General features: G+C 69.4%; 201 protein-coding genes (1 of these 201 only partly in view). 100 read left to right on the forward strand and 101 right to left on the reverse strand.

Annotated elements, in window-relative coordinates; genetic code table 11:
• The 5 genes from NXI30_11405 to NXI30_11425 form a co-directional block, all read left to right on the forward strand.
• Nucleotide 1: a 1-nt sliver of a nitroreductase family protein gene (locus NXI30_11405; protein MCR9094814.1), read on the forward strand. Its footprint begins 638 nt before the window's first position; just 1 of its 639 coding nucleotides falls inside the window; the start codon falls outside the window, past its left edge; its stop codon straddles the left edge of the window (only 1 of its three bases is visible, at nucleotide 1).
• Between the two features lie 123 nt (nucleotides 2-124).
• On the forward strand, nucleotides 125-871 hold the full coding sequence (locus NXI30_11410; GenBank protein ID MCR9094815.1) for a TetR/AcrR family transcriptional regulator: 747 nt from the start codon (nucleotides 125-127) through the stop codon (nucleotides 869-871).
• Nucleotides 868-2040: an efflux RND transporter periplasmic adaptor subunit gene (locus tag NXI30_11415; GenBank protein MCR9094816.1), complete on the forward strand. Its 1173-nt coding sequence runs from the start codon at nucleotides 868-870 to the stop codon at nucleotides 2038-2040. The genes NXI30_11410 and NXI30_11415 overlap by 4 nt, the downstream gene beginning before the upstream one ends.
• A complete protein-coding gene (locus NXI30_11420) occupies nucleotides 2037-5126 on the forward strand; it encodes an efflux RND transporter permease subunit (protein ID MCR9094817.1) in 3090 nt (1029 codons plus the stop codon). The genes NXI30_11415 and NXI30_11420 overlap by 4 nt, the downstream gene beginning before the upstream one ends.
• 7 nt (nucleotides 5127-5133) lie before the next feature.
• Nucleotides 5134-6111, forward strand: coding sequence for a D-glycerate dehydrogenase (locus NXI30_11425; GenBank protein ID MCR9094818.1), 978 nt, complete (start codon nucleotides 5134-5136; stop codon nucleotides 6109-6111).
• 6 nt (nucleotides 6112-6117) lie between these two features.
• Here NXI30_11425 and NXI30_11430 read toward each other — a convergent pair whose 3' ends face one another.
• A complete protein-coding gene (locus NXI30_11430) occupies nucleotides 6118-7062 on the reverse strand; it encodes a sterol desaturase family protein (GenBank protein ID MCR9094819.1) in 945 nt (314 codons plus the stop codon).
• A gap of 142 nt (nucleotides 7063-7204) precedes the next feature.
• Here NXI30_11430 and NXI30_11435 point away from each other — a divergent pair, with 142 nt between their 5' ends.
• Nucleotides 7205-8314: a DUF1214 domain-containing protein gene (locus tag NXI30_11435; GenBank protein ID MCR9094820.1), complete on the forward strand. Its 1110-nt coding sequence runs from the start codon at nucleotides 7205-7207 to the stop codon at nucleotides 8312-8314.
• A gap of 16 nt (nucleotides 8315-8330) precedes the next feature.
• On the opposite strand, the gene NXI30_11440 is transcribed toward NXI30_11435, so the two are convergent.
• Nucleotides 8331-9113 (reverse strand): hypothetical protein, encoded by a 783-nt coding sequence (locus tag NXI30_11440; GenBank protein ID MCR9094821.1) that lies wholly within the window; start codon nucleotides 9111-9113, stop codon nucleotides 8331-8333.
• A gap of 66 nt (nucleotides 9114-9179) precedes the next feature.
• Nucleotides 9180-11090, reverse strand: a complete 1911-nt coding sequence (locus tag NXI30_11445) for a DUF3604 domain-containing protein (protein ID MCR9094822.1) — start codon at nucleotides 11088-11090, stop codon at nucleotides 9180-9182.
• A 205-nt stretch (nucleotides 11091-11295) separates the two neighbouring features.
• Here NXI30_11445 and NXI30_11450 point away from each other — a divergent pair, with 205 nt between their 5' ends.
• The 6 genes from NXI30_11450 (at nucleotide 11296) to NXI30_11475 (ending at nucleotide 17915) form a co-directional block, all read left to right on the forward strand.
• Nucleotides 11296-12141, forward strand: a complete 846-nt coding sequence (locus NXI30_11450) for a polymer-forming cytoskeletal protein (protein MCR9094823.1) — start codon at nucleotides 11296-11298, stop codon at nucleotides 12139-12141.
• Nucleotides 12142-12200: 59 nt separating this feature from the next.
• Nucleotides 12201-12449 carry a hypothetical protein gene (locus NXI30_11455; GenBank protein ID MCR9094824.1) on the forward strand — a complete coding sequence of 83 codons (249 nt, stop codon included), beginning with the start codon at nucleotides 12201-12203 and terminating at the stop codon, nucleotides 12447-12449.
• A gap of 27 nt (nucleotides 12450-12476) precedes the next feature.
• Nucleotides 12477-13682, forward strand: coding sequence for an MFS transporter (locus NXI30_11460; GenBank protein MCR9094825.1), 1206 nt, complete (start codon nucleotides 12477-12479; stop codon nucleotides 13680-13682).
• A gap of 93 nt (nucleotides 13683-13775) precedes the next feature.
• Nucleotides 13776-15437, forward strand: coding sequence for an amidohydrolase family protein (locus NXI30_11465; GenBank protein ID MCR9094826.1), 1662 nt, complete (start codon nucleotides 13776-13778; stop codon nucleotides 15435-15437).
• A 13-nt stretch (nucleotides 15438-15450) separates the two neighbouring features.
• Nucleotides 15451-16677 carry a cytochrome P450 gene (locus NXI30_11470; protein MCR9094827.1) on the forward strand — a complete coding sequence of 409 codons (1227 nt, stop codon included), beginning with the start codon at nucleotides 15451-15453 and terminating at the stop codon, nucleotides 16675-16677.
• Entirely contained in the window at nucleotides 16674-17915 is a 1242-nt protein-coding gene (locus NXI30_11475; GenBank protein MCR9094828.1) for a cytochrome P450, read from the forward strand. Before NXI30_11470 ends, NXI30_11475 begins: the two co-directional genes overlap by 4 nt.
• On the opposite strand, the gene NXI30_11480 is transcribed toward NXI30_11475, so the two are convergent.
• Both NXI30_11480 and NXI30_11485 read right to left on the reverse strand, forming a co-directional pair.
• Nucleotides 17912-18682 carry an SDR family oxidoreductase gene (locus tag NXI30_11480; GenBank protein ID MCR9094829.1) on the reverse strand — a complete coding sequence of 257 codons (771 nt, stop codon included), beginning with the start codon at nucleotides 18680-18682 and terminating at the stop codon, nucleotides 17912-17914. The genes NXI30_11475 and NXI30_11480 overlap by 4 nt on opposite strands.
• Nucleotides 18679-19305 (reverse strand): SDR family oxidoreductase, encoded by a 627-nt coding sequence (locus tag NXI30_11485; protein MCR9094830.1) that lies wholly within the window; start codon nucleotides 19303-19305, stop codon nucleotides 18679-18681. The genes NXI30_11480 and NXI30_11485 overlap by 4 nt, the downstream gene beginning before the upstream one ends.
• A 105-nt stretch (nucleotides 19306-19410) precedes the next feature.
• Between NXI30_11485 and NXI30_11490 the strand changes: the two genes are divergently transcribed.
• Nucleotides 19411-20253, forward strand: coding sequence for an SDR family oxidoreductase (locus NXI30_11490; protein ID MCR9094831.1), 843 nt, complete (start codon nucleotides 19411-19413; stop codon nucleotides 20251-20253).
• Complete coding sequence (locus NXI30_11495) at nucleotides 20250-20618, forward strand: nuclear transport factor 2 family protein (GenBank protein ID MCR9094832.1); 369 nt, start codon at nucleotides 20250-20252, stop codon at nucleotides 20616-20618. Before NXI30_11490 ends, NXI30_11495 begins: the two co-directional genes overlap by 4 nt.
• 108 nt (nucleotides 20619-20726) lie before the next feature.
• Here NXI30_11495 and NXI30_11500 read toward each other — a convergent pair whose 3' ends face one another.
• Nucleotides 20727-21509, reverse strand: coding sequence for an SDR family oxidoreductase (locus NXI30_11500; protein MCR9094833.1), 783 nt, complete (start codon nucleotides 21507-21509; stop codon nucleotides 20727-20729).
• 121 nt (nucleotides 21510-21630) lie between these two features.
• Between NXI30_11500 and NXI30_11505 the strand changes: the two genes are divergently transcribed.
• From NXI30_11505 to NXI30_11515, 3 genes are all read left to right on the forward strand, one after another.
• Nucleotides 21631-22605, forward strand: a complete 975-nt coding sequence (locus NXI30_11505; GenBank protein ID MCR9094834.1) for a Rieske (2Fe-2S) protein — start codon at nucleotides 21631-21633, stop codon at nucleotides 22603-22605.
• Nucleotides 22605-23084: a nuclear transport factor 2 family protein gene (locus NXI30_11510; GenBank protein MCR9094835.1), complete on the forward strand. Its 480-nt coding sequence runs from the start codon at nucleotides 22605-22607 to the stop codon at nucleotides 23082-23084. Before NXI30_11505 ends, NXI30_11510 begins: the two co-directional genes overlap by 1 nt.
• A gap of 102 nt (nucleotides 23085-23186) precedes the next feature.
• On the forward strand, nucleotides 23187-23846 hold the full coding sequence (locus NXI30_11515; protein ID MCR9094836.1) for a TetR/AcrR family transcriptional regulator: 660 nt from the start codon (nucleotides 23187-23189) through the stop codon (nucleotides 23844-23846).
• An 80-nt stretch (nucleotides 23847-23926) separates the two neighbouring features.
• Here NXI30_11515 and NXI30_11520 read toward each other — a convergent pair whose 3' ends face one another.
• The 4 genes from NXI30_11520 to NXI30_11535 all read right to left on the reverse strand — a co-directional run bounded on the left by NXI30_11520 (nucleotide 23927) and on the right by NXI30_11535 (nucleotide 27596).
• On the reverse strand, nucleotides 23927-24703 hold the full coding sequence (locus tag NXI30_11520) for an SDR family oxidoreductase (GenBank protein ID MCR9094837.1): 777 nt from the start codon (nucleotides 24701-24703) through the stop codon (nucleotides 23927-23929).
• A 51-nt stretch (nucleotides 24704-24754) separates the two neighbouring features.
• A complete protein-coding gene (locus NXI30_11525; protein ID MCR9094838.1) occupies nucleotides 24755-25981 on the reverse strand; it encodes a cytochrome P450 in 1227 nt (408 codons plus the stop codon).
• Between the two features lie 166 nt (nucleotides 25982-26147).
• Nucleotides 26148-26942: an SDR family oxidoreductase gene (locus NXI30_11530; GenBank protein MCR9094839.1), complete on the reverse strand. Its 795-nt coding sequence runs from the start codon at nucleotides 26940-26942 to the stop codon at nucleotides 26148-26150.
• Between the two features lie 81 nt (nucleotides 26943-27023).
• The gene (locus NXI30_11535) at nucleotides 27024-27596 is read right to left on the reverse strand and encodes a hypothetical protein (protein ID MCR9094840.1); all 573 of its coding nucleotides are present in this window, start codon (nucleotides 27594-27596) and stop codon (nucleotides 27024-27026) included.
• Nucleotides 27597-27799: 203 nt separating this feature from the next.
• Between NXI30_11535 and NXI30_11540 the strand changes: the two genes are divergently transcribed.
• The 6 genes from NXI30_11540 to NXI30_11565 all read left to right on the forward strand — a co-directional run bounded on the left by NXI30_11540 (nucleotide 27800) and on the right by NXI30_11565 (nucleotide 33004).
• A complete protein-coding gene (locus NXI30_11540; protein MCR9094841.1) occupies nucleotides 27800-28702 on the forward strand; it encodes an enoyl-CoA hydratase-related protein in 903 nt (300 codons plus the stop codon).
• Between the two features lie 3 nt (nucleotides 28703-28705).
• A complete protein-coding gene (locus NXI30_11545; protein MCR9094842.1) occupies nucleotides 28706-29380 on the forward strand; it encodes a class I SAM-dependent methyltransferase in 675 nt (224 codons plus the stop codon).
• A complete protein-coding gene (locus tag NXI30_11550) occupies nucleotides 29377-30210 on the forward strand; it encodes a kinase (protein ID MCR9094843.1) in 834 nt (277 codons plus the stop codon). Before NXI30_11545 ends, NXI30_11550 begins: the two co-directional genes overlap by 4 nt.
• 76 nt (nucleotides 30211-30286) lie before the next feature.
• Nucleotides 30287-31117: a TauD/TfdA family dioxygenase gene (locus tag NXI30_11555; protein MCR9094844.1), complete on the forward strand. Its 831-nt coding sequence runs from the start codon at nucleotides 30287-30289 to the stop codon at nucleotides 31115-31117.
• On the forward strand, nucleotides 31114-31950 hold the full coding sequence (locus NXI30_11560) for a hypothetical protein (GenBank protein MCR9094845.1): 837 nt from the start codon (nucleotides 31114-31116) through the stop codon (nucleotides 31948-31950). Before NXI30_11555 ends, NXI30_11560 begins: the two co-directional genes overlap by 4 nt.
• A 16-nt stretch (nucleotides 31951-31966) precedes the next feature.
• A complete protein-coding gene (locus tag NXI30_11565) occupies nucleotides 31967-33004 on the forward strand; it encodes an NAD-dependent epimerase/dehydratase family protein (GenBank protein ID MCR9094846.1) in 1038 nt (345 codons plus the stop codon).
• 57 nt (nucleotides 33005-33061) lie between these two features.
• On the opposite strand, the gene NXI30_11570 is transcribed toward NXI30_11565, so the two are convergent.
• Nucleotides 33062-34426, reverse strand: a complete 1365-nt coding sequence (locus NXI30_11570) for a beta-lactamase family protein (protein ID MCR9094847.1) — start codon at nucleotides 34424-34426, stop codon at nucleotides 33062-33064.
• Nucleotides 34427-34455: 29 nt separating this feature from the next.
• Nucleotides 34456-35172: an SDR family oxidoreductase gene (locus NXI30_11575; protein MCR9094848.1), complete on the reverse strand. Its 717-nt coding sequence runs from the start codon at nucleotides 35170-35172 to the stop codon at nucleotides 34456-34458.
• 204 nt (nucleotides 35173-35376) lie between these two features.
• On the opposite strand from NXI30_11575, the gene NXI30_11580 reads away from it, so the two are divergent.
• Together NXI30_11580 and NXI30_11585 are read left to right on the forward strand one after the other, a co-directional pair.
• Nucleotides 35377-36681, forward strand: coding sequence for an amidohydrolase family protein (locus tag NXI30_11580; GenBank protein ID MCR9094849.1), 1305 nt, complete (start codon nucleotides 35377-35379; stop codon nucleotides 36679-36681).
• Between the two features lie 36 nt (nucleotides 36682-36717).
• Nucleotides 36718-38166 (forward strand): AMP-binding protein, encoded by a 1449-nt coding sequence (locus NXI30_11585; GenBank protein MCR9094850.1) that lies wholly within the window; start codon nucleotides 36718-36720, stop codon nucleotides 38164-38166.
• Nucleotides 38167-38182: 16 nt separating this feature from the next.
• Here NXI30_11585 and NXI30_11590 read toward each other — a convergent pair whose 3' ends face one another.
• Together NXI30_11590 and NXI30_11595 are read right to left on the reverse strand one after the other, a co-directional pair.
• A complete protein-coding gene (locus NXI30_11590) occupies nucleotides 38183-38548 on the reverse strand; it encodes a nuclear transport factor 2 family protein (protein ID MCR9094851.1) in 366 nt (121 codons plus the stop codon).
• Nucleotides 38545-40443 carry a DUF3604 domain-containing protein gene (locus NXI30_11595; GenBank protein ID MCR9094852.1) on the reverse strand — a complete coding sequence of 633 codons (1899 nt, stop codon included), beginning with the start codon at nucleotides 40441-40443 and terminating at the stop codon, nucleotides 38545-38547. The genes NXI30_11590 and NXI30_11595 overlap by 4 nt, the downstream gene beginning before the upstream one ends.
• 54 nt (nucleotides 40444-40497) lie before the next feature.
• On the opposite strand from NXI30_11595, the gene NXI30_11600 reads away from it, so the two are divergent.
• Genes NXI30_11600 through NXI30_11620 form a run of 5 tightly spaced genes read left to right on the forward strand, consistent with a single transcriptional unit; the run spans nucleotide 40498 to nucleotide 45433 of the window.
• A complete protein-coding gene (locus NXI30_11600; protein ID MCR9094853.1) occupies nucleotides 40498-41730 on the forward strand; it encodes an efflux RND transporter periplasmic adaptor subunit in 1233 nt (410 codons plus the stop codon).
• A 55-nt stretch (nucleotides 41731-41785) separates the two neighbouring features.
• Nucleotides 41786-42502 (forward strand): ABC transporter ATP-binding protein, encoded by a 717-nt coding sequence (locus tag NXI30_11605; protein MCR9094854.1) that lies wholly within the window; start codon nucleotides 41786-41788, stop codon nucleotides 42500-42502.
• Nucleotides 42499-43704, forward strand: a complete 1206-nt coding sequence (locus NXI30_11610) for an ABC transporter permease (protein ID MCR9094855.1) — start codon at nucleotides 42499-42501, stop codon at nucleotides 43702-43704. Before NXI30_11605 ends, NXI30_11610 begins: the two co-directional genes overlap by 4 nt.
• A gap of 3 nt (nucleotides 43705-43707) precedes the next feature.
• Entirely contained in the window at nucleotides 43708-44925 is a 1218-nt protein-coding gene (locus NXI30_11615; protein ID MCR9094856.1) for an ABC transporter permease, read from the forward strand.
• 43 nt (nucleotides 44926-44968) lie between these two features.
• Nucleotides 44969-45433 carry a MaoC/PaaZ C-terminal domain-containing protein gene (locus NXI30_11620; GenBank protein MCR9094857.1) on the forward strand — a complete coding sequence of 155 codons (465 nt, stop codon included), beginning with the start codon at nucleotides 44969-44971 and terminating at the stop codon, nucleotides 45431-45433.
• A gap of 3 nt (nucleotides 45434-45436) precedes the next feature.
• Here NXI30_11620 and NXI30_11625 read toward each other — a convergent pair whose 3' ends face one another.
• Together NXI30_11625 and NXI30_11630 are read right to left on the reverse strand one after the other, a co-directional pair.
• Complete coding sequence (locus NXI30_11625; protein MCR9094858.1) at nucleotides 45437-46036, reverse strand: TetR family transcriptional regulator; 600 nt, start codon at nucleotides 46034-46036, stop codon at nucleotides 45437-45439.
• Entirely contained in the window at nucleotides 46033-47445 is a 1413-nt protein-coding gene (locus tag NXI30_11630) for an MBL fold metallo-hydrolase (protein MCR9094859.1), read from the reverse strand. Before NXI30_11630 ends, NXI30_11625 begins: the two co-directional genes overlap by 4 nt.
• Before the next feature lie 119 nt (nucleotides 47446-47564).
• On the opposite strand from NXI30_11630, the gene NXI30_11635 reads away from it, so the two are divergent.
• Complete coding sequence (locus NXI30_11635; GenBank protein ID MCR9094860.1) at nucleotides 47565-48020, forward strand: hypothetical protein; 456 nt, start codon at nucleotides 47565-47567, stop codon at nucleotides 48018-48020.
• Here the strand turns inward: NXI30_11635 and NXI30_11640 are convergent.
• Complete coding sequence (locus NXI30_11640; GenBank protein ID MCR9094861.1) at nucleotides 48011-49405, reverse strand: aromatic ring-hydroxylating dioxygenase subunit alpha; 1395 nt, start codon at nucleotides 49403-49405, stop codon at nucleotides 48011-48013. The two genes, NXI30_11635 and NXI30_11640, sit on opposite strands and share 10 nt — an antisense overlap.
• Before the next feature lie 240 nt (nucleotides 49406-49645).
• On the opposite strand from NXI30_11640, the gene NXI30_11645 reads away from it, so the two are divergent.
• The 5 genes from NXI30_11645 (at nucleotide 49646) to NXI30_11665 (ending at nucleotide 54752) form a co-directional block, all read left to right on the forward strand.
• Nucleotides 49646-51370 carry a D-aminoacylase gene (locus tag NXI30_11645; protein ID MCR9094862.1) on the forward strand — a complete coding sequence of 575 codons (1725 nt, stop codon included), beginning with the start codon at nucleotides 49646-49648 and terminating at the stop codon, nucleotides 51368-51370.
• 3 nt (nucleotides 51371-51373) lie between these two features.
• Entirely contained in the window at nucleotides 51374-51985 is a 612-nt protein-coding gene (locus NXI30_11650; protein ID MCR9094863.1) for a class I SAM-dependent methyltransferase, read from the forward strand.
• Nucleotides 51986-52104: 119 nt separating this feature from the next.
• Entirely contained in the window at nucleotides 52105-53091 is a 987-nt protein-coding gene (locus NXI30_11655; protein MCR9094864.1) for a MaoC family dehydratase N-terminal domain-containing protein, read from the forward strand.
• Between the two features lie 19 nt (nucleotides 53092-53110).
• Nucleotides 53111-53521: a MaoC/PaaZ C-terminal domain-containing protein gene (locus NXI30_11660; protein MCR9094865.1), complete on the forward strand. Its 411-nt coding sequence runs from the start codon at nucleotides 53111-53113 to the stop codon at nucleotides 53519-53521.
• Nucleotides 53522-53585: 64 nt separating this feature from the next.
• Complete coding sequence (locus tag NXI30_11665) at nucleotides 53586-54752, forward strand: lipid-transfer protein (GenBank protein ID MCR9094866.1); 1167 nt, start codon at nucleotides 53586-53588, stop codon at nucleotides 54750-54752.
• Between the two features lie 18 nt (nucleotides 54753-54770).
• On the opposite strand, the gene NXI30_11670 is transcribed toward NXI30_11665, so the two are convergent.
• Both NXI30_11670 and NXI30_11675 read right to left on the reverse strand, forming a co-directional pair.
• Complete coding sequence (locus NXI30_11670; GenBank protein ID MCR9094867.1) at nucleotides 54771-55622, reverse strand: SDR family NAD(P)-dependent oxidoreductase; 852 nt, start codon at nucleotides 55620-55622, stop codon at nucleotides 54771-54773.
• A gap of 23 nt (nucleotides 55623-55645) precedes the next feature.
• Nucleotides 55646-56611: a nitronate monooxygenase gene (locus NXI30_11675; protein MCR9094868.1), complete on the reverse strand. Its 966-nt coding sequence runs from the start codon at nucleotides 56609-56611 to the stop codon at nucleotides 55646-55648.
• Between the two features lie 122 nt (nucleotides 56612-56733).
• On the opposite strand from NXI30_11675, the gene NXI30_11680 reads away from it, so the two are divergent.
• Both NXI30_11680 and NXI30_11685 read left to right on the forward strand, forming a co-directional pair.
• Nucleotides 56734-57168 (forward strand): DUF1330 domain-containing protein, encoded by a 435-nt coding sequence (locus NXI30_11680; GenBank protein ID MCR9094869.1) that lies wholly within the window; start codon nucleotides 56734-56736, stop codon nucleotides 57166-57168.
• Nucleotides 57165-59048: an NAD(P)/FAD-dependent oxidoreductase gene (locus tag NXI30_11685; protein ID MCR9094870.1), complete on the forward strand. Its 1884-nt coding sequence runs from the start codon at nucleotides 57165-57167 to the stop codon at nucleotides 59046-59048. The genes NXI30_11680 and NXI30_11685 overlap by 4 nt, the downstream gene beginning before the upstream one ends.
• A gap of 9 nt (nucleotides 59049-59057) precedes the next feature.
• Here NXI30_11685 and NXI30_11690 read toward each other — a convergent pair whose 3' ends face one another.
• From NXI30_11690 to NXI30_11700, 3 genes are all read right to left on the reverse strand, one after another.
• Entirely contained in the window at nucleotides 59058-59504 is a 447-nt protein-coding gene (locus tag NXI30_11690; protein ID MCR9094871.1) for a universal stress protein, read from the reverse strand.
• Nucleotides 59505-59560: 56 nt separating this feature from the next.
• Nucleotides 59561-60709, reverse strand: a complete 1149-nt coding sequence (locus NXI30_11695; GenBank protein MCR9094872.1) for a hypothetical protein — start codon at nucleotides 60707-60709, stop codon at nucleotides 59561-59563.
• A 316-nt stretch (nucleotides 60710-61025) separates the two neighbouring features.
• Nucleotides 61026-61664, reverse strand: coding sequence for a hypothetical protein (locus NXI30_11700; GenBank protein ID MCR9094873.1), 639 nt, complete (start codon nucleotides 61662-61664; stop codon nucleotides 61026-61028).
• A 260-nt stretch (nucleotides 61665-61924) separates the two neighbouring features.
• Between NXI30_11700 and NXI30_11705 the strand changes: the two genes are divergently transcribed.
• On the forward strand, nucleotides 61925-62851 hold the full coding sequence (locus tag NXI30_11705) for a universal stress protein (protein ID MCR9094874.1): 927 nt from the start codon (nucleotides 61925-61927) through the stop codon (nucleotides 62849-62851).
• 33 nt (nucleotides 62852-62884) lie between these two features.
• Here the strand turns inward: NXI30_11705 and NXI30_11710 are convergent, their stop codons facing one another.
• The 3 genes from NXI30_11710 to NXI30_11720 all read right to left on the reverse strand — a co-directional run bounded on the left by NXI30_11710 (nucleotide 62885) and on the right by NXI30_11720 (nucleotide 65876).
• Complete coding sequence (locus NXI30_11710) at nucleotides 62885-63352, reverse strand: YaiI/YqxD family protein (protein ID MCR9094875.1); 468 nt, start codon at nucleotides 63350-63352, stop codon at nucleotides 62885-62887.
• Nucleotides 63349-64623, reverse strand: coding sequence for a caspase family protein (locus NXI30_11715; GenBank protein ID MCR9094876.1), 1275 nt, complete (start codon nucleotides 64621-64623; stop codon nucleotides 63349-63351). The genes NXI30_11710 and NXI30_11715 overlap by 4 nt, the downstream gene beginning before the upstream one ends.
• 158 nt (nucleotides 64624-64781) lie before the next feature.
• The gene (locus tag NXI30_11720; protein MCR9094877.1) at nucleotides 64782-65876 is read right to left on the reverse strand and encodes a metal-dependent hydrolase; all 1095 of its coding nucleotides are present in this window, start codon (nucleotides 65874-65876) and stop codon (nucleotides 64782-64784) included.
• Nucleotides 65877-66013: 137 nt separating this feature from the next.
• On the opposite strand from NXI30_11720, the gene NXI30_11725 reads away from it, so the two are divergent.
• Nucleotides 66014-66943 carry an NAD(P)-dependent oxidoreductase gene (locus tag NXI30_11725; protein MCR9094878.1) on the forward strand — a complete coding sequence of 310 codons (930 nt, stop codon included), beginning with the start codon at nucleotides 66014-66016 and terminating at the stop codon, nucleotides 66941-66943.
• A gap of 9 nt (nucleotides 66944-66952) precedes the next feature.
• On the opposite strand, the gene NXI30_11730 is transcribed toward NXI30_11725, so the two are convergent.
• A complete protein-coding gene (locus tag NXI30_11730) occupies nucleotides 66953-68047 on the reverse strand; it encodes an NAD-dependent epimerase/dehydratase family protein (protein MCR9094879.1) in 1095 nt (364 codons plus the stop codon).
• 161 nt (nucleotides 68048-68208) lie between these two features.
• Here NXI30_11730 and NXI30_11735 point away from each other — a divergent pair, with 161 nt between their 5' ends.
• A complete protein-coding gene (locus tag NXI30_11735) occupies nucleotides 68209-69150 on the forward strand; it encodes a cyclase family protein (protein ID MCR9094880.1) in 942 nt (313 codons plus the stop codon).
• 94 nt (nucleotides 69151-69244) lie between these two features.
• Nucleotides 69245-71209 carry a S9 family peptidase gene (locus NXI30_11740; protein ID MCR9094881.1) on the forward strand — a complete coding sequence of 655 codons (1965 nt, stop codon included), beginning with the start codon at nucleotides 69245-69247 and terminating at the stop codon, nucleotides 71207-71209.
• An 85-nt stretch (nucleotides 71210-71294) separates the two neighbouring features.
• Here the strand turns inward: NXI30_11740 and NXI30_11745 are convergent, their stop codons facing one another.
• A complete protein-coding gene (locus tag NXI30_11745) occupies nucleotides 71295-72230 on the reverse strand; it encodes a TIGR03560 family F420-dependent LLM class oxidoreductase (protein ID MCR9094882.1) in 936 nt (311 codons plus the stop codon).
• A 67-nt stretch (nucleotides 72231-72297) separates the two neighbouring features.
• On the opposite strand from NXI30_11745, the gene NXI30_11750 reads away from it, so the two are divergent.
• Nucleotides 72298-73752 carry an HAD-IB family hydrolase gene (locus tag NXI30_11750; GenBank protein ID MCR9094883.1) on the forward strand — a complete coding sequence of 485 codons (1455 nt, stop codon included), beginning with the start codon at nucleotides 72298-72300 and terminating at the stop codon, nucleotides 73750-73752.
• An 11-nt stretch (nucleotides 73753-73763) separates the two neighbouring features.
• Here the strand turns inward: NXI30_11750 and NXI30_11755 are convergent, their stop codons facing one another.
• Nucleotides 73764-74927 carry an MBL fold metallo-hydrolase gene (locus NXI30_11755; GenBank protein MCR9094884.1) on the reverse strand — a complete coding sequence of 388 codons (1164 nt, stop codon included), beginning with the start codon at nucleotides 74925-74927 and terminating at the stop codon, nucleotides 73764-73766.
• A 65-nt stretch (nucleotides 74928-74992) separates the two neighbouring features.
• Nucleotides 74993-75604: a TetR family transcriptional regulator gene (locus NXI30_11760; protein ID MCR9094885.1), complete on the reverse strand. Its 612-nt coding sequence runs from the start codon at nucleotides 75602-75604 to the stop codon at nucleotides 74993-74995.
• 129 nt (nucleotides 75605-75733) lie between these two features.
• Between NXI30_11760 and NXI30_11765 the strand changes: the two genes are divergently transcribed.
• Nucleotides 75734-77206, forward strand: a complete 1473-nt coding sequence (locus NXI30_11765; protein ID MCR9094886.1) for an acetyl-CoA acetyltransferase — start codon at nucleotides 75734-75736, stop codon at nucleotides 77204-77206.
• A gap of 9 nt (nucleotides 77207-77215) precedes the next feature.
• On the opposite strand, the gene NXI30_11770 is transcribed toward NXI30_11765, so the two are convergent.
• From NXI30_11770 to NXI30_11790, 5 genes are read right to left on the reverse strand one after another with little or no spacing between them, the layout of a single operon-like run.
• Nucleotides 77216-78244 carry a HupE/UreJ family protein gene (locus NXI30_11770; protein MCR9094887.1) on the reverse strand — a complete coding sequence of 343 codons (1029 nt, stop codon included), beginning with the start codon at nucleotides 78242-78244 and terminating at the stop codon, nucleotides 77216-77218.
• Complete coding sequence (locus NXI30_11775) at nucleotides 78241-79242, reverse strand: peptidylprolyl isomerase (protein ID MCR9094888.1); 1002 nt, start codon at nucleotides 79240-79242, stop codon at nucleotides 78241-78243. The genes NXI30_11770 and NXI30_11775 overlap by 4 nt, the downstream gene beginning before the upstream one ends.
• A gap of 26 nt (nucleotides 79243-79268) precedes the next feature.
• A complete protein-coding gene (locus NXI30_11780; protein ID MCR9094889.1) occupies nucleotides 79269-80276 on the reverse strand; it encodes a zinc-binding dehydrogenase in 1008 nt (335 codons plus the stop codon).
• Nucleotides 80273-80812, reverse strand: a complete 540-nt coding sequence (locus NXI30_11785) for a nuclear transport factor 2 family protein (GenBank protein ID MCR9094890.1) — start codon at nucleotides 80810-80812, stop codon at nucleotides 80273-80275. The genes NXI30_11780 and NXI30_11785 overlap by 4 nt, the downstream gene beginning before the upstream one ends.
• Nucleotides 80813-80841: 29 nt before the next feature.
• On the reverse strand, nucleotides 80842-81327 hold the full coding sequence (locus NXI30_11790) for a pyridoxamine 5'-phosphate oxidase family protein (GenBank protein MCR9094891.1): 486 nt from the start codon (nucleotides 81325-81327) through the stop codon (nucleotides 80842-80844).
• Between the two features lie 156 nt (nucleotides 81328-81483).
• Here NXI30_11790 and NXI30_11795 point away from each other — a divergent pair, with 156 nt between their 5' ends.
• Together NXI30_11795 and NXI30_11800 are read left to right on the forward strand one after the other, a co-directional pair.
• Nucleotides 81484-81873: a hypothetical protein gene (locus tag NXI30_11795; protein ID MCR9094892.1), complete on the forward strand. Its 390-nt coding sequence runs from the start codon at nucleotides 81484-81486 to the stop codon at nucleotides 81871-81873.
• Nucleotides 81870-82979: an NAD-dependent epimerase/dehydratase family protein gene (locus tag NXI30_11800; protein MCR9094893.1), complete on the forward strand. Its 1110-nt coding sequence runs from the start codon at nucleotides 81870-81872 to the stop codon at nucleotides 82977-82979. The genes NXI30_11795 and NXI30_11800 overlap by 4 nt, the downstream gene beginning before the upstream one ends.
• A 9-nt stretch (nucleotides 82980-82988) precedes the next feature.
• Here NXI30_11800 and NXI30_11805 read toward each other — a convergent pair whose 3' ends face one another.
• The 6 genes from NXI30_11805 to NXI30_11830 form a co-directional block, all read right to left on the reverse strand.
• Nucleotides 82989-84188, reverse strand: coding sequence for a CoA transferase (locus NXI30_11805; protein ID MCR9094894.1), 1200 nt, complete (start codon nucleotides 84186-84188; stop codon nucleotides 82989-82991).
• A gap of 13 nt (nucleotides 84189-84201) precedes the next feature.
• Nucleotides 84202-85206, reverse strand: coding sequence for an NADPH:quinone oxidoreductase family protein (locus NXI30_11810; GenBank protein MCR9094895.1), 1005 nt, complete (start codon nucleotides 85204-85206; stop codon nucleotides 84202-84204).
• 29 nt (nucleotides 85207-85235) lie between these two features.
• Nucleotides 85236-86519, reverse strand: coding sequence for a DUF1254 domain-containing protein (locus tag NXI30_11815; protein MCR9094896.1), 1284 nt, complete (start codon nucleotides 86517-86519; stop codon nucleotides 85236-85238).
• 22 nt (nucleotides 86520-86541) lie between these two features.
• Complete coding sequence (locus NXI30_11820; protein MCR9094897.1) at nucleotides 86542-87774, reverse strand: sulfotransferase; 1233 nt, start codon at nucleotides 87772-87774, stop codon at nucleotides 86542-86544.
• Between the two features lie 19 nt (nucleotides 87775-87793).
• On the reverse strand, nucleotides 87794-88624 hold the full coding sequence (locus tag NXI30_11825) for an SDR family oxidoreductase (protein ID MCR9094898.1): 831 nt from the start codon (nucleotides 88622-88624) through the stop codon (nucleotides 87794-87796).
• Between the two features lie 249 nt (nucleotides 88625-88873).
• A complete protein-coding gene (locus NXI30_11830) occupies nucleotides 88874-90064 on the reverse strand; it encodes an amidohydrolase family protein (protein ID MCR9094899.1) in 1191 nt (396 codons plus the stop codon).
• A 191-nt stretch (nucleotides 90065-90255) separates the two neighbouring features.
• Here NXI30_11830 and NXI30_11835 point away from each other — a divergent pair, with 191 nt between their 5' ends.
• A complete protein-coding gene (locus NXI30_11835; protein MCR9094900.1) occupies nucleotides 90256-90711 on the forward strand; it encodes a glutaredoxin family protein in 456 nt (151 codons plus the stop codon).
• On the opposite strand, the gene NXI30_11840 is transcribed toward NXI30_11835, so the two are convergent.
• Complete coding sequence (locus NXI30_11840; GenBank protein MCR9094901.1) at nucleotides 90708-91601, reverse strand: alpha/beta hydrolase; 894 nt, start codon at nucleotides 91599-91601, stop codon at nucleotides 90708-90710. The genes NXI30_11835 and NXI30_11840 overlap by 4 nt on opposite strands.
• Before the next feature lie 157 nt (nucleotides 91602-91758).
• Here NXI30_11840 and NXI30_11845 point away from each other — a divergent pair, with 157 nt between their 5' ends.
• On the forward strand, nucleotides 91759-92466 hold the full coding sequence (locus tag NXI30_11845) for a DsbA family protein (protein MCR9094902.1): 708 nt from the start codon (nucleotides 91759-91761) through the stop codon (nucleotides 92464-92466).
• Nucleotides 92463-93107: a DsbA family protein gene (locus tag NXI30_11850; protein MCR9094903.1), complete on the forward strand. Its 645-nt coding sequence runs from the start codon at nucleotides 92463-92465 to the stop codon at nucleotides 93105-93107. The genes NXI30_11845 and NXI30_11850 overlap by 4 nt, the downstream gene beginning before the upstream one ends.
• Before the next feature lie 155 nt (nucleotides 93108-93262).
• On the opposite strand, the gene NXI30_11855 is transcribed toward NXI30_11850, so the two are convergent.
• From NXI30_11855 to NXI30_11875, 5 genes are read right to left on the reverse strand one after another with little or no spacing between them, the layout of a single operon-like run.
• The gene (locus NXI30_11855) at nucleotides 93263-94153 is read right to left on the reverse strand and encodes a hypothetical protein (protein ID MCR9094904.1); all 891 of its coding nucleotides are present in this window, start codon (nucleotides 94151-94153) and stop codon (nucleotides 93263-93265) included.
• Complete coding sequence (locus tag NXI30_11860; protein MCR9094905.1) at nucleotides 94150-95088, reverse strand: VOC family protein; 939 nt, start codon at nucleotides 95086-95088, stop codon at nucleotides 94150-94152. The genes NXI30_11855 and NXI30_11860 overlap by 4 nt, the downstream gene beginning before the upstream one ends.
• 13 nt (nucleotides 95089-95101) lie before the next feature.
• Nucleotides 95102-95884: an enoyl-CoA hydratase gene (locus tag NXI30_11865; protein ID MCR9094906.1), complete on the reverse strand. Its 783-nt coding sequence runs from the start codon at nucleotides 95882-95884 to the stop codon at nucleotides 95102-95104.
• 7 nt (nucleotides 95885-95891) lie between these two features.
• Nucleotides 95892-96692 carry an SDR family oxidoreductase gene (locus NXI30_11870; GenBank protein MCR9094907.1) on the reverse strand — a complete coding sequence of 267 codons (801 nt, stop codon included), beginning with the start codon at nucleotides 96690-96692 and terminating at the stop codon, nucleotides 95892-95894.
• On the reverse strand, nucleotides 96662-97531 hold the full coding sequence (locus NXI30_11875) for an SDR family oxidoreductase (GenBank protein MCR9094908.1): 870 nt from the start codon (nucleotides 97529-97531) through the stop codon (nucleotides 96662-96664). Before NXI30_11875 ends, NXI30_11870 begins: the two co-directional genes overlap by 31 nt.
• Nucleotides 97532-97712: 181 nt before the next feature.
• Here NXI30_11875 and NXI30_11880 point away from each other — a divergent pair, with 181 nt between their 5' ends.
• Both NXI30_11880 and NXI30_11885 read left to right on the forward strand, forming a co-directional pair.
• Nucleotides 97713-98492, forward strand: coding sequence for an acetoacetate decarboxylase family protein (locus NXI30_11880; protein ID MCR9094909.1), 780 nt, complete (start codon nucleotides 97713-97715; stop codon nucleotides 98490-98492).
• A 19-nt stretch (nucleotides 98493-98511) separates the two neighbouring features.
• The gene (locus NXI30_11885; GenBank protein ID MCR9094910.1) at nucleotides 98512-99285 is read left to right on the forward strand and encodes an SDR family oxidoreductase; all 774 of its coding nucleotides are present in this window, start codon (nucleotides 98512-98514) and stop codon (nucleotides 99283-99285) included.
• A 30-nt stretch (nucleotides 99286-99315) separates the two neighbouring features.
• Here NXI30_11885 and NXI30_11890 read toward each other — a convergent pair whose 3' ends face one another.
• The 7 genes from NXI30_11890 to NXI30_11920 are packed head-to-tail and all read right to left on the reverse strand — an operon-like array spanning nucleotide 99316 to nucleotide 110338.
• The gene (locus NXI30_11890; GenBank protein MCR9094911.1) at nucleotides 99316-100914 is read right to left on the reverse strand and encodes a TolC family protein; all 1599 of its coding nucleotides are present in this window, start codon (nucleotides 100912-100914) and stop codon (nucleotides 99316-99318) included.
• The gene (locus tag NXI30_11895) at nucleotides 100911-102275 is read right to left on the reverse strand and encodes an HlyD family secretion protein (protein ID MCR9094912.1); all 1365 of its coding nucleotides are present in this window, start codon (nucleotides 102273-102275) and stop codon (nucleotides 100911-100913) included. Before NXI30_11895 ends, NXI30_11890 begins: the two co-directional genes overlap by 4 nt.
• Nucleotides 102275-104425, reverse strand: a complete 2151-nt coding sequence (locus NXI30_11900) for an ABC transporter ATP-binding protein/permease (protein ID MCR9094913.1) — start codon at nucleotides 104423-104425, stop codon at nucleotides 102275-102277. Before NXI30_11900 ends, NXI30_11895 begins: the two co-directional genes overlap by 1 nt.
• 23 nt (nucleotides 104426-104448) lie before the next feature.
• Nucleotides 104449-105360, reverse strand: a complete 912-nt coding sequence (locus tag NXI30_11905; GenBank protein MCR9094914.1) for a universal stress protein — start codon at nucleotides 105358-105360, stop codon at nucleotides 104449-104451.
• Nucleotides 105357-106376, reverse strand: a complete 1020-nt coding sequence (locus NXI30_11910; GenBank protein MCR9094915.1) for a LysR family transcriptional regulator — start codon at nucleotides 106374-106376, stop codon at nucleotides 105357-105359. Before NXI30_11910 ends, NXI30_11905 begins: the two co-directional genes overlap by 4 nt.
• On the reverse strand, nucleotides 106373-108784 hold the full coding sequence (locus tag NXI30_11915) for a DUF2309 domain-containing protein (protein ID MCR9094916.1): 2412 nt from the start codon (nucleotides 108782-108784) through the stop codon (nucleotides 106373-106375). Before NXI30_11915 ends, NXI30_11910 begins: the two co-directional genes overlap by 4 nt.
• 3 nt (nucleotides 108785-108787) lie before the next feature.
• A complete protein-coding gene (locus tag NXI30_11920) occupies nucleotides 108788-110338 on the reverse strand; it encodes a hypothetical protein (GenBank protein ID MCR9094917.1) in 1551 nt (516 codons plus the stop codon).
• Nucleotides 110339-110812: 474 nt separating this feature from the next.
• Between NXI30_11920 and NXI30_11925 the strand changes: the two genes are divergently transcribed.
• Complete coding sequence (locus tag NXI30_11925) at nucleotides 110813-111337, forward strand: hypothetical protein (GenBank protein MCR9094918.1); 525 nt, start codon at nucleotides 110813-110815, stop codon at nucleotides 111335-111337.
• On the opposite strand, the gene NXI30_11930 is transcribed toward NXI30_11925, so the two are convergent.
• A complete protein-coding gene (locus NXI30_11930; protein MCR9094919.1) occupies nucleotides 111334-111696 on the reverse strand; it encodes a winged helix-turn-helix domain-containing protein in 363 nt (120 codons plus the stop codon). The genes NXI30_11925 and NXI30_11930 overlap by 4 nt on opposite strands.
• A 223-nt stretch (nucleotides 111697-111919) precedes the next feature.
• On the opposite strand from NXI30_11930, the gene NXI30_11935 reads away from it, so the two are divergent.
• Nucleotides 111920-112603, forward strand: a complete 684-nt coding sequence (locus NXI30_11935; protein ID MCR9094920.1) for an EthD domain-containing protein — start codon at nucleotides 111920-111922, stop codon at nucleotides 112601-112603.
• Between the two features lie 42 nt (nucleotides 112604-112645).
• Here the strand turns inward: NXI30_11935 and NXI30_11940 are convergent, their stop codons facing one another.
• Entirely contained in the window at nucleotides 112646-114304 is a 1659-nt protein-coding gene (locus tag NXI30_11940) for a sulfatase-like hydrolase/transferase (protein MCR9094921.1), read from the reverse strand.
• Nucleotides 114305-114444: 140 nt separating this feature from the next.
• Here NXI30_11940 and NXI30_11945 point away from each other — a divergent pair, with 140 nt between their 5' ends.
• The 3 genes from NXI30_11945 to NXI30_11955 all read left to right on the forward strand — a co-directional run bounded on the left by NXI30_11945 (nucleotide 114445) and on the right by NXI30_11955 (nucleotide 119246).
• Nucleotides 114445-116415 (forward strand): DUF3604 domain-containing protein, encoded by a 1971-nt coding sequence (locus NXI30_11945; protein MCR9094922.1) that lies wholly within the window; start codon nucleotides 114445-114447, stop codon nucleotides 116413-116415.
• Complete coding sequence (locus NXI30_11950; GenBank protein ID MCR9094923.1) at nucleotides 116385-118622, forward strand: DUF3604 domain-containing protein; 2238 nt, start codon at nucleotides 116385-116387, stop codon at nucleotides 118620-118622. Before NXI30_11945 ends, NXI30_11950 begins: the two co-directional genes overlap by 31 nt.
• 222 nt (nucleotides 118623-118844) lie before the next feature.
• Nucleotides 118845-119246, forward strand: coding sequence for a biopolymer transporter ExbD (locus tag NXI30_11955; GenBank protein MCR9094924.1), 402 nt, complete (start codon nucleotides 118845-118847; stop codon nucleotides 119244-119246).
• Between the two features lie 504 nt (nucleotides 119247-119750).
• Here NXI30_11955 and NXI30_11960 read toward each other — a convergent pair.
• Both NXI30_11960 and NXI30_11965 read right to left on the reverse strand, forming a co-directional pair.
• The gene (locus NXI30_11960) at nucleotides 119751-120602 is read right to left on the reverse strand and encodes a TauD/TfdA family dioxygenase (GenBank protein ID MCR9094925.1); all 852 of its coding nucleotides are present in this window, start codon (nucleotides 120600-120602) and stop codon (nucleotides 119751-119753) included.
• Nucleotides 120603-120857: 255 nt separating this feature from the next.
• On the reverse strand, nucleotides 120858-121397 hold the full coding sequence (locus NXI30_11965; protein ID MCR9094926.1) for a PEP-CTERM sorting domain-containing protein: 540 nt from the start codon (nucleotides 121395-121397) through the stop codon (nucleotides 120858-120860).
• Between the two features lie 317 nt (nucleotides 121398-121714).
• Between NXI30_11965 and NXI30_11970 the strand changes: the two genes are divergently transcribed.
• Entirely contained in the window at nucleotides 121715-123637 is a 1923-nt protein-coding gene (locus NXI30_11970; protein ID MCR9094927.1) for an oligopeptide transporter, OPT family, read from the forward strand.
• Here the strand turns inward: NXI30_11970 and NXI30_11975 are convergent.
• Nucleotides 123634-123963 (reverse strand): hypothetical protein, encoded by a 330-nt coding sequence (locus tag NXI30_11975; protein ID MCR9094928.1) that lies wholly within the window; start codon nucleotides 123961-123963, stop codon nucleotides 123634-123636. The two genes, NXI30_11970 and NXI30_11975, sit on opposite strands and share 4 nt — an antisense overlap.
• A gap of 113 nt (nucleotides 123964-124076) precedes the next feature.
• The gene (locus tag NXI30_11980; GenBank protein ID MCR9094929.1) at nucleotides 124077-125468 is read right to left on the reverse strand and encodes a hypothetical protein; all 1392 of its coding nucleotides are present in this window, start codon (nucleotides 125466-125468) and stop codon (nucleotides 124077-124079) included.
• 173 nt (nucleotides 125469-125641) lie between these two features.
• Between NXI30_11980 and NXI30_11985 the strand changes: the two genes are divergently transcribed.
• Nucleotides 125642-126922 carry a dicarboxylate/amino acid:cation symporter gene (locus tag NXI30_11985; GenBank protein ID MCR9094930.1) on the forward strand — a complete coding sequence of 427 codons (1281 nt, stop codon included), beginning with the start codon at nucleotides 125642-125644 and terminating at the stop codon, nucleotides 126920-126922.
• Between the two features lie 202 nt (nucleotides 126923-127124).
• Nucleotides 127125-127733, forward strand: a complete 609-nt coding sequence (locus NXI30_11990; protein ID MCR9094931.1) for a glutathione S-transferase family protein — start codon at nucleotides 127125-127127, stop codon at nucleotides 127731-127733.
• A 27-nt stretch (nucleotides 127734-127760) separates the two neighbouring features.
• Here NXI30_11990 and NXI30_11995 read toward each other — a convergent pair whose 3' ends face one another.
• A complete protein-coding gene (locus NXI30_11995; protein ID MCR9094932.1) occupies nucleotides 127761-128462 on the reverse strand; it encodes a CYTH domain-containing protein in 702 nt (233 codons plus the stop codon).
• Between the two features lie 212 nt (nucleotides 128463-128674).
• Here NXI30_11995 and NXI30_12000 point away from each other — a divergent pair, with 212 nt between their 5' ends.
• Together NXI30_12000 and NXI30_12005 are read left to right on the forward strand one after the other, a co-directional pair.
• Entirely contained in the window at nucleotides 128675-128944 is a 270-nt protein-coding gene (locus tag NXI30_12000) for an RNA-binding protein (protein ID MCR9094933.1), read from the forward strand.
• 243 nt (nucleotides 128945-129187) lie between these two features.
• Nucleotides 129188-129376 (forward strand): hypothetical protein, encoded by a 189-nt coding sequence (locus NXI30_12005; GenBank protein ID MCR9094934.1) that lies wholly within the window; start codon nucleotides 129188-129190, stop codon nucleotides 129374-129376.
• A 121-nt stretch (nucleotides 129377-129497) separates the two neighbouring features.
• On the opposite strand, the gene NXI30_12010 is transcribed toward NXI30_12005, so the two are convergent.
• From NXI30_12010 to NXI30_12025, 4 genes are all read right to left on the reverse strand, one after another.
• Entirely contained in the window at nucleotides 129498-130403 is a 906-nt protein-coding gene (locus NXI30_12010) for a TauD/TfdA family dioxygenase (protein MCR9094935.1), read from the reverse strand.
• 150 nt (nucleotides 130404-130553) lie between these two features.
• Complete coding sequence (locus tag NXI30_12015) at nucleotides 130554-131477, reverse strand: EamA family transporter (protein MCR9094936.1); 924 nt, start codon at nucleotides 131475-131477, stop codon at nucleotides 130554-130556.
• Complete coding sequence (locus NXI30_12020) at nucleotides 131474-132121, reverse strand: DNA-3-methyladenine glycosylase I (GenBank protein ID MCR9094937.1); 648 nt, start codon at nucleotides 132119-132121, stop codon at nucleotides 131474-131476. The genes NXI30_12015 and NXI30_12020 overlap by 4 nt, the downstream gene beginning before the upstream one ends.
• Before the next feature lie 3 nt (nucleotides 132122-132124).
• Nucleotides 132125-132907 carry an enoyl-CoA hydratase gene (locus NXI30_12025; GenBank protein ID MCR9094938.1) on the reverse strand — a complete coding sequence of 261 codons (783 nt, stop codon included), beginning with the start codon at nucleotides 132905-132907 and terminating at the stop codon, nucleotides 132125-132127.
• A 112-nt stretch (nucleotides 132908-133019) separates the two neighbouring features.
• On the opposite strand from NXI30_12025, the gene NXI30_12030 reads away from it, so the two are divergent.
• Entirely contained in the window at nucleotides 133020-134132 is a 1113-nt protein-coding gene (locus NXI30_12030) for an LLM class flavin-dependent oxidoreductase (protein MCR9094939.1), read from the forward strand.
• Between the two features lie 17 nt (nucleotides 134133-134149).
• Here the strand turns inward: NXI30_12030 and NXI30_12035 are convergent, their stop codons facing one another.
• The 8 genes from NXI30_12035 to NXI30_12070 all read right to left on the reverse strand — a co-directional run bounded on the left by NXI30_12035 (nucleotide 134150) and on the right by NXI30_12070 (nucleotide 143792).
• Nucleotides 134150-134770 carry a lipocalin family protein gene (locus tag NXI30_12035; GenBank protein ID MCR9094940.1) on the reverse strand — a complete coding sequence of 207 codons (621 nt, stop codon included), beginning with the start codon at nucleotides 134768-134770 and terminating at the stop codon, nucleotides 134150-134152.
• Between the two features lie 40 nt (nucleotides 134771-134810).
• Nucleotides 134811-137108 carry an alkaline phosphatase family protein gene (locus NXI30_12040; GenBank protein ID MCR9094941.1) on the reverse strand — a complete coding sequence of 766 codons (2298 nt, stop codon included), beginning with the start codon at nucleotides 137106-137108 and terminating at the stop codon, nucleotides 134811-134813.
• Entirely contained in the window at nucleotides 137105-138283 is a 1179-nt protein-coding gene (locus tag NXI30_12045) for a hypothetical protein (protein MCR9094942.1), read from the reverse strand. The genes NXI30_12040 and NXI30_12045 overlap by 4 nt, the downstream gene beginning before the upstream one ends.
• Before the next feature lie 73 nt (nucleotides 138284-138356).
• The gene (locus tag NXI30_12050) at nucleotides 138357-139607 is read right to left on the reverse strand and encodes a HAMP domain-containing histidine kinase (GenBank protein MCR9094943.1); all 1251 of its coding nucleotides are present in this window, start codon (nucleotides 139605-139607) and stop codon (nucleotides 138357-138359) included.
• Nucleotide 139608: 1 nt separating this feature from the next.
• Nucleotides 139609-140322 (reverse strand): response regulator transcription factor, encoded by a 714-nt coding sequence (locus tag NXI30_12055; protein ID MCR9094944.1) that lies wholly within the window; start codon nucleotides 140320-140322, stop codon nucleotides 139609-139611.
• A gap of 88 nt (nucleotides 140323-140410) precedes the next feature.
• Nucleotides 140411-140908, reverse strand: a complete 498-nt coding sequence (locus NXI30_12060) for a Spy/CpxP family protein refolding chaperone (protein MCR9094945.1) — start codon at nucleotides 140906-140908, stop codon at nucleotides 140411-140413.
• A gap of 119 nt (nucleotides 140909-141027) precedes the next feature.
• Complete coding sequence (locus tag NXI30_12065; GenBank protein MCR9094946.1) at nucleotides 141028-142422, reverse strand: amidohydrolase family protein; 1395 nt, start codon at nucleotides 142420-142422, stop codon at nucleotides 141028-141030.
• Entirely contained in the window at nucleotides 142416-143792 is a 1377-nt protein-coding gene (locus tag NXI30_12070) for a CoA transferase (protein ID MCR9094947.1), read from the reverse strand. The genes NXI30_12065 and NXI30_12070 overlap by 7 nt, the downstream gene beginning before the upstream one ends.
• A 236-nt stretch (nucleotides 143793-144028) precedes the next feature.
• Between NXI30_12070 and NXI30_12075 the strand changes: the two genes are divergently transcribed.
• The 4 genes from NXI30_12075 (at nucleotide 144029) to NXI30_12090 (ending at nucleotide 148390) form a co-directional block, all read left to right on the forward strand.
• Nucleotides 144029-144328, forward strand: coding sequence for a hypothetical protein (locus NXI30_12075; GenBank protein ID MCR9094948.1), 300 nt, complete (start codon nucleotides 144029-144031; stop codon nucleotides 144326-144328).
• 154 nt (nucleotides 144329-144482) lie between these two features.
• On the forward strand, nucleotides 144483-146024 hold the full coding sequence (locus tag NXI30_12080) for an acyl--CoA ligase (protein MCR9094949.1): 1542 nt from the start codon (nucleotides 144483-144485) through the stop codon (nucleotides 146022-146024).
• A gap of 25 nt (nucleotides 146025-146049) precedes the next feature.
• Nucleotides 146050-147129 carry an enoyl-CoA hydratase/isomerase family protein gene (locus NXI30_12085; protein ID MCR9094950.1) on the forward strand — a complete coding sequence of 360 codons (1080 nt, stop codon included), beginning with the start codon at nucleotides 146050-146052 and terminating at the stop codon, nucleotides 147127-147129.
• A gap of 55 nt (nucleotides 147130-147184) precedes the next feature.
• Nucleotides 147185-148390 (forward strand): CoA transferase, encoded by a 1206-nt coding sequence (locus tag NXI30_12090; protein MCR9094951.1) that lies wholly within the window; start codon nucleotides 147185-147187, stop codon nucleotides 148388-148390.
• 107 nt (nucleotides 148391-148497) lie between these two features.
• Here NXI30_12090 and NXI30_12095 read toward each other — a convergent pair whose 3' ends face one another.
• Nucleotides 148498-149097, reverse strand: coding sequence for a hypothetical protein (locus tag NXI30_12095; protein ID MCR9094952.1), 600 nt, complete (start codon nucleotides 149095-149097; stop codon nucleotides 148498-148500).
• Between the two features lie 226 nt (nucleotides 149098-149323).
• On the opposite strand from NXI30_12095, the gene NXI30_12100 reads away from it, so the two are divergent.
• Nucleotides 149324-150202, forward strand: a complete 879-nt coding sequence (locus NXI30_12100) for a DUF72 domain-containing protein (GenBank protein ID MCR9094953.1) — start codon at nucleotides 149324-149326, stop codon at nucleotides 150200-150202.
• A gap of 10 nt (nucleotides 150203-150212) precedes the next feature.
• Here the strand turns inward: NXI30_12100 and NXI30_12105 are convergent, their stop codons facing one another.
• Nucleotides 150213-152606: a CoA transferase gene (locus tag NXI30_12105; GenBank protein ID MCR9094954.1), complete on the reverse strand. Its 2394-nt coding sequence runs from the start codon at nucleotides 152604-152606 to the stop codon at nucleotides 150213-150215.
• 96 nt (nucleotides 152607-152702) lie between these two features.
• Between NXI30_12105 and NXI30_12110 the strand changes: the two genes are divergently transcribed.
• Both NXI30_12110 and NXI30_12115 read left to right on the forward strand, forming a co-directional pair.
• The gene (locus tag NXI30_12110) at nucleotides 152703-153578 is read left to right on the forward strand and encodes an SDR family NAD(P)-dependent oxidoreductase (protein ID MCR9094955.1); all 876 of its coding nucleotides are present in this window, start codon (nucleotides 152703-152705) and stop codon (nucleotides 153576-153578) included.
• Nucleotides 153579-153597: 19 nt separating this feature from the next.
• Nucleotides 153598-154404, forward strand: coding sequence for an LLM class flavin-dependent oxidoreductase (locus NXI30_12115; protein ID MCR9094956.1), 807 nt, complete (start codon nucleotides 153598-153600; stop codon nucleotides 154402-154404).
• Between the two features lie 14 nt (nucleotides 154405-154418).
• On the opposite strand, the gene NXI30_12120 is transcribed toward NXI30_12115, so the two are convergent.
• Both NXI30_12120 and NXI30_12125 read right to left on the reverse strand, forming a co-directional pair.
• Nucleotides 154419-155438, reverse strand: a complete 1020-nt coding sequence (locus tag NXI30_12120; GenBank protein MCR9094957.1) for a sterol desaturase family protein — start codon at nucleotides 155436-155438, stop codon at nucleotides 154419-154421.
• 66 nt (nucleotides 155439-155504) lie between these two features.
• Entirely contained in the window at nucleotides 155505-158864 is a 3360-nt protein-coding gene (locus tag NXI30_12125) for an autotransporter outer membrane beta-barrel domain-containing protein (GenBank protein ID MCR9094958.1), read from the reverse strand.
• 222 nt (nucleotides 158865-159086) lie between these two features.
• Between NXI30_12125 and NXI30_12130 the strand changes: the two genes are divergently transcribed.
• Nucleotides 159087-159923, forward strand: coding sequence for a MaoC/PaaZ C-terminal domain-containing protein (locus NXI30_12130; GenBank protein ID MCR9094959.1), 837 nt, complete (start codon nucleotides 159087-159089; stop codon nucleotides 159921-159923).
• 479 nt (nucleotides 159924-160402) lie between these two features.
• Nucleotides 160403-160918, forward strand: coding sequence for a ribonuclease H-like YkuK family protein (locus tag NXI30_12135; protein ID MCR9094960.1), 516 nt, complete (start codon nucleotides 160403-160405; stop codon nucleotides 160916-160918).
• Between the two features lie 34 nt (nucleotides 160919-160952).
• Here NXI30_12135 and pheT read toward each other — a convergent pair whose 3' ends face one another.
• Both pheT and pheS read right to left on the reverse strand, forming a co-directional pair.
• Nucleotides 160953-163406 carry a phenylalanine--tRNA ligase subunit beta gene (pheT, locus tag NXI30_12140; protein ID MCR9094961.1) on the reverse strand — a complete coding sequence of 818 codons (2454 nt, stop codon included), beginning with the start codon at nucleotides 163404-163406 and terminating at the stop codon, nucleotides 160953-160955.
• Entirely contained in the window at nucleotides 163406-164422 is a 1017-nt protein-coding gene (gene pheS / locus NXI30_12145) for a phenylalanine--tRNA ligase subunit alpha (protein MCR9094962.1), read from the reverse strand. Before pheS ends, pheT begins: the two co-directional genes overlap by 1 nt.
• Nucleotides 164423-164782: 360 nt before the next feature.
• On the opposite strand from pheS, the gene NXI30_12150 reads away from it, so the two are divergent.
• Together NXI30_12150 and NXI30_12155 are read left to right on the forward strand one after the other, a co-directional pair.
• On the forward strand, nucleotides 164783-166744 hold the full coding sequence (locus NXI30_12150) for an adenylate/guanylate cyclase domain-containing protein (GenBank protein ID MCR9094963.1): 1962 nt from the start codon (nucleotides 164783-164785) through the stop codon (nucleotides 166742-166744).
• Nucleotides 166741-167562, forward strand: coding sequence for a DUF928 domain-containing protein (locus NXI30_12155; GenBank protein MCR9094964.1), 822 nt, complete (start codon nucleotides 166741-166743; stop codon nucleotides 167560-167562). The genes NXI30_12150 and NXI30_12155 overlap by 4 nt, the downstream gene beginning before the upstream one ends.
• 13 nt (nucleotides 167563-167575) lie before the next feature.
• Here the strand turns inward: NXI30_12155 and NXI30_12160 are convergent, their stop codons facing one another.
• Nucleotides 167576-168772 (reverse strand): MFS transporter, encoded by a 1197-nt coding sequence (locus NXI30_12160; GenBank protein ID MCR9094965.1) that lies wholly within the window; start codon nucleotides 168770-168772, stop codon nucleotides 167576-167578.
• Nucleotides 168773-169016: 244 nt separating this feature from the next.
• On the opposite strand from NXI30_12160, the gene NXI30_12165 reads away from it, so the two are divergent.
• The gene (locus tag NXI30_12165) at nucleotides 169017-170465 is read left to right on the forward strand and encodes a glyceraldehyde-3-phosphate dehydrogenase (GenBank protein MCR9094966.1); all 1449 of its coding nucleotides are present in this window, start codon (nucleotides 169017-169019) and stop codon (nucleotides 170463-170465) included.
• 4 nt (nucleotides 170466-170469) lie between these two features.
• Here NXI30_12165 and NXI30_12170 read toward each other — a convergent pair whose 3' ends face one another.
• From NXI30_12170 to NXI30_12195, 6 genes are all read right to left on the reverse strand, one after another.
• The gene (locus tag NXI30_12170) at nucleotides 170470-171456 is read right to left on the reverse strand and encodes a hypothetical protein (GenBank protein ID MCR9094967.1); all 987 of its coding nucleotides are present in this window, start codon (nucleotides 171454-171456) and stop codon (nucleotides 170470-170472) included.
• 7 nt (nucleotides 171457-171463) lie between these two features.
• Nucleotides 171464-172201: a 3-hydroxyacyl-CoA dehydrogenase family protein gene (locus tag NXI30_12175; protein ID MCR9094968.1), complete on the reverse strand. Its 738-nt coding sequence runs from the start codon at nucleotides 172199-172201 to the stop codon at nucleotides 171464-171466.
• The gene (locus NXI30_12180; protein MCR9094969.1) at nucleotides 172198-172899 is read right to left on the reverse strand and encodes a histidine phosphatase family protein; all 702 of its coding nucleotides are present in this window, start codon (nucleotides 172897-172899) and stop codon (nucleotides 172198-172200) included. Before NXI30_12180 ends, NXI30_12175 begins: the two co-directional genes overlap by 4 nt.
• A 90-nt stretch (nucleotides 172900-172989) precedes the next feature.
• Nucleotides 172990-173292 carry a hypothetical protein gene (locus tag NXI30_12185; GenBank protein MCR9094970.1) on the reverse strand — a complete coding sequence of 101 codons (303 nt, stop codon included), beginning with the start codon at nucleotides 173290-173292 and terminating at the stop codon, nucleotides 172990-172992.
• 132 nt (nucleotides 173293-173424) lie between these two features.
• The gene (locus NXI30_12190; GenBank protein MCR9094971.1) at nucleotides 173425-176409 is read right to left on the reverse strand and encodes a DEAD/DEAH box helicase; all 2985 of its coding nucleotides are present in this window, start codon (nucleotides 176407-176409) and stop codon (nucleotides 173425-173427) included.
• An 80-nt stretch (nucleotides 176410-176489) separates the two neighbouring features.
• Complete coding sequence (locus tag NXI30_12195) at nucleotides 176490-177743, reverse strand: hypothetical protein (protein ID MCR9094972.1); 1254 nt, start codon at nucleotides 177741-177743, stop codon at nucleotides 176490-176492.
• 81 nt (nucleotides 177744-177824) lie between these two features.
• On the opposite strand from NXI30_12195, the gene NXI30_12200 reads away from it, so the two are divergent.
• From NXI30_12200 to NXI30_12240, 9 genes are all read left to right on the forward strand, one after another.
• A complete protein-coding gene (locus tag NXI30_12200) occupies nucleotides 177825-178202 on the forward strand; it encodes a hypothetical protein (protein ID MCR9094973.1) in 378 nt (125 codons plus the stop codon).
• Nucleotides 178203-178360: 158 nt separating this feature from the next.
• Nucleotides 178361-178846: a response regulator gene (locus NXI30_12205; GenBank protein ID MCR9094974.1), complete on the forward strand. Its 486-nt coding sequence runs from the start codon at nucleotides 178361-178363 to the stop codon at nucleotides 178844-178846.
• Between the two features lie 61 nt (nucleotides 178847-178907).
• A complete protein-coding gene (locus NXI30_12210) occupies nucleotides 178908-180776 on the forward strand; it encodes a class I SAM-dependent methyltransferase (protein MCR9094975.1) in 1869 nt (622 codons plus the stop codon).
• A gap of 376 nt (nucleotides 180777-181152) precedes the next feature.
• Nucleotides 181153-181887, forward strand: a complete 735-nt coding sequence (locus NXI30_12215) for a PEP-CTERM sorting domain-containing protein (GenBank protein ID MCR9094976.1) — start codon at nucleotides 181153-181155, stop codon at nucleotides 181885-181887.
• Nucleotides 181888-182112: 225 nt separating this feature from the next.
• Nucleotides 182113-183756, forward strand: a complete 1644-nt coding sequence (locus NXI30_12220) for a tetratricopeptide repeat protein (protein ID MCR9094977.1) — start codon at nucleotides 182113-182115, stop codon at nucleotides 183754-183756.
• A 78-nt stretch (nucleotides 183757-183834) separates the two neighbouring features.
• Nucleotides 183835-184752, forward strand: coding sequence for a hypothetical protein (locus tag NXI30_12225; GenBank protein MCR9094978.1), 918 nt, complete (start codon nucleotides 183835-183837; stop codon nucleotides 184750-184752).
• Nucleotides 184753-184895: 143 nt separating this feature from the next.
• Nucleotides 184896-185591 (forward strand): dienelactone hydrolase family protein, encoded by a 696-nt coding sequence (locus tag NXI30_12230; protein ID MCR9094979.1) that lies wholly within the window; start codon nucleotides 184896-184898, stop codon nucleotides 185589-185591.
• Nucleotides 185592-185621: 30 nt separating this feature from the next.
• Nucleotides 185622-186350, forward strand: coding sequence for a methyltransferase domain-containing protein (locus NXI30_12235; protein MCR9094980.1), 729 nt, complete (start codon nucleotides 185622-185624; stop codon nucleotides 186348-186350).
• Nucleotides 186351-186415: 65 nt separating this feature from the next.
• Nucleotides 186416-187339, forward strand: a complete 924-nt coding sequence (locus NXI30_12240) for a diguanylate cyclase (protein MCR9094981.1) — start codon at nucleotides 186416-186418, stop codon at nucleotides 187337-187339.
• A gap of 15 nt (nucleotides 187340-187354) precedes the next feature.
• Here NXI30_12240 and NXI30_12245 read toward each other — a convergent pair whose 3' ends face one another.
• Both NXI30_12245 and NXI30_12250 read right to left on the reverse strand, forming a co-directional pair.
• The gene (locus NXI30_12245) at nucleotides 187355-188599 is read right to left on the reverse strand and encodes a hypothetical protein (protein ID MCR9094982.1); all 1245 of its coding nucleotides are present in this window, start codon (nucleotides 188597-188599) and stop codon (nucleotides 187355-187357) included.
• Nucleotide 188600: 1 nt separating this feature from the next.
• Nucleotides 188601-188933: a non-heme iron oxygenase ferredoxin subunit gene (locus NXI30_12250; protein ID MCR9094983.1), complete on the reverse strand. Its 333-nt coding sequence runs from the start codon at nucleotides 188931-188933 to the stop codon at nucleotides 188601-188603.
• 147 nt (nucleotides 188934-189080) lie between these two features.
• Here NXI30_12250 and NXI30_12255 point away from each other — a divergent pair, with 147 nt between their 5' ends.
• Nucleotides 189081-189695, forward strand: a complete 615-nt coding sequence (locus NXI30_12255; protein ID MCR9094984.1) for a DUF4136 domain-containing protein — start codon at nucleotides 189081-189083, stop codon at nucleotides 189693-189695.
• Here the strand turns inward: NXI30_12255 and NXI30_12260 are convergent.
• Nucleotides 189692-191890 carry an ATP-binding protein gene (locus NXI30_12260; protein MCR9094985.1) on the reverse strand — a complete coding sequence of 733 codons (2199 nt, stop codon included), beginning with the start codon at nucleotides 191888-191890 and terminating at the stop codon, nucleotides 189692-189694. The two genes, NXI30_12255 and NXI30_12260, sit on opposite strands and share 4 nt — an antisense overlap.
• Nucleotides 191887-192486: a hypothetical protein gene (locus tag NXI30_12265; protein MCR9094986.1), complete on the reverse strand. Its 600-nt coding sequence runs from the start codon at nucleotides 192484-192486 to the stop codon at nucleotides 191887-191889. The genes NXI30_12260 and NXI30_12265 overlap by 4 nt, the downstream gene beginning before the upstream one ends.
• A 121-nt stretch (nucleotides 192487-192607) precedes the next feature.
• Here NXI30_12265 and NXI30_12270 point away from each other — a divergent pair, with 121 nt between their 5' ends.
• Nucleotides 192608-193384 carry a hypothetical protein gene (locus tag NXI30_12270; GenBank protein ID MCR9094987.1) on the forward strand — a complete coding sequence of 259 codons (777 nt, stop codon included), beginning with the start codon at nucleotides 192608-192610 and terminating at the stop codon, nucleotides 193382-193384.
• Between the two features lie 10 nt (nucleotides 193385-193394).
• On the opposite strand, the gene NXI30_12275 is transcribed toward NXI30_12270, so the two are convergent.
• A complete protein-coding gene (locus NXI30_12275) occupies nucleotides 193395-194054 on the reverse strand; it encodes a GNAT family N-acetyltransferase (protein MCR9094988.1) in 660 nt (219 codons plus the stop codon).
• On the reverse strand, nucleotides 194051-195235 hold the full coding sequence (locus tag NXI30_12280) for a hypothetical protein (protein MCR9094989.1): 1185 nt from the start codon (nucleotides 195233-195235) through the stop codon (nucleotides 194051-194053). The genes NXI30_12275 and NXI30_12280 overlap by 4 nt, the downstream gene beginning before the upstream one ends.
• Nucleotides 195236-195323: 88 nt before the next feature.
• Between NXI30_12280 and NXI30_12285 the strand changes: the two genes are divergently transcribed.
• Complete coding sequence (locus tag NXI30_12285; GenBank protein ID MCR9094990.1) at nucleotides 195324-197288, forward strand: YgiQ family radical SAM protein; 1965 nt, start codon at nucleotides 195324-195326, stop codon at nucleotides 197286-197288.
• A gap of 91 nt (nucleotides 197289-197379) precedes the next feature.
• Entirely contained in the window at nucleotides 197380-198921 is a 1542-nt protein-coding gene (locus NXI30_12290) for a helix-turn-helix domain-containing protein (GenBank protein MCR9094991.1), read from the forward strand.
• Nucleotides 198922-198933: 12 nt separating this feature from the next.
• On the opposite strand, the gene NXI30_12295 is transcribed toward NXI30_12290, so the two are convergent.
• On the reverse strand, nucleotides 198934-199233 hold the full coding sequence (locus NXI30_12295) for a hypothetical protein (protein ID MCR9094992.1): 300 nt from the start codon (nucleotides 199231-199233) through the stop codon (nucleotides 198934-198936).
• Nucleotides 199234-199332: 99 nt separating this feature from the next.
• On the opposite strand from NXI30_12295, the gene NXI30_12300 reads away from it, so the two are divergent.
• The 4 genes from NXI30_12300 (at nucleotide 199333) to NXI30_12315 (ending at nucleotide 203470) form a co-directional block, all read left to right on the forward strand.
• On the forward strand, nucleotides 199333-200052 hold the full coding sequence (locus tag NXI30_12300; protein MCR9094993.1) for an FkbM family methyltransferase: 720 nt from the start codon (nucleotides 199333-199335) through the stop codon (nucleotides 200050-200052).
• 96 nt (nucleotides 200053-200148) lie between these two features.
• Nucleotides 200149-200775 (forward strand): TetR/AcrR family transcriptional regulator, encoded by a 627-nt coding sequence (locus NXI30_12305; GenBank protein ID MCR9094994.1) that lies wholly within the window; start codon nucleotides 200149-200151, stop codon nucleotides 200773-200775.
• Nucleotides 200775-202001, forward strand: coding sequence for an acetyl-CoA acetyltransferase (locus tag NXI30_12310; protein MCR9094995.1), 1227 nt, complete (start codon nucleotides 200775-200777; stop codon nucleotides 201999-202001). The genes NXI30_12305 and NXI30_12310 overlap by 1 nt, the downstream gene beginning before the upstream one ends.
• Before the next feature lie 5 nt (nucleotides 202002-202006).
• A complete protein-coding gene (locus tag NXI30_12315; protein ID MCR9094996.1) occupies nucleotides 202007-203470 on the forward strand; it encodes a carotenoid oxygenase family protein in 1464 nt (487 codons plus the stop codon).
• Nucleotides 203471-203497: 27 nt separating this feature from the next.
• Here the strand turns inward: NXI30_12315 and NXI30_12320 are convergent, their stop codons facing one another.
• On the reverse strand, nucleotides 203498-204412 hold the full coding sequence (locus tag NXI30_12320; protein MCR9094997.1) for a rhomboid family intramembrane serine protease: 915 nt from the start codon (nucleotides 204410-204412) through the stop codon (nucleotides 203498-203500).
• A gap of 108 nt (nucleotides 204413-204520) precedes the next feature.
• Here NXI30_12320 and NXI30_12325 point away from each other — a divergent pair, with 108 nt between their 5' ends.
• The 6 genes from NXI30_12325 to NXI30_12350 all read left to right on the forward strand — a co-directional run bounded on the left by NXI30_12325 (nucleotide 204521) and on the right by NXI30_12350 (nucleotide 211421).
• Nucleotides 204521-205486, forward strand: a complete 966-nt coding sequence (locus tag NXI30_12325; protein MCR9094998.1) for a nucleoside monophosphate kinase — start codon at nucleotides 204521-204523, stop codon at nucleotides 205484-205486.
• Nucleotides 205479-206102: a transglutaminase family protein gene (locus NXI30_12330; protein MCR9094999.1), complete on the forward strand. Its 624-nt coding sequence runs from the start codon at nucleotides 205479-205481 to the stop codon at nucleotides 206100-206102. Before NXI30_12325 ends, NXI30_12330 begins: the two co-directional genes overlap by 8 nt.
• A 41-nt stretch (nucleotides 206103-206143) precedes the next feature.
• Nucleotides 206144-208045: a DUF3604 domain-containing protein gene (locus tag NXI30_12335; GenBank protein ID MCR9095000.1), complete on the forward strand. Its 1902-nt coding sequence runs from the start codon at nucleotides 206144-206146 to the stop codon at nucleotides 208043-208045.
• Nucleotides 208046-208192: 147 nt separating this feature from the next.
• Nucleotides 208193-208972, forward strand: a complete 780-nt coding sequence (locus NXI30_12340) for a PEP-CTERM sorting domain-containing protein (protein MCR9095001.1) — start codon at nucleotides 208193-208195, stop codon at nucleotides 208970-208972.
• Between the two features lie 135 nt (nucleotides 208973-209107).
• Complete coding sequence (locus NXI30_12345) at nucleotides 209108-210076, forward strand: pentapeptide repeat-containing protein (protein MCR9095002.1); 969 nt, start codon at nucleotides 209108-209110, stop codon at nucleotides 210074-210076.
• Between the two features lie 136 nt (nucleotides 210077-210212).
• Complete coding sequence (locus tag NXI30_12350) at nucleotides 210213-211421, forward strand: FAD-dependent monooxygenase (GenBank protein MCR9095003.1); 1209 nt, start codon at nucleotides 210213-210215, stop codon at nucleotides 211419-211421.
• A 34-nt stretch (nucleotides 211422-211455) separates the two neighbouring features.
• Here the strand turns inward: NXI30_12350 and NXI30_12355 are convergent, their stop codons facing one another.
• On the reverse strand, nucleotides 211456-211824 hold the full coding sequence (locus NXI30_12355) for a DUF2358 domain-containing protein (protein MCR9095004.1): 369 nt from the start codon (nucleotides 211822-211824) through the stop codon (nucleotides 211456-211458).
• Between the two features lie 66 nt (nucleotides 211825-211890).
• On the opposite strand from NXI30_12355, the gene NXI30_12360 reads away from it, so the two are divergent.
• A complete protein-coding gene (locus tag NXI30_12360) occupies nucleotides 211891-212481 on the forward strand; it encodes a TetR/AcrR family transcriptional regulator (GenBank protein MCR9095005.1) in 591 nt (196 codons plus the stop codon).
• A gap of 29 nt (nucleotides 212482-212510) precedes the next feature.
• On the opposite strand, the gene NXI30_12365 is transcribed toward NXI30_12360, so the two are convergent.
• The 7 genes from NXI30_12365 to aroA all read right to left on the reverse strand — a co-directional run bounded on the left by NXI30_12365 (nucleotide 212511) and on the right by aroA (nucleotide 220683).
• Nucleotides 212511-213950, reverse strand: coding sequence for a sigma 54-interacting transcriptional regulator (locus NXI30_12365; GenBank protein ID MCR9095006.1), 1440 nt, complete (start codon nucleotides 213948-213950; stop codon nucleotides 212511-212513).
• 138 nt (nucleotides 213951-214088) lie between these two features.
• A complete protein-coding gene (locus NXI30_12370; GenBank protein MCR9095007.1) occupies nucleotides 214089-214361 on the reverse strand; it encodes a hypothetical protein in 273 nt (90 codons plus the stop codon).
• Nucleotides 214362-214452: 91 nt separating this feature from the next.
• Nucleotides 214453-215142, reverse strand: coding sequence for a ribose-5-phosphate isomerase RpiA (gene rpiA / locus NXI30_12375; GenBank protein MCR9095008.1), 690 nt, complete (start codon nucleotides 215140-215142; stop codon nucleotides 214453-214455).
• A gap of 4 nt (nucleotides 215143-215146) precedes the next feature.
• Entirely contained in the window at nucleotides 215147-218047 is a 2901-nt protein-coding gene (locus NXI30_12380) for a bifunctional transaldolase/phosoglucose isomerase (protein ID MCR9095009.1), read from the reverse strand.
• A gap of 184 nt (nucleotides 218048-218231) precedes the next feature.
• Nucleotides 218232-218633, reverse strand: a complete 402-nt coding sequence (locus NXI30_12385; GenBank protein MCR9095010.1) for an Hsp20/alpha crystallin family protein — start codon at nucleotides 218631-218633, stop codon at nucleotides 218232-218234.
• 51 nt (nucleotides 218634-218684) lie between these two features.
• Complete coding sequence (locus NXI30_12390; GenBank protein ID MCR9095011.1) at nucleotides 218685-219140, reverse strand: Hsp20/alpha crystallin family protein; 456 nt, start codon at nucleotides 219138-219140, stop codon at nucleotides 218685-218687.
• Between the two features lie 220 nt (nucleotides 219141-219360).
• Nucleotides 219361-220683: a 3-phosphoshikimate 1-carboxyvinyltransferase gene (gene aroA, locus NXI30_12395; GenBank protein ID MCR9095012.1), complete on the reverse strand. Its 1323-nt coding sequence runs from the start codon at nucleotides 220681-220683 to the stop codon at nucleotides 219361-219363.
• A 497-nt stretch (nucleotides 220684-221180) separates the two neighbouring features.
• Between aroA and serA the strand changes: the two genes are divergently transcribed.
• Nucleotides 221181-222761, forward strand: coding sequence for a phosphoglycerate dehydrogenase (serA, locus tag NXI30_12400; protein ID MCR9095013.1), 1581 nt, complete (start codon nucleotides 221181-221183; stop codon nucleotides 222759-222761).
• Between the two features lie 2 nt (nucleotides 222762-222763).
• Nucleotides 222764-224056 (forward strand): adenylosuccinate synthase, encoded by a 1293-nt coding sequence (locus NXI30_12405; GenBank protein MCR9095014.1) that lies wholly within the window; start codon nucleotides 222764-222766, stop codon nucleotides 224054-224056.
• The last annotated feature ends 223 nt before the right edge of the window (nucleotides 224057-224279 follow it).

Here is a 224279-nt window from a genome sequence, read left to right on the forward strand (position 1 = left end):
AATCGCGTTCATTCGCCTACGAAAGTGGGTGAAATCGCCCGAGACGTTGACACTTCCCGCTTCGGTGGCTATGTAACGGTGGTCAAACGACTGACCGCCCGTCAAGTCACAGGACCCCCGTTCAATGAGTTCATCGTCCCCCAGGGAGCTTCCCGGGGACGCCAGCGCCTCCCGCCTCGCCGAGCGGATCCCCGCGATCCGCGACGACGAGAAAGCCAAGAAGGCCGGGAAGGGCAGCCCTGCCGACGAGTCCGCGCGAAGCGCGGGGTCCCGTCAGGCGGAACGCCGCGAGCGCCAGCGTCAGGAGGCCCGTCGCACCATTCTCGATGCGACCGAGTCGCTCGTGATCGACAAGAACGGCTCGGATTTTTCGATCCGTGAGCTCGGCAAGCGCGCCGGATACTCCGCGCCCACCGTCTACCACTACTTCGGCGACAAGGACGGCCTGATCGAGGCGCTCCTCGAGGAACGCGTCTCGCGCCTCGCGAGCGAGCTCGAGCGGGTCGCACCGACCGGGGACGCCCAGGCGGACCTCCGGGCGATGCTCCTCGCCTATTTCCACTTCAGCGCCGACAACCCGAACGTCACGCGTCTCATGTCGACGCTCTCCCGCAAGGGCGAGAGTCGCGAGCCCGAAGCGATGGAGCGCGTGAAGGACCACATCGGCGATGCCGTCGATCGCTTCGGCGAGAGCGGCCGCCTCGGCGTCTTCGATCGTGACAGCGCCGGCCAGATTCTCTGGGCCTTCGCCTACGGCCTCGTCGCGATGCGCCTGTCCCAGCCCGATTTCATCCTGGACGACCGCTTCGTCGAGCGTGCGCTGGATGCCCTGTTCCTCGGCATGGCCGAGATGGAGAACCCTTCCTCATGACGCTCCTCCACGATTCTTCGAGGGGTCGCCTCCCTCGCGGCCTGGCCTCCATCCTCGTCGTCGCCGTCTCCCTCGCGAGCTTCGGATGCGCCGAAGAGGAACAGACGGTCGAGGAGCTGTTGCCCTCGGTCTCCGTCTACGTGCTCGAAGCGCGCACGCTCTCGGAGCAGATCAAGGCGAGCGGCGACCTCGAAGCGCAGTTCCACACGGAGATCGCCGCAGAGGTGGAAGGGCGCGTGACCGAGCTGACGATCGACGAAGGCGGGTCGGTCGAAGAGGGCGTCGTCGTGATCGAGATCGATCCCGAGCGTCGCCAGCTCGACCTCGAGGCCGCGAAGGCGCGACTCGCGCAGAAGCGCGCAGAGCTCGCGAATCAGCAGCGGAAGACGCGGCGGATCCGGGAGCTGCGTTCCCAGAGCGTATCCTCGATCCAGCAGCTGGAAGAGGCCGAGACGATGCTGGCGCTCGCCCGGTCGGCCGTGAGTGCCGAGGTGGCCGCCGTCGGCGTCGCGGAACGGCGCGTCCGCGACTCGTCCGTCGCCGCACCCTTCGCGGGCCTCGTCGCCCGACGCTCCGTCGAGCTCGGCGAGTTCGTCCAGCCCGGCAAGTCGCTCTTCGAGCTCGTCGCGCTGGATCCGCTCGAGGCGATCTTCAGCCTGACCGAGCTCGACACCGAGCGCGTCCGCCTCGGGCAGACGGTCGAGATCAGCGTCGGCGCCTTCCCCGATCGAAAGTTCCAGGGCGTCGTGACCTTCGTCGCGCCGACGGTCGATCCCGACACCCGGACGCTGCGGATCAAGGCCGAAGTCGACAACGCGGAGGGGCACCTTCGACCGGGGCTCTTCGCTCGGATGAACCTCGGCGTCGCCGAGCGCACCAACGTGCTGATGGTACCGGCGGAGGCGCTGATCCAGCGGGTCGGCGGCGCTTCCATCTACCGCGTCGTGCCGACCGAGGAGAACGAGGGCCGTGTCGAACGCGTCTCCGTCGAGGTCGGCGCGACCGACGGCGACTTCGTCGAGGTGCGCGGGGACGTCCGACCGGGTGACCAGGTCGTGAGGCGGGGGCACGGCGGTCTCGCGAGTGGAATGTCCGTGGTCGTGCGTGGCGCGACGGCGTCCCGGCCCCAGGTCGCGGCGGGCGAAGAGCCGCGGGGGAACGACTCGTGAGCCTCTCCGATCTCTCGATCGCACGCCCCGTCCTGACGTGGATGCTGACCCTCGCGCTCGCGACGTTCGGCGTCCTCGGCCTCGGCCGTCTCGGAATCGATCGCTACCCGGACATGACCATGCCCTTCGTCGGCGTGATCGTGACGCTGGACAGCGCGTCGCCGACGACGATGGAGGACGAGGTCGTCGATCCGCTCGAAGAGGCCTTCGCCACCATCGAAGGCATCCATCACACGTACTCGACCTCCGCCCAGGGCATGGCGCGGATCATGATGGAGTTCGAGCTCGAACACGACGTCGACATCGCCGCCCAGGACGTGCGCGACAAGATCAACATGAGCTTGAACGAGCTCCCGGACGACATCGATCCGCCGATCCTGGGCAAGGCGGACTTCTCGATGTTCCCGATCATCTACGCGCCGATCACCTCCGACCTGCCGGCAACGGAGACGACGGAATACGTCGATCGCCACATCCGCCCCCTCGTCGAGAGCATCCCCGGCGCGGCGGGAACGGAGATCTACGGAGAACAGGAGCGGAACATCCGGATCTGGATCGACCCCGACGAGCTGCGCGCCCGGAACCTCGCCGTCGGCGACGTGCTCGGGGCGCTGAGGCGCGAGCACGTCGAGCAACCCGGAGGCTACGTCGAGGGGAATACCGTCGAGTGGGCGCTCAAGACCGACGCGGAGTTCCGGTCGATCGACGAGCTGGCCGCGATGGTGATTACCTGGGAGGGCGACGCGCCGGTTCGCCTCCGGGACGTCGCACGGATCGAGGACGGGGCCGAGGACCTCCGCAAGGTCTCGCACATGAACGGCAAGCCGGGCCTCTCGATCGCGGTCAAGAAGCAGTCCGACGGGAACACGGTCGCGATCGTCGACGAGTTCATCGCGCGGATGGACAAGCTCCGGGGCAAGACGCCCGACGGCATCCATATCGTCGAGAGCGAGGGCTTCATCGACAACTCGCAGACGATCCGCGAGTCCTTCGAAGAGACGATCGAGGCGCTCTGGGTCGGGGGACTCCTCGCGGTCGTCGTGGTGTTCGTGTTCGTACGCCGCTTCCGACCGACCCTGATCGTCGCAGCGGCGATCCCGATGTCGCTGGTCACGACCTTCGGGATGATCTGGCTCTTCGACTTCACGCTGAACACGATGACCCTGCTGGGGCTCACCCTCGCGATCGGTGTCGTGATCGACGACGCGATCATCGTTCTCGAGAACATCGAGCGGCACCGGGAAGGTGGCAAGGACGCGATGCGCGCCGCGCGCGAGGGAACGCGCGAGATCACCTTCGCCGCGATGGCGGCGACGTTCTCGGTGGCCGCGGTCTTCATTCCCGTCGCCTTCGCGTCGGGGATGATGGGGAGCTTCCTGACCGAGTTCGGGGTGACCGTCTCCGTGGCCGTGATCATCTCCCTGGTCGTGGCGCTCACGCTCACGCCGATGCTCGCGTCGCGCATGCCCCCGCCCAAGGAGCGAGGGCCGGACAGTCTTCATCAGCGCCTCGAGGTCTGGTTCACCGGCCTCGAGCAGCGCTACGCGCAGATCCTCGACTGGTCCCTCGCGAACCGCGGGAAGACGACGCTGATCGCGGTGGGGGCGATCGCGTTGGCGATCCTCGCCGGCTCGCGCCTGGACGGAGAGTTCATGCCCAAGTCCGATTCGGGCTTCTTGAGCATCGAGTTCCGTACGCCTCCGGGCACATCCCTCGAAGCCTCGACCGACATCCTCAATCAGAACGAGGAGTGGCTGCTCGCGCAGCCCGAGGTCGCCTCGACCTTCGCCGCGATCGGCCCGACGAGCATGAGCATCGGCGGCCCCTCGGACGGCATGCTCAACGCGCGCCTGAAGCCCCGCGATCAGCGCGAGCGCAGCGCCGAAGAGCTCATGCGCGCGACCCGCGAGGCGCTGTCCCAGATTCCGGGGCAGGAGTTCTCCGTCATCGATCCGATGGCGAGCAGCGATCGTGATTTCGAGATCGAGATCATCGGGAACGCGAGCCTCGAGGAGCTCGACCACTACTCGGACCTGATGCTCGGCGCCCTCGGGGCCGAGGGCGGCATGGTCGACCTCGACAAGAGCCTCCGGGTCGGCCTGCCGGAAGCGCTCGTCGTCCCGGATCGCGACAAAGCGGCGGCCCTCGGGATCGACGCGGCGACCGTCGCGGAAACGGTGCTCGCCATGATCGGTGGCCTCGACGTCGCGACCTTCCGCGACGGCGAAGAGCGCCACGACGTGCGGATCCGCCTCGAAGAGGGCCAGCGGGCCAGCCTCGACGATATCGGGCAGCTCTGGGTCCGGACGCGAACCGGCGAACTCGTCGATCTCCGCAACGTCGTCAGGATCGAGCGGAGCGCGACGGCTTCCTCGATCACGCGGACGGACCGCGTTCGGAGCGTCAAGCTGATGGCGAATCTCGACGGGATTCCGCTGTCCACGGCGATCGAGCGCGCCCAGCGCGCGGCGAAGAAGCTCCTGCCGTCGTCGATGAGCCTTCGCCTGGGCGGGGACGCGGAGGAGATGCGGGAGGCGGGAGAGCAGTTCATGCAGATGGTCCTCCTGGCCGTCCTCGTGATCTACATGGTCCTCGCGGCCCAGTTCGAGAGCTTCACGCAGCCGGTGATCGTGATGGCTGCGCTGCCCTTCTCGATGGTCGGCGCGCTCGGTGGACTCTGGATCTTCGACATGTCGCTCAATCTCTTCAGCATGATCGGCCTCGTGCTGCTTGTCGGGCTGGTGACGAAGAACTCGATCCTGCTCGTCGACTACGCGAATCAGCTCCGCGATACCGGGATGTCCGCCGAGGAGGCGATGCGTCAGGCGGCGCCGGTGCGCATGCGGCCGGTGATGATGACGGCGCTTTCGATGATCTTCGGGGTGCTCCCGACGGCGCTCGGGCTCGGCGCCGGCGGCGAGACGCGCGCGCCGATGGCCGTCGCGACGGCGGCGGGCATGTTCTCGTCGATGATGCTGACGCTCCTGATCGTGCCGGTCTTCTATCTCGGACTCGAGAAGCTTCGCGACTTCTTCGCCCGGAAGCGGCGATCACGGACCGCGCACGCCAGCGAGCAGCCGGCCTGATCGTCAGATGAGTCCGGACGGAAAGCTCGCGGTCTTCGTCGCGACGCGCTTCCTCGCCGAGGTCGAGGAAGCGTTCGCGTCGGCGTTCGAGGCCTCGTTCACGACCGACGAGGACGCGCCGCTCGAGGAGCTCGCGCGCCTGGTCGGGGAGGGGGCGCACTTCGACGTCGTGCTCTTCTCCCTGAACGTCCGGATGGGGGCGGCCGAGATCGAAGCCCTGCCCGAGAGCATCCGCGCGCTCGCGACCTACTCGGTCGGCACCGACCACATCGATTTCGCCGCGGTGCGAGCGCGTGATCTGGTCGTCTTCAACACGCCCGGCGTGCTCGCCGACTCGGTCGCAGAGGACGCGATCTTCCTGATGCTCGCCGGCGCGCGGCGCGCCACCGAGAGCATCGCGCTCATCCGCGAGCGGCGCTGGACCGGCTGGACCCCGAAGCAGCTCGTGGGCGTCCAGCTCTCCGGAAGGACGCTGGGCATTCTCGGCATGGGCGACATCGGCCGCCGGATCGCGACACGCGCACAGGCGCTCGGCATGGACGTCCTCTACCACAACCGACGACCGCTCCCCGACGGCGAGGCCCGTGCCCTGGGCCATCGCGCGACGCCGGAGGCCCTGGTGGCGGACTCGGACGTGCTGATGATCGCCTGTCCCTCGACACCCGAGACCCGCGGAAGCGTGAACGCGGCGCTCCTCGAGCACGCTCGGGAAGACCTCCTCGTCGTGAACATCGCGCGTGGCGACATCGTCGACGACGACGGCCTGATCGCGGCCCTCCGCTCGGGTCGCATCCGCGGGGCGGCCCTCGACGTGTTCGCCGGCGAGCCGAACGTCGACGAGCGCTACTTCGCGTTGCCGAACGTCTTCATGGTCCCGCACATCGGGAGCTCGACGATCGAAGCCCGGCTCGGAATGGGGCGCATCCTGATCGAAGGGCTCACGGCCTGGCGCGCCGGCGGGACGCCGCCGAACCGCGCGGTCTGAGGCGCCTCAGGAGGTTCCTGCGTCCGAGCGGCGCGCAGCCGACGCGGCCAGGATCGTCTTCCAGCGGAACGGCGATGCCCACTGGGCGAAGTAGTTGCTCGGGAAGGCCTCGAGTCCCTCGACGCCGGCCTCGGTCGGGGGCTCCTTGTCGTCCGGGACGTAGCGGGTGCCGAAGATCGCGTCCCAGAAGAGATAGACGTTGCCGTAGTTCGTGTCGGCCTCGCCGCGCGCCTTCGAGTGGTGCCAGCGGTGGGCGTCCCCGATCGAGTAGATCCAGGACAGGGGGCCGAGCCGGATGGCGATGTTCGCGTGCTGGTAGATGTCGGCGCAGAGGGCCGCCACCGCGGTCAGCGCGAGGACGCGTTCGTCGATGCCGAGGGCGGCGAGGGGAATCACTCCGATGAAGCCGAATCGGAACACGACCTCCAGGGGATGGGCGCGGGTGCCGTTCAGGAAGTAGACGCGGCCGGGCTGATGATGCGTCGCGTGCAGACGCCACAGCCAGTCGGATGCGTGCATCACGCGGTGGGCCCAGTAGTCGAAGAACTCGCGGATGACCGTCGCGAGTACGACCTGGAGTGCTACGGGCCAGGCGTTCGGCCAGATCCCGCCGCCGAAGAGGCCGGCGATCGTGTCGGCGGAGGCAATCGCGATCCCGATCGCGAGGGGCGCGCACAGGGGCGGGACGATCACGTGGAGCGGGATGTAGAGGAGGTCGTTTCCGAGGTCGCCCTGGTTGCGGAACCAGTCGCGGTTCCAGGGCAGGACACGCTCCATCCCGCCGACGAAGAGCAGGCCGAGGATCGAGATCGGAAGCGCGACCGCGGCGGGTGAGACGCCTGCGTTCATCATCAGCACGGCGGCCGCCAGGCCCGCGGCGACGGTCCCCGGGACGAGGGTGTAGGCGAGCACGCGCTCCCAGAACTGCTCGTGTCGGACGCCGTCTCGCATCGTGTCTCCCTTGGCGGATCGGCTCGCAGGCCGACCGGGGAACGGCCGCGCGGGGCGGTGAAGCCTGCGTTCTTCACGCTAGCGTAGGAAGCTCGGGAGCGGCGCGACGGCGCTCCATCACCAGGAGACCGAGGACATGGGCATGAGCGAAGCCGAAGAGCGGATTCTGAGCGGACGGATCTGGACCGATTTCTGTGACCGCCTGAAGGCGGCGGGCGACCTCGTTGCCGCAGAGGGGACGCCGACCGATACGCAGAACCGTGCCCTCGGCTACCGGTACCTCACGCGCCTGCTTCGTGGCGGGCTCGAGCGGGCCGTCGACTACGCCGATCCGCAATACCCGGGCTTCTACCGACTCGCGGACGAGACGAAGGGCGTCCTCAACGACAACCCCGACAACTACTACGAGAACTGCGCGATCGACGGTCGGTTCGACTACCGGATCCACGGGACGCGAGGGACGGTCCCGTGGCTCTCGATCGGTGCGAAGGGCGGGGGCGGCACCGTCGACCAGATGGTCAGTACCGGCGAGATCGACTCGTCCCAGATCGAGCTGGACGAGGACGGGACCTTCGAGGTCTTCATGTCCAGGAATCCCCAGCCGAAGAACTGGCTGAAGATCACCGAGGACTCGACCAACATCGTCGTCCGCCAGACCTTCGGCGACCGCTCGAAGGAGACCCGGGCGATGATCGAGATCGAGTGCCTGAACCCGGAGCGCCCGAACAACAACCTCGACCCGGAGCAGCTCGAGGCGCAGCTCGGTGGCGCGCTCAACTTCATCGAGAGCACGGTCGGGCTCGGCCTGATGTGGACGCTCGACTACAAGGAGCGGACGCTGAACCAGCTCCCGTCCCACGACCAGGCGGTCCTGCAGGCGGCGGGCGGCGACCCGACGATCAACTACTACCAGAGCCACTGGGCGCTCGAGCCGGACGAAGCCCTCGCGGTCCATATCCCGAAGCTGCCCGAATGCGCGACGTGGAACCTGCAGCTCTCGAATTTCTGGATGGAGAGCCTCGAGTTCCGTTTCTTCGACATCTCGGTCAACAAGTTCACGGCGCGCTACGAGGACGACGGATCGGTCAAGCTCCTGATCGCGCACGAGGATCCCGGCCCCGCCCACAAGAACTGGCTCAACACGTTGGGCCACAGCGAGGGCGGCATGCTCGGCCGGATCGTCGGCGCCGACGGCGGATGGCCGCCGGAGTGGAAGACCGAGGTCGTGAAGTTCGCCGACGTGAAGAGCTAGCGGCCGCGGCGCGGGCTCAGAACGTCAGGCTCAGGCCGAAGGTCGGACCGCGAAAGTCGAACTCGAGATCCGAGCCGTTTCCCTTGGCCTTCTCGTCAGCGTATCTGAATCGGCGGTAGCCGCCATAGACGCCGACGTTCTTCGTCAGGTTGAGCTGTCCGCCGGCTTCGAGATCCGTCGTTCCGGAGTGGCCGGCGGTCGTGGACGCCTGGGCGTAGAAGTCGATCAGCGGGATCGGGCGGAAACCCAGACGGAGCCCGAGGAGGAGGCCTGGGCTCACGTCCTCGTCGGTCTGCAGGAAGCCCGCGTTCTGCACGCGAACCCGGGTGTGGTCGATGCCCACGCCGAGCAGGGCTTCCACGGAGAACATGTCGAGGGCGCGCACGCCGGGGCGAAACGCGACGAAGCCGCGCTGGTTGTCGACGTCGATGCCCACCGTGGTCGGACCGGCGAGCTCGACGTCGAAATCGATCTCACGCCCGGCCGGCACGGGTTCGGACCCGTGGCCGTTCGTGCTCGCGTACTCGGCGACGACGGCCAGCGTCGCGATGATGTCCTGCTCTGGCGGCTCTGCCTCGACGCCCGTGAGGGGGGCCGCACCCGCGACGAGGTCGAGCAGAGATCCTCGGCGGCGCGTGTCGTTGCCGGGGAGGATCTCGTACGTCGCCCGCCCGCCAGGCGTCGTCTGGCCTCGATCGTCGAAGTCCAGGTCGATCGGCCTCGGACCTTCACAGGTCGCGGCGATCGAGAGCAGGGCCGAAACGAGGAGCGCGGCGATCGAAGAGCGGGTCGATGACAAGGGTTCCCTCCATTGAGCGGAGAGAGGATAGGCGAGCCCCGAAGCGTTTCTTTCCTCCGGGGTCGACTAACGTCCACCTGACGGCGAGTACCAGATCGGAGAGCTGTAGGCGCGATCCTGGACGCTTCGCGGCGCGCGCTCGTCGAGTGTGATGTCGAAGCGGGCGGCGTCGTAGGTGGACCACCGCGGCGTCGGAATCTCGATCACCCGGACATAGTAGAAGGCGTGCTGCTCGGGATCGAAGTCGTCGTCCTGCCAGAACACGGAGAGTTCCGCCGCCCCGATCGTGTTCGTGTAGGTGGCGCTCGCGACGTCGACGGTCGAGCCGACCTCGCGGATCCCGAAGAGCCCCCGGCGTCCTTCGCCGCCGAGGGCGACGTCGTGGATCTCCTCATGGAGGTCGCCGTCCGAATCCCGCCAGCCCTTCACGATCTGGACCCGATCGAGGTTCGCGCCGTTCGGGTCCTTGAGTGCGCGGACGACGAAGCGCGGCCCTTTCGTGCCCGTCCCCGCCTCGGGAAGATCGGCGCCCATCGGGACTCCGTCGCGATACCCGCGGCGCACGAGGTCGGGGCGTGCCGCGTCGTCCTCCTCGAACTCCCAACCGCCGAAGAAGCGCAGGGTGATGCGTGAACCGGTCGTGGCGTAGACCTCGCGCCGGCGCATCGCCTCGAAGAGCGCGGCCCGCGTGTTCTCCTTCGCCCAGACCGCGGCGTAGCCCGAGGCGACCCAGCTCCAGGCGTAGATGCCGCTGTCCTCCTGCGAGGCGGGCGGCGGGGCGAGGCGATGGGGGCCGGGCTCGAGCACCGAGAGCTTGCCCCAGAAATCGTTCTCGGCAGCGGTGGCGAGGGAGGTGTGTGCGTCGGTGCTTCCGATCACGCCCATCTTGAAGGGGTTCGCACCGATCCGCGCTTCCTCGCCGAGTCCATTCTTGAAGGCCTGGCGGAGGTACTCGTACTGGATCTGCTCGTCCTGCTTCGGCGTGGAGGGCGTCCCGATGTTCCCCGTGTCCCAGTTCTCGAAGTCCGCGAATTCGTCGTCGGGGGAGAGGAGGGGATGCGACTCGCTGTCGCCCTTGATCTGGGTGATCTCGGCGATCGGCTCGTGCCGACTGCGACGCAGCGCATAGTCGCGATCGAAGGGACGGCCATCGCTCTGTTCGAGGGAGAACATCTGGCCGTTGCTCATGTTCGGGTTGTGGGGAATCGCGAGGATCGTCCCGCCGGTCTCCGATTCGTAGTCCTCCATGAAGTCCCAGAGATCTTCCGGGCGTTCTCCTTCGAACGAGGATCGCGGGATCATCCTGCCCGCGACGTCGCCGCCGTCGCCGTAGACCACGACCCGGTGGAGGTTGTCACCCCTGGGCATGGCGCTCCACTCGAATCCGATCAGCGCGCTGAATCGGCCCGGCTCGTTCGCCTCGTCCGCGAGCCGCGTGATCTCGTTCCAGATGCTCCGCTTGAAGGCGGCGTTGTCGATGATCGGCTCGGAGGCCATCAGGCTCGCGATCACCTCGGAGATGACCGCGTACTGGCTCTCCTCGTCCCCGCGAACACCTTCGGAGAGGCGTCGACCGACAGGGTCGGCCAGCAGGGCCGCGTCGCCCGCGCGGAGGGCCGGCAGCAGCCCCATGTATTCGGCGTGGTCGGAGACGACGAGGAAGTCGAGGGGCGCCTCGAGGCGCGCGGTCATGCCGTTGTTGGCGACGACGGCTTCCCCCTTCGCGAACCGGTACGCGTCTGCGGGAGAGAGCCGCGTGTTGCCCATCGAGTTCGCGTCCACGCTGAAGGAGCTGTGGACGTGCGTGTCCCCCCAGAAGACTTCCGTCGGGAAGTCGTCCCGGTGCGCCGGGGCGTATTGGCTCGGGGGCTCTGCCGCGGAGGCCTGCACGAGGCCTGCGGTAAGCCCGACTACGACGGCGAGTCGGAGCGTCGCCGATCCGGCGGGGGAAGGAAGAGGAGCATCGGAACGGGCCATGCGGGCCTCCCAGGGGCTGCGGGACGAGATCGAGCTTAGACCAGCACACTCGAGGGCGACTTTCGCGTCGTGGAGGTCCCCCTCCGCGTTTCGCGCGCAGGAAATGCGCATCGCGGATGCCGATTCGAGCGGGAAGCGCCCCGAACGGTCACGCTCTTCGGCGGGAGTACACTCACGAAAGGGCGTATCGAGAGGGAGGGGCCAGATGGGCCTGTTCAAGCGAGGCAAGAAGGACAAGGGGAAGTCCGGAGGGGACTCCAGGGACGCCACGCCGACCGATCCGGCGGAGGCCGAGACCGCCGAGTCGTCTCCCCAGAAGGTGGGCGTCGTCTCGGGGGTGTTGTCGACGACCGCGGAGACCGGAGAGGGCGAGCGCTCGCTCTTCGGGGACGTGGTGTCGCGGCGCTTCGGACCGAACGACGACGAAGGGGACGGCGTCACGCGTCCTCCCCGCCCCGAGGCAGAATCCATGAACGAAGACACGCCGCCGGAAGACGAGCAGCGCGAGGCCCCGGGCGAGCCCGCGAGCAGGGATCACCTGCGTGCGGTTGAGCCCCTTTTTCCCGATCATCCGGCGACGCCGGACCTGGAGGTCGACCCCATGGCGCACATCGGACGCGCGACGACGATCACTGGCAACATCGTGGCCGACGAGGATCTCGAGATCCAGGGCGTCGTCGAGGGCTCGGTCCGGCTCGCGAACCATCAGGTCACGATCGGGGCCGAGGGTCACGTGAAGGCGAGCGTCGATGCCGAGACCGTGATGGTCTACGGGCGGATCACCGGCGACGTGATCGCCTCGGATCTCGTCGAGATCGAGAAGGGCGGCATCGTGGGCGGCGACATTCGCGCGCCGAGGATCGTGATGCACGACGGGGCGATCGTGGTCGGGGCCCTCGACATGTCGGCGGCGCTGCCGAACGGAGGCGCGAACTTCGAAGCGCCGGACGCACCCGAGCCGGCGGAGTCGCTGCGACCGGTCGTCTCGTGGGTCAAGCCGGTCGAAGAGTCCGATGACGTCGACGATCCGGGGTCGTCCTCCGACGACTAGCGCGCGCCCCGATCGAGCTACGCTCTCCTGAACGCCGCCCCGATGGGCGCGGAGAGCGCGTGGCGGATTCGCGAGGGACAGGTGAGGCGGAAGACTCGGGGGAGACGGCTTCCGTCGATCCCGGCGCCGTTCTCGCGAGTCCTGTCGCTGTCCCGGGCCTCGCGGGCATCGAGCGTACGCTCTGGCCGCGTTTCGAGCCCGATGCGCCCGACCGGATCGTCCATCTCCGGCTCGGCCACGCGGCGTGTGCCGAGTCCGCGCCGGTGCTCATCCGGGCGCTCGGGGACGTCGTCGAAGGGGCGCCCTAGCGGCGCGAAGGACACGAAGGGACACGCATGTTCAAGGGCTGGTGGATCGTCGCGACGCATTTCCTCGTCCTCTTCCTGACGGTGGGGTTCTATCAGTACGGGCTCCCCCTGCTCGTGCCGGACGTGATCGAACACTTCGGCGCCGACGCGGCGACGATCAACGCGCTCTTCACCGTCCACGTCGCCGTCGGTCTGGTGGCGGGGCCGATCGCCGGTCCCCTCGTCGATCGCTGGAGTGCGCGCGGGTTGCTGCTGATCGGCGTCGTCTTCTTCGCGGCCGGAACGGCTTTCCTCGGTCTCGCCTCGAACGTCTGGGTCTTCGTCCTCGGCGGCGGCCTTCTGCTCGGGGTCTCCGGCTCGCTCTGTGGTCCGATGACCGGATCCGCGGTGATCTCGCGCTTCTTTACAGCGACGCGCGGGCGGGCCCTCGGGATCACCGCGATCGGGACCTCGGCGGGTGGCTTCGCGGTCCCGGCGCTGATCGCCGCGGGGGTGGCGGGATTCGGCTGGCAGACGACCGTCCTCGCGGTCGCGGCGTTGGTGATCGTCGTGCTCGTTCCGCTCCTCGTCTTCCGGTTCTGGAACGAGCCGGAAGCGGCAGGCGTGGCGATGGAGCCGGCGCCGGAAGGCGCGGCGGCCCAGGGCGACGCGCAGGCGGGGATGACGACGGGCGAGATCCTGCGCCAGCCTCCCTTCTGGCTCTTCAGCGCCTCGATCGCGATCTTCATCGCCGTCTTCACGTCGACGATCTTCAACCTGGGCCTGCACTTCGCGGATCAGGGGCTCGGCCCCGATCAGGCGAAGACGCTGATGCAGCTGGTCGCGGTCGGAGGGATCGCGGGCAAGCTCGGCGTCGGAGAGCTCGCCGACCGCGTTCCGCTCAAGCTCATCTTCCTCGCGGCGATCGGCGCGACGGCGGGGGCACTCGCGATCTTTCTGGCGGAGCCGGGCTATCCCGTCCTGCTCGCGGCGATGCTCCTGCTCGGGGTCGCGACGGGCGGCCTCCTCCCGGTCTGGAATGCGCTCGTGCCACGCATCTTCGGCGTCGCCAACTTCGGTCGGACGATGGGATTGCAGGGGCCGGTGATCTCGCTGACGACGATGGCCGTCTATCCCCTGGTCGGGAGCGTGCGGGACGCGACCGGGAGCTATGCCGCCGTCTTCCAGGGGGATCTCGTCGCGCTGGCGGTCGCCGTCGCGGTCGTGCTTCCGCTTCGGGATGGCCGCGACTAGAGCGCCCCGGCGCGCTGCGAAAGTCGTTCGATCGCCACGCTCCAGGCGGTTATGCTCGCCCATGGCTCGAGAAGAACCCAGGAGTCCCGATTCATGCCTCACGACCTCGTCATCCGGAACGGCCAGCTGATCGACGGAACCGGCGCCCCGAGCGTGCGCGGCGACCTCGCGATCGACGGCGACACGATCACCGCCGTCGGGCAGGTCGACGGCGAGGGCGCGCGCGAGATCGACGCCGCAGGGCACGCGGTCACGCCGGGCTTCGTCGACATCCATACCCATCTCGACGCGCAGATCGGCTGGGATCCCTACCTGACGCCGATCAGCTGGCACGGCGTCACGACGGCGCTCCTCGGCAACTGCGGCGTGACCTTCGCGCCGGTCCGACCGAACGACGCCGACACCCTGGCCAACATGATGGAGACGGTCGAGGACATTCCGGCGGACGCGATCCTCGGCGGCCTTCCCTGGAACTGGGAGGGGTACGGCGGCTATCTCGACGCGGTCGAGGGGCTCGATCCGGCGATCAACGTCGCGGGTCTGGTCGGTCACTGCGCCGTCCGCTTCTACGTCATGGGCGAGCGCGCGGTCGACGAGCAGCCGACCGCGGAGGAGCTCGCCCGGATGGGCGAAGTCGTCGCCGAGTCGATCCAGGCCGGCGCCGTCGGCTTCTCGACCTCGCGGATCATCGGCCACCGTCTTCCCGACGGCCGCGACGTGCCCGGAACCCACGCCGCCCACGAGGAGCTGGTCGCCATCGCCGAGGCCGTGAAGGGCGCGGGCGGGGGCCTCATGCAGAACGTCCTGAATCTGGCGGGCGACTTCGAAGGCGAGCTGGAGCTGATCCGCAAGCAGGCGGAGGCCACCGGCGACCGCGTCCTCTTCTCGATCACCGCGGGCAACTCCGATGCCTCCGGGCGACTCTTCACCGACCGCATCGCGAAGCTTCGCGAGTCGGGGCTCGACGTGAACGGGATCGCGATTCCTCGGGGCTCCGGCTTCGTCTCCGGGCTGATGGCGACGATGCCCTGGGGATTCGGCGCCTGGAAGGCGTTGGCGGAGAAGGACTTCGCGGGCCGACTCGCGGCGATCCGGGATCCGGACATGGTGGCTGCGCTGGTGGCGGACGCGCGCGAGGACCGGGGCTTCTTCGCGCAGACGCCCAAGTTCTGGCTGGGAGACGGCGAGACGCCCAACTACGTGTTCGACGCGGAGAGCGACCTCGAGACCCTGGCGAAGCGGGCGGGCGAGGAGCCCGCCGAAACCTGGCTCCGACTCAGCCGCGAGAGCGACGGCGAAGCGCTCTTCTGCATGCGCTTGTTCAACCCGAACCTGCGCGCGGTGGCCGACCTGATCTCGCTCGGCGACGTGCTGCCGGGGCTGGGGGACGCCGGAGCGCACGTGGGGCAGGTGATGGACGCGGGCTGGTGCTCCTTCGTCCTGTCGCACTGGGTACGTGAGGAACAGCTCTTCACCGTCGAGGAAGCCGTCCGACGGATGAGTTCTGCGCCGGCGCGGATCATCGGCGCCCGGGATCGTGGCACCCTCGCGGTCGGCAAGAAGGCGGACGTGAACGTGATCGACCTCGGTCGCGTGAGCGAGCGGATGCCGGAGTTCGTGCACGACTTCCCCGGCGGCGCTGGGCGCTTCGTCCAGAAGGGACGCGGCTTCCGAGCGACGATCTGCAACGGGGTCCCGATCCTCGAGAACGACGAGCACGTGGGCGCGCGAAGCGGCCGCGTCCTGCGGTCCTGAAGGGGGTGAGACGATGAACGGCCGCGGCAACCTGCCCGACGACTTCGATTTCGATCCCTTCGATCCGTCCTCCTTCGACGATCCCTATCCGGCCTGGGCGATGTTGCGGGAGCACGCGCCGGCCTACCGCCGTCCGACCGCGGAGGCGCGAGTCTGGCCGCATTTCTGGATGATCACCCGCGCGCACGACGTGAACGACGCCCTGGCGGACTGGCGGACCTTCTCGTCGGCGACGGGAACGCTGATCGACACCGACATCTCGCTGATTCCGCCCAACATCTTCAACATGGACCCGCCCCGCCACGACGAGCTGCGCGCGATCCTGGCGCGGGTGCTGACGCCGGCGCGGGTGGCTGGACTCGAGGAGGGAGTCCGGGCGAGCGCGACCGAGGTGCTCGAGCCGCTCCTCGAAGGCGGCGGCTTCGATCTCGCGACGCAGTACTCACAGCTGATCCCGACGCTCACGATGTGCGAGCTGATGGACCTGCCGATCTCCGATCGCGGGCGGTTCCTGCAGTGGAACATGGACACGCTCGCCGGAAACGATTTCACGAGCGACGCGGCGCTGCGGGCCTATGAAGAGATGGGCAACTACTGGACCGATCTCGTGGCCGAACGTCGCGTACAGCGGGGGAACGACCTGATCTCCCAGATCCTGCACAACCAGGGGGACGTCGACCCGCTCTCCGACGAAGAGGTCGGCGGCTTCTGCTCGCTCCTCCATGACGCGTCCCAGAACACGACCATGAACATGATCGCCGGCGGCGCGCTCGCCCTCGCGGCGTTCCCGGACGAGCGACGCAAGCTGGTCGACGAGCCCGGACGGTGGGGCCGCGCGCTCGAGGAGCTGCTCCGCTTCGTTTCGCCGGTCCAGGGGCTCGCGCGCTCGACCACCCGGGACGTCGAGATCGGCGGTGAGACGATTCCTGCAGGCGAGCAGGTGCTGCTCTGCTACGGCTCGGCGAATCACGACCCGACCGTGTTTCCGGATCCCGAAGTCCTCGATCTCGAGCGCGACGCGAAGAACCACTGGACCTTCGGCCACGGGATCCACTTCTGTCTCGGGAACGCCGTGGCGCGACTCGAGACGCGCATCGCCCTCGAAGTATTGACCGATCGGATTCCCGACTACGCGGTCGACCCGGACGAGGTCGTGCGAAACCAGCTCGTCCCGACGCGCGGGGTCAGCCGCGCGCCGCTCGCGTTCGAGCCGGGGCAGGTGAGGGCGGCGCGGACGTGAGCGAAGCAGGCGAGGGCGGGCGAATGACCGTGGACGAGGCGTATCGGTTCGACCCGACCGATCCGGAGCAGGCCAAGGACTTCGAGCGGATGGCTCGGATCCGGCGCGAGAAGCCGGTGTGTCGTCCGGCGGAAGGGGTCGTGCTCACCACGCGCTACGAGGACACGGCGAAGGGCTTTCGCGATGCGAAGCGCTACTCGAGCGTGGGCGACATGCGCGCGCCGGGCGTGGTCGTGCCCGAGGAGGAGAGCTTCCTCGGCGAGATCGACGCGCCGCTCCATCCGAAGATCCGCCGCATCCTGCTGAAGGGCTTCACGCGGAGTCAGGCCCGGGACGCGGAGTCGTGGACGCGGGCGGAGGTGAAGCGGCGGCTCGCCGGGATCGTCGAGCGGGGCGGAGGCGACCTGATGGCGGAGCTCGGAATTCCGCTGCCGGGCTCGGTGTCGGCGCACTCTCTGGGGATTCCGGATGCGCTCCACGACGAGGTCATGGGGTGGTGCAACGACCTGCTCCACAGCACCTGGCCGACGACCGGGGAGACCGAGAAGGGCAAGGGGATCGAGGCCTGCTTTCCGGAGCTCGCCGCCTGCCTCGACGAGATGATTCGCGAACGGGCGGAGGGGGGGCACGGCACGCCGGACGATCTCTTGTCGTTGATGGTCCGGTCGAAGACCGACGATGGCTGGTCGATCGGCGCGCACCATGCGCGGACGCTCGTCGTGAACATCCTCGCGGGCTCGCTCTCGGCCAGCTACATGCTCGGCAACCTCTTCTACCGGATGCTGACCGACGCGGGCTTCACGGCGGCGCTCCGGCGGGACGCCACCCTGATCCCGAAGGCCGTCGAGGAGTCCCTGCGGCTCGAGGCCCCGGTCACGTTCCTGATGCGGACGGCCCGGGAGGACGGGGAGCTCGGTGGCTGCCCCATCCAGGCAGGTGACCACATCATGCTCCACATCGGCGCTGCGAACCGGGATCCCGAGGTCTACCCCGATCCCGAATCCTTCCGGCTCGACCGCGAGGACCCACCGGAGCACCTCTCATTCGGGATCGGGCCACACATCTGCCTGGGCAACCACCTGACGCGCCTGGTCGGCCGTGTGGCCCTCGAGGAGTTGCTCGCCGTCCTGGCCGAGCGTGACGTGACCCTCGCGCCGGGCTTCACCTGGGAGTGCGTGCAGCACCTGCAGGAGTACGGGCCCGAACGCCTCGACGTGGTCGTCGTCGGCCTCGACTAGACGGCGGGACAGCTTCCGCCGTCGACCATGAGCGTGTGCCCCGTGACGTAGCGGGCGTCGTCCGAAAGCAGGAAGCGCGCCGCGCGACCGATGTCCTCGGTCGAGTCGCCGAGGCGCCGGAGCGGATTGCGGCCCAGCACGCGTTCGGCCATGGCGGGATCCATCTCGAACGCGCGCTCCATCGCCGGGGTCGAGGCCAGCGGCGCGATCGAGTTGACGCGCACCCCGTCCCGACCCCACTCGCGAGCGAGAGCCCGGGCGAATCCGCGCTGGGCCCCCTTCACGCCGGCGTAGGGCGACAGCTTCGCCTTGCCCTCGAAGCCCGCCTCGGAGGTCATCAGGAGGAGCGAGCCCTGGCTCGCCTTGAGCGCGTCGAAGCTCGCGCGAGCGAGGCTGTGGAGCGCGCGCAGAGCGACGTTCACGTGATCCTGGAAGTCTGCGAGGGAAACTTCGGCGAGCGCGACGGGAACCGGCGAGAGGCCGCTCGTCGCGTTGTGCACGACGCCGTCGAGGCGCCCGTCGGCCTCGACGATCGTCGCGATCGCGGCGTGGGCGGAGCGCGGATCGCCGACGTCGCAGGAGACGAAACGGCCTCGTCCTCCGCGCGCGTCGACCTCGGCGGCCACTTCGCTCCCTTCCTTCTCGCGCCGCGCCGCGATCCAGACCTGCCATCCGGCCTCGGCGCAGGCGAGGGCGATGCCGCGGCCGACGCCGCCGGTGGCGCCGGTGACCACGACCGTGCGTCGTTCGTCGTTCGAAGCGGTCATAGCGAGCGTCCTCCGTCGGCGGATAGCATCCGGCCAGTCAGGCCCGCCGCGTCGTCGGACAGGAAGCTGCGCACGGCGCCGGCCACGTGGGTGTCGATCGTGCCCGGAAAGCCTGCGAGGGGCGGGGCCGGGGCGATCACGTCTTCGCCGGTCAGGCCGATGGGCGTCGTGACCAGGTTGGCGCGCACGCCGCGCGCCCCTTCGGCGGCCGCGACCGACCGAACGAGCGAGAGCACGCCGTCGGCGATCGACAGCTCGGGCGTTCGACCGGGCGCGTCGAGGGCCGCCGGCGCCTGGCACACGGCGACGATCGCGCCCCCGTCGGCGCAGCGTCGGCCCGCGGCCCCGAGTGCAAAGTTCCAGAGCAGCCAGGGCGCCTCGAAGCGTCGGACCCACTCCGCTTCGTCGAGCAGAACGAGATCCTTCGGATCCGTCGGCGCGCGCCAGCCGGCGACGACGATCCGGTCGCACGGCGCCTCGTCGACGACGCCGCTGCGCCACGCCTCGAAGGTTTCCGGTCGGGCGACGTCGGGAAGGGGTGAGAAGTCGGCATCCAGCGCTTTCGCGAGATCTCGCGTCTCGGCGGCTTCGCTGGCCAGGAGGAGCGGTCGGGCGTCGGGCATCGTTCCCCTTCGATCGGCGACGGGCGATTGACGCCGCGCCGGTCCGCGAACGATACTGCGTTCTTCGCGCGGGTTCCCGCCCGCCCAAGTTTCCTGGAGGTCCTCGTGTCGGCAGCGGAATCCACCTCGTCCCTCGAAGGTCGCGTCGCGATCGTGACGGGGGGTGCGTCCGGGATCGGTCGTGCGACCTGCGAGGCCCTCTGTCTGGCGGGCGCGGCGGTCGTCGTCTCCGACCTGAACGCGACAGGGGCGGAGGGGGTCGCGGAAGGGCTTCGGAGCGGCGGGGGCGAGGCGATCGGGGTCGAGACGGACGTCGGCGACGAGGATTCGATCGCGGCGATGGTGGACGCGGCCGTCTCGCGCTTCGGGCGCCTCGACATCCTGCACAACAACGCGGCCGACTCGGATCCTGCGCTGATGGGGCGCGACCTCACGGTGACGGAGATGGACGTCGCGGTCTGGGATCGGACGATGCGCGTCAACCTGCGCGGTCCGATGCTCGGCTGCAAGCACGCGATCCCGCACATGATCGCCGGCGGCGGCGGGGCGATCGTGAACACCTCCTCGGCCTCGGGTCTGACCGGCGATGCCTCGCGATCGGCGTACGCGGCCTCCAAGGCCGGGCTCCGCTCGCTGACCGAATCCGTCGCCGCGCAATACGGCAAGCAGGGCGTTCGTTCGAACGCCATCGCGCCGGGCGTGATCTCGACTCCCGCCCTCGCGGCGAACGTGCCCGCGGACCAGATCGAGGTCTACGCCGAGAACACGCTCACGACCCGGCTCGGACGGCCGGAGGACATCGCCGCGGCGGTCGTGTTCCTGGCTTCGGACGCCGCGGCGTTCATCACGGGACAAGTGATCTCGGTCGACGGCGGGCTCCTTGCCCACCATCCCACGATGGCCGAGCTGCAGAAGCGGATCGGCTCTGCGCAGGAGGAAGTTTCATGAGCAAGGCGGCTTTCGACGCCCTCTTCGAGAAGTACACGAAGGCCGTGACGGCGACGGACGTCGACACGATCGTTTCGATCTACGCGCCCGAGGCGAAGATCCAGATCCCGGTCGGCGGGCCGGTCCACGACGGGATCGACGCGATCAACACGTTCTACCGGGAGAACGAGCTCGCGGAGTCCCTCGCGATCGCGGGGCCCGCCTGCGTGGCCGGCAACGAAGCGGCGATCCCGCTCCGGGCCGTCGTCGTCCAGGGGGGGCGAAGGCTCGAGCTCGACGTGATCGACGTCGCCGAGATCGACGACGAGGGCCGCGTCCTCAGCATGCGCGCCTTCTTCGACCTCGAAGGCGCCCGGGAGCTCTAGCAGGGCAGTCGGGTCGCCGGAACGGAGCCCCGGTTCGCGCCACCGCCAGAGCCCGCTCGGCGTCGCCCGAAGCCTCGTCGCCACGCAGCCATCGCGGCGCCCCCAACTTCACAAAGAATTGAACCCCTCGATCCATTTGCCCGCCGTCGCGCCGCCGTCGACGGGCAGGTCGATGCCCGTGACGCCCGCGCTGGCGTCCGACGCCAGGTAGAGCACGGCCTGGGCGATCTGCTCGAACGTCGCGCCGCCAGGGATGCCGCGGTTCTCCTGGTAGGCCTGGGTCTGCTCCATGAAGGAGACCATCTTCTCGATCCAGGGCCCGTACATCTCCGGGTTGCCGCCGGCGGCACAGACCGAGTTGACCCGGATCCCCGCGCGCCCCAGCTCGAGGGCGGTCGATTTCGCGAGCCCGCGCACCCCGAACTTGCTCGCCGAGTAGGCGCACACGCCGTTCATCCCGACGAGTCCGTCGATCGACGAGATGTGGACGATCGAGCCGCTTCCCTGCTGCTTCATCGCCCCGAGCACCGCGCGCGTGCCCAGATACGGGCCGACCGTGTTGACGTCGAGGACGCGCCGGAACACGTCCGGGGGCGTGTTCTCGACCGTCCCGAGGTGGAGGATGGCGGCGTTGTTCACCAGCACGTCGATCCGGCCGTGGCGCTCGAGCGTCGCCGCGACACCCCGAGCCCACTCGTCTTCCTTCGTGACGTCGAGGGGCTGAAAGGAGGCGTCGCCCCCGAGCTCGCTCGCCACCTTCTCGCCCTCGGGAACGAGGACATCGGCGAGCACCACCCTCGCGCCGGCCTCGACCAGCGTCTTCGCCACCTGGGCGCCGACGCCGCGGGCCGCGCCGGTCACGAGGGCGACACGATCATCGAGACGGGACATCGGATCCTCCTTGTCGCGCCATGGTCGCGCGTGCGATCCAGTCTAGCGGGCCGCTCGTTGTTGCCACGAGGGCGCCACGATCCGTTATTCTGTTTGCCGGAATCCTCGAGTGGAGTGGTCCATGGCCCGATTTCCCTTCGGCATCCCGAACAGCTGGTACGTCGTCGCCTACTCGCACGAAGTTGCGAAAGGCGAGGTCCAAAAGCTCACGTACTTCGACCGCGAGCTCGTGCTCTTCCGCGGCGAGAGCGGTGAGCCGGCGGTCCTCGACGCCTACTGCGCCCATCTCGGCGCCCATCTCGGCGTCGGCGGCGAGGTCGTCGGCGACACGCTCCGCTGTCCGTTCCACGGCTGGCGCTGGGACGGGGAGGGGCATTGCGCGGAGATTCCCTATGCAAAGCGGATTCCCGGAAGCGCCCGCGTCGGTCGGCTCCCGGTCGTCGAGCGCAATGGCATGATCTTCGCCTGGTACCACGCCGAGGGGGGGGAGCCGACCTTCGAAATCCCGACCGTCGCCGGCTGGGACGAGCCGGGCTGGCTCGGGCGTTGGCTCACGTGGGAGTGGACGGTCAAGACGCATCCCCAGGAGATGGGGGAGAACGGGATCGACTGGCCGCACTTCGATCACGTGCACCACATGCCGGTGCCCGACGATCGATCCTGCGAGTTCCGGGACGGGTCCTTCCTGTGGCAGGTCGGCGGCACGAAGCCCCTCGCCCACCTCGAGGGCGAGGACGAGCTGACCATGCACGGCGAGAACTGGGGCATGGGGTTCAGCTGGCTCCGTCAGGCCGGGCACTACGACACGGTGGTCGCGACCGGACTGACGCCCATCGACGGCGAGACCACGCACGTCCGCATGGGCGTGATCGCGCGGATCGGGGACGCGGAAGAGGACAGCGTCCGCGAGGAGATCCGGACCTACATGGCGGAGCACGCGGTCTTCGCCGAACAGGATTTCGCGATCTGGGAGAACAAGAAATTCCGGGCGCGACCGGGGCTCTGCGAGGACGACGGACCGATCGCCGACTACCGCCGCTGGGCGGCGCAGTTCTACTCGCCGTCGACGGCGATGCCGCCGGGGGAGGGGATCTAGTGGACGCGGGCGAAAAGGCGTTGGCCCATGCGGAGATCTCGAACGTGCTCTCCCTCTACTATCAGGCCCTCGATCGCGGGGATCTCGAGACCCTCGAGCGTGCGGTGATCGCGGAGGATGCGACGTGGATACTCGTCCAGCTCTGCGAAGCGGAGCGGGTCGTCGACGAGTCGACGGGTCGGGACGCGATCCTCGCCTGGTTCCGGAAGATGCTCGGGGCCGGGGTCTCGATGACCGAGGGCACCGTGCGCCATTCCCTGAACACGCACGTGATCGAAGTCGAGGGCGACCAGGCGCGCTCGACCAGTCATCTGACGGCGATCGAGACCGCGGGCATGACGAACGTGGCCAGCGGCTACGTGCGTGCGGAGCACGTGCGGACCGGGGAGGGCTGGCGGATCCGGCGCTACGAGGTCGAAGAGACGATCACGCGCAAGGACATGGACGCGCTCAAGGCGACCTTCCACGCGTCGGCCTGAACCCGAGCGCCTCGCCGTCGTGCTCCGCCCGTGGTCCCGACTTATTCGATCGACTAAGATCGACCCCGTTCGCCCACACAGGTGGAGGGGGACGGAGCGACGATGGCCGCGCGGTCGACGAACAAGCCCGGGGATGCAGGCGACGATGCGACGACGCGGGACCTGATCGTCCGGACGGCGCTCCACGGCTTCGCCGAGCATGGCTTCGACGGGGCCTCGACCCGCTCGATCGCGCAGGCCGCGGGCGTGAACCAGGGACTCATTCCGTACTACTTCAAGACGAAGCAGGCGCTCTGGCGGGAAGCCGTCGACCTGGCGTTCACGGATCTCCACGCGGCCCTCGGGGCCTTCGAGGCCGACGTCGGTCCGACCCCCTCTCGTGAGGATCTCGCGCGCCTGCTGCGCCGCTACGTCGAGTTCGTCGCCGCGCACCCGGACTTCGTCGTCCTGATGAACGAAGAGGGCAAGCGCTCGGGGCCGCGGATGCGCTGGATCACCGATCGCCACGTGAAGCCGCTCTTCGACACGCTGACCCGACTCTTCGACGAGATGCGCGAGGAGAGTGCCTTCGGCGGTGGGATCCCGGGAATCCACTTCAACTACATCTTCGCGGGCGCCGTGGGCCTGATCTTCTCCCAGGCCCCGGAATGCCGACGGGTCTCGAACTACGACCCGACCACCCCCGAGGCGATCGCCGCGCACGCCGACGCCCTCGTCGGCCTCTTCTTCGGCGACCGGAACCTCGGCCGGGATGTCGGATAGACGGCCTCCGGATTCGCCTCGCGGCTCGTCGAGACCATCCTGGTGCATCGACGCGTGCGAAGCGCGCGTCGATGAGCCATTCAGTCCAGATCCGGGGCCCAGGCGGAGCCGTTGATGTGGGAGCCGCCGTCGACGAAGAGGGTATTGCCGGTCAGGTAGCGACAGTCCTCGCTCGCCAGGAAGAGGGCGACCGGCGCGATGTCGTCGTAGCAGTCGCCGATCCGCCCCATCGGGTTGGCGGCGTCCGCCGCCGCGACGAGCTCGGGGTGGGCCGCCATCGTCTGGTCGAAGGAGTTCGACTTCGCCGCGGGGCAGATCACGTTGGCGGTGATCCCGTCGCTGGCCCACTCGCGAGCGGCGGTCCGCGTGGCGGCGCGGAGGGCCTCCTTGCTCGTGTTGTACTCGGCGGTCCCCATGTGCGCGTTCACGCCGTTGAGCGAGCAGATGTTGATGATCCGTCCCCAGCCCTTCGCCTTCATGATCGGGTGGACCGCGTTCATGCCCCAGAAGGGTCCCAGGAACCCGATCGCGAGACCGTGGTTCATGAGCTCTTCGGTCTTCTGCTCGATCCGGCCGATTCGGCCGCCGCCCCAGGCGTTGTTCACCAGGATGTCGACGGTCCCGAACTGGTCGACGGTCGCGCTCACCAGGTTCTCGACGCTCGTCTTGTCCCCGGCGTCGGTCTCGACGAAGAACGCCGCTTCGCCGAGCTCTTCGGCGGTCCGCTTGCCCGCGTCCGCGGAGAGCTCCGCGATCACGACCTTCGCGCCTTCCTCGACGTAGCGCTGGGCGATCCCGCGGCCGATGCCGAGTCCGGCTCCCGTGACGATGGCGACCTTGCCTTCGATGCGTCCCATGAACGTGCTCCAATCGGGCGCGGCGCGCCCGGTTCGGGAATCCGCCCGGTGCTACGGGATCTCGACCGGTAGCGCGGTGAGCTCGCGGAGCGAGAGGTTGCCCGGATCCCAGGTGATGCCTTCCTCGATCACGCGCGCGTTCGAGGGCAGGTGATCGAGGATGAAGTTCAGCAGCGTGCCGACCTGCAGGCGCGCGAGGTGGACGCCCAGGCAGTAGCCCGAGCCGAAGCCGAAGTTGAGGCTGCCACGCAGGTCGCGGTCCACGTCGAAGCGTTCGGGCTCCGGGTAGACGTTCGGGTCCCAGCCCGCGCCCATCAGCGAGAGCAGGAGGAGTCGGCCGCGGGGGATCGACCGCCCTTCGAACTCGAAATCCTCCATCGAGGCGCGCATCAGGTACTTCGTGGGGCTGTCGAAGCGCAGGCATTCCATGACCGCGTTCTTGATCTTCGAGCGGTCGTCGCGGAGCGCCTCCATCTCGTCGGGGTGGGAGAGCAGGGTCTTGACCGCCAGGGAGGTGGAGAGCCGGGTCGTGTCGGTTCCGGCGGCCACGAGGATCACGAGCACCCGGACGAGGACGTCCGGGTGGACGTCGCCGCGCTCGTCCGCGATCTCGATCACCTGCGAGACCATGTCGGTCTGGGGGTTCGCGCGGCGATCCTCGACGGCACGTTGGAGGACCTCGAACATGGTCTTCGCGGCGACCTCCGCCTTGTCGCGGTCGGTGTCGCCGGCGACGGGGTTGATCCCGCGGAAGTAGTCCGGTGCGGAGCTGAGGAAGAGGTCGGCGTCGCGAGTGGCGTCGTCGATGCCCAGCAGGCGTGAGATGACCCGGAGCGGAACCTCCTGCACGGTCTTCACGATGTCGAGCGAGCGCTCGGTGCGCAGCGGGGCGCAGATCTGCTCGACCACTTCATGGACCGTCTCGTCCATCTTGCGGATCATGCCCGGACGGAAGTCGGGGGCGAGGAGCTCGCGCAGGATGCTCGGGTTCGTCCCGGCGCCGTCGTCTCCGATCATCTGCAGCGCGGCAGACTCGAGGGTCGGCCAGCGCTCCATGCGCTGGGCGAGCGCGTCGGGATCGCCGAAGCCGGCATCCATCGGGTTGCGCGACACGCTCGGGTGGTCGCAGAGCCCGCGCACGGCTTCGTAGCCGTGTACGAGGATCGCCTGCATCTCCGGCACTTCGATGAAGTCGTCGCCGCCGTGGGCGCGTTCGAAGGTCGGGTGCGGGTTCGCCGTGTACTCGAGGGAGAAAGGATGGTGACTCGGAAGGCTCATGTTCGACTCGTCGCGCGAAGTCGGGGCGCCTTCGCTTCGCACGTTCCGGGGGGATGCGTCGGGTGGTCCTGACGCGCCCCGACAGTAGCAATCGCACGTCGCGTGCGAGCGGCGGCACGGCGCGCGCGTGTTGCACGCGACGTCGCGGACGCTAGCCGTGCGGCCTTCAGCGACCCGGCGCGAGCGCCTTGATGATCGGCCGGAAGATCTTCGACTGGGCGAAGGGGTCGAGCCATCGATAGAGGCGACCCGAGATCGCGATCGGCTTGCCGCGTTCGACGGCTTCGATCCCGTCGCGAACGACGGTCTCGGCGTCGTACCACATGAACCCGGGGAGGGCGTTCTTCATCTCCGAGAGTCCCGCGACCTCGTGGAAGTCCGTGTGCGTGAAGCCTGGACAGAGGGCGGACACGTGCACGTCCGTGCCGGCGAGCATCAGGTCGAGCTCCTCGGAGAGGGCGACGAGGTAGGCCTTCGACGGTCCGTAGTGGGCGCCCGCCGGGCGCGCGAGGCGTCCGGCGAAGGAGGCGACGTTGATCACGCGTCCAAAGCCCCGGGCCTGCATCGGCGGGATGAAGTGGTGACACAGGTGGGTCACGGAGGTCATCATCAGCTCGAGGAAGGCGGCTTGCGGCGCCCAGTCCTTCTCCTCGAGGAGGTGCGGGCCGGCGCTGCCCGCGTTGTTGACCAGGAAATCGACGTCCAGCCCCGCGTCGCGGGTCTCCTCGAAGAGCGCGCGAGGGGCATCGGGATCCGCCAGGTCCGCGGAGATCGTGTGGACGGGGACGCCGTGGCGCGCCTTCAGGTCCGCCGCGACCGACTCGAGCTTCTCCTTGCGGCGGGCGACGAGAACGAGTTGGTATCCGAGGGCAGCGAGCTGATCGGCGAACTCGACGCCGAGACCGGCGGAGGCGCCGGTGATCAGGGCCGTGCGGGGCGAGGTGGTCGTGTCGTTGGGCAAGGGCGTCTCCCGGGCGCGCGTTCCGGGAGGCTAGCGCGCAGCCCGTCATGGGTCGTTTTCTCGAGCCGGCCGCGGGCCGCTTCAGGCCGTCGGCGTGTAGCGGATCAACACCCGCGATCCGTCGGCATGCCCGCTCCGCATCGGATCACGCCAATCCGCGATCTCGGCGGGATACTTCGTCTCGTAGCGCGCCAGCAGTCGGTCCAGGAGCGCGTCGTCCTTCAGGCGCTCGCCCTTGGCGACGAAGTTGGGGGCCGCGCGGAAGGCTTGGTTGCGTCCGCCGTACCAGGTCTTCCAGAGCCCGTGGTCGCCGACCCAGATTCGTGCGCGATCGAGACCGCGGGCGAGGGCGGTGGCCTTCCAGCGATCGCTCCCCACGATCACGACGACCGCGTCGTCGAGCCAGGCGTACCAGAGCTCGGCGTGGCAGGTGCTCTCCGAGTCGTCGCGGCCGAGCGGAGAGACGTAGACGAAGGGACTCTCGTCGAGGAGCTTCGTCGGCGGCGGGCCGGCGGGGGCGGGCTCGGCGGCGCGGATCTCGTCCGGCGCGGCAGCGAGGGCAGCGCTTCCCAGCGCGCTCCAGGCGAGGGCCCGTGAGAAGCGGCGTCGCGTCAGGCGCAGGGCCGGAGTCGGACGGGGGGCTCGATCGGACATGGAATCCTCCTCGCGAGGGACGCCGCCGGACCTTACCACGAAGCCCTTCGGGCGGCGTTCGCGGCGCGTTGTGGAGGGCCCGGCCGCGGTTTAGGATCCAGGGCCCGCGCGGATCGCGGCGGCGGAGGCCGCCGGTACGCGGCCACCCGACGATCGCGCCGAACACGACCGCCCCGCGCCACGCGGAGCAAGGGAGTCCCCTGATGAGCTACGACAACGATGCCCCGGATGCGGGCGGTGAGCTTCGCCCCTCCTGGCCCGCCTCGGCCGACGAATACGAAGTCCTGCTGGTCGATCGACCGGCGCCGCACGTCAACCGTGTGACCCTCAACCGTCCGGAGAAGCGCAACGCGCTGAACAACAAGCTGCGGGCCGAGCTGCTCCACGCGCTCCAGCAGGGGGACCAGGATCCCGACGTGCACGTTCAGATCGTCCGCGGCGCCGGGCCGAGCTTCTCCGCGGGATACGACCTCGGCGGCGGCAACGAGGGCCTCGAGTACCCCTTCTTCACGGCGGAGGGCGAAGGCCAGTGGCCGCGCCACGTGACCGACGGATGGATGAGCATCTGGGACCTCGCGAAGCCCGTGATCGCTCAGATCCATGGCTTCTGCCTCGCCGGGGGGAGCGAACTCGCCACCGGCTGCGACGTCGTCTACATGGCTGACGATGCGCAGATGGGATATCCGGCGGTCCGCTTCGGCGTGCCGGACATGCAGTTCCACGCGTGGCTGGTCGGAATGCGCCGTGGCATGGAGATGATGCTGACCGGCGATTCGATCAACGGGAAGGAAGCCGTCGAACGTGGCTGGGCGACCCGCTCCTTCCCCGCCGAAGAGCTCGAAGAGAAGACCCTCGAGATGGCCCAGCGGATGGCGTCGCTCCCGCCCGACATCGTCCAGCTGAACAAGCGCGCCGTCCACCGCCAGATGGACTCGATGGGGTTCCGTCAGGGCATCCGTCAGGGCACCGAACTCTGCACGCTGGCGATCCACCAGCCGAGCTTCCAGGCCTTCATCAACCAGACGGGCAAGGGCGAAGGCAAGCTGACCAGCGCGCTCCAGAAGCGCGACGAGGGGTTCGGGGACTACCGGACCGGCAAGGACTGATCCGTGACGGAGTTCGCGGACCTCGTCCAGAAGATCGAGCCCCACCCGAAGAAGGTGAGCGACTACGTGGCGAAGCACGCGCGCCGGGGCGACCCGGCGAGCGTGCTCGCGACGATGGATCGATACGCGCGGGAGGAGCGCTTTCTCATGAACCTGGGGCCCGACAAGGGCGCTCTGGTCGAGGAGGTCTTCGATCGACTGCCCGAGAACGCACGGATCCTCGAGGTCGGAGCGTATTGCGGCTACTCGGCCGTGCTCTTTGCTTCGAAGCTCGGTCCGGAGGGTCGCCTCGTCTCCCTCGAGATCGGTGAGGAGAGTGTCGAGGCGGCGCGCGCCAACGTCGAGTTCGCCGGGCTGGCTGACAAGGTCGAAATCATCCTGGGACCGTCGGGGGAATCCATCCCCAGCCTCGAAGGAACCTTCGACCTGGTCTTCCTCGACCACTGGAAGGACCTCTACAAAGACGATCTCCAGGCCATCGAAGCGAAGGGGCTGCTCGCGCCCGGCTCCCTCGTCGTCGCCGACAACGTCGGCGAGTCCTTCAATCCGACGGCCTATCTCGAATACGTGCGGACCTGCGGCCACTACGAGTCCGAGCACCGCGAATCGACGATCGAGTACCACACGCTCCCCGACGCGGTGGAGATCTCGGTATTCCGACCGTCGAGCGGCGCTTGAGCGAGAGCGAGGCAGCCCGGGTCGAGGCCCTTCTCGATCCGGCCGCTCCGCCCGACTATCGACGCCTCGCCGCGCGCCTCGCGGTCGCCTGGTCCGACTCGCGTCCGCGCCGAGTGGGGCTCGGAGGCGGGCAGGGCGCCGGCAAGTCGACCCTCGGACGACTGATCGAGGCCGCGTGTGCCGAGGTCGCTCTGCGCGCGGTCGTGATCGGTCTCGACGACTTCTATCGCACTCGCGCCGAGCGAGAGGCGATGGCGGCCGAGATGCATCCGCTCTTCGAGACGCGCGGGCCGCCGGGCACCCACGACGTCACTGCTCTGGGGTTGGCCCTCGAGGCGCTCGGCGAACCCGGCCCGGTCGACCTGCCCCGATTCGACAAGGGGCTCGACGACCGGACGGAAGGCACGCGCGTCGAGGGTCCCTTCGATCTCGTCTTGCTCGAGGGCTGGTGCGTCGGTGCGCAGGCGGCTGGGATCGACTGCGGCGCCCCGGCGATCAACGACCTCGAACGGGACCGGGACCCCGATGGCCGTTGGCGTGCGGAGGTCGATGTCCGTCTGGCGAGGGACTACGAGCCGCTCTGGGATCGCCTCGACGAGCTGGTCTTCCTGCAGGTCCCGGACCTCGGTGCAGTCCGGCGCTGGAGGCTCGAGCAGGAGTCTTCGCTCCCGGAGGCGCGGCGCCTCGATCGCGATGCGGTCGATCGCTTCGTGGAGTTCTACGAACGGATCACCCTGTCGATGCTCGAGGAGACGCCGCGGCGCGCAGACTGGACCGTCGTCCTCGCCGACGATCACTCGGTCGCTCGAGTGGTCTCTCGGAAGGGCTGAAGGGGCGCTTGCCTTCGTCCGCCGGGGCGGGGAACATCCGAGGGCGCGCGACGATTGCTGCGCAGGGAGGAGAAGCATGGAGGTCGACCCGCTCGGTGGCGCGCTCGGTGCGGAGATTCGCGGGGTCGATGCCCGGGCTCCGAAGGACGAGGAGATCGCGGCGGTTCGTGAAGCGCTCCTCGAGCACGAGGTCGTGTTCCTCCGCGACACCGGACTCGACGACGAGGGCCACCTCGCGTTCGCGGCCCGCTTCGGGAAGCCGAGTGTCTTTCCGCTCTTCGCGGTGCTCGGCGAGACCGAGCCGACCTTCCAGACGATCACCGACGGTCCCGACAGGCCGCCCTCGACCGACTACTGGCACACCGACGTGACGTGGACGGCGGAGCCGCCGACGGCCGCTTTCCTGCGCGCGACGATCACGCCGGAGCGGGGCGGCGACACGATGTGGGGCTCGATGACCGCCGCGTACGATGCGCTTTCCGAGCGGATGCGCGACTTCTGCGACGGACTGCACGTGCGGCACGACAACGCCTCCTTCATTCGCGGTCTCGAACGGAAGCTCGGGGCCGAAGCGGTCGCGGAATGGGCGACCAAGCTCCGGGAGGCCCATCCGCCGGTGGAGCATCCACTCGTACGGACGCATCCGGAGACGGGACGGAGGGCGCTGCTCTGGGGAGGGGGCTTCATGCGCGAAGTCGTCGAGCTGACGAAGCCCGAGAGCGAGGCGCTCCTCGACTTCCTGGGCCGCCACATCGACCAACCGATCTTCCATGCGCGATGGCGCTGGCAGGTGGGGGACCTGGCGATCTGGGACGAGCGGTCGACGGTTCACCGCGGCCTCTCGGATCACTTTCCTCGCGCGCGGGAAGTCCGGCGCTGCGTGATCGATGGAGACCGACCGGTATGAGCACGAGGTCGCAGTGGTTCTCGGAGAACCCGGACAAGGCCTGGGGGGAGAAGTTCTTCCTGACCTTCATCCCCGTCTTCTTCGTCTACAACGGCGTGATGCAGGGCATGGGCTGGCTGGACACCAACGACTTCTGGCACGTCGTCCAGAATCTCGGCATGTGGCTGCCCTATTGCGTCTTCCTGCCCTGGTGGCTGCGGCGAAGCTCCGGGGTCGTGTGGCACCAGAGCTATTGGTGGAAGTTCAACCTCTACATGTTCGTCTTCGTGTTCTGGGTGACCTACTTCCACACGGAGTACTTCTTCGATCTGCTGGGCCTCCGCTATCGCCACGACGACGTGTCCCTCTATTTCGACGCGGCGCTCGTCGGTCCCGACGAGGCGACCGCCGCGGCGACCTTCCAGAAGGTCCCGGTCGGGATGTATCTCAACGCGACGGCCTTCTTCGTCGTCTATCACACGGCCGCCGTCGTCTGCATGCGGCGGGTGTGGAACATGACCGGGGGGCTCGGTGCCCAGGCGCGTCGACTGGCCTGGGGCGCGATCGTGCTCGTGTCGGCGCTCTTCTGGGCCTGGGCGGAGACGCGTCTCTACATCACGCAGGCGGCGAGCACGACGGTCTGGTACGAGGATCTCGACGCTATGCTCCTCTGGGGGTCGATCATCTACTCGATGTACTTCGTGGCGAGCTTCCCGAGCGTCTATCGGCTGGACGAGACGATGAGCGATCCGCGATGGTCGGCTGCGCGGGTCTTCCTCGAGGCGAGCGCTGCGGCGATGATCAGCCTCTTCCTCTTCGATCTCTGGGGCCACTACGTCGGTCGCATCTACTGACGGGAGACGCGGCCCGATGAAGATTCTCGTGACCGGCGCGACGGGGCTGATCGGTTGCCACGCGGCTGCGGCGCTGTTGGAAGCGGGCCACGCGGTCCGGCTCCTGGTCCGTGATCCGTCGAAGCTCGATTCCGTCTTCGCGCCCTTCGGGCGAAGCGCGCGGGACTTCGAGGTCGTCGTCGGGTCGATCGAGGATCCCGCCGCGCTCGAGGAGGCTCTTCGCGGCTGTGCGGGGCTTCTCCACTGTGCCGGGCGCTTCTCCCCGGACCGGCGGGAGGCAGACGCGCTCCGCGAGACGAACGTCGAGGGGACGCGACGGATCCTCGAGGCGGCCGAGCGCATTCAGGCCGAAGCACCCCTCGAACGGCTCGTCTACGTGTCGAGCATCCTCGCGCTCTTCCCCGCGCCAGGGCCGAAGATGCACGCAACCGACGACGTGGCTTCGCCCGAGGAGATGTACGCGGCGACCAAGGCGGAGGCCGAACGCGTTGCGCGTGCGGCGCAGGAACGGCTGCCCCTCACGATCGTGTATCCGGCTGCGGTCCAGGGGCCGGACGATCCGACCTTCTCGATCGGGCCCAAGTTGGTGGCCGATGCCCTCGACGCGGGAAGCGTGCTCGTCACGGATGGAGGACTGCCCTCGACGGACGTCCGCGATCTCGCCCGGCTCTTCGTCGCGCTCTTCGCGGGCGAGGCCCACTCCGAGCGTCTGATGGCCCCCGCCTTCTTCGTCGAGCATGCCGACTACCACCGTCTCCTCTGCACCCTGACGGGTCGCGACCTGCGCGCGCAGCGGCTGCCCGGCTGGCTCCTGCGCGGGATGGGACGGGTGGGGGATTGGATGGGCCTGCTGGGGCGTCCGGTCCAGCTGACCTCCGAAGCGGCGGCGGTCCTCACCCGGAGCGTGCCCGTCGACGATGCGGAAGCGTGCAAGCTGCTCGGGCGGCCGCCGATCCCGGCGGAGAAGTCCTTTCAGGACCTGATCGTCTGGATGGCCGCCGCGGGATACATCTCGGCGGATTCGTCCGGTCGGGCGGGGGCCACTCGCGACTGAGCTCGAGACCACACTCCGTCGACGGGAAAGGGGCTCGCCCCTCCGGTGGGGCGTCCGTCAGTCGACCAGCGCGGCGTTCACGCCGCGCATCAGGTGGGCCCGGAGGCGATAGGAGCTCGACGGGACGAGCTGGGTCATGAAGACGACGGCGACGTCTTCCTCGGGGTCGATCCAGAAGAAGGTGCTGGCGGCGCCGCCCCAGCCGAACGTGCCCTTCGAGACCGGCAGGCCCGTGAGCCCCGGATCGACGACGACGCTTCCCGTCAGGCCAAAGCCGAGCCCGAGGCCGTGATTCGCATAGTCGCCGGCGCTGGTGAAGCGGAGCGGCCGGCGCCCGAAATCCACCGGGGAGAGGTGGTTCGCCGTCATCAGCTCCACCGTTCGCGGCGAGAGGAGCCGCTCGCCGTCGAGCTCCCCGCCGCGCAAGAGCATCAGCGCGAATCGCATGTAGTCGCTCGCACTCGCGACGAGCCCGCCGCCGCCCCCCGGCATGGCCGGCGGCTCCAGGTACGCGCTGGTCCGGGGCGGATCGACGAGCTCCATGCCACCCCCGTCGGTCGCCCCGTAGAGCGCGGCGAAGCGCTCTACGTCCTCGGCGTCGACGTGGAAGCCCGCATCGAGCATCCCGAGGCGGGCGAAGATCTCCTCTTCGAGGAATTGCGGGAAGGAGCGTCCGTCGGTCACCTCGATCAGACGGCCGAGGACATCCATGTTGACGCCGTAGTGCCAGGCGCTGCCCGGCTGCTGGACCAACGGAAGCTGGCCGAGTCGCTCGACCATGTCCGCGAGGGTCGCATCCTGGTCGCGGCCCGAATCGCCGAGGGCCGTCTCTCCCGGGGTCGGCCGCAGGCCAGGCGTGATCGACAGGTCGGTGTACTGCGTGCCGAGGGGGGAAGGGGCGATGAAGTGATAGGAGAACCCGCTCGTGTGTCGGAGCAGGTCGAGGACGGTGATCTCGCGCTCGGCGGAGACGGTCGTGGTCGTTCCGTCTTCGTTCCAGACCATGACCTCGAGATCGCCGAGCTCGGGGAGGTACTTCGCGACCGGATCGTTCAGCAGGAAGAGGCCCTTCTCCCAGGCGATCATCGTCGCCACCCCGGTCACCACCTTCGACATGGAGTAGATCCGGTAGATCGTGTCGGCCTGGAGCGGGCGCGCCTCCTCGAGATCCATCGATCCGTAGACCCGTTCGTGCACGACCCGGCCGCCGCGCGCGACGAGCAGCTGGTAGCCGGGCAGTCGTCCCTCGTCGACGAATCCTTCGAGGACGCGGTCGAGCCGTTCGAGGCGCTCGCTGGACATGCCGACGGATTCCGGCGTCGCCGGAGCGTCGGTCGATCGGTCGGGCGCCGCCTCCAGTGATGCGCAGGCGCTGAGGAGGAGGGCCGTTGCGAGGCCGACCAGGCGGCGGGGGAGGGACATCTCTTTCTCCTGGATTCGCGCGGATCCGGCTAGGGAAGCAGCGCGCCGCCGTCGACGTCGACGGTCGTACCGGTCACGAAGTCGTTCTCGATCACGAAACGGATCGCCTGGGCGACTTCTTCGGGCGTGCCGGGGCGGGGGATGACGTTGGTGGCCGTCGCGCCGGCGAGGATCTTCTCGCCCTGCTCGAGGTCCGCGCCGAACATCTCGGTCACGATCGAGCCCGGGGCGACGACGTTGATGCGTCGGGGCGCGATCTCCGGTGCGATCGCGCGGGCGAAGCCTTCGACGGCGTTTCCGACGGTCGAGATCGCGGACATGCCGGGGTTGGCCTTGCGTGCGGGGTAGCCGCTGACGAGCACGATCGCGGCGTCCTCGGTCAGGTGCTCCGCGCCGAGCCGGACGGCGTTCGTGTAGCCCCAGAGCTTGTCGAAGGAGCCCTGGAAGCCATCGAGATCCATCTCGAGGAAGGGACCCATTGCGCGATCCCCGCCCGTCGCCGCGCACACGAGGATGTCGAGCGGGGCGAGCGAGGCGAAGAGCGCGGACAGCGCCGCGCGATCGCGCACGTCGACGTCGTGGAGCGTGCTGTTCTCGCGGAGTCCGTTCTTCGCCCGGTCACGGGTCGTCGCCGAGCGGCTGGCGACGGCGACCCGGGCGCCGCCTCGCTCGAGATCCTGTGCAGTCGCGAGTCCGATGCCGGCGGATCCGCCGAGTACGAGGGCTCTTCGGCCTGCGAGTTCCATGCGTTCCTCCTGCTCGCTTTCGACGATCGCAGGCGGGGAGAAGCGGGGCAAGCTGCGCGGCCCACGCGTACGGGCACCGGCGCGCCGCGAGCGCGATCGCGCGGGGTCGGTGGTGGAAACCCAACGTGATAGAATCGGCGGCCCTCGCCGACCGGATGCGCGGAATCGGTCGCGACGTCGGCGGGATGCGAGGAAGGGAATCCGATGGCTCGAACGGTATTCGTGAACGGGCGCGTCTTCGACGGGACGGAGCGGCTCGTCGCCGGCACGAACGTCGTCGTCGAGGGCAACCGCATCACGCAGGTGAGCGACGCCCCGGTCGAGACCGGCGAGGACGACATCGTCCACGATCTCGGGGGGCGTACGCTGATGCCCGGGATGGTGCAGTGCCACTTCCATACCGGCTTCGGGCCCGATGCCGGCAATCCCTCTCCGTATCTCGGTCAGGGCATGCCCGCCGCCTACCTCGGGATGGTCGCGGCGAAGAACGCGCAGATCGCGATCCAGTTCGGCGTCACGTCGATCATCGGTTCGAGCAACGGCGACGGTCTCGATGTCTGCCTGAAGGAGGCGATCCTCCTCGGGCTCACCCAGGGGCCCCGGGTGATTCCCTGTACGCACGAGTTCATGGCGAGTGGGGACTCCGCAGACGGAGACACGCGCTCCTGGTACATGGGTATCGAGCACAAGGGGCTCACCCGTCGCATCGACGGCGTCGACCAGATGCGTCAGGCCGTTCGTGAAGAGATCGGACGGGGCTGCCAGATCGTGAAGCTCGCCATCAGCGACGGGCACGGCAGCCAGATCATCCCCGACTGGAACTACATGTCGGAGGAGGAAGTCGTCTGCGCCGTCGAGACCGCGCACGGTCGCAACGCGATGGTCCGCGCCCATTGTCCGACGACGAGCGGAATCCTGATGTGCGCGAAGGCAGGCGTCGACATCATCGACCACTGTGATCTGGTCGACGACGAGGGGATCGACGCCATCGTCGCTGCCGGCGCCTCGGTCACGCCGAGCTACCTCTGGAGCGAGCGCTTCATGGCGTTCGCCGAGAGCTGGGATTACGCGAACGGTCCCTTCCCGATCGGGAACGGCTTTCCGGAGACCCACGAGGCTACGCTCGCGCGGCTGGCCGGCGTGAAGGAGCAGTTCGAGTATTCGATCTCGATGCTGCCGAAGATGCGCGCCGCCGGGATCAACCTCTGCCTGGGGGACGACTACGGCTTCGCGATGATGCCCCACGGCGACTACGCCTCGGAGATGGAGGCCTACGTGAAGCACGGCACGCCGGCGATCGAGGTCATGCAGTGGGGGACGCGGAACGGCGCCCGCGCGATGGGGCGTCATGGGGCGGAGCTCGGCGAGGTCAAGGAAGGGAAGCTCGCCGACCTGATCGTCGTGCAGGGCGATCCGACCGAAGACGTGCTCGTCTTCCGCGACCCGAGCAACGTGCAGCTCGTCCTCAAGGACGGGCAGGTCGAGAAGGATCTGCTCTCGGCCGCGTAGGGCGGCGCGAGCGCTGGGGAGAATCGGACGGTGGCGATGGTTTCCTACGGCAGCGCGCTCTCGCTCCACGCACGGGAGAATCCCGACGCGATCGCGTTGGTCCACGACGGCGTTCGGACCTCCTTCGCGGAGCTCGAAGCCGGCTCGAATCGGCGCGCTCGGGCGTTCGAGAAGCTCGGAGTCGCCGAGGGCGACTTCGTCACGATCGCCCTCGCGAACGGGGTCGAGTTCCTCGAGTCGCTCTTCGCCTGCTGGAAGCTCGGTGCGACGCCCCAGCCGGTCTCGGCGCGGCTCCCGCAGAGCGAGCGCGAAGCCATCATCGACCTCGTCGATCCGAAGCTGGTCCTGGGAGTCGACCCCGCGCTCCATCCCGGACGGACCGTCGCGCCGGCGGACCTCGATACGAGCGGCGAAGAGGCCGACGAGCTCCCCGATCGGACCTCGCAGTACCGCATGGCGATCTGCTCCGGCGGGAGCACTGGCCGCCCCAAGGTCGTGGTCGATCACATCCCCGGCCAGACGGACCCCTACGCCGAGTTCCACGGACGGGGTCCCGGGTCGAGCATCCTGGTCCCGGGTCCGCTCTATCACTCCGGGCCGTTGATCAACTGCCTGTCCGTCCTGCTGACGGGCGGGAAGGTCGTGCTCATGACGCGCTTCGATGCGAAGCGCTCCCTCGAGCTGGTCGCGGAGGAGCAGCTCGAGCTCGCGATCTTCGTTCCCACGATGATGCTGCGGATCTGGAAGCTCCCCGCGGAGGAGCGCGCGAAGGCGGACCTCTCGACGCTCCACCGCGTCGTCTCGAGCAGTGCTTCGCTCCCCGACTGGCTCCAGCGGGAGTGGATCGAGTGGATCGGCCCCGAGCGCGTCTGGGAGGCCTACGGCGGGAGTGAGCGGATCGGCGGCACGATCATCTCGGGGACCGAGTGGCTCGAGAAGCCCGGCTCCGTCGGTCGCGCGACCGAAGGCCGCAAGCTCCGCGTGCTCGATCCCGAGGGCCGGGACGTCGCGGCCGGGGAGATCGGCGACGTCTACTTCCTGCCGCCGGGGGGTCCCGGTTCGACCTACCACTATCTCGGCGCCGAGCCGCGGCGGACCGACGACGGCTGGGAGACCCTCGGCGACATGGGCTACGTCGACGCGGACGGGTACCTCTTCCTGGTCGATCGCCGGACGGATCTGATCATCAGCGGCGGTTCCAACATCTATCCGGCGGAGGTCGAGGGCGCCGTCGAGAGTCATCCGGCAGTGCGTTCCTGCGCGGTGATCGGTCTGCCCGACGACGATCTCGGTGCGACCGTGCACGCGATCGTGGACACCTTCGAGCCGGTGGAGGAAGACGACCTCCGCGCGCACCTGTCGGAGCAGCTGGTCCGCTACAAGATTCCGCGGAGCTTCGAGTTCGTCGACGAGCCGCTCAAGGACGACGCGGGCAAGGTCCGGCGCCGAGCGCTGCGGGAGGCGCGGGTCGCGGACGGGGCATAGGGCTGCCTGGCCGTTCCTAGGCTCCGACCCTCGCGGTATCGAAGTACTCCTTGAGGTAGGCCACGCGCCCGTCCCGGATCGTCAACCGATTGTGGTAGCGATTCGAGTAGGGCCGGCCGCCCGAGGTGCCCTCGCTCTCGAGCTCGACGGCGACCGTGTCGCCCTCGGCGATCATCGAGAGGATCGTGAAGCGGATGTCCATCGACTTCAGGAAGAGCGCGAGCGTCTCTCTCGCGACCGGATGCTCCCCCGCATACGGGCCTTCGCCCAGCACCCAGGTCTTCGCATCGTCGGTGTAGGTGGCGAGGATCCGGTCGACGTCCCGGCTGTTCATCGCCTCGTAGTAGGCGAGGGCAGCCCGCTTCGACGCCTCGGCGTTCACGGCGTGTACCAGATCGGCGAGGTCCAGGCGCGGTCCTGCACCGTCTTCGGAACGCTCGACACCTTGCACACGTCTCGTTCGGGTGTCTTGGCGCAGATCCGCGTGGAGAAGCGGCAGCTCGGATTCTCGAAGACGCGCGCGTAGTAGACGGCGCGTTGGTTCGGGTCGAAGTCCGGGTCGGTCCAGACGGAGCAGAGCTGGCGTTCGCCCGGGCCGCTCACTTCGCAGGTCTTCGTGTCGACACTCGCGCCGTTGTCCTTCCTGCCCGCGACGTCGACGACCTGCTGGTGGAACGTTCCGTCCGGATCCGCCCAGCCCTTCACGATCTGTACGCGCTGGAGCAGGTTACCCGGGTGCGCCTCCGTCCCCGCGTCCTGCATCGCGGAGACGACGAACGTCGGGGCCTCGTCCTTGCCCGGTCGCGCCGGCAGGTCGCCGCCCATCGGAACGCCGCCCGCGTAGCCCTGCTCGACGAGGTTCGCCGCGTCGCAGAGATTCTCCGGGTAGTCCCAGCCACCGAAGAGCCGGACGGTCATCCGCGAGCCGCTCGTCGCGTAGACCTCGCGTCGGCGGAGGGCGTCGAAGATCGCGTCTCGGCTGTTCTCCTCGGCCCAGACGGCGGCGAGACCGCCGAGGTTGTAGCCGGGACCGGGGACGGCGGAGTCGAAGGAGTCGGTCTCCCATTCGTCGGTCGCGCCAGGCGTGCCCGTGTGGATGTCGGTCGCGCCGATCATGCCGAACGCGTAGGGGTTCACGCCGATCCGGTCCGCTTCCCGGAGCCCCTCGATCAGCGCGTAGCGCGCGTAGTCGAGGCGTGAGCTGCAGCCCTGACCGGCGAGGGCTCCCTTCTCCATCCGACCCTCGCAATCCGGGGCCTGATGGAGCTGGCGATACTTCTCGAAGCCGCAGTCCTCGTCGGCGCCGAGCACCTTCCACGGGTTCGCCTTGCACTCGGACTCGCCCTTGATCTGCATCATCTCGACGACGGGCTCCATCCGCGCGCGCAGCGACGCGAGGCGCGCCTGCTCCGGCTTGGCAGTGCCTTCGGGGTACTCGATCGTGAAGAGCCGACCGTTGGAGAGATTCGGATTGTGCGGGATGGCGAGGACGTCGCAGCCCGGCTTGCCCTGGATGCACTGACGGTCGAGCTCCTTCCAGAGACCGGGTCCGGTGGGTTCGTCGGAGTATCGGATCGGCGACTCGATCACGTGCTCGTTTCGGAAGATCACGTTGCGGTGGATCTTCGTCATCTCGGGCGTCGCGGTGTGCTCGTACGCGATGAACGTCGTGAAGTTGCAGGCGGAGGTCGGATCGTCGTGCTTCGCTGCGGCGGTCTGCATGTCCTGCCATGCGTCGATCGTCCCCTGGCGACAGACCGCCCAGTCCTCGCCGCAGAGCGGCGCGGAGTTGAGGCTCGCGACCCGGCCGACGATGTCTTCCGCGGCTTCGGTGCTCGAGGCGGGCTCGAAGGGCCGGCGATAGTTCCGGCACACCTCGCTGTCGTAGACCTTGGAGCCCGGCGTCGTGCAGAGATGCACGCCGCCGAGGGCATCCGCGTGGTCGGTGATGGCCGCGAAGTCGAGCGGTCGGCCGATCTGGAAGGGGCGCGTGCCCGTGCCGTCTTCGCCGAGCGGCGGGAGGGTCCGAGGCTCTCCCTTGGCGAAGGCGTAGGCATCACCCGGCGTGAGGCGCGTGTCGAACATGTAGGCGTCCATCGAGTACGCCGTATGGATGTGGAGGTCGCCCCAGAACACGTTCTTCTGGGGGTCGTAGTGGTCGCAACGATTCGTTTCGGCAGCGACGGCGTCTGCGGCGGCCAGGGTCGCGAAGACGACGCAAGCGGTGATTACGGCGTGTAAAGAAGTGTCTCGGAGACAGCGGTTCGGGGACGTCATGTCGTCAATGGTATAGAATCGAATCCGCGCGCCCAGAGGGAAACGAGAGGCCAGATGCCCGCGGAGCCGGACCAGAAGACACGCTCCCGCAGGTTCCTCCCGTGGATCCTGCTCGCTGCGTTGCTGCTCGCGGGCGTCGCTCTCCGACGAACCGTCTTCGCTCCCGATCCGATCGAGGTGCGCGTCGCGAGTGTCGCGCGGGGGCGGGTCGAGGCGACCGTCACGAACTCGAAGGCGGGGACCGTCGAAGCGCGTCGCCGATCGAGGATCGCGTCCGAGATCGGGGGGCAGGTCGTCTCGATCGCGCACCGCGAGGGCGATCGGGTCGGAGCGGGCGAGCCCCTCGTCCGGCTCTCGCCGCGCAGCCAGGAAGCCCAGCTCGAGCTCGCCGTGCAGGGCGTCTCGATCGCGCGGGCGGGTCTCGAGGACGCCTGCCTGCGTCGCGACCGCGCGCAGCGCGAGCTCGCGCGAACGAAGCGGCTCGCCGAGAGCAGCGTCGCCTCGGAGGACCGCCTCGACGAGCTGCAGTACCGGTACGACTCGGCGCGCGTCGCGTGCGACGGAGCGAAGGCGGAGCTCGCGCGCGCCGAGGCCCAGCAGCGATCGGCGGAGACGGAGCTCGCGAAGACCGAGATTCGCGCGCCCTTCGCCGGGATCGTCGCCGAAGTGAACGTCGAAGTGGGCGAGTGGGTCACGCCGTCGCCGCCGCTCCTGACCTCGCCGCCGGTGATCGACCTGATCGATCCTGCTTCCATCTTCGTGAGCGCGCCGATGGACGAGGTGGACTCCGGCGCGATCCGGCCCGGACTTCCGGTCAAGGTGACCGTCGACTCGCGTCCGGGCGAGCGCTTCGCAGGGTCGGTGCTTCGCGTGGCGCCCTACGTGCTCGACGAGGAGGCCCAGAATCGCACGCTCGAGATCGAGGTGGCGCTCGTCGACGCTGCGGTCGCCGAGTCGCTCCTGCCGGGCACGTCGGCGGACGCGGAGGTCGTGCTCGACGCCCGGGACGACGTGATTCGCGTCCCGACTTCGGCGCTCATGCGGAACGAGCGCGTGCTCGTGCTGGAGGACGGGGAGCTCGTCGAGCGCGAGATCGAGGTCGGGCTCCGCAACTGGCAGTTCGCAGAGGTCCGGTCCGGCCTCGAAGAGGACGAGCGGCTCGTCGTCGCCCTCGATCGTCTCGAGATCGTGGCCGGGGCGCGCGCGGTCCCGGATGCGGACAGCACGTCGTCGGATGGCGCCTCGGCGGAGAGGGACCCGGACGTGGCGGCGGGGCGCGACTCCTGATGCCGCGGGAGCGGCTCCCGTGATCCACGTCGAAGACCTGTGGCGGACCTACGTCATGGGCGACACGGAGCTCCACGCGCTGCGGGGCGTGAGCGAGACGATCGAAGACGGCGAGTACGTCGCGATCATCGGCCCCTCCGGCTCGGGCAAGAGCACGCTCCTGAACGTCCTCGGCTGCCTGGACTCGCCGGACCGCGGGCGGTACCTCCTGGCGGGGGAGGACGTGGCGGGCCTCGGCGAGGACGCTCTGGCCGAGACGCGACTCCGCCGGATCGGGTTCATCTTCCAGTCCTTCCACCTCGTGCCGCGCTTGACCGCGCTCCAGAACGTCGAGCTACCGATGATCTTCGCTGGGATCCCGCCGGCGGAACGTCGCTCGCGGGCCGCGGGCGCGCTCGCGGCGGTCGGACTCTCGGATCGAGAGGGTCATCGGCCGAACGAGCTCTCCGGCGGTCAGAAGCAGCGGGTCGCCATCGCGCGTTCCACGGTCATGGACCCGGGCCTTCTTCTGTGCGACGAGCCGACGGGCAATCTCGACAGTCGATCGGGGGCGCAGGTGCTCGACCTGCTCGCCGAGCTGCACGCGGGCGGTCGGACGCTCGTCGTCGTGACCCACGATCCGAGAGTGGCACGGCGTGCCGATCGCGTCGTGGTCATGCGGGATGGCGGGATCTTGAAGCGCGTACGCGGAGACGACGTCGGCGACCTGGGGTCTCTCTTCGAGATCGAGGAGGAGGTCGTCGACCCGCCCACGGAGGCGCGGGGCGCATGAGCCCTCGGGACCTCGTCGGATTCGCCTTCGCGGCGGTGCTCCAGAACCGACGGCGGAGCGCGCTCTCGCTCCTCGGCGTGGTGATCGGCGTCGTCGCCGTGCTCTCGCTGACGGCGATCGGCGAAGGGGCGCTCCGCTACGTCACGAACCAGTTTGCGAGCCTGGGCAGCTCGATCATCAACGTCTCGCCCGGCAAGAACGAGACGACGGGAGGCATGCCGCACGGCATAGGCGGCGTGCCGAACGATCTCACGCTTCGCGACGCGATGGTCCTGGAGCGGCGGATCCCTTCGGTCCGCGCCGCGATCCCGGTCTCGATCAGCACCGAGACCGTGAGCTTCCGCGAGCGCGCGCGCCGCGCGCCGATCGTCGGCGCGACCCGGGAGTTTGAGCGCCTCCAACGACTCGACCTCGCGATGGGGAGCTTCCTTCCCGAGTCCGAGATCGATCGCGGGGCCGCCGTCGTGGTCCTCGGTCACAAGGTCGCACGCGAGCTCTTCGACGAGGCGAATCCGCTCGGCAACGCGATCCGGATCGGGAGCTGGCGGATGCGGGTGATCGGCGTACTCCAGGAGCGGGGGCAGCAGCTGGGCCTGGACGTCGACGAGGTCGCCTTCATTCCGGTCGCCTCCGGGATGCGCATGGCGAACAAGAGCTCGGTCAGTCGGATCATGCTCGAGCTCTGGCCGCGCTCCGATCAGGACCGGGTGATCGAACGCGTGAAGGAGCTCCTGATCGAGCGGCACGACGAGGAGGACTTCACCTGCGTGAGCCAGGACGCCGTCCTCGAGTCGCTCTCGTCGATCCTGGGAATCCTGACCCTCGTGGTCGCGGGGATCGCGAGCATCAGCCTCGCGGTCGCGGGCATCGGGATCATGAACGTGATGCTCGTCTCGGTCTCGGAACGCCGGGACGAGGTCGGTCTCCTCAAGGCCCTCGGCGCGAGTCGACGACAGATCCTGACGATCTTCCTGCTCGAGGCGGCGCTCCTCTCCTCGGCGGGCGGCCTCCTCGGACTCGTCGTCGGGACGGCGCTGGTCTACGTCGGGAACCTCACCTATCCGGCGGTCGACATCGTGGCGCCTCTCTGGGCCGTCGGTGCCGTGGTCGCGCTCTCGCTCGGCGTCGGGATCGTCTTCGGCGTGCTGCCCGCCTGGCGTGCGTCGAGACTCGACCCCGTCGCGGCGCTCCAGGGGAATTAGGCGATGGCGCGGCGGAGGGTGGACTTCACGGATCTGATGCGGCTCTCGTCGGGCGCGCTGGTCGGACATCCGCTCCGCTCGGCGCTCTCGATGCTGGGGATCGCGATCGGCGTCGCCGCCGTGATCATGCTGACCTCGCTGGGGGAGGGCACGCGCAAGTACATGGTCTCCCAGTTCTCCGAGTTCGGGACGAACGTCCTCTCGATCCAGCCGGGCAAGCGAAAGACCTCGGGCGTGCCCAACGCATTCCGGGGGACGCAGCAGAAGCTGACCATCGACGACGCGGAAGCGCTGGGACGGGTGCCGATGTTCGAGACCGTCACGCCGTCTGCCCTCGGGCAGGCCCGGGTCGAGGGCGGTGGGCGTGGTCGAAGCGTCTTCGTCCATGGCGTGACCGCGGACTTCCCGGACGTCATGAAGTTCACCGTGCGCCAGGGCAGCTTCATTCCCCCCGGCGACCCGCGGCGCGGCGGCTCGGTGGCGGTCCTCGGTCCCCAACTCAAACGAGAGCTCTTCGGCGACGCCAACGCCCTCGGCGAGTTCGTGCGGATCGCCGGCTCGAGGCTGCGCGTGATCGGCGTGATGGAGCCGAAGGGGCAGGTCCTCGGCATGGACATCGACGACGCCGCCTACATCCCGGTCGCGACGGCGATGCGGATCTTCAATCTCGAGGAGCTCCAGGAGATCAACGTCGTCTTCCGCCACGAGGGACAGACCGAGGAAGCGATCGAGGTGGTTCGCGAGATCCTGATCGACCGCCACCGCGGCGAGGAGGACTTCACGATCATCTCCCAGACCGAGATGCTCGCGGTCTTCGGGCGCGTGATGGACGTCGTGACCTTCGGTGTCGCGGTCATCGCCGCGATCTCGCTCCTCGTCGGCTCGATCGGGATCTTCACGATGATGTGGATCTCCGTGGGCGAGCGGGTGAGCGAGATCGGTCTGATGAGGGCGGTCGGCGCGACCGCCCGACAGATCCAGATCGTGTTCCTGACCGAGGCGATCCTGTTGACCATGATGGGCGGTCTCTCCGGTCTTCTCGTGGGGCTCGTCGCGACGGTCGCGATCCGGATCGGGATTCCAGGCTTCCCGGCGGGCGCGCCGATCGAGTACGTCGCGGCCGCGCTCGGGGTGAGCGCCGTCGCGGGGCTCCTCTCCGGCGTCGGGCCCGCGCGGCGCGCCGCCGAGCTCGAGCCCGTCGAGGCGCTGCGTACTGAGTAGGGCGCCGGCGGCACGAACGCGGGATTCGCGCTAATCGCACGACATGAGCGAATCCGAAGCGGACTACTTCGAGGAGATCGAGCTCGGCCGCGAGGTCGAGATCGGGCGACATACGCCGAGCCGGGACGAGATCGTCGACTTCGCGCGGCAGTGGGATCCACAACCCTTCCATCTCGACGAGGAGGCGGGGCGCGCTTCGCCGATGGGAGGCTTGTCGGCGTCGTCCTGTCACACGTACTCGATCTCGTCGCTCATCTACTCGCGCAGCGACGAGAAGCTCCGGACGGCGGCGATGCTCGGACTCGAGATGCGCTTTCCGAACGCCGTCCGCCCGGACGAGGAGCTCACCCTCTTCGAGACCTTCCTGGACAAACGGGTCTCGAAGTCGCGCGCGCAGTACGGGGTCGTGTCGAGTCAGACCGTGATGCGGAACGCGCGGGGCGAGGACGTGATGGTGATGAAGTCGAGCTACCTGGTCGAACGGCGGGACGAACCGGCGCCCGAATAGGCTCTACCCGGCCTGGAAGAGCCCGTGCAGCGAGCGCGTGAGGGCCGTGACGAACTCCGCGCGGTCCGCCCGTCGGGCGCGTCCGCTCGATTCCTGGCCGGCGCGGTCGGCGAGGGCGTGGAAGAGCAGGAGGAGGGCGAAGCGGCCGCGATGAGGCGCCGCGCCGTCGCTCTCGAGCGCCCCCAGATGGTCGCCGATCCGGCCGACGAGCGCGCGCGTCGCCGGTCGCATCTCCGCGTTGGTGAGACCCTGTGCCTGGATCTGGAGGTAGGCGCGGCCTGCGGGCGAGTCGAGCTTCGCGGCGAGGGGGTCGACCAGGATCGTGAGCAGCGTGGTGAAGTCGCCGTCCGTCCCGTCCGCGCAGGCCTTCTCGAGGAGCTCGGCCCGGCGCGCGTCGATCTCCTCGCGATGGGCGTCGACGATCGCCGAGAGGAGCCCCGCCTTCGAACCGAAGTGGTACTGGACGGCGGCGACGTTCCGCTGATCCGCCTCTCGTGCGATCTGACGAAGGGTGACCCGGTCGAACCCGTCCGCCGCGAAGAGCTTCTCCCCGGCATGCAGGATCTTCTCCCGGGTCGAGTCCCCCGGACTCGCCGAGCTCACGCGTCCTCGCCGAGCTCGTCGAGGGTCCGCAGGCGGTAGGAGAGCCAGTCGATTTCGTAGGTGTTGTTCGTCGTCGCGATCGCCTCGTCGCGGAGGCGGGTGAGGGCCTGCTTGTGGGCGGCGAGGCCACGGGCATGGGTCGGATCGGCTTCGTGGACGATCTCGAGGAGATGGATCGCCTCGATGTTCCGCCCGTCGGCGAGATGGGCCTCCGCGGCGTCGACCAGCGCGTCCGCCCCGGCGAGCTCGACGATCTCGGGATAGAGGGCCGTGCGGGGGACGTGGTAGAGCTCGGCGGTCGAGTCCCAGTGGAACCAGGACGCGTAGTACTCCCAGATGCTCTTCACGGCCCAGGAGACCCGGCCGTGGATCTCCGTCATCTTGAGCTCCGGCGGGAGCGAGATCTCCTCCATCAGCTGGTAGACCGTCTTGCCCGCGTTCATGCCCTCCATCGTCCGGTCGTGCACGTACTGGACGGCATCGCGCATCTTGATGAGATCGGCCTTGATCTGTTCCTTGCCCACGATCGGGTCCTGGTGGGAGGGCACGATCATCTCGGGCTCGAGCGCGATCACCTGGTTCAGCGAGGTGATGTACTCGATCGGCTTGCGGATCTTCTCGCCGCGCATCGTGAAGACGTTCGGGAACTGGGGGAAGTTCGGACCGAAGAAGTCGCCCGAGAAGAAGATCTTCTCTTCGGGCAGCCAGAGCGTCAGATTGTCCGCGCCCTCGGCGCCCGGGGTGGGGAGCACCTCCATCACGGTCCCGCCCAGTTCGAGGGTCAGCGTGTCGGGCTGGTCGACGGTCATCGTGGGCTCCAGTCCGCCGTAGGCGAGCACTTCGATCGTCGGGGCCTCTTCGGGCATGAAGGGGAAAAGCATGCGGTTCCGGCCGTAGTAGAAGGGCTCGAGCTCCTTCAGGTAGCGCTGCTCCTCCTCGAACTCGTGGTGGGCCACGAGCTCGATGCCCGGCTCGAGCCAGACCTTGGCGCCGCCGGCGTGGTCGGCATGGGAATGGCTGACGATCACGTGGGTCACGGGCAGACCGGGCGCCGCCTCGAGGAGCAGACGGCGCTGCTTCGCGGCCTGGATCGACAGGCCGGTGTCGTAGATCACGAGACCTTCGCTCGTGACCACCATCTGCGTGTTCCCGACGCCGCGCGCCTGGTAGACGTTGTCCGCGAGCTGGCGGACTTCGATCGGGATGCTGAAGAAGTCGCGGGAGTGGTTCTGGCCGTCGCGGCCGCTGTCGCCGCCGGCGCTCGCGTCGGCCATCTGTTCCGCGGCGAGGTCGCCGACCTTCTCGAGCGCGCGGCGTTCGAGGTCGCGCTGGGCCTCTTCCGAGCAGGCGAGGGCGAAGACGGAGAGCGCGACGAGCGCGACGGTGGCGGGGCGGAGGAAGTTCGACATGGGGACTCCTTCGGTGTGGGGTGCGATCAGATTAATACGACTGTTTTAACCCTGCAAGGGCCCGGAGCGCCCCGAGTCGGGTGCTACGCTGGCGAGCGTTCAACCGAAGGAGAATCCCCATGCCCGCACGCTTCAACCACATGGAGCTCACCCTGCCCAAGGGCGGCCTCGACCAGGGTCGCGAGGAGATCAAGCGCTTCTATGGCGAGCTCCTCGGCTGGGACGCGATCGACGTGCCGATCCTGGGCCAGACCGGACTGCTCCTGCGGACGGATCCCGAGACCAGCCAGTTCATCCTCGTGACCGAGCAGGAGACGCACATCGACAGTCCGGGCTACGACCACCTCGGCATCATCTACGACTCCCGGGAAGAGGTCGACGCGATTCTCGAGAAGACGAAGAAGCTCCAGGCACAGGACGACCGGGTGCGGATCAAGGAGTACGAGGATCTCGTGACCGGCGGTGTCACGACCCACGCCTTCTACGTGAAGTTCCTGCTGCCGATCTGGTTCGACATCCAGGTCCAGGAGTTCGACGAGGGATCGACGCCGGCGCGGAGCTGGACCTACGGCTGATCGCCGGTCTGGCTCGGCGGGACGTACTCGTCCAGGGTTCGTCGAAAGTGACGCAAGCGGCTCTCCTGATACACGCCGAAGGAGACGGTCGGCTTCCGTGAGGCGCGCAGCCCGCGCTGGACCCGGGGCATGATCGCCTGGTCCTCGTCGAGGACCGGCCCGAAATAGGCGAGCTCCGGCACGTCGCTCCAGGCTTCGTGCGCGTCGAGGAAGCGGCGCTTCGCGGGCGGCGGCTTCTCGGCGCCGTCGGGCAGCGGCAGCAACAGCATGACCTCGAAGAGACAGGAGCCCGGATCGTCCCCGTCCGGCCGGGCCCGGTAGAAGAGCGGGGAGCCCAGCCCGCCGAAGAGCACGACGTTCGGGAAGAGGCTGTACTGGATCACGTCCTGGACCTCGGCATCGCTCCACGCAGACGTGTCGAGCCCGAGATCCTGCTCGAGGCGCTTGCGCGAGGCTTCGACCATCACGGCCCGCGGCGTCGAGCCCTCGGGCACCGTCGTGCCCGGCTCGACCATGCCGAAGCGCGCGGCGATGTCGATGATCCGCTGGGGCGAGAGCTCGCCGCGAACGTGGGGGCTGGGGACGCCGGAGGCGTTCAGCATCCGGTCGTAGTGGCGGCGTTCGGGCCAGACGTCGTACTGGGAGTTGGCATCTCCGAAGAAGGGCAGGTTGGCCGAGTGGACGCCGATGATGTGGAAGGTCTCGATGAAGGCCTCGACGGCGACCTTCCAGTTGCACGCCACCCGGCGCTCGACCCGCGCGGCGACGACGCGGTCTTCGAGGGGCCAGCGCTCGAAGTGGCGCGGCAGGTCTTCGAGGTAGTCGGCGAGGGGCGCCGCGTCGGGATCGAGGTTCACGAAGACGAAGCCGCCCCAGGTATCGACCTGCGCTTCCGGAAGCCGGTAGTCGGCGTCTTCGACCTGGGGAAAGTCCCAGCGGCAGGGCACGTCCGCGAGCTCGCCTTCGAGGCTCCAGGTGAAGCCGTGGAAGGGGCAGCGCAGGTGCTCGAGGCAGCCCGGCTCGTCGCGCAGACGCGTGCCGCGATGGAGGCAGCTGTTGTGGTAGGCGCGGAGGCGGCCGTCCTTCGTGCGCAGCACGATCAGGGAGTCGTCGGCGATGTCGTAGACGAAGGAATCGCCGGGATGCTCGACGTCCTCCACCCGCCCGGCGATCTGCCAGACCCGTCGCCAGAGCTCGTCGACTTCGCGCAGGTGGTGGGCCCGGGAGGTGTAGACGTCGGTGGACCACTCCCGGCGCTCGTTCGGCGTGGGCGCTTCTTCCCGGAGCAGGGGCGGGGCAGGATGCGCGTCGCCGTCCAGGACGTCCTGATATCCCGGCCCGGGACATCGGGCGGATCGATCGGTTCCGTCGCCTTCGCCACCCATGGGCCTTCCTCCTGTCGGGCGGGTCCCGGAAAGGCCGGCCCCATACGCATTCTAGGCGCTTCTCGCCGGCAAATGCCGCTCAGGGCGCGCCCGCCGACTCGTGCGACCGCCGGTCACTGTGGCACACTCGACGCGATGCGCGACGCCGGGATCGCGCGCACGTTCCGTGCGGGACGTCCTCTCTCGTCGTCCGCGCCGTGAACGCTGATCTTCCCAGGATTCATGGAAGGAATCGCACCCATGCTGGACGTACTCATCAAGGGCGGCACGCTCGTCGACGGAACCGGTGGCCCCTCCCGCCAGGCGGATCTCGGGATCCGCGACGGTCGCATCGTCGCGATCGGCCAGATCGACGAAGACGCGCGCGAGACCATCGATGCCTCGGGCAAGGTCGTCTCGCCGGGCTTCGTCGACGTCCACACCCACTACGACGCGCAGGCCTTCTGGGACGGAACGCTCTCGCCCTCGCCGTACCACGGCGTGACGAGCGTCGTCGGCGGCAACTGCGGCTTCTCGATCGCACCGCTCTCGGAAGACGCCGGTCCCTATCTGATGAAGATGCTCTCCCGGGTCGAGGGCATGCCCCTCGAGAGTCTCGAAGCGGGGGTGCCGTGGAACTGGAAGACGTTCGGGGAATACCTCGACCAGCTCGAGGGCAAGCTCTCGGTGAACGCGGGCTTCATGGTCGGTCACTCGGCGATCCGCCGGACCGTGATGGGTGAGCGCGCCGTCGGGCACGAAGCGACCGAGGAGGAGCTCGCCGAGATGGTGAAGGTCCTGCGGCAGTCCCTCGAAGAGGGCGGCATGGGCTTCTCGTCCACGGTGTCGTCGACCCACAACGACTTCGACGGCAACCCCGTCCCCTCCCGGCATGCCTCGAAGGAGGAGATCCTCACACTCGCGCGGCAGGTCCGCGACTTCGAAGGCACGACGGTGGAGTTCCTTCCGGGCGTGGGTTGGGGCGAAGAAGAGGCCAACTACATGGCCGACATCTCCCTCGCCGCCCATCGGCCGGTCAACTGGAACGTGCTCGTGCCGAACGCCCAGAACATCCAGCACGCGGAGCAGCAGCTCGCTGCGACGGACATCGCGCGCGCCCGCGGCGCCGAAGTGCTGGCGCTGACCGTGCCGCAGCCGATGACGATCCGGATCAACCTCGACTCGGGCTTCGTCTTCGACGCGCTCTACAACTGGGCGCCCTTCTTCAAGCTCTCGAAGGAGGAGAAGCTCGCGTTCCTGGCGGACCCGGAGAAGCGCAAGAAGTTCGGAGAGGACGCGCAGAACCCGGAATCGCCGATGCACATGCTCGCAAACTGGCAGGGGTTCACGATCGACCAGGTCCAGAAGGAGTCGCTCCAGAAGTACCGCGGTCGTTGCGTCGGGGACATCGCCGAGGAAGAGGGCAAGAGCCCCTTCGACGTGATGATCGACATCGCCGTCGAAGACGATCTCCAGACCTACTTCATGCCGCCGATGATGGGCGACGACGAAGAGACCTGGAAGATGCGCGGCGAGCTGTGGCACGACGACCGGACGATCATCGGCGCGAGCGACGCCGGTGCCCACCTCGACATGATCGACACCTTCGCGTTCTCGAGCCAGGTGCTGGGGCAGGGCGTGCGCGATCGCGGCCTGATCACGATGGAAGAGGCGGTCCGTCAGCTGACGGACATCCCGGCGAAGCTCTACGGCCTCCGCGAGCGCGGTCGGCTCGAGGAAGGCTTCCACGCGGACGTCGTCGTCTTCGATCCCGCGAAGGTCGGCCTCGGCGAGACCTATACGAAGTACGACCTCCCGGCCGGCGCCGGGCGACTCTACGCCGATGCGCGGGGGATCGAGCATGTCTTCACCAACGGCGTCGAGATCGTGCGCGACGGGGACGACACGGGCGCGCGCCCGGGCACGATCTTCCGGAGCGGGCGCGACTCTTCGACCGTCGCGATCCCCGCCGGCGCGGAAGCGTAGGGCGTGGGGCTCCGCGCGTGGATCAAGCCCAGGTTCCAGGACCTGGCCATGCGACAGATGAATCCACTCCGGGTCGACACGATCTGCGAAGCGGAAGGCGAAGTCCTGGAGGTCGGTTTCGGGACCGGCCTCAACCTCGAGTACTACGGACCCGCAGTGAAGACCCTCGTCGGGCTCGACCCGCTCGACGTGTCCGACGTCGAAGCGGTCCGCGAGCGGATCCAGGGTGCGGCGTTTCCGATCGAGCGCCGCGCGCTCCGCGCGGACGGGGGCCTGCCCTTCGACGCGGGGCGCTTCGACACGATCGTGACGACCTGGACGCTCTGCTCGATCCCCGAGGTCGCGAAGGCGCTCCGAGAGATGCGCCGCGTCCTCAAGCCGGGTGGCCGCTACGTCTTCGTCGAGCACGGACGCGCCGACGAGGAGGGGACGGCCCGCTGGCAGGACCGGATCAATCCGATCTGGAACCGGATGTGCGATGGCTGCAACATCAACCGTAAGATCGATCGGTTGGTGGAAGAGGGGGGCTTCGAGATGGAGAGCCTCGACCGCTTCCGCGCGAAGGGGCCGGGCATCGTCGCGCAGATGTATCGCGGCGTCGCGACCCGCGCCTAGACGGGATTCCTCGCCCCATCGCACCGCCTGTCGCAGCCGCTAGAATCGCGGCCCCGCCCGGGGCTGACGCGTGCGCGCACGTCTCCGGCGCAGGATTCCGATCCCTTCCGGAGACCGCGATGAGCGACAAGAAGAAAGAGGCCCTCGAGGCCGAGATCCGCAGCTATGTCGGCAAGCCGATCGGCCCGGCCGTCACGGGCCGCGATCCGGTGAACGAGCCGATGATCCGCCAGTGGTGCGACGCGATGGGGGAGACTCATCCCGCGTACCTCGACGCCGCCGCCTCGGGCGCGACCGTGCACGGGGAGATCGTGGCGCCGCCCACCATGCTCCAGGCCTGGGTCATGGAAGGCTGGGAGATGCACGAGGGCTACGACGAGCCGAAGAACGAGCAGCATCGCCTCCACAAGCTGCTGAACGACAACGGCTATACGGGTGTCCTCGGGACCAATACCGAGGAGAACTACACCCGGTACCTGAAGCTCGGCGAGACGGTCACCGCGCTCACCGTGATCGACTCGATCTCCGAGGAGAAGGCGACCGGCGCCGGGATCGGGTACTTCATCACGACGGTCACGACGTTCACGAACCAGGACGGCGAAGACCTCGGCAACATGAGCTTCCGTGTGCTGCGTTTCAAGCCGGCGGACGGCGGCGCGTCGCAGGCCGCGAGCGACAGCGGCGGCGAGGCCGCGGTCGCGCAGAAGCCGACCCGGATCAAGCCGCCGATGGGGCACGACAACGGCTGGTGGTGGGAGAAGGTCGCGGAAGGCGATTGCCTCCCGATCCAGCGCTGCGGGAGCTGCGGCAAGCTCCGACATCCTCCGCGCCCGATGTGCGACGCGTGCGGCAGCCAGGAGTGGGACTCGATCGAGGCGAGCGGCAAGGCGACGCTCCATACCTTCACGGTCATCCACTACCCGCAGTTCCCCGGCTACGAGTACCCGATCATCTCCGCGATCGTGGACCTCGAAGAGGGTGAGCGGATGGCGTCGACGATCGTCGACTGCAAGCCGGAGGACGTCTCGATCGGCATGGCCCTCGAGATGGTGATCCAGGAAGACGAGGACGGGTTCAAGATTCCGTTCTTCAAGCCGGCGTCGTAGGGCCAGGGAGAGAACGACGATGCAGAAGACGTACAAGGCGAGTGAGCTCGAAGTGGGCCAGGCGCTCCCGGATCTCGACTTCGAGACGACGGCGACGGTGGTGGCGGGCGGTGCGCTCGCGAGCCGGGACTACACGCCGGTCCACCACGACAAGGCGGCCGCGGTCTCCCAGGGGCTGCCCGACATCTTCATGAACATCCTCACGACGCAGGGCATCTGCTCGAGCTACGTGACCGATTGGGCGGGACCCGACGCGATCGTGACCTCCGTGAAGACGAAGCTCGGCGGACCCAACATGCCCGGGGACACGCTCAAGATCCGCGGCAAGGTGGTCCGGGCCGAAGGCCACGATGCCGACATCGAGGTGAACGGGAACAACGCGTGGGGCAACCACGTGACCGCGACTTTCTCCGTCCGCCTGCCCGAATAGTCCGACCGACTGCTCTGCCACCGTCACGTAGCCACGCGACGAGCGACTCCGAGAAGAAGAAGACATGCCCACGACACTCCACAACGAAGCTGCGGTCGCCGGAATCGGTCAGACCGCGTACACGAAGAATTCCGGGGTCTCCGAGCTCAGCCTGGCGACGGAATGCGTCCGCAAGGCGATCGACGACGCGGGGATCGAGCCCTCCGAGGTCGACGGCCTCGTGACGTACACGATGGACTCGAGCGACGAGGTCGAAGTCGCGCGGACCGTCGGGATCGGCGACATGACCTTCTGGAGCCAGGTGAACTACGGCGGTGGTGCCGCGGTCGGACTGGTGGCCCACGCGGCGATGGCGGTCGCGACCGGGGCGGCGAAGAACGTCGTCGTCTATCGCGCGCTCAACGGTCGTTCGGGGCAGCGAATGGGGCAGGGCGTCTCGGGGAGCATCATCTCGAGCGACCTGATCCACTGGTCCTGGTACATGCCCTTCGGACTGCTCACGCCGGCCTCCTGGATCGCGCTCCAGGCCCAGCTCTACATGCACAAATACGGGGCGACGTCGGAACACCTCGCCCACGTCGCGATCACCCAACGCAAGCACGCGCAGAACAACCCGAACGCGGCCATGTACGGCAAGCCGATGACCATGGACGACTACATGAACTCGCGCATGATCTGCGAGCCGCTCCGCCTCTTCGACTGTTGTCAGGAGGACGACGGCGGCTGTGCGCTCCTGATCACGTCGCCGGAGCGCGCGAAGGACATGAAGCAGAAGCCGGCGGTGATCCGCGGCGTGACCCAGGCCTCCTTCGAGGGCCAGGAGCAGATGACGAGCTTCTATCGCGACGATCTCGCGGCGCTGCCGGAGATGGAGCTCGCGGCCCAGCGCGTCTACGAGATGAGCGGCCTTTCCGCGAAGGACATCGACGCCGCCTGCCTCTACGACGCCTTCACGCCGGAGATCCTGATGCAGCTCGAGGCCTTCGGCTTCTGCGGCAAGGGCGAGGCGAAGGACTTCGTGACCGAGGACTCGCTCACGATCGGCGGCGCGCTCCCGAACAACACCCACGGCGGCCTCCTCTCCGAGGCCTACATGCACGGCGTGAACAACCTCGCCGAAGGCGTGCGCCTGATCCGCGGTGAGAGCTGCAACCAGCCCGACGGCGTCGAGCACGTGCTGGTGACGAGCGGCGTCGGCGTGCCGACCGGCGCCGTGATCTTCGGCGAGTAACGGGCGGTCGCGCGGGCGCTACCGGAGCTTCGCGGCGTCGCTCTCGCGCGGGGAGCCGACGCGCGTCTTGCCGTCGCACAGGAAGACGTCGCGGCGGAGCTCTTCGAGGATCGGCGTGCAGAGCGTGATTCGCGCCGTGAGCTTCGGGTCGCGGGTCGTGCAGAGCGCGAGGCTCGCTTCCGCCATCGCTTCCCGACTCTCGGCGACCGCGAGGGCCTCGTCCGGAACGACGCCGAGCGCCTCCGTCCCTTCGGTCGGAACCGCGCCGACGGGGGCCATCGAATTCACCCAGATCCCGTCCTTGTGGACGGCCGCGGCGAGGCCTGCCGTGAATCGCTCGAGGGCCGCCTTGGTCGAGCCGTAGAGGATCGAGAGCGCGTCGAAGTCCTTGAACGTGTCCGCGGTCGGCCGGTCCGACGTCGCAGAGGAGATGTTCAGGATCCAGCCCTCGCGGCGTTCCTGCATGCCCGGGACGACGAGCTGGGACAGGCGCCAGGGGGCGAAGAAGTTGATGTCGTTCGCGACGCGGAAGCGCTTCTCGCTCGTCTTCGTGAAGGGCAGGTAGAAGGCGGCCGCGGCGTTGTTCACGAGGACGTCGATCGATCCGAGTTCCCGCTCCGTCTGCTCGACGATCGCGTCGAGGCACGACGGGTCGGCGAGGTCTCCGACGATCGGGATGGCCGTTCCGCCCAGCGCCTCGATCGCCTTCGCGGTTTCGAGGAGGCTCCCGTCCAGATGGTCGTGCTGATCGAGCGTCCGCGCGGTGATCGCGACCTTCGCCCCTTCGGCGCCGAAGCGCTTCGCGATTGCGGCACCGATTCCCCGGCTCGCTCCGGTGACGAGTGCGACGCGTCCTTCGAGCTGTCCCATGTCTTCCTCCATTCCTCCGTGGGCTAGTCGACCAGCGGCGAGAGGCCCGAGATCACGGCCTCCGCTTCGCGCATCGTCCGGTCGACGATCTCCCGGCAGGAGAGGATGTCGTCGATCGCACCTGCGCCCTGGCCGCAGGGCATCGCGTGTCGGTCACGCTCGATCCCCTCGGTCTGTCCGCCGAGGGCCGCCATCACGCCGGCCCGGGACGAAGCGTACATCTGCTCCGGGAAGCGCTGGATCCCTTCCGGGTGACGCTCCTGCTCCTCGACGTAGGCGTTCGTGATCACCCGCATCGGCTTGCCCGAGTAGCAGCGCGTGACGGTCGTGCCGTCGCTCCCGGTTTCCCCGATCGCTTTCTTGTACGCCTCGCCGGCGCGGGCCTCGTGGGAGGCGATGAAGCGGGTGCCCATCCAGACGCCCTGCGCGCCGAAGGCGAGGCAGGCGGCGAGCCCGCGTCCGTCGACGATGCTGCCGGCGCCGAGGACCGGGATGTCGACCGCGTCCACGACCTGCGGGATGAGGGCCATGCCCGCCACGCGCCCGGTATGGCCGCCCGCCTCCGTGCCCTGGGCGATCACGACGTCGCAGCCCGCTTCCTGGGCGGCGACGGCGTGGCTGACCTTGCCGCACATGCTCATCACGAGCAGCCCCGCGTCGTGGAGCTTGTCGACCGCGGGGCCGGGGACGCCGAGACCCGCGATGAAGGCCTTCGCGCCGCCTTCGATGATCACGTCGATCGACTCCATCATCTGGTCGGGGAGCGCGGCGAGCAGGTCGACGCCGAAGGGCTTGTCGGTCTGCTCGCGGACGCGGCGCATCTCCTCGCGGATTCCGTCGGGCGATTCGGCCGCCATCCCGAGGGTTCCGAAGCCGCCGGCCTCCGAGACCGCCGCGCACACGTCGGCGTAGGCGACGCCGCCCATACCCGCGAGGCAGATGGGGACTTCGATGTCGAGGAGATCGCAGAGGGGGGTCTTGATCGGCACGAATCCACGGTATCGCAGGGGGACTCCCGCGGTCAGGGGCGGCCCTTACCCCGCTTCGCGCTTCTGATACGCTCGACCGGGCCGTCGCGACGCTTCGCGGCGCATCTCGTACGGAGACCGACATGCCTGCCAGCCAGCCCCGCCCGGAACAGATCGAAGCCCTCGCGAAGAACCATCCCGAAGGCGATCTCTACATGCTGAACCTGCTGAAGTTCCGGGACGAGGCGGTCTACGCGGACGGTCGCGAGACGGATCTGACGGGACAGCAGGCGTACATGCTCTACGGCGCCGCGGTCCAGAAGATCATCGAGGGCTTCGGTGGCGGGCTGCTTTTCGGGGGCGCCGCGAACGAGCTGGTGATCGGCGACGGCGAGCTCGAGTGGGACTGGGTCGGGATCATGCGATACCCGAGCTTCGAGGCTTTCGCGAAGATGACCGCGAGCGAGGAATACCAGGCGATCCACGTCCACCGTGACGCCGGCCTCGAGCACCAGGTCCTGATCAACTGCCTGGATGCCGCGCAGTCGATCGCGCGACTGCAGGCGGCGAGCGCGTGAGCGGGGCGGCGGTCGACAGGGCCTTCCTCGAGCGCGCGGTCGAAGCGGCGGACCTGAACGCCCTGCGAACGGCGCTCTTCCAGACGACCGGCGACGATCGGCTCTCGGCCTTCGGTCCGGTCGCCGGGCTCGACGAGGCGGAGCAGGCACGCCTGCGCACGGTCTGTCTCGATCTCCTCGACGGCGATCGCAGCGGTTGGCAGAAGCGCGTGCCCGACGACGACGAGTTGCTCGCGCTGATGGACATGACCCTCGGTGTCCCGACGAAGCCGGGGCATTTCGAGATTCGCAAGCGGTGGCTCAACTTCGAGCCCTATCCCTTCTCGTTCGTGCCCGAGAGCGGGAAGCCCGAGGTTCCCGAGGGCTTCGAGGTCGCGATCATCGGCGCCGGGTTCAGCGGCGTAGCGATGGCGATCCAGCTCGACCAGCTCGGGATTCCGTACACGATCTTCGAGCGGCGCGACGAGCTCGGCGGGACCTGGAGCTTCAATCAGTATCCGGATATCCGCGTCGACACGATGACGCTGACCTATGAGCTCTGTCTCGAGAAGCCGCATCCCTGGAGCGAGTACTTCGCGCGGGGGGCGGAGGTCCGCTCGTACCTCGAGGAAGTCGCGGAACGACACGGGGTCACGCCGCGGGTGCGCCTCGGCCATGCGCTCGAGTCGGCGACCTTCGACGAAGCGACGTCGCGCTGGAAGCTCGACTTCTCCCTCGCCGACGGTTCCCGCTTCGAGCACGAGGCGAACGTCGTGGTCAGCGCCGCCGGTCTCTTCTCGACCCCGACGACGCCGGATCTGCCGGGCAAGGAGAGCTTCGAAGGCGAGATCCTCCACCCGACCCAGTGGACGAGCCAGCACAGCGCCGTCGGCAAGCGGGTCGCGGTCATCGGGAACGGCTCGACGGGTGTGCAGCTGCTCGCCCCGATCGCCGAGGACGCCGACCGGACCCTCGTTTTCCAGCGCACGCCGCAGTGGATCAGCCCGCGCCCGGGCTACGGAGAGCCCATCACGGACGAGAAACGCTGGCTCCTCGACCATCTTCCCGGCTATTGGAACTGGTACCGCTACAGCGCCATCATCGGTCTATTCACCTGGCACGAGGACTTCCTGATTCCCGATCCCGAATGGGAAGCGCAGGGTGGACACATCACGCAGAAGAGCCAGGAGCTCCAGGGGCTGCTGCTCGACTACATCAAGAGCCAGATCGGGGACCGACCCGACCTGCTCGAGAAGCTCGTGCCCGATCACGCGCCCATGGTTCGCCGCCCGGTCGTGGACAACGGCTGGTACCGGGCGCTCACCCGCGACGACGTCGAGCTCGTGACCGAGGGGATCGCCCGTTTCACGCCGACCGGGGTCGAGACCGAAGACGGCAAGCACCACGAGGTCGACCTCGTCATCGTCGCCACGGGATACGCGGTCGATCACTACCTGTGGCCGGCGGAGTACGCAGGCGAGGGCGGGCAGAACCTACGAGACTACTGGGCGCCGGAGAGCCCGAAGGCCTACCTGGGGCTCATGGTCCCGCACTTCCCGAACCTCTTCATCATGTACGGGCCCAACTCGCAGCCGGCTTCCGGCGGCGTCGGGCTGACGGCCTGGATGCAGGTCTGGTCGGCCTATGCGGCGCAGTGCTTGTGCCGCATGTTCGAAGAGGGCCACTCGCAGGTCGCCGTTCGCGAGGAGGCGTTCCTCGACTACAACGAGAAGCTCGACGCCGAAGCCTCGGGCCTGGCCTTCCTGACCGACACGGGTTCCGTGGCGAAGAACTACTACGTCGACGCTTCGGGACACCTGCTCGTGAACACGCCCTTCGAGGTCGCCGACCTCTACCCGATGTTGAAGGCGCCGGATCCCGACGAGGTCGAATTCCGGTAGCGCACTCCCTCAGTGAGCGGGGACGGTCAGGACCGGGCAGGGCGCGCTTCGCACGACCCGGTCCGCCACGCTGCCCATTGCCATGTGCTTGAGGCCCGTGAGGCCGCGGGTGCCCATGACGATGAGGTCGGCGCCGCGTCGCTCCGCCTCTTCGGTGATCGCCTGGAATGCGGGTCGGTCGATCGCGACCCCGATCGCGTCGATGCCCTCGTCGGCGATCGCCTTGGCGGCGTTCTCGGTCTGGATCGAGGCCTGCTCGGAGATCGACTTGAAGAAGCCCTCCGGCAGGACGTAGCCGCCCGCCATCGCCGGCGAGGCGATCGGGATCTCGATGTTGTAGGCGTGGACCAGGACGAGCTTGGCGTCGAAGTGCTTCGCGAGCTCCGCCGCGTGCTCGACGGCGGCTTCCGCGCCTTCCGAGAAATCCGTGGCGACGACGATCGTCTGGTATCCCATGTTCGTACCTCCTGGCGGTGGTCGCGTGCGGCATGCGCTCGCGCCACGGCACCGTTCTACGGCGCCATCTCGGGCGCCTGCATCGGCGGATCGCCGTCGATCCCCATCAGCTCGCGCAGCTCCTTCAATCGGGTCCACACGTCCGGCGGCAGATACTCACCCGAGGCGCCGCCGAAGCCGAGGACCTGCGTCTCTTCCAGCTGCGCGTAGGCGCGTTCGGCGAAGGGTCCCTTCGGATCCGCGCGGATCGCGGCCTCGAAGTGGCGTTCCGAGAGATTGATCCAGAATCCGTCGAGGCTTCGGTTCTCGACGATGCCGAGCCAATAGTAGGCGCGGGCCGTCTCCATCCGCTCCTCGGAGGTCGGGTTCCGGGGGGTGGCGGCGCGGCGTGCGCGGTCGACCTCGAGGAAGCGGACCAGCTGGCTCGCCGCAGCGAGGTCGTGGACGAGGCCGTCGCGACCGTAGGGGCCGCCGGCGAGGCGTCCGGCTTCGCGGGCCAGGGCGGCGCCGCGGTCCACGCTTCCGGGGCCACCCTCCGCGAGCTCGTTCTCATCGAGGGCGGCGAGGGCCTTGCGCCAGGTCTCGACGCGCTGTTCGAGGTAGACCGGGACGTCCGGGCGCGCGGCGAACTGGTCGAGGGTCCGTCGGGCGCGCGGGACGTCGGTCCGAACGCGGATCGCCACGTTCAGGAAGTCGACGAGGGCGCCGCTCGCGTCGAGCTGGGCCGCGGCGACGTCCGGATCGGCGAGCGCCTGCTCCCAGAGCGCGAGCGCGTCGTCGAAGCGGCGCACCATCACGCTCAGCCAGGCCTGCTCGCGGAGGTCGAGGGCCTGCACGCGCGCTTCCCTGGTCAGCTCCTCGGTGAAGGCCGTGTTCGTCGCGTCGGGCAGCCGCGTGTGGCAGGAGACGCAGCTCTGGAGACTGCCGGTGAAGAAGAAGCGCGCCTCTTCGTAGTGGCCGTGGACGTAGTGGTCGCGGGCGGCGCGAAGGTCGCGTCCGAGCGTGAGGCTGAGCTCGTCGAAGCCCGCCTCGCGCCCCCGCCCGTGCTTCTCGAGGGCGCTGGCGGCGCGGTCGAGGCGATCGAGGGCGGCGAGGATCTCCTCACGATTCTCGGGAGCCTCCCAGGACGCCTCGTCGAGTCCGAGGGGGACGAGTCGCTTCATCTCGTCGAAGACCCGACGCATCGTCGGTCGCGGCTGGATCACGGAGCGCGTCTCCGCGACGACGCTGCAGCTGGCGAGGCCGGCCCCCGCCGCCAGAAGGACGGTGAGTCCGGCGAGCGCCCGTCGTGTCCGACGCCTCCCTACCTTCCGCTGTTCCCCGGTTTCCGATTCGCCTCTCGTCATCATCGCCCCCATTCCATTGGTCGGTCAGACGGATCTGCAACGGACGTGCCGCCGCGTCGCAGCGCTGTCGCGCCGATGAGAGGGGCGGGCGGGGCATGGTGCCACATGCGCGTCGCAAGGGCTCGACGTGGGGTTCGCATGCGCGCTCGATGTGGATCGCAGGGGGAGCGGTCTCTCAGGTCAGCGAGTTCAGGAAGTCGTCGAGTCCGTTGCCCCGACGAGGGGGCTTCGCCGGCGCCGCATCGTCCCCGAAGGCCGCCTCGATCCGTTCCACGACCGCTTGCTCGGTCCGATGGGTCCCACCGCCGCGCAGGAAGGTCTTCTCCAGCGCGCCGCTGAGTCGCTTTGCTCGGCCGACCACGTCGTCCCGCAGCCGTACACGCTGCGCCTGCGGAAGGACCTTCGCGAGCTCACGCACGTAGGCTTCCCACGCGTCGATGAGCGTCGCCTCGGGCGGTGCGTCGAGCCAGGCGGCGAGGAGTCGTCCGGCGGGCGAGTCGATGCGAATGCCGAAATGGGCCTCGTCGTCGAGGAGCTGGGAGCGCTCCGCGTTGTCGAGGCTGCGGTCGGCCCAGGCGACGACCACGAGCGGCGCCATCACCAGCGCAGCCACGTTCTCGTGGCGCACGCCGAGATCGAGGAGCGGCTCGATGAGCCCGGCGTCGTGGGAGCCGAGGTCGGCGGCGAGTGTCTCGAAGTCGGCGTCGTGTTCACGACGCGATCGCATCTCGGCGATCAGCTTCTCGTTGATCCGGTGGAAGAACGCCTCTTCGAGGGCGCGCTCCCGGTCGGCCAGGGGCTTCGAGGTGGACATCGGGCTCTTTCTCCCTTTCGTGCTTCGCTCTTGCCTCGTGCAGGCTGCGTGCCGGACCAGGGAGGGGGCTCGGGCGGCCCGGGCCTGACTCGGGAGATCCGACTGGGGCAGATCGGCGCACATTGAGTCATTTCGACACAAGTTTCGGAGGTTGCGCGGCTGTCGACGCGGCTGGGGCAATCGGACGATGGCATGCGGGATGCACCTCGATTCCGTTGCAGCCACGCCTTCGGCGCGAGGCGTGAAGGAGGACGCACGGCATGGCAGGACGAGAGGGCAGCGGCATTCATACGATCTTCTGTGCGACGGATTTCTCGGACACGAGCGAGCTCGCGGTCCGACACGCGGCGGCCCTGGCCCGGCGTCACGCGGCGCAGGTCATCCTCGCGCACGTCGTGGAGCCGCTTCCGGTCGAGCCCTATCCGCTTCCGATGGCGCTCCCGGAAGGCGAGGCCGAGCTCGGCAAGCGGGCCATGGCACGGCTCGAGGCGGTCGCCGAGTGCCTGCGCGAGGACGGGTTCGCCGTCGAGACCGAGCACGCCGTGGGGCCGCCCGGGCCGCAGCTCGTCGAGATGATCAGGAAGTCCGACGCGAATCTGGTCGTGATCGGAACGAGGGGGCAGACGGGCCTGCAGCACCTGCTGCTCGGAAGCACCGCAGAGCACCTCGTCCGACGTTCCCCCGTGCCCGTCCTCACGATCCATCCCGAAGACCATGCGACGGTCGAGAAGCCGCGCCGGGTGATCGTGCCGACGGATCTCTCCGACGACGCGGAGGTCGCCCTGGATGCCTTCCTCGAGCTCTTCAGGCCGGAGGACGTGCCGCAGGTCGAGCTCGCCTTCGCGGATTCGATTCCGCCCTATCTCGCGTCGATGAGCCACGACGAGCTGGCGAAGGCCGACCGCCCCGATGCGCGGCGGGACGAGCTCGTCTCCCACCTCCAGCCGATGATCACGCGACTCGAGGAGCGTGGCTTCCGGGTCGAGCTCCGGGTCCTCGACGGCGGGCCGGTCGAGGCGGTGACCGGGCTGGCGGACATCGATGGTGCGGATCTGATCGTGATGAGCACGCATGGGCGATCGGCGATCGCGAACTTCCTGCTCGGGCGGACGGCGCAGCGCGTCGTCCAGCGCGCACCCTGTCCGGTCCTCACCGTGTGCCCGCAGCGGCGATTGGCGACGCCGTAGCCCGGTCGCTCTGGTCCGGCAGGGCGTCGCGTCTCAGCGGCCCGCGGACGTCTCGCCGCGGAGGGCGCGATGGGCGATCCGGTCGAGCTCTCCCGAGAATCGGGAGCGCTCCCGGGCGCCGAGTGGGCGGGGGCCGCCGGTGGCGGTTCCCGATTCCCGGAGCGTGGCCTTGATCTCGCGGGTCGCCAGCGCGCCGCCGATCGAGTCGGGGGTGAACTCGCGCCCGTTCGTGCCGAGTGCGAAGGCGCCCACCTCGAGGCAGCGCGCGGCGAGCGGGATATCGGCGGTGATCACGATGTCGCCGGCGCGGATCTCCTCCGCAATCCAGTCGTCGGCGGCATCGGGCCCGTCCGGGACGACGATCATCTCGACGCCCAGGTCCGTCGGAACGTGCATGCGCTGGTTGGCGACGACGACCACCGCGAGTCCCAGGCGCGCCGCGACGGCATAGACCTCGTCCTTCACCGGGCAGGCATCGCCGTCGACGAAGATGTCGCTCATCGGGCGGAGGGCTCCGCGCGCACGAAGAGGAAGTCGCCGCCCTCGTGGCCCGCCTTGCGGATGTCGGCCAGCTCCGGCGCCTGGTCGGCGGCGAGCATGACCGGACGACGGATCCTCGCGTAGAGGGTCGTGGAGTCGAGGATGCCCTGGTTCGCGTCGAGGACGTCGATGAAGTGGCGCGCGAAGGCGGAGTGGCCGCCGCCTCCGCCATCGACCACCGGCTCGAGGCCGCCCGAGGAGAGGACGATCCGGGCGCGCTGGGACGAGAGCCGGTCGAGGTAGTCGGGCGTGCGAACGGGGGCGACCTTGATGCCGCGGGTGAGCGTGCCGGAATAGCAGCTGTCCGCGACGATCATCACGTGTTTCGCCTGGATCGATCGGAGATAGCCCGTGATCGTGGCGTTCGAGATCCAGTGGATGTCGCTGTCCGCGTCGGCATCGACGGGCAGCCAGTACCCCTCGTCGGCGTCGCGGTCGAGCCAGCCGTGGCCGGCGTAGTAGATCAACAGGTTGTCGGAGGCGGACATCGTCTCGCGATAGCTGCGCAGGGCGCGCAGGATCTCGGCGCGGGTCGCATCCTCGAGGACGGTGACCTCGAAGCCGTAGCGACGCTCGAGGAGCGCGGCGACGGTCCGCGCGTCGTTCCGCGCGGTCACGAGCTTCGGCAGACGCGCGTAGTCGTCGTTGCCGATCACGAGGGCGTGGTAGCCGCCGAAGCGGGCGCGCTCCGACGAAGAGAGCGGCGTGTCCGCAGCCTCGTTCGCGTCGCCAGGGGCGGGGAGGTCGATCGCGCTCGGGGACATCGCGGAGGCGCTCTCGCCGGGGCGGCGCGTCGTGCCGTCGCGGGCGACGATCCGATCGCTCTCGAGCTGCGCCGCGTACCACTCCGGATCGTCGAGCTCGACCGGCAGCATCGTGTAGTTCACGACGCCGACCGGTCCGCGCGTGACCAGCGTCAGGCGATCGGGGTGGGCGGTGATCGTGGTGGGGCCGCCGGTGCCGATGTCGCTTCCGTGATAGGTCGTGGGGCCGGTCTGGAGGAGGTCGCGAGCGGTGACCTGGCCCGGGTCCGTGCGAACGGGACCGATCGCGAGGGGGTCGAGGATCCAGATCCGGCCGGCCTCGGCCCGGTAACGCTTTCCGTTCTCCTGCAGGATGTAGATCCCGTCGATCGGGAGCGGCGTGCCCGGCGGGACCTCGGCCACCGTCGGCAGCGGGACGCGGACGCCGGCACAGCCGACGGCGCCGGCGGCGAGCAGGGCGACGAACACCAGCGCTGCCCATCCACCGGTGGCCGGGAAGGAGCGTCGTCGGCGTGTTCGCGGAGCGGAGGAGGTCACGGGCGTCTCTCGAAGAGGGGGGTCGGCGCGGGCGCGGATCTCGGAGTGCCCTCGTCGCGCGTTTCGGTTCCGGCGCCCCGAGCCGGAGACTAGCGCTCCGCGAGGGCCTCACGGGCCTCGCATTCGAGCGGGCGCTGCCAGCCGTCCTCCCGATCGGGGAGGCGGCCGAGCAGCAGGCGGCCGAGCCGTTCGATCGCGTCGGTCGGCGGGACCTCGCGCGGGAAGCGGACCGGGTCGGCGAGGAGCTCGCCCTGTTCGGTCACCCGGGCTTCGATCCCCCACGCACCGCGGGCCTCGGGGCTCGCCCAGGCGTAGCGGACGTCTTCGAGCCGCACGCGCAGGACGCCGCCCGGCTCGTGGTGGACGAAGGTCGCCACGTCCTCGTCCGCGTGCCAGCGCATCATCTGCGTCTGCCACGCGGCATCGACCGCGGCGAGCGCGGGGGAGGGCGGCGGGCGTGGATGCATGCGCCACGCCGGACAGTCCCACTCCTGCCAGCTGTGAAGGCCGACGACGACGCCCTCGTCGGCGCGAGCGACGAAGCCGCGGGTCCAGGGTTGGAGGAAGGTGGGATAGGCGCGCACGCGTTCGAGCCGTCCGTAGATCGGTTCGAGGCGGTCGCGCAGGTCGCTCACCACCCGTTCGTTCACGACGAGACCCAGGGCGAGATAGGCGGACGAGAGGGTCACGCCCGCGAGCAGACCCAGTCGCCGGGTGGCCTCGGGAAGCGAGCGACGCAACGCGATCAGCACGCCGGCGCCGAGCATCAGGCTGTAGGCCGGGTCGACGATGGCGACGCCGTTCCAGGCGAAGCGGGTCCGATCGAAGGGCGCGAAGAACTGCGTGCCGTAGGGCGTGAACCCGTCGAGGAGCGGATGGGTCAGGAGCGCGAAGATCCCGATCCGGATCCAGCCGGGGAGCGTGTCCTCCCGTCCGAGGTCCCTCCAGCGCCAGAGCAGATAGCCGAGGAGCGGGCCGGCGACGAAGCCGAACCAGAGGGAGTGGGTCGTCCCGCGGTGGTAGAGCCAGCTTCCATAGCCGTCGTGCAGAGGGCCGAGGAGGACGTCGAGGTCCGGCGACATGCCGATCACGGCGCCCCATCCGAGGGCGCGTCCGCGCAGCGTCTTGCCGGCGACGAGCTCCGCCGTGGCGGCGCCGAGCAGCGCCTGGGTCGCGGGCTCCAAGGGCGGGTCTCCGTTCGATTGGGCGCGCGGAGCGTCGCCTACGCATGCCGGAATGGCAAGCGGAGGTGCCGTGCGCGGCGGCGGACAGGTCCCTAGGATCAGTCGGCAGCCCGAAGCGTGAAAAGAGAGGACGGACGATGGCGAAGATCGAAGGACAGCGGATTCTGGTGACGGGGCCGGCGGGACAGATCGCGTTCCCGCTCGCGGCACGTCTGGCCAAGGACAACGAAGTCTTCGGAGTCGCGCGCTTCAGTGACGGGGCGACCCGCGAGCGCTGCGAAGCGGCCGGGATCGAGACCGCCGTGGTCGACCTCGCACACCCGGACTGGTCGAAGACGCCCGAGCAGTTCGACTACGTCCTCCATCTCGCCGCGGTGATCGTGCCGGGCGAGGACTACGACACGTCGATCGAGATCAACGCCGGCGGCACGGGCCACGTCATGTCGCGTTTCCGGGACGCGAAGGCGTGCTTGATGATGTCGACCTGCGGTGTGTACGCGCCGCCGCGTGACTACGGAAAGGCGGTTCTCGAGACGGACCCCCTCGGCGGATCGCCCCAGCCCTACGCGCCGACCTACTGCGTCTCGAAGATCTCGCAGGAAGCCGTCGCCAAGTTCGCGGCCCAGGAGTTCGGGCTGCCGACGACCATCGCGCGCATGAACGCGGCCTACGGCGACAACGGCGGCTTTCCGTCGATGATCGCCGACATGGTGCTCGGCGGGATCACCGTCCAGGCGATGCCGAAGGGGCAGGGCGACGTCGCCTCCCCGATCCACGAGGACGACATCTACGCACACACGTCGGGACTCCTCGAAGCGGCGTCCGTCCCCGCCACGATCGTCAACTGGGGCGGCGACGAGGGCGTCGGGGTCGGCGAGATGGCCGAGTACGTCGCCGCGCGCCTGGGTCGCGAGGCGAAGGTCGAGTACGGCGCCGACGGGATCCACCAGTACTGGCTCGACCCGGCGAAGCGGATCGAGCTCGCGGGGGCGTGCGACGTGCCCTGGCGCGAGGGCGTGGACCGGATGCTGCGCGCGCGTCACCCGGAGATCGAGCTCCAGGGCTGAGTCGCGATCTCAGCTCGTCCCCTCCCGGACCATCCGGATCAGCTCGTCTTCGAAGGCGAAGTCGAACTCCTGGGTGTCCGGGAGACCGGCGTCCTGATACCAGCGCCAGGTCCGCTCGAGCGACGCGCGGAACGTGAGCTCCGGCTCCCAGCCGACGTGGCGGCGTAGCTTCTCGACGGAGTAGAAGACGCTCCGGTCCCAGGTATGGATGTTGGGCGCGATCTGCTGGACGAGGACCGAGAGCATGAATCGGTTCATCTGCATCGCGTTCTGCTGCATGTCGCTCGAGCGGATGTCGACTTTGCTCTCGGGCCTCGGCATCTCGATCTGGAGGTCGCCGGACCAGAGCCGGTCCATCATGGCGGCCGGAATGAAGAGCTTCTCGACGTTCTTGCCGAGGAGACTCGCGCACTCGTCGACGTAGCCTTCCTGGGTGAAGTAGTCGCCGCCCGTCAGGTTGTAGCGCTCGCCGAAGGTGATCGGCTGGCCGAGCACCATCCGCAGAGCGCGCGCCTGGTCGTCGGCGTGGCCGATCTGCTGGACCGTTCGGCCGTTGCCAGGGATGAGGATGGGGCGCCCTCGGAGCACGCGCTGGAACATCCGCTGCTCGCGGTCCGGGATGATGTTGCCCGCTCCCATCACCATCGACAGCGCGACGGTCGTCGCCGGGAAACGGTTCTCGCGCCACTCGCGGCGGAGGATGTCCTCGCAGGCCAGCTTGTTCTTCCCGTACGCGTTCTGGTCGTCGCCGCGCTCGTCGGGGTGGTTCTCGCCGATGGGGAGCAGGTCCGTCGCGGCGTAGGTCACCGTCGAGCTGATGAAGACGTAGTGGGCGATTCGGCCGCGGAAGATGTCGACCATGAGCTCGACGTCTGCGGGCAGGTAGGCGCTGACGTCGATCACCGCGTCCACGTCGACCGCCCCGAGCACGTCGCGCATCTGCGCTTCGTCGGTCCGGTCGGCGACGACGCGCTCGACCCGGTGGGGGAGGTCCGCTTCGGTCTTGCCGCGGTTCAGGACCACGACGTCGTGGCCTGTGCGATCGAGCTCGTGCACGAGCGCGAGACCGTTGAACTGCGTGCCGCCCATGACGAGGACTCTCATCGCGATCCTTCCTTGCGGTTGCATCCGCGCCGGCGCGCGGGTGACTCGGTAGGCGTGCGAGCATACACCGCTCACCGCGGCGCGGAGGGAGTGGTGGAGGGCCTCGTCGCAGGCCATCATGGACCCCCAGGGCGCCGCGGCGCCGAGGGGAGGGACGAACGATGGCGAAGACGGCGATTCCCACGCCGGAACGGATGCGGGAGATCTTCGAGTCGGTGAAGAACTGGGGGCGCTGGGGCGAGGACGACGAAGCCGGCGCGCTCAACCTGATCACCGAGGACGTGCGGCGCGCTTCGGCGGCGAGCATTCGTCACGGCCGCGTGGTCAGCTGCTCCCGCAACCTGCCCGTCGATCCCGCGCCGGACAATCCGCACCCGGCCCTCCACATGATGGTCGCGGGTGGCGACGACTGCCTGATTCCGGAGATCGGACTCGAGACCACGTCCGACTTCGTCGGGCTGGCCTTCCACGGGATGGCGACGAGTCACCTCGATGCGTTCTGCCACGTCCACAAGGACGGTCTGATGTACAACGGCTATCCGGGAACCCTCGTGAAGAGCACCGGCGCCAAGAAGAACAGCGTGATGTGCGCCAAGGACGGGATCGTCTCCCGCGGCGTCCTCGCCGACGTGCCGCGCCACCTCGGCGTCGACTGGCTCGAGCCGGGGCAGATCATCGAACCCGACGAGCTGACCGGCTGCCTCGCCGCCCAGGAAGTCGTGGTTCGCGAGGGCGACGTGCTACTCGTCGCGACCGGACGCGATGCGCGCCGGGCGGAGTTCGGTCCGTGGTCGCCGATGGACCCGGGCATGCCCGGCCTCCACCCGGAGTGCGTTCCGTGGCTCCACGAGCAGGGCGTGTCCGTCCTCGGCTCGGACTGCGTGTCCGATCCGATCCCGCTCCCGCCGATCGAAGGCTGGGGCATGCCGATCCACGAGTGCACCCTCGTCGCGATGGGTGTCCACCTGCTCGACAACCTCGAGCTGTCGGGGCTCCAGGCCGCCTGTGCCGAACTGTCCCAATGGGACTTCCAGCTGACGATCGCGCCGCTCCGGATCGAGCAGGGGACCGGCTCTCCCGTGAATCCGATCGCCGTATTGTAGGGCCCGCCATTTGACGGGATTTACATCTTCCCGCTCCGTTCTTGTGATAGCTTCGACGCGTTAGTCGAGCCGGTCACGCGGAACGGGAAGGGTGATGATGCGATCTGGTTGGGGACTCCTCGCTCGGACTTCGATCTCGATGGCGCTTGCCGTCATTCTGACGTCGGCTCGGCCTTCGTCGGCGGTGATGGATCTGGATACCGCGGCGTCCTACTTCGGGAAGCTGAGCGGCGTCTGGGGCATGCGGATGTCTCCGGATGGCCAGAAAGTCTCGTTCCTTCGGAACCATTCCGACGACTTCCCGATCGCGATGGTGATCGACCTGACGACGGGCAAGCCCAGCATGGTCGCGGCGAGTGATCCGAAGAAGGGGATGTACGTCGAGCGCTGCCGGTGGGCGACGAATTCGCGACTCCTGTGTGCCTACTATGGCGTCTGGAGTCTGAGGGGCGATCCGGTGTTTTCTTCCCGCCTCGTCGCCGTGGACGTGGATGGCGGAAATCAGAAGGTGCTTGCTCAACGGCAGCAGCGAGAGAACTGGGCCTTTCACCAGGACGAGATCGTCGCGATGCTGCCAGACGAACCCAGGTACATCTGGCTCCAGTTCAACGAGGGGCGAGGGCAGGGCGTCGTCCGAGTCGACATCGAGAAGAACAAACTCAAGACGATCGTGAAGCCACGTGAGACGGTTTGGGACTACGTCGCGGACGTCCGTCGCGAAGAGGTGCGAATCCGGTCCAACGCCAACCGCACCAACATCGACGTCGAGTATCGACTCGCAGGAGAGAAGAAGTGGCGACGCCTCCACCGTTATGAAGCCAAGGAGCTCTTCGACGACTACGCCTTCGCGGCCTTCGGTTCGGAGCCCAACGAGATCCTCGTGTGGGACGACGTCGATGGGCGACGCGCCCTGCTCCGCGAGACGCTTCAGGAAGACGCGACGGTGCCGCGCCCCCGGGAGGTGGTTTTCTCGCACCCCGAGGTCGATCTATCCGCGTTGTCTTCACTCGGCAAATACGATCGTGTAGTCGCGGTTCACTACGAGACCGATCGCGGGCACGTCCACTACTTCGACGACGCGGCGAAGGCGATTCACGAGCGTGTCTCGGAGGACTTCGGCGACGTCGACGTCCTCCTCGTCGATGAGAGCTGGGACCGGAGGTACTACCTGATTCTGGCGAACAGCGACGTCAACCCGGGGGCCTATTTCCGCTACGACACGAAGACAGACGAAGTCTCCAGGATCACGGAAGTCCGCTCCTGGCTGGACGAAGACGATCTTTCCCCGATGCGTGCGGTCCGCTTCCCTTCTCGTGATGGCAAGCAGATCCCCGGGTACCTGACGATGCCGAACGGTCGTTCCGGGAAGAATCTGCCTCTGATCGTCTACCCGCATGGCGGACCCTGGGCTCGCGACAGCTGGGGGTTCGACTGGGTTCCGCAGTTCCTCGCCGCGCAGGGGTACGCTGTCCTCCAGCCGAACTATCGGGGCTCGACGGGCTACGGAGACGGTTGGGCCGGCGAAGGCGCGCTGAAGGAATGGCGGGTCGTGATGCAGGACATCGAGGATGCGGTGGTCCACCTCGTCGAGAAGGAGATCGCGGATCCTCAGCGTATCTGCACCGTGGGGTGGAGTTACGGGGGCTATGCGGCTTTGATGAGCCCGCTGGAACACCCTGATCGATACCGATGCGCCGTGAGCATCGCCGGCATCACGCACCCGCGCCGGCTCTACGAAGATGCGCCGGCGGTGAGGAAGAAGGCGTTCCAGTCGATGGTCGCCACCGAGGGGGATGACGTGCGGCTGAGCTCACCGCTGCGGCGGGCAGAAGAGATGCCCGTGCCCGTACTTCTCTTCCATGGGGACCTCGATATGAACGTGCCTGTCGACCACGGCGAGGACCTCGCGAAGGCGCTCGAGCGGGCCGGTAAGCCCGTGGACTACATCGAATACGAGAACGCGGACCACTTCCTGGAACGCGAACGCCAGCGCATCGACATGCTCCAGCGAATCGCCGACTTCCTCGACGACCACCTGAAGAAGAAGCCGGCGAACTGAAGCCGAGCGCCCGGCGGCGACGCCTTGCATCGGGTCGGTTCGTCGGAGTCGCCGAGCGCCCGCAGGCGACGCCTTATGAGACGCCTTATGAATAGTGGCTCATCACCGTCTCGGCGAAGAGCTGCGCCGGCTCGCGGGTGTCGCGACCGAAGAACTCGATCACGAAGAAAGTGACGCCGAGGGCGCGGTGGCGCTCGATGCACTCGATGACGCGCTCCGGCGAGCCCCAGATGCCGTGCTCCTCGAGGGCGCCGCCCATGTGGCCGCCGTAGATCTTCTTGGCCTTCTCGAGCCCGGCCCGACCGGCGGCATCGTCCTCGCCGATCACCACGACGCACTGCTGGGACTTCTCGATCGAGGCCGGGTCCCGGCCCGCCTCCTCGCAGCGCTTGTCCAGGGCCTCGATCTTCTGAGCGAGCTGCGCCTGGAACACGGCCATGTTGTTCCACGTGTCCGCATGCCGCGCTGCGATCGCCATCGTGACCTTCTCGCCGCCGCCGCCCACGAGGATCTCGGGCCGCTTCTCGGGCTTGGGCTCGCAGAGCGCCTCGTGCACCGAATAGAACCGACCTTCGTAGGTGGCCTTCTCCTCGGTCCACATCCGCTTCATGACCTCGATCATGTCTTCGAGTGCGGTCAGTCGATCGCGGGCGTCCGGGAAGTCGCAGCCGGTCTGTTCGAACTCGGGCTTGAACCAGCCCGCGCCGAGGCCGGCGATCGTCCGGCCGGGGGCGATCTGTTCGATCGTCGCGATCTGCTTCGCGAGGACCGCCGGGTTCCGGAAGAAGGGCGGGGTCACGAGTGTGCCGAGCTTGGCCTGGTTCGTGACCGCGGCGGTCGCGGCGAGCTGGGTCCAGGCCTCGAGGATCGGGAGCTGGGGCGCCGGCACGCCGTAGAGGTGGTCGCAGACCCAGAGCGAGTCGTAGCCGAGGCGGTCGAACTCGACTGCGGCGTCACGGGCTTCCTGCCACGTGCGCTTGATCTGGGGGAGGGTGACACCGAAGCGAAGGGGGCGGGACATCGAGAATTCTCCTGATCGTGACCCGGCGAAGATAGCGACCGGCGCGACGAACGATATGCTCGGCGCGATGGCTCTCTACGCACGTCTCACGAAGGAGGTCCGACAGGGACCTTCGGGTCCGAAGATCGGTGCGTTCTTCGACCTCGATCACACGATCCTGGCCGGCTTCTCGGCGACTTCGTTCATGCGCGAGCGCCTCCTCTCGGGACGAATGAGCCCGAACGAGATGGTCGGGACCTTCTACGGCGCGCTCTCCTTCGGTCTCGGCCGGACGGGCTTCTCGGCGCTGATGACGGGCATGTCCGCGAGCTATCGCGGGCTCGCCGAGTCGGTCCTCGAAGAGGTCGGCGAGGAGGTCTTCGAGAAGCACCTCGCGCGGCAGATCTATCCCGAGTCCCGCGCGCTCGTCGAGGCCCATCAGGAAGCGGGCCACACCGTCGCCATCATTTCGAGCGCGACGAAGTACCAGGTCCTCCCCTTCGCCCGGGAGCTCGGGATCGAGCACGCGATGTACACCGATCTCGAGGTCGAGAACGGGGTCTTCACCGGCGCGCTCGCCGGTCCGACCTGCTACGGCGAGGGCAAGGCCGTCGCCGCGCGGAAGATCGCGGAGACCGAGGGCGTCGATCTCGACCAGAGCTACTTCTACACCGACAGCCACGAGGATCTGCCGCTCCTCGAAGCGGTCGGCCGGCCGCGACCCCTCAACCCGAATCGGCAGCTGGCGCAGATCGCCAAGGAGCGGATGTGGCCCGTGCGGCGCTTCCGCAGCCGCGGACGACCGGGCTTCGGGGACCTGATTCGCACGGGGCTCAGCTTCGCGAGCGTCGCGCCGGCGCTCGGTGCGGGGCTGGCGGCGGGGATCGTGAACGGGTCCTACCGCGAGCTGCTCAACGTCTCCGGGGCCGTGTGGAGTGACCTCGCGACTTCCCTCGCCGGGATCGACCTCCGCGTCGAAGGGGAGGAGAACGCCTGGGCCACACGGCCGGCGGTGTTCATCTTCAACCACCAGAGCGCGCTCGACCCGGTCCTGATGCTCAAGATCGTGCGCCGGGACATGACCGGCGTCGGGAAGAAGGAGATCCAGGACGATCCGATCATGGGCCCGCTCTTCACCGCCGCCGGCGTGGTCTTCGTCGACCGGGCCGGGCTCGCCGAGACCGATTCGGAGGCCGGCGCGGAGGCGTCGAAGGCCGCCCTCGAGCCGGCCGTTCGCGCGCTCGAGCACGGACGCTCGATCGCGATCGCACCGGAGGGCACGCGCTCGATCACGCCGCGCCTCGGCCCCTTCAAGAAGGGCGCGTTCCACCTGGCCATGCAGGCGGGCGTCCCGATCGTCCCGGTCGTGTTCCGGAACGTGCTCGATGCGTTCCCGAAGGACGCGTCGATCGTGCGCCCCGCGACGATCGAAGCGGTGGTGCTCCCGCCGATCGATACGTCGAGCTGGACCGTCGAAGGCCTCGACGAGGAGATCGCGCGCGTGCGCGCGATGTACCTCGACGTGCTGCACCAGGACAGCTAGCCAGCCCGTCGCTAGAGGTCGTAGACCAGTCGACCCTTGTCGTTGCGGTGGGCTTCGGCCATGCCCTCGAGTCGTAGGTGCTCGAGGTGGGCGTAGGTCTCGCTCTCGGCCATGTCGCCCCAGCTGCGCTCGCGGAAGAGCCGCTTCATGAAGCTGTTCACGTCGGCGCGGCCGAGTTCGCGGGCGATGTCGCGGATTTCGTCGAGGCGATCGTGGTGGTGCTCCTTGATCGCCTGGGCGCGGCCCGCGAGATCGTCGAAGGGGTGGCCATGCGCCGGGAGCGCGAGCTCGACGCCCTGGATCTCGCCCACGCGATCGAGCGAGTAGAAGAACGACTTGAGCGGATCCGCCAGGTACGAGACGCCGCCGATGTGCGGGGTGATCGAGGGCAGGACGTGGTCGCCGGACAGGAACGCGCCGGTATCCGGGTCGTGGAGACAGATGTGATCGGCGGTGTGGCCCGGTGTGTGCTGTACGAACCATTCGCGACCGGCCAGGCGGAGGACGTCGCCGTGCTCCACATGGTGGGTCACCGGCGGTACGAAGCGGCTCCGGCCGAAGGTCGCATACGACAGGAATCGAAGGCTCTCGCGGAAGCTCGCCGTCTCGCCGCGGCCCTTCCAGGGCGCGGGGGTCGTCATCCGCTTGAGCGCGCTCCGGATCCGCCAGAGCGGATTCTGGGAACGGCGCCGGTCGCGTTCCAGGAGCTCCATGTGCGCGACCAGGTCGTCCACGCTCGCCTCGACGTGGTGGTCGCCGTCTGCGTGTCCGTGCCCGTGTGCATGCCCGTGCCCATCGCTCGTGTGGCGCTTGTGGCCGCGCGCCGGACCGCCGAAGTGGAAGGCGCGGTGGGCGACGATCCGCGCGCCGGATTCCTTGTGGATGCGGACGGCGCCCCCGAAATGGTCCGGGTGCGAGTGCGTGATGAAGACCGTGTGGATGTGGCGCGGCTCGAGACCGGCCTGCTTGAGCCGGTCCGTGATCGCGTTCCACGTCGATTCGCCCGGCAGGCCCGGGTCGATCACCGCCGCGCCGTCGCCGTCGACCAGCGCGTACATGTTCACGTGCCCGAGGCCGGGCAGCATGATGGGGAGCTGCATGCGAAGGATGTCCTTCGCGACCTCGGTGATCTCTTCCGAGGCGTTTTCCTGTTCTTGTCGTCGCGGCTTGCTCATCGGGATCGACTCTAGTGCAGATGGGTGGGTGTCGGGCGCGGCGCGGGGAACGTGCGGTTCGCGCCCTACTCGGGCGCGTCGAGGGCGCCGGCGAGGAATTTCGTGAGGTCGTGGGCGTAGGAGTCGAAGGTCGTGCTTCCTCCGACGTTCGCCCGGGTCGCTTCGTCTCCCGCGAGCGCGGTCACGGCGGCGTCGGCCGCGAACTGGAATCGCCGCTCCTTGGCCTCCCGGGAGAGCGCCGGGAGTGCGGTCGCCAGGACGTCGCGGAGGGCGAAGAGCATCGGCGCGAAGTGCTGGGCCGTCAGCGCGTCGAGGCGGATCCGGTCCTCCGAGATCGCCCGGGCGAGGAGGCGGAGCGCGGGGGCGGGTCCCCCATCGGATTCGCGGGGCAGGGCAGCGATCGGCGTCACGCACAGCGCAGCGAGGTCCCGCCCGTCGGCGGAGCCGCCGGCGCGCAGGCGTTCGATGATCGGCCAGCGCAGGGCCTGGACCGGCTCGAGGGCCCGGAGCAGGACCGCCTCGACCAGGCCGTCCCGGCTTCCGAAGTGGTAGTGGATCAGCGCCGAGTTCACGCCGCCCGCCCGCGCGATCGCGCGCAGCGCCGGTCCCCCGGCGTCGGGGGCGGCATAGAGCCGCGTGGCGGCGGCGAGGATCCGGTCGCGGGTGTCGGCGGCCATGGGTGGAGACTATTTGATCAGATGATTGAATCAACTGGTCAAAAGCAGGGGCCGATCCGGGCCGGGGAGGGGCTAGAATGCGCCTCGGCCCCGACCGGGGCCCGCCGCAGTCCCAAGGAGCACCGACCGATGTCCCTCGACCCCCGAACGCCCGTCCTCGTCGGTGCGGCCGCCGTCGTCCAGCGCGGGGACGATCCCGGCCAGCTGGCCGAGCCCCTCGACCTGATGGAAGAGAGCGGGCGTCAGGCGGCGGACGATGCCGGCTCGTCGCTCCTGCTCGCGGAGCTCGATCGGATCTGGGCGACCCGGGGCTTCTGGGCCTACGCCGATCCGGGGCGCATCCTGGGCGAACGCTTCGGGGCGAAGGGCGTGAAGACCGTCGTCGCCGAGATCGGGATCCTGCAGTCGACGGTGCTCGGCAAGGCCTGCACCGCGATCGCGCAGGGCGAGTCCGACGTCGCGATGATCGTGGGCGGCGAGGCGCGGGATCGCGCGAATCGCTACCAGCGCGCCGGCCAGGAGGTCCCGCTCACCGAGCAGTCCGAGGGCACCCCCGACGAGGTCCTGGTGCCCCACCAGGAGATCATGGGGCAGCTCGAGATCGAGCTGGGCCTGATCACGCCGATCATCCAGTACTCGATGATCGACAACGCGCTCCGCGCCCACGAAGGACAGTCGTTGGCGGAGCATCGTGCGGAGCTCGGTCGCCTGTGGGGCGACTTCAACGCCGTGGCGGTCGAGAACGAGGACGCGTGGAACCGGACGCCGCGCACGCCGGAGGAGATCGTCACGCCGGGCGAGGGCAATCGGATGCTCGCCTACCCGTACACGAAGTCGCTGGTCTCGCAGTGGAACGTGAACCAGGCGGGGGCGGTCCTCCTGTGCAGCCTCGAGAAGGCGCGCGAGCTCGGTCTCGACGAGTCCCGCTTCGTCTATCCCCTCGCCGTCGTCGACAACGAGTACATGGTGACGCTCTCGGAGCGTCGCGATCTCTGGCGGTCTCCGGGCTTCGCGCACGCGGGCGCACGCGCCTTCGACTACGTGGAGCGGAAGCCCGAGGAGATCGATCACTTCGAGTGCTACAGCTGCTTCCCCGCGGCGGTTCGCGCGCAGCAGCGTGAGATGGGCATCCCCCTCGACCGGCGCGTGACCCGGACCGGGGGCATGACCTTCGGTGGCGGGCCGCTCAACAACTTCGTGATCCAGAGCTGGGTCAAGATGGTGGAGACGATGCGCGCGACGCCGGGCACCTGGGGCTGCGTCACGGCGGTCTCGGGGCTGATCACCAAGCAGGGGGTCGCGATCTTTGGGCCCGAGCCGGGCGCGAAGCCCTTTCTGCACGACTTCGTGACCGAGGAGACGAGGGCCGATCAGCCGATTCAGGCCGTCGAGGCCGACGCCACCGGGCGGGGCACGATCGCGGCCTACACGGTCTCTCATGATCCGAACGCGGCGCACGGCGTCGCGATGATCATCGACCTCGATGACGGACGACGCACGATGCGCGTCGTCGACGACCCCGCATGGATGACGCTCGGCGAGACCGAGGAGCTGGTCGGTCGCGCCATCGAAGTGACCGACGACGGGGCGCGCTGGGCCTGAGCCGCGGCGCTAGAAGACCGCGACCGTCCGCTCGATCGTCCAGAACGCGGCGAGCGAGCCCATGACGTAGACCGCGGCGCGCTGGGGCATCGGGATCGGGAGCGCGATCCGTCGCAGGATCGCCGCCGCGACCGCCAGGCCCAGCACGAAGACGAGCTGGCCGAGCTCGATCCCGACGTTGAACGAGAAGAGCGCCATCGGGATCTCGCCCTGGGGCAGGCCGACCTCGCGGAGCGCGCCCGCGAAGCCCATGCCGTGGAGCAGCCCGAAGAGGAGCGCCATCGGCCACGGATAGCGCCGCATCAGCGTCTCCTTCTCGGTGTCCCGCGCGAGCTCGACCGCGAGGGCGAGGACGCTCGCAGCGATCAGGACCTCGATCGGGCCGGAGGGCAGGTTCGTGTAGCCGAGGGCCGCGAGGGATAGCGTGACCGAGTGGCCGACAGTGAAGCTCGTGATCGTCTTGACCAGCGGGCCGAGCGCCGAACAGAGGAGGAAGAGGCCGAAGACGAAGAGCAGGTGGTCGGCGCCCGAGAGGATGTGCTCGAAGCCGATCGTGAGATAGTCCGAGAACACCTCGAAGCGGCCGGCCTTCTCGGGGACGATCATCTCGGGCTCGCCACGCCGGAGCACACGCTGGATGGCGCGACCGTCCGAGAGGGCGATCCGGACGAGGGTGTCGATCTTGGCCGGACCGAGACCGTCGACGCGCAGGGGCTGGCCGATGAGTCCGGCCGTCCCACAATCGATCGTCCAGCGCACGAGCACGGCGACACCCTGCTCCTCGAAGGTCGCCGGCGTCGTTGCGGGACACGCCGGGGGCAGGACCGGCTCGATGTTGCTCCCGGGGACCGAGAGGGACGAACGCTTCCAGAGGACGTCGACGAGGCCGGCCTCGCGCTCTTCGAGCTGGAGGAGGGCGGGGGCCAGCGGATGGGCCAATGCTCCGCCGGGCAGGAAGCACGCGAAGGCGATCGCCGCGAGGAGGCGGATGGCGGCCGCTTGGCCGCTTCGAGCACGCGGGGGGCGAGAGGCGATCATCCGGTCTCCTGTTCCGACCGAGGGGCGGCGGGATCCGCCGCGCTCGGGGCCCGCACCCGGTAGCGGGTGCGAAGGTCGCTGATTAGCGCTTCCAGGTTCGCCTGGCGACGTTCTTCCTCGATCTCGAGGCGCAGCCGGTCGGCGACGAGATCGAGTGGGGGGACGGCCCCGGCCTCGATCCCGTCGACGCGAACGAGGTGATAGCCGTAGGCGGACTCGATCGGCCCGGTCCACCCGTCCTGGGCTTCGGCGGCGGCGAAGACGCCCTCGCCGAAGCGGGGACCGAAGGTGCGGTCGAGATCATGGCGGGAACGCCCGGTGAGATGGTGGCCGAGCGGAAAGGGGTCGCCCTGGGCCGGACCATCCGCTGCGCTCGCCTCCGTCCGGACGAGGGTCTCGAGCACGGTCCTTGCCCGGTCGCGCGGGATCCCCGGGCGATCACGGCTCACGAAGACCTGCGAGAAGGTGATGCGGTCGGGTGCACGCAGTCGATCTCGCTCGCCCGCGTAGCGCTCTTCGATCTCGGCGGGCGTGACCGCCTGATCGTCCCCGAGTCGGCCGCCGAGGAGTCGCATCTTCTGGACGAGGATCCGCCGCACGACGACGTCCTCGCGGTGGAGATCGAGCTCGACCGCGCGTGCCAGGAGGGAGGGCGCATCGTCGAGCGTCGCCTCGCCCTCGAGGAAGAGCATCTTCTGGATGAGCCGCGTCTGGACCCCGCCGTCTCGCTCGAGGAGACCCCGGGCGACCGCCTCGCGAAAGAGGATCTCCTCCTCGACCTCGGCGGCGATCATCCGATCGCGTTCCTCGGGACTCGGTCCGCGCCCCATGGTCTCGGCGAAACGCCGGTCGAGCTCCGCGAGGACAGACGCTTCGATCTCGATCTCGCGATCGGTCCGGGGGTCGCCGGGAGGCGCTTGCGTGACCGCCTGCGCCCCGTAGACGAGGGTGCCCAACGAGACGAAGTGGAGCAGGGGGGACCGGAGCAGGGCGCGCATCGGGCGGATCGGTGGATCGGTTCGCGCTAGGCGAGCTCGATCATCACCTTCGCGCCGGCATCGGGAGAGCGCGCGACGTCGAACGCTTCGAGGAAATCGTCGAGTCCGAAGCGGTGCGTGATCATCGGCTCGAGGTCCCGGCGCGCGAGCAGCCGGATCATCTCGCCGTAGTCCGCCGGATACTCGATCGAGCCGCGAATCGTGATCTCCTTGGTCAGCACGTCCATGAACGCCACGGGGACCTCCTGGCGGTGGAGGGCGACGACGGAGATCCGGCTCTGCGGCGCGCAGCGCTTCACGACGTCGGCGAGGAGCGGACCGACCCCCGTCGCCTCGATGAATACGTTCGTGCCGACCATCTCCATCCAGTAGAGGGTCTCGGTTCCGTGGATCCGGCCGAGGCCCTCCCAGAGGTCTTCCTTCGAAGGGTTGATCGTGTGGGTCGCCCCGAGCTTGCGGGCGACGTCGAGGCGCGTGTCCGACATGTCGACGGAGACGAGATCATCGATCCCGCGGTCGGCGAGGGTCGCAATCGCGGACAGGCCGATCGGACCGGCGCCCAGGACGGCGACGCGGTCGCCCGGCTTCGCCTCGCTCTGGTCGACCGCGTGCATGCCGACGCCGAGGGGCTCGGCGAGGGCGCCGTGGGCGAAGCTCATGTCGTCGGGAATCGGGAAGAGGCTCCTGCCCTGGGCCGCGCCGCGGACGAGGAGTCGCGGCGTGAAGCCGCCCTCGGGACCGCCGTTGCCGAGGCCGAAGCCGGCGGCGCCGGGATGGAGGGCGACGCGGTCGCCGACCTTCGCCACGTCTCCGCAGTTCTCGCCGACCCGGGCGACGGTCCCCGCGAGCTCGTGTCCGATGGGCATCGGATCCTTTACCGGGCCCGTCACGCCCCCGAGCTTCGCGTAGCCGACGTCGGAGCCGCAGATGCCGCAGGCACGGACGTCCAGGATCACGTCGTCCGGACCGCAGACCGGCTCGGGGACATCGTCGAGGCGGACGTCGTCGGGGCCGTGAATGCGCGCGAGCTTCATGATCCGCTCCTTTCCCGGGCTTCCGCGCCCCAGAATGCCTTCCACGAGTCGAGCACGTGGGGATGGCTCCCGACACCCGTCTGGCTCGCCGGCCAGTTCGCGGGCTCCTGCTGGAGCGGGTGCTGGCCGAGCTCGGCACCGTAGACGAGGAAATGCTTGCGCCGGACGAAGAGCCAATGGCCGTCGCGTCGCTCGTAGGTGTCGTGGTACTGGATCGCGTGGATGATCCAACGGTCGCTGTCGAGCCCGCCGTCCTGGATCTCGCCCCGGCAGTAGACGATCCCCGTCGCATGGTCGTCGTCGACGAGGTCGATCACGTGATTGCCGACGTGCAGGAAGGTCACGCCCACGCCTCGGAACGCGCGATCCATGTCCGCCCGGAGTGCCTCGCGCCCGTAGGTGTCGCGACCGACCCGGACGTCCGGCACGTAGAGGTCGACGAGCGCGTCCATGTCACGCGCGTCCGAATAGACGGCGTAGCGCGAGGCGAGCTGACGGATCTCTTCGTAGGCGAGGAGCTTCTCGACGTCGGTCATCGGGGCGGATCCTTCGCGACGGTCGAGGCCTATCCTGCGGCCTTCTTCATGCCGTCGGGCGTCTTGCTGCTCGGCAGCTTGCCGTGGTCCCACGAGACGAAGCGGCTGGGCCGGATCTTCATCAGCACGCGCTTGCCCGCCATTTTTCTCTTGACGTCCTCGGGGATGAGGTCGACGTCCGGGAGCGGGCTGCCGGTGCGGGCGTTGGCCTCCACCATCGTCCGGACCGTTTCGTCGAGGTCCGTCACGATCTCGGCTTCGCCCTCCATCATGAGGCCGCGCAGCTCGCTGTAGGCGTGCCCCGTCTCGATCAGGAGGGTGCAGCGAGGATCCTTCTGGGCGTTCTTCACCTTCTGGCTCGAGGCGTAGGTCGCGAACTTCAGGACGATCCCGTCGTCGCTCAGGTCGAGGGCGTAGAACATCGCGACCGCGTGGGGGTAGCCCTTGGGGCCGTTGGTGACCAGCGTGAGGGTGTGGCCTTCCTGGAGGTAGGCCCGGATCTCCTCGTCCGTCATTCTGATATCGTCTTTGCGGGGCATGGGCGTCTCGCTCGGCAGGCGCTCACCGGATGTTCGGGTCCGGCGAGGGCGCTTCGGGTCCATCGATGGCGTCCGGAGACGGTATCGAAATCGACGGCAGGTTGCGGGGGGCAGGCGCCCTCGGAGGTGGTGTTGGCGGTTCTCACCCGGATCGACGAAGAACGAGGCCTGGCGGTCCAGGAGATCCACGGGGACCTGTCGACCGAGGAGATCCTGGCGGCGCAGCGCGAGCTCTACGTGGATCGGGCCTTCGATCCGGCGAAGCCCTGCCTATGGGATGCCACGGAGGGAAACGTCGCTGCGGCGATGACCGGTCAGGAGATGCAGACCGCCGCGAGCCGGGGGAGCGCCCTCTGGGATAGGATGGCGGGCGGTCGGACGGCGATCCTCGTCGCGCGGGAGTCGGATTTCGGAATGGGGCGAATGTACGAACTGATGGCCAAGGACATGCCCCGTGAGCTCAAGGTCTTTCGCGATCGCGACGAGGCCCTCGCCTGGCTCTTCGGGAGCGCAGCCGAATGAGTCGCCGCGCGCTCGTCATCGGGGGCACCGGCCCCTCCGGCCCCCACGTCGTGAACGGTCTGGTCGACCGCGGCTTCGAGACGGCGATCCTCCACAGCGGCGCCCACGAGCGCCCGGAAATTCCCGACGTCGTCGAGCACATCCACACCGACGCCTACGATCCCGACAAGGTGCGCGGCGCACTCGGCGATCGGACTTTCGACGTCTGCATCGCGACCTATGGCCGCTTGCGCGCCAACGCCGAGATCACGGCCGGGCGCGTCGGTCAGTTCATCTCCGTCGGCGGCCTCCCCGGCTATCGCGGCTACATGAACGCGCCGCTCTTCGACCCGCCGGGCTTCCCGATCCCGACCCGCGAAGACGGAGCGCAGATCCGGGACCCGTCGGACGACGAGAAGGGCTTCCGGATCGCTCGCACGGAAGAGCGCGTATTCGACGCCCAGCCCGACGCCACCCACTTCCGGTATCCCTGGGTCTACGGGCCTCGGCAACCGGCCCCGCGCGAGTGGAGCATCGTCCGCCGGATCCTCGACGGCCGCGCCCCCATCATCGTCGCCGAAGACGGCCTCTCGCTCTCGAGCTTCGGCTTCACGGAGAACATGGCGCACGCGCTGCTGCTGGCGGTCGACCAGCCGGAGAAGGCCCGCGGCCAGATCTACAACGCCGCCGATCAGGAAGTGCTCTCGATCCGGCAGGTGATCGAGGTGATTGCGAAGTCGATGGGGCACACGTTCGACATCGTGTCGATGCCCTGGGAGATCGCCTGGCCCGCGCGGCCGCTGGTCGCCCAGCCGTGGACGACCCACCGGATCGTCTCGACCTCAAAGATGGAGAACGAGCTCGGCTATCGGGACAAGGTCCCGCCGAAGGAAGCGCTCGCGCGGACGGCGAAGTGGCTCGCGGAGAACCGTCCGGAGCCCGGCGGGATGGAAGAGACGGTCATGCAGGACCCCTTCGACTACGTCGCCGAGGATCGCCTGATCGAGCAATGGCGCGAGGTCATGTCAAAGATCGCGGAGCCCACCTGGGTCGGGGAGGCGCCGGGCTTCGGGCTCGCGTACAGCGGTCCGGGCGGGCGCGAGCGGACGAACAAGGACTTCGCGTAGGCCGCTCGCCTAGCGGATCGCCTCGGCGTCCCTGAGGCGCGCGATCGCGTCGTCGCCGAGACCGAGCTCCCGGAGGACCTCGTCGCTGTGCTCCCCGAGGCGCGGCGCATGGCGATCGATGGTGGCGGGCGTGGCCGAGAAGTTCCACGGCGGCGCGAGGTACTGGACCGGGCCGAAGCGTTCGTCTTCGAGGATCCGGACCGTCTCGCGGTGGCGCACGTGGGGGTCTTCGAGGAAGCCGTCGATGTCGTTGACCGGGCCGAAGGTGGCGCCTTCTTCGCGCGCACGGGCGACGAAGTCGGTGCTCTGCCACTTGCGGACCTCCTCCTTGAGGAGCCCCACGAGCTCGATGTAGTTGCCGAGGCGCGTACCCATCTCCTTGAAGCGAGCATCGTCCGCGAGGTCCTCGCGCCCGAGCACGCGACAGAGCGCGGCGAACTGGTGGTCCTGGATGATGAGGCCGACGACGTGGCCGTCCGCGGTCTCCCAGGCGGAGAAGAAGGCGGAGGACATCGCCGTCTCGAGCACCTCGGGCGGGAAGGCCCGCGGCGTCATCGGGTCCGGGAGGGCGAAGGCGGCATAGGCGTCGATCATCGCGACCTCGACGCGCTGTCCCCGACCCTCCGCGTCCCGCTCGCGGGCGAAGAGCGCCGCGAGAATGGCGCTGACCGCGGTCACGGCGCTCGTCTTGTCGGCGATCGGGCCGTTGACCGGCTGGGGCGGGCCGTCGCCGCCCTGGGCGGGCATGACCCCGACGAGCCCCTGCATCAGCTGGTCATAGGCGGGGAGGGCGGCGTAGGGGCCGTCGCTGCCGAAGCCGTTGATCGAGCAGAAGACGAGACCCGGGTGGCGCGCCGCGAGGGTCTCGTAGTCGAGGCCCAGTCGCGCCATCACGCTCGGCCGGAAATTCTCGACCAACACGTCGAAACGATCGATCACGTCGAGGATCAGGTCGCGCCCGGCCGCGCTCTTCAGGTCGACCACCAGACTCCGCTTGTTGCGGTTCATCTGGGTGTGCATCGCCGAGAAGAGTGGCTCCTTGAAGGGCGCCCCCGAGTAGCGCGTCTGGTCGCCCCCCGGCGATTCGAGCTTGATCACGTCGGCGCCGAGATCGCCCAGCTGCTGGGTGCACATCGGGCCGGACACGACGCTCGTCAGGTCGAGGACCCGGACGCCGGCGAGGGGACCGCTTCGTTCGCTCGCGCTCATCGGAGCTCCCGGCTCAAGGCGCCGTCGCGTCGGGGTGCACGCCGAGCACGAGCTTGCCCTGGACCTGGCTGGCCCCGAGGCGTTCGAGGGCGTCGGGGAGCTGATCGAAGGGCACCATCTCCTCGACCCGCACGGAGAGCCTGCCCTCGCGCCACCACGCGAGGAGCTTCTCCTGGACCTCTTCCTTGTAGTCGCGGCCGTAGTTCGACGGGATCACGCCGACGACGCTGTAGTTCTGGTAGACCATGTGCGCGGGATCGACGGGGCCCCATTGTCCGCTCGCGAAGCCGATCAGGCAGATCCGCCCCTCGTGCGCCACGCACTTGCTGGCGGCGGTGTACGCCGGGCCGCCGACCGGGTCGTAGACGCAGTTCGCGCCCAGTCCGCCGGTCAGGTCCATCACCGCCTGCGTGATGTCGTCCTGCTTGCGATCGATCACGTGATCCGCGCCGAGCTGCTTGCAATAGTCGACCTTGTCGGCGCCGGCGACCGTCCCGATCACCGTCGCACCGAGGGCCTTGCCGATCTGGACCGCGGCCGTCCCCGTCCCGCCGGCACCGCCGAGGACGAGGAGCGTCTCGCCCGCCTGCAGCTTCGCGCGGGTCTCGAGCCCGAGATAGGCCGTGTGCATCGGGATCAGGAAGGCCGCGCCCTCGGCGTCGGTCATCCCGTCGGGCACGGGCAGGCAGAAATCGTCGAGGGCGAGGGCCTGCTCGGCGTAGCTGCCATGTCCCGTGAAGAAGCTGGTGACGGCCATGACCCGGTCGCCGACGTTGCGGTTCTCCACGGCGTCCCCCCAGCCGATCACGCGCCCGACGACCTCCTGTCCCTGGGTGAACGGGATCTGGGGCGTCATCGCGTAGCTGCCCTGGCACATGAAGACGTCGGGCAGCCCCATCCCGGCGGCGAGGACTTCGACGAGCACGGTGTCCTCGCGCGGGGTCGGTTCGGGGAGGTCGGTCTTGAATTCGAGGGCGTCCTTCGGACTGCCCGGCTTCACGGTCTGCCATCCTCGCATTTCGGTCGGTCTCCTCGTGGCGGGTGGATTCAGGTCACGGGCTCGCGGCGGGTCAGGTGGCGATGGCGGATCGCCAGCTGCTCGCGGCGCGCGGCCTCGTCGAAGGTCGGCGTGTCCGCCGGTAGATGATCTCGTACGTCGGCGAATCTGCAGATCGTGACGGACGGGGCGGGACGATTCTTCGACCAGATGTACCGGTACTGGATCATGCCTTCGTAGGTGCCCATCGTGTCGATCCAGTTCTGGACGCCGGGGTCCTCGGCCGAGAACACGAAGCGCGCGCGGCCGTCCGGGTCGACCCGGGCCTGCGTATGGTTCAGTCCGGTCTGGTGGGTGGCCCAGTCCATGGTCCGGAACCACACGTCGCAGAGCTGGATCTGCCAGTAGCGTGCGTCGGGCGCCTCGAACTCGACGATCATGGCCTCGTCGGGATCGAGGGACCACCAGTCGTTGCCGTAGACGATGTCGTCGGCGCCGCCCACGAAGGGAGCCGCCTCCATCAGGCGGCCCTTCTCGTGGTCGTCGCGGAGCTGCGTCACCCACTCCTGCCAGAAGACCGTCGTCTGCTCGATCCAGAGCGCGGCTTCGTCGAGGTAGTTCGCCATGTGGTTCGGCTGGAGCGGAGGCGCCGGGATCCCCACTCCGCCGATCCGCTCGATCTCGAAACGCGCGGGGCGCTCGACCGCCCAGTCGGCGAAGTACTGACGCACGCACCAGTACTGGGTCTCCGGTGGCATCGACATGAAGTTCCCCGTCCAGTCGGCGGGCTTCTCGGCAGCGAGCAGGATCTCGAAGTCACCGTTCGCGTCGCATGCGCAGTCGGTCAGGAGCAGCGTGTCGAAGACCTGGTCGTCGCCGAGCTGCATGTAGCCGTCCTTGGTCTCGAGCAGCGCCTCGAACACGTTCTCGCGGTTGCCGCGGACGAGGTAGCTCGAGGCGGGCGAGACGCGGCACCAGAGGTACTGGTTGTCGACGTTCTCGGCGCCCCATTTCGCTTCGGAGTCGGGGCTGCGGATCATCTTCGGGTAGTCGGGGTCGGCGAGCTGGCTGGTCTGCGCGATGCCCGTGGTGACGAGACCGAGCAGGTAGCGCATGCCCTGGGCCCGGAGCTCCCCGGGCGTCGCGCTCTCCCGGATCGGGAAGGCGAGGAGGTGATCCGAGGCGCGCTCGATCGCCGCCAGCAGGTCACGCATCGCGGAGCCGTCGACGAGTCGCTGCGCCTGCTCCGCATCGCTCCGCTTCACGCTTCGAAGCGCGTCGCGGAGTGCCTTTCCGGAGGCTCCCGTTCCGCCAATCGCTGCATCTTCCGTCATGCCCGCCTCCCTCCGATCCGAATCAGGCCTCGCTCGCGACGCCGTAGGTTTCATAATACTCCGCGAAGCGCGCCCGTTCCTCGTCGAGGTCGAGGCCGGTGTCTGCGAAGTCGTAGCTGTGCCTGCCGTGTCGGCCCTTCGGCTTGTTGTCGATGTAGTCCTGCTGGGCCTGTCGCGACGACTCCGGGTATTCGATCTCGAAATGTTCGTAGACGCCGGCGAGCGCAGCGACCGGATCCTTCATCAGGTCCGCGTAGCGGAGGTCGAAGCACTGGCTCTCGGGCAGCCGGCCGGAGCGGCGGAGGGCCGTCATGCCGTCGAGGAGCGCTGCGCAGGTCTCGCCCGTGAACCAGCCCTTCATGGCTTCCGCGTCCACCTCGTCCGACCGCACGAAGGCCGTCGAGTAGAGGGTCGAGACGACGGAAGGGAGGACGCGGAGCGGGTCGCGGTGGGTGAACACGATGCGCGCGTCGGGGTAGACCGTGAGCAGCGCGTCGAGCTGGCCCATGTGGCTCGGCGACTTGAGGACCCAACGCTCGCCCGGGCACTTCCACTGGAGGTGCTGGAGCATCTGCTTGTGGAACTCGAAGCCCGGGACGCGGTCGCAGGTCGCGTACCACGCGGAGAAGGCGGGGACGACGTGGCGTCCCATCCACTCGTCGGAGACGAAGCTCGCGCCCATCACCTGGATGTCCTCGACGGGGATGTCGCCGCCGAGCTCGTGGACCTGGTCGTACTCCGGCACGATCTCGCACCAGAGGCGGATCTGGCGATCGGCCTGGGCGATCCGCGGGTCGGTCCGGTAGCTCGCCGTCTCGGGCGCGGGGAAGGGGTAGCGGATCTCCCAGTGGCGCGGGGCGCGGTGGCGCGGGTCGGCGGCGAGGAGTTCGTGGGTGATCGACGTTCCCGTGCGAGGAAGGCCGATGATGAAGACGGGACGTTCGATCGCCTCCCGGGTGACCTCGGGATGACGCTTGCGCTCCTCGGTCAGCTCGAGACGGATCGTCAGGGCGTTCAGCAGGTCGCCGCGGATCAGCAGGGCGCCGATCGCGTGCAGCGACCGCTCGTCGTTCAGGGACTCGACGAAGATCCGGAAGGGCTCCTCGAAGCGCGGGTCGCCGAAGTCGTCGAGGCCGGTCTTCTCGCGCGCCTCGGCCAGCAGGACCTCCGGGTCGAGGCGCACCCAGTCGGGATCGCAGTTCTCGTTCAGGGCCTGCACCCACGCCGGGCGCGGACCGGGTTGCCAGATCGACATTCGGGATCCTTCCGCCGTCTCAGGGCATGTACGAGCCGCCGCTCACGCTGACGAGCTGGCCGGTCAGATGCTTCGAGCGGTCGGAGGCGAAGAAGAGAGTGGCGTCGGCGATGTCCTCGGGGCGACCGATGCGTCGGATCGGCTGGCTCGACACATTGAAGTTCGCGTCACCGGACTCGGCGGCGCCGGCCATCTGCTCCGGCGTTCCGAAGAACTCGTAGCCGTACTTGCGCCAGAAGCTCCCCTCGCCGACGTGGTCCGCCTGATGGGGAACGATCCAGCCCGGCGCGACGCAGTTGATCCGCACGCCGAACGGCCCCCACTCGTAGGCGAGGCCCTTCGAGAAGGACATCACGAAGCCCTTGGTCCCACCGTAGAGGGCGACCTGGTTCGCGGCCTCGGGGACGAGGGCGGAGTTCGACGTGATGTTGATGATCGAGCCGGTGCCGCGGGCGACCATGCTCTTGCCTGCGGCGCGGGTGCAGTGGTGGACACCCCAGATGTTCAGGTTGACCTCCCACTCGGAATCCTCGATCGACTTGTCGAGGAAGGGCGTCGGATGGAACACGCCACCCGCGTTGTTCACCAACACGTCGATCGGTCCGAAGGCCGACTCGGCCTTCTCGACCATTTGCTCGACGGCGTCGAGCTTCGTGACGTCGGTGGGGACGACGAGGACGTCGCCCGGGAGATCCTTGGCCGCGTCGGCGACCTCCTGTCCCTTGGTTCCGTCACGGGTCGCGATCACGACATTGGCGCCTTCCTCGGCGAATCCGAGGACGAGGCCGCGTCCGATTCCGCCGCTGCCGCCGGTGATGATCGTGCTCTTGCCGGTGAGTCCGAGGTCCATCGTGCTCCTCCTGCGGATGGGGGACGGATCCTAGCCATACCGGTGAGGCCACGCAGACGTCCGGGATCGGGGGGCGCTTGCGAAGTCCGCGCTCGCGTGCTCCCCGGATTCGGTACTCGGACGGGTTTTCGCGAAGGCGAGTTTCGCTGTCATCGGCACGGCGGAGGAAGGAAGAGGCGTGCTCTTGTGGCGATGGGCCTAACAAGAGGACATGTCTGGTGCCGCCGACCTGCCGGATTTCACGCGGGATCAGGCCGTCCCGCGAACCTCGTCGATCGTCGGGCCCACCCGATCCGCGATCGGGTTCAGCAGCTCCAGGTCGAAGCCGAAGACCCGCGCGGCGTTCAGCCCGAGCATGTCGCGGATCTCCCGGTCGTCCTCCACCTGCGCGAAGGTCTCGTTCATCTTCTCGCGGGTATGGGGCCAGGTTCCTTCGAGGTGCGGGTAGTCCGAGCCCCACATCAGCTTGTCGACGCCCATTTCGTATCGGAGGCCGCAGTCCTTCTTCGAGAGCATCGAGGCGCCGAAGAAGACCTGCCGCTCGTAGTACTCGGTGGGCGACATCGTGAGACCCTTGCCGAAGTACTTGAAGAGCGGCGACTCGTAGTGCATGTCGAACTGCTCGAGCTTGTCGAGGATCCAGCGCGAGCCCTGCTCGGTCATGATCAGCTTGAGGTTCGGGTAACGCTCGAAGACGCCGGCCCAGACGAACGCCGTGAAGGCCCGGTTGGCATACCAGGAGACCTCGTTCACGAACATGGCCGTGGCCGCCGGACTGTCGCCGTAGTCCGGGCTCCAGCCCGAGTGGGTGTGGACCGGCATGTCGAGCTCGTCGCAGGTCGCCCAGAGCTTCTCGTAGCGCGGGTCGTGGTAGAACTGATTGTCCCCCGTGCCGGCGGGGAGCATCACGCCGCCCCAGAGCCCCATCTGCTTCGCGTCGATCGTGTCCTGGCAGGCGACGTCGATGTCGTCGACGGTGATCATCGCGACGCCGGCGTGGCGCCCGGGATGCTCGTTGCACAGGTCGGCGAGCCAGCGATTGTAGGCGCGCTGCCCTTCGAGATTCTCGGTCGGATCGACCTTCGTTCGGTACTGGAGCAGGCCTCCGCCGAAGGGCGCCTGCTGCGGAAAGATCACCTCGCCGGCGATTCCGTCGCTCTCGAGCTGCTCGATCCGCATTTTCGCGTCCCACTCGCCCTCGATGGCGCGCAGCACGGTCTGGTCGTTGTTGCGCGCGTCCTCGGCCTCCTGGTCGTAGAAGGTCCCGGTCCGCGCCTCCATCTCCGCTTCGTACGCGGCCTGCCATTCGTCGTAGCGGGCGCGGAGCTTCTCTGGGAGGTACTGGCGGTAGGTCGCGGGCTGCGCGCCGGCGTGGCAGTCGCTGCTGATGACCATGACGTTGCCGGAGGAGGGAAGCGGTTCCTGGAGGCGTTCTGACATGGCGGGCTCCTGTTCGTGTCGTGCGTCGTCGCGGGAGGCGAATGTAGCGCGCGTGGCGCCGCCGCCGGCGGGTACTCGAACCCTCGATCGTGTGAGCGTACGGAGAGGATTGCGGGCGAGTTGCGCGCGCCCGCCCAGCGCGACCGGCCGATACGGGTGGCATCGCCGGCGTCCCGGCGCCGGAGCCTCGCATGACGGAAAGGCCCTCGCCCTCGAGCGACACGGCAGAGCGGTCGATCCTGGCACGGGTCCTGAATCCGCATGGTCTCTCGACGCGCGGGATCGTCCTGCAGCTCGCGTTCTGCGTCGCCCTCGCGATCCTCGTCGTCGACCAGGTGGCGTCGTCGCTCTACTGGCCGGCCGAGGACGCGGACGAGATCCTCGTCGTCTCGAGCGAGCGATGCCCCTGGTCGCGGGCCGCGCGCCAACGGCTCGATGCGCACGGCGTCGACTATCGCGTGATCGATGCGCGAGAGGACTGGCTGGAGACCGGGCTCGCGGGGTGGGCGTACCAGTCGCTTTCGGTCCCCATCGTCGTGGTCGGCCCCGAGGTGATCCAGGGGTACGACGAACGACGCATCGATGCGGCGCTGGCCCGCCTCGGGCACGGGCTCCCCGACGAAACTGCGGTGCAGGTCTCGCGCTAGGGGATCTGCTGCCGGACGAAGAGCGCGACGCGCTCCATGGCGTGGGTCGCCTCCGGGAATGCGTCGCCGAGTCCGATGTAGCCGTGGACCATCTCCGCAGTCGTGTCGACGATCACCGACGCGCCCTCGCGGCTCGCGCGTTCGGCCAGGCGCGTCGAATCGTCGGAAGTCGTGTCGATTCCGCCGACGGACAGGTAGATCGGCGGAAGTCCGCCGAGCTTCGAGTGGAAGGGGGAGATGCCCGGGTCTTTGAGGTCGCCGTCCGGTCCGGCGTAGTCCTTGAAACGCGCCCGGATCCACTCCGCGCTCACGAACGGGTCGCGTCCGCGCGGGTTCATGGCGGCGTCTCCGGTCTGCTCGGCGTCGAGCCAGGGGGTGAGACCGACCATGCAGGCGGGCAGCGGGCCACCGGAGTCGCGCAGGGCGCACATCGCCGACAGGGCGAGGGCCCCGCCGCAGGAGTCTCCGATGAAGGCGATCCGCGACGGATCGACCCCCTGGGCGACGAGGGCCCGGAAGGCGGTCACCGTGTCGTTCATGGCGGCGGGGTAGGGCGCATCGTCCGCCCAGGTCCACTGGAAGCAGACGACCTTGCAGCCGATCTTCTCGGACATGAACTCGCCGTAGCTCAGGTAGTGGTCGATCACCGTCGACACGTAGGCGCCGCCGTGGACGTGCATCACGACGCGATCCGAGTCCGCGTTCTCCTCGGTGTAGATCCACTTGGCCTCGACGCCGTCGAGGTCGACCGGTTCCACGATCGTACCCGGGCTCGCGGCGTTCGGATGGATGGCGTGCATCTTCTCGCGAACGACGTCGATCGGGTCGTTGTGGTCGACGTTGCCGCCGGGGATTGCGGCCATCAGCGCGTCGTGTTCCTTGCTCGCCATCGGTGTTCTCCTTCTCGTTCGGTCGAAGCCGAGTATAAGCAGGTTTCGGGGCGCGCGATTGCGCTCCCAGGAGGGCCTCCCCGCGGCTGACTCCGAGGTCGGCCCGATCTCCCGCGCCGCCGCGGCACGGATCCGGGGCCTCGAGTAGCTTCGCTCCATGAGCACCGATTTCGCCGCCCTGCGCGGAGACGCGCGTCTCGCCGTCTACATCGACCTCAAGAGCCCCTACGCCTATCTGGCGATCGAGCCGACGCGCGACATGGCGCGCGCGCTCGGTGTGGACATCGACTGGCGTCCCTTCACCCTCGACATCCCGAGCTATCTCGGCTCGGCGAAGCTTTCGAAGGGGAGCAAGACGGTCGAGAAGAGCGAGCGGACGCCGACCCAGTGGTCCGGCGTGAAATACGCCTACATGGACGCACGTCGCTACGCGAACCTGACGGGTCGGACCGTACGCGGGACGACCAAGATCTGGGACTCGAGCCAGGCCGGCGTGATGTTCCTCTGGGCGAAGCACCACGGCGCCGACGCCCTCGATCGCGTGATCGACGTCGCCTATCCACCGTTCTGGAAGCGCGAGCTGGACATCGACGACGTCGCCGTGCTCGAGGACGTCCTCGCGCAGGCGGACGTCCCCGCCGAGGGTTTTCGCGACTTCCTGGCGGGCGAGGGGCGGACCGAACACGACGCGATCAACGAGGCCGCGTTCGCCGCGGGGGTCTATGGCGTGCCGACGTATCTCGTCGAAGGCGAAGCCTGGTTCGGCCGGGAGCATCTGCCGCGGGTCGCCTGGATCCTCGGTGGGCGGGAGGGGCGCGCGCCCGGAGTCGCCAACCTCCGCTTCGCCGACGGGTTGCCGGCATGAGCTACGACGATCAGCTCGACGAAGCGACGCTCACGGTCCTGTTGGACGCGCGTCAGCCCCTCGCGTATCTGGCGCTCGGTCCGACGATCGAGCTCGGGAGGCGTCGGGGCCTCGAGATCAACTGGCTGCCGTGCAGCGTCTCCCCGCTGAAACCGCCGCCGCCGGAGAGCGAGGGCGACGACCGGAGCGTCGCGCATCGTCGCAACCGCTCGCGGATGATCGCGCGGGAGATCGAGACCTATGGGGAGGCGCAGGGCCTCACACTCCGCGACTACTACCGGAACGGCGACTGGTCCGTGCTCGCACTCGCCTGGCTCTTCGTTCGCGAACACGCGCGTGCGTCGCTCGAGGCCTTCCTCGAGGCGGCCTTCGCGGCGTACTGGGCCGTCGAGCTGGACCCGATGGACGTGGCAGCGGTCGCGAAGCACGTCGCCGAGGCGGGCGTGAGCGCCGACGACTTCACGGCGTGGGCGGGGAGCGGCGGACCCGAGGCCGCCGAGGCCATCGCCGCGACGCTGCGTTCGCGCGGCATGTCCGGCGCGCCGGCGTATCTGGTGGCGGGCGAGTATTTCCAGGGGCGGCAGCACCTGCCGATGATCGAGTGGCTCCTGGACGGCCAGGAGGGGCCCGGGCCGATCTGAACCGAACGTGACCCGGGAGGAGAGGGCGTCGGAACGCTCGACGAGGAGCCGCCCGGACCGGGCCGCGTCCACGTGAACGCCGAGCACGAGGAACCGTGGTTCGCGATCGCCGACGAAGTTCCCCTGCACGCGGGGATGCCTGGCGAAGGCGACGACTAGCGGTCCACGTACTCGGGAAAGTGGGCCATCGCGCGCGTCAGATAGGCCTCGTAGGTCTCGTTCCCGATCGGCGCGTCCCAGCGCGGTTCCAGAAAGAAGGGGATCGAGAGCCGGGCCCCTTCCGTCGGGACCACGCGGTGGACCGTCGCCGGGTAGCGATCTCCGGACAGGATCTGGAGGGCGCGGCCGGTGTTCACGACGAACGCGCCCTCGAGGTAGGGCACGTCGATCCAGCGCCGCTCTCTCGTGCGGACCTGCAGGCCGCCCTGACGATCCTGGTGGAGCAGGGTCAGGACGTCGCTGTCGTAGTGCGCGTCGCAGAAGAGGGCGGGGGTCTCGGGGTCGCCGGAGTCGATCGCGGTCTCCGTCGGATAGCGGTTGAAGCGGAGCGTCGTCTGCGCCGTCGGGCGCGCGAGCGCGTCGTCGGCCCATCCGGGCGCCGCCTCGATCGCCGCGAGGGCTTCCCGGGCGATCCGGGTGCCGAGCGGCGTCATCGCCTCGAACCAGGCGTCGACGGCCTGCGCGAAGGACGGGTCGAGGCGCTCGGGAAGCACGTTGCGTTCGTAGTAGGGACGCGCGAGGAGCGAGGCGTCGTCCAGACGCGGGTCTCCCAGGTCGAGGCCCTCCTTGCCGTGGACGTCGCTCGGGAAGTAGCCGCGGTAGCGGTTCGTCGCCGACGGGTTCCAGCGCCTCGGAGCGCTCCCCCGCTTCGCGTCGTCCGGCAGCGCGAAGAAGGCGTGGGCGGCCTCCACGATGTCGCGCAGCAGGTCTGGATCGACGCCGTGGCCCACCACGACTACGAATCCGATCTCTTCGAACGCGCGCCGGAGGGACGCGCGGACGAGGGCGTCGTCCGCCTCGAGATCGACGATCGGGATCCCGCTCACTCGGCCCTGATCTTCGGCGTCTCGATCAGCTCGAGCATCGTGCCATCCGGGTCGCGAAAGAAGACCGCGTTGAGCCCGTCGATCATCGGCAGGTCCGGTCCCATCTCGAGCCAGCACGGCCCCGAGTGCTCGACCCCGAGGCGGTCGAGCTCTTCGCAGCACTCGGTGGCGTCGGCGACCTGGAAGGCCATGCGGAAGGGGCCCAGGTGGTTCGCTTCGACGAGGGGCCGGCCGATGGGTTTCGGATCGATCCACTCGAGCAGATCGAGAATGAAGGATTCGGGGTGCCCGCCGACGGCGAGGAAGTCCGCGCGGTAGCGACAATCTCCGTCGAACCCGAATCCCTCGCCGCTCGCCGCCGGCGGTTCGGCTCGCGGCGCGATCGGCTGCACGCCGAGGACCCGCTGGTACCACGCGCTCGAGACGTCGAGGTCGCTGCAGTTGATGTTGATGTGGGACATCCGCACGGGGCCGGGGGAGCGCCGCTCGACGAACTCGACGCAGGTGCCATCCGGGTCGTCGCAGCAGAAGAATCGGACGTCCTCGCCCTCGAGGACGGGGGTCGAGACGACGCCGCTCCGCGTGCGCACGCCGGCGGAGATCATCTTCGCGTACTGCCCGTCGAGATCCTCGACGGCGAGGCAGACGCGCATGAAGCCCAGGTGATTGGCCGCGGGAGGGGGCGTGCCGACCGGGCCCGGCGTCTGCCATTCGAGCAGGTCGACCGCCGGGCCGCCCTGGGCGCGGTCGTCGTGGAGGAGATACGCGTCCCAGACGACCTGGCCCGTCAGTCCGAACCCTTCTCCGGCCTGGGGTGCCGGCCGGGTATGGGATTGCGGCTCGAGTCCGACGAGGTCCCGGTAGAACCTCAAGGACTGCTCGAGGTTCGAGCAGTTCACGTTGACGTGGGTGACCGCCTGGAGGGAGAGGGCCATGGGGACTTCGCTCCTACTGCTTCCGACCGCGTTCCATGATGCCGGCGCGGCGTTCGCCGATCTTCGCCGAATCGATCTGCTTCGACGACTCGATGCCGACCTCGAGCTCGTACGCCATCGCGTCGTCGAAGTGCATCGAGTAGCCGGTGTCGATCATCGTCTTCACCTGCTCCATCACGCCGGGCACGCAGCTGCAGATGTCGCGGGCGAGGGCCTTGGCCTCCTCGAGCAGGCTCTCCGGTTCGCAGACCCGGTTCGCGAGTCCCCACGCGTAGGCACGCTCCGCCGAGAGCGCGTTGCCGGAGAGGCTGATCTCCTTGGCGCGGTTGATGCCGATGATCCGGGGCAGGCGCTGGGAGAGGCCCCAGCCCGGGACGATCCCGACCCGCGCGTGGGTGTCGAGGAAGTTCGCGCCCTTCGCGACGAAGATCATGTCGCAGGCCAGCGCCATCTCGAAGCCCGCCGTGGCAGCGGCCCCGTTGACTGCCGCGATCACCGGCCCCGAGAAGTTCTCGAAGCCCGCGCGCATCGCATCCTGACCCGCCACGGACAGCTCGTACCCGGTCTGTCCGTCGGTCCCTCCGCCGATCTCTTTCAGATCCATGCCGGCGCAGAAGGATCGGCCCGCGCCGGTCAGGACGATCGCGCGGATCTCGGGGTCCTGCTCGAGGGCAGCGAGGGTGTCGCCGATCGCGATCCGCAGCTCGGCGTTGAGCGCATTGCGCTGCTCCGGTCGATTGAGGGTCACGATCGCGATCGGCGATTCGCGTTCGACGAGCAGGACGGGTTCGGACATGGGGACCTCATAGATCGTGGGCGTTCACTTGAATGCCGCCGTCGACGCCGAGCACCTGGCCCGTGACGAAGGAGGAGCGCTCGGAGCAGAGATAGGCGACGGCGTCGGCGATCTCGTGCGGACGGCCGAAGCGGCGCATCGCGTGCACCGCCGCCGTCTGCTCGCGGATCCCGGGATTCGCATCGAGGTAGGTCGCCATCCCCGGCGTCTCGATCCCCCCCGGCGCGACCGAGTTCGCCCGGATCCCGCGCTGGGCGTACTCCCCTGCGATCGTCTTGGTGAGTGCGATCACGCCGCCCTTGCTCGCGGCGTAGGCGGCCTGGGTGACCTGGCCCTTGATGCCCGACATCGACGAGATGTTCACGATCGAGCCGCCCCCGCTCTCGAGCATCGCGGGGATCTCGTGCTTGCAGCAGAGCCAGACGCCCGTCAGGGTGACCGAGAGGCAGCGGTCCCAGCGCTTGCGGTCGAGCTCGTGGGTCGGATGGAAGCCCGCGCCGAGGGCGGCGTTGTTCGACGCACAGTGGAGGGCTCCGAAACGCTCGACGGTCTTCGCGACCATCGCCTGGACCGCGTCCTCGTCGGAGACGTCCGTATGGATCGCGAGGGCCTCGGCGCCGGCTTCGTCGAGGAGCGCGGCGGTCTCGCGCGCACGCTCTTCGTCCCAGTCGGCGACGGCGACCTTCGCGCCCTCGCGGGCGAGGACCTCACACGTGACGCGGCCGATCCCCGAGCCGCCGCCGGTCACGAGGGCGACCCTGCCTTCGAGCAGACCCATCAACGGCGGTCCTTCTTCGGCGGGGGCCAACCGGGCACGAGCGCGTGGTCCTTCGCGAAGCGCGGCGCGTGGAAGGTCTCGCCACTCCGCTCCGCCGCTTCCGGATTCGTGAGGAGCCAGACGAGCATCTGCGCGGGGACTTCGGGCGGGGCGCCCACCGAGATGTACTGCTGGTAGATCGGGTCGTCCTTCCCGTAGCGCGCGAGCTGGGCCTCGGTCGGGACGTACCCCGGGTCGATGTTGTAGGCACGGATCCCCTGGTCGTTGAACTCGACGTGGAGGAAGCCGGCCATCCGGTGGAACGCGCTCTTCGACGCGCCGTAGGCGAAGCCCCAACCGCCTTCGCTCACCTTGTTCGGCGGATCGTGCTGGCCGGCGTTGCTCGTCATGTTGACGATCGTGCCACTCCCGCGTTCGAGCATGTGAGCCAGGACCTTGCGCGTCAGATAGAGCTGGTTGAAGAAGTTGCCCTGGAAGACGAGCTCGAGCTTGTCCTCCGGCAGCTCCATCATCGGGTCCATCACACCGGCGCCCTGATAGATGCCGTTGTTGAAGAGCACGTCGATCTGGCCCCACTCGGCCAGGGTCTTCTCGAAGGCGGCGTCGATCGAGTCCCGGTCGAGCAGGTCGAGCCGCAGCGGCAGCGCTCGCTGGCCGCGCTCCTCGACGAGCTGCGCCGTCTCCTCGACGCTCCCGGGGAGCGCCGTCTGCTCTCCGGCCTCGGCGCTCGAGGCCGCGTAGTCGTGGGTCTGTCCCGCCTGCAGCGTGCGCGCGGTCACGACCACGTCGAATCCGGCTTCGGCGAGGGCGAGGCTGCCGGCCTTGCCGATGCCTCGGCTGGCACCGGTCACGAAGGCGATGGGCGACATGGGCGGGTTCTCCAGGTTCGAAGTGCGGGGGATGCATCTCTGCGGGCGCTCCAGTCTCGCGAATTCCTTCGCGGGCCGCAGCGGACCCGGGGCGGGCGGGTTGCCCACGTAGGGGAAGCTCGCGAGACTTCCGCGCCCCATCCGGTGCGGGCCCGTGCGCCCGTGGAGAGGCGAACCGACCTTGGCACGCGTCCGCTACGCCCGAAGCCCGCGCGAGTCGGAAGACGCCAGGAATGCGCGCCGCGAGAAGGACGAAGGCTTCGTTCGATTGCTCGTCGGCCGCTACGAGACCGACCCGGAGGCCCTCGCCGCGGTCGTGCCCCGCCCGCTCGAAGCCGCGCCGGAGAACGAGGTCGAGATCGTCGTCGCGACGGTGGGCGAGGGGGCGCTCCAGCGGGGCTCGGCGCTGATCGGGGTTCGGGTCGACTACGACGGAACGGCGGGGGTGATGCCGCTCTCGATGCCGTGCGACGACGCGGCGGCGGTCGCCGAGGCCCGGGAGCGCTTCGGCGAGCCGCGCAAGCAGGGGACGGTCGACCTGGTCGTGGACGGAGACGGGGTGAGCGCCTCCGTGACCCGACGCGACGTACTCTTCCTGCGGTTGGGCGGACGGCGGCGCGAGGACCTCGATCGGGGCGCGTGGGCGAGCACCAGCTTCTCCTTCAAGGCGTTTCCGGCCGTGGATCCGACCCGGGACTTCGATCACGACCCGCAGCTCGTGCGGAGCGATTGGCGGTTCGAGCCCACGACGGCCGTTCGACTCGACGGCGGGATCGAGCTCTGGGACTCCCCCTTCGATCCGATCGCGGATCTTCCGGTCCGTCGGCTGGTCGAGCTGCGGTTCGGGGAGGGGCGCTACGCCCGATCGGCCCGGGTCGTGCGGCCGGTGCCCGGGGACTGGCTGTGGCCGTTCCTGCATCAACGAGACGACGCGCCCGGATCCGAGGGTGTCGAGGTCTGACGGGAAGACGGAGGTGACGATGAGACTGGAAGATCGTGTGGTGCTGGTGACTGGTGCGGGCTCGGGGATCGGCCGCGAGATCGCGCGGACGCTCGCGGGAGAGGGCGCGCGCATCGCGGCGGTGGACCTTCGCCCGGAGACCGCCGAGGAGACGCTCGGCCTTCTCGCCGGGGACGGCCACTTCGCGTGCGCCGTCGACGTCGCGGATCCCGACTCGGTGCGAGAGATGGTGGGCCGTGTCGACGAGGCGCTCGGTCGGATCGACGTGCTCGTGAACAACGCGGGGGTGGATCACATTCCCGGGGACGGACGCGAGAAGCTTCTCGAGACCGGGCAGCAGACGATCCACATGAGCGACGAGGGCTTCACGAAGCTCATGGCGATCAACGTGAACGGCGTCTTCTTCTGTCTGCGCGAATCGATCAAGATCATGCAGCGCGAGGAACGCGGGGGCTCGATCATCAACATGTCGAGCATCGCGGGTCTCTCGCCGAACGGAAACGTGAGCTACGCCGCGTCGAAGGCCGCGGTCCTGGGCATCACCCGCTCGACGGCGCGCGAGCTCGGTCGGTTCGGGATCCGCGTGAACGCGATCTGTCCGGGGGTGATCGAGACGCCCATGACGGCGGGGGTGGCGGAGCCGATGCTCAAACCGCTGATCCGGGCGACACCCCTGGGACGGACCGGGCAACCGAGCGACATCGCGAATACCGCGCTCTTCCTGGCGAGCGACGAGAGCAGCTTCATCACCGGTCAGTGGATCTCGCCCAACGGCGGGCTCGTGATGCAGTAGGCCGTCCCGAGCCAGAGCCGCGGCGCCGCGTCAGGAGGCGCCGTCTGTCCCGCCCGGGATCCATCTCCCGTCGCGCAGGAAGGAGGCCGGGGGGCGTCCGACGCGAGCGACATAGGTCGCGAGGGACCGGAAGAACGCCGCCTGCGCATCGACGAGCTCCTGGGAGGCCGTCGCCGCCTGGATCTCGCGAATGTTCACGTCGATCAGGTTCGACAGGCCGAGCGCGAAGCGTCGGCTCTCCGCGTCGCGAAGCTGCTGCGCGAGCCGGACGTTCTCGCGTGCCTGCTCGGTCTGGTCGAGGGCGGCACGGAGCCCGGCGAGAGCACGGTAGACCTCGGCGAGGATGCGATCGCGAGCGAGGCGCGCCTCGGCCTCGAGTCGGGACACGCGGGCCTGCGCGGCGGTCGCGCGACCGCGCGCGTCTCGCATCTGCAGCGGGAGCGAGAGGCGGAGCTTCGCCATGATCTCGGTGCTGTCGCGAGAGTCCTGGGAGAGCGAGCCGATCTCGTCGATCCCGGCGCGGTTGCGTCCCATGTCCTGGGAGCCCTTGACCTCGAAATCGAGCTCGGGGAGGAGCTCGTTCCGGGCGAGCCCGAGCTCGGCCATCAGCTTCTCGCGCGCGAGGTCGAGCTGTCGGAGGCGTGGGTGGTCGGCGCCGGCGTGTTCGAGGTCGCTCCGGATGCGCGCGTCCGGCGGAAGGAGCTCCGCGGGGAAGAGGGGCGGCAGCGCGCTCCGGCCCGGCACGCTCGGGGAACCGAAGTCGTCGCGGCGGTAGAGCGAGAGCGTGATCGAGGCCTGTTCGAAGTCCTGGACCGCGCGGCGTAGACGCGCTCTTCGTTCGACGATCAGACGTCCGTTGTCGACGAGATCGATCTCCGGCTCCGCCCCCGCGCGCACGCGCCGCTCGATCTGGGATTGGCGCTCCTCGGCGACGGAGAGCAGCCTCTCCGCGATCCCGAGCCGGCGTCCGGCGGCGACCCAGTTCCAATACGCGAGCGAAGCGTCCCGGACCACGGAGATCCAACGCAGCTGCGCTTCCGGGGAGAGCGATCGGAGGTCGATCTCGGCCTTCGCGATCCGGGTCCGCTCCTTGTCGGTCCAACCTCCGCGAAGCAGCGGGATCTCGACGCCGACGCTGAACTCGCCGTCGTCGTCGGTGAGGGCACCCGCGTCGTACGACGCCGCATCCCCGTCTCCGATCCGATAGCCGCCCGAGAACGTCGTTCCCCAGAGTCGCGTGGGCGCTTCGAGATCGACGCCGAGCGTATCCCGCTCGTAGAAACCCTCCGGTCGGAGCTCGCCTTCCACGCCCAGTCGCACGTCGAATGCACCTCGCGAGGACTGGAGCTGCGCGGCGCGCAGGTCGAGCTCGGCCTGCAGGGCCTGTAGGGACGGAAAGTGGAGCGAGGCCGACTCGAGCACGGCCTCCAACAGAAGCGAGTCCTCTGCGGGCGGTGCGGCAGAGGTGACGACCATGCCGTCCGACCCGGTCGGTGATTCGGCGGCGAACGGCAAGGGTGACGTCGCGCCTTCCTCGGCGTGTGACAACCCCGTCGCGACGACCATCAGGGCCGCCGCCGACAGGAAGCCTCGGGCCGCGAGGGGCCGAGGGCGAATGCGGATCGTCATTTCGGGGCGCTCGTCCTTTCCGCTTGGGCGGCGGATCGCCCGGTGCCCACGGCCGGCTGGAAGGCCACCGTCGGCGGGAAGCCGTTCGCCTGTCGCCAGAGCTCGTATCCGATGCTCACCTGGTCGAGGAGCACGAAGCCCTTGGCGCGAACGCCCTGTCGGAGGAACTCCGCGGCGGGCCACGGCTGGTCGTTCTCGTCCGGGACGACCAGCAGGCGGAACCTTCCTGCCCCGTCGTCGCTCGGGTCGATCAGGGCGACCTTGCCGCCGAACGTCCCGACCGCGACGGAGGGCCACCCGGCGAACTGTACGGCAGGCCATCCCTCGAACTGCAGACGGACCGGTCGCCCCTCGTCGATCAGCGGGACGTGATTGCCGTCGACCCAGAGTTCGACCGCACGGCTCTCGGTATCCGGGATCAGCAGGACGAGCGGATCTCCCGACTTCACGAGCTCGGCTCCGGAGGCTGCGAAGACGCGGAAGACCGTGCCGGCGCGAGGGGCCGTGATCAGCTGCATGCTCTGCTGCGCGATCCGGGTCTCGAGGCTCGCGACCCGCTCGCGTAGCGCGTCGCTCGCGACGAGCGCGGATTCGCGTTCGGCCCGGGTCGACTCGATCTCCGCCGTCGCGCGCGTGTCGATCCGACCGAGGTCGGCGCGTTTCGCGCGTTCGTCGTTCCGGGCCGCTTCGAGGCTCTCCCCGGCCTGGCGAAGCATGGCCTCGGCCTCCTCGGACTCCCGCCGTGCGACTTCGAAGTCGAACTTGGAGACGAGACCGTCGGTGACGAGCTCGCTCTGTCGTTCGTAGTTCAGCCTGGCCTGCTCGGCCTTCGCGCGGGCGCCCGTCAACGCGGCCTCCGCTCGGCGAACCTGGGCCGTCGCGATCGAGACCTCGCTCTCCGCGGCCTCGATCGAGAGCTCGCGGGCGCGCTGAAGCGCTTCGATCTGCTTGCCGTAGACGCTGACGCGCTCTTCGGCAGAGGCGAGCTGGCCCGCGAGGGCACTCTGCTGGGTGGCGAGCCGCTCCATGATCGAGGGGTCGTTGTCGACGATCTCCATCAAACGGTCGCCCGCTTCGACGCGGGAGCCTTCGACGACCCAGGTCTTCCGGACGCGTCCGTCGACCGGTGCCGCGACCGTCTGGATCCGGTCGTTCGGCGCGAACGCAGCGACGCGTCCCGTCCCGGGGATGTTCTGCTGCCACGGGAGGATGATCAGCGCCAGGAAGATCGCGCCGAAGAGGCCGCCGAGGAAACGCGACAGGATGCGCAGGGCCGAGGGGCCGCGCACCAGCTCGATCGCGCTGAACGAGGGCTCGGAGGAATGATCGGGTCGGAATCCCGTGGCGTCGGTCTCCGCCATCAGCCTGCCTCCGTCGCGGGCAGCGCCGCGTTCTGTTCGGCGACCCGGATCCGCAGGCGCCGGTCGCCGAGGTCGACCGTGCGGTCGACACGTTCGAGGACGTCCTCCCGGCGCGAGACGACGATGACCGTGAATGGGCGCTCTTCCGAGAAGATCGCATCGAGGACGCGTTCTCGCTCGATGCCTTCGAGGTGCACGAGCTCTCCGTCGATCGCGAGCAGGCGCGGTCGGCCTGCGAGGGCACGCGCGATCATCAGACGGGCGATCTGGCTACGCGTGAGCGGCAGACCGTCCGTCGCGACGCGCGTGTCGAGGCCGTCGGGAAGCGCGCGGATCTCGTCGAGCAGGCCGACCGCGTCGAGCGCTCGGGTGACGTCCGCCTGCGTCGCCGACGACTCGAGGATGCGCACGTTGTCGAGGATCGTGCCCGCGAAGATCTCGGGGTCTCGGATGCAGACGATCTCTTCCCGGAGGCTCTCGAGTCGGAGCTCTCGGAGGTCCTCTCCATCGATCTCGATCTGACCGGTCGACGGCTCGCGGAGACCGCAGATGAGGTCGATGAGGATGCTCTTCCCGCTGGCCGGCGGACCGGTGAGCGCAATGCGTTCGCCCGGCCCGAGGTTCAGGCTGACGCCGCCGAGCACCGGCGTCCCGTCGAAGGCGTGGTCGACGCCGAAAGTCTGGAGGCGGGCCCCGCCGGATCGCGTTGGAAGCGTGCGGCCCCGCTCGCGCTCGGTCTTCAGGTCGAAGAGCGTGCCGACCTTGTCGACCGCCGCGAGCAGGTCGTAGAAGACCTCGAGCTGCTTGCCGAGTCGCGCGAAGGCGGCGACGACGGCGGCCACGATGATCTCGGAAGCGACCAGCTGGCCGAGGGTGAGCTCGCCGGACACGACCAGGAAGCCGCCGAGGGCGAGCACCAGGGTGTTCACCAGCACCTGCAGTCCGAGCGAACCGATGAGCTGGCGGAGGACGATCCGAAAGTGACGCGAGCGTCGTTCGACCCAGCTCGCCGCGAGCGCGTCGGAGCGGGCGGAGACGAAGGCGCGTCCGGAGTGGCTCCGAAAGGCCGCCGGATGGCGAACCAGCTCCTCGAACCAATCGGCGAGGGCGTACTTCGCGTAGGACTCGCGGATCGCAGTGTCGGTCCCACCGCGCCCGAGTCCGACGAGCACGAAGTACATCGCGCCCACCAGCAGCACGCTCAGCCCGAGCATGAGCGGGTGGTAGAAGGAGAGGATCAGGAGGCCGGTCACCGTCTGGAGGAGGACCGCGGACCCATCCAGCAGGAGCGAGGCGCTCGCCTTCTGGAGCGTGATCAGATCGAAGAAACGGTTCACCTGCTCCGGGCCGTGCCGGACGCCGAACGCGTCGATCGAGACCCGCGGCAGATGGCTCGAGAGATGGACGCATGCGCGGACGAAGATCCGCCGCTTCAGGAACTCCGCGACGTACGCCTGGAACGCCGACAGGGAGGCGCCGAAGGCGAGACCGACCAGGAGGAGGAAGGCCAGGACGACGACGGGCTGGACGAGGCCGCCGAACGCCACCGTATTGACGAGCTGCTGGACGGCGATCGGGACCGCGAGGGAGACGAGGCCGATGAAGACCGCGTAGAGCACGATCGAGAGGACGTCCTCCCGCTCGGGCCCCAGGATCTCGAGCAGCCGTTCGAACGCGCTCGGGTCTTCTTCGTCTCGTGAGCTCGCGGTCGGGAAGCCCGCACCCACGCGAAGCCAACGCTCGAGGTTCGCGTCCGCATCGTTTCCGAGGCGACTCGCCAACCCCTCCGCATCGATGCGCGTCGGAGGTACCGGCGGCACCACGAGATGCACGCGCCCGCGCGTACCGCGGGTGATGATGATCCAGCCCGTCTGGGGGGTCCAACGAACCAGCGGGGCGTCCCGTCGGACGACGGAGCAGACCTCGCGGGCGTTCAGCTCGACCGGTTCCGCCACCATGCCCGCCGAGCGGCAGACCCTGGACAGCGCCTCGTCCCAGGTCGAGAAGGGGCCGTCGGCCTCGACCGCATCGGGGTCGAGCTCGTGCTTCCGGCAGCGCGTCTGTTCTCGGAGCAGCGCGATCAGCGACAGCGGGACTTCCGGCCCGTTCGCAGAATGCGACGAACCGTCCGATTCGATCGGCGACGACATGGTGCCTGAACTCCCTCTGACGCTCAGAGCGCCAACTTAGCATTCGGCGGCACGGTCAAGACCGAGCACCGGACCTGGCGGACGACGGTCTCCGCCGTCGCGCCGAGCAGGTCCCCCGCGCGATCCGGTCGACTGAGCGTGCCCATGACGATGAGGTCCGTCGCGGACTGCCTGGCGATCATCGGCAGCACTTCGGTCGGGCTCCCCTCGAGCAGGTGGAGACGGTCGGCACCGATGGGCTCGCGGCGAGTACCGAGCAGTGCGTCGAGCTCCGCCGAGGTGGCCTCGAACGCGTCATTGCGCAGCCGCTTGCGGGCCTCGGCGGCGAGGTGGGCACCGGCGCGCTCGAAGTCCGGCGTCGACCAGGCGGTCGCGACGTCGATGGACGAGCACGTCCAGTCCGCGATTTCGTCGGACCAGTGCAGGACGCGCTCGGCGAGACGGCGGCGATGGGGCTCGTCGGTCGGGTCGACCGCCGCGAGGATCCGCTCGGGGAGCTCGGCGGATTCGCCGACCACCCAGACCGGGCAGGGGCAACGGCGGAAGAGATGGAGCGCGGTCGAACCGAAGAACACGCTCCCGGACCGCGAGAGGCCGCCGGCGGGCTTCACGACGAGGTCGATGCCCCGTTCCTTGACGCGCGACGTGACCGACTCCCACGGAACGCCCCACTCGACCTCGACGTCGACCGTCCGCGACGTCGAGCGCAGCGGCCCGATCGCCGACTCGAGGCTCTCGGCTTCCGCCCGGAGAAGGACGTCCCGCAGCGAGTCTCCGTCGTGGGTCTTCGCGTCCAGGGCCGCCGTGTTCTGGCCTTCCTCGAGGACGCGCAGAACGTCGACGTCCGCGCCGAACCGCTCGGCGATCGCCGTGCCCAGGGTGAGGGCGCGGCCCGAGCGATCTTCAGGGGGAGAGAGGATGAGCATTCTCTTCATCGCGAGACCTCCGTGGTGGACGCGAGGGCGTCGTGGGAACGACCCGGCGACGGGACTTCCTCGTCCCGATCGTCGTCGGCGCGAACTACCCGTTGTCGGGTCCCGGACGCGACCTGGGAGAGAAAACCAGGACCATAACGGTCCGAAATGGCAACGGCCGTGAACTGCGTGCGGATTGCGTGGGCGGTGCCGAGCCATCGGAAATCGCCCCGGGCGCAGAGCGAGTGGGACAGGACAGCCGGTGCCGCGAAGACCCCACGGCCCTCCAGAGCGAGGCTGCGCCGCACTTCGAGCGAGTCGGCGATGGCGACGACCCGCCTTCGCACGCCCTGGGTCTTCAGCCAGGCGTCGATGGCGGCGTCGTCCGACGTCCCGAGGAAGGGAGTGCCGTCCAGACACTTCGGGAAGTCCGCCGACAGCTCGGCGGCGTGTTGGGCATGGGCGAAGAAGCCCAGGCCGCAGTCGCCGAGGGACTCCGCCGCCATGGGGCCGTCCTCTCCGATCGGGGTCGCACGCGTCGTCAGCACGACGTCCACCTCGCCGCTCGCGAGGGATCGTTCCGCGTCCGCCGGATCGATCTCCGAGAGGACCACCCGGGCAGCGGGCTCGCGCGCGACCATCGCCTCGACCCAGTGCGCGGCGAGGCTCGCGGGCACCTGCGCGTCGACGCCGACGGCGGGTCCCCTCGCCGCGTGCTGCTCGACCGCGTCGAGCAGCTCGCAGCCGGTCGCGAAGATCCGCTCGGCGTAGTCGATCGCGATCTCGCCCACCTCGGTCGGGGTGAGCCCGCCGCGCACCCGATCGAAGAGGGGCATGCCGAGGGTCTTCTCGAACTCGCGAATCTGTGCGCTCAGGGTCGGCGGCGCGAGCGCCAGCGCTTCGGCCGCTCGCGTGAGACCTCCGGCCCGGGCGACGGCGTGGACCGCGGCCAGGTGTCGATAGTTGAGGCGACGACCCGCATCCGCGGGGATCTGGCTCGGCTCCGGGCTCATCGGCGTGAGGGTCGCAGTGCTCATACGGTCCCCTCCTCGCAGGCGGACCAGCTCGGTCGGCCGGGCTCGCGTCGCAGGAAGGTGTCGTTCTCCAGGTCCCAGGCGATGAGGTGGATCCACTCGTTGTCGACCAGGTTGCGCAGACCCTCGTCGCCCTCGATGCAGGCGTCGATCTTCGCCGGGTCCGCGGCGACGATTCCGGTCAGTCGCAGCGGCTCGTGGACGAAGTCCTCGCCGTCGTGCACCGATTGCAGAGGGAGGCCGACCCGCAGATCGCCGCCGTTGCCCTCGAGTACGCCGAGGTGCGAGACCACGTTGTGGAGGGTCTTGTCGCCGGCGCCGAAGCGCTCGGGGGCGACCGTCGAGCCGTAGTACTGGAGGTTGATCCAGCTCGCGACCACCATCGGCGCGGTCAGGATCGTGTTCAGCACCCGGGCATCGCCGTCGAGGCCCGCATCGTAGTCGTGGAGGAAGGTCCGCCCCTCGAGGTCGAGCGCTCGGGTTCGCGTCCGCGGCGCCGCGATGAAGGCCGCGTTCCGTGCCAGCGCCCACTCCGGTCGGGTCTCCGACCAGTCCCGGGCCCGCCGCCGGATCTCGGCGTCAGTGGAGCGCCAGCCGCTCTCGCCGCCCATCCCCCGCAGCCGTTCCTGGCGCGTGGCCGAACCGGCCTCGTCGAGCCAGTCCCCGATCCGCGCGAGGGTCTCCTCGGAGAGGTCGGCACTCGGTTCGAGCAGCTCGATCCGGTCGCTGGTGGTCTCGTGCAGCGCTGCGACGAAGACCGTGTCGCTCGGGATCGCGATGCCCCGCGCGAGCAGCTGCTCCCGCACCTGCGGGTCGTTCAGGACCTGGACCGCGACGCGCGCGTTCAGATCCCCCGCGTGTCCGCCGCAGGCGCCGCAGTCGAGGGCCGAGGCGAAGGGATTGTTCGGCGACTGGCCGCCGTGGCCACAGAGCACGACCACCGGCGCGAATCGGTCGACGAGTCCCATGCCGCGCAGGATGCCTTCCGCGAGGTCCGTGTTCTTGGGCGCGCTGTGGGTCGCCGGGTCGATTAGCTCGAGGTTCTCGACCGTTCGCTCGGTCACCGGCAGGAGCAGTCCGTCCGGGCGGGTCTGCGACCAGCCCATCGAATCGCCGAGCAGACGCAGGCCGAAGAACCACCCGACGGTCTCGACGAAGGGGAAGGACCCGACGGTCTGCTTGCGCAGGGCGTTGAACCAACCGCGGCGAGCGCCCCGATCGACCGACGCCGCGCGTTCCTCGCCGGAGAGTCGCTCCTCGGCGCGGACCGCCGGCGCGATCAGGGCCGGGCAGCGCGAGGTCGGACCGAATCCCTCCGGTGCGGCGTACTCGACCGCGACCCCGAAGAAGCCGGCGAATCCGATCGTCTCGATCGCGCCCGACTGCCGTTCCAGGTGGCGCCGCAGCACCTCGGAGCGTACGTCGATGCAGCAGGCGATCTGGACCTCCGGCCGGGAGATGCGATCGACCGAGCCGCCCTGCGAGAGCTTGGCGAAGAGTCGTCGCTGGTAGCCGTTCTCGAGCGCGCGTTGGAGCACGAGGGGGCGGTGCAGTCGGAGCGCCGTCGGCAGCTCGTCCAGGGTCCGCACCACGGTCGAAGCATCGAGCTCGATGGCGTTTGCCTCGGCGATCGCGCCGTCGAAGGCGGCCCGGATCGCGAGGAGCGCCATCAGGGCATCGTCGTCCCCGCCGCGCAGCCGGGCCTCCCGCCGTCGGTACTGAGCGTGCCCCGCCCAGCCCAGGATCGAGCCGAGCAGTCGGGTGAGGTAGTCGGTCCGCGCGTCCGCCGGGACGCCGAGTCGATCCATCACGGTCTCGATCACCGCGAGGGGCTCGCTCGGCAGGCCGTCGACGTACGCGCGGAGTCCGGGGAGGCCCCGGAGCTCCGGCGAGCGATCCAGTCGTGCGTGCGCCTGCCAGGCCTCGAAGACCGGCACGTCGCGCATCGGCTGCTTCCAGGTCGCCTGGCCGGCATCGAACCGGCCGGCGCACCAGCGCGAGATCTCGTCCACGACGATCGACTCGAGGCTCGGTCCGCCCTTCGCCTCGACCACGTCGAGAGCGGTCGGGAAGGTGGGGGGCTCGACCGGACCGTCTCCGGAGAGTCGGGAGGCGGCCTGGAGGTCGGCGTGATCGAAGCGACCCTCGCGATACGCACGTTGGTAGTAGTCGTCGTCCATGAAGGCCGGCGCATCGAAGACGCGTTCGGCGAAACCGAGGGCCTCCTCGAAGGGTCGATCGGTCAGGCCCAGGTACGGATTCACGGCGACGAAGTGGCGGAGCGGCCAGAGCGGCGGAACCGCCTCGCAGGCCGCTTCGGCGTGCTCGACCGTCGACGGCATCCGCGCGTCTCCGGTGCCACCGACGATGGACTCGGGGTCGTTCAGGTACGGTTCGGCAAAGGATTCCATGGGTCATTCTCCTCCGTGAAGGGTGGCGAGGCGCTGGGTTCGTCGGCGCTCGAAGAGCGCCTGGGTCAGGGCGCCCAGGTAGAAGCCGTTGCGGACGTGCACGTAGAGCCGGCGCAGCAGCGGGTGGTCGGCGTAGCGGGGCAGAGCGGCCTGGAGGACGAAGCCCGCCACGAAGAAGGCGGCGACGCCCCAGGCGGTCGCGGTCGCGATCGGCGACTGCGCGAGAGACTCGGTCGGAGCGCCGATGCGCGCGTCGAGGAAGTCCACGCCGGCGAAGTAGAGTCCCGCGACCACCGCACCGAGCAGAGCGCCTTCCGCGATCCGGCGAATCCGCGACCCGCCGACGTTCTGGGCGGAGGCGAGCATCTGGCCGATGCCGATCGCGAGCACCGAGACCAGCACCGGAGCACCGGCCTTGGCCGCGAGCTCGATGCCGAGGATCCAGCCCGTCGCGAAGACCAGGGCCACGCCGCCGAACACCGAGGCGAGCACCGTGGCGAGTCCGGCGGGAGCGACCGGGCGACCTTCGGCGTCGACCGGCGAAGGCTTCGGGCCGGCGTGGGAGCCGGAGGAGAGGAAGGCGTAGGCCTTGTAGAAGGAGTGGCCGACCAGGTGGAGCGCGGCGGCGCCGAACGCCCCGAGTCCGCACTGCATGAGCATGAAGCCCATCTGGGCGAGCGTCGAGTAGGCCAGCTTCCGCTTGATGTCGGTCTGGGCCAGCATCACGACCGCCGCGACCGACGCGCTGAGCGCGCCCACGAAGGCGAGCCCGGCGAGGACCACGGGCGCCTCCATCATCAGCGGACTCATGCGGATGAGCAGCACGCCGCCGGCGTTGACCACGCCCGCGTGGAGGAGCGCCGACACCGGGGTGGGCGTCTCCATGGAGTCCGGCAGCCAGGTGTGGAAGGGGAGCTGCGCGGACATCGCCATCGCGGCGAGGGCCAGCAGGATCGCCATCGGAATCGCGAATCCCGGGTTCGTCGCCGCCGCGGCGAAGACGGTTTCGAAGCTGGCAGAGCCGGTGACGAGGAGGGCGTAGATCGCGGCCAGCGCGAGGCTCGAGTCTCCGACGATCGCCGCGCGGCGCTGGGCGCGCGCGGCCTCGCGGGCGCCCGGCCGGTCGGCGCGGAGGAGGAGCAGGCGCCGGAGCAGGGCGCCGGTCGCGGCCCAGCCGACGACCAGCAGGATCAGGTTCTCGGACACGAGCATGGTCAAGACCGCGCTCACGAGTGCGCTCGCGAGGGCACAGAACGTCGGCAGGGTCGGGTCGCCGTCGAGGTAGCGGCGTCCGAAGCGCAGGACCGCGAGGGCGATCAGGGAGACCATGATCGCGAGCAGGCTGCTCATGAAGCCGAGCTCAGCCAGCGGCGCGACGGCCGGCAGCGAGGGCATGACCTGGGCTCCGATCAGCCCGACCAGCGGCACGATCACCGCGATCTGCGCCCAGCGTGCGCAGGCGCCAGGCGTGCAGCGCGCCAGGAGCGGAATCAGCGCGCCCGCGAGCAGGGGCGGGATGGGCAATAGGGCGTAGGCAAGTAGCGCGCGGTCCATTTCTTCGGGGCTCCTCGTGTCTCGCCACGATCCGCTCTGGGCGTCGCGGCAGGCGTTGCGAGATCAACTACACGAAATCTGTGACGCAAAGAATCTCCCTCAGTATCGGTGACGACGCAAGTGCCGTGTAGTTAAAAACGCAAAAAAATATTCGCGATTTAGTTGACGTGAAATAAATGTCGTATAAATTGCGGCCGAATCGAAGAGCAAGGAGGCCGCCATGATTCGACTCGAACGGACCGGTACGCGATCGGAAGCGGGCCCTCGTGGGCCCCAGCGAGGCGATTGGCCTCTTCTGCGCCTCGTGACCCCGGCCCCGGAGGCGTCCCTGGAGGCTCCGCCGGGAGCGGAAGAGGAGGGCGGCAGGCCGACGCCGCGCGTGTCTTCCGCCGGCTACGAAGATCCCCACGCCTTCGTCAGGACGTGGGACGACCCCCGAAACATCTATCTGGCCTGAACCAGGGAGGCTCGACCATGTCCATTGCACCCGTTCTATCGATCGTTCGTCACCGGGTCTTCGATTCCATCGAGGAACAGGCCCCCCGTCTCGCGGACGCGCCTCGGCGCCGCATCGTCGTCTGCTGCGAAGAGCAGAGCGGCCAGGGCTGGGCGCGTCGGCTCGCAGGCGCGATCTTCCTCGCCGGCAAGGGCACCGAGGTCGGCGACGCCGATCTCCAGGATGCCGTTCGGTACGCGATCGAGGCCCACGCGATCGAAGAGGTGGTCCTCACCGCGCACACCGAGTGCACCCATCGGGAGCGCGAAGCGCGCCCCGGTCGCATCGCCGCGGGAAGCCCCGGCATCCTCTGGCTTCACGATCGCATGTCGGAGCACGGAGAGGATCTCGACCGCGCGAAGGACGAGATCCGCCAGGGGATCGGTCAGCTTCGCTGGCTGCTCGGGAACCAGGTCCAGCTGACGGGCGCGGTCGAGCTGGGATCCTCGGGGCAGCTTCTCGGCTACCTCGAGGAGGAGGACGACTTCAAGCGGATCGCCTAGCGCGCCTTGTTCTCGACCATGTTGATCAGGTCGCCGATCTTGCAATGCGCCTCGATCGGATGGCGGAGCGCCACGTTCGTCTTGAACCGGTAGCGGTTTCGGAGCCCGACGCGGTCCCGTGTCACGAAGCCGCCTTCCTCGAGCTCGCTCAGGATTCGCTGGACCGATCGCTCGGTGATCCCGACGCGCTGCGCCACCTCGCGGAGCGTGATCTCGGGATCCTCGTGCAGGCAGAGCAGGACGTGGGTGTGGTTCGTGAGGAACGTCCAGGTCGGTTCCTTGGCCTGCTCGCTCCCGCGGGCGCTCTTCTTGCCGGCGCCCGACCGTGCCTTGTCCTTCGTGGTGCTGCGAGCGGCCATGTCACTCGTTTCCTCGACTCGTGGGTTCGGGCCGGATTCGGCCGGATCGGGGGGAATCCGAGGCAGACAAAGTACCACGACCGTGGACTTCGCGAAGCAGGATTCCTGAAGCAAAGAGCGCGAAACGTCGTCGCGACGTGCTTTCTGCCCGTTCCTGAGGGCTGGTTGCCACACTCGCCCGGGCTCGCGAGACTTCGCCCACCCGAAACGAGGGAGGCCGCCCGTGCAGAAGCTCTTCTATCTCCTCTTCGACGACGCCGACGCGGATGGGGATGCCCTGCGCGACGCCCTGGTCGAGAAGGCCGTTCCGGCGATGCGCGAGGGAGGCGCGGCGCAGATCACCGTCTTCGCGAGCGATGCCGAGGTCGCCGCCGGGACGCCGATCCGTCAGGTGGCCCCGCCGATCCGCGCGATGGTCTCGTTCTGGCTCGAGGACGCGGCCGATCGCGGCCCCTCCGAGGCGGCGCTCGCGGCGCACGTTCAAGGGATTGCCGGCTACCTCGTGGTCGAATCCAGGCCGATGGCCCACGACCTCGTGGTCGGGGAGCGGACGAAGGGGATGAAGCAGATCTCCTGTATCACGAAGCGCGCCGACCTCTCCCAGGACGAGTACATCCGGATCTGGCACGGCGATCACCGGAAGGTCGCGATCGAGACCCAGTCGACCTTCGGCTACGTGCGCAACGAGATCTTCCGCCCGCTGACGGATGGGGCGCCGGATCAGTGGGACGCCTTCGTCGAGGAGTCGTTCCCGATGGAGGCCCTGACGTCCCCGCTCGCCTTCTACGATTCGAAGACGCAGGAAGAGTACGAGGCGAATTTCAAGACGATGATGGACAGCTGTGCCCGCTTCCTCGATCACGGTCGGATCGAAGTCACCTTCGTGTCGGAGTACTACCAGGGGTAGTCCTCGGCCCGGGGACAGCCTGGGCCGAGGGGCCGCGCGGCGCTACTTCATCATCGCTTCGCCGCCGGCGCACCACCCGCCTCCGAGCGCCTCGAAGGGCTCGCAGTCGTAGAGCAGACGGCCGGCTTCGCCGTGCTGCATGTCGAGGATGCGGCGGGCATGGTCGGGGGCCATGCCTCGGGCGGTCTCGTCCTGGAGCTTCTCGGTCGGGATCGGGTAGTCGACCCAATCGAGCGGCGCGCGCCAGCCCGGCGGCGGGACGAGGGCGTGCCGCGTGCCGGAGAGGGGATGGACCATGCGCCAGGTGTGGATCTCCTCGGCCATGCGCTGGACGACGTCGGGGTGGGCCTCGGCGAGGTTGTTCCGCTCGTAGGGGTCCTCTCCGGTCCGGAAGAGGTAGTTCTTCACCTCCGCCGAGAGCAGACCCTGGTCGATGCGCTGGATCAGCTTCCACTCGTCGTCGAAGGCGGTGATGTTGAACGTGCCGCGGATCGGCGTCTCGGAGGCGAAGAAGAGCAGCTGCTCCCGCGGCATCGCCTTGCCGTCCTTGATCGCGGGCCAGAGGCTCCGCCCGTCGAGCTCGAACTCGTTCTGGCGTTCGACGCCGGCCGCTTCGGCGATCGTCGGGAACACGTCCATCGCGGACATGATCGAGGTCATCTTCGAACCGGCCTCGATCCCGGCGGGCCAGCGCATGACGGACACGACGCGGATCCCGCCCTCGAAGGTGTCGCCCTTGCCGCCGCGGAGCGGGACGTTGTCGGCGCCCCCCGTGGCATAGGCGGCGCCGCCGTTGTCGCTGAAGAAGAGCACGATCGTGTCGTCGGCGATGCCTTCCTCGTCGAGGGCGTCGAGGACCATGCCGATCGACTGGTCCATCGCGTCGACGACCGCCGCGTAGACGGGTCGCGCGGAGGGTTGGAGCGTGAGTCGCGCGATCCGGCGGGAGTCGTCGGTCTGCTGGCTGCGGGCCGGCTTCCGGTCGTCGTCCATGTCGGCGTACTTCTCGAGAAGATCTTCGGGGGCCTCGAGGGGCGTGTGCGGTGCGATGAAGGGGACGTACAGGAAGAAGGGCTTGTCCGCGTCCCTCTCCCGGACGTAGCGAGCGGCTTCGCGACCGAGGAGGAAGGTCTCGTAGCCGTCCTCGTCGATCGTCTCGCCGTTGCGCTGGAAGTCGATGCCCCCCTGGTTGTTGAAAGGCGGGAAATAGCCGACCTCCGTATGGAGGTGCCCGTAGAAATGCTCGAAGCCGCGGGCGCGGGGTGTGTAGGTCTCCTGGGCGTGGCCGAGGTGCCACTTGCCGACCATCGCGGTCTGATAGCCGGCGGCCTTGAAGGTCTCGGGCATGAAGTGCTCGCTCGGATGCACGCCGTTCGTCATCCAGGGCATGATCACGCCGTAGGCCACGCCGAGTCGCATGGGGTCGCGCCCGGTCATCAGGGCCGCGCGGGTCGGCGAACAGATCGGTGTCGAGTAGAACCGGTCGAGCTGGACGCCTTCCGCCGCGAGGCGATCGATCGACGGCGTCTCGATCACCTCCTCGCCGTGATAGCCGACGTCGGCCCAGCCGAGATCGTCGGCGAGGAAGATGATCACGTTCGGGGGCTTCCCGTCCGCCGCGAGTGCGGGGCTCGCGTATCCAAGGGCGAGCGCGAGGGCGGCGCAGAAGAACGGGGCGAGGTGACGGACGGGCGAGGGCATGGTGTTGCCTCCAGGGACGCTCCGGGCGGAGCGGGGCGCGAAGGCTAACGCAGATCCAGGGGCGTGGTTGACGCTCCGGGAGCCCCGTCCGAACATCGCGGGCGACCGACGCGAGCTCGTCACCGGTCGAGGAGGGGCCCATGGAGAGCATCGAGAAGATGTGGAACCAGGCGCGTGCGCGCGCCGTCGTCGGCATCGCGGTGCTGGCCCTCGTGGCGGCCGCCGCTTCGCCGGTCGCTGCGCGGGACTACAGCGAGAAGCGTGAGGCGTGCGCCAAACACGATCCGCTCAGACAGCCGTTCTTCGGCGATACCCACATCCACACCGTCTACTCCTTCGACGCGAACGCTCAGGACACGCGGAACACCCCGCGCGACGCCTATCGCTTCGCGAAGGGCGAGCGCGTCGGGATCCAGCCCTACACCGCGGACGGAAAGGCCGTGCGAACGGCCCAGCTGCGGCGTCCTCTCGACTTCACCGTCCTGACCGACCACGCGGAGCTCCTCGGCGAGATCCGGATGTGCTCGACGCCCGGGACGCCCGCCTATGGGTCGGACCTCTGCTTCACGTATCAGATGTTCCGACCCATGACGTTTCAGTTCTTCGCGGTGCGGAACATGATGATGCGTAAGCGCTTCGAGTTCTGTGGCGAGAACGGAGCGCTCTGTTTCGACGAGGCGCGCGTGGTCTGGAAGGACATGCAGGCCGCCGCCGAGGAAGCCTACGACCGGACCGCGGAGTGCGCGTTCACGAGCTTCGTCGGCTACGAGTGGACCGCCGGCGTCGGACTCGGCGAGAACCTCCATCGCAACGTCGTCTTCCGGAACGCCAACGTGCCGGACCTGCCGCCGTCCTGGGTCGAGACGCCCTCTGCGTACGCGCTCTGGCAGACCCTCCAGGCGGAGTGCATCGACGGGATTCCGGGCTGCGACGTCTTCTCGATCCCGCACAACTCGAACATCAGCGGACCCGGTCTGATGTTCGCTTCGGCGAAGCTCGACAAGTCGACGGACATCGATCTCCCGGTCGACGCGAAGGAGGCGAAGCTGCGCCAGCGGTTCGAGCCCGTCATCGAGATCATGCAGCACAAGGGCGACTCCGAGTGTCTGCCCGGGGCGTCGAACGACGAGCTCTGTGGCTTCGAGAAGCTCGACTACAACAGCTTCGCCGGCGTCGGGCGGATCGCCGACGCGGGGATCGACTCGGCGATGGGGCAGGTGGTACCGGATCTGACGCCGGATCCGCGGGCCTTCGTTCGAAACGCCCTCCAGAAGGGCGTGAAGCTCGAGAGCGAGATCGGCGAGAACCCGCTGAAGTACGGGATCATCGCGAGCACCGATACCCACCTCGGCACGCCGGGCCTCGTCGCCGAAGACGACCCGAAGGGCCACGGCGGCGCCGGCAGTCGCAACGTCCGGGGCCTGCCCGACGACATCGAGTTCAATCCCGGCGGTCTCGCCGTCGTCTGGGCCGAAGAGAACAGCCGCGACGCGATCTTCTCCGCGATGCAGCGGCGTGAGACCTACGGCACGAGCGGGACGCGACCGGTCGTCCGCTTCTTCGGGGGCTGGGGCCTCGACAAGGGCATGTGCAAGGGCGACGACTTCGCCGAGCAGGGCTACGCGAAGGGGGTTCCGATGGGCGGCGACCTACCGGCGCGCGGCGAGGACGATGGCGACCCCCGCTTCGCCGTCTGGGCGCTCCAGGATCCCGGGACCGACGGCGCGCCGGGTACGAAGCTCCAGCGGATCCAGATCGTGAAGGGCTGGGTCGAGGACGGGGAGACGAAGGAGAAGGTGATCGAGGTCGCCGGCGGCAGGAATCGTGCGAGCGTCGACCCGCAGACCTGCGAGCCGAAGGGCGATGGTCACGCCCAGCTCTGCAGTGTCTGGCGCGACCGTGACTTCGAGCCGGACCAGAACGCCTTCTACTATGCGCGCGTCGTCGAGAACCCGACCTGCCGCTGGAGCCAGCATCTCTGCGTCGAAGCGGGGGTCGACTGCCGCAAGCCCGAGACGATTACCGCCGGGTACGAGGCCTGCTGCTCCCCCGATCACGAGCCCGTCATCCAGGAGCGCGCGTGGACCTCCCCCATCTGGTACACGCCTTGAGGCGTCACGTATTCGGGTTCGCGGCGCTCTGTGCGGCCCTGGTCGTCGGTTGCTCCGGCGAGCATCAGGGACCCGGTACGTCGACCGACGTCCAGCTGCCGGAGGCCCACGTCGCGGCGCGCGCAGAGCGACAGGCCGACGCGCGCGGGAAGGTCGGCGTCGCTTCGGACAAGCAGATCCTCTTCGGGGATCTCCACGTCCATACGACCTTCTCGCCGGATGCGTTCATGACGAGCCTGCCCATGATGGGGGGAAGCGGCCTGCATCCGCCGGCCGATGCCTGCGACTTCGCGCGGCTCTGCGCCGACCTCGACTTCTGGAGCATCAACGACCACGCCGAGGGGATCAGTCCGGCCCACTGGAGCGAGACGATCGACGCGATCCAGGAGTGCAACGCGCGGGCCGGCGATCCTTCGGATCCGGACTCGGTCGCGTTCCTCGGCTGGGAGTGGTCGCAGGTGGGCGGGACCCCCGCCGATCACTACGGGCACAAGAACGTGATCTTCCTCGAGACCGATCGTGGCGCGGTGCCCCGTCGCCCGATCGCCGCTCCTCGTCCCGAGTTCCGCGTGGCCCAGCTCCCGCTCGTCGGGCGCCTGCTCTTCTCGGCGCTCTCACCCTCCGATGCGCAGCTCTATGCGGACTACGCCCTCTACACGGAGGAGGTTTCCTCCGTAGAGGCGTGTCCCGCCGGCGTGGATACGACGGCGCTGCCGGACGACTGCCACGAAGTCGCTGCCCATCCGCGGGACCTGCACGCGAAGCTCGATCAATGGGACACGCCTTCGATCGTGATTCCGCATGGGACGAGCTGGGGGCTCATGACGCCGCGGGGCTTCGATCTCGCGCGGGAGCTCGAGACCGGACAGCACGATCCGGAGCGGCAGAAGCTCTTCGAGGTCTACTCCGGCCACGGCGCGTCCGAGGTCTATCGCGACTGGCCGGGCGCCTTCGCGTCAGGGCAGGACGCGCTGGTCTGTCCCGAGCCGACCGCCGACTTCCTGCCCTGCTGCTGGCGCGCCGGCGAGATCATCCGCGAGCGATGCGAGAACGAAGCGGTCTCTTCGTCGGATCCCGGGGCACCGGGCTGCGAGGAGCGGGAGGTCGAGGCGAGGACGCTCTACCTGAAGGCGGGATCCGCCGGGCACTTGAGCGTTCCGGGCGCCGACGTCGACGACTGGCTCGACTGCGATCAGTGTCGCGATTGTTTCAATCCCGCTTTCTCGCTCCGCCCGGGCGGCTCCGCGCAGAACGCGCTCGCGCTCCGTTCGACGGACGAGGACGGGACCGAGCACGCCTACCGCTTCGGGCTGATCGGTTCGAGCGACACCCACGACGCGCGGGGCGGCAACGGCTTCAAGGAGTTCGCCCGCCTCGAGAACACCGAGGCCCTCCGGCGTCATCCGCTGACCAGCCGCCTCATGGCGAGCACCGCCGAGCCCGCGGCGCGCAGCCGCGAGATCGTGCTCTCCGAGGTCCCGCTCCAGGGCCGGCGTGACATGGAACGCGGCGCTTCGTACCTGATGACGGGCGGACTGGCCGCGGTCCATTCGGAGAGTCGTCGGCGTGAGTCGATCTGGGAGGCGTTCGAAGCGCGCGAGGTCTACGCCACTTCGGGAGACCGGATCCTGCTGTGGTTCGATCTCCTGAACGGTCCGGCGGGCGAAGCACCGATGGGGTCGATCGTGGAAGGGCAGGGCGCGGCGCCGCGCTTCCGCGTGTCCGCCGCCGGTGCCTTCGAGCAGAAGCCTGGCTGCCCGGAGTTCGTCGGCGAGGCGATGGGGCCCGAACGGCTGCAGTCGATCTGCCTGGGCGAGTGCTACCACCCGAGCGACACGCGCCGGAAGGTCGAGCGACTCGAGATCGTGCGGATCCGACCCGCCGGTCCGGACGGGCCGCCGGTCGCGGAGCGGATCGACGACCCCTGGCAGGTCTTCGCTTGTGACGACGCCGGCGACGGCTGTACGGCCGAGTTCGTCGATCCGGAGTTCTCGACCGCGTCCGGCGAGGTCGTCTACTACGCCCGCGCCATCCAGGAGCGGACCCTCGCCGTCAACGTCGGCGGCTTCCGATGCACCTACGACGAGGCCGGCAACTGCGTCGAGGTCGCGCCCTGCTATGGCGACGACCGGACCGACGCGCACGACGACTGCCTGGCGGAGAACCAGGAGCACGCCTGGTCGTCGCCGATCTTCGTCCAGCCCTGAGGCGCGTCGCCCCGCTCGTGGATTTGCGCCGGATTCCGTCTGGATTCCGCCCACGGACCGTCAGGAATCGCCCTCCGTCGCGAGGCTCGGTGTCTCGTGTGGGCACCTTGCTCCGGCCCCGCGTGACGTCTAGCCTTGACGGCCGTTCCAGAACCCGATTTTGCCTGGATCTGATCGTTCCCGGCATTGCCCAAAGAGACCCGAATCGAGGAGGCCCGATCGATGCGTGGTAACCGGATGCGCGAAACCGCGGAGAGCGAAGTCAACATGACGCCGATGCTCGACGTCGTCTTCATCATGTTGATCTTCTTCATCGTGACCGCCTCGTTCGTCAAGGAAGCCGGCGTCGACGTCATCCGTCCTCCGGCCGTCACCGCCGAGGGCAAGGACCAGGGCAACATCCTGATCGCGATCACGGAGAACGGACAGATCTGGGTCGACCGCCGCCAGGTCGATCCGCGCTCGCTCCGCGCGAACATCGAGCGCCTCCACGGCGAGAACCCGCAGGGCTCGATCGTGATCCAGGCCGACCAGAAGTCCCAGAACCACCTGCTGGTCCAGGTGATGGACGCGGCGAAGGCGGCGGGCGTGAACTCGATCGCGATCGCGGCCGAAGGGTCTTAGGGCCGCGCGAATCCGTCGGTCGTTTGGCTGCCCAGTCACGGTCGCGAGACGGTGCGCCCCGCGGCGAATGGCTCGGCCTTCGTAGCCGAAGCTTCGTCGATCTCGTGAATCGAGCTGGCCGTACGACCCGCTAGCGGGAATGCAGCGCGGGCCTGCGCTTTATTTCGCCGCGAGACACCCCGCCTCGCTCCCTCGGGCCGGTGTTGCTCGCAGGGGATACGCGCGTGCTCGGGTGGGCAGGGCGGACGCACAGCTCGTTCGTCCCGGTCATTGCTCCCCCTGATCTACTCGGGGGTCGGGACGTGTCGTTCTGGCTCGGCGGGAGTGAGTGGCCTGGGGGCGGCTGCAGTGGAATCAAGCGCAGCCCAGCCGCCGGGGTGTCCAGCCGTCCTGACGGTCAGCTCGGGGCGCGGGAAGCGAAGGCGACACGTCTATGGGGCGAGCCATCCACTGCGGACGTCCACAGGCCGCGAACGCCGAACGAGCCAGAACGAGCGCGTCCGCCTAAGCGGGCCGTTCGCCCGTGATCGTCACGCGGTACATGAGCCGGTCGTAGTCGGCGTAGTCGTCGACGGCGTAGTGCTGGAGCCAGCGGTTGTCCCAGATCGTCACGGTGCCGGGCTCCCAGCGGACGCGACAGGTGAGCTCCGGACGCGTCGAGATGTCGTAGAGCATCGACAGCAGACCGTCGCTCTCGGGCTTCGACAGGCCGACGATGCGGTCCGTGAACATCGGGTTCACGTAGAGGCTCTTGCGACCCGTGTCCGGGTGGGTCCGCACCACCGGGTGCTCGACCTCTTCGTAGATCGCGTCGCTGAAGACGTACTGGATCGCGGCCTCGCCGTTGTACTTCGCGTCGCCGGTGGTCTTCGGGTCATAGGCCTCCCGCGCGCTGTGGATCGCACGCATCGGGAGCAGGAACTGCTTGAGCGGCTCGGAGAGCAGCTCCCAGGCGCGCTCCATGGACGCGTAGATCGTGTCGCCGCCGACCGGCGGGATCTCGACGCCGTAGAGGACGGTGACGCTGCTCGGGCGCTCGAAGAAGCTGTTGTCGGTATGCCAGGACGTGCCGAAGAAGGCGGGCTCGCCGGCGGGCTTCCGGACCTCGATGACTTCCGGGTGTTCCTCCATGCCCTTGGCGATGGGATGGACGTCGGGCTCGCCGAAGATCTTCGCGAGGGCGATTTGGCTGTCGTGGGTGAGCTTCTGGTCCCGGATGCAGAGCACGCCGTAGCGATGGAAGGCGGCGAGGAGCGCGTCCTGCTGGTTCCCGGAGAGTGGGCGGGAGAGGTCGAGCCCATGGATCTCGGCGCCGAGCGCGCCGGACAGGCCGCGGAGCTGGAATTCGGTCGTCATCTTGGGGGGCCTCGGAGGGACTCGCGGACGGGAGGCCGCGAACGCGCGAATCGTAGCGCTCCCGCGAGTGGCCCGAAAAGTCACGGATGCGTCGCTCGGGGACGGGCAGGCAGGCGGCAAGAGAACGCCGCGCTCGAGACGCGAACGTTCTCCGAGGGGCCATCGTGCGGGACGCTCCGCGATCCGGGAAGGCACTCGCGGAGGGCGGCCTCTCGCGAAGGGCGCAGGCCCCTGGCGACCGAGCCGCGGCCCCGTCTACGGCCGTCGGAGGCGCGAGGCGACCACGAGGCCGGCGCCGAAGAGGAGCGCCGCGCCGGGCTCGGGGACCGGGGCGCTCGAAGCGATGTCGTGACGGACGTCGATGTGCAGCGCGCCGGTCTCGGTCCCGAGGTCGAGACTCTTCAAGTGGATCTTCTCGACCCTCATCGGCTCGTCGAGTGCACCGAGATTGAGGCGCTTGAGCACGTCGTCACCGACCGTCTTCACGGCGACGTCGAGCAGGCCGTTCTTCTCGAGGCGCGTGATCTCGACCGGCCCGCCCACGAACTCGATGGTGTGAACGACCTTCTCATAGACGACGGTGCCGCCGCCGAAGATGCCGAGCTTCACTTCCTCGAGCTGTACTTCGGTCCGCACGATCGCGCGCCCGCCGAGGTCGAGCGTGTCCAGGCGCTCGAGGTTCAGCTCGATCGCCGCTGCGGGGGAGCCGAGTCCCAGCGCCACCGCAAGGACCGTCAGGGCCGTGAAGGCGGAGGCGGGGAGCGAACGCGCGAGGCGGGAGCATTGAATCGGCATGGGGCACTCGGTGAACCGGGGATCGCCCCCGGTCATGGGTCGTGGGTCATGGTGGGACGGGTCGGTGGCCCGACGCGCCTTCGTGGATCGTGCTCGAGGCGTCACCACGATGTGTGCTGTAGGGGAAACGCAACTTTTCCCCCGATGATTCAGTGGCCGCTTCGCCGCGAAAGGGGACATCGGCGAGAGAATCTCGGCGCTTTGCTTCCCGACCTCGTCCCGGTTGCGCGTGTCCTGCGCGTGGCTGGGGAGGTCATGGTCCGTGCGCGCTTGCGGCGCGCCCGGCTGCCGAGTTCAATGCGGCTCGGGGGGAACGCATGGAGAAGGCAGCCACGTCCGCAGAGCTCTCACCGCGCGCGATCGCGTTGGGGCTCGTCCTCGCCGCCGTGCTCGGGGCAGCGAACGTCTACCTGGGATTGAAGGTCGGGATGACGGTCTCGGCGTCGATCCCTGCGGCGGTCGTGGCGATGCTCGTTCTGCGTCGGCTCCTGCGGGATGGCACGGTGCTCGAGGCCAATCAGGTCCAGACCGCGGCTTCGGCGGGTGAGTCCCTGGCGGCGGGCATCCTCTTCACGGTTCCGGCCCTCCTGCTGATCGGCGTCTGGACCGAGTTCGCGTTCTGGCCGACGACCCTGATCGCGATCGCGGGCGGATGGCTCGGCGTGCTGTTCATGATCCCGATGCGCCGGGTGTTCGTGGAACAGAGTCCGGAGCTGCCGTATCCGGAGGGCGTCGCCTGCGCCTCCGTCCTCGAAGCGGGGAGCGAAGACGAGGGCGGTGGTGCGCGGGTCCTGCAGGGGGGGCTCTTCGGAGCGGTGATCAAGCTCGCGGTGAGCGGGTTCGGTCTGCTTCGGGGCAGCGTCGAAGGTGCACTCGCGGTCGGGCCCGGGCGTTCGTTCTTCGTCGGAGGCGACGTGTCGCCGGCACTCCTCGCCGTCGGCTACATCGTCCGGCTCGAAGTGGCCGCGCAGATCTTCCTGGGCGGTGCGCTCGGATGGTGGGTGCTGATTCCGCTCGCCCCCGAGATCGTCGCGACCTTCGCGCCGGAGAGCGCCGCCCTCGCGGAGGGAACGGGCGCGGCGTTCGAAGGCGGCGCTGCGGATCGCGCGTGGTCGCTGTGGTCGAGCGGGGTGCGCTACGTCGGTGTCGGCGCGATGGCGGTCGGCGGGATCGCCGCGCTGGTGCGCGTGCGGGCGGGGCTCGTGCGGGCGCTGGTCGAGCTGCGTGCGGGCTGGTCGGCGGCGTCCGGTGACGCCACGCCGACCGACCTGCCGGCGCGGCTGGTGCTCGCCTTCGCCGCAGCGGCCGCGGCGCTGGTCTTCGGGCTCTACGTCCACTTCACGGGCGACGCCGTGATCGCCGCGTTCGCGGCGGTGATCATGCTCGTCGCCTCGTTCTTCTTCGTCGGCGTCGCGAGCTACATCGTGGGCCTCGTCGGCAACAGCAACAGCCCCGTCTCCGGGATGACGATCACCGCCGTTCTCGCGACCGGGGGGTTGCTCTGGCTCGCCGGCTACGACGGCCTCCAGGGCATGGTCGCCACCCTCGGCGTCGCGGCCATCGTGTGCTGTGCCGCCTGCACCGCCGGCGACGTCTGCAACGACCTCAAGACCGGTGCCCTCGTCGGCGCGACGCCGCGACGGCAGCAGGCGATGCAGCTGCTCGGCGTCGTCGTCGCGGCGCTGGTGATGGCGCCGGTCCTGCAGCTCCTGCACGACGCCTACGGCATCGGGTCGCGGGAGCTCGCGGCGCCTCAGGCGAGTCTCTTCGCGAGTCTGGCGCGGGGATTCTTCGGTGGGGAGGTGCTGCCGTGGGGACTGGTCGGGCTCGGCGCGGCGATCGGGATCGCCGTGCTCGTGGCCGACGCGCTGCTCGGACGCCGAGGGGCGGGCTTCCGGCTCCATCTCATGCCGATCGCGGTCGGGCTCTATCTGCCCTTTGGATTGGCCTTCCCCATCCTGCTCGGGGGCCTCGTGGAGCGATGGACGCGCCGCCCGGACGCGGATCCGGGCGAGGCCGGCGGATCGCCGGGGGTGCTCTTCGCTTCCGGCGCGGTCGCGGGCGAGGCGCTGGTGGGCGTCGGGGTGGCCGTCGCCGTGGGGCTCGGTGTCGGTGGGGGCACGGCGAGCTACGCAGGCGCCGATGCCGTCAGTCTGGTCGCGGCGGTGGCCGCGATCGCGCTCTTCGCACGGGCGACGCGAGGCCCGGTCTCGCCGACCTCGCGATCGGCTTCGCGCTAGAGCTCGCCGATCTCGCGATCGAACGCGTATTCGGCGGGAGCCACGATCAGGACGTCGAGGGCGCCTTCGAATCCCTCTCTGCCCATGGGGGCGGAGAAGATCGCCGCGGGGACGAAGAGCAGGCTGCCGACGGCGACGCGGGCGGAGGCGACCGGGCGCACGATCGTCAGGTCGACGAACTTGGCCGTCACGTCCTGCGCCCGGGTTCCTTCCCACTCGAGTCCGAGGTCGGGGAACTCGAGTGCGCTGGCCGGCGCGCTCGCGAACAGGATCGCAGTCGCGGCGAGGCAGGCGAAGCGGGAAGAGCGGGATCGTGCGGCGCGCATGCAGGCTCCTTGACGGGTTCTCGACACCCGAGATGCTAGCAAGCCGTCGTGCGGACGCCGTGCCCGGTGGGGCGTTCCCGGGTGACGGCCCCTCAGGACCCGCGGCCGACCGCTCAGGGCGCGCTTCCCATACGCGCGAGGACGTCGTCGCGCGCGAGCCCGATCGCCGCCCGCTCCTGGTCGACCCGGGCGCGGACCTCGCTCTGCGCCGATGGCCGGGTCACGAGCGGGAGACGTTGCTCGGCCCGTCCGAGGCGCTGCTCGGCCTGGCGGAGGGTCCGCAGTGCGTCCCGGTGGCGGGACTGTTCGCTGGCGGTTCGCGCCGTCTCCCGAAGCAGGCCCGTCACGCGGAGCTCGTCGGTCAGCCAGTCGTCGGCGTCGACCAGGCGAGCCGGATCCGGCGACGTCGTGGCGGCGTGGGCCGCGAGCAGCGCTTCTCCGTGATGCGCCGCCGCGGAAGCCCGCTCGCCGCGACACCGCTCGAGCGCAGCGAGGCTGCGATGGCGTTCGGCGCGGGCGGCGTCGTCTGGAGGGAGCCAGGGATCGACGCGCTCGGTCCAGTCCTCCCAGGTGCCGATCATGCGGCCGCAGCGCCCGGTGTCGCCCGCCGCGACCGCCCGATCGCCCAGCACGAGCATCCCGCGCTCGAAGTGGCGCGCCCAGCCATCCGCCTGGGCGAAGGCGAGGGCGAAGAGCGCGATCAGCAGGGGGACGGCGCTCGCGCATCGTTGTCGCACGCGTTCGGCGAGGGACCAGCTCGCGCGTTCCCGCCGTCGCCGCGGGTCGGCTCCCTCGATCTCACGATGGAGCGCGTCGGCGCAGGCGCCCTGGTCGACCACCGAGTCGAGATCCACCGCGTTCATGTGTCGTTCGCACGCGACGAGGAGCGACTGCGGACCGAGCTGCCGGAGTCCCTGCTCGAGGGCGGCGCGCGCGCGCGCGACCCGCGCCCGCTCGAGGTGATGCCGGGCGAGGCGTGCGTAGTAATCCGCGCGGGCGGCCCTGCTCGAGTCGGCGAGACCGATCCAGGCATCGAGGGCGAGGCGGACGTCGGTCCGGGCGCCGCCGGGGAGCTCGATGGCGAGGGTCGCGTGAGCGACGAGCAGGAGCGCATTGGCGAGGTCGAGACAGGCGAGCGGGGCGGGGCCCTCGAAGAGCGGGGCTGCACCGGGCACGACTCCGGCGTCCAGGCGGGCGAGCATCCAGCCGAGCTGGGCGGCCGACGGGGCGAGGGCGAGAATCGCGCGGCCGAGCCGATGGCGACGGGACGCGCCGGAGCGGGCGACCGTGGCGCCTGCCGCCGGCCAGGGCGAGAGGACGAGATCGATCGGGCCGACCGCTCGGGTGAAGCGGCGGTGGCCTACGCCGAAACGGATCTCGAAGACCCGGAATCCGAGGAGCGGAGCGAGCGCGGTGCGGACGATCTCGCGCGCGAGCACGACGAGCCACGTCGCGAGCCCGAGGCCCGCGACGCCGTTCACGCCGATCCAGATCCACTCCTCCACCGGTCTCCCCTTCGAGGCGCCCTCCGCACGGGGACCTCCCGAGGTGGATCGACCCCTCCGCGGGCGCGCTTGAGACCCGCCGGTCCCCGACCCGGTCGCTCGCGCCCGTGGGGGAGCGGTTGGGTATGCTCGCCGGCCGGGCGACAGCCGTGAGCCCGGCCGGGGGGGCAGCCGTGAGCGACGAAACGCAGCGAGACGAGGGATTGGTCGACAGCAGCACGCTCACGCGGCGGATCCTGATCGGCCTGGCGCTGGGCATCGTGACCGGCCTCGTGCTCAACGTCGGCTTCGCCGACACGGCGGTCTTCGGCTTCCTCGTCGAAGGCGTTCTGCACGTCGGCGGGCAGATCTTCCTGTCGAGCCTGAAGCTGCTGGTCGTCCCGCTGGTCCTCGTCTCCCTGGCGTGCGGCACGGCCGCCCTCGACGACGTGACCAAGCTCGGACGAATCGGCGGCAAGACCCTCGGGCTCTACCTGATGACGACGGCGCTCGCGATCAGCGCGGCGATCGGAGTAGCCGTGCTCGTCGGGCCCGGGGAGGGGGCCGAGTTCGCGACCACCGGCCTCGAGTTCGCGGCGAAGGAATCGCCCAGCCTGGTCCAGACGCTGATCAATCTCTTCCCGACGAATCCGTTCCAGGCGATGGCCGAAGGCGAGATGCTCCAGGTGATCGTCTTCGCGATCCTGCTGGGCGTCGCGATGACCCTGGCCGGTGACGCCGGGAGCGAGCTGCTCCGGTTCTTCCATTCGGCCAACGAAGTCATCATGAAGCTCGTCTTCGTCCTGATGGAGGTGGCGCCCTTCGGGATCTTCTGTCTGATCGCGAAGGTCATCGCCATCCAGGGGCCCGAGTCCTTCGACAACATGGCGAAGTACTTCGCGACCGTGCTCTTCGTGCTCTTCCTGCACGCCACGTTCACGTACCCCGTGCTGCTCTTCCTGCTCGCGCGGGTCTCGCCGATCCCCTTCTACCGCAAGCTGCGGGCGCCCATGAGCGTCGCGTTCGGTACGGCGAGCAGCGGGGCGACGCTGCCCGTCACGCTCCGGACCGTCGAGGAGCGCCTCGGCGTCGACGAGTCCGTCGGCTCGTTCACGGTTCCCCTCGGCGCGACGATCAACATGGACGGCACGGCCATCATGCAGGGCGTGGCGACCGTCTTCATCGCCCAGGTCTACGGCGTCGAGATCGGGCCCGCCGGCTACCTGACGGTCGTCGTGACCGCGACCCTCGCGTCGATCGGCACGGCCGGCGTCCCCGGCGTCGGCACCGTCATGCTCGCGATGGTCCTCGAACAGATGTCACTCCCGGTCGAAGGCATCGCGCTCATCCTGGGCGTCGACCGGCTGCTCGACATGGCCCGGACCGCCGTGAACATCGCCGGGGACGCCGCCGTCTCCTGCGTGGTCGCGCGCAGCGAGGGGAAGCTCGACCTCGAGGTCTATCGCTCTCCCTGATCTTCGCGCGCGAGCCGCTTCAGGGACGGATCGGTCCATCTCGGCGGCTCGCAGACCTTTGCCGCGACTCCGGCGCTCTGCCAAGCTACGCCCTCGCGTCGCGGGAGGCCCCGGGCGCGCGCCGGCTCTTCCAGCCGGTCCCACTCGTCTGGCCTGCAGCCAGACCCGAGAAGCGGCCACGTGGCCAGAACAGGAATCCCCCATGAAGCTCTATACGGGAATGGGTCCCAATCCGCGCGTCGTGACGATCGCCATCTCCGAGCTCGGCGCCGAGGTCGAGCAGGTCGCCGTCGACCTGATGGCCGGCGAGAACCGCGACGGCGAGCACCTGAAGCGCAACCCCGCTGGCCAGCTCCCGACCCTCGAGACCGACGACGGCTCCTTCATCTCCGAGATCACCGCGATCGTCGAGTATCTGGACGAGAAGTGCGGCGGCTCGCTGATCGGCTCGACGGCCGAGGAGCGCGGCGAGACCCGCATGTGGTCGCGCCGGATCGACCTCAACATCCTCGAGCCCCTCGCCAACGGCTTCCGGTTCGCCGAGGGACTGCAGCTCTTCGAGAACCGCATCCACGTCGTCCCCCAGGCCGCCGACGACTTCAAGCAGATCGCGCAGGAGCAGCTCGCCAAGCTCGACGGTTTGATCGAAGGGCGCGAATTCATCTGCGGGGATCGATTCACGATGGCGGATATCCTGCTCTTCGCCTTCCTCGAGTTCGGTGGCCAGGTGGGTCAGCCCCTCGACCCGAAGTGCGGCAACGTGCAGGCCTGGTACCAGCGCGTCGCGGCGCGCCCGTCGATCGCGGGCTGAGCGAGAGGCGCCGACCGACGGCGCCGCCTAACGCGGATCCGTCTCGCCCGCTTCGAGGATCGCTTCGAAGCGGGCGAGCTTGCTTTCGCGCGCGAAGGGATGGATCCCGCCTTCGTGTTCGAGCCAGCGTTCGAGCGACGCGCGGGTGCGTTCGAGGTGGCCTTCCGCCTCGCTCGATCGCTCGACCTCGAGCTCGAAGTCGACCCGCCCGCCCGGAAACGCGGTGCGGTCGAGCTCGACCTCGATCTCGAGCGTACCGATCTCGTCCGCGCGTCCCAGCTGCCCGATCGAGCGCTCGTTCCGGAACGATCCGATCGTGCGAAGCGGTTCCTCGCCGATCGCGGCTTCGAGTCGGTCCAGGAAGGCGAGTCGTTCCGCGTCGCCCCGGGCGTCGGCGCGCCAGAGGCCGATCTCGTTCTGGAGCCTGAGCCCCTGGTCCAGGGCGGTCGCGAGATCGGCGGGCTCGCGGTCGTGCTCGAGCTCGATCCGTCGCGTGATCATGGCATCGGGGTGGCTATCCGCCTCTCCCTTGACGGTCAGTCGGAGCCGGTGCTCGGCCTCGCGCAGGCGGACGCCGATCCGCGCCCGGCCGAGCGCGCGGTCATTCCGGTCGAAGAAGTGGTTCGTCTGCTCGACGACGCGGACGGACGCGAGCCGGTCGCGAACCCAGCGCCAAGCGGCCTCGTCCGGCAGTCCGAGCTTGATTTCGGTCTCGAATCCCGATCCCATGGTGCTCTCCGTCCCCTCCAGGCGACCCTCGCGCCCACCGGGCGACCCCGGCGGTGCCGATGTCGCGCGCTCGCCCACGATGCTAGATTCTTGCGCCGTGTGGCCAAGGAGGGCGGCCACGTAGCGGGTCCGCTCGCGGCGTCCTCCGGAAGCAGAGGGCGGGATCCGGCCGATTCGATCGGTCGCGTCCGGCGACGGCGGGGGCACTGGAATTGGGCAAGCGACTCTACGTTGGGAACATCCCCTTCTCCGCGACCGAGGAAGAGCTGCGGGAGGCCTTCAGCACCCACGGCAGCGTTTCGGGCGTCGACGTGATCATGGATCGCGAGACCGGCCGACCGCGCGGCTTTGCGTTCGTCGAGATGGAGGACCCCGCCGCGGCGGACGCAGCGATCCAGGCCCTCGATGGCTCGGACTTCGGCGGTCGGAACCTGCGGGTCAACGAGGCGCAGGAACGTCGCGGCGGAGGCGGTCGCCGCTAGTCGCCCCGTCGGGTGACACCGCCACCCGGACCAGGGATGGCACGAACCGTTCTTCGAGCGGCCGGCGCTGCTCGCGCCCGGACCTCGGAGCGGGACGGGAAGCAGGAACGACATGGAACGAAGGGGCAGGGCCCGCCGCCACCGCACGGCGCAGGTGAGACCCCGAGGAGGCGGCGCCCGGATGGGGGGCCACGGGCCCGCGCCGCGTAGAGAGGAGAAAGCAGGATGGCACGAGCAAGTCGAATGAGCGTTCTCAAGCGCAAGCGCGAGAGCGAGAAGGCCGAGAAGGCTGCGCGCAAGCGTGAGATGCGCGCCATGGAGAAGGAATTCGGCAAGGCGAAGGAGAAGGAGTCCGGAGAGGCCAGCCAGGAGGACCTGGAGGCCTACGGCATTCTCCCGCCGATGGACGAAGAGGAAGAGGAGACGGACTGAACCTTCGCCTGCGGGCGCTCGGCGAGCTGGGCCGTGCTGGGCCGGCGGCTGGAGCGTCGCCTGCGGGCGCTCGGCGAGTCTGGGGGTCGCTCGGGCCCCCGTGCGAGGCCCCGGCCGATCGTCAGGCGGGGCGGTCGCCGATGATGGTGATGCGTTCCATGACGCGCTCGCGGGGCCAGTAGTCGCTCGAGGCGTAGTGCTGGGTGGAACGGTTGTCCCAGAAGGCGACGCTGTCCTTCTCCCAGCGGAAGCGGACCTGGTACTCCGGGACCTCGATCTCGTGGTAGAGCCGCTTGAGCAGATCGTCGCTCTCCTCTGCGGAGAGACCCTCGACGTGACTCGTGAAGATCGTGTTCACGAAGAGACATTTCCTCCCCGTCACCGGGTGGGTGCGAACCATCGGATGGCGCGCCGGCGGGAACTCCTTCCGCTTTTCGGCGCGGTCCTCTTCGGACATGGCGAGGCCGAAGGTGTGTACGAAGTCGTGGATGGCGATCCGTCCATCGATCTCCTTCTTGATCTCTTCCGGGAGGCCTTCGTAGACGGCTTCCATGTCGGTCCAGAGCGTGTCGCCGCCGACGATCGGGACTTCGTGGGCCCGTAGGACGGAGCCCAGACTCGGGATCTCGCGCCAGCTGACGTCGCTGTGCCAGTTGTTCTCGACCCCGACGACCTCTTCGTCCTTCGCGAAGCGGATGACCTCCGGCGCGGCGCCTTCGGGCAGGAAGGGGTGGACCTCGAGCTCCCCGAACTGCTTCGCGAAATTCGCGTGATCGGCCTGCGAGATCGACTGGTCGCGAAAGAAGATCACCTTGAACTCGACGAGGGCCCGCTCGAGCTCGGCGATCAGCTCGGCGTCGATCGGCTTCGAGAGGTCGACGCCCCGGATCTCGGCCCCGAGGCACGGGCTCTGCGGGATCGCCTCGAACCGGTCGAAGGAGAGCGCGTCGAGGCGTTCGCGAATCGCCGCGATGTGCCGGCGCGGGCCGTAGTGGATCGGGCGATGGGACTCGAGGGCTGCGGACATCGGGTGGGCCTCCTGACGGGACGGCCGACGGGCGGCCGGGAGAGCATCGGTCGAGCGAGCCGGGGCCTCGCAGGGAGGTGCGAGCGTACGTGGGGAGACGGTGGCCCGCCAATCGCGGCCGCCCCCCGAACGAGCGGGCGGGGACGCGTGCTAGCCGAGCAGGACCAGCAGGATTCCGAGCATCGTGAGCGCGATGCCGGGCAGCTGGCGGACGAGCTCGCGCTCGCCCATCAGCTGGATGCCCAGGGCGACGGCGAGGAGCGCTTCGATCTGACCGACCGCCTTCGCGTAGGCGACGATCGTGATCGAGAAGGACCAGAACCAGCAGAGGCTGGCGGTGAAGCCCGCGGACCCGATCAGCAGCATGCGCGGCCACAGGCTGCGCACGGCGCGAAAGGCGCCGGGCTCCCGGGTGGTGATCCAGGCGGTCAGGAGCACGACCTCGATCCAGGTCGTGTGGAAGAGCGTGTGGACGGCACCCTGGAAGAAGTCCGCCTCCGGGTTCGCCGCGCGGAGCGCTTCGTTGGCCAGCTTGAGGGAGAAGCTCGCCGCGACGAGCAGGATCGCGCAGAGGAGCGCGTACCCGCCAGCGGGGCCCACGCGGAACGCTCGACGAAGGCCGCCCCCGGCGCCCTCGCGAGCGAGGTTGATGGCGACGACGCCGACCGCGCAGATCGCGATTCCCACCGCGCCGATCGCGGTCGGAGACTCGCCGAAGAAGAGCGCGCCGGCGATCGCCGTCAGCAGGACCTCGAGCTTGTGGAAGATGATGGACTCGCCGAAGGAGCCGCGACGGAAGGCGGTGACGAGGGCGACGTTGGCGAGAAGCTGCGTGAGGGCCGTGGCGAGGCACCAGCCCAGGAACGTCGGCTCGAGCGAAGGCCAGCCGGAGCGCGCCCCGACCGCGAGGGCCGCGATCGCCGCCCACGGCAGGCAGAAGGCGAAGCGTGACCAGCTGTTCAGGGTGGGCGAGACCCGGGCCGAGACCGTCTGGGCGGTCGCGTTCCGGGTGGTCTGGGCGATCCCGCCGATCAGGGCGAGCACCGCCCACAGCGGAACGGAATCGAGGCTCAAGGGGTCGCGCCGTGTTTCGGTCGTGGGCGACGGAACGAGGCCCGTGCGCGCTCGACCTCCGCGCGGGTGTCGCAGGTCGCCGCGTGGTCGTTCACGATCCCCATCGACTGCATGAAGGCGTACGCGGTCGTCGGTCCGAAGAAGCGGAAGCCGCGCTTCTTGAGCGCGCGGGCCATGGCCCGGGACGCGTCGGTCTGGGAGACGGCGAGGAGGCTGCCCTCGTCGAGGCGCGTCGGTCGGTCCGCGTCGTCGGGCTCGAAGGACCAGAAGAACGCGGCGAGGGAGCCGAACTCGGCCCGAAGGGCGCGGGCCTGCTTCGCGTTCGCGAGGGTCGCTTCGATCTTGCCTCGGTGGCGGACGATGCCGGCGTCACCCAGCAGCCGCTCGACGCTTCGCTCGTTCCAGCGCGCGATCCGGTCGAAGTCGAAGTCCGAGAAGGCCTTCCGGAAATTGTCTCGCTTGCGGAGGATCGTCAGCCACGAGAGGCCCGACTGGAAGCCTTCTAGGCAGAGCTTCTCGAAGAGCCGTCGATCGTCGTCGACCGGGAACCCCCACTCGGTGTCGTGGTACGCCTGATAGTCGGCGTGCTCACCGCACCAGCTGCACCGTCGCCGCGGGTCCGCGCTGTGTGACGTCGTCGCCAAGCGCTAGCGCCCCTGGAATTCGGGTCGGCGCTTCTCGAGGAACGCACGCACGCCTTCGGCGTAGTCGTCGCTCGCGAAGCAGTCGGCGATCGCAGCCGAGACTTCGTCCGGCTTCCGCTCGGACTCGGCGCGCGCGAGGTCCTGGAAGGCGACCTTCGAGGCGCGCAGGGTGAGCGGCGCGTTGTCGGCGATCGTCTCCGCCGTCTTGCGGACGTAGGCGTCGAGCTCGGCCTTGGGAAGCACCCGGTTGACGAGGCCCATCTGCAGGGCTTCGTGCGAATCGAAGCGCCGCGCCGTGAAGAAGATCTCCTTCGCGTACGCGGCACCGACGACGCGGATCAGGTTCTGGAGCCCGCCCTGGCCGTAGCCGAGTCCGAGCCGGGCGGCGGGGATGGCGAAGACACCGTCGTCGGCGGCGTATCGGAGGTCGGCGCAGAGCGCGATCGCGCAGCCGCCGCCGACACAGAATCCGTGGATCGCCGCGATCACGGGCTTCTCGATCCCCGCGATCGCGGACCAGGCCAGGGCGTTGTCCATGTCGTATTTCGCGGCGTTGTCCCCGGTCCGGCTCCCCTCGAACTGGGAGATGTCGGCGCCCGAGACGAAGGCGACGTCGCCCCCGCCGCGAAGGATCACGACGCGAACCTCCGGGTCCGCATCGAGCTCCCGGCAGATCGGCGGGATCTCCCGCCACATCGCCGTCGTGATCGCGTTGCGGCGCTCGGGGTGATCGAAGACGACGGTGGCAGTGTGGCCATCCTTCTCGACGCGGATCTGTCCAGGCATCGCGCGACGATAGCGAAGCCGTTCCGGCGTCCCGGAATCGCGCTGGCGGCGCCGGTTCCGCGTGGCACCATCGAAGGGGCGCCGCAGGAGGCGCGCAGGAGGAAGTCCCGCGATGAAATTTTCGATGATCTTCGAAGCGCAGATGGTCGACACCGGAAAGGCGTCGGAGCAGAAGGTGCTCCACGACTGCGTCGAGCAGGCGGTGTTCGGCGAGAAGATGGGCTTCGACTGCATCTGGGCGGTCGAACACCATTGCCTGACCCAGTACGCCCACATGAGCGCCCCGGAGACTTTCCTCTCGTTCGTCGCCGGCAAGACCTCGACGATCCGGATCGGACACGGCGTCGTGTGCCTCCCCTTCAAGATGAACCACCCGATCAAGGTGGCCGAGCGGGTGGCGATGCTCGACGTCCTGTCGAACGGCCGCGTCAACTTCGGGATCGGCAAGGGCGGGACCGAGACCGAGGCGGGCGCCTTCGACGTCGACATCCCCGACATCGATCGCCAGCTCGAGACCTCGGCGCGCATGATCCCGCAGATGTGGAACAGCGACGTCTATTCCTTCGAGAACGACATCATCCGCGTGCCCGAACGACGGATCCATCCCAAGCCGATGCAGGAGCCGCATCCGCCGATGTTCCTCGCCTGCACGCGCGAGTCGACCCTCAACCAGGCCGGCGAATGGGGGCTCGGCGCGCTCTGCCTGGGCTTCGGCGGTCCCGAGGACATCGCCAAGAAGAACGAGGTCTACCGCGCGGCGGTCGAGCGCAGGACGGCGGAGACGCAGATCCCGCTCCAGCCGAACGAGCATCTCTCCGCCCTGTGTCCGGCGGTCGTCCTCGACGACGGGACCGAGGCACGCGCGATCGGCCATCGCGGCCAGCGCTTCTTCACGGAGTCGATCAACCACTTCTATCAGGGCGGCCCCGCGCCGTCTTCGCCGCCGGAGGACGAGGATGCTGCCGAGTACCTGAAGAACGCCGGCGAGGCGCTCGTCGCGTATCTCCACGAGGAGAAGATCGAGGCCGGAACCGAGGCCACCGGGCTCTACAACCCGAACCACGCCTACGGAACCGTCGCTGACGCGATCGGCTACGTGGAGCGGCTGGTCGAGGCCGGCGCCGACGAGATCATGTTCCTGATCCAGATGGGCAGCGTCCCGCAGAAGGCCGCGCTCCGGACCATCGAGCTGCTCGGGTCCGAGGTGATCCCCCGCTTCCGCTAGGCCGGATCAGGTCGAGGTCACTTGCCGGGCTCGCGCTGGTCGAGGGGCCGCTGGGGGACGCGGACGAGGCGGTCGACGTCGTACCCGACGTCGGCGAGGCGCCCACGAATCCCGGCGAGCACCGTCTCGTCGAGGGTCGGCTGGCGGGCCATGATCCAGACCCAGCGCTTCGACGGATGGCCGATCACGGTCCAGCCGTAGTCGGTGTCGAGATCGATGATCAGGTAGGCGAGGGAGAGCGGCCAGAAGGGGCGCACGCGCCACTCGGCGTTCGTCTCCTCGTCGTGGACCCATCCGAGCTGCGGGATCGACTTCTCGGGGCCGTCGAAGGCGCCGTCCCGGAAGGTGAAGGCGATGTCGATCTTGCCGTCGGGCCGCAGCGTGTAGGTCTCGACCTCGTCGTGGGCGCCTTCCTCGGCCGAGAGACCGATGTTCTCGATCACGTACCAGGTGCCCGCGAAGCGCTCGAGGTCGACGGCTTCCACCGTCTCGAGCGGCACGTCGGCATTCGGACCGACGCCCTGCGAGGTGAGGCAGCCGGCGCTCGTGAACGCCAGGAAGAGAAGCGTGGACAGCGGAACCACGAGGGAGCCACGCTGGACCGTGCGCAGGGCTCGCAACCGTGAAGTGAGGGGCATGCCGTCTCCATCCACGCGCAGAAAGCGCGTCGACGGAACCCTAGCGGTGCGCGGCGATGGTGGAAGGCTCGCTTCGGCTGTCGTCCGCCTCGAGCCAGGTGATCGCCCCGGTGTCCGGCCAGGGGGTCGGCACCCCGAGCATCGCCGCGAGTCCCTTCGGTACGCCGCGCAGCGCCGGCTTGCCCTCGGCACGCCCCGCCGGCACGCCCTCTCCGACCACGACGAAGATCGCGTCCTCCTCGTGCTGCATGGCGGAGCGGATCCCGTGGTCCGAGAGGAAGACGAACCAATCGTCCTCGTCGAGCAGGGCGTGGAGCGCGGCGAGGCGTTCGTCGATGTAGCGATAGGCGGAGAGCAGCGAGCCCCGTCCGTCGTCCTGGCCCTTGCCGTCGATCTCGCTGAATCCGCTGTGGGTCAGGAGATCGAGGGCCTCGAGACGCAGGAAGAGAAAGTCGACGCGCCCTTCGCGCGCGATCGCTTCGGCGGCATCCATCTCGGCGGCGATCGTCTGGGCGAACTTCCGCGTGTCGGCGCCGACGTCGAGGGCGGGGTGCCGCGAGCGCTCTGCCGGGGTGAGGGCACGGTAGGCGCGGGGGGCGGGGAGATCTTCGCGATGGCCGTGGGGACCGATCAGTTCCGCCTGGCGTCCGACGTCGAGCTTGCCGTGGGTGAGGAGCATGTTCGCCGTGACGACGGGGCCTGCGCCGAGGGTCTCGAAGAGATCGGGACGCTCGGGCAGGATCCAGGACAGGAACCCGACGGGATTGCGGCCGATCGATTCCAGCCCCGCGAGCTCGAGGCCGAGCTCGTGGATGCGCGCGAAGGCGCCCGGTGCTGCCTGGGGTTTCGCCGGTCGGACGAGGGCCTGCATCGCCGCGGCCGTGAAGGCGGGGATGCTTTCGAGGACGGCGTGGTGACCCTCGGCGAAGAGGTGGTCCTGGAAGGGCAGATCGCCGCGGGCGCGCAGGTATTCCGTCAGCCGCCAATCGGCGCAGTCGGCGAGGATGGCGAAGACCCGGCGTCGCCCGTCGGCCGGGGCGCGCTCCGTGGCCGCGCTGTGAGTGGGAGCGGCCGTCGGCGACGCGAGCTCCGCGCGGATGCGGATCTCGGCGCCCGGTGAGGGCCAGGCCGAGCCCGACGCGCGCAGGCGTCCCTCGGCATCTTCGAGGACCCAGCGCGTCGGATGATCGCCGACGCGGGTGGTGGTCCGCTGCGGCGCCTCGCCGTCGATCGGGATCGCGCGGTAGCCGACGTCCGGCGCCTGGTCCGGCTCCGGGTTCAGTCGCCAGCGTCCTCCGATCGCCTCCGGCGGCGCTTCGAGGATCAGGGTCGCGAGGGCGTCGGGGTCGTAGTCCGCGGAACCGCGATGGACCGCACGCTCGATCTCCTCCCGGGTGATGCCCTCGAGCGGGACGCGCTGGATGGCGACGTCGTAGAGGGCGAGGGCGCGCTCCGGCTGACCCCAGCCCAGGTATTCGCCGATCAGGCGGCGGTAGAGGCCCCAGACGACGTTGCGATCCTGGATCGCGTCGACGTGTTCGAGCGCGTCTCGAAGGAGCTCGAGGGCCGAGTGATCGGGGTCCGCCAGGTGATCGACGGAGACGCGGAGCGCATAACGTGCCTGCAGGTCGATCGGGTCCCAGCCCGCGTCGCGCCAGTCGGCGAAGGTCGCGCGGACCGCCTCGCCGTCGCCGTCGCGAGCGAGCGCAGCGATCCGCGCCTCGTACCAGGGCAGCGCGTATCGATGGTCGATTGCGGGGGGAGTTTCTCCGAGGACGTCGACGGCCCGCGCGTAGTCCATGCGCCGGGCCCAGGCGAGGGAGAGGACGACGCGCTGGGCGGTCCAGAGGGGATCGTCGTCGAGGCGTTCCGCGATGTCGGTGAGGACGCGGGCCTCGTCCTCGACCTGGGCACGTAGCGAGAGCTCGAGCTGGAGGAGGTCGACGTGTTCCGGGTAGCGCTCGGCGGCGATCCGGGAGAGGCGGGCGCCGTCGCCGTAGACGCCGGTGGCGCGCCAGGTCCGGAGCATCATGCCGGTCAGCACCGGGTGCGGGACCCAGTCGTGGGCTGCGGGCTCGCGCAGGAGCGGGTCGAGCAGTGCGACGCAGCCGGCGCGGTCCCCCGTCGAGAGCTGCGCGATACAACGGCACTCGGCAATCCGGCGGCCGGCACCTCGGGCGCTCGCTCCGGTCTCCGAGAGACGAAGCGCCTCGTCGAAGCGCTCCTCGTCGACGGCGTTGCAGACCTGCGCGGCGTGCTCCTCGTTCGCTCGATCGACACAACCGATCAGCGCGAGGACGAGGAGGGACGCGGAGGCGAAGACCGGGAGGCGGCTCATCGATGGACCCCCACCAGCCGGGCGCGGAGACGGACGCCCTCGGCTTCCGGCATGAGATCGAGCGTCAACGCAGAGAAGAGGTCGCCGGCATGAGGCGCGTTCGGATTCGCGCCGGGCCGGGCCCGGTCGTCGCGGGCGATGCGCGCGAGGTCCACGGTCAACGCGTGCGCGCCGTCACCCGCGGTCGCGCGCGTCGGACTGGCCACGTCGGGCGGACCGAGGGCCGCGGCGAGGGCGCGCTCCTGCCAGGCGATCACGAGGGCTTCCGGGGTCACCGCCCAGCAAGGCGCGAGCCCCGGAAGCAGCGGGAGCTGGTCGAAGCAGGCGCCGTCGCTCTCCCCTCCATCGGCGAGCGTGAAGCGCTTGGGCGTGCGTCGGATCGGCCAGGTCGATTCGAGCTGGGTCAACGCCTCGTCGAGGGCCGTGCGAATCGGACCGGCGCCGCGGTGGTGCAGGGCACCGATCGCGAGCGGGATGTCCTCTTCTCCCCGCGGCGGGAGGAACGCGAGCTCGACGGTGCCGCGCAGGAGGGCGCCTTCGAGGAGACGGCCCTTGAGCGCGAACATCCGATCGGCCTGACCGCCTTCGGGCAGGAGCCGGGCGAGGTGGAGTCCGCCGGCGGGGCGGAGGCGTGCGTAGATGAGGGCGTCCGCCGCGCGCAGGGCCGGGTCGGCCGGTGCCTCGGCCGAGGGGATCAGGAGATCGAGCGTGCCCTCGTCGGAAGGTCGAAGGAAGCCATCGAGGTCGACGCCTCCCTCGGCGGAGGTCGCGAGGGTGAGCTCGAGTCGTCCGCGCTCGCCGACCGGCCAGAGGAGGATTCCCTCCGCCGTACCCCGTCGCGTGTTCGCGAACGCGATGCGTTCCGCGGCTTCGCCGGTCGTGTCGTCGAGGCAGGTCGCCTCGGGAAGTGTGTCGTCGTCGGGGGCCGCGTCGAGCACGAAGCCCGCCTGCTCACACCCGTCGAGGGTCTCCTGGAGGGCCGTGGCGCGTCGCGCGACCGGTGTCCCCACGAGTGTGCCAGCGGCCTCGAGCAGCGGGGCCAGGGCACCGACCTCCACGACGAGTAGGGGCTCGCGAAGTCTCGGATCCTCGTCCGGCGTTCGGCTGCATCCGACCGCCCCGACGGCGATCGCCACGCACACGAGTCCCCAAGTCGATCGCACGAGCATCGGCAAGACCGCCTCCTTCTCGTGCAAGGAATCGGCAAGGCGCCCGCAGATCTTGAGCTTTCCAGGATCGGCAGCGGTCTCAGCGCGCCGGGAGCTCGAGGACGAAGCGGGTGCCGCCCCCCTCGCGCCCCTCGCAGCGGATCGAGCCGCCGTGGCGCTCCGCGATCTGGCGGACGAGGGCGAGCCCGAGACCGATTCCGCCCTCGGCGCTGGCCTCGCCTTCGGGCCGGTAGAAGGGCTCGAAGATCCGTCCGCGTTCCGCCTCCGGGACGCCCGGCCCGCGGTCGGAAACGGTCAGGCGGACGCCGTCGGACGTCTGTGCGACCTCGACGTCGACCGGTGGGTCGCCGTGTCGCAGCGCGTTCTCGATCAGGTTCCGGGTGAGCCGACGGAGCAGGCGCCGATCGCCCTCGACGGCGCCCCCCGTTCCACCGACCTCCACATCGGCGCGCCCCGCGGCCTCCTCGGCGACGAGGGCGAGCAGGTCGACGGGACCGCGCTCGATCCGGGCTTCCGGCGCGTCGAGTCGACTTGCGACCAGGAGCTCGCCGATCAGGTCGTCGAGCTCTTCGATGTCCCGGTCCATCCGATCGAGGAGCTCTTCGCGCGGCCCGTCGCGCAGGAGCTCGAGGGCCATCCGCACGCGGGTGAGGGGCGTGCGGAGCTCGTGGCTCGTGTTCGCGAGCAGTCGCGTCTTGTCCTGGACGAGGGCCTCGATCCGGTCGGCGCTCGCGTTGAAGGCATGGGCGAGGTCGGCGATCTCGTCTCGTCCCTCGATCGGGGCCCGGTGGTCGAGCCGGCCCGCGCAGAACGTGTCGACGTGGGACTGGAGGCGCTCGAGCCGACGGGTGAGTCGTCGCGCGAGGGGGAGGGCGGCGATCGCGGTCGCCGCGGCAAGTAGGGCGAGGGCGGCCAGCAGGGGGGCGATCGGGCGGCGGGGATCGCGGTCGTCGTCGATCGCGAGGCGTCGCCCGTCGCTCAGTTGCAATAGAAGAAAGCCGTGTGGACCGGGACGGTCGATGAAGCGGCTGCCCTCGCCGGGCGGGAGCGGGATCGACTCCCCGATCTGGACGAGGGGCGTCCCGTCGCGATCGAAGACGGAGAGATTCATCTCGAGGGGCTCTGCGAATGCGGAGACGACGCGCTCGAGGTCGGCCACCGGCGCATCCGCGGGCGGCAGGACGGACTCCGCGAAGGTCTCGAGCTCGCCGAGCCATTCGTTGGGATCACGGTCGCGATCGAAGGCCCAGACGAGCAGCCCGATCCCGATCATCAGCAGGACGAGGACCAAGATCAGCGCGAGCCAGAACTGCAGATAGAGCCGCCGCACGTCAGTCGCCCGAGTCGCCGTCCTGACGGCGTGCGAAGACGTAGCCCGCGCCGCGCACGGTCAGCAGGCGGCGCGGTTGCCTGGGGTCGTCTTCGATCGCGGCCCGGATGCGGGAGACGTGGTTGTCGATGCTGCGATCGAAGGCTTCGAGGGCGTGTCCGCGGAGCCCCTGCATGATCTGGTCCCGCGAGAGCACCCGCCCGGCGTTTTCGGCGAGCAGGCAGAGCAGCGCGAACTGGTGGGAGGTGAGGGCGCAGCGCTCGCCGTCGAGCAGGACCTCCCGCGCGTCGCGCAGGATCTCGAGCCGGCCGAAGCGCAGGCGATCCTTCGGCTTCGCCGACTCGTCGGCGACCTGGGTGCGGCGGAGGACCGCGCGGATCCGGGCCAGCAGCTCGCGGGGACTGAACGGCTTCGCCAGGTAGTCGTCGGCGCCGATCTCGAGTCCGACGATCCGGTCGGTCTCGTCGCCGCGCGCCGTCAGCATCACCACGGGAATGGCCGAGCATTCGCGGATCCGACGGCAGACCTCGAAGCCATCGAGGTCCGGGAGCATCACATCGAGGATCACCGCGTCGAAGCGATCCGTCTCGACCGCTTCGAGGCCGAGGTCCGCGCGTGCCCGCGACTCGACTTCGAGAGCATGGCCCGAGAGATACTCCTCGAGCATCGCCGACAGCGTCTCGTCGTCGTCGATGATGAGCACGCGGACCGTCATCGTGTCTCCAGGCCGGGGGCGGCGGGGTCGGAAACGGAAGGGTACCCGGCCAGAGGGGCCGGGTCCCTTCGCAACGCCCGACGTGCGCTCAGTGCCAGCCGCGGCGTCGGCGATGCTTCGCGAGGCGTTCTTCGACCCGCTGGCGCTGCTCCGGCGTCAGGACTTCGAGGACATCGGCGAGCCGCGTGGTCACGACCTGACTCATGCGCTCGGCGCGATCGAGGTGCTTCACGCGAAGTGCCTCCATCGCGTCGCGATCGATCGTATCGGCGGTGAGCAGCGCGGCGAGCTCGGTTCGCAGGTCGTCGCGCGGACCGTGGGCCGCGGCGAGCTCGTCGACGGCGTCCGCGACGATGGCCTGGATGCGCTCGGTCTGTTCGTCGGTGCCGTCGAGGCGCCACATCACGTGCTCGACGCCCTCGGCGGCGTGCTCCTTGATCTCGTCGATGTCCGGACGCTCCCGGTGGTGGCCACCGCAGCCGGTCACCACGTTGGTCATCAGGAGCAGCGCGGCCGTCATCGCGACGAGGGAGAGCGGCCAGGCGATCAGGCTGCGTTTCGTGGGTTCGGTGCTCGGTTCGGTCATGGCGATTCCTCCGCTGGACCCTCTCCGGGGGGTGGCCCCTGTGGGGTCTCCTGGGTACGAATCGAAGGCTATGCGTCGGATCTCTCTCGCCGATGTCTGCTTTGTAAAGATGTGTGAAGTCAGGTCGACGAAGGGTCGTCCGCCACCTGCAGCGGGACGCCGCAGACCCAGGTCTGGACGACTCGGATCTGCGAGAGGGCGTCCCGCGCTTCGGACCAGGGACGATCCAGCAGGCAGAGGTCCGCTTCGTCTCCTTCGCGGAGTCCGTCCGCCGGAGAAGAGCCGTCGGTCGGCAGGAAGCGGCGCAGTGCTTCTTCCGGGAAGATCCGCTCGTCTTCGCCGAGCATGTGTCCGGAGGGGGTGCGTCGTTCGACCGCGGCTTCGAGGGCGGCCCAGGGGTCGGGCTCGCCGAAGGGAGCGTCGGTGCCGAAACGCAGCGGGACGTCGGCGTCGAGCCAGCTCTTCACGCGGTAGAGGTGGTCCTGATCCCGGGGATCTACGTCGCGCCGATAGTCGTCGCCGCGTTCGCGGACGAAGTTTGGCTGCGTCACGACGGTCGCGCCGAGGCGCTGGATCGCCTGGATCGCCTCCGGCGGCGCGACCGACGCGTGCTCCATGCGGTCGCCCGGTCGGGCGCCGGTCGCTTCGAGGGCAGCCAGCGCGAAGTGGAGTTCGGTGCGCGTGACGGCGTGGAAGGCGACGTTCCGGTCCGCGTCGTGGGCCGAGCGGATCCGGGCGACGAGCGCGTCGAGGTCGGGCAGCGCGGGCTCGTCGAGCATGATCTTGTGCGCCCCGACCGGGACGTCGCTGTCGTCCGCTTCGAGGCCGAGGGTGCCCATCACTTCGAGTCGTTGCGGCAGGTCGCCCGAGGCATGGGCCGCGGCGAGTCGTGCGTAGTCGTCGGCCCCGTTGCTGGCAGTGCAGTCGGTGATCCGGGTGACGCCCCAGGCGGCGAGACGCCGGCCGACTCGAGCGAGGTCCGGAGGCGGCGCCGGGGGCAGCTGGTCGCGGAGCCAGACGTCCGCGCGAAAGAGGCGCCCGGTGATCCGACCGCGGTCGTCGCGTTCGAGTCCGGGGCGATCGTCCTGGCCCATCGCGAGGGACTCGATCGCCCTCGAATTGAGGAACCACATCACGCCGCTTCGGTGTTGGATGCGGACCGGCACGTCGTCACGCAGGGCGTCGAGCGCGTCGCGATCGAGCTCCCCGGCGACGGATTCGAAGTAGCCGGCCCCCCGAATCCAGCCGTCGATCGGGGAGGCGGTCGCGAGGGCCTGGGCGAGCGCATCCCGATCGCGCACCGAAGGCGGCCCGCACCGCACCGATGCGAGCGCGGCCGCGAGGGACTGCACGTGGAGGTGGTGGTCCTGGAGGCCGGGCAGCAGCGCCCGTCCCGCCGCGTCGAAGCTCGCCCCGTCGTAGGCGTCGAGGTCGCGACCGAGCTCGACGATCCGTCCGTCGCGGATCCGGAGGTCGCGCCGGACGCCATCGATCTCGGCCTCGCGGATCAACATGCCCCGCGCCTCCAGGCGTCGAGGCTCGCGGGCGAGGGGGGTGCGAGGGGAGGCGCCGTCCCGTTCGCCTCGCGGATCCGCGGAGGCGCGACCGGCGTCTCCACGCCTGCCTCCCGAATCACATGGTCGGCGCCCACTCGACCGACCTCGATCTCGGCGGCCTCGATCGGCGTCGCCGCGGAGTGCGCCGCCACGTCCCGGAGCGAGACCTCGAGCAGGCCGCCGCGCCCGTTCGACGCGCAGGCCAGGGCGAGGACCGCCGCATGGACGCCGGTCAATGGATCCGCCAACGCGTCCCCGCAGAAGCAGGGATCGTCTTCCGCCGCACCGGGCGCCCAGCCGAGTCCCGCCGCGATGGCCGCATCGTCGCCGAAGGCGATCCATTCGTGGGCGCGGCCATAGCCGGTGATCGAGAGCCAGATCCGGCCGGGGACCTCTGCGACCCAGGTCTCGGCGTCGAACCCGAGCTGGCGCAGCGCCCGGGGTCGCGCGCTCTCGACGACGAGGTCGGCCTCGTTCAGCAGCGCTTCGAACGTCGTCCGATCGCTCGCGTCGTGCAGGTCGAGGGCCGCGCCGTGCTTGCCGGCGTTCATCCGGTCGAAGAAGACGGCCGGGCCGAGCCGCGCGCCGTCGGGTCGTTTCGGACTCTCGACCTTGAGGACGGAAGCGCCCGCGAAGGAGAGCAGCGAGGTGGCGAGGGGGCCGGCCCAGAGGGTCGAGAGGTCGAGGACGCGGAGCGGGCGTTCGCGCGGCGAGCCTTCGGTCGTTCCCGAGAGCGAGAAGAAAGAGGGGGTCGCCAGCGGTGCGCGCGGCGCGGGCGCGCCCGCGAGTCCGATCAAGCGCGCGCGTTCGATGACGGGCGCCGCGGCGCGTTCGCGAAGGACGTCTTCGATCACGCGCCACCCCTGGTCGCTCTCGTGGAGCGCGTCCGGGAGGTCGATCTCGAGCCAGGCCGGAACGAGTCGCCAGTCGTCGAGGCGCGGCAGCTGGATCGCGAGCCAGTCGTCTGCTGTGCGGAGCAGACGCCCCGCGCCACCCGCCGTCGTGCGCCCGTGGCGTGTGTGGCCGAAGCCTGCAGCGCGTTCGCCCAGGAGTCCGCGCCAATCGAGCCGACCCGCTGCCAGGGCCGCCGACATCGCTTCGAGGAGCGCCCCCGCGCCGAGCGCGGCGCTCGCGACGGCGCCGGGCGCGAGGCGCGGCGGCCCGTCCCTCGGTCCGCTGAGTGCCATGGCGCCGGAGGCGGCCCAATCCGCCGCGGCGGAGGCGCTTCCCAGCGGCTTCGGGTCGGTCGGCCCGGGGACGTCGAGGTCGTGCGCGGCGAGCGTGCTGCGAAGTGTTTCGGCGTGTCGCCCGGCCGGTGTGGTCGGCACGGATCCGTGAGTGATTCCGGGCGCTTGGGAGGGATGCGGCATGTCTTTTCCGAAGGCTCGGCAGGTTAGCATTCGGAATCTGGAATCCGTATGCTCGCCCATCGCTCAAGCGCGGTCGGGAGAGCGGGGGCGGCGTCCCCAGGCACGACCCGACCGGAACAACCGAACCCGAAGGTCGCTCGATCCAGCAATAGGGTCGACCGATCCGATCATTTCCAAGGAGTCATCGAATGGCGGTGTTGAAGGCCGGTAGCCGACTGAAGAGCGCGGTGTGCAGCTCGGAGCTGATGGTGGTCGTTGCGCCCGAGGGCGACGTGAACCTGACCTGCGGTGGCGCGCCCGTGATCGAGCTCGGTGCGGACGGCGCGGGCGAACTCGACCCGGCCCACAAGGGCGGGACGCAGATGGGCAAGCGCTACACGAACGAAGCCGGTGACATCGAGATCCTCTGCACGAAGCCGGGCGAGGGGAACCTCGCGGTCGACGGCACGGCGCTGGAGATCAAGGGCGCCAAGCCCCTCCCGTCCTCCGACTAGCGTCGGAAGACGGCAGGGGAGGCTGGCTCTTGTTGGAAGGGGGGAGCCCCGCTTCCGACTCCCTGACGGCCTGTTGTGCTTCGGTTGCGCCTCCGCCCGCATGAAGCTTCTGGGATGACGCGTTGCGGGTGCTGCGGCGCATTGTGAGACGATCATGAACTTGATGATGCTTCTGGAGATGGCGGCGGGGGCCTTCGGGGACCGCGTCGCGTTTCAGAATGGCGACGACCGGCTGACCTATCAGCAGCTCTTCGACGCGGCGGGGGCGCTCGCGGCGGATCTGTCGGACGGGCGGACGAAGCATCTCGCGATGCTCGACGAGAGCAGCCTCGCGCTTCCGGTCGCGGTCTTCGGTGCGTCCTGGGCCGGGGTGCCCTTCGCGCCGCTCAACTACCGCCTGACGGACCCCGAGCTCGACTCCCTCGTGAGCCAGCTCCAGCCCGGGCGCCTGGTGACGGAGCCCGACCGGCTGGCCCGGCTCGGGGACAAGATCACCGGAGACGGGAGCGACTTCGTCTCGGTGCTCACGACCGGCGACCTGCTCAGGGCGGCGCGGGCCGACGGCGCCGCGCCGCGCGAAGAACCGTGGTCGATGGACATGGACGACACGGCGATCCTGCTCTTCACGAGCGGGACGACCGGTGCCCCCAAGGCCGCGGTCCTTCGCCAGAAGCACCTCGTGTCCTACGTACTCGGCTCCGTCGAGTTCATGGGGGCGGACGAGAACGACGCGTCGCTCTCCTGCGTCCCTCCCTACCACGTCGCCGGCATGGCCGGGATCGTGAGCGCCGTCTACTCCGGCCGTCGGGTCGTCCAGATGCCGAGCTTCACCGCCGAGAGCTGGATCGCGACCGCGCGTCGGGAGAACGTGTCCCACGCGATGGTCGTGCCGACGATGCTCGCGCGGATCGTCGAATCCCTCGAAGGAGAGAAGGACGCGGGGATGCCCAACCTGCGGAACCTCGCCTACGGCGGTGGAAAGATGCCGCAGTCGGTGATCGAGAAGGCGATGGATCTCTTCCCCGGGACCAACTTCACGAACGCCTACGGCCTGACCGAGACGAGCTCGACGATCTCGCTGCTGGGTCCCGACGACCATCGCGACGCGATGTCGAGCGACGAGCCGGAGGTGCGGCGGCGCATCGTCTCCGTGGGTCAGCCACTGCCGACCATCGAGGTCAGCATCCGCGACGTCGACACCGAAGAGCCGCTGCCGGCGGGCGAGCGCGGCCTGATCTTCGTGCGCGGCGAGCAGGTCTCCGGCGAGTACCGCGGCAAGGGCAGCCTTCTCGACGAAGAGGGTTGGTTCAACACCCGCGACGGCGGTTACCTCGACGAGGGTGGTTACCTCTTCCTCGAAGGCCGGATGGACGACGTGATCGTGCGCGGCGGCGAGAACATGTCGCCGGGCGAGATCGAGGACGTGCTCCTGGCCCACGAGGCCGTGGCCGATGCCTGCGCGATCGGCGTCCCGGACGAGCAGTGGGGCGAAGCCGTCGCGGCGGCCATCGTGCTGAAGGCCGGCAAGGAAGCCTCGGTCGCCGAGCTCCAGCAGTGGGTCAAGGATCGACTGCGCTCGTCGCGAACGCCCGAACGCATCGATTTCTGGGACGAGCTCCCGTACAACGAGACGGGCAAGCTGCTCCGGCGCAAGGTCCGCGAGGCCTTCGCCCAGGAGACGGGCAGCGGCGACTAGCTCGCGACGCTGGCGGAGGCCGCAGATGGGTCACGCGGTCGCGCCGCCGTTCTTCTCGGCCGAGGGCCTCGGGGCCTTCCTCCTGGCTCCGGATGCCGGCGAGCGGCTCGCGCCCCTCGCCGGGGAAGACGGCGTCTCCGGGCCTGGCGCGCTGGTCCTGGATCTGCGCGCGACGAGCGAGGCGGAGGCGGAACGGGTGGGGGCGTCGCTGCGCGAGCGCCTGCCGATCCTGCCGGCGGTCACGATCGCGCTCTCGCCGACGGAGGACGCGCCGGTCCGGGACGGACTCGCGGCATGCTGCGACGTCGACCTCGCGTCGGAGGAGGCGGTCGTCGCCCTCTTCGAGGCCTTTCGACCGACGCCGGTCGCCGCGCTCGCCGATGCGCAGCTGCTGCGCGGCGCGCCGCGGCGAACGATCCACGAGGCGCTCGTCGCGGAGTCCTTCGTCTACTCCACCCTGCAATCGGGCAGCGAGTTCGAGCGCCAGCTCTCCGCCTGGCGCAAGCGCAAGGGCAAGCGCAGGAAGGCGTCGGATGCGGGGCCGGCCGTGCGCATGGATCGCGATCGCGATCGCCTCGAGATCCATTTCGTGCGCGCCGGAAAACACAACGCGTTCTCCCGCGCGATGCGCGACGGGCTCTGCGAGGCGCTTCAGCTCGCGCTCGCCGATCCCTCGATCGAAGAGGTCGTGCTCTCGGGGGAGGGACCGTCGTTCTGCAGCGGGGGCGACCTCGACGAGTTCGGCTCCTTTCCGGACCCGGCGGAGGCCCACGCGATTCGAACGACGCGGAGCCCGGCGCTCCTGCTCTCGCAGCTCGCCGATCGGGTGCGGGTCGAGGTGCACGGTGCGTGCATCGGCGCGGGCGCCGAGCTGCCCGCCTTTACCGGGCGGGTCGTCGCGGAGGAGGATGCGTACTTCCAGCTCCCCGAAGTCGGGCTCGGACTGGTGCCCGGCGCCGGCGGGACGGCCAGTCTGCCGCTTCGGATCGGCCGACAGCGCACGGCCTGGCTCGGCTTGTCCGGAGAACGGATCGACGCCCGGACGGCCCTCGATTGGGGGCTGGTCGACGAGGTGCGCCTCGGGCAGCATGTCGACCCCGCGTAGCGCGGGGGCGAAGAGATCGAAGCAGACGAAGACGCAAGGGCGTCGAGGAGAAGAGATGGGCGGACCGCTCGACGGGATCAAGGTCGTGGAGATGGGTGTCTGGGTCGCCGGGCCGGCGGCGGGGGGCATCCTCTCGGACTGGGGCGCGGACGTCGTGAAGATCGAGCCGCCGGGACTCGGGGATCCGGCACGGATGTTCCAGTACATGTTGGGCGGCGATCTCCCCTTCAATCCCGTCTTCGAGAACGACAACCGAAGCAAGCGCTCGATCGTCGCCGACCTGCGCAAGCCGGAAGGCCTCGAGATCGCCCTCGATCTGATTCGGGGCGCGGACGCGTTCGTGACGAACGTCCGGCCCGCCGGCCTCGCGCGGCTCGGTCTCTCCGCTGAAGAGCTCTGCGCACGCTTCCCGCGGCTGATCTACGGGCTGATCACCGGCTACGGCACGGAGGGACCCGAAGCGGATCGCGCCGCCTACGATATCGCCGCGTTCTGGGCGCGCTCCGGCATCGCGCATTCGCTGACCGCACCGGGCAGCCATCCGCCCCATCAGCGCGGTGGCATGGGCGACCACAACGCCGGCCTCGCGGCCGCAGGCGGGATCTGCGCCGCGCTCTTCAATCGGGAGAAGACGGGAAAGGGCCAGATCGTGTCGACGTCGCTCCTGCGCGAAGGCCTCTATACCCTGTCCTTCGATCTCTCGGTCGCGCTTCGCTACGGCCTCTCGATCCAGGCGGGCAATCGCAAGACCGCAGGGAATCCCGCGATCAACAACTACGCCGACTCGGAGGGCAACTACTTCTGGATCGTCGGCCTCGAGGGAGAGCGCCATTGGCCGCCCCTCGCCCGCGCCGCAGGACATCCCGAGTGGATCGAGGATCCGCGCTTCGCCGATCCACGCTCGCGCGCCGAGAACGCCGCCGAGCTGATCGCGATGCTCGACGAGATCTTCGCGACGAAGACCCGCGCGGAGTGGGGCGCGATCTTCGATGCGGAAGAGGATCTCTGGTGGGCGCCCGTCCAGTCGATCGACGACGTGATCGCGGATCCGCAGGTCGCCGCCGCGGGTGGCTTCTGCGAGGTCCCGGACGGGCCGACGACGACGACGCTGCCCGCGTCTCCGGTGGACTTCCACGGTACGCCGTGGGCGCCGCGCGCGATGGCACCGGCTCACGGCGAGCACACCGAGCAGGTGCTGCAGGAAATCGGGCGGACCGGAACCGAGATCGCGGCGCTTCGGGAACGAGGCGTCGTCGCTTAGCGACGTCCGAGGCGTCGTCGCGGAGCGACGTCCGAGGTGCAGTCGCGGAGCGACGTCCGAGGTGCAGTCGCTGATCGACGTCCGAGGTGTCGTCGGCGAGCGGGTGGTCAGAAGTTGAGCCGGACGCCGGCGATCTCCCAGCTGTAGACGAAGGTCTCGTCCAGCGTTCCGCCGGGCAGGAAGTTGAAGATCATCCTGGAGCCGACCGTGAGACGGTCGCTCAGGATGTAGTCGAGTCCGACGCCGGCGTTCACGAGGAAGCCGGAGTCGCGGTTGGCGCCGCCACGCTCCTTGTTGTCGATCACGGCGAAGCCGATTCCCGCGAAGAGGTTCGGCTCGAAGCGTGCCATCTCGCCTTCGAAGAGATTGGCGCCGGTGATGGTCAGGTTGGCGGTCCCGAAGACGAGATAGCGGTCGTCCCCGAGGCCGACCTGCATCATCGGACCCGCGGCCACGTACTGATCGAAGCGGTAGGGCAGCTCGAAGTTCAACAGGAGGTTGTCGGGGTCGACGGTGAATCCGGTGCCCGCGCGGAGCGACCACGGCGTCGTGGGCGGCCCGGCCGTCGTCCGACCCCCGAGCTGGTTCTCGTTCGGCTGCCAGTCCTCCTCGTCCGAGCCCCAGTCCTGGGCGGCCGCGACGGCCGGGCCGAGCAGGCCGGCGAGGGCGAGAAGAAGGATCAGTGCGCTTCGCGTGACGCGCAGCATGGCGTACTCCTGACTCGTCGAGGAGCGTGGGTTCCTCGATCGGGGCGCGGGGATTCATACTGCGGGGGGATCTCGAAAGAGTCCGCGATCCCCCGTCGCTTCGCAAGAAATCGCGCGACGGCCGCCGGAGTGGGAGGGGCACCGGGTCTGATGAAATCCAGGCCAAAGGATGAAACACTCCTGGGCAGGCGGACACGCGCCCTTCCGCCGCTCGTGGAGAGGTTCCGTGCGCGGTTACTCGAGGATCCATCTCGGCATGCCCTTCTGGGGCTTCGAGGACTGGCGAGGCGGTCTGTACGCGAAGGACAGTCGCGCGGCGGACTTCCTGGCCCAGTACGCGCGCGTCTTCGACGCCGTCGAGGGCAATACGACCTTCTACGCCGCGCCTTCGCCCGCGACGGTCGAGAAGTGGAAACGCGAGACCGGTGAGGACTTCCGATTCTGTTTCAAGCTGCCGAAGACGATCACCCACGACGCGATGCTGCAAGACGTCGTACGCGAGACCGAAGGGTTCCTGGAGCGCCTGCTTCCGCTTCTCGATCGACTCGGCCCGATCATGATCCAGCTGCCTCCGAACTTCGGCGCGCGGGAGATCCCGCGCCTCGAGGCCTTCCTCGAGACCCTGCCCCGGGAGTTTCGCTACGCCGTCGAGCTTCGGGATCCCGAGCTCGCAGCCGACGGCATGCCGGCGGATCTCGTCGACGACCTGCTCGAGTCCGCCGATGTGGGTCGCGTGATCATGGACACGCGGCCCCTGCGCGATGGACCGGGCGATCACCCGGACATCCTGGCCGCTCTCCACAAGAAGCCGAACCTGCCGGTTCGTGAGGTCGCGCTCTCCGCGGATCCGATCGTGCGGATCGTCTTCCATCCCGACCCGACCGTGAACGCGGTCTGGCTCGACCGTTGGGCGAAGGTCCTCGCCCACTGGATCAAGGACGGAATCGAGCCCCTGGTCTTCGTGCACTCACCGAGCAATCGCGAGTCGCCGGCCTTCGCGCGGGACCTGCTCTCGCGGGTCGACGCGATCGAGTCGGTCGGAACGCTCCCCGCCTGGCCCGGCGAAGAGGGCGAGTCCGCGAGCGGCCAGCTCTCGCTGATCTGATGCGGGGCCGTTACATGAAGCTCGGGCGCGTGCCGATCACGCCCGCTGCTTCGAGTCGTTCGATCTCGTCGTCCGGCAGGCCGAGTTCGCCCTGGAGCACTTCGCGGTTGTGTTGTCCGAGGGTAGGGGGCGGTCCGCAGTGGAGCTCCCGGTCGAAGAGCGAGAACGCGGCGGGGAAGGACGGATAGCGGGTCGCGCCGGTGACCGGATGCTCCATCTTCTGGAAGAAGCGTCGCGCAGCGAGCTGCTCGTTGGGATGGAGACGGTGGCAGTTGATCGCCGCGGCCGCGGGGACGCCTTGCGCGTGCAGCGCCGAGAGACACTCGTCCAGGCTTCGCGTGCGGGCCCAGGCGGACAGGCGGGCCACGAGGGTGTCGTGCGCGGCGAAGCGCCCCGCGTGGGTCGCGAGCACCTCGGTGTGGCGCCAGTCCTCGGCCCCGAGTGCGACGCAGAGTCCCTTCCACTCCTCGTCGGTCGTGACGGAGATGGCGATGCGCTCATCCTTCTCCCGGGTCTCGAACACGCCCTGAGGTGCAGCGTGGGGCATCGTGTTGCCGTTCCGGCCGAGCACGTGACGGTGGGCGGAGGCTTCGATCACCTGTTCCGCTGCGACCGCGAGGGCGGGCTCGACGAGGGCGACCTCGACGACCTGACCGCGCCCGGTTCGCTTGCGCTCCTCGAGCGCCAGGGTCAGGGCGAAGACCGCGTGGGCGCTGCCCAGCGGATCACAGACGCCGCGCATCACCAGGGGAAGGTCTTCGTACCCCGTCACCCAGGCGAGGCCCGAGACCTGCTCGACGGTCATCGCGAAGCCCGCCCGGTCCTTCCAGGGACCGTCCAGCCCGAAGGCGGGCATCCGCACGAAGATCGCGCGGGTGTTGAGCGCGCGAACCGTGTCCGCATCGATCCCGAAGCCCGGCATCACCCGCGCCGAGAAGTTCTCGATCACCACGTCCGCCTCGGAGATCAGCCGCTTCAGCAGGACGAGCCCGTCGTCGTGGTCGAGGCGCAGGGTCACGTCCCGCTTGCCCGGGTTCACACCGTGGAAGACCTGGGACCACTCCCAGAGCGTGTCGTTCCGGACGGCGGTCGCGAATCGCATCCCGTCCGGCCGCTGGATGGATTCGATCTTCACGACGTCGGCGCCCAGGTCCGAGAGGATCGAAGTCGTGTAGGGGCCCGCCCAGAAGGCGGTCAGGTCGACGACGCGCAGGCCGGTGAATGGAAGGTCGGCGTGTCCCATGCGCAGCGGTTCGGGCTCGGGCGTCTTGTCGAAGAGCGCGAGGACGTCCCGGCGATCCGCGTCGAGGGCGGGCGCAGGGCGCAGCGGCGCGGGCTCGCAGGACTCGAGCCGCCAGGGCGCGCGGGGCTGCAGGAAGCCGCCTGGCGCGCGCACGAAGACGCCGCGCCGACGCATGTGATCGATCTCCGGGAGGGTGCCGCCGTTTCCGATCGGGGTGGCCGGGATCCGAAGCAGCTCGCAGAGCTCGATCCACTCGTCGGTGGTCTTCGTCCGGAGCGCGTCGTGGATCGCGCCGTGAACGAACGCGCGATCCTCCATCCGACCGCGCGCGTCCAGGTATCGCTCGTCGTCGCCGATGTCCTGACGACCGATCATCGAACAGAAGTCCTTCCACTGCTGGCCGGTGATCGTGCAGATCCCGATATGACCGTCGGCGGTCGGCTCGATCGACGGGATCTCGATCGAGCGGGCCAGGTCGCCGGGAATGAACTGGCTGCTGAGGTCCCCGAAGATCGTGAGCCCCTGGATCATCACTTCGAAGAGCGACAGGTCCGCGATCTGCCCTTCGCCCGTCTGGCGCGACGACCGCCACGCGGCGAGACCCGAGATGGCCGCGAAGCTGCCGCCCAGCCACTCGCCGATCCTGCCTCCGGCGGCGACCGGTCCACGATCGGGCAGGCCGCGGTAGTCGACGGAGCCGGTCGCGGCCTGGAGCGTGAACTCGTTCGCCGGGCGCTTCGCCCAGGGACCTTCCTGGCCCCAGGGCGAGATCCGGACGACCGACAGGTGCGGGTGGGCATCGAGCCAATCCTCGGGATCGAGCTCGCGGTGCTCGAGGCCCTCGGCGCCCCAGTCCTCGAAGACGAGGTCGACCCGGGCGGCGAGGCCGGCGATCCGGTTGCGGTCCCAGGCGTCGCGCGGATCGAGGGCGATGCTCCGCTTGCCCGCGTTCAGATACTGGAAGAGGGGCGAAGACGCACCCTCCGGGAGGTCCTGGAAGGAGGCGCTCCAGTTGCGCATCGGATCCCCGGTCGGAGGCTCGACCTTGACCACGTCCGCGCCCGCATCGACGAAGAGCTTCGTCGCGTACGGTCCCGCGATGCCGGTCGTGAGATCCAGGATCCGCAGCCCGCCGAGGGGCCGGATGTCGTCGTCGCTCATGATCGTTTTCGGACGCTCGCGGTTTCCGACCCGCCTGTCGCGGGATCGAGTGAGAATCTAACATCACGCCTCGCTCAGGAAACGAGGAGACGGGAAGTGCTGACGGAGTTCGAAGGAAAGGTCGCGGTGGTGACCGGGGCGGCGAGTGGGATTGGCAAGGCGCTCTGTGTGCGCTTCGCGCAGGCGGGAATGAACGTCGTCCTCGCGGACGTGGAGAACGATGCCCTCCGCGAAGCGGGGCGCGACATCGAGCGCCGCTTCGGGGACGGGGGCGTCGAGGTCCTCACGGTCCGAACCGACGTCTCTCAGACCGATCAGGTCTCGGCCCTCGCCGAGGCGACCCTCGACCGCTTCGGCAAGGTCCACGTCCTCTGCAACAACGCCGGCGTGTTCGCGGGCGGTCGGACCTGGGACGCGATCGGAACCGACTGGGAGTGGGTCCTCGGCGTGAACGTGATGGGTGTGCTCTACGGGATCCGTGCCTTCGTTCCGGTCATGCTCGAGCAGAACGAGCCGGCGCACGTCGTGAACACCTGCTCGATGGCCGGGCTGATCAACATGCCGCTCTCGGGCGTCTACAACGTCAGCAAACACGCGGCCCTCTCCTTGACCGAGACGCTCTACCACGAGCTGCAGACCCTGGAGACGCCCGTCGGCGTCTCGGCGCTCTGCCCCGAGCTCATCCGGACGGGGATCGGCCGATCCGAGCGGAACCGGCCCGCCCATCTCAAGCGCGGCGACGACGACGGCTCGCCGGAGCAGGAGATGGTCGAAGCGGCGATCAAGGCGAGCATCGACACGGGCCTCGACCCGTCCGCGATGGCGGAACGGGTCTTCGAAGGCATCAAGAGCGACACGTTCTACCTGCTCGCCGAAGAGGGCGGCAGCTGGGACCGGGCCTGTCGGATCCGTCTCGAGGACATCAAGGAGCGACGGAATCCGACGACGGGCGCGCTCTCTGGCGCGAACTGATCGGCGACGCCCTCTCCACGTGAAGCGTTCCCTTCTCTATCAGGTCGGCGGCTCCGACGGCACGGACTTCGAGGTTCTCGCCGAGGAGGTCGCCCTGGCGGAAGAGCTGGGCGTCGACACCGTCTGGTGTTTTCCGACGAGCGGAGACGACGGTTCGTTCCGCGGGACGGCGCCGGAGATCTGGCTGGCGGGCCTGGCGGAGCGCACGTCTCGCCTGCGTCTCGGTTGGGGGCTCAGCGGGATGCTGCCTCCGGAGCGGCCGCCGATGCGGGTGGCGGAGCAGGGCGCGACCCTCGATCTGGCAAGTCGAGGACGACTCGAGGTCGCGCTGCTCCCGGAGGGCCCGCTCGAGGGCGAGTGGGACGAGGGCTACCGGATGCTCGTCGACATGTGGGATGCACCGACCTTCTCTTGGGGCTCCGAGCGCTTCGAGGTCCGTCCGATCGACGTCGTGCCGAAACCGCAGCAGAAGCCCCACCCGCCGCTCTGGCTCGTGGGCTGGTCCGACGATCACGCGCGCGCAGCCGGACGCGGAGGGCTCGCGTACCTCGACGTGTCCGGGGCGAACGACGAGGCGGTCGAGATCCATCGCGACGCCTACGCGGAAGGACGGGCCGAAGCGAATCCCGAGGATCTCGTCTCGGTGCACGCGTTCGGCGTCCTCGGAGACGTCGAGCCCGGTGACGACGCGGCGGAACGGCTCGGGCGCTGGGCCGAGCTCCAGGTCGACCACGCGATCCTGCGTGCGGGCCCCCTCGAAGGGGGAACCGAAGAGGCGCGCCAGCGGATTCGCGCCTTCACCGACGGCGCCGCCGACGTCCACTGAACGCGACGACGTGCCTATCTTCCTGCGGACCGGCTCTCGTCGGCCGGGCGCTCCGAGAGGAGCGTCGGCCCGCCGCCCATCGCCTCGCTCTCTTCTCGGATCCGGCGCCACCGGAAGGGCGACACCAGCTGGCCCCAGTAGTCCATCGGGTAGGCCGGGAGGCCGGCGATCCCGATGTCCTCCGGAGGCTCGCGGTCCTTCGGGAGGAAGCGCGTGCCGAAGACGATGTCCCAGACGATCAGGTTCTGGCCGAAGTTCGTGTTCGACTCCTCGAGGTCGCGCGAATGATGCCAGCGATGGAGCTCGGCCATGCTGAAGATCCAGTTCAGCATGCCGAGCCGGAGTACGAGGTTCGCGTGCTGGAAGAGGCCGTGGACGGCGGACACCAGCCCGAAGAGCGCGATCACCCGGCCGTCCGCGCCGACCATGAGCAGCGGGATCATCGGCGCGAAGTTCGAGAGCGCGATGTCGACGGGGTGGAACCGTACGGCGTTCAGGAAGTAGAGCCGCGGCGCGCTGTGGTGGAGCGCGTGGAAACGCCAGAGCCAGTCGACCTCGTGGGTCAGGCGGTGGACCCAGTACATGAAGAACTCGCCGAAGACGAGGGCGAGGGCGAGCTGGCCCCAGAGGTTCCATTCGGTCGGCCAGAGCGTGAAGCCGATCCGTTCGGAGAGCCAGACGCCCGCGGCGATCGCTGCGATCCGGACGGGAATCTCGAGGAGCCGGGTCGTAAGGAGGCCAGAGACGATCAGATGGCCGAGATCGACGCGGAGATCCCCGTCGGAGTGGAGCCATCGCTCCTGCCAGAAGAAGAGCCGCTCGAGACCCATGATCACGAAGTAGGCGCCGATCGTAGGCGGTCCGATCGCGACCGTCGGTGCGACGCCGGACTCGATCTGATGGATCGCCCAGGCGGTCACGCCACCCAGGAAGAGCGGAAAGAGCGCCCGCGCCAGGATCCATTCGAGCGCGCCCATCACGCCCGGTCGCGTGCCCTCGCTGGTGGTCGTCTGGTCCGCGACGTGCGTCGACATGTTCGCTCTCCGGCGGTGGGGTGAAGCCGGATCGAGTCTAGGTCCGTCGTGGGTGGCACGCCCGGGTCAGAAACCGATCCGGATCCGCGCCGACAGATCGTGGTCGACGGTATGGCTCGCTCGATAGACGTCGTAGCGGAGCTGGAACTGGAGGCGGTTCACGTACTTCGGCGAGAAGCTGACGCCGGTGCCGATCTCGAAGCCACCCGCGTCCTCCTTGGCTTCGACCGTGAAGGGCGCGACGCCGGACGGCCCTCCGACCAGGGAGGCTCGGACATCACGCTGATTCCCGGAGTGCGTCTGGCGCCAGCGCAGATCGAGGGTCGGGCGCCAGACGCCGGTCGCCCATTCGAGATAGCGATGGAGGTAGCGGCGGTACTCGTAGGCCGTTCCCAGCCGGAGCCCGGTCCGCGTCGTCAGCACGTCGTCGTCGCGGCTTCGGATTCGCGCATTGAAGGGCGCTGCGCCCGACTCGGTGAGCCCGTCCGTCTCGACCCGCGCCCAGTCGACCGCGGCGATCGGTTCGACCGTGATCGGGCCGACGTCGAAGAGGAGGCCGACCTCTGCCGCGAGCAGGAGCCGACTGCTGTCGAATTCGTCCTCGGCGTTCAGCGCCTGCGAGACGGAGCCCGTCCCCGTGCCCTCGGAATACGTGATCGATCGCGTCGAGTCGTGTCGGGTGTGCGCCCAGGTCGCGACGGTCTGCACGCGAAGCGGCCCGTGACTCCAGCCCGCGTAGCCCGAGACCTCTGCGAGCGTCAGGTCGGCCTCTCCGAATCGTTCGTAGTCGACGGTTCCGTGTTGGGTCGAGACCGCGAGCGTGAAGTCGAATCCAGCCATCGAGGGAGCGTCCACGCCGAAGACGACGCCTCCGAGGAACGCGTCGTACTCCGGTCGTCCGGAGAACGCCTCGCGCGTTCGCTGGGCACCGATTCCGGAGACCCACGGCGCCCAGGCGTGTGCGTGACACTCGAGCGGCGTATCCGTCCCTTGCCACGGGTCGAGCTCGCCCGGGTTGCATTCGCGCGGACGCTCCATGAGCAGCCGCGCGACGCGCCGCCCGCCTTCGATCACGAGGGCGGACTGGGCGTCGTAGCTCTCCGGGGAGAGGGCACCGAGGATCCGGCTCACGCTGCCGTTCGAGCCCGCGATGAGGTTCAGCTCCGTCTGCAGCTCGCTGGAGGTGCCCGCATCCCCATCGATCGCATCGAGGTAGGCGCCGATCGCCTGATTGTTGGCGCCGAATGCGACGAGGGGATCGCCGAACGTGCCGACCCGGGTGATGACGAGGTCGAGGCCCGTCGGCGTGTCGACGGTCGAGTAGGCGATGAGGCCGACCGGGTCCGGGAGCTCGATCGAGTCGAACGCACCGGCGGCGGAGGCCGCCTCGACGACGCCGTAGGTGCCTTCGTCGAGGCCCGACGCGACGACGACTTCGAGGTCGCCGCCGAGCGTGGCCGCCCCGTCGGCTCGAATCGGGACCGCGACGCCGTCGACGAGGACTCTCACCGCACCGCCGGGTTCGATGAGCAGGTCTCCTCCGAGCACCGCCGGCTGGGATTCGCCGATGGCGAGCAGGCGGGAGCCGGAAAGCACCTCGAGATCGCCCGTGAACGCGCCGCCTTCGGTGACGAACCAACCGATGGACGTGTTCTCGCCCATGACCAGGGCGCTGCCTTCGAGCTGGACGCGTTCGAAATTCGCGAGCCTCGACAGGTCGAAGGTATTGCTCAGGGCTCCGGGAGTCGAGCCGTCGTCGAACGCGAGAACGAAGGTGTCGTCGGCCCCGTCGCCGCCGTCGATCGTGACGCCGTCGCCGATGCTCGCACTCGTCGCGAAGCGGAAGGTGTCGTCGTCCGCGCCGAGGTCGATCGTGCCCGTCATGTCGCCCGTGAGGTCGATGAAGTCTTCGCCCCCGAGCAGGAAGACGTCGCCGATGATCTCGCCGGCGTTGTCGATGACCTCGACGCCAGCGGTCCCCAGGATGGCGATCCCGCGGTTCGCCGTGCCCGCGTTCGTCGGGTCCGCCGAGATCACGCCGCGCGACGTGTTGAAAATGCGGTTCTCGAACGTGCCGGAGAAGCTGCGGAACTCGACCAGGGGGCCTGCGTCCTCGTCTCCGCTCACGGTTCCGGCGTTGCCGAAGCTGAAGTAGTCCGCGACGGTGTCGTCTGCCCCGTCGAGGATTTCGTTTCCGCCGAGCGAGACGCCGACCGAGTCGGTTCCCGTCACCGAGATCGTCGCGCCGCTTTCGTTGATGACGAAGCTGTCGTTGTCGACGTTCGCATCGTCGCCGACGCAGACGCCGAACGCGTTCGCGCCGGAGACGTCGATGCTCCCGCGATTGACGACGTCGTTGGCGATGTTCGTGATCTCATTGGTGGTCCCATCCCGTGTGACCGTGATCCAACCGTCGCCGAGCTCCATGCCGATCGAGCCGTCGCCGGTGACCTCGAGGTCGCCAACGTTGGTGTGGTTCGCCTCGGCGTCGGGATCGGACTTGTCGCCGGCGAGGAGGCCGCGGCCGTCGATTCCGTTCAGCTGGGTGTTCCCGAGAATCGTGCCCGTGTTGTCGCCCACGGCGATCGCGGTGGCGCGATCGCCGTTGATGGTGATCGTCCCATTCACGCCGAGACTCGGATCGCCGCCGATCACGCCGTTCGGCAGCGCGCCCCCTGTATTCTCGTTGACCTGGATCGCGAAGGCATCGTCGGCATCGACCACGATCGTTCCCAGGTTGGTGATGACGTTGTCGTCCACGCCGCGGATGCCGACGCCGCCGTCCGCGCCCGTCTCTACGGTGATCGTCGCCCCTTCGCTGTTGATCACTTCGTAGTTGTTGCGGACGTCGATTCCGACCGCTCCGTCCTGCCCGACGTTGATCATGCCATTGTGGGTGATCTCGCCGAGCACCGGTGCGGGAGGTCCGTCGGTCTCGGTGTTGTCGCGCATCCGGACGCCGGCGCCGTTCACGACACCTACGTTGATCGTGCCGTCGAGCGTCACGATGTTGTCGTCCTGGCCCAGCAGGCCGACGCCGTCGACGTCCACGACGTCGAGCGTCGAGTCCGCGCCGAGGACGATCGTGTTGCCGTCCCCGACAACGATGCCGGCGTCTTCCGCGCCGCTGTCGTCGATCACGACGGTGCCGCTCGTCGTGATCGTCACGTCCGTGTTGCCCGAAGCGTCGAAGCCCGTCTCGTCCGTGCCGGTGCACGTGACGCTCCCCCCGTCGGCGAGGGGCGGGGTGTCGGGATCGCAGGCGGCCTCCGCGCGTGGGGCGAGAAGCCAGAACGCGCTCGCGAGGGCCAGCCCCAGAAGGAGCGGTCTCGTGACCGCCGAAGCGCGGCCGGAGGACGGAGGCCGCTCCGGCGATGCGGGCTCGCGGCACGCGCCGTCGCGGTCGAGGGGGGGCTTCTGCGTCATGGGGTTCCTGGGCTCGGACGGCACGACTCCGCGATGTGCGCGGCAATCGACAAAGAAGGAGGCGTATAGTACCTCTAGTGGCCGCCCGCAGGTGCGCGGTGACGACCCCCGGCACGCTCTTCACGCAAGACACGAAGAGGTGCGCAGCCGAGGGGAGACCCGTTCGCATCCCGTGCGCAGGCCTCCTGCTCGCGTACGCAGTCCATCGGAAAGGAAACGACCATGACTCTCGACCCGAGTGCCGTCGGCGCCAAGGGCGACCCCCAGCGCCGCAGCTGGACCTCCAAGGACTCCCTTCTCTACGCCGTCGGCGTCGGCGCGGGTCTCGACGAGCTCCAGTTCACGACCGAGAACACGAAGGACACGCCGCAGCGCGTCCTCCCGACCCAGGCGGTGATCCTCGGTGGCGGTGGGATCCCGATCGGCAAGATCGGTGAGTTCAACCCCGCGCTCATGGTCCACGGCTACGAAGGCATCGAGCTCTACGACGAGATCCCGCCGGAGGGCGAGATCGAGAGCGTCGGCGAAGTGACCGGCATCTGGGACAAGGGCAAGGCGGCCGTGGCGGAGTTCGAGTCCACGTCGACGCTCGTGTCGACGGGCAAGCCGCTCTTCAAGGTCAAGATGTCGATGTTCTGCCGCGGCGCAGGCGACTTCGGCGGCGACCGTGGCCCGACGCCGACCTTCGAGCTCCCGGACCGCGCCGCGGACCACCAGGTGACGTACAAGACCCGCGAGGACCAGGCGCTCACCTACCGCCTCTCCGGCGACCGCAACCCACTCCACTCGGACCCGTCCTTCGCGGCGATGGGCGGCTTCGAACGGCCGATCCTCCATGGTCTCTGCACCTACGGCTTCACCGGTCGCGCGCTCCTCCACACCCTCTGCGACAGCGACCCGTCCCGCTTCAAGAGCATGGACGGCCGCTTCAGCAAGCCGGTCCTGCCCGGCGACGAGCTGACGATCTCCATGTGGGTCGACGGGAAGCAGGCGCTCTTCCAGACGAAGAACCAGAACGGCGACGTGGTCCTCGACCAGGGAGAGTGTTCCTTCTCCTAGAGGGAGGGGCGGAGTTCCGGGCCCGGGGCAGCCGGTTCGACCGCGGCGCCCGATCGGGTGGGGGACTCACGCGTCCTCGAAGCGCTCCATTGAATCGCCCCCGTCGAGCTCGTCTCGGTGGGGGCGTTCTCGTTTGGGCCGCCTTCGCGACGAATTGTGTGGGGTTGACGCAATAGTGCTCAGGGGGGTACACAGGGAGGGCCCTCGAGTCGTCCGGCGGTCCTGCCGATGAGGAGAGGGGAGGCACGGCGAGCGCCCTTGGCGCGGCCCGTGGGAGGATCGCGGAATGGTCGATCATCGCCGAAACCGATCGAGGCGCGCGCACGCGGCGCGTTCGTTCCGGGCGATGACCACATCCGAGAGGATGTGTCAGGTCGCGCGGCGACCCGAGACCCCGAGCCCCGATCACGAGTGAAACCCCTGCGCATGTGCGCGGGGGTTTCGTCGTTCCAGGCCCGGAACCAGGAGCAGGAGACGAGATGAAGCCGGAGCTAGAGCTTTCCAGTCGTTGGTGGACCCTGGGCGGCGCGGAGGTGCTCGACGTGATGGGCACCGTTCGATCGCTGGTTCGCAAGGGACAGGTCGTCCACATCGGGACCGACGCCCAGAAGTCCTCGTCGCGGATGGAGTTCGTGACCGTCGCCTGCGTGCTCAATCCGGGGAAGGGCGGCCGCGTCTTCTACACCCGCCGCTACGACCGCAAGAACATCTCGCTCTTCGAGAAGCTCTCGACGGAGACCTGGCTCTCGCTCGACCTCGCCATGAAGATGCACGAGGCCTTCTCGCTCCAGCCCGCGGACCAGCGCATCTGGGTCCACGTCGATGCGAACCCGGACGAGCGCTTCGATTCGAGCGACTACGTCAAGCAGCTCGCGGGCATGGTCGCCGGCTCGGGATTCCCCGTGCTCGTGAAGCCGAACGCGTGGTGCGCTTCGCACGTCGCGGACTTCGCGGTCAAGAACAAGCACTTCCGGGCGCGGATGCGGGCCGCGTAAGAGCGCGTAGCGACGTCCGTCCAGGGGCGGCGGCCTAGCCCTTGCGCAGCTCTCCGCCCGCGTCGCCCACCAGCTTCTCGAAGCGCTTGAGGAACTTCGCTTCGTCCTTGTCCGAGAGCGTCTTCGTCTCGCTCTGCAGCAGGACGTGGAAGGCGAGACTCTTGCGCCCGGCACCGATCGATTCCCCGCGATAGAGATCGAAGAGCTCGACGTCGGCGACCTGCTTCTTGCCGGCCTGCTCGATCAGGTCGATCAGCGCGCCCGCGCTCATCGACTCGTCGCAGGAGACGGCGACGTCGACCTTGATCCCCGGGAACTTCGGGAGCGGCTCGTAGCCCGTGCCCGAGAGCGACGCCGCGAGCAGCGCGTCGAGGCAGAGCTCGCCCACGGCGACCTCGCTGTCGAGGTCACCCGAGAGTCCGAGCTGCGGTGCCAGACCCGGTTCGATCTCGGCCACCACACCGACGACTTCGTCGGTCCCGTCCAGTCGCAGGAAGAGGCACTTCCCGGGGTGGGCCCAGGCCGGTCGGTCTCCGTCGGCGCTCCACTGCGGCGTGCCGCAGCCCCGCGACCGCACGAGGTCGTTCACGATCGCCTGGAGGCCCATCAGCCGGTTCTCGGCGTAGCCCGCCTTCTCACCCGGCCGCTGACCCGCCCAGGCGAGCGCGAGCAGATGGCGCTCCTTCGGTTCGCCGCGATCGTTGCCGTTCTCCGGCTCGTAGGCCTTGCCGATCTCGAAGAGCCGGACGTCGGTCCGGTTCCGTCGGTTGGCCTCGAGCCGCGGGAGGAGGCTCGGCGCGACGTTGCGGCGGATCTTCGACTCGCTCTGGTTGACCGGATTGATCACCGAGACGTGGGGCGCTTCGAGCTCGCCCAGCTTCTCGAGCAGACCGTCGTCGATGAACGAGTACGAGAGGTTCTCGTGGAAGCGCGCGCCGCCGGCCAGTCGATCCTGGAGCTGGCGCACGAGGAGGCGTCGCTCGTCCCGGGGCGGCGGGACGATGTCGAAGTGGAGGGGCTTCTCGTCGATGTTGCCGTAGCGGTGGATCCGGCCGATCTCCTCGACGAGGTCCTGCTCGATCGTGATGTCCTTGGTCGCGCGGAACGACGGGACGTGTACGTCGTAGAGATCGACGCTCTGCCCGTGGGTGCCGTCCTCGATCCCGAACTCGAGGCGTTCCAGGATCCGACGGATCTCCTCGTTCGGGAGCCGCTTGCCGAGGGCCGTGCGGACGCGTTCGAAGCGCAGCTCGATCGTCGAAGCCGGATCGGTCCAGCTGCCTACGTCCGTCGGCGGCGCGGGGAACGACGCCTCGGGGTGGATCTCCGAGAGCAGGCGTGCGAAGTGGCCCGCCGCCGCCAGGGGCAGCGTGGGGTCGAGGGACTTCTCGAAGCGCGCGGACGAATCCGTCCGCAGGCCGACGTGGGTCGACGTCCGGCGGACCGTCGTCGCCTCGAAGGTCGCGACCTCGAGCAGGAGGGAGTCCGTCTCGTCGGCGACCTTCGAGCCTTCTCCGCCCATGATGCCGGCGAGCGCGACCGGGGTGTCGCCGGCGCAGATCAGGAGATCCGTGTCGCGAAGGGTGCGGGCCTCGCCGTCGAGGGTCTCGATCGTCTCGCCGTTCCGCGCGTTGCGCACGACGATCCCGCGGCCGCCGCCGTCGGCTTCGAGTCGGTTCCGGTCGAAGACGTGGTTCGGCTGGCCGAGGTCCATCATCACGAAGTTGGAGAGATCGACGAGGAGGTCGATCGGTCGCTGGCCGACCGCGAGCAGGAGCCAGCGGAGCCAGTCCGGCGACGGGCCGGGCTTCACGCCGTCGATCGGGAGTCCGACGTAGCGGGAGCAGCCCGGCGTCTCGATCGAGATCGGGTAGGGCGTACCGGCTCCGGTCTCAGGCAGCGAGGTGTCGAGGGGGAGCAGCTCGAGCTCGTAGATCGCGGCGACCTCCCGCGCGATGCCGCGGTGGCCCCAGAGGTCGGGGCGGTGGGTGAGCGACTTGTTGTCGATCTCGATGATCCAGTCGTCGACGCCGAGGGCGACGGCGACCGGTGCGCCGACCGCGCAATCCTCTGGCAGGACCCAGATCCCATCGTGCTCGTCGCCGAGCTCGAGCTCTCGGATCGAGCAGATCATCCCGAAGGAGGGCACGCCGCGGATCTTCGACTTCTTGATCTTGAAGTCGCCGGGGAGCGTCGTGCCGACGGTCGCGACGGCGACCTTCTGTCCGGCCGCGACGTTCGGTGCCCCACAGACGATCGTGAGCGTCTCGTCCTGGCCGACGTCCACGGTACAGACCGAGAGCTTCTCCGCGTCCGGGTGGGCTTCCTTCACCTGGACGTGGCCGACCACGACGTCGTGGAGCTGGGGTGCGAAGCGCTCCACGCCTTCGACCTCCGCGGTCGAGAGGGTCAGGTCGTTGGCGAGCTGCTCCGGCGAGATGTCCGAGAGATCGACGTGGCGCGACAGCCACTTCATCGAGACGTACATCAGAACTGCTCCAGGAAGCGCACGTCGCCGTCCAGCAGGTGGCGTACGTCGTCGATGTTGTGCCTGAGCATGACGAGTCTCGAGAGGCCGAGACCGAAGGCGAAGCCGCTCCACTCCTCCGGATCCACGCCGCCCGCACGGAGGACGTTCGGATGGACGAGGCCGCAGGGCAGGAGCTCGATCCAGGTCGTGCCCTTGCAGACCGAGCAGCCGTCGGAGCAGAAGGGGCAGCGCGCGTCGAGCTCGAAGCCCGGCTCGACGAAGGGGAAATGGCCCGGGCGCAGCCGGACGTCGAGGTCGCGACCGAAGATCCCGCGCAGCAGCGTCTTCATCGCCCCGATCAGGTGCGCGACGGAGATGTCCTTGCCGACGACGAGTCCTTCCATCTGGTAGAAGGTGTGGTCGTGGCTCGCGTCCGTCGTCTCCTGCCGGAAGACGCGGCCGGGCGCGATCACGCGGAAGGGCGGGGTGCGGCCTTCCATAGCGCGGACCTGGACGGGGGAGGTGTGCGTGCGGAGGACGAGCGTCCCGATCTCGTCGCAGTAGAAGGTGTCCTGGGAGTCCCGGGCCGGGTGGTCCCTGGTGATGTTGAGCGCTTCGAAGTTGTAGTGGTCGAGCTCGACCTCGGGGCCGTCGAGGACCTCGTAGCCCATCGAGACGAAGAGGTCTTCGAGCTCGCGGGTCACCTGCGTGATCGGATGCAGACTGCCGCGGGGGGCGGGCGGCGGGGGCAGGGTCGGGTCGAAGTCGTCCGCCCGCCGCGCCGCGTCGAGCTTCGACGCGTCGAGCGCAGACTGACGCGCCTCGACCAGCGCGAGGATCGACTGCTTGAGGGCGTTGGCCTTCTGGCCGTGGGCCTTGCGGTCGGCGGGATCGAGCTTCGGGATCTCGGCGAGCATCGCGGAGATCGCGCCCTTCTTGCCGACGTAGTCGCGAAGGGCGTCCTTGAGCGCCGCCGCGTCCTCGCACGCCTCGATGCGCTGGCGCGCTTCTTCGAGCGTGGCTTCCGGATCCATCACAGTCCTCTCGCCGGTTGTCGTGGCCGATCCGAGGCGGAGCCGGATGGGCCGGCGCCCCTACGGCGTCGAGTGATTGGCGGCTCGCCGACCTCGCGACCGGAGCGGGTCGTGAGCGGGACGGGCCGTGATCCAGGCGTTGGTTGGGGGGCCACCCGGGGGTGGGGTCGGCGGATCTTACCGAATCGAGGGGGTTTTGGGGCGCGCCCGGCGCCGGATCCGGCCGAACGGGGCAAACTCCGGGGTGGGCGGGCCAGGCCTCGCTGGAATCGTCCGCTCTGTGAACCCCTTCACGCCGACTGGCGCCCGGAGTCCCGATCCTATGTCTCGAACTCGATTGAAGATCGGAGACAGCCAGGGATGGCGAGGGTCGACCTACGACAGGGCGAGGCGATGACGCAGCGCGCTCCGGGCATCCTGCTGGGGATCGGCGCGATCGTGCTCTGCCTCGGTCTGCGGGCCGCGGGGCTCTTCGGTGGCCTGGAGATGGCGATCCACGACCGGTTCGTCGGCTCGCTGCACGGCGACGTGGTCGACGAGGCGCCCGTTCTGCTCGTGCCGATCGGGGAGTCGGAGTTCGAACGCTTCGGCTATCCGCTCCCGGATGCGGTCCTGGCGCAGGCGATCGAACGCCTGCGGGAAGCCGGTGCGACTGCCGTCGGCATCGACCTCTACCGCGACGGTCCGGCCGGACCGAGCGCAACCGAGCTCGCCGGCTGGGCGGCGCTCGAAGGCGTGATCGCCGGCGACGACGGCGTCGTCGTCAGCGAGCTGCTCGGCTCCGACGATCAGCGTGGGATCGCGGCGCCGGCGTTCGCGTCGCCCGCGCAGGTCGGGTTCAACAACCTGCTCCTCGATCCGGGCCGGGTCGTCCGGCGGGGCTACCTCTTCGCCTGGGACGAGGATGGCACGGCGCACACGTCGTTGAGTCTCCAGCTCGCGCTGCGTCATCTGGCGAGGCAGGGCATCCATCTCGGTCCCGACGACACGAACGCGGACTGGGTAAGGCTCGGCGACACGGTGGTGCCGGCCCTCGAGTCCGACTTCGGGGCCTACACGCGGCTGGATGCTGGGGGCTATCAGTTCCCGCTCGACTACGCGCGGGCCGATGCGGCCATCCGGCCGCTCGCGTTCACGTCGCTCTTCGACGAGCCGCTCCCGACCGATCGGGTCGCCGGACGGATCGCCATCATCGGGACCGACGCCCCCAGCGTGAAGGACGACTTCAACGCGCCGCACGCGCCGGGTGAGGCCGTGAAGGGCTTCCGGATCCACGCGCACGTGACCGAGCAGCTGATTCGCATGGGCGAGGGCGAGGCGGTCCCGCGCGGCAGCTGGAGCGAGGTCGCGGAGCTCGCCTGGATCACCGGTTGGGGCGCCGCCGGGATCGGCCTCTCGCTCCTGCTCGGCTCCCTCGGATGGGCCGTGCCCGCGTTCGTCGCGGGCCTCGCCGTGCTGGTCGGAGTCGGGGCCTGGCTCTTCGCCGCCGGGGTCTGGGTGCCGACGGTCGCGCCCGCGTTCGCGTGGGTCGTGGGCGGCGGCCTGGCCGTCGGCGATCGGGCGCGAAGGGAGGCGCGGGATCAGCGGGAGCTCACCATGATGTTTCGCCGCTTCACGTCGCGACGTGTGGCGGACTGGATGTGGGATCGGCGGGACGAGTTCCTGGAGGGGGGCCGCTTCAAGGCGCGGCGCGGGGTGATCACCGCGCTCCTCTCGGACCTCAAGGGCTACACCGCCGCGGCGGAGAAGATGGAGCCGAGCGAGCTCATCGAGTGGATCGACACCTACATGAGCGCGATGACGGAGGTCATCGAGCGATATGACAAGGGCCACGTGGACGACTACGTGGGAGACGGGATCAAGGCCAATTTCGGCGTGCCGGTCCTGTCCGAGACGGAGGAAGAGATCGCCGCGGACGCCGTGGCCGCCGTGCGCTGTGCCCTCGAGATGGGGCGGACCCTCGAACGCTTGAACGAGGGGTGGGCCAAGGCGGGCTGGCCGGTCGGACGCCAGCGGATCGGGCTCTTCACGGGGCCGGCGGTCGTCGGCTCCCTGGGTGGCGAGGAACGACAGAAATACACCTCGGTCGGCGACACCATCAATACCGCCGCACGACTCGAGGGGATCGGCGGCGCGCTCGATTTCGATCAGGAGACCGCCCTCCAGCGGATCCTGATCGGTCAGCGGACCCGTGAGTTGATCGGCGACGGCTTCGAGGTCGAGGACCTCGGGCGTCACGCCGTGAAGGGCAAGGACGAACCCCTGCAGATCTACCGCGTGCATGGCGAGCGGGCCGGAAGCGCGGAGGAGGACCGGACATGACGAACCGAAGACGAAGCTTCTTCACGGACGCGACGGCGCGCGGCGTATCGACGATCGCGCTCGCGGTTCTTTTCCTCGCGAGCGTGGCGCTCGCGGAGTCGCCGCCCCGAGCGAAGAAGGACGAGGCCAAGGCGGAGAAGGCGGCGGAAGCCGCGGAGGCCGCTGGGCGCGAAGCGGCCGCCGCCGGCGAGGCGAACGCCGCCGCCCTCATCCGTTTCGTGCCCCCGAATCGCGGGAAGGCCCGGCGCAGCGCCGCGGGTGGGACGCGCGGCGTCGACACGAGTGCGGTCAGCAGCATCCGCGTCGCGGTCGTCGCGCCGGCGGAGGGCCTGACGACCCGCGCGCAGCCCGTCTTGTACTGGTACCTGTCCCGAGAGACCGACGCGCGGATCGACGTCGTGCTGATCGACGACGACGCGATCGACCCGCTGCTCGAGTTCACGCTGCCGACCCCCGTCGAGGCGGGGATCCACGGCCTCGATCTGTCGGACCACGGGATCGAGCTCGAGCGGGGCCGGGTCTACCGATGGAGCGTCGCGGTCGTGCGAGACGCGAAGCGGCGGTCGAACGACATCATGACGGAAGGGGTGATCGAGCGGGTCGCCGCCAGCGACGAGCTCGAGCGGTCTCTCGAAGCGGAGCCGGGCGCCTTCGCGCCGTACGCGCTCTCGGGGATCTGGTACGACGCGCTGGCGGCGCTGCGAAGCGCTCGCGACGCGAGCCCCGCGGACGGTGAGCTGCATAGTCAGGAGGTCGCGCTGCTCGAGCAGATCGAGCTGCCCGAGGTCGCCCGCTACATGGAGAGCGAGACGCGTTAGGCGCCGAGGCGTCTCAGGCGGCGTTCGTCTGAGGGGCCGGGGCCGGCGCCTTCGGGACCCCGACCGCGAGAGCGACGCCGGTCGCGGTCAGCGCCGCCGCCGTCCAGAACGGCCACTGCGCGCCCTGGTCGTAGAGCAGGCCGGCGGCGATCGGCCCGACGATCCGTGCCGCCGAGGCCGTCGATTGGAAGACGCCCATCACGAGTCCGCGTGACCCCTCGTCCGCGGCGAGGGAGACGAGGCTCATCATCGGCGGCTGGGCGATCCCGCGCCCGACGGCGGCGATCCCCAGCGGCAGGGCCAGCCAGGCGACCGTCTCCGGAATCGGCACGAGCACGAACGCCGCCGTCATCAGCGCGAGGCCGGTCAGGACGAGCGATCGCTCGGGATAGCGCTCGGAGAGGCGCTTCATGCCGCCGCCCTGGATGCCGCCCATGATGATCGCCATCCCGAGCATCACCATGGCGACGCCGAGCGGTCCGTAGCCGAAGCGGTGGAGCATCAGGAGCGCGAAGATCGTCTCGAGCTGGGTCACCGCCAGGGAGAAGAGAAAGTAGGTGAAGCAGACCCGGCCGATGATCGGCGCCCGCAGGACTTCGAGGCGGCTCGTGAGGTCCGGCTCCGGCACGTCGGCATGGTGGCGTTCGGGCTCGCGCAAGCGCACGGCCGCCCAGAGGAAGTTGAGTCCCGCCATGCCGGCGGCGACGAACATCGGCGTGCCGTATCCCCACTCCGAGAGCAGTCCCCCGATCGGGGGCCCGAGCGTGAAGCCGACGGCGAAGCTCGCGCCGATCATGCCCATCCAGCGGGTTCGCTCCGCCTCGTCGGTCACGTCGGTCAGGTAGGCGGTCGCGACGGAGATGTTCGAGCCGAAGACGCCGGCCAACAGCCGAGCCGCGAGAATCTGCCAGAGGGACTCCGCCATGCCGAGCCACGCGAGGGCGACGCTCGTCCCGAGGATCGTCACGAGCATGACCGGGCGGCGCCCGAGCCGGTCGGAGAGCTTTCCCCAGACCGGCGCGAAGGCGAACTGGGCGGCGGCATAGCCCGCCACGAGCGCTCCCAGCCAGGTGGCGTTCGCGCCGTAGCGCTCGGCCCAGAAGGGCAGGATCGGCACGACGATCCCGAAGCCGATCAGGTCGACGACGATCACGGAGAAGAGGACCGAGAGCGGCGGTCGCGCCTTCGAATCCCCCGTGTTTCCGCTCAAGTCCGTCCCTCCGTCGGCCGTCCCGGGAACCCAGGATGGGGTCGCACCGTAGCAGCGCCCCCGCCGAAATCCGCCTCCCGGCGCCGTGTGGGCCTCTACGGCGGAGTGCCACACTCGGTTGCGCGTCGTTGCATGAAAGCGAGAGGCGGATCTTCTACGTTCCGCCGCGTCGGAGCGCCGGTCCAGCGCCCGCGGGCACCCGGTCGCGCCACAGGGCGGGGATCGGGCAGTTGGGGGAAGACAGATGAGCCAGAAGTCCGAGCAGACCCTTCAGGAATGGTCGCAGCAGCAGAGCAACGCCGAGACGATGGTCCCGATCATCGGTGAGCTCTACCGCGACCGCGGCGTGATCGTCACGATCTTCGGTCACTCCCTCGTCAACAAGTCGCCCCTCGAGATCCTCGAGCTCCACCGCATCGCGCGGGTGAACGTCGACGAGTCGATCAGCGCGATCGACACCTACCCGATCCTCTCCGAGGTCGCGCGTCTCGATCTGGCCCCCGCACGCATCGACCTCGGCAACCTCGTGACCCATTGGCGCGGCGCGTCGGACACGACGATCGAGGATTTCGTGAAGGACGAGCTCGCCGGAATCGCGACGGGCAAGACGAGCCTCCGGGACAATCCGCAGGACGTCGTCCTGTACGGCTTCGGTCGGATCGGCCGATTGGTCGCGCGCATCCTCGCCGGCAAGACCGGCGGCGGCGACAACCTCCGCCTTCGGGCGATCGTCGTCCGCCCCGGCGGTGACAACGATCTGGCGAAGCGCGCGAGCCTGCTCCGCCGTGACTCGATCCACGGTCCCTTCTCGGGCGAGGTCACCGTCGACCACGAAGACAACGCGCTGATCATCAACGGCAACCTCGTCCACGTGATCTACGCGAACTCGCCGGAAGAGTGCGATTACTCGAAGTACGGAATCCGGGACGCCATCGTCGTCGACAACACCGGCAAGTGGCGAACCGAGGAGGATCTCGCGAAGCACCTCGTTCCCGGCGCTTCGAAGGTGATCCTGACCGCGCCCGGCAAGGGCGGCGTCCCCAACATCGTCTACGGCGTGAACCACCACGGCATGACCGAGGCGGGCAACGTCCTCTCGGCGGCCTCCTGTACGACGAACGCGATCGTTCCGGTCCTGAAGGCGGTCAACGACGAGTTCGAGATCGAGAGCGGCCACATCGAGTCGATCCACGCCTTCACGAACGATCAGAACCTGATCGACAACTACCACAAGAAGGAGCGCCGCGGCCGCGCTGCGCCCCTCAACATGGTCGTGACGGAGACCGGCGCCGCCAAGGCCGTGGCCAAGTGCCTCCCCGAGCTCCAGGGCAAGCTGACGGGCAACGCGATCCGTGTCCCGACGCCGAACGTGTCTCTCGCCGTCATGAGCCTGAACCTGGGTCGCGAGACGACGGCGGACGAGCTCAACGAATACCTGCTCAAGGTGTCGCTCGAGGGTGACCTGCAGAACCAGATCGACTACTCGAAGTCGACCGAGGTGGTGTCCAGCGACTTCGTCGGCAACCGCTACGCCGGGATCGTCGACGCGCCGGCCACGATCGTCCAGGGCAGCCACGCCGTGATCTACTGCTGGTACGACAACGAGTTCGGTTACAGCCGCCAGGTCGTGCGCTGTCTCGAAGAGCTCGCGGGGATCGTGATGCCGAACTTCCCGAAGCGGAACGTCAGCTGAGGGTCTAGTCCGGACCGTCGTTTCCGCCGCGGACCCCGCCGCCGCCGAAGGGCACGCGGATCGCCATCGACCACCGCCAGGCGGGATCGTAGCGCTGGTCGTAGAGGCGATTGCCGCCGGCGGTCTCGACGCGGATGCGGCCGTCGACGCCGAGCCCCGTGCGGAAATCGAAGTAGGCTCCTTCCAGGAACCGGAGGCGGAGCCCGACCTCGAGGGGCACCGTGGTGATCTCGCCGACGCCGTCGGTGTCGCGGGCACTGCCGTAGTCGTCGAGCCGGAAGCGGGTGCGTTCGTAGCCGGCGCTCACCAGGAAGTGCACGGTGTCGTTCGGGCCGTAGTAGAGCGCGGTCGACCCGCCCTGGAGCCAGTCGCCCTCGGTCTTGAGCTCGAGGCGATCGTTGATCCGCCAGCGGAGGGCCACGATCGGAAAGGTCTCGGCGTCCCGGCCGAGCTGGCTCGTCACCCCGAGTCCGGCGCCGACCATCAGGTCGTCGTTCACCTGCCAGCGGACGATCGCCGAGATCCCGCCGGCGAAGGCGTTCCGATCCGCGCCGTTCTCCGCGGCCCAGCGGATCGGGACCGTCGTGACGACGGAGACCTGGTCCCCCACGAGGACCGTCGCGTGGGGTACGAGATCGAGGGTGTTGATCGTGTTCCAGGGGTCGCGGGGCAGTCGGGTTCCGCCGTAGGCGGTCGGGGGAATGCTGTTCAGGTTGAAGTCGAAGCTCGAATAGGCGTAGCGGGCGGCCATCCCGACGAGGATGGACTGGTTGATCGGACCGCCGACGTCGCCCTCGATCCCGGAGCGCCAGGCCTCGAACTCGTCGCCCGTGTCGCTCTCGGTCTCGAACTCCATCCGGAAGTCGGCCGCGACATGGCCGCCCCAGGCCCATCGCGACGGCGGGTCGGTGACCATCGAGTACTGCGCGCTCGCCGCGCCGGGGAGGGCAGCGAGAGCGAGGCCGAGCGCGGCGATCGCGAGGAGTCGCACGCGGTGGCTACTCGTCCCAGCCCGAGGACGCGCCCTTGATCATGGCAAAGGGGCCGACGGGCCAACCGAAGCAGTCGACCATCAGCTGGTTCACGTCCTCGTGACTCGCGATTCCCTCGTTCACGACCCGGCTCGCCTCCTGGATCATGGCCGCGTAGACGCGGTTCGCGACGTAGCCCCACGCCATCGGATGGTCCTTCACGACGACCGGGTGCTTGCCGCACTCCGCCGCGAGCTGGCGCACGGTTTCGATCGCCGCCTCTTCGGTGTCGTCCCGCACGACGATCTCCGCGAACTTCATCACGACCGGCGGTGAGGCCCAGTGCCAGACGAGGACCCGGGAAGGGCGGTCGGTCGCGGCGGCGAGGGCGGCGAGCGGAAAGCCCGAGCTGTTCGAGGCGAGGATGCACTCGGGCTTCGTCAGGCGGTCGAGGTCGCGGAAGACCTTGATCTTGAGATCGAGCTGCTCGGGCACGCACTCGACGACGAGGTCCGCATCGGCGACGGCGCCCTCGAAGTCGGTCGAGAACGTCAGACGTGCGAGGGTCGCATCCGCGGTCTCGCGATCGAGCTTGCCGCGTGTGACCGCCTTCTCGACGCCGTAGCGCCCGCTCGTGACGCCCAGGCGGGCCTTCTCGACGACCTCTTCGGAGACGTCGGTCCCGTGGACTTCGTGGCCGGCCTGCGCGAGGACCTGAGCGATGCCGCTGCCCATCACGCCGGCGCCGATGACGGCGATCTTCATGTCGGAGCTCCTGAAACGGGGCCGCTCGGAGGCCCGCCGCGCGTGCCCTGACGGGTGTGGCTCGGCGGGTCTTCCGGCGGGAGGTGGTCGATCTGGTTGAAGGTCACGAGGTCGGGCCGGGGCGAGAACGAGAGCTCGCTGATCGCGCAGTTCTTCATCATGCGGTCGAAGCGCGAATAGTCGTCGTCGATCAGGACGCCGAAGGCGATCGACAGGGCGCCCCCGTGACTCACGACGACGACCCGTTCGCCGGGATGGCGCTCGGCGATCGAGCGCAGCGATCCGGCCAGCCGGAGGCCGACCTCGAGGGGCGACTCGCCGCCGTGCGGCGCGAAGTGGGGATCCTCGCGCATGTTGTGGAAGAGCCGCTTCTCCTCGAAGAGGTGGTGGAAGCTCAGTCCTTCCCAGTCGCCGAGGTCGTATTCCACGAGGCCCGGATCGATCGCCGGCTCGAGGCCCAACGGGTCGGCGATCGCCTGCGCCGTGTGGTGGGCACGGTCGAGGGGGCTCGCGTAGACGTGGGTCACCGGCCGGTAGTTCGCCTTGATGTGGCGGCCGACGGCGGCGGCCTGGATCCGGCCGTGGTCGGTGAGCGGTGTGTTCGTCGAGCCGTGCCAGACGCCGTCGATGTTGGCGCTGGTCTGTCCGTGACGGACGATCGTCAGCAGGGCGTGGGTATCCGAGGGAGCGGCGGCCATGGCGGCCGGATCATACACGCCCCGTCCCGTGACGCTGCCGGGGGCGACGACGCGGCGCGCCGGGCTCGGAGCCTCGTTCGGGCGCCCGGTTCAGCGCTCGTTCGGGGCGCCCGTTCGGCCGACCACCACGTCGCCGTAGGACGCCAGCCAGTCGGTGGGCGACATCGTCTCGATCCGGCGGCGTGCGGCGGCGCGGGTGAGGGGAACCGTCGCGTCGAAGGCACCGCGCTCGGGCGCGAGCGCCGGGGCGTCGGGGGCGTCGCGGTTGGCCTCGATGGGGTCGAGGGTCGCCGAGGCCGCCTCGTCCGCACCCGCGGCCGCCGGCGCCAGGACGAGCAGGGTCGCGACGGCAACCGAGAGCAGCCCGATCTGAATGTTGTGAATCACACCCATTGCAAGGCACGATTCGGAGGTGGATTCCGTTCTCTTGAGAGAAACGGGTGGAAAAACCTTCGTTTTGAAGGGCGGCCGCGCGAGGCTCGCAGGCGAGCCGCAACGGGAGCGCAGCCCGGGCTTCCGTCCGGCTCAGGCGCCCTCGAGGAGCTCCAGCAATTCGTCCCGGCTGAGTCGGCTGCTGCCGTCGGCGTCTTCGAGGGCCGCATCCGCGAGGGCGCGCTTCCGAGCGTGGAGCCGCAGGATGCCCTCCTCGACGGTGTTCCGGGCGATCAAGCGGTGGAGAACGACCGGGCGATCCTGGCCGATCCGGTGGGCGCGGTCGGCGGCCTGCTGCTCGACCGCCGGGTTCCACCACGGATCGAGCAGGAAGACGTGATCCGCCGCGGTCAGGTTGAGGCCCGTCCCGCCGGCGCGGAGCGACAGGAGCATCACGGGCGGACCGTCCTCGGACTGGAAGCCGTTCACGACCGCGCCGCGATCGCGCGTGGATCCGTCGAGGCGCAGCCAATCGATGTCACGCCGGCGGAGGCCGGGCTCGAGGAGGTCGAGGAGGCTCGTCCACTGGGAGAAGACGAGCGCCTTGTGTCCGTCGGCGACGGCCTCTTCGAGGCGGGCGAAGAGGGTCTCGAGCTTCGAGGACGAGCCGGACTCCGACTCCTGCCCGGGCACGAGACTCGAGTGGCAGGCCGCCTGGCGCAGGCGGAGGAGCGCTTCGAGGGCGGCCATCACGTTGCCCCCGGCGCGCAGCCGTTCGACGACGTCCTTCACCGTCGCGGCGCGGACGGAGTCGTAGACCGCGCGCTCTTCGTCGCTGAGGTCGCAGTCGAGCACGATCTCCGAGAGCGGCGGGAGCTCCGGGGCGACGTCCGCCTTGAGGCGCCGCAGGAGGAAGGGACGGATGCGCTGGCGCAGGCGCTCGGCGACCGACTCGTCGCCCTCTGCGATCGGTCGCGCGTAGCGATTCCGGAAATCGGTGCGCCCGCCGAGCAGCCCGGGATTGAGGAAGTGGAGCTGACTCCAGAGCTCGTCGAGGCGGTTCTCCACTGGTGTCCCCGTCAGCGCGAAGCGCGCCTTCGCGTCCAGGCGGTGGGCGGCGCGGGCGATCTGACTCTCGGGGTTCTTGATCGTCTGGGCCTCGTCGAGGATGACGCAATCCCAGGTCGGGGCGGTCAGCAGATCCGCGTCCTGACGGAGCAGGGCGTAGCTCGTGATCGTGACCTGGGCCTTCTCGTCGAGTCGACGTCCGGGTCCGTGGTAGAGACTCACCTCGAGGCCGGGTCGGAACCGCTCGATCTCTCGGATCCAACCGTGGAGCACCGACGTGGGCGCGACGACGAGGGTCCGGCCCTCGATCGCGCAGAGCGCCTGGAGCGTCTTGCCGAGGCCCATGTCGTCGGCGAGGAGCGCGCCGAGTCCCGCGCGTCGCAGGAAGACCAGCCAATCGACGCCCTGACGCTGGTAGTCCCGGAGCACGTCTTCGAGCGCGGGGTCGATCTCCGCGGTCGGAATGCCCTCGAAGCCGTCGAGGAGCGGTCGCAGCCCGTCCAGGGAGGGCGGCGGCGGCTCGTCGAGGTCGTCGCAGAGGAGCGCGAGATCCGGCAGTGCGTGTCGTGCGACGCGCCCGCGCGGATCCCGTGCCGCCAGCAGGTCGGCGATGCGGTCGCCGTAGCGCTGGAGCCAGTCCGCCGGCAGTCGCGCGAAGCCGCCGCCGTCGAGCTGGACCACCGACTCGCCCCGCGACCAGGCCCGCAGCACCGACTCGGGCCCCGCGCTCCCGCCCTCCGCGAGCCCGACCGAACGCGCCTCGTCGTCGAGGTCGTCCAGTCCGTCGTGCGCGGCGTCCGGGTCGAGCTCGAAGTCGACGGTGAGTCGGTCGTCGTCGATGGCGATCGAAGGCGTGAGATCTCCGCGGAGCTCGAAGTCGCGGTGGCTGGCGCCGACCACCTCCATCGAGGTCGCTTCGAGACGGCCGGCGAGCTGGATCGCTTCGCTGGCGGGGAGGCGGGCGACGATGCCCGGGCGAAGGCCGAGCTCCGTCCGCAGCTTGGCCACGACCTCGTTCTCCGCCGTCTCCATCCGGATCGGCACCTCGCCGCCGCCGAGGTGGACGAGCTTGCCGGCGTCGACCCGTGCGACCGGCGGGTCGCCGTACACGAGGGTCGGCAGGACCGAGAGCCCGTCGCCGTCCCGGTGGACCTCGACCCGGATCCGCGGACGCTCTCCGCGGCGGGCGGTCGGGAGCTTCTCGCTCTCGATGACGAGGGGGATGCGCTTCTCGAGGTCGGGGATGACCTCGGTCACGAGGACCGCGAGGTCGTCGTCGGAGAAGAAGCGCCCGCGCGGCAGGTCCGCGAGCTCGCGTCCCGAGAGCTTGTTCGGGGCGAGCGGATGGAGCGCGTCGCCGGCCTGCACGATCCCGTTCCGGAACGCCTTCACGATCCGGGTGTCCTGTTCCACGAAGAGCCGCACCCCGGCGGGCGCATCGACGACCTTGGCGACGAGGCCGATCGGCTCGGGGTCGACCTGGATCGGCTGGCCGTCGAGGGTCACGCGATCGGTGCCCCCGAGCTTCTCGATCAGGTTGGCCACGTTCGGGCGGGAGGTCGAGTCCGCCGGACGCGAGGAGAGCTGGCGGTCGACGGCGAGGTCGGCCGGGGTCGCGACGAATTCCGGACCGTCGAACTTGCCGGTGGCCGCGGCGGTCAGGCTGCCCTTCAGCACGGTGCGCTTGCCTTCGAACTCGATGTTCCGGGTCAGCCAGAGGTGGCCGTCGCGGTTCTCGAGGTCGTAGACCACCCGCCCACGCCCTTCGCCCTGGGTGGGCAGCTCTTCGCCTTCCTTCTTCGCACGGCGCAGCGCGATGATCGCCGCGGCGACGTGCTCACACGGGTCATCGGGGCTGCTGCAGGTGCACTCCCAGTCCTCGTCTTCGGGGTGCAGGGTCACCTGCGGCGCGTCGAGGCCCTTGCGCATGACGACGCGGAGGCTGATCGAGTCGCCCGCGCGCTCCTCGACGCTGACGGCGTCGGCGCGCGCGAGGGAGACCCCACGAGACCAGACCGCGCGGGGACAGGCCTCCTGCACGGCCTCGAAGAGCGACTGCAGAGAATTCAAAGAAGAACCGGTTGGGACGTGGGTGGCGCGCGCGGATCCTAACCGATCCGGGCGCACTTCGAGCGGCGACGCGCGCCGGCTCAGTCGTCGTCGAGGAGATTGGTATTGGCCTTCGCCCAGGCGACGAGCTCCTGCTCGAGGGCGGCGGGCTCGTTCGCCGCGGGGTTCGCCGCGACGAAGCGGGCGAGGTGACCGAGGGCCTGGCCGACGTGGCGACCCGGGCCGCCACCGAGGCGTTCCATGACGGCGGTGCCGTCGAGGGCCAGGGCGCGGACCTCGCCGGAACGCTGCCGGGCCGAGCGGATCGAATCGATGCGGGCCTCGATCGCGACGAGCCGGTCCTCGACCCGGTCCGCCTCCGGCCGATCGTTGTAGTCCGCAAGCTCGAGCCGGCGCCAGACGAAGAGGGCCTCGAGCTCTTCGTCGTCGAGGCGCGAGAGCAGCTTGCGAAGGCCGGCATCGCGCTCCGGCGACACCGACCGGTCGATCGGATGGCTCGCCTGAAGTCGCTCGACCTTGCGGGCGAGGGCGTGGGGCACGCGGAAACGGATCATCGCGCTCGCAGTCGCGCCGCCCCGCAGCCACGCCACCCAGCGCAGCGGCAGGAGCGGGGGAAGTCGGTCGAGCCGGTCGATGTGGTCCGGTTGGGTTCCCGGAACGAGGAAGTCGAGGACGCCGACCTCGCGCAGGAACTGGAGGGCGCGGGCGGGGCGCGGCGTCTCGAGCACGCGGGTCAGCTCGCGACGGGCGGGTGCCGCCTGGGGGAGCGCCGGAGCGGCGACCTCGAACGCGGCCCGCGCCGAGTCGATCAGCAGGGAGGTCGGACGCAGGCCGTGTTCCGCGATCAGGCGCGCGGCGATCCAGTAGCGCCGCGGCGCCGCCGCGAAGGGCGAGGGGGAGGCCTCGTTCGCGGCGAGCTCGAGCTCGCCGGCCAGAAATCCGGCGAGGCGACCGAAGGGGTCGAGCCAGGATTCGTCCTTTGGGCGGAACGCGAAGGCGTAGGGGCCGAGGCCGAACCGCGCGAGGCGCTCCTCGGGTGCGTGCGCGTCGCACGGCACGAGGTCGACCGGTCCCTCGGCGGTCGCCTGGGTGAGGCGTCGGCCGCCCTCGGCACTGACCACGGCGCGGGGCAGCGCCTCGAGCAGCGCTCCCGGCGTGCCTGCGCAGAGCAGCGACCGGGAAGGCACCCTCGGCGTCGGCCGTGTATGCAGGTCGTGGAGCAAGCCCTCGCCGTGGCTGAAGGAAGCGATGCCCCGCTCCTCCAGGTGGGCGCAGAGCTCCACGACGGGCTTCGGCAGCGCGCGCGGATTGGAGATCGAAGGGGATTGACGCATGGGCGGGGCGCAGTGTAGACCGTGCAGAGGAGGGGGGCCGGCGCGCGACGGCGTCGAACGCGCGAGGGAATCCGAGTGACCATGCGACCCCCGATTCGATCGAAGCCTCTCCTGTACGCCGCGCCGCCAGCGCTCTTCGTCGCCCTGCTCGTGGCGGCGCTGCCCGCCGCGGCGAGCGAGGCATCCGAGAATCGTTGCGAGACGCGGGTCGAGCCGCGCGCGATCTACGGCCGCAACTACGTGCTGGACCGCGTCACCGTCTGTCGGCACGTCGAGTCCCCGTCGGTCGAGGCGCCGGTGCGCCGCGAACGGCCCGTCCCGCCGTCGACCTTCGGTGCGCCGATCGCGGCGGAACTCGGAGGCGTCGGTTGGGACGCGGCGCGCACGACGCTCGGCAACGCGCAGTACGACCGCAGTGTTCGCGCGCTCCGCCGGGCGTTCGTACGTCGCGAGCGCTGAACGCGCGCAGGCCATCGGTCGTGACGCGCTGCGGTCGTCTTCGCGACCGTGATCGGACTCAAGCTCGGGTGGAAAAGCACCGAGGGTTTGAGGACCGACCCCGGTCGACGTCGATCGTGCAGCGAAGCACGCGGCGCGGTCCGGAGCATGGAGTTCGCATGGCTACCGGAGCCGAGTTCGCCGGCCATCGCCCCCACGGAGACGACGCGCGTCCCGACGAACGCCACGTGCGCATTCTGCTCGTCGAAGGCCGGTCCCTCGTCGCGGACGAGATCCGGGAGTGTCTCAGCTCGACGAGCAGCGCGTCCTTCGAAATCGTCTGCGAGACCGATCTCGTGGATGCAGCGGCGCAGATCCAGGGCGAGCAATACGACCTGCTGCTGATGGATCCGCAGTTGCCCGGCGTCGAACGCACCGCGGCCCTCGACCTCGCGAACGAGCTCGCCCACCGTCTTCCCGTGGTCGTGCTGACCGGCACCGAGGCCCTCGAACGCGCGGACGACGGCGTCCGGACGCGACTCGCGACCTGTGTCCGCGAAGCGGACGTCGCCGGCAAGCTGCTCAAGGCGATCCGACGCGCACGGCGGCTCGGAACCGGCGTGATGACGCCGATGTTCTGCCGGATCGAAGGGCTGATCGCCTAGAGCGCCTCTCCGGGCCCACTCGGTCTCGTGCTCTCGGGGGGCGGGCGCCTATCCTGCCCGCGTGTCGACTCTCCGATTCCGTGTGCCCGGCCGTTCGCAGCCGGTGGGTGGCTGGCTCGCCGCGCTCTTCCCCGACGTACCCAGACGCGAGCGCCGCGGCTGGATCGAAGACGGGCGCGTCTCCGTCGACGGAGCGCCCTGCGACCGGGGCACCCTCGACTGTCCGCCGGGCGCCGAGATCGAAGTCGTCCTCGAAGGCGTGTCGCTCGACCAGGTGCTTTCCGGGGCCGCGGCGCTCGGGGCCCGTGAGGCGTCGTCGTGGGAGGCGATCGTCGCGACCTGTCCCTGGTCCGCGGGCAGCCTCGACGAGACCCTCGAGTTCGAGGTGATCGAGCGGGCCGGGGGCCTTGCGCGGCTCGTGGTTCGCGGGCGCCGGTCGAGCGGCGCCGAGGTGCTCGACGCGCTGGCAGCGCTCGGACTGCCGGTGGTCGGCGATCTCGTGCGCGGGGCACGCGCGATCGTCGCCTCGGACGTCGGGGGCGAGCCGGGTCCGCTGCTCTTCGCGGGCGGCGAGACCTCGGACGTGTCCCTCGAGACCGTCGCGCTCTCCGTCTGGCGCTGGGACCACGATCAACGTGATCGCGCGCGCCCCGGCGACCTAGAGGACGAAGCGGCGGGCCGGCTGGTCGTCTCCGACGAGACCGGGCGGGTGCTCGCGGGCGGGCACCCCTGGATCCTGCCCGATGGCGCGAGCGATCGGGCGGACCGCTACCGGCCCGGCGCGCGGGTCGAAGTCGAAGACCGTTCCGGTCGCGCGCGGGGCTGGGCGCGGATCGAGGGGACGGGGCCGATCGGCGCGCGGGTCTGGGCGCCCGCGGACGTCGGGCGCGGGGGGGACTCGATCGAGGCGCGGGTCGCGAAGGCGCTCGCGCGCCGCCGCGCGCTGCTCGCGCTGCCCTCGAGCGAGACCGGGTGCTTTCGTCTGATCCATGGCGAAGGGGACGCGCTTCCCGGGCTCCATGTCGACCGGCTCGGGCCGCTGCTGCGCGTGCTCGTCACGGGCTACGCAGCACTCGATCTGCGGGATCGCGTCGTCGACGCCCTCGAGTCGCAGCTTCCGGTCACGCCGGAAGGGCTGCCCTTCAGCGCGTTCGAGGTGCTGCATCTCCGCTCGCCGGGCCGAGGTCGACTCGACGCGACCCGGTGGGTCCGCGGCGGCCTCGAACGGCTCCGGGACCAGGGCGTCCTCGTCGGAGAGGCACCTGACCTCGTTGCCCACGAACGTGGCCTCGCCTTCGCACTCGATCCGGGTTGGGCCTCACCGCGCCGCCCACGGCCGGGTTACGGCCTCTTCGTCGACCAACGCGAGAATCGCGCTCGCCTCGCGCCGGCGGCCGCGCAAGGTGGGCGGTGGCTCAACCTCTTCGCCCACACCGGCGCGTTCAGTGTCGCGCTACTCGCGGCGGGTGCGGACTCGGTCACGAGCGTCGATCTCTCGGCGCCCTATCTCGCTCGGCTCGAGCGAAATCTCGCACTCAACTCGGACGCCGGCGTCGACGCGACCCGCCACGAGCGTTTTCGCGGGGATGCGCGGCGCGCCCTCGAGGAGAGCGGGGGCGGGCTGCGCGGGATCGTGGTCGATCCGCCGACGGCCGCCGCGGCCGGTCGTCGGTTCTGGTCCGTTCGGGAGGACCTCGAGCCCTTGTTGCGCGCCTGCATCGAGCGGTTGGGGGAGGGCGGGCACCTGCTCGTCACCCAGAACCGCGCGGGGCCCCCGATCGGACTCGACCTCGTGATCGAGCGGGTCGCCCGCCGTGCCCATCGCGAGATCGATGCGATCGAAGCGGCGCCGGCGGGGCTGGACCACCCGGGCCTGCCCGGCTTTCCGGAGGGCGATCCCTTCGAAGGCGTGCTGCTGACGCTTCGATAGCCGAGGGCGGGATTTCCTTTCGGCGTGCCCGGAGGGACGAACCCCCGTGCGCTCCAACCGTCGAACGATACAATTCGACCGGTTTTTGGATCGTTGCGGCCGGTTTTTCGCCGAATGTGAAGCTAAAAACCCCCATTTAGAGCTGTCGTGTCTGACACAAACCACCTCATGTCACCACTTCACTGCGACCCCGAGCGGCACTCCGCCGGTTCGGGGGTCCCCTCCCATTCCGGGACGGGAACCGTAGGAGTACGTCGCCACCCGGCGTCGGAATCCTGCGGACTGGAATGCACGGACACGCGTGCGGATGCATGCGTGTGTGACGGCTCGACCGGGCGTCCCGAACGACACCCGGCCTGTGGCAGAGGTGAACTCGATGCGACGGAACTTTTCGATTCGGACGGCGGTGGCGCGCAGCGCGCTGCTGGTCGGTCTGATCCTGGGAGCGGGGCCGGCCCTCGCACTCCCGGCCAACTTCAGCCCTTCGGGCGGCTTCGACACGACGAATCTCGGCGGCCTGCCGACGGTGACGATCGGCGCCGAAGACGCGTTCGTGGGCGTCGGCGAAGGGGCGCCGGGGGCCTTCGACGTGAACGTCGAAGGATCGATGTCGCTCTGCATCCTCTTCAACGACGACGTCTGTCGAGCGAACACGGGCGGGATCAACGGGCCCTTCAGCGTGATCATGACGCTGACGGTGACGGCCGTGAACACCGAAGCCCTCGGTTCGCCGTTCACGATCTTCTTGAGCGCGCTGTCCTCGGACTACGCCGCCAACGAGGTTGCGGTCGAATTGGACCCGACGCTTCCCGCCGACCTGGACACGACGGCGGTCCCGGACTTCGTCTGGAACGAGAGCTTCTCGCCGGCCGTGCGGGTCACCGATGCCCTCTTCGGTCTCGACTACGTGGGGTATACGGTCGACGGCGTCGGGGACTCGCTCACGCTCCGCTACGACGTGTCGCGCGCACCGACGGCCTTCGGAACGCCCCAGCTCTCCACGAATGCCACCTCCGCGGTGATTCCCGAGCCGGGGACGGCGCTGCTGATGGGCCTCGGCCTGGCCGGGCTGGCCTTCGCGGGGCGTCCGGTCGAGCGAAGGACCAACTGACGCGATCGGGTCGGACCTGGTCGCCAAACGCCACACCCGGATGGAGTCGACGGGCTCGGACTGCCTCGACCCTTCGGACCACCGATCGTGGCGCCAGAGCGAACCGCGATGGCTACCTTGTCCGAGGCGTCGTCGGATGAGTCACCGACCCGGCGACCGAGATTGAGAATGGGGGAAACCGTGCGGAAGCATTCGGCGATCAGAGGCCTCGCAACGGGCATTGGGTTGAGCTTCGCGCTCTCGCTGCCCGGCGCCGTCATGGCGGGCCCGGTCGAGGACGCGATGAGCCAGGCGCGCCAGGACGTCGAGCAGGGCCGATGCGAGCAGGCCGCGGCCCGACTACGCGGCATCAGCGGACTCGAGAGCCGCGCCGCGCTCCTCGCCGGGCAGTGCCAGATCCGCACCGGGCTCTATCCGGAGGCCCTGTCGAGCCTCGACCGCATCCGCGGGGCCGACGATCTCTCCCGGGAGCAGGTGGGCGACGTCGAGCTCTACCGCGGCGTCGCGCTCTATCACCTCGAGCGCTACACCGAGGCGGCGGCGGCCCTCGACAGCGCGCGTGGCCTCACGTCCGAAGAGGCCCAGCTCCAGCTCTACACCGGTCTTCTCTTCCTCCGTGACGGCGACAACGACCGGGCGGCCCCGGCCCTCGAAGCCGCGAGCCGCCTCGAGCCCCGGCTGACGGAGCCGGTCGCTTCCTACTACGCCGGCCTCGCCTGGCAGGGCTCCTCCGAACGAGAGCGCGCGCGTAACGCCTTCCAGCGCGTCGTCGATCTCGACGGCGACGGACCGTGGGGCAAGGAGGCGGCGAAGCTCCTCGAATCGACGGAGCTCTTCCCGTACTACGTGCGTGGTCGCGTCGGCGTCGAGTACGACGACAACGTGCTGCTCCGAGGCAGCGTGACCGAGACCGGCGCCGCGATCCTCGACATCGCCGGTGAGAAGGACTGGCGCGGCGTCTGGGACATCGACGGCGGCGTGCGACTCTGGCAGGCCGAGGACGGCCAGACCGACGCGGGGCTGACCGCCGGCTACTCGGGCAACGCCCACGTCGACCTCGACGGCCTCGATACCCACTTCATCCGGACCGGCGCCTACCTGTCGCGACGGCTCGGGGCGCGGACCGTCGCCCAGGCGCGCTACCAGTTCGGCTACGCGCACGTCAAGAACGAGAACGACTACCTCTTCGAGCACCTCGGCCAGCTCTCGCTTACGCACACGTGGCAGAAGAACGGGACGACCTTCGTCTTCGCGGACGTCGTGAGCGACGATCTCCGGTTCCGGAACCGCGAGGTGACGAACAGCGCGGGCGGTGGCGCGGGCAATGCCTGCGGCGTGGCGCTGGCCCCGGGCGAAATCGGCTGTAGCCCCGCCGGTGTCGAAGAGCGCAACGCCCGCGATCGCGACGGGATCGGCTACGGCGCCGCCGTCGAGCACCGCTACCTCGTGCCCCTTCCGAACGGCCTCGACGATCTCTTCGAGGAGCTCGAGATCGGCGGCGGATACCGCTTTGGCTACTACGACTCCGAAGGGGACGAGTGGCAGCACTTCGCGAACACGCTGAGCGCGATCCTCGAGGTCGAGCTTCCCCTCGACTTCTCGGTCCTGACCCGCGGCAGCTACACCCGGCGCGACTTCGACAACCCGTCCACTTTCCCGGACGCGGAGACGGCCGGACTCGAATATGCCCTCTCGAACGACGACCGCGAGGAGAACGAGTGGATCTTCTCGGGGGAAGTCGTGAAGGGCATCACCGACAATTTCTCGGCGAGCGTCGCCTACCAGTACCTGGACAACGACTCGAACCGGGACGCCTACAACTACGACCGCCACATCGTGGGCGGCTATCTGAACTTCCGATTCGACTGAATCGAAAAACCAGGAATCGACCAAGGCTGCCGATCGTCGCCGGACGATCACGTCGATCCAGACACGTGGAGAAATCCAATGAGTCCGACTTCTCGAAATACGCTGATCATCGGTGGCGGCCTGATCCTGATCGCACTGCTCTTCACTTGCGGGCCGCTGGGCGGCCTCTTCGGCGGTGACGAGGGCATGAAGACCGCCGTGGAGACGCCGCCGGTCGCGGCCGGACCGCCCGAGCCGGCCGAGGACATCGAGGACACGGCGGCGGCGGCGACGTCCGGTGCCGCCGCGGGGGCCGGTGCCGGCGCGAACGGCGCAGCGGTGGCCGCACTCGGAGCGGGTGCGGCGGCCGGTGGTATGGCGGGTGCCGAAGACGGCGACGACACCGTCGTGGGGGCCGCGGGCGTGATTCCCGGCGATGCCGGTTCGGCGGCTTCGGCCGGCGCGGGCGGGGCCTCGAGCGGCATCGGCGCGGCGGCGGCAGCGACGGCCGCAGGCGCAGCAGGCGCCGGGGCAGCCGCAGCCGCGGCCGGAGCGGGCTCGGGTTCCGGCGCGGGCGTGGCGACGACCGCGGCCGCGACGGCGACGCCGCCGGTTTCCGCGGGGCCGCCCGCGGCGCCGAACGCGCCCATGGTCCCGGTGGCCGACACCTCGGGCGCAGCGGATGCGGCGGCCGTCGCCGCGGCAGCTGCCGCCGGCGCGGCCAGCGCGTTCGACAACGCCTATGCGGGCCTCTCCGGAGACGGGATCGACGCGGCGGGCAAGGTCGTCGACCGCTTCGCGCCGCCCGTGGCCGCAGTGCCGGGGGGTGGACTCGCCATGAACGGGGCACAGCGATCGATCGGCTCTTCGATCGGTGGCGTTCGCCAGCCGTGTGACTCGCCCGGCGCCGGCTGTCGGAACGCCGCGGGCCCGCCGTCGATCCGGCCGGTGATTCCCGGACCGCCTCGCGGAGGCGCGGGGACCGGCACGGGGGGCGGAGGAAACGACCAGATCTAGGTCGGGACGAGCCCACTCGTTCCTCTTCGACGACGAGACCGCGTGGCGTGCTTCGGCTGCCACGCGGTCTTCTCTTTGGGGTGGTCTTGCGTGGAAGGGGCGGGCTGGCCCACCGTTGCGGCGCGCGCGGCAGGAGGGACGACATGGGCGGCGGAGAGCACGTGGGAACGGACATCGAGATCGAGAGCGAAGACGGCGCGTTCGCGGCCTACGTCTCCGTGCCCGCGAGTGGACGGGGACCGGGCCTCGTCGTGCTCCAGGAGTGGTGGGGGCTCGTGCCACAGATCCGCGACGTCTGCGATCGACTCGCCCGGGCGGGCTTCGTGGCCCTCGCGCCCGATCTCTATCGGGGGGAGTCCACGACGGATCCGGACGAGGCGGGGCGCCTGATGATGGAGCTCGAGATCGAGCGCGCCGGGCGGGATCTGGTCCAGGCGGTCGAGGCTCTGCGGCGTCGACCGGAGACGGACGGGGCGAGCGTCGGCGTGATCGGCTTCTGCATGGGCGGGAAGCTGGCGCTCCATACGGCCTGTCTGTGTCCCGAGATCGCGGCGGTCGTCGACTGCTATGGCGTCCATCCGAACGTCGCGCCGGACTACTCGGCGTGTCGAGCGAAGGTGTTCGGGGTCTTCGCCGAGAACGACGACTTCATCTCGGCGAGCGACGTTGCGGCGCTCACTTCGACCCTCGAAGAGGCCGGCGTCGAGGCCCGGATCAAGACCTACCTCGGGGTGCAGCATGCATTCCTGAACGAGGCGCGGCCGGAGGTCTACGACGCCGAGAGCGCCGCGCTCGCCTGGCAGGAGATCGAGAACTTCCTGTCCGCCGAGCTGCGCTAGGCGGAGGTGTCGGGGGCCGCCGACACGCCGATGGAATCCTCGTCGTACGACTACGGCGGCGTCGCCTTCTGCTACGACGAGCTGGCGGCCTTCTACTCGTTCGGGCGGATCGCTCGCTCGAAGCGCGCCTTCCTCGCGCACGTCCGGGCCGGGGAATCGGTGCTCGTGGTCGGGGCAGGGCGGGGAGACGATGCCCTCGAGGCCGCGCGTCGCGGAGCGCGAGTCACCGCGATCGACCGGTCCGGCGCGATGCTCGGGCGGCTGCGGTCGGCCGCCCAGCGCGACGATCTCGCGGTCGCGTGCATCGAGTCCCGTTTCGAGACGGCGGCCCTCGCGGAGCCCTTCGACCACGTGGTCGCGCACTATTTCCTGAACTGTTTCGCGGAGGAAGAGGCCCGCAGGATGCTCGCGGCGCTGTCGCGCCGCGTGGCCCCCGACGGGTACCTCCACCTGGCGGACTTCGCCCCGGCCCGGGGCGGCCGTTTCGCGCGGGGGCTCTCGGCCCTCTACTACGGGGCCGTGAACCTGGCCGGGTGGGCCATGGGGCTGTGCGCGCTCCACGAGATCCCGGATCTGCGCCGCTGGCTCGAGGACGTGGGCTTCGCGGTCGAGGACGTCGTCCGATTTCCGATCGGGGCTGGATCCGCTCCGGCCTACTGGGCCGTGACCGGGCGTGCGCCGACGGACGACGGCGATCCGTCGCACCGTGACCCGGTCGGCTCCGCGGATCCACCCAGCGGCACCCCGGGCTTCGCCTGAATTCACCCGCCGGATCTCCGTTTCGATGCGTGTGCTCCGATAAGCATCGAATCCCGGGAGATCCGTTGCCCACCATCCTCGTCATCGAAGACTCCGATGGCCAGCGTGCCGAGGTCCGAGCCGCGCTGGAGGCCAGCGGTCTGTTCGAGCGCGTGCTCGAGGCGAACGACGGAATCCAGGGGCTGAAGCGGCTGCTCTCGGGCGAGCCGGATCTGGTTCTGTGCGATCTCGAGATGCCGGGACTCGACGGCGAGAAGTTGCTGCGGATGGCCGGGGGGGCAGGGCGCGCGGTCCCATTCCTGGTCCTGACCGCGAACACCGATCCCGAGCGGCGCGCGCGCCTGCTCGAGCGCGGTGCCTCCGACGCGATCACGAAGCCGTATCACACGGCCGACCTGATCGCGCGGGTCGGGCTCCACCTGAAGCTCGTCCGCGCCCAGCGGGAGCTCGTCGAGAAGAACGAGGCGCTGTCGCGGCTCTCGCGCACCGACGCGCTCACCGGGTTGCCGAATCGTCGCGAGCTCGACGAGGTGCTCGAGCGCGAGTTCCGCCGATCGACCCGATACGAGACGCCCTTCGCCGTCGCGATCGCCGACATCGATCGCTTCAAGGCCGTGAACGACGAACACGGTCATGCGGTCGGGGACGCGGTGCTGATCGAGGTGGCGCGGTCGATGCGGAGGGTCGTGCGCGAGACCGACTGCGGCGGGCGATTCGGCGGCGAGGAATTCCTCGCGATCCTCGGCAACAACGACGTCGCGGGGGCGCGGATCTTCGCCGAACGGTGGCGCGGACAGGTCGAGGCGCTTCAGGTCGAGCTGCCTGCGGGAGGGACCGTCGGCGCGACCCTCAGCATCGGGATCGCCGCCTGGACCCCCGAGCGGAGCTCCGCCGCCGAGATCCTCGAGCGGGCGGACTCGGCGCTCTATCTCGCGAAGGAGACGGGGCGCAACCGGGTCTGCCTCGAGGCGGACGACGGCCGGAACTGATCGGCCTTCGTTCGCCTATTCGGCGCCGGCTTCCTCGACGGCCGCATCGTCCGCGTCCGCTGCGGCCCCTTCACTCGCGTCCGCTGCGGCCCCTTCACTCGCGTCCCGAGGCGCGTCTCCGGGCCTCTCGTCGAGGTCCGCGAGCTCGCGCCTCAGCTCCTCGACGAGATCCTTGTCCGGCTGGAAATCGACGCCGGGCACGTCGAGCGCCCGCCGGAAGAGAACGCGCGCCGCTTCCGCATTGCCGAGCGCACGCTCGCTCCGTCCCGTCTCGGCGAGGACCGTTCGGGCCGCGTGCTCCGGGAGCTTCTCGTCCTGCGCGAGTCGGGCGCGTACCCCGTCGAGGATCGCGCGTGCCCGCGTCTCGTCGCCGCGCTCGGCGAGGATCGCGGCGAGCGTCGACTCGCCGACCGCGAGACTCGAGGGCGGAGCGCCGATGTCGTCGAAGAGCTGGTAGGCCACCGTGGCCGCCTCCTCCGCGGCGGCGAGGTCGCCCTGCGCACGCGCGATCCGCGCCCGGTAGACCTGCAGCGAGGCGATCTGCGCCTTGTCGCTCGGCTGGACGGTGGTGGCGTCGGCAAGCGCGATCTCGATCGCCCGTCGCGCGAGGTCGTCGTCGCCTTCGCTGGTGGCCAACTGGGAGACTTCGTACGCCAGCTCGAGTCGTTGCGCGCTGGCCGCGTCCTGCTCGGCCGAGGTCAGCGCCACGCGGAACAGGGGCAGCTGCGATTCCTCGAGGCCTGCCTCGCGCGCCGCCGCCGTGCGGGTGCGCGCGTAGTACTTCGCGAGCTCCACCGTCGCGGGCCCACCGATCTCGGGCTCGGCTTCGGCTTCCTCGAAGAGGAGCTCCGCGAGGGCCTCGGCTTCCTCGGGACGCTGCAGGGCGACGAAGTCGAGGGCGAGTCGCGCGCGCATCCCGTGCACCGCGCGCCGGCTCGCGCTGGAAGGCGGGCGTCCCTCGAGCTGGAGCGCGGCCTGGGCGAGGCGCTGCCGCGATGCATCGAAATCGCCTTCCTGTCGGGCCAGGCGCGCCTCGCGAGAGAGGGCGTACCAGGTCCGGAGCGCGCCCGCGTCCGACGTTTCGAGCGAAGCGTATTCGACGGCCTCCGCTCCCGAACCCAGCTCGTAGAGGATCGGCGCGGCCGGCGCGCCGGTCTCCGAGGCGGCTGCCGCGGCCTCGTCTCCCGGGTAGTTGAGCGCGGCGCAGCCGATCGCGGTCGGGACGAGGCCAAGGAGGGGAAGGAGTCGCCAGGCCGACATGTCAGAACCTCACGTAGAGCTCGCCGTCGCGAAGCTCGATGGGATGGGTCGCGAGCGGCTTGCTCGCAGGGCCGCCCGTTGGACAGCCGTCGCGGACGTCGAACCGTGCGCCGTGCAGCGTGCAGACGATCTCCATTCCGTCGAGGGGCTCGTTGGTGAGCGGCCACGCCGCATGGGTGCATCGGTTCGACACCGCGAAATATTCGTCGTCGACACGCAACACGAGGATCTCCTGGTCCCCGACCCGGACCGCACGCTTCTCGCCTGGCCCGAGCGGAGCGCCAGACGCTTCCTGCGCCCCCTCCGAAGCGATCTCGATCCTCTGCCAGGACATGGAACCTCCGGTCCCCGCGCGGCGCCCCACGCGGGAGGGCCTCGCCTGGGATCGAACGTCGGCGGGCGTTCGGACGCTAGCGCGACTTCGGGTCGGAGGCCGTCGTCCGGCGGCTATCTTCCAGCCGTGGTTGAGCACGGAGGGCACATGCAGTCGAGTCGATCGAACCGTCGGATCCCGCATCGGCGGCTGCGGATCCGTGGCCTGTTGGCCGTGGGCCTCATCGCCAGCGCCCTGGTCGGATGCCAGACCTTCGACGTGCGTTCCGACTGGGACGAGACCGTCCGCTTCGACGCGATGAAGCGCTTCTACTTCGAGGAGCCGCCCCTCGTCGAGGGGGCCAATCCCTTCGCCGACAACTCGATCCTGCGAAAACGCGTGCGCAGCTCGATCGTCGCCGTGCTCGAGGAGCGGGGCTTCGGCGCGGTCGACAGCCGCGACCGGGCGGATTTCGTGGTGACCTATGTCGTGATGCTCGAAGACGAGCTTCGCGTCGACGGCGTCACCATGGGCACCGGCGTCGGCGGATGGCGACGGCCCTACGGCTACGGCGCGGTCGGGACGACCACGTCGCGGATCGACGCCAATCAGGAGGCGACCCTGATCATCGACTTCCAGGTGCCCGAGAGCGGGGAGCTCGCCTGGCGGGGCTGGGGCAGTCGCATGCTCTCGACCCGCGACCGCAATCGAAGCGACGAGCGCCTCGAGGCGGGTGTGCGCGCGATCCTGCAGCGCTTCCCGCCAGGCGGGGGCGACGACTAGCGGCGCGCAGGCGGCCCCGGCTTCTCGGTCGGGAGCACGACGTGGAAGCGCGCGCCGGCGAAGGGCTCGTCCGGATCCCGGGGATTCGTGTCGAGCCACATCGAGCCGCCGTGATCGACGACGATTCCGTGCGCGACCGAGAGCCCCAGGCCGGTCCCCCCTTCGCGTAGACGCGTCGTGTAGAAGGGGTCGAAGACGGAGCTCGCGTTCGCGGGCTCGACCCCCGGGCCGTCGTCCGCGATCACGACTTCGATCTGCTCGTCGTCCGCGGCACGGGAGGAGACCGAGACCCGGGCCCCCCTCGGCTGCGCCTCGACCGCGTTCCGGATCAGGTTCACGAAGACCTGCTCGAGCTCGATCGGGTTCATTCGCGTCCTCCGGTCGCTCGCCTCGGCGTCGAGGTGGAGCTCGACGGTGGCTTCCCGCTCTCTCGCATAGTGGGCGGTGACGTCCACCGCGGTCCGCAGCACGCTCGTCAGATCGCTCGGCCACTTTTCGGTCGGCTCGGCACGCGAGAACTGGAGCACGCTTCGAACGATCTTCCCGCACCGGATGGCCTGGCTGCGGATGTCCTCGAGGGCATCGCTTCGGATCTGGTCGCCATCGGGTTCGCCCTCCGTGAGGATCGCGAAGTCGGCACTCGTGAGGATCGAGCCGATGGGGTTGTTGATCTGATGTGCGATACCGGCGGCGAGGGTGCCGACCGTCGCCATCCGATCCTGCTCGCGAAGCCGGAGCTGACTCGCCTCGAGCTCGAGGGTCCGCTCCTCGATCGCCGCGGCGAGGCGCTCGTTCTCGGCCTCGCGGCGCTCGGCCTCCTGCTTCTCGAGGGTGATGTCCGCAAAGGCGATCTGGCGCGCCGGTCGTCCGCGCCAGCTCGCCGGTGCCCAGCGGAGGCGCACCCAGAGTTCGTCGCCCGGGGCGAACCCGAAGCGCGCCTCGGCCATCCCGGGACCCGTCGCCGCGTAGACGTCGAGGACCCGCTCGCGATCGTCCGCGTGCACCCGACGAATCCCAGCGGCGCTGTCGAGGCCCATCATCGTCTCCCGCGTCGAGCGGAAGAGCTTCGCCAGCGCCTCGTTCGCGTAGACGATTCGACCGTCGCATTCCACGGCGATGCCCTGGATCGAGTGATCGATGAGTGCCTGGTAGTTCGCCTCGGCGCGTACGAGCTCGGTCACGTCGCGCATCCGGATGACCATGCCTCGGACGGCGGGGTTGGCGAGCTGGTTCGCGAGGACGAGATCGAGCACGCGGCCCTCGGATTCCGGGGCCCGGCCGAGATTCGGGCGGGTCCGCACCTGGAGCTCGGCCACACTGTCCGGAACGGCGACGGCGCGCTGAAACACGTGAAAATTGGAGACGAAGTCGTCGTGCGCGGTGAAGTCGCGAAGGCGGCGGCCGATCGACTCGCCGGGGGAGACGCCGAGGAGGCGCTCCGCCGCCTTGCTCGCGAACTCCACCACGGCGAACGGGTCGACGACGAGGACGCCCTCCGAGGCGTGTTCGAGCAGGCTGGCGTTGCGCTCCTCACGGGCGATCAGCTCCGCCTGCGCGCGGTCGGCGACTTCGATGGCGGTGCGGTTCCAGAACGTCTCGAAGACCTGGGAGAGCAGGCCGATCCCGAGCACGCAGATCAACGCGATCACGTAGCGATCGAACGCGGACGACCCCGCGTAGTCCGCCGAGGGGGGTGCGCCGGCCGCGATCAGCCAGAGGCCGAAACCGCCGACGACGAGACCGCCCGCGGTCCATGCGAGGGCGCCGCGCGAGCCCCCGACGAGCAGGCCCAGGATGGGGAGCGCAGGGAGGAAGGGCAGGATCCCGACCGCCTGGCCGCCACTCATCCACAAGGAGAAGCTCGAACCGATCGCCACCGTGGCGCAGACGATCTGCCCGAGATGGCGGACGCCGCTCGTCTGGCGAGCGGCGAAGGGCAGAGCCAGGACCGCGAGGGAGATCGCCGCCGCGGCCCACGCGATCGTCGGCGGCCAGAGCGCGAACTGGATCGGCATGAAGGCGAGGGCGCCGACGCTCGTGGCCAGGGCCAGGAGCAGGCCCATCCGGACGTTGGCGAGCTCGGCGGCCGGAGCGTTTCGGAGCTCCGGAGACAGGAAATAGTCGTCGATCGCGCCTGCGATCCGATCGAATCGCCCTTGGCGCAGGCGGCCGGTGTCCGTCCGGGGGACGCTCATCCCGCCCCCGTGCCGAGTCTGCGGTCCTCGTCATCCGCGTTGCGCCTCGAGGCTTCGAGGGCTTCGAGCCGCTCCCCGATCCGCCGAAGCCGTCTGGCGAGGCCGGTCAGGATGCGAAGGAGGAGCGCGAGCACGAGGACGAGGCCGGCGATCGTCGCGGTCGCGATGCGCAGCAGGAGGGCGACGAGGCCATCGACGGAGGGTCGGACGTGGGTGCTGAGCCAGCCGGTCTCGCCGGCCTTCGCTTCGAGGGCGGTCGCCTCTTCCGCGGGCGCTTCCACGTCTCGATCGAAGCCGATTCGCTCGAGGAGTCCGTCGATCAGCCGGCCAGGAAGAGCGGCCAGGTCCGCGGCCCGCTCGTCGGCCTCGGCGAGGGTCCGGGGGAGGGGGCTCCACTCGACGATGCGCGCTCCGGCCTCGTCGAAGACGGTCGGGAAGGCGATCGCGGCGATCAGCAGCGCGAGGGCCACGGCGAAGACGACATCGGAGGCCAGCGCTTCGAACGACCAGATCCGAAAGAGCACCGCGTAGGTGAGGGCGAACAGCGCCAGCGCGATCAGCGCAAACTCCTGCCACACCGACAAGTGAGACGACATTCCAAGGGCTCCCGGGGACGATCGTCGAACGGCCCGTGTAGCATGATGCCACGCCAACCCCTTAGACGTCATTGGGGCGAATCCCTGGGTGTGCGAAGCGTCACCCGGTCGAAGGAAACGAATGGGACCCGAAGCGATCGAGGCGCGCGCGGCCGAACTCTACGGCGAGGTCGACTGGCGGCAGGCCGACGGACTCCTGCACGTCGCGGCGATCCACGGAGCGACGAATCGAATCCTGGCGATCGGCCCGCATTCTCCGCCGAGCCCCACCGATCGCTTCGTGCTCGGGCTCGCGCGGGCACGCGCCGACGTCCTGATCACGACGGGTGGCATCCTCCGCGCCGAGCCCGAACTCGTGCATCGCTACTCGGAGCACACGGACGAGGACACCGCGATCGCCGCCTGGCGACGGCAGGCCGTCGGTCGGGACGAGGCCCCGCGGCTCCTGGTGCTCTCGGCGACGGGGCGCTTTCCGAAGAACCATCCCGCGCTCGCTTCCGGACGCGGCTGGATCTGGACGAGCGCCGCCGGTGCGCGGGAGATCGGGCGTGCGCCGGCGGGGTTCCGCATCGTGACCGCCGAGCCGGACCGCGCCTCCTCGACACACGCGGTGGCCTGGCTGCGCGAGCAGCTCGCTCCCGAGGCGACGTCGCCGACGGTGCTCCTCGAGGCGGGACCGTCGACGTCGCGCGCGTTCTACGCGTCTTCGGCGTCGCCCCGGGTCGACGAGCTTCTCCTCTCGCGCTTCGAGGGAAGACTTCCCGCCGAGGCGGAGGGGCCGCCCTTCGTCCCGCCGGAGGTGAGGGAGGCCCTCTTCGGCGCGGCGCGCTCCAGCTGCGACGTCGACGAGGCGGGCGGTCGCTGGATCTTCGAGCGTTTCCTGCGCCCGGGGCCGTGAGGGCGGGGGCTCAGCGCGCGGGACGCAGCATCGACCAGACGCGCGGGCCGCCCGGGACCTGGAGCTCCTCGACGACCTCGAAGCCATGCTTCCGGTAGAAGGGCACGTTCGCCTCCTTGGACGACTCGAGGTAGGCGGGCAGGCCCTCGCGATCGGCGCGCGCGAGGACGGGCTCGATCAGCGCGGAGCCGATGCCCTTGCCCTGGTGCGGCGGGTCCGTGCCGAGCGCAGCCAGGTAGTAGTGGGGCTCGCGGATCCGGTGGGCCCCGGTGAACTCGCCGAGGCGTGTGGCGCGACGCGCGCCGACGCCAGCGACGCCGAGGAACCGGAGCGCGATCCGGAGGCTCTGGCCGAACGCGAGCCGGGCGTCGGTGGGACGCTGCCAGATGGCGGCGCCTTCGACCGAGTCCGTCGTCAGGACGTGGGCGCTGTCCGCCATCGCGTCGACGGCCAGGCCCGAGAAGCGCGCCCACTTGCGCGCGCGGTTCCGCGGGTTCGGGAACAGATGGGAGGCGACGGGATCGTCGTGGAAGGCGCGACCGAGCACGTCCAGCACGCTGCGGCGTTCGTCCGGTCGTGGTGGACGGACGGCGGGGCGGACCGGGCCGAAGTCGAAGGACTCCTGGATCTCGGTCACGTCCGTGGTCGTCTTCTCGAGGGCTCGGGTCACGCGGGTTGCTCGGGCTCGTCGGCGTTGGCCGCCGCGCTGGAGTGTTCCCCATTCCGGTCGAGCCATACAAGGGTCTCGACGTGGGACGTGAAGGGGAAGAAGTCGAAGATCTCGGCCCCGGCGAGCCGCATGCCGCCCTCGTCGATCAGCATCGGAAGCTCCTCGAGGAGGCGGGGGAGACCGCAGGCGAGGTAGACGAGACGCTTCGGCGGGTTCGCCACGAGGGCGGAGAGGAGCGCCGGGTCGAGGCCCTTGCGCGGAGGATCGACGATCACGACTTCGGCGTCAGCGAGGCCTTCGATCCGATCCCCTGCTGCGCCCTCGAGACGTTCGGCGCGTGCCCGCTCCGGCTCGGGCCGTGCGGCGAGGCCGAGCTCGAGTCCGGCGAGGCCGGACGGGCTCCGCTCGTTGAATCGGACCGGGCCCCGCTCGAGCAGCCCGAGCCCGATCGCGCCGACGCCGCAATACGCCTCGAAGACCGTCGCGCCGTCTGGAACGAGCGCATGGATCCGTTCGACGGCGCGATCGAAGAGCGGGAGGTGGTTCTGCCCGAAGGCCGTGGGCGGGAAGAATACGTCGACACCGCCGATCCGTTCGCGCACGACCGGTTCGCCCGCGAGGTGGATCGTGTCCCGCCCGAAGATGACGTTGGTGCGGTCCGCCTGGGCGTTGAAGAAGAGCCCCTGGAGCGAGGGGCCCATCGCTTCCGCGAAGGCCTCCGGGAGCGGTCCGAGGACGTCCGGCGTCGTTCCGTTGCCGACGAGGACGACCTGGACCCGCTCCGTCGCGCGTTCGACGACGAACTGCGCATAACGCAGCGCGCCGCGATGGGGCGTGTCGGCATAGGGGGCGATCCCGGTCGCCCGAATCGCCTGCTTCAGGTGCGCGGCGGCGGCGTTGATCGCGGGGTGGTGGACGGCGCAGCGGGGCGTATCGACGATCCGGTGGGAGTCGGCCTGGAAGAGCCCGATCTTGGGACTGCGCGCGCGACCCCGGACCGCCAGCCGGGCGCGGTGTCGGTGGCCCACGCCGCTCGTGGTGTGGACGGGCGGGGCGGGGAGTCCGTGGCGCTCGCACAGGCGGGCGACGGCAGCGACCGCGTCGGGCGCCGGGCCCGGCTCGCCGAAGCGTGCGCAGCCCGGGCAGGGCGGGCGGTGGGAGCAGGCGTCGAGGGGCGGCACGCGCGAACGGTAGCGCCGACGCTCGCTCGCGTGGGTGCCGGAGGCCCGCGCTCCCCGTCGCCGAGGGTCGCGCTGCTACTGTGCGGCGATGAAGAAGCGACGGAAGGGCGGCGGCGCAGCGCGTCCGGGCGGAGCGGCCGCTGCAGACGTGCCGCGCGAGGCGTTCCTGGCGACGACGCCGGAGGACGTGGCCGCCCGCGGCTGGGATCGCGTGGACGTCCTCTTCGTGAGCGGCGATGCCTACGTCGATCACCCGTCGTTCGCGATGGCGATCCTCGGTCGCTGGCTCGAGGCCCACGGCTTCCGCGTCGCGATCCTGTCGCAGCCGGACTGGAAGAGCGCCGACGCCTGGAAGGCCTTCGCGCCGCCGCGTCTCTTCTGCGCCGTGAGCGCCGGCAACATGGACTCGATGATCAATCACTACACGGCGAACCGGAAGCGGCGCAACGCCGACGCCTATTCGCCCGGCGGACGGATCGGGCTGCGACCGGATCGCCCGACGGCGGTCTACGCGCAGCGGTGTCGGGAGGCGTTCAAGGGCGTGCCCGTGATCAGCGGCGGCGTCGAGGCCTCGCTCCGTCGGATCGCCCACTACGATTATTGGAGCGACCGGGTCTGGCCCTCGAATCTCGTGACCTCGAAGGCGGATCTCCTCGGCTACGGGATGGGCGAGTCGGTGATGCTCGAGATCGCCCAGCGGCTCGATCGCGGCGAGCCCCTCGAGTCCCTCCGCGACCTCGACGGCGTCGCGTACCTGCTCGGGAAGAACGAGACGCTTCCAGGACAGGCGCGGGTCGAGACCGTGGCGTTGCCCTCGCTCGAGGCCGTCGAGGCGAGCCCGGAGGCCTTCGCCGAGATGACCCGCAAGCTCCATCACGAGACGAACCCGCGGAACGCGCGGCGGCTCGTGCAGTCGCACGGCGATCGCCGCGTCGTGATCAATCCACCGGCCGCGGCCCTCGACGAGGCGACGATGGATCGCCTCCACGAGCTGCCGTACACGCGCCGGCCCCATCCGGACTACGATGCGCCCCCGCCGGCCTGGGAGACGATCCGCGACTCGGTCCAGATCATGCGCGGCTGCTTCGGGGGCTGCACGTTCTGCTCGATCACGATGCACCAGGGGCGCGAGATCCAGAGCCGGAGCCCGGACTCGATCCTCCGCGAAGTCGAAGCGCTCGCCCAGGCGCCGGACTTCAAGGGCAGCGTCAGCGACCTGGGCGGCCCGACCGCGAACATGTACCGCATGCGCTGCACGAAGCCGGAGGTCGAGAAGACCTGCCGTCGCCTCTCCTGCATCCACCCGAAGATCTGCAAGCTCCTCGATACCGACCACGCGCCGACCCTCGACCTGATGCGGCGCGCCCGGGACGTCGAGGGCGTGAAGCGCGTGCACATCGCGTCGGGGATCCGCATGGACCTCGCGGCCGATCAGCCGGAATACCTCGACGAGCTCGCGGCGCACCACGTCGGCGGTCACCTCAAGGTCGCGCCGGAACACGTCAGCGATCGCGTCCTCGACCTGATGAAGAAACCCGGACGCCGGAGCTTCGAGATCTTCGCCGAGCGCTTCGAGGCGGCTTCGAAGCGCGCGGGCAAGGAGCAGTATCTCGTTCCCTACTTCATCGCGAGTCATCCCGGATCGACCGCCGAGGACATGATCGAGCTCGCGATCTTCCTGAAGGAGCGCGGCTACCGACCGCGCCAGGTCCAGGACTTCATCCCGGCGCCGATGGACATCGCGACCTGCATGTACTTCACGGGAATCGATCCGCTCACGATGAAGCCGGTCCCCGCGGCCAAGCGCGTCCAGGACCGGACGGTCCAGCGCGCGCTGCTCCAGTTCTTCGCGCCCGAGAACTGGCGGACGGTCCGCGACGCCCTCGTGAAGGCGGGGCGGGAGGACCTGATCGGCGACGGGCCCGACTGCCTGATCCCGGCCCGACCGCCGCGCGCCGCGAAACGCGGGGGCCGCGAGGGCGGCGGGCAGGGCGGCTACCGACGGCCCTCCCGGGACCGCGGAAGCGGGCGGCGAAAGGAAGGTCGGCCCTGACGGGACGCCCACTTGCGGGCGAACCTTCGAGTGCTGGATTCGCGTCCGAAAGCGGCCGAGTCCTTCGGCCGGCGAGCGCTAGATTGGCCGGATGGATCGGGTCTCCGATATCGCCGGCGCCTCGGATGCAGCCCATGATGCGGCGCTGATCGCCGAGGTCCTGTCCGACGCGCTGCCGAGCGAGCGCTGCTACCGGCTGCTGGCGGCGCGGGACGCACGCTTCGACGGGCGCTTCTTCGTGGGCGTCACGACGACCGGCATCTTCTGTCGACCGATCTGCCCCGCGCCGACGCCCAAGGCGCGCAACTGCACGTTCTGGCGGAGCGCGGCGGCGGCGCAGGCGGCGGGCTTCCGACCCTGTCTCCGCTGCCGCCCCGAGGCGGCGCCCGGCACCCCGGCCTGGCGCGGGACCGCGGCGACGGTCAGTCGTGCCCTGCGCCTGATCGAGGACGGGGCGCTCGACGGCGACGGCTCGGTGGAGCGGCTGGCCGAGCGGCTCGGGATCGGTGACCGCCATCTGCGCAGACTCTTCGACCAACACCTCGGGACGACGCCGGTCGCCGTCGCCCGGATCCGCCGGGTGCTCTTCGCCAAGCAGCTCCTCGACGAGACGCGACTGCCGATGACCGAGGTCGCACTCGCCGCCGGCTTCGCGAGCCAGCGTCGCTTCAACGCGTGCATCCGCGAGGTCTACGGGCAGGCGCCGAGCGCCTTGCGGCGCGCCCGCGCGCGTCCGACGGAGGGGGCGGGGCCGCTTCGACTGAGCCTGCCGTACCGGCCGCCCCTCGCCTGGGACGCGCTCACGCGCTTCCTGTCCGGTCGCGCGATCCCCGGCGTCGAACGGGTCGAGGGGGCGATCTATGAGCGCGCGATGCGCGTGGGCGACGGCATCGCGCGGGTCCGGGTCGAGCCGGACCCCGGCCGGTCGCGCTTGTCGGTCGACGTCCACCTCGAGGGCACGACGGCGCTCTTCGACGTCGCGCGCCGCCTGCGACGGCTCTTCGATCTCGACGCGGATGCCGTCGCGATCGACGCCGCGCTCGGACGCCTGCGGACGCTGGCGAAGCACGTGCGCGCCGTGCCGGGCGTGCGCGTTCCGGGGGCGGTCGATGGCTTCGAGACCGCGGTGCGCGCGGTGCTCGGGCAACAGGTCAGCGTGAAGGGCGCGACCACGATCGCCGGCCGGATCGTGGACCGCTACGGCGAAGGGCTGCCGGAACGCCTCGCCGGCGGCGAGGGGATCCGTGCGCTCTTTCCGACGGCGGGCGCCCTCGTCGACGCCCCCCTCGAAGAGGTCGGCCTGACCCGGGCCCGCGCGGACACGATCCGCGGCCTGGCGCAGACCGTGCTCGAGCGGCCGGCGCTCCTGGATCCCGCCTCGGACCTCGAGCAGGCGATCGCCGCCTGGGAAGCGCTTCGTGGGATCGGGCCCTGGACGGCGCACTACGTCGCGATGCGCGTACTCGGGGAGCCGGATGCGCTGCCGGTCGGTGATCTCGGTCTGCGCAAGGCGCTCGCGTCGAGAGGCGCCGAGGAACCGGTGTCGCCGGCATGGGTCGGGAAACGACTCGAAGTGTGCCGGCCCTACCGCGCGTACGCGGCGATGCGCCTCTGGGACCGGCTCGGCGACTGAACCGAACGAGGCCTAGCGGCCTTCCTGCTCCCGGCGGAGGGTCGAGACGTGGACGATCCCGAAGAGGAAGGTCTGCCAGAGCTCCTGGATCAGGGGGCGCTCGCTCTTGCGCAGGACGGGCAGGAAGAACAGGCACTCGATCGCATGGACGGCTGCCAGCACGCCGAAGAGGGCGCGGCCGCCGGGGCCGATGGCCATCCCGTCGAGGGGCGGGAAGTAGCACGCCGTCGCGAAGAGCCAGGCGATCCCGAGCATCGCCTTCCCGACCGGGTAGATCCCCTCGCCCTGCTGCTCGCCCGCGCCGTCCGCCATGCTCGTCCTGCCTCCCGTCGCGGCCCGTCTCGCGGCCGCGTCGTCGGATGATAGCCTCCGCGTCGGCTCGGTGACCGGCCGGGAAACGAGGGAGAAGAGATGGGCGAGGCGCGGACGACGGTGGCGGAATGGCGAGCGGATCTCGAGGTCCATGCCGCGTCGGTGTACTCGCAGGGGGGCGAGGACGGGGTCCTGCTTCGGCTCTTCGAGCGGATCGGCGTCCAGCATCGCGCCTTCGTCGAGTTCGGGGCCTGGGACGGACTCCACCTCTCGAACACGGCGAACCTGCGCCTCCACCACGGCTGGTCGGGCCTGCTCATGGAGGGCAGTGATCGCGCCGACGGCGAGCGGGTCCGCCGCGAGCGGGTCGATGCGGAGAACGTCGAGGCGCTCTTCGATCGCTACGACGTGCCCGAGGGCGTCGACCTGCTGTCGATCGACATCGACGGCAACGACTACTGGGTCTGGAATGCCCTGCGTCGCTACCGGCCTCGGGTGGTGATCGTCGAATACAACGTCTTCTTCCTGCCCGAGACCGCGAAGACGATCGCCTACGACGCGGCCCACGAGTGGGACAAGGAGCGCTACGGCCTCTACCACGGGGCGAGCCTGGCGGCGTTCCACAAGCTCGCCACGGAGAAGGGCTACGTCCTCGCCTGGACCGAGCCCTACGCGCCGAACGCGATCTTCGTCCGCGACGACGCGTGGCCCGCGGACGTCGAGCGACCCGGACTCGCGGACTGGACGCGCTGGGACTGGCCCGAGGACGGCTACCGGGAGCCGCCCCCGCCGCCGGGCGGGCGCTGGGTCAGCGTCTAGCGGGCCCCGGAGCGATCGGCGGGACCCGGCGTCAGGAACCGAATTCGAGCATTCCTGTCATTCGAGGGGAAGTTTCTGTAGTTTTCTTCCAATTTCATGCTCGCCGAACCCCGGACACGCGACCTCGAAGCCCTGCCGAAGGCGGAGCGGACCCGCCTGCGCCTGACCCAGGCCGTGCGCGACGAGATCGAATCGACCGGTTCCTTCACGGCCGAACTGGCCGCGCGGCGGGCGGGGAGCGCGACGGCGACCTTCTACAACCACTTTCCGTCGAAGGAGCTGGCCCTCGAGGCCGTCTACGCGGAGCTGATGGACGAGCTCGTCGCGTCGGTCGAGGGGATGCTGCGGATCGAGCGGGTCCTCGAGCTCGGTCTCGAGGCGTTCGTCGGCGAGTGGGTGCTCGAGGTCGCGTCCTTCTTTCGGCGGAACGCCCGCGTCTTCAGCGCGGCGCAGGTGGCGCTCCCGGATTCGAAGTCGATGCGCGACGTCTTCCGCGAGCGGGAGGCGAGGGCGCTCGAGACCTACGCGCGCTTCGTCCGGCTCGGGCAGGCCGCGCGCGTGATCCGGGACGGGGACGTCGCGGCGATGGCGCAGGTCATGATGGTGACGAGCGAGGGTTGGCTGCATCCCTCGGTGCAGACGATCGCGGCGGGGGACGCCTTCCACGCGGAGCTGACCGGCTCCGTCGTGCGGATGCTCGAGCCCGGTCGGGAGGACGCTTGATGGCCATTCGGGTACTCGGTGGGATCCAGACGGACTTCGCCCGCAACTGGACGCGAGAGGGGCTCGACATCAGCGACCTCGTTCGCAGCGTGATCGAGGCCACCCTCGACCGCGCGGCGATCGAGCCGGCGCAGATCGAGAGCCTCCACGTCGGCAACGCCTTCGGGCAGCTCTACACGGGACAGGGGCATCTCGGTGCGATGCCTGCGACGGTCGTGCCGGAGCTCTGGGGCAAGCCCGCGATGCGCCACGAGGCGGCCTGTGCCTCGGGATCGATCGCGACGCTGACGGCGATGGCCGAGATCGAGAGCGGGCGGTACGACTGCGTGCTCGTGCTCGGCGCGGAGCTCGAGAAGACGATGCCCGGCGCGGAGGCGGCCCGGGTCCAGGAGGCGGCGGCCTGGGTCGGACGCGAGACCGACGTCGAGGAGGCGATCTGGGCGTCGATGTTCGATCGCGTCGCGGCGGAGTACGACGCGCGCTACGGACTCGACGAGAAACACCTCCGCGCGATCGGCGAGATCAACCTCACGAACGCGAAGGCCAACCCGAACGCCCAGACCCGGGGCTGGGCGCTCGGCCCCGAGAGCTTCGCGGCCGACGACGAAGCCAATCCGAAAGTCGCCGGGCGACTTCGCCGCAACGACTGCTGCCAGATCACCGACGGCGGCGCCGGAGTCGTGCTCGTCTCGGAGCGTTGGCTGGCCGAACAGGGGCGGCTCGCGGACGGGGCCGTCCTCGCAGGTTGGGGCCACCAGACCGTCGGGCTCTCGAACGAGTCGAAGCTCGACCGCAGCCGCGGCGAGACCTTCGTGATGCCCCACGTGCGGACGGCGATCACCGACGCCTGGCGTCGCGCCGGGATCGAAGGTCCCGAGGCCCTCGACGCGATCGAGACCCACGACTGCATGACCCCGAGCGAGTACATGGCGATCGACCACTTCGGTCTGACGGCGCCGGGCCAGAGCTGGCAGGCCGTCGAGAACGGGGACCTGCTCCGGGAAGGCGGGACGACGCCGGTCAATCCGAGCGGCGGGCTGATCGGCGGCGGTCACCCGGTCGGCGCCACCGGCATCCGCATGCTGGTCGACGCGGCGAACCAGGTGAGCGGGACCGCGGGCGACACGCAGGTCGAGGGCGCGTCGCGGGTGCAGACGCTCAACATCGGCGGGAGCACGGCGACGACGGTCAGCTTCGTCGTCGAGCGACCCGGGGCAGGGAGCTGAGGACGATGAAGACCGAGATCCACGAACGATTCGAATCGAACCTGCCCGCGGACGACGACCATCCCTACCGGACCGGCGCCTGGCGCCCGCAGACGACGGAGTACGATGCCTGGGACCTCGAGGTCGAAGGCGAGATCCCGCGCGACCTCGCCGGCGTCTATCTACGCAACACCGAGAACCCGCTGCTCACGCCGATCGAGCGCTACCACCCCTTCGACGGGGACGGGATGCTCCACGGGGTCGCCTTCGCGGACGGAGAGGCCGTCTACCGCAACCGCTTCGTCCGGACCGACGGGTTTCGCGCGGAGCGGGAAGCGGGCGAATCGCTCTTCGCCGGCGCCGCGGAGAACCCGAAGCTCGCCCGGAAGACCTGCGACCTCGGGGCGCGGCCCAACATGAAGGACGCCTCGAGCACCGACATCGTCGTGCACAACGGCGAGGCCCTCTCGAGCTTCTGGCTCTGCGGCGATCTCTATCGCCACGACCCGAAGACCCTGGAGCCCCTCGGCAAGGCCGACTTCGGCGGACGCTTTCCGCGGGAGGGCATCTCCGCCCATCCGAAGATCGACGAAGTGACGGGCGAGATGCTCTTCTTCAACTACTCGACCGAGGCGCCCTACATGCACTACGGCGTCGTCGACGCCGACGGCGCGCTCGCCCACTACGTCGACGTGCCGCTTCCGGGGCCGCGCATGCCCCACGACATGGCCTTCACCGAGAACTACGCGATCCTGAACGACTGCCCGATGTTCTGGGAGCCGGAGCTCCTGAAGAAGGGCCATCACGTCTCGGCCTACCATCCGGACCTGCCGACGCGCTTCGGCGTGGTCCCCCGGCGCGGAAGTGCGGACGAGATCCGCTGGTTCGAAGCGGCGCCGACCTATGTGCTGCACTGGATCAACGCATACGAGGATGGCGACGAGATCGTGCTCGACGGGTTCTTCCAGGAGAACCCGTCCCCGGCGCGCGAGCCCGGGGCGACGCCGCAGGAGACGATGCTCCGATTCCTCGACCTGCACACGATGGGCGCCTACGCCCACCGCTGGCGCTTCGATCTCCGGACCGGCGAATGCCGGGAGGAGCGGCTCAGCGACCGGATCATGGAGTTCGGCATGATCAACGGGCGCTATGGCGGGCGACGCAACCGCTACAGCTACAACGCGCTGCCGGCGAAGGGCTGGTTCGGCTTCGAGGGGCTCGTCAAACAGGATCTCGAGACCGGCCACGAGGACGTGGTCCAGCTCCCGGAAGGGGTCTACGCGAGCGAGACCGTGATGGCCCCGCGGATCGGCTCGACGGCGGAGGACGACGGCTACCTCGTGACCTTCACGATGGACGTCAACCGGGATCGCTCCGAGTGCCTCGTGCTCGATGCGGCGAATCCGACCGACGGCCCGGTCGCCCGGATCGCGTTGCCCGAGCGGATCTCCTGCGGCACCCACGCGTTCTGGCACGCGTCCGCCGGCTGAGCCCGCACGGGGACGGGGCGAGCCGGATCAGGCGAGTCGCCAGGCCCCGCCCACGAGAAGGACGCTCGCCAGGAAGGCCGCGATCTGGGTCGGCGTTTCCGGTCGCGGGCGCCGCGCGAGCGGCAGCGAGATCGCGAGTCCGGCGAGGGCACCCGCGGCAAGCCCGAAGAGATGCGCCGAGAAGTCGACCCTGTGGCCCGGGCCGCCGAGCATCGCCACGATCGCGAGGCCCGCACCGAGCGGCACCCACGCTCCGCGGCGCCCCGCCCATCCCTGGTGACGGCGCCACGCCGCGAGACCGGCGAGCACCCCGACGAGGCCGAAGACGCCGGTCGAGGCGCCGACCGAGCTGTGCGCATGGCCGTACCAGAGGGCGTTCGCGAGGTTTCCGGCCGTCCCGCTGACCAGGAAGGCGAGGAGCGCGCAGCCGATTCCGAGGCGCCCGGCGAGCGCGGCGAGGAAGAAGCCGCCGAAGAGCGCGTTGCCCGCGACGTGGGTCAGATCCGAGTGCAGGGTGAGCGCCGTCAGCGCGCGGTGGAGCTCGCCGGCGAGGACCAGCGCGGCCTGACTGTCGCCGGCCTCGACGTAGGCCGCGTGGCGGCCGGTCCGTTCGAGGAAGACGTGGAATCCGACCATGCCGAGGGCCATCGCGTAGGCCAGGGCGAGCTGGTGGGGACGGGTCGCCGCATCCGGTTCGGGCGGCGGCGGTCTCCTTCGCTCGGCGCGCTCCGCCTTCCACGCGGTCAGGATCCCGTCGGCCGCGGCGAGACGCTCCGCCTCGATTTCGATCCGCCAGCCCGCTTCGGTCCGTCGCGCCACCGGCCGGAATCCCTCGGCGACCAGGACGAGGGCCCAATCCTCGGCTTCCCGCTTGCTCGGGGTGGCGGCGTGGGTGAGGGCGCGACCCGCGCCGGGCTCTGCATCGTCTTCGAGGGCGGCCATGCGTTCGGTCCATGGTAACGTCCGGGCCGAAGTCGACGGTCAGGAGAGCGTCGCATTCGTCCGAAGAGAGGGTGTCCGCTCGCCCTGGTGGGACGACCCGGAGGATCGATGAGCACGCCCAGTACCCCGCGTTCCCTGGTCCGCGTCGAGACGATCGCGCTCCGAGGACCCGGCGTGGTGATCCTGACCGGGCCTTCGAGCTGCGGGAAGGGCGAGGTTGCGGCGGCGCTCTGCGATCTGATCTCGATCGATCCCGCTCGCCATCTGTCGATGGGCGAGATCCTTCGCTCGACGATCGGCCGGTCGAAGCGCGATCCGGGCTTCGCCAAGCTCCTCGCCGAGAAATACGCCCTCGCCGCCGACGTCAGCATCTTCGACTGCATCGATACGAACGACGAGCTGACCGAGAAGGTGAAGCGCCACCTGCCCGACCTCGAGCGTCACTTCGGGCGGACGCCGAGCCGCTTCATCTCGGACGAGGTGAGCGGGACGCCGGAAGTGAGTCAGCTGGACTGGCTCGAGTTCTGTACGTCGCGCGGCCTCCTGATCCCGAACCGCTGGACCCAGGACCTGATCTCGGCGGAGATCGACCGAGCGCTCACCGAGGCGAAGGGCGCCGGCGAGTCCGAATCGCCCTTCATCCTCGACGGCTATCCGCGGACCGTGACTGCGGCGCAGCATCTGCTCGGCTTCCTCGGGCAGGTCGACGTGCCGGTGCTCAAGGTCCTCCATCTCTCGATCAGCAAGGCGGAGATGAGCGCCCGGGCGGGCAAGCGGGGGCGCGAGGACGACAACGAAGAGGCACTCCGCCGTCGTTTCGAGTTCTACGTCGACAACGTGCAGCCGTCGGTCGACTACCTGAAGACGGAGCTCGGCGGCGATCGCATCGCGCTGATCGACGCCCACCAGCCGGCTTGGGACGAGGTCGGCGGCGAGCGGGTCTTCGATCTCCATCGGTCGATCGACAACGTCGTGTCGTCGGCGCTCCGCGCTCTGGGCGTGCCCGGCGTGATCGTGCGCGACCTGCTCGAAGGGCGTCGCGAGGAGCGCCTCGCGGCCGAGGCCGATGGCTGAGTCCGTGCCGGTCTGGCCGACTCCGGAGAGCGCCGATCTCGGTCGCTACCTGGAGGACACGATCACGATCGACTGGCAGTCGCCCCGCTTGATGGAGAAGGCCGGGGCCGTGCTCGAAGGGCGCGACGGCGCCGAGGCACGACTCGAAGCACTCTTCTGCTTCGTCCGCGACGAGGTCCCGCACGCCTTCGACGTGCAGCCCGAGAAGGCGACTTGCAGCGCGAGCGAGGTCCTCCGGGAGGGGCAGGGCATGTGTTATGCCAAGAGTCACCTGCTCGCCGGGATGCTGCGGTACGCCGGGTTTCCGACGGGCTTCTGCTACGCGCGACTCGCGAGCGAGGGCCAGCGGAGCGGCTTCGTCCTTCACGGGTTCAACGCGGTCTACTGGTCGCCGGCGGAGTCCTGGCTCTTCCTGGACGCCAGCGGTCGGGCAGGGACGCCCGAGGCGACGGTCCGCTTCGCGCCACCGTGGGGGCTCCCCTTCGAGGTCGATCCCGCCGCGGGCGAGTCCTTCGTCCCCGACATCTTCCGTCGGCCGCCGAAGCGCATCATCGACCTGCTCGAACGCGCCCCGGACTTCGCTGCGGTCTCGCGCAACCTTCCCGACGCGCTCTGACTCTGCGACCCTGTCGCGCTACACGGAGCGAGGAGGAGAGCATGCAGAGCCGGGTCGAGCGGAGCGGGACGAAGAAGGGGTGGGCCGTCGGGTCGCTCGTCGCGGGCATCGCCCTCGTCGGAGCGGCCTCGCTCGCTTCCGCCGAGAACGAGACGCGCTACTCGCCTCACGCGGATCGGTCGATTCCGGACGAGGTCTTCTTCGGCGACACGCACCTCCATACGACGAGCTCCCCCGACGCGTATCTGTTCGGCGTGAAGCTCTCGCCGGACGATGCCTATCGCTTCGCGAAGGGCGAGCGCGTGACCTCGACCCACGGCCTTCCGGTCCGCCTGATCGAGCCCCTCGACTTCCTCGTCGTCTCCGATCACATGGAGTACCTCGGCCTGATGCCGCGGCTCTTCGGCGGCGACGAGCGCGTCCTCGCGACCGAGTACGGGCGGATGCTCTACGACCAGTCGAAGGAGGGGGACGACGGCTTCTATCGGGCGGCGATGATCCTGATCGGCGACCTGTCGATGAACGAGCGGAAGATGCGGGTGCCGGAGCTCGAGTCGTCGATCTGGCGCGAGGTGGCGGAGACGGCGGATCGCCACGACGAGCCCGGCCGCTTCACCGCCTTCACCGGCTACGAATGGACCTCGATGATCGAAGGGGACAACCTCCATCGCGTGGTCGTCTATCGCGGCGATGCCAGCACGACGACACGGCTGCTTCCGGTCTCGAGTCTCGACAGCCCCGACCCGGAAGATCTCTGGGCGTTCATGGCCCGCTACGAAGCGGAGACGGGCGACCGGATCCTCGCCATCCCGCACAACGGGAACCTCAGCAACGGCCGGATGTTCGAGACGAAGCGCGTCGACGGGAGCGCCTTCGACGCGGCCTACGCGAAGGAGCGCATCCGCTGGGAGCCGATCGTCGAGGTGACGCAGATCAAGGGCGACGGCGAGACCCATCCCTTTCTGAGCCCGAACGACGAGTTTGCGGACTACGAGACCTGGGACGCAGGAAATCTCGGCGGGACCGCCGTCAAGCAGGACGCGATGCTCGCGGGCGAGTATGCGCGATCGGCCCTTCGTCTCGGACTCGAGGTCGAGGCGGAGACCGGCGTGAATCCGTACCGCTTCGGCATGATCGGCTCGACCGACAGCCACACGGCCCTCGCGACCTCGCGCGAGGAGAACTATTTCGGCAAGCACTCCGGGATGGAGCCCACGCCTACGCGCATGACCGACGCGCTGGCGAAGGTCGGGGACAACGCGGTCTTCGGTTGGCAGCAGGTCGCCAGCGGACTCGCCGCGGTCTGGGCGGAGGAGAACAGCCGGGCGGCGCTCTTCGATGCAATGCAGCGGAAGGAGACCTATGCGACGACCGGCACGCGGATGCGCGTCCGCCTCTTCGCGGGCTTCGACTTCGAGGCGGCGGATCTCGCGCGTCCGGACTGGGCGATGCACGGGTACGCGTCGGGCGTCCCGATGGGCGGCGACCTGTCCCGCGCTTCCTGGTTCGCGAAGCCCGGGTTCCTCGTTCGCGCCTGGCGCGACCCGCGTGGCGCGAACCTCGACCGCATCCAGATCGTGAAGGGTTGGCTGGGCGACGACGGCGAGAGCCGGGAACGCGTCTACGACGTGGCGCTCGCAGGCGGGCGCGGGGTCGACGAGGACGGGAATGCGCCGCCGGTCGGGAATACGGTCGACCTGGCGACGGCGAGCTATTCGAATACGATCGGCGCCGCGATGCTCGAGACCTTCTGGGAAGACCCCGACTTCGATCGCGACCAGCGCGCGTTCTACTACGTGCGGGTGCTCGAGATTCCGACGCCGCGCTGGTCGACGATCGACGCGAAGGTGTTCGGCGCCGAGGTCCCGGACGGCGTCGACCGCACGACCCAGGAACGCGCCTACACCTCGCCGGTCTGGTACCGCCCAGAGAAGAAGCCGTGAAAACAATAACTTGAGGGGCGTTCTTCACCCGATCTCGGACGCTTCCCCCGGCCCCTGCCGGTCTTTCCCCGACACAACGCCCCTCCCGGAACCACTCCACGCTGCCAGGGCGCGCTCGCTGCGCGCCCGGCGCCTCTGGAGGGTTCCATGCTGCGCACGTTCCTGCTCTTCTCCTTCGCGACGCTTCTCTGCCTTCCCGGATTCGCCTCGGCCTCTTCCTTCCCGTCGCTCGACGGCCCCTTCCGATTCTCCCTCGGGACGTCCGACTTCGAGGCGAGCGGGATCGAGTTCGAGTTCAGCGCGGTCCGCAGCTTCGACTTCCAGCTGGACTTCGGCGGGCCTCTCCAGGCCGGCCGGAAGTACAGGAACGAGGATCTCCTCGAGGTGCGCTACCGCGTTTCGGGTCGGCTCGAGACGAACCCGCCCACGCCCTCCGGCTTCCCCGCCTTCGCGCTGATCCGGGACGAGAGCGGGGAGGGGCCGATCTCGGCGGCGGAGTGGGTTGCCCAGAGCAGCTTCCTCGAGTTCCGGATCGCGCCCGATGCGGATCTCCTCGACGGCGTGCAGCTGTCCGAGCTCGCGCCCCTCGGCAAGCTCGACCGCATCCTCGAGATCTACGCCGTCGAAGTGGGGCGACTCGATCGTGCCCGCTACCACCCGCCGCAGCTCCAGCTCTTCGCCGACGGAACGGGCCTGCTGCGCAACGCCAACAACACCAGCAAGGACACCGGGACCGTGAACCCCGCGACCGGCGAAGAGGTCGACGTCGACTTCGGCGAGGAGTACATCACGCGGCTCACCTTCGACCCGTCGCGGATCACGGTGATCCACGCCCCGATCGGGAACCCGCCGCCGGTCCCCGAGCCGGGAACGGCACTGCTGCTCGGGCTGGGGCTGGTCTCCCTGGCGGCGCATCGGCGCCCGTAAGTGGCATGTGAGCGGATCATGGGCGACCGACTCCCTGCAGAGGAGATCGCACCGGATGAACGCGGCTCCATTCGCGGGCGGTCGCACGCGCGAGCCGAGCGATGCGGCGGAAGTGGGCGAGCGGAGGAGAATCGCTTGCCGTGGCAGAGCGAGGCCGGGGCGTGCCTCCGCTTCGCCTCGATCGTGATCGCGCTCGTCTGCGCATCGAGCTCTGCACTCGCCGCGTCCTACCAGCGTACGGACGGCAGTGTGGTGGACCCGATCCGCTACGCATGGGTCAGCACGGGCGATTCTGGCTCGCCGCTCCATCCCTACGACGGCGTCGATCTGGCACCCGCTGTCGATCTCCGAGGGGCCGACTTGGCCTGGGCCGACCTGAGGGAGGCGAATCTCGTGGGTGCCAATCTCCATGATACCCGCGTGACCCAGGCGAGTCTCCGGGGCGCCGATCTCGCCGGGGCGACCCTGGGCGGGTATATGGGCTTTGGGGCCGACCTGGCGTGGGCGAATCTGCGGGGCGTGACCTGGCGAGACTCGAGCACGAGCGAGTTCGAGCTGGGCTTTGCGGACCTCTCCTTCGCCGATCTTCGAGGCTGGCAAGCCGACGAGATGGGGGCCGCTTCCGCCTCGTTCGTGCAGGCCATCCTCGAAGGGGCGTACCTGACGATCTATGCCCCGGGAGCAGACTTTTCGAACGCGCTCCTGCGCGACGTGGTCTTCGCGTACATCGACGACACGCCAACGTCGCTTCGTGACGCCCGGCTGCGCGGGGCCGACCTGACCGGCACGCGGTTCACGAGCCAGTTTCTCGACCATCCCGACGAAATCTTCGATCGATACCGGGTCGATCTCGAGGGGGCGGATTTCTCCGGCGCGATCCTGCGCGACGTGGTGGGGCTGGGCGACACGATCGGGTCGGCGCGCTACGACGGCCGAACGGACTTCACGAACGCCTGGGCGGACCAGGACGGCAGCGTTCCCTTCGATCCGATCGCGGCCGGTTGGACGTTCGTGCCCGAACCGAGCAGCGCGGTCCTCGTAGGACTCGGGTTGGTCGGGCTCGCTTCACGTCACGCCCGTCCCCGGCGCCCCGCCGTCGGGTGAGTCGAGCCGCCATCCACGCGAATCGTCGCCCTTTCCGCCCAAGGCTTCGGTCGTGAACCTGCGCGCCGCTTGACCGATCCCCTGTGCTCTGCGAGTTTGTCGATCGACAAAGAATGCTGAGCCAGGGAGGGCACGCGTGGATCATCGAGTCACCATCGTCGGGGCCGGTCCCGCCGGCGCACTGCTGGCCTGGATCCTTTCCTCCCGCGGCGTCGACACGCTCCTGATCGAGCGCCAGTCCGACTTCGATCGCGAGTTCCGGGGCGAGATCCTGATGCCGAGTGGGCTCCGCGCCCTCGAGGAGGCGGGGGTCGCGCTGGAGGCGGATGCGCTGCTTCCGGTCTCGGTCTTCGAGGGATGGATGAACGGCCAGCCCTTCCTTCGGCTGGCGATCGAGGCCGAGGTTGCGGACGACGGCCCGCGCCCGCCCGCGGCGGTATCGCAGCCGAAGCTGCTCGAACGGCTCGTGGCGATGGCCGAGGGCACGGGGCACTTCGCGTTTCGGCGCGGGACCACCGTCCGCCGGATCGAGCGCACCGGCGAGGGGCGGTCGGTTCTGCATACCCGGGACGCCCGGGGTGAGTCGAAGGTCGAGACTTCGTTCCTGATCGGCGCCGACGGTCGGGGCTCCGTCTCGCGTCGCGCCCTCGCACCGCGCGTCGAGGACCGCGGCACACGGCTCGACGTGGTCTGGTTCAAGATGGCCTATCCCGAGGCCTGGTCGCCGGGCACCGCGCGTTTCATCGGCGGTCGCGGCCAGCTCCTGATCGCGGGCGCGACCGCCGACGGTCTGCTCCAGATGGGATGGGTGATCCTCAAGGGCACGTTCGGTGAGCTCAAGAGCCGGTCCCACGGCGAATGGGTCGAAGAGCTCGGTCACCACGTCGATCCGGAGCTCGCCGCGCACATCCGTGATCGGGCGGACACGATCACCCGCCCGTTCCTGCTGAACGCCGTTTCGGATCGGGTCGTCGGCTGGGCCACGCCCGGGGCGCTCCTGATCGGCGACGCTGCGCACACGATGTCCCCGGTCGGCGGCCAGGGCGTGAACATCGCCCTGCGCGACGCGATCGTCGCCGCGAACGCGCTCGTCCCGGCCTTCCGGTCCGGCGGGGACGTCGAGGGCGCCGCTGCGCGGATCGAGGAAACGCGGGCGAGGGAGGTCGACCTGATCCAGCGGATGCAGGCGATCCCGCCGAAGGTGATGCTCGGGACCCGGTCGATCCATGCGCTCGCGCGCCGCGTCGCCGCGCGGGTCCTGAGCACGTCGTTCGGTCGCGCCCGTGCTTCCGCGGGCGCGAACCTGTTCCTGAATGGCGTGACGAAAGTCGAGCTGACGGTCTAGGTCGATGCTCCGCCGTGCGCTCGTGATCGGCGGATCAGGCTTCGTCCTCGGGGAGCGGTCCGAAGAACCCGAGCACCCGCACGACGCGTCCGTCGTCGTCGAACTCGGTGACGTCGAAGCCGGGGAGCACCAGCTCGCCGTCGCGTCGGATCTCCCAGGCGTATCGGACCAGGTCGTGGTGGTGGTCGAGTCCGCTGGCTCGTCGGTACTCGGCTCCGGGCAGGCGGTCGTGGACCTCGTGGACGTTGGCTTCGAACTCGTCGATGCCGCGCGTCACGATGCTCGGGTCGATGAAGACGACGTCGGGGGAGAGGGCGGCGTCGAGATGGGCGCGCACGCGGGCGGGCTCGGGCTCGTTCCAGGCCGCCATCATGTGGGCGAGGGATTCGTCGGGTTCGGGCATGGGGCTCTCCAATTACAGACTTACTGTCGGTTTAGCAAACCGATGAAGAGTCTGTAAAGTCTGCGGATGGCGAGACAGGCCGACAGAAGCGCTGCGACGCGCGCACGGGTGCTCGACGCCGCCCAGGCGCTCTTCGCCGAGCAGGGGTACGAGGCGACGTCGACCGACGCGATCCTCGAGGCGTCCGGCATCAGTCGAGGGGCGCTCTACCACCACTTCGCGACGAAGCAGGCCGTGTTCGAAGCGGTCTTCCAGCGCGCCTCCGACGCCGCGATCGAGCGCGCGGTCCGCGGCGCGCCCGAGTCGCCGTCGCCCCTCGAGACCCTCGTCCAGGTCTGCCTGCGTTGGCTGAAAGAGGTCCGGAAGCCGGCCGTCGCCGCCATCGTGATCGAGCAGGGGCCGCAGGTCCTGGGTTGGAAGCGCGCTCGCGACCTCGAGGCCCAGACGAGCCTCGGCCTGATGATCCGCGGCCTCGAGCGGGCCGAGCAGGCTGGAGAGGTCGATGTGGAGTCCGCGGACCTCGCTGCCCGGTTTCTGAACGCGGTGCTGGCCGAGGCAGCGCTCGCGATCGTGCATCGCCGGCCCCGGCTGTCGAACGCCGCGATCGAGCGTTCGATCCGCCAGGTGATCGAGGGGCTGCGTCCGCGCGGAGATTGAGGGCGGCCCGGTGCCGCGCGCTCGGGCGCTCACTCGATCCCGAGCCGCTTCAGCTTCTTGTAGAGGCCCTCGCGCGTGATCCCGAGCTTCTGCGCCGTCTTCGCCTTGCGTCCGTCGTTGTTCGCGAGCGCACGCCGGATCAGCCACGACTCGATCCGATCGAGGGCCTGGCGGAGCGTCTCGTCCGGACGCGCCCCATGGGCGATCGGCTCGAGGATCTCGACGAGCTTCGGCGAGAGGTGACGCGGCGTGATCAGTTGACCGCTCGGGGTCAACATGAGCGCTCGGAGCATTTCGTTCTCGAGCTCGCGGACGTTGCCCGGCCAGTGATAGGCCTCGAGGAGATGACTCGCGGCGAGGGACAGGTGGCAATCGTGCTTGCCCTCCTGTGGCCCGTGGAGGGCCAGGAAGCTGCGGGCGAGGGGGAGCACGTCGCCGCGACGTTCCCGAAGCGGTGGGATCCGGATCGGGAATACGTTCAACCGGTAGAAGAGGTCTTCGCGAAAATGGCCGCGGGCGACCTCGTCGGCGAGCACGCGATTGGTGGCGGCCACGATCCTGCAGTGGATCGGGCGCGCTTCGAGGTCGCCGACCCGCCGGACTTCCCGCTCCTGCAGGACCCGGAGGAGTTTCGCCTGGAGCGGGAGCGCCATTTCGGCGAGCTCGTCGAGGAAGAGCGTGCCGGCGCCCGCGGCTTCGAAGAGGCCGACCTTCTCGCGGTCGGCGCCGGTGAACGCGCCCTTCGCGTGCCCGAAGAGCTCGCTCTCGAGCAGGGCGTCGGGGAACGCGGCGCAGTTGATCGCCACGAAGGGCGCGTCGCCCCGGCGGCCGCGGTCGTGCAGCTCCCGCGCGATCACTTCCTTGCCGACGCCGGTCTCGCCCGTCACGAGCACCGTCGAAGGGCTCGACGCGGCGAGGTCGACGAGATCCGACACCTGGCGCATCGCATCGCTCCGGCCCAGGACCCGCGGTGGCTCCTCGGCTTCCGTCGCTTCGGTCGTCGACGCGCCCTCGAGGCGGCTCACGGTTCGGACGGGGGGCGTTCCTTCCTCGGTCGGGGAAGCCGGCGCCGCGGCTTCACGCGCCCGATGGCAGCGCTCGGCCTGGAGCTGGTCGAGGGTCTCGTTCACCTCCGTCACGAAGCCGCGGCCGACGCGGTTCGGATCGATTACGAAGACGGCACCGAGGCCCATGGCGAGGAGCGCGTCGGCATGGGAATCGTCCATCGCGGCGGTCGCGACGAGGATCCCGCGCCGCTCCGCGAAGCGGTCGAGCTCGGGCAGGGCGAGCTCGAGGGCCTGGGGCTCGCCTTCTTCGACCAGCACCGCGTCGAACCGCACGGCGGGCAGCAGGAGCGCCTCGTCGAGATCCGGTACCCAGGTCACGTCGAGCTCCGGGGCTTCGGTCATTCCGCTGCGCGTCAGCCCGCGCCCGCTCCCGATCCAGAGGAGCGATCGAATCGTCCGCATGGCGCCTCCCTCGCCGCCGGACGGGGTGGGGCCGGCGCGAGAGGAAACGTGACCCGAAGCGCGCTTCTTCGCGTTCCAATCCGGCTCAAGAATCGCACCGATTTCGTCGGACAGCGTTCGGGGCCGGTCGGTGTCGCGTCAGCGCGAGAGCTCGGCCTCGCCGAGGGACTCGGACTCCCACGCCTCGGGGATCCGGTCGAGGCCCTCGATCGCTTCGTTGGCGAGGGCGTCGATGTCGGTGCGCTCCGCGAGCTCGGCGAGCATCGAGTGCGCCGCGCGCTCCGAGCCGCACGGCACGACCGAATGGTGGCCCAGCACGTACCAGTCCCCGTCGATCTCGGCGACGCGCCAATCCCCTTCGAGGGGGATGCACTCACCGTTGCGCTGGACGTAGAAGGGTCGGGTCGGCATGCGGGGGCTCCGAGCGGAAGCCTACCGGATCGTGGGGAAACGGGGGCGGAATCTCGCGCGGCACCCTGCTGAGATCGCGCTCAGGCTCCACTCAGCACCGGCGCCGGATCTCCACGTCCTCGCCGCTGCCGACCAGGACGGCGTCCGCCATGCCCAGGAAGAAGCCCGTCCCGAGGACGCCCGGCAGAGCGACGATCGTCTGTTCGAGGGCCGCGGCGTCGAGGGGAACGGAGAGCTTCGCGTCGAGGACCCAGTTCCCGTTGTCGGTGACGAGCGTCTCGCCGTCGCGCGCTTCGCGAAGGGTCGCGTCGAGACCCATTGCCGCGAGTTCGCGTCGGACGAGGGCCTCGCCGAAGGGCAGGACCTCGATCGGCAGACGACCTCGCTCGCCGATCGAGGAGACGAGCTTCTCGGGCCCGACCAGGATCACGAGCCGGTCGGAGCTCGCGGCCACCACCTTCTCGCGGACCATCGCCGCGCCGTAGCCCTTGATCAGGTCGAGCGCGTCGTCGACCTCGTCGGCGCCGTCGAAGGTGATGTCGAGGCGGCCGGCGGCTTCGAGGGTCGTGAGCGGAATGCTCAGCTCGCGGGCGAGCTGTTCGGTGGCTTCGCTGGTCGGGACGCCGGTGATCTCCAGCCCTTCGGCAACGCGGTCGCCCAGGGCTTCGACGAAGGCCGAAGCGGCGCGTCCGGTTCCGAGGCCGAGGGTCATGCCGGCCTCGACGAAGTCGAGCGCCGCCTGTGCGGCGCCCGTCGGAGTCGTGGGGTCGTTGCTGGGCATGATGCTAGGCGAGCGCCTCCGTGACGAGGGTCGCCAGTCGCTCGAGGGTGACCTTCGGGTCCGCACCGACGTCGATGCCGATCACGGATCGCTCGCGCTCCGCCAGGACGCTGTAGTCGCCGACCGCCTGCGCCTCGGCGAGCGTGTCGAAGTCGCCGCCCATGCCGGGGATCGCGAGGGCGTCGCGGGTTCGCGCGCCGGCGCTCTGCCAGAGCTGGAGGCCGACGATGGGGTTCGGGCCGCCCTTCTGGAGCTGGCCCGTCGAATGGAGGTAGCGCGGACCGAAATCGAGGGTCGTCGCGACGCCTCGGGCGATCCCGACCTGCTCGCGCAGGCTCTGCAGGATTTCGCGGTGGGCGGCGGCATCTTCGAGGAAGACGTTCACGAAGAACGTGTCGTTCGCGCCGAGGCCGCCGAGCAGGGCCGCGATCGCGTCCTTCGCGTCGTTCGCCGGGCCGACGGACGGGGAGACGATCCACGACGCTCCCTGGTCCTCGAAGCTCGCGTTCGGCACGGGCAGGGCGCCGCCGTCAGCCGCCTTGGCCATCAGCTCGCGGCTCGCGACCTTCGCCGACTCGACGTCGGGCTGGTCGAAGGGATTGAGCTCGAGGACCGCACCGATCACCGCCGTCGCCACCTCCCAGCGGAAGACTTCCTGGAGGAGGTCGAGGCGCTCGGCGAGGGCGATGCGGATGACGGGATGGCCCGCCGCTTCGAGGGCAGCCAGCTTCGCTTCGCGATCCGCCTTCGTCACGTCCCCGGCGACGGCGAGATCGACGAAGACCCGGTCGTTCGCGTAGCGGGCGGGCTCGCCGAGGGGCTCGCCGGCGATCGGGACCACGCCCTTGCCGTGCTTGCCCGTCGACTCCGCGACGAGCTGCTCGATCCAGTCGCTGAAGAGCGCGATCTCCGGAGACAAAGAGAGCGTCAGCTTGTCACGGCCACTCCGAGCGAGGGTCCCGAGCGCCAGGCCGAGGCCCACGCCGGGATTCTGGTCGGGCGAGACGAAGGGCGCACACGCCGCGGACATCGTTCGCGCGCGACTGCGCAGGGCCTCGGGATCGAGCCCGGCGGCTTCGGCCGGCAGGAGCCCGAAGGGGCTCAGCGCCGAGAAGCGGCCGCCGACGTCCGGCCGGCCGAGGGCCGCACCCAGGAACCCGAGCTCCGCCGCGCGGGCCTCGAGCTGGCTGCCGGGGTCCGTGATCGCGACGAAGTGTCGGCCGGCGCGCTCGGCGCCGACCTCGTCGGCGAGCCGCGCGTGGACGAGCTCGAAGATCGCGTTCGGCTCGATCGTCGAGCCGGACTTCGACGACACGAAGAAGAGGCAGCGCTCGAGGTCGAGGCTCGCGAGCTGTCCTTCGATCGCGTCCGGGACCGTGGTGTCGAGGATGCGCAGCGTCCGGGCCTTGCGCCCCCCGGCATCTTCGCCGGTGAACGTCTGGCCAAGCACGTCGGGCCAGAGGCTCGAGCCGCCCATCCCGATCACGACCGCGGCGTCGGCGGGATGTCGCCGAACGGCCTCGCGCAGGGCGGCGCTCCCGATCGCCTCTTCCTCGCTCGCCGTGGGCAGGTCGAGCCAGCCCATCCAGCGGCGCTCGTCGGCGTCCGAGAAGATCGCGGCCTGCTTGCGCCAGAGTGCGTGGGTCTGGCTTGCCTGGACCCACGCCTCGGCGGCGGCGTCGACGTCCGCCTGCGCGGCGCCGAGCGCGTAGCGGGTCGAGACGAGTCCGTCGCCGAGGAGCTTCTGGCGCTTCGTTTCGACGGAGAGGAGGAGCCCGTCGAAGGCGTCGCTGAAGAGCGCGCAGCCCTTCGTCAGCAGGCCGTCGGTGATCTCCTTGAGTGAGATGCCCAGGGCATCGAGCTCGGAGAGCACGGCCTGGGCTTCCGCCTTGAGCGGCTCGGGATCCTTGCCGAGGGCGTCGCGAACCCGGCCTTCCGTCCGGAAGGCTTCCAAGGTCGCGTCGGGCAGGGTGTTGACCGTGTGCCGGCCGATCAGCTCGTCGACGTAGAGGGTCTTCGGGAGGGCGGGGTCCTTGGTGCCGGTGCTCGCCCAGAGGACGCGCTGGGGATCGGCGCCGGCGTCGGCGAGTCGCGCCCAGCGATCGCTGGCGAGGGTCTCGAGGAAGCGCGCGTAGGCGAGCTTCGCGTTCGCGATGGCGACCTTGGCGTCGAGGGCCTCGAGGCGGGCGCGCACTTCGGCTCGCGTCTCGCCTTCGAGCTTCGCCGCGAGGTGCTGGCCGACGGTCGCGTCGATCCGCGAGATGAAGAAGCTCGCGACGCTCGCGATCCCCGACACGTTCTGGCCGCGCTCGAGCCGCGCCTCGAGGCCCGCGAGATAGGCCTGGTGGACGGCCTCGTAGGCGTCGACCGCGAAGAGCAGCGTCACGTTCACGTGGATGCCGTCGCTAATCAGCTGCTGGATCGCCGGGATGCCCTCGGGCGTCGCCGGGACCTTGATCATCAGGTTGTCACGGGCGACGTCGGCCGAGAGGCGGCGCGCCTCTTCGATCGTGCCCTCGGTGTCGTTCGCGAGATGGGGCGAGACCTCGAGCGACACGAAGCCGTCGCGACCCTCGCTGGCTTCCCAGATCGGACGGAGCACGTCGCAGCCGAGCTGGATGTCCTGGACGGCGAGCCGCTCGAACACGTCGAGGGCATCGCTCGCACCCTGACCGATCAGCGCGCGGGCCGCCGGGTCGTAGTCGCTCGTCTGGGCGATCGCCTTCTCGAAGATCGCGGGGTTCGAGGTGACGCCGCGGATGCCGCGCTCCTCGACCCAGCGGCGGAGCTCGCCGGAGAGCAGCAGGTCACGACTGATGTTGTCGAGCCAGATCGACTGGCCGTGCGCGTGGGCGAGGGCGATCGGCGACGCGGGGGGCGCGCCGCTCGAGTCCTTTGCGGGCATCGGATGGGAACCTCGGTTGGACGCGGGGATCGGGGGGAGGCGTCGAACGCGGCGCCAGTATACGCAGGTTCGGGGTCCTGCGGGACCCGCTCCCGCGGACCGGGCGCCCGAAACGAGACCCCCCGACGAGCGAAGCTCGCCGGGGGGTCCATCCCGTTCCATTCATGCCGAAATCGGCTCGGTTCTAGGCGGCGGCGACGTCGATCCTTCGCGGCCGGCTCTCGGCGCTCTTCGGCAGCCTGAGCTCGAGGACGCCGTCCCGCATCTTCGCGGACACCCCGTCGGCATCGATCTCGTCGGAGATGCGGAAGACGCGGTGGTACCCGCCCTCGCGGTATTCGGCGTAGCGGGGCTGGACGTCGTCGTTCGATTCGCTCACCCGCGCGTCGAGGGTCAGGACCCCCTTCTCGAGGTGGATGTCGACCGACTCTTCGCTGGCACCCGGGAGATCCGCGAGGATCACGAACGCGTCCGGGTGTTCGAGGATGTCGACGTCGGGCTTGAAGAGGAGGCCCGGCCGCGTGTCCTCGGTCAGGACTTCGGCCTTCTCGCGGGCCTGGATCTCGGAGGTCTGATGGGCACTCATGTTCGTCTCCTTCCTTGGGTGGAGTGGAGTGGGGTGGGGCTCGGGTCGCGCCTAACGCGTCTCGATCTCGATCTGTCGCGGCTGGAGGGCCGGCGACTTCGGGAGCTCGAGGGTCAGGACGCCGTTCTTGTGGCTCGCGCGGGCCCGATCGAAGTCGATCTCGGCCGGCAGCTCGAAGGCGCGCCGGAAGTTGCCGGACTGACGTTCGCGGCGATGGACGGCGACGCCGTCACCAGCGCTGTATTCGACCTTCCGCTGACCGGAGAGGGTGACCGTCGCGCCTTCGATCTGGACGTCGATGTCCTCGGGCGAGACGCCCGGGAGCTCGGCGGTCAGGACGTAGCCCTCTTCCGACTCGGAGAGGTTGACCGGCGGGTAGACGCCGCGGGGGCCGTGATAGGCCGCGTCGATCGATCGCATCGCCTGGTTCATCTCGCGCTGGAGCTCCCGGGCGAGACTCGGGAAGGGACGCGGGCTCCGGGTCGCGTGTCGCAGAAACGGGTTCATCGCAGTACTCCTCTTTCGTCGCTCCGCGCCGCGATTCCGAATCGCGGACACACGGGTCGACCTGTGGCGCCGGCAGGCGCTCGCTTTCGCCCCAACCTCGGGGCGGGTGCCTCGCTCGAGGATCACCGCCGCTCGGGCGGTGCCTTCGGGCACGCCACAATGGATTTTCACGCGCCCAGAGGTGTCAACCGAGCCGCGCGAAAAAATCTTCTCGGAGGGCTCAGAAGGCCGAGAAGGCCTCGAAGAAGCCGGGCCACGTCTTGGATACGCAACCCGGATCGAGGATCACGACCCCCGGGACCTTGAGACCCGCGAGGGCGAAGCTCATGGCCATGCGGTGGTCGTCGTAGGTCTCGATCTCCGCGCTGCGCATCGGGCGGGGCTCGATCCGCAGCCAGTCGTGACCGGCTTCGGCGTCGACGCCGAGCTTGCGAAGCTCGGTCTCGAGGGCGGCCAGCCGGTCCGTCTCCTTGATCCGGAGGTTGTACACGTTCCGGATCGTCGTCGGCCCGTCCGCGAAGCAGCACACGACCGCGTAGGCCAGGACCGCGTCGGGGAAGTCGTTCATGTCGATTTCGCCGAGCGCCCGGAGCGGGCCTTCGGGGCCGACGACCGTGACGGTGTCGCCGTCGCGGGTCACGCGGCAGCCCATCCGTTCGAGCAGGCCGAGCAGGTTGAAGTCCGCCTGCTGGGAGTCGTCGCGGATGCCGGCGACGGTCGCGCTCCCGCCGGCGATCGCGGCGGCCGAGAAGGGGTAGGCGGCGGACGAAGCGTCCGGCTCGATCGTGTAGTCGCGCGCGGTGTAGGGCTGGCCCGCTCGGACGACGAGGCGGTCGTCGTCGGTCCAGGCGGCGTCGGCGCCGAAGTCGCGCATGACCTCGAGGGTGAGATCGATGTAGGGACGGGAGACGATGATCCCGTCCTTGAAGGAGAGCTCGACGTCGCGGGCGGCGTAGGGCGCCGCCTGGAGCACCGCCGAGACGTACTGGCTCGAGCGGCTGCCGTCGATCAGGGCGGCGCCGCCGGGCAGACCGCCGCCGTGCAGGCGGATCGGGGGACAGTCGGACGCGCCCTCCATCGTCAGCTCGGCGCCGAGGCCGCGGAGCGCAGCGGCGAGGTCCGAGATCGGGCGCTCGCGCATGCGCGCGTTCCCGTCGACCACGATCGGGGCGTCGGCCAGCGTCAGCGCGGCGGTCAGGAAGCGGACCGTCGTCCCGGAGTTGCCGCAGTCGAGCGCATGATCCGGCGCGGTGAATCGGCCCCCGCGACCGTGCACGAGCCAGTCCTCGGCGCCGGTCCCGGGATCGGGCTCGACCCGCAGGCCGATTCCCATCGCTTCGAGGGCGCGGCGCATGACCACCGTATCGTCGGATTCGAGGCCGCCGCGGAGGCGGGACTCGCCGTCGGCGAGGGCGGCGAGCAGCAGGACGCGATTCGTGATGCTCTTGCTGCCCGGAACGACGGGGCGGGCCTCGATCGGGCCGCGGGGCTGGATCTCGAGGCGGTCGATCCGGTCCTTCTGGTCGTCGTCGGCGGCGGTCATGGGGTCCTTCCGAGCGGATCGGCTGCCCTTCGGGGTGACGCGCCGGCGAGCGCGCGCGAGAAGCTCCGAGCGGCGCGCAACGTAGCACGAGGCGCCCGCGCGGAGGCCTCTCCGTTGACACTCCCGAGGCCCTCCGCCACACTCCGGCACCGGTTGGATTCCATAGGTCTGGCGCTGAGTTAGACCTGATTCGCGCGGTCCCCGCTCCCGACCCTTCGAGGCGGGGGCGACCGCAAGCCCGGCGGCCTCGTCTCTCTTCGCGACTTCGCGGGAGAGGTCGGGTGATTGCCGATCGAGCCGGTCCGACCCGATCAGAATCGAGCAAGACGCTCTCGGGTGCGCGCAGGCCTTCCATTCGATGGAGCCAGAGCGGCCGCGCGCGCGGCTCGACGAGCGAAACTTCCCCTGCGTGGACGGGTCCGGCCCGCTCGCGCGAACAGCGACGCGCGCCGAATGAACGTGGGCCCCGACGGCCCGACCGACACTGGAGAGACAAGGTGCCGAAAGTCCTCATTTCCGATTCCCTGGCCGAGCAGGGCGTGACGGTCCTCGAGCAGGCCCCTGGCATCGAAGTGATCAACCGCCCCGGCGTCTCGCCGGACGAGCTCCTCGAGCTGATCGGCGACGTCGACGGCCTGGCGATCCGCTCGGGCACGAAGGTCACCAGCGACGTCCTCGCCGCGGCGAAGAACCTGCGGATCGTCGGCCGCGCGGGGATCGGCGTCGACAACGTCGACATCAACGCGGCGACCGAGCACGGCGTCGTCGTGGTGAACACGCCGGAAGGCAACAACATCACGACGGCGGAGCACGCGATCGCGTTGATCGTGTCCCTCGCGCGCCACATCCCGCAGGCCACCGCGTCGATGAAGGCCGGCAAGTGGGAGAAGAAGAAGTTCCAGGGCATGGAGCTCTACAACCGCACCCTCGGCGTGTTGGGCGCGGGCAACATCGGCCGCTTCGTCGTGTCCCGGGCCAAGGGCCTCGGCATGAAGGTGATCGTCCACGACCCCTACCTGACGGAAGAGGCCGCCGCGCGCCTGGAAGTCGAGCGCGTCGAGCTCGACGAGATGATGAGCCGCGCCGACGTCGTGACGGTCCACGTTCCCAAGACCAAGGACACGACCGGGATCCTCGGCGCCGCCGAGTTCGCGAAGGCGAAGCCGGGCCTGATCGTGATCAACGCCGCCCGCGGTGGGATCGTCGACGAGAAGGCTCTCCTCGATGCCCTCGAGTCGGGGCAGGTCGGGGCCGCCGGCCTCGACGTCTTCGTCGAGGAGCCGCCGCCGGAAGACCACCCGCTGGTGAACCATCCGAACGTGATCTGCACGCCGCATCTCGGTGCTTCGACCGAGCAGGCCCAGATCAACGTCGCCGTGGCCGTCGCCGAGCAGATCCGCGACTACCTCCTGAACGGCGAGGTCCGCAACTCGATCAACGTCCCGTCGGTCTCGCCGGAGCAGGCCGAGGCCGTCGCGCCCTACATCGACCTCGGTGAGAAGCTCGGCGCCTTCCAGGGCCAGCTCGCCCAGGGCCGCGTCGACGTGGTCGAGGTCGAGTACTCGGGGGACGTCGCCGAGCTGAAGGTCGCGCCGATCACGATCGCGGTCCTGAAGGGCATCCTGTCGAGTGTGCGCGAGGGTGTGAACCTCGTGAACGCCGCGCACATCGCCCAGGAGCTCGGCATCAAGGTGATCGAGACCAAGGTCGCCCGCGCCGACGACTTCGCCTCTCGCGTGACGGTCAAGGTGAAGGGCGTCGTCGATCGGCTCGTAGCCGGCGCCGTCTTCCACGGCGACCAGCCGCGGATCGTACGGATCGACGACTTCATGCTCGAGGCGATCCCGGAAGGCCGGACGCTCCTGATCCACAACCACGACCAGAGTGGCGTCGTCGGTCGCGTCGGTTCGATTCTCGGCGAGGCCAACATCAACATCTCGCGCATGCAGCTCGCGCTCCAGGAGAGCCGCGGAGAAGCCTGCATGCTCGTCAACATCGACCAGGACCCCGGAGACGCGGTCCTCTCATCGCTGCGAGACGCGGACAACATGATCGCCGTGCAGCTGCTGGAGCTCTAGCCATGTCCACCGTCGTCGCAGTCGGCGCCCAATGGGGTGACGAAGGCAAGGGAAAGATCGTCGACTGGCTCGGCCCGCGCGCCGACCTCGTCGCCCGCTTCCAGGGCGGGAACAACGCCGGCCACACCCTCGTGGTCGACGGCGAGACGACCGTTCTCCACGTCGTCCCGTCGGGCATCCTCCACGAGGGCAGCGTCAACCTGATCGGCCCGGGCGTCGTCGTCGATCCGGCGATCCTGCTCGGCGAGCTCGCGAAGCTCGAGGAGCGCGGGATCCTGAAGGATCCGTCGCGGATCCGGGTCTCCGGTCGCGCGCACGTCATCCTGCCGTGGCACACCGCCCTCGACGCCGCCCGCGAAGCGGCCGCCGGCAAGGGCAAGATCGGCACGACCGGTCGGGGGATCGGTCCCTGCTACGAGGACAAGGTCGCCCGCCGCGGCGTCCGCGTCGCCGACCTGCGCCAGCCCGACGAGCTTCGCACGAAGCTCGAGTCGATCGCCCAGCAGAAGAACGTGGAGCTCACGAAGGTCCACGGGGTCGAGCCGATCGACGTCGATGCGCTCTACGCGCAGTGCCTCGAGTGGGGCCGCCAGCTCGAGCCCTACATCGACCACACGGGTCGGATCCTCGATCGGTCGCTCCGCGGCGGCAAGAACATCCTCTTCGAAGGCGCCCAGGGGACCTTCCTGGACATCGACCACGGGACCTATCCCTTCGTGACGAGCTCGAACTGCGTCGCCGGCGCCGTCTGCACCGGCAGCGGCATCGGCCCGACCAAGATCGATCGCGTCATCGGGATCACGAAGGCCTACACCACGCGCGTGGGGTCGGGCCCGTTCCCGACGGAGCTTCTCGACGAGACCGGCGAGCAGCTGCGCAAGGCCGGCGCCGAGTTCGGCGCGACGACGGGCCGCCCGCGGCGCTGCGGTTGGCTCGACGCGGTCCTGCTCCGCGAAGCCGTCACGGTCAACGGTCTGACGGATCTCGCCATCAACAAGCTCGACATCCTGTCCGGCTTCGACGAGATCAAGATCTGCACCGCCTACGACATCGACGGCAAGGTCACCGAGGACTTCCCGATGACCCTGGCCGAGGCGGAGCGGGCGAAGCCCGTCTACGAGACGATGCCCGGCTGGAGCGAGGACGTGAGCGGCCTGACCTCGATCGACCAGTTCCCGGACAACGCCCGCCGCTACATCGAGCGGATCGAGGCCCTGGCCGAGGTCCCCGCAGCGCTGCTCTCGGTCGGTCCCGGCCGCGAGGAGACGATCATCGTGCGGGAGCTCTTCGGCTGAGCCCGCCGCAAGGCTGAGATCCAGAGAAGGGGTCGCGACGGTCGTCGCGGCCCCTTCTTCGTTTCGGAGCCCGCGCTCTAGCTCTGGGGCCCAAAGGGCTTGTTGACACCTGAGATTCCTTCGGAGGAAATGGGGTTGCAGACCAACCACCTCCACCGAAGGGAGATCTCAGGTGCAACTCCATCCTAACGCGAAGCTGACGCCGAAGACGCGGCTTCTGCTC

This window comes from bacterium (assembly GCA_024742285.1).
Lineage (GTDB): Bacteria > Myxococcota_A > UBA9160 > UBA9160 > UBA4427 > UBA4427.

Bases quoted from the DNA above. Each gene is read 5' to 3' on its own strand.
- NXI30_12260 (MCR9094985.1), bottom strand. From the start codon at position 191,890: ATGAGCGTCCCCCGGACGGACACCGGCCGCCTGCGCCAAGGGCGATTC.
- NXI30_12370 (MCR9095007.1), bottom strand. From the start codon at position 214,361: ATGCCGACCCGACCCTTCTACGTCCAGCGCAACGGTGAGTGCATCCCC.
- NXI30_11835 (MCR9094900.1), top strand. From the start codon at position 90,256: ATGACGGAAAGGCCCTCGCCCTCGAGCGACACGGCAGAGCGGTCGATC.
- NXI30_11820 (MCR9094897.1), bottom strand. From the start codon at position 87,774: ATGTCGATCTGGCAACCCGGTCCGCGCCCGGCGTGGGTGCAGGCCCTG.
- NXI30_11465 (MCR9094826.1), top strand. From the start codon at position 13,776: ATGCCTCACGACCTCGTCATCCGGAACGGCCAGCTGATCGACGGAACC.
- NXI30_12180 (MCR9094969.1), bottom strand. From the start codon at position 172,899: ATGGCCGCCGCTCCCTCGGATACCCACGCCCTGCTGACGATCGTCCGT.
- NXI30_11755 (MCR9094884.1), bottom strand. From the start codon at position 74,927: ATGAGCAAGCCGCGACGACAAGAACAGGAAAACGCCTCGGAAGAGATC.
- NXI30_11725 (MCR9094878.1), top strand. From the start codon at position 66,014: ATGGCGAAGATCGAAGGACAGCGGATTCTGGTGACGGGGCCGGCGGGA.
- NXI30_11415 (MCR9094816.1), top strand. From the start codon at position 868: ATGACGCTCCTCCACGATTCTTCGAGGGGTCGCCTCCCTCGCGGCCTG.
- NXI30_12125 (MCR9094958.1), bottom strand. From the start codon at position 158,864: ATGACGCAGAAGCCCCCCCTCGACCGCGACGGCGCGTGCCGCGAGCCC.
- NXI30_11445 (MCR9094822.1), bottom strand. From the start codon at position 11,090: ATGGCCCGTTCCGATGCTCCTCTTCCTTCCCCCGCCGGATCGGCGACG.
- NXI30_11485 (MCR9094830.1), bottom strand. From the start codon at position 19,305: ATGCCCGACGCCCGACCGCTCCTCCTGGCCAGCGAAGCCGCCGAGACG.
- NXI30_11535 (MCR9094840.1), bottom strand. From the start codon at position 27,596: ATGTCCGATCGAGCCCCCCGTCCGACTCCGGCCCTGCGCCTGACGCGA.
- NXI30_11645 (MCR9094862.1), top strand. From the start codon at position 49,646: ATGCTGGACGTACTCATCAAGGGCGGCACGCTCGTCGACGGAACCGGT.
- NXI30_11525 (MCR9094838.1), bottom strand. From the start codon at position 25,981: ATGAGCCTTCCGAGTCACCATCCTTTCTCCCTCGAGTACACGGCGAAC.
- NXI30_11815 (MCR9094896.1), bottom strand. From the start codon at position 86,519: ATGACGGAAGATGCAGCGATTGGCGGAACGGGAGCCTCCGGAAAGGCA.
- NXI30_11745 (MCR9094882.1), bottom strand. From the start codon at position 72,230: ATGTCCCGCCCCCTTCGCTTCGGTGTCACCCTCCCCCAGATCAAGCGC.
- NXI30_11940 (MCR9094921.1), bottom strand. From the start codon at position 114,304: ATGCCCTCGCCCGTCCGTCACCTCGCCCCGTTCTTCTGCGCCGCCCTC.
- NXI30_11825 (MCR9094898.1), bottom strand. From the start codon at position 88,624: ATGGACCTCGGACTCACCGGCAAGAGCACGATCATCACCGGCGGCAGC.
- NXI30_11895 (MCR9094912.1), bottom strand. From the start codon at position 102,275: ATGGCGGAGACCGACGCCACGGGATTCCGACCCGATCATTCCTCCGAG.
- NXI30_11770 (MCR9094887.1), bottom strand. From the start codon at position 78,244: ATGATCGCCTCTCGCCCCCCGCGTGCTCGAAGCGGCCAAGCGGCCGCC.
- NXI30_12335 (MCR9095000.1), top strand. From the start codon at position 206,144: ATGCAGAGCCGGGTCGAGCGGAGCGGGACGAAGAAGGGGTGGGCCGTC.
- NXI30_11930 (MCR9094919.1), bottom strand. From the start codon at position 111,696: ATGGCCGCTCGCAGCACCACGAAGGACAAGGCACGGTCGGGCGCCGGC.
- NXI30_11810 (MCR9094895.1), bottom strand. From the start codon at position 85,206: ATGCGAGGATGGCAGACCGTGAAGCCGGGCAGTCCGAAGGACGCCCTC.
- NXI30_11705 (MCR9094874.1), top strand. From the start codon at position 61,925: ATGGCAGGACGAGAGGGCAGCGGCATTCATACGATCTTCTGTGCGACG.
- NXI30_11925 (MCR9094918.1), top strand. From the start codon at position 110,813: ATGTCCATTGCACCCGTTCTATCGATCGTTCGTCACCGGGTCTTCGAT.
- NXI30_11700 (MCR9094873.1), bottom strand. From the start codon at position 61,664: ATGTCCACCTCGAAGCCCCTGGCCGACCGGGAGCGCGCCCTCGAAGAG.
- NXI30_11660 (MCR9094865.1), top strand. From the start codon at position 53,111: ATGCAGAAGACGTACAAGGCGAGTGAGCTCGAAGTGGGCCAGGCGCTC.
- NXI30_12165 (MCR9094966.1), top strand. From the start codon at position 169,017: ATGAGCCAGAAGTCCGAGCAGACCCTTCAGGAATGGTCGCAGCAGCAG.
- NXI30_11620 (MCR9094857.1), top strand. From the start codon at position 44,969: ATGAGCGAATCCGAAGCGGACTACTTCGAGGAGATCGAGCTCGGCCGC.
- NXI30_11610 (MCR9094855.1), top strand. From the start codon at position 42,499: ATGAGCCCTCGGGACCTCGTCGGATTCGCCTTCGCGGCGGTGCTCCAG.
- NXI30_12405 (MCR9095014.1), top strand. From the start codon at position 222,764: ATGTCCACCGTCGTCGCAGTCGGCGCCCAATGGGGTGACGAAGGCAAG.
- NXI30_12150 (MCR9094963.1), top strand. From the start codon at position 164,783: ATGGCGAGGGTCGACCTACGACAGGGCGAGGCGATGACGCAGCGCGCT.
- NXI30_12330 (MCR9094999.1), top strand. From the start codon at position 205,479: ATGGCTGAGTCCGTGCCGGTCTGGCCGACTCCGGAGAGCGCCGATCTC.
- NXI30_11900 (MCR9094913.1), bottom strand. From the start codon at position 104,425: ATGTCGTCGCCGATCGAATCGGACGGTTCGTCGCATTCTGCGAACGGG.
- NXI30_11780 (MCR9094889.1), bottom strand. From the start codon at position 80,276: ATGAAGCTCGCGCGCATTCACGGCCCCGACGACGTCCGCCTCGACGAT.
- NXI30_12205 (MCR9094974.1), top strand. From the start codon at position 178,361: ATGGCTACCGGAGCCGAGTTCGCCGGCCATCGCCCCCACGGAGACGAC.
- NXI30_12270 (MCR9094987.1), top strand. From the start codon at position 192,608: ATGGGACCCGAAGCGATCGAGGCGCGCGCGGCCGAACTCTACGGCGAG.
- NXI30_12325 (MCR9094998.1), top strand. From the start codon at position 204,521: ATGAGCACGCCCAGTACCCCGCGTTCCCTGGTCCGCGTCGAGACGATC.
- NXI30_12135 (MCR9094960.1), top strand. From the start codon at position 160,403: ATGAAGCCGGAGCTAGAGCTTTCCAGTCGTTGGTGGACCCTGGGCGGC.
- NXI30_11845 (MCR9094902.1), top strand. From the start codon at position 91,759: ATGAGCACCGATTTCGCCGCCCTGCGCGGAGACGCGCGTCTCGCCGTC.
- NXI30_11575 (MCR9094848.1), bottom strand. From the start codon at position 35,172: ATGGAACTCGCAGGCCGAAGAGCCCTCGTACTCGGCGGATCCGCCGGC.
- NXI30_12005 (MCR9094934.1), top strand. From the start codon at position 129,188: ATGAGCGTTCTCAAGCGCAAGCGCGAGAGCGAGAAGGCCGAGAAGGCT.
- NXI30_11915 (MCR9094916.1), bottom strand. From the start codon at position 108,784: ATGGAATCCTTTGCCGAACCGTACCTGAACGACCCCGAGTCCATCGTC.
- NXI30_12080 (MCR9094949.1), top strand. From the start codon at position 144,483: ATGAACTTGATGATGCTTCTGGAGATGGCGGCGGGGGCCTTCGGGGAC.
- NXI30_12025 (MCR9094938.1), bottom strand. From the start codon at position 132,907: ATGCCTGGACAGATCCGCGTCGAGAAGGATGGCCACACTGCCACCGTC.
- NXI30_11945 (MCR9094922.1), top strand. From the start codon at position 114,445: ATGGAGAGCATCGAGAAGATGTGGAACCAGGCGCGTGCGCGCGCCGTC.
- NXI30_11670 (MCR9094867.1), bottom strand. From the start codon at position 55,622: ATGGGACAGCTCGAAGGACGCGTCGCACTCGTCACCGGAGCGAGCCGG.
- NXI30_12040 (MCR9094941.1), bottom strand. From the start codon at position 137,108: ATGAGCCGCCTCCCGGTCTTCGCCTCCGCGTCCCTCCTCGTCCTCGCG.
- NXI30_11555 (MCR9094844.1), top strand. From the start codon at position 30,287: ATGGAGGTCGACCCGCTCGGTGGCGCGCTCGGTGCGGAGATTCGCGGG.
- NXI30_11865 (MCR9094906.1), bottom strand. From the start codon at position 95,884: ATGTCCGAACCCGTCCTGCTCGTCGAACGCGAATCGCCGATCGCGATC.
- NXI30_11830 (MCR9094899.1), bottom strand. From the start codon at position 90,064: ATGTCAGAACGCCTCCAGGAACCGCTTCCCTCCTCCGGCAACGTCATG.
- NXI30_11495 (MCR9094832.1), top strand. From the start codon at position 20,250: ATGAGCAAGGCGGCTTTCGACGCCCTCTTCGAGAAGTACACGAAGGCC.
- NXI30_12315 (MCR9094996.1), top strand. From the start codon at position 202,007: ATGAAGACCGAGATCCACGAACGATTCGAATCGAACCTGCCCGCGGAC.
- NXI30_11470 (MCR9094827.1), top strand. From the start codon at position 15,451: ATGAACGGCCGCGGCAACCTGCCCGACGACTTCGATTTCGATCCCTTC.
- NXI30_12250 (MCR9094983.1), bottom strand. From the start codon at position 188,933: ATGTCCTGGCAGAGGATCGAGATCGCTTCGGAGGGGGCGCAGGAAGCG.
- NXI30_11970 (MCR9094927.1), top strand. From the start codon at position 121,715: ATGGAGAAGGCAGCCACGTCCGCAGAGCTCTCACCGCGCGCGATCGCG.
- NXI30_12195 (MCR9094972.1), bottom strand. From the start codon at position 177,743: ATGCGTCAATCCCCTTCGATCTCCAATCCGCGCGCGCTGCCGAAGCCC.
- NXI30_11570 (MCR9094847.1), bottom strand. From the start codon at position 34,426: ATGTCCCTCCCCCGCCGCCTGGTCGGCCTCGCAACGGCCCTCCTCCTC.
- NXI30_11785 (MCR9094890.1), bottom strand. From the start codon at position 80,812: ATGACCGACGTCGAGAAGCTCCTCGCCTACGAAGAGATCCGTCAGCTC.
- NXI30_12090 (MCR9094951.1), top strand. From the start codon at position 147,185: ATGGGCGGACCGCTCGACGGGATCAAGGTCGTGGAGATGGGTGTCTGG.
- NXI30_12285 (MCR9094990.1), top strand. From the start codon at position 195,324: ATGAAGAAGCGACGGAAGGGCGGCGGCGCAGCGCGTCCGGGCGGAGCG.
- NXI30_11635 (MCR9094860.1), top strand. From the start codon at position 47,565: ATGCCCGCACGCTTCAACCACATGGAGCTCACCCTGCCCAAGGGCGGC.
- NXI30_11665 (MCR9094866.1), top strand. From the start codon at position 53,586: ATGCCCACGACACTCCACAACGAAGCTGCGGTCGCCGGAATCGGTCAG.
- NXI30_11860 (MCR9094905.1), bottom strand. From the start codon at position 95,088: ATGGCCCTCTCCCTCCAGGCGGTCACCCACGTCAACGTGAACTGCTCG.
- NXI30_12175 (MCR9094968.1), bottom strand. From the start codon at position 172,201: ATGAAGATCGCCGTCATCGGCGCCGGCGTGATGGGCAGCGGCATCGCT.
- NXI30_11885 (MCR9094910.1), top strand. From the start codon at position 98,512: ATGAGACTGGAAGATCGTGTGGTGCTGGTGACTGGTGCGGGCTCGGGG.
- NXI30_12200 (MCR9094973.1), top strand. From the start codon at position 177,825: ATGCGACCCCCGATTCGATCGAAGCCTCTCCTGTACGCCGCGCCGCCA.
- NXI30_11990 (MCR9094931.1), top strand. From the start codon at position 127,125: ATGAAGCTCTATACGGGAATGGGTCCCAATCCGCGCGTCGTGACGATC.
- NXI30_11910 (MCR9094915.1), bottom strand. From the start codon at position 106,376: ATGAGCACTGCGACCCTCACGCCGATGAGCCCGGAGCCGAGCCAGATC.
- NXI30_11585 (MCR9094850.1), top strand. From the start codon at position 36,718: ATGGTTTCCTACGGCAGCGCGCTCTCGCTCCACGCACGGGAGAATCCC.
- NXI30_11480 (MCR9094829.1), bottom strand. From the start codon at position 18,682: ATGACCGCTTCGAACGACGAACGACGCACGGTCGTGGTCACCGGCGCC.
- NXI30_11765 (MCR9094886.1), top strand. From the start codon at position 75,734: ATGTCCCTCGACCCCCGAACGCCCGTCCTCGTCGGTGCGGCCGCCGTC.
- NXI30_11460 (MCR9094825.1), top strand. From the start codon at position 12,477: ATGTTCAAGGGCTGGTGGATCGTCGCGACGCATTTCCTCGTCCTCTTC.
- NXI30_11920 (MCR9094917.1), bottom strand. From the start codon at position 110,338: ATGGACCGCGCGCTACTTGCCTACGCCCTATTGCCCATCCCGCCCCTG.
- NXI30_12120 (MCR9094957.1), bottom strand. From the start codon at position 155,438: ATGTCGACGCACGTCGCGGACCAGACGACCACCAGCGAGGGCACGCGA.
- NXI30_12030 (MCR9094939.1), top strand. From the start codon at position 133,020: ATGAAATTTTCGATGATCTTCGAAGCGCAGATGGTCGACACCGGAAAG.
- NXI30_11710 (MCR9094875.1), bottom strand. From the start codon at position 63,352: ATGAGCGACATCTTCGTCGACGGCGATGCCTGCCCGGTGAAGGACGAG.
- NXI30_12295 (MCR9094992.1), bottom strand. From the start codon at position 199,233: ATGGCGGACGGCGCGGGCGAGCAGCAGGGCGAGGGGATCTACCCGGTC.
- NXI30_11540 (MCR9094841.1), top strand. From the start codon at position 27,800: ATGAGCTACGACAACGATGCCCCGGATGCGGGCGGTGAGCTTCGCCCC.
- NXI30_11500 (MCR9094833.1), bottom strand. From the start codon at position 21,509: ATGTCCCGTCTCGATGATCGTGTCGCCCTCGTGACCGGCGCGGCCCGC.
- NXI30_11850 (MCR9094903.1), top strand. From the start codon at position 92,463: ATGAGCTACGACGATCAGCTCGACGAAGCGACGCTCACGGTCCTGTTG.
- NXI30_12255 (MCR9094984.1), top strand. From the start codon at position 189,081: ATGCAGTCGAGTCGATCGAACCGTCGGATCCCGCATCGGCGGCTGCGG.
- NXI30_11965 (MCR9094926.1), bottom strand. From the start codon at position 121,397: ATGCCGATTCAATGCTCCCGCCTCGCGCGTTCGCTCCCCGCCTCCGCC.
- NXI30_11750 (MCR9094883.1), top strand. From the start codon at position 72,298: ATGGCTCTCTACGCACGTCTCACGAAGGAGGTCCGACAGGGACCTTCG.
- NXI30_11690 (MCR9094871.1), bottom strand. From the start codon at position 59,504: ATGGGATACCAGACGATCGTCGTCGCCACGGATTTCTCGGAAGGCGCG.
- NXI30_12340 (MCR9095001.1), top strand. From the start codon at position 208,193: ATGCTGCGCACGTTCCTGCTCTTCTCCTTCGCGACGCTTCTCTGCCTT.
- NXI30_11600 (MCR9094853.1), top strand. From the start codon at position 40,498: ATGCCCGCGGAGCCGGACCAGAAGACACGCTCCCGCAGGTTCCTCCCG.
- NXI30_11410 (MCR9094815.1), top strand. From the start codon at position 125: ATGAGTTCATCGTCCCCCAGGGAGCTTCCCGGGGACGCCAGCGCCTCC.
- NXI30_11615 (MCR9094856.1), top strand. From the start codon at position 43,708: ATGGCGCGGCGGAGGGTGGACTTCACGGATCTGATGCGGCTCTCGTCG.
- NXI30_11730 (MCR9094879.1), bottom strand. From the start codon at position 68,047: ATGAGAGTCCTCGTCATGGGCGGCACGCAGTTCAACGGTCTCGCGCTC.
- NXI30_11735 (MCR9094880.1), top strand. From the start codon at position 68,209: ATGGCGAAGACGGCGATTCCCACGCCGGAACGGATGCGGGAGATCTTC.
- NXI30_11640 (MCR9094861.1), bottom strand. From the start codon at position 49,405: ATGGGTGGCGAAGGCGACGGAACCGATCGATCCGCCCGATGTCCCGGG.
- NXI30_11960 (MCR9094925.1), bottom strand. From the start codon at position 120,602: ATGACGACCGAATTCCAGCTCCGCGGCCTGTCCGGCGCGCTCGGCGCC.
- pheT (MCR9094961.1), bottom strand. From the start codon at position 163,406: ATGTACGTCTCGATGAAGTGGCTGTCGCGCCACGTCGATCTCTCGGAC.
- NXI30_11775 (MCR9094888.1), bottom strand. From the start codon at position 79,242: ATGCGCGCCCTGCTCCGGTCCCCCCTGCTCCACTTCGTCTCGTTGGGC.
- NXI30_11805 (MCR9094894.1), bottom strand. From the start codon at position 84,188: ATGAGCGCGAGCGAACGAAGCGGTCCCCTCGCCGGCGTCCGGGTCCTC.
- NXI30_12095 (MCR9094952.1), bottom strand. From the start codon at position 149,097: ATGCTGCGCGTCACGCGAAGCGCACTGATCCTTCTTCTCGCCCTCGCC.
- NXI30_12105 (MCR9094954.1), bottom strand. From the start codon at position 152,606: ATGAGCGACGACGACATCCGGCCCCTCGGCGGGCTGCGGATCCTGGAT.
- rpiA (MCR9095008.1), bottom strand. From the start codon at position 215,142: ATGCCCAGCAACGACCCCACGACTCCGACGGGCGCCGCACAGGCGGCG.
- NXI30_11655 (MCR9094864.1), top strand. From the start codon at position 52,105: ATGAGCGACAAGAAGAAAGAGGCCCTCGAGGCCGAGATCCGCAGCTAT.
- NXI30_11680 (MCR9094869.1), top strand. From the start codon at position 56,734: ATGCCTGCCAGCCAGCCCCGCCCGGAACAGATCGAAGCCCTCGCGAAG.
- NXI30_12385 (MCR9095010.1), bottom strand. From the start codon at position 218,633: ATGAGTGCCCATCAGACCTCCGAGATCCAGGCCCGCGAGAAGGCCGAA.
- NXI30_12055 (MCR9094944.1), bottom strand. From the start codon at position 140,322: ATGACGGTCCGCGTGCTCATCATCGACGACGACGAGACGCTGTCGGCG.
- NXI30_11450 (MCR9094823.1), top strand. From the start codon at position 11,296: ATGGGCCTGTTCAAGCGAGGCAAGAAGGACAAGGGGAAGTCCGGAGGG.
- NXI30_12085 (MCR9094950.1), top strand. From the start codon at position 146,050: ATGGGTCACGCGGTCGCGCCGCCGTTCTTCTCGGCCGAGGGCCTCGGG.
- NXI30_12265 (MCR9094986.1), bottom strand. From the start codon at position 192,486: ATGTCGTCTCACTTGTCGGTGTGGCAGGAGTTTGCGCTGATCGCGCTG.
- NXI30_12305 (MCR9094994.1), top strand. From the start codon at position 200,149: ATGCTCGCCGAACCCCGGACACGCGACCTCGAAGCCCTGCCGAAGGCG.
- NXI30_12365 (MCR9095006.1), bottom strand. From the start codon at position 213,950: ATGCGGACGATTCGATCGCTCCTCTGGATCGGGAGCGGGCGCGGGCTG.
- NXI30_12355 (MCR9095004.1), bottom strand. From the start codon at position 211,824: ATGCCCGAACCCGACGAATCCCTCGCCCACATGATGGCGGCCTGGAAC.
- NXI30_11790 (MCR9094891.1), bottom strand. From the start codon at position 81,327: ATGACGGACGAGGAGATCCGGGCCTACCTCCAGGAAGGCCACACCCTC.
- NXI30_12065 (MCR9094946.1), bottom strand. From the start codon at position 142,422: ATGTTGATCCGCGAGGCCGAGATCGATGGCGTCCGGCGCGACCTCCGG.
- NXI30_12235 (MCR9094980.1), top strand. From the start codon at position 185,622: ATGGAATCCTCGTCGTACGACTACGGCGGCGTCGCCTTCTGCTACGAC.
- NXI30_11760 (MCR9094885.1), bottom strand. From the start codon at position 75,604: ATGGCCGCCGACACCCGCGACCGGATCCTCGCCGCCGCCACGCGGCTC.
- NXI30_11890 (MCR9094911.1), bottom strand. From the start codon at position 100,914: ATGACGATCCGCATTCGCCCTCGGCCCCTCGCGGCCCGAGGCTTCCTG.
- NXI30_11520 (MCR9094837.1), bottom strand. From the start codon at position 24,703: ATGGGACGCATCGAAGGCAAGGTCGCCATCGTCACGGGAGCCGGACTC.
- NXI30_12225 (MCR9094978.1), top strand. From the start codon at position 183,835: ATGAGTCCGACTTCTCGAAATACGCTGATCATCGGTGGCGGCCTGATC.
- NXI30_12380 (MCR9095009.1), bottom strand. From the start codon at position 218,047: ATGCCCGCAAAGGACTCGAGCGGCGCGCCCCCCGCGTCGCCGATCGCC.
- NXI30_12185 (MCR9094970.1), bottom strand. From the start codon at position 173,292: ATGGGTGTGATTCACAACATTCAGATCGGGCTGCTCTCGGTTGCCGTC.
- NXI30_11975 (MCR9094928.1), bottom strand. From the start codon at position 123,963: ATGCGCGCCGCACGATCCCGCTCTTCCCGCTTCGCCTGCCTCGCCGCG.
- aroA (MCR9095012.1), bottom strand. From the start codon at position 220,683: ATGACCGCCGCCGACGACGACCAGAAGGACCGGATCGACCGCCTCGAG.
- NXI30_11630 (MCR9094859.1), bottom strand. From the start codon at position 47,445: ATGTCGAACTTCCTCCGCCCCGCCACCGTCGCGCTCGTCGCGCTCTCC.
- NXI30_12060 (MCR9094945.1), bottom strand. From the start codon at position 140,908: ATGACCGAACCGAGCACCGAACCCACGAAACGCAGCCTGATCGCCTGG.
- NXI30_11605 (MCR9094854.1), top strand. From the start codon at position 41,786: ATGGGCGACACGGAGCTCCACGCGCTGCGGGGCGTGAGCGAGACGATC.
- NXI30_12215 (MCR9094976.1), top strand. From the start codon at position 181,153: ATGCGACGGAACTTTTCGATTCGGACGGCGGTGGCGCGCAGCGCGCTG.
- NXI30_11740 (MCR9094881.1), top strand. From the start codon at position 69,245: ATGATGCGATCTGGTTGGGGACTCCTCGCTCGGACTTCGATCTCGATG.
- NXI30_12300 (MCR9094993.1), top strand. From the start codon at position 199,333: ATGGGCGAGGCGCGGACGACGGTGGCGGAATGGCGAGCGGATCTCGAG.
- NXI30_12310 (MCR9094995.1), top strand. From the start codon at position 200,775: ATGGCCATTCGGGTACTCGGTGGGATCCAGACGGACTTCGCCCGCAAC.
- NXI30_12230 (MCR9094979.1), top strand. From the start codon at position 184,896: ATGGGCGGCGGAGAGCACGTGGGAACGGACATCGAGATCGAGAGCGAA.
- NXI30_11565 (MCR9094846.1), top strand. From the start codon at position 31,967: ATGAAGATTCTCGTGACCGGCGCGACGGGGCTGATCGGTTGCCACGCG.
- NXI30_11955 (MCR9094924.1), top strand. From the start codon at position 118,845: ATGCGTGGTAACCGGATGCGCGAAACCGCGGAGAGCGAAGTCAACATG.
- NXI30_12010 (MCR9094935.1), bottom strand. From the start codon at position 130,403: ATGTCCGCAGCCCTCGAGTCCCATCGCCCGATCCACTACGGCCCGCGC.
- NXI30_12130 (MCR9094959.1), top strand. From the start codon at position 159,087: ATGACTCTCGACCCGAGTGCCGTCGGCGCCAAGGGCGACCCCCAGCGC.
- NXI30_11800 (MCR9094893.1), top strand. From the start codon at position 81,870: ATGAGTCGCCGCGCGCTCGTCATCGGGGGCACCGGCCCCTCCGGCCCC.
- NXI30_11905 (MCR9094914.1), bottom strand. From the start codon at position 105,360: ATGAAGAGAATGCTCATCCTCTCTCCCCCTGAAGATCGCTCGGGCCGC.
- NXI30_12155 (MCR9094964.1), top strand. From the start codon at position 166,741: ATGACGAACCGAAGACGAAGCTTCTTCACGGACGCGACGGCGCGCGGC.
- NXI30_12390 (MCR9095011.1), bottom strand. From the start codon at position 219,140: ATGAACCCGTTTCTGCGACACGCGACCCGGAGCCCGCGTCCCTTCCCG.
- NXI30_11560 (MCR9094845.1), top strand. From the start codon at position 31,114: ATGAGCACGAGGTCGCAGTGGTTCTCGGAGAACCCGGACAAGGCCTGG.
- pheS (MCR9094962.1), bottom strand. From the start codon at position 164,422: ATGGATCCGGAAGCCACGCTCGAAGAAGCGCGCCAGCGCATCGAGGCG.
- NXI30_11430 (MCR9094819.1), bottom strand. From the start codon at position 7,062: ATGCGAGACGGCGTCCGACACGAGCAGTTCTGGGAGCGCGTGCTCGCC.
- NXI30_12245 (MCR9094982.1), bottom strand. From the start codon at position 188,599: ATGTCGGCCTGGCGACTCCTTCCCCTCCTTGGCCTCGTCCCGACCGCG.
- NXI30_12360 (MCR9095005.1), top strand. From the start codon at position 211,891: ATGGCGAGACAGGCCGACAGAAGCGCTGCGACGCGCGCACGGGTGCTC.
- NXI30_11580 (MCR9094849.1), top strand. From the start codon at position 35,377: ATGGCTCGAACGGTATTCGTGAACGGGCGCGTCTTCGACGGGACGGAG.
- NXI30_11595 (MCR9094852.1), bottom strand. From the start codon at position 40,443: ATGACGTCCCCGAACCGCTGTCTCCGAGACACTTCTTTACACGCCGTA.
- NXI30_12290 (MCR9094991.1), top strand. From the start codon at position 197,380: ATGGATCGGGTCTCCGATATCGCCGGCGCCTCGGATGCAGCCCATGAT.
- NXI30_11505 (MCR9094834.1), top strand. From the start codon at position 21,631: ATGGCCCGATTTCCCTTCGGCATCCCGAACAGCTGGTACGTCGTCGCC.
- NXI30_11515 (MCR9094836.1), top strand. From the start codon at position 23,187: ATGGCCGCGCGGTCGACGAACAAGCCCGGGGATGCAGGCGACGATGCG.
- NXI30_11425 (MCR9094818.1), top strand. From the start codon at position 5,134: ATGAGTCCGGACGGAAAGCTCGCGGTCTTCGTCGCGACGCGCTTCCTC.
- NXI30_11875 (MCR9094908.1), bottom strand. From the start codon at position 97,531: ATGTCGCCCATCGCCTTCGTGACCGGTGCCAGCCGAGGCATCGGCAAG.
- NXI30_12320 (MCR9094997.1), bottom strand. From the start codon at position 204,412: ATGGCCGCCCTCGAAGACGATGCAGAGCCCGGCGCGGGTCGCGCCCTC.
- NXI30_12035 (MCR9094940.1), bottom strand. From the start codon at position 134,770: ATGCCCCTCACTTCACGGTTGCGAGCCCTGCGCACGGTCCAGCGTGGC.
- NXI30_11995 (MCR9094932.1), bottom strand. From the start codon at position 128,462: ATGGGATCGGGATTCGAGACCGAAATCAAGCTCGGACTGCCGGACGAG.
- NXI30_11840 (MCR9094901.1), bottom strand. From the start codon at position 91,601: ATGGCGAGCAAGGAACACGACGCGCTGATGGCCGCAATCCCCGGCGGC.
- NXI30_11435 (MCR9094820.1), top strand. From the start codon at position 7,205: ATGAGCGAAGCCGAAGAGCGGATTCTGAGCGGACGGATCTGGACCGAT.